General features: G+C 69.1%; 186 protein-coding genes and 4 pseudogenes (1 of these 190 cut by a window edge). 71 read left to right on the top strand and 119 right to left on the bottom strand.

All coding sequences use genetic code 11. From position 1 onward, the window contains the following. The 3 genes and pseudogenes from NE236_RS24520 to NE236_RS45155 form a co-directional block, all read left to right on the top strand. Nucleotides 1–785: the 3' portion of a S1 family peptidase gene (locus tag NE236_RS24520; RefSeq protein WP_252844460.1), read on the top strand. 334 nt of this gene lie to the left of the window's left edge; only the last 785 of its 1,119 coding nucleotides appear in the window; its start codon lies beyond the left edge, outside the window; its stop codon occupies nt 783–785. 230 nt (nt 786–1,015) lie between these two features. Further along, nucleotides 1,016–1,720 (top strand): PIG-L deacetylase family protein, encoded by a 705-nt coding sequence (locus tag NE236_RS24515; protein WP_252844459.1) that lies wholly within the window; start codon nt 1,016–1,018, stop codon nt 1,718–1,720. A 579-nt stretch (nt 1,721–2,299) separates the two neighbouring features. Continuing rightward, a pseudogene (locus NE236_RS45155) lies at nt 2,300–2,473 on the top strand (DUF3054 domain-containing protein); the annotation flags it as partial. A gap of 151 nt (nt 2,474–2,624) precedes the next feature. On the opposite strand, the gene gap reads toward NE236_RS45155, so the two are convergent. Next, a complete protein-coding gene (gene gap, locus NE236_RS24505; RefSeq protein ID WP_252844458.1) occupies nt 2,625–3,641 on the bottom strand; it encodes a type I glyceraldehyde-3-phosphate dehydrogenase in 1,017 nt (338 codons plus the stop codon). A gap of 131 nt (nt 3,642–3,772) precedes the next feature. Continuing rightward, nucleotides 3,773–4,720: a GlxA family transcriptional regulator gene (locus NE236_RS24500; protein ID WP_252844457.1), complete on the bottom strand. Its 948-nt coding sequence runs from the start codon at nt 4,718–4,720 to the stop codon at nt 3,773–3,775. 159 nt (nt 4,721–4,879) lie between these two features. Between NE236_RS24500 and NE236_RS45550 the strand changes: the two are divergent. Together NE236_RS45550 and NE236_RS24490 are read left to right on the top strand one after the other, a co-directional pair. After that, a pseudogene (locus NE236_RS45550) lies at nt 4,880–5,074 on the top strand (DDE-type integrase/transposase/recombinase); the annotation flags it as partial. A 153-nt stretch (nt 5,075–5,227) separates the two neighbouring features. Next, the gene (locus NE236_RS24490) at nt 5,228–5,626 is read left to right on the top strand and encodes a hypothetical protein (RefSeq protein ID WP_252844456.1); all 399 of its coding nucleotides are present in this window, start codon (nt 5,228–5,230) and stop codon (nt 5,624–5,626) included. Here the strand turns inward: NE236_RS24490 and NE236_RS24485 are convergent. The 3 genes from NE236_RS24485 to NE236_RS24475 all read right to left on the bottom strand — a co-directional run bounded on the left by NE236_RS24485 (nt 5,619) and on the right by NE236_RS24475 (nt 8,561). Next, nucleotides 5,619–6,737, bottom strand: a complete 1,119-nt coding sequence (locus NE236_RS24485; RefSeq protein WP_252844455.1) for a hypothetical protein — start codon at nt 6,735–6,737, stop codon at nt 5,619–5,621. The two genes, NE236_RS24490 and NE236_RS24485, sit on opposite strands and share 8 nt — an antisense overlap. Nucleotides 6,738–6,761: 24 nt before the next feature. After that, nucleotides 6,762–7,145: a YbaB/EbfC family nucleoid-associated protein gene (locus NE236_RS24480; protein ID WP_252844454.1), complete on the bottom strand. Its 384-nt coding sequence runs from the start codon at nt 7,143–7,145 to the stop codon at nt 6,762–6,764. A gap of 1,260 nt (nt 7,146–8,405) precedes the next feature. Beyond that, the gene (locus tag NE236_RS24475) at nt 8,406–8,561 is read right to left on the bottom strand and encodes a hypothetical protein (RefSeq protein ID WP_252844453.1); all 156 of its coding nucleotides are present in this window, start codon (nt 8,559–8,561) and stop codon (nt 8,406–8,408) included. Nucleotides 8,562–8,753: 192 nt separating this feature from the next. Here NE236_RS24475 and NE236_RS24470 point away from each other — a divergent pair, with 192 nt between their 5' ends. Continuing rightward, nucleotides 8,754–8,843 carry an SUKH-4 family immunity protein gene (locus NE236_RS24470; protein ID WP_252844452.1) on the top strand — a complete coding sequence of 30 codons (90 nt, stop codon included), beginning with the start codon at nt 8,754–8,756 and terminating at the stop codon, nt 8,841–8,843. Between the two features lie 622 nt (nt 8,844–9,465). Further along, the gene (locus tag NE236_RS24465; protein ID WP_252844451.1) at nt 9,466–12,432 is read left to right on the top strand and encodes a right-handed parallel beta-helix repeat-containing protein; all 2,967 of its coding nucleotides are present in this window, start codon (nt 9,466–9,468) and stop codon (nt 12,430–12,432) included. A gap of 267 nt (nt 12,433–12,699) precedes the next feature. On the opposite strand, the gene NE236_RS24460 is transcribed toward NE236_RS24465, so the two are convergent. Beyond that, nucleotides 12,700–13,383: a LysR family transcriptional regulator substrate-binding protein gene (locus tag NE236_RS24460; protein WP_252844450.1), complete on the bottom strand. Its 684-nt coding sequence runs from the start codon at nt 13,381–13,383 to the stop codon at nt 12,700–12,702. A gap of 55 nt (nt 13,384–13,438) precedes the next feature. On the opposite strand from NE236_RS24460, the gene NE236_RS24455 reads away from it, so the two are divergent. Further along, nucleotides 13,439–13,822, top strand: a complete 384-nt coding sequence (locus NE236_RS24455) for a DUF5997 family protein (protein WP_252844449.1) — start codon at nt 13,439–13,441, stop codon at nt 13,820–13,822. 95 nt (nt 13,823–13,917) lie between these two features. Here the strand turns inward: NE236_RS24455 and NE236_RS24450 are convergent, their stop codons facing one another. From NE236_RS24450 to NE236_RS24415, 8 genes are read right to left on the bottom strand one after another with little or no spacing between them, the layout of a single operon-like run. Continuing rightward, the gene (locus tag NE236_RS24450; RefSeq protein ID WP_252844448.1) at nt 13,918–15,705 is read right to left on the bottom strand and encodes a hypothetical protein; all 1,788 of its coding nucleotides are present in this window, start codon (nt 15,703–15,705) and stop codon (nt 13,918–13,920) included. Next, the gene (locus NE236_RS24445; RefSeq protein WP_252844447.1) at nt 15,698–20,896 is read right to left on the bottom strand and encodes a hypothetical protein; all 5,199 of its coding nucleotides are present in this window, start codon (nt 20,894–20,896) and stop codon (nt 15,698–15,700) included. The genes NE236_RS24450 and NE236_RS24445 overlap by 8 nt, the downstream gene beginning before the upstream one ends. Beyond that, nucleotides 20,893–23,967 (bottom strand): hypothetical protein, encoded by a 3,075-nt coding sequence (locus NE236_RS24440; protein WP_252844446.1) that lies wholly within the window; start codon nt 23,965–23,967, stop codon nt 20,893–20,895. The genes NE236_RS24445 and NE236_RS24440 overlap by 4 nt, the downstream gene beginning before the upstream one ends. Continuing rightward, nucleotides 23,964–25,112, bottom strand: coding sequence for a Kelch repeat-containing protein (locus tag NE236_RS24435; RefSeq protein WP_252844445.1), 1,149 nt, complete (start codon nt 25,110–25,112; stop codon nt 23,964–23,966). Before NE236_RS24435 ends, NE236_RS24440 begins: the two co-directional genes overlap by 4 nt. A 20-nt stretch (nt 25,113–25,132) precedes the next feature. Then, nucleotides 25,133–29,683, bottom strand: a complete 4,551-nt coding sequence (locus tag NE236_RS24430; RefSeq protein WP_252844444.1) for a DUF6603 domain-containing protein — start codon at nt 29,681–29,683, stop codon at nt 25,133–25,135. Nucleotides 29,684–29,698: 15 nt separating this feature from the next. After that, on the bottom strand, nt 29,699–31,687 hold the full coding sequence (locus NE236_RS24425; RefSeq protein ID WP_252844443.1) for a S8 family serine peptidase: 1,989 nt from the start codon (nt 31,685–31,687) through the stop codon (nt 29,699–29,701). 10 nt (nt 31,688–31,697) lie between these two features. After that, entirely contained in the window at nt 31,698–33,638 is a 1,941-nt protein-coding gene (locus NE236_RS24420; protein WP_252844442.1) for a S8 family serine peptidase, read from the bottom strand. Nucleotides 33,639–33,641: 3 nt separating this feature from the next. Beyond that, nucleotides 33,642–35,639 (bottom strand): S8 family serine peptidase, encoded by a 1,998-nt coding sequence (locus NE236_RS24415; protein ID WP_252844441.1) that lies wholly within the window; start codon nt 35,637–35,639, stop codon nt 33,642–33,644. A gap of 64 nt (nt 35,640–35,703) precedes the next feature. Here NE236_RS24415 and NE236_RS43740 point away from each other — a divergent pair, with 64 nt between their 5' ends. Both NE236_RS43740 and NE236_RS24410 read left to right on the top strand, forming a co-directional pair. Continuing rightward, nucleotides 35,704–35,832, top strand: a complete 129-nt coding sequence (locus tag NE236_RS43740) for a hypothetical protein (RefSeq protein ID WP_289850814.1) — start codon at nt 35,704–35,706, stop codon at nt 35,830–35,832. Nucleotides 35,833–36,005: 173 nt separating this feature from the next. Further along, nucleotides 36,006–38,684: an AAA family ATPase gene (locus tag NE236_RS24410; RefSeq protein ID WP_252844440.1), complete on the top strand. Its 2,679-nt coding sequence runs from the start codon at nt 36,006–36,008 to the stop codon at nt 38,682–38,684. A 392-nt stretch (nt 38,685–39,076) separates the two neighbouring features. On the opposite strand, the gene NE236_RS24405 is transcribed toward NE236_RS24410, so the two are convergent. The 3 genes from NE236_RS24405 to NE236_RS24395 form a co-directional block, all read right to left on the bottom strand. After that, nucleotides 39,077–40,558 (bottom strand): oxygenase MpaB family protein, encoded by a 1,482-nt coding sequence (locus NE236_RS24405; RefSeq protein WP_252844439.1) that lies wholly within the window; start codon nt 40,556–40,558, stop codon nt 39,077–39,079. After that, nucleotides 40,558–41,259: a polyprenyl diphosphate synthase gene (uppS, locus tag NE236_RS24400; RefSeq protein WP_252844438.1), complete on the bottom strand. Its 702-nt coding sequence runs from the start codon at nt 41,257–41,259 to the stop codon at nt 40,558–40,560. The genes NE236_RS24405 and uppS overlap by 1 nt, the downstream gene beginning before the upstream one ends. A gap of 352 nt (nt 41,260–41,611) precedes the next feature. Then, nucleotides 41,612–42,265, bottom strand: a complete 654-nt coding sequence (locus NE236_RS24395; RefSeq protein ID WP_252844437.1) for a TetR/AcrR family transcriptional regulator — start codon at nt 42,263–42,265, stop codon at nt 41,612–41,614. A gap of 65 nt (nt 42,266–42,330) precedes the next feature. Here NE236_RS24395 and NE236_RS24390 point away from each other — a divergent pair, with 65 nt between their 5' ends. The 3 genes from NE236_RS24390 to NE236_RS24380 all read left to right on the top strand — a co-directional run bounded on the left by NE236_RS24390 (nt 42,331) and on the right by NE236_RS24380 (nt 44,726). Beyond that, nucleotides 42,331–43,098 (top strand): MBL fold metallo-hydrolase, encoded by a 768-nt coding sequence (locus NE236_RS24390; RefSeq protein ID WP_252844436.1) that lies wholly within the window; start codon nt 42,331–42,333, stop codon nt 43,096–43,098. Nucleotides 43,099–43,244: 146 nt separating this feature from the next. Continuing rightward, complete coding sequence (locus NE236_RS24385) at nt 43,245–43,397, top strand: hypothetical protein (RefSeq protein ID WP_252844435.1); 153 nt, start codon at nt 43,245–43,247, stop codon at nt 43,395–43,397. 66 nt (nt 43,398–43,463) lie between these two features. Further along, nucleotides 43,464–44,726, top strand: a complete 1,263-nt coding sequence (locus tag NE236_RS24380) for an amidohydrolase family protein (protein WP_252844434.1) — start codon at nt 43,464–43,466, stop codon at nt 44,724–44,726. A 215-nt stretch (nt 44,727–44,941) separates the two neighbouring features. Here the strand turns inward: NE236_RS24380 and NE236_RS24375 are convergent, their stop codons facing one another. Then, nucleotides 44,942–45,529 (bottom strand): DUF4126 domain-containing protein, encoded by a 588-nt coding sequence (locus NE236_RS24375; protein WP_252844433.1) that lies wholly within the window; start codon nt 45,527–45,529, stop codon nt 44,942–44,944. A gap of 966 nt (nt 45,530–46,495) precedes the next feature. Continuing rightward, complete coding sequence (locus NE236_RS24370) at nt 46,496–47,104, bottom strand: TetR/AcrR family transcriptional regulator (RefSeq protein ID WP_252844432.1); 609 nt, start codon at nt 47,102–47,104, stop codon at nt 46,496–46,498. Between the two features lie 230 nt (nt 47,105–47,334). Between NE236_RS24370 and NE236_RS24365 the strand changes: the two genes are divergently transcribed. From NE236_RS24365 to NE236_RS24355, 3 genes are all read left to right on the top strand, one after another. Further along, complete coding sequence (locus tag NE236_RS24365; protein WP_252844431.1) at nt 47,335–48,390, top strand: aldo/keto reductase; 1,056 nt, start codon at nt 47,335–47,337, stop codon at nt 48,388–48,390. A 544-nt stretch (nt 48,391–48,934) separates the two neighbouring features. Beyond that, on the top strand, nt 48,935–51,271 hold the full coding sequence (locus NE236_RS24360; protein ID WP_252844430.1) for an ATP-binding protein: 2,337 nt from the start codon (nt 48,935–48,937) through the stop codon (nt 51,269–51,271). 332 nt (nt 51,272–51,603) lie between these two features. Continuing rightward, nucleotides 51,604–51,795, top strand: a complete 192-nt coding sequence (locus NE236_RS24355) for a hypothetical protein (RefSeq protein ID WP_252844429.1) — start codon at nt 51,604–51,606, stop codon at nt 51,793–51,795. A 126-nt stretch (nt 51,796–51,921) separates the two neighbouring features. On the opposite strand, the gene NE236_RS24350 is transcribed toward NE236_RS24355, so the two are convergent. Beyond that, the gene (locus NE236_RS24350) at nt 51,922–52,251 is read right to left on the bottom strand and encodes an MBL fold metallo-hydrolase (RefSeq protein WP_252844428.1); all 330 of its coding nucleotides are present in this window, start codon (nt 52,249–52,251) and stop codon (nt 51,922–51,924) included. A 189-nt stretch (nt 52,252–52,440) separates the two neighbouring features. On the opposite strand from NE236_RS24350, the gene NE236_RS24345 reads away from it, so the two are divergent. From NE236_RS24345 to NE236_RS24335, 3 genes are all read left to right on the top strand, one after another. Then, complete coding sequence (locus tag NE236_RS24345) at nt 52,441–53,457, top strand: NADP-dependent oxidoreductase (RefSeq protein WP_252844427.1); 1,017 nt, start codon at nt 52,441–52,443, stop codon at nt 53,455–53,457. 301 nt (nt 53,458–53,758) lie between these two features. Continuing rightward, complete coding sequence (locus NE236_RS24340) at nt 53,759–54,457, top strand: SDR family oxidoreductase (RefSeq protein ID WP_252844426.1); 699 nt, start codon at nt 53,759–53,761, stop codon at nt 54,455–54,457. 127 nt (nt 54,458–54,584) lie between these two features. Next, the gene (locus NE236_RS24335; RefSeq protein WP_252844425.1) at nt 54,585–55,430 is read left to right on the top strand and encodes an MFS transporter; all 846 of its coding nucleotides are present in this window, start codon (nt 54,585–54,587) and stop codon (nt 55,428–55,430) included. A gap of 101 nt (nt 55,431–55,531) precedes the next feature. Here NE236_RS24335 and NE236_RS24330 read toward each other — a convergent pair whose 3' ends face one another. Next, nucleotides 55,532–56,041 carry a winged helix-turn-helix transcriptional regulator gene (locus NE236_RS24330; RefSeq protein ID WP_252844424.1) on the bottom strand — a complete coding sequence of 170 codons (510 nt, stop codon included), beginning with the start codon at nt 56,039–56,041 and terminating at the stop codon, nt 55,532–55,534. A gap of 124 nt (nt 56,042–56,165) precedes the next feature. On the opposite strand from NE236_RS24330, the gene NE236_RS24325 reads away from it, so the two are divergent. The 4 genes from NE236_RS24325 (at nt 56,166) to NE236_RS24310 (ending at nt 62,800) form a co-directional block, all read left to right on the top strand. Next, the gene (locus NE236_RS24325) at nt 56,166–57,077 is read left to right on the top strand and encodes an alpha/beta hydrolase (protein WP_252844423.1); all 912 of its coding nucleotides are present in this window, start codon (nt 56,166–56,168) and stop codon (nt 57,075–57,077) included. Between the two features lie 235 nt (nt 57,078–57,312). Next, a complete protein-coding gene (locus NE236_RS24320) occupies nt 57,313–59,202 on the top strand; it encodes a propionyl-CoA synthetase (protein WP_252844422.1) in 1,890 nt (629 codons plus the stop codon). 95 nt (nt 59,203–59,297) lie between these two features. Beyond that, a complete protein-coding gene (locus tag NE236_RS24315) occupies nt 59,298–61,490 on the top strand; it encodes an ATP-binding SpoIIE family protein phosphatase (RefSeq protein WP_504915087.1) in 2,193 nt (730 codons plus the stop codon). Between the two features lie 242 nt (nt 61,491–61,732). Continuing rightward, nucleotides 61,733–62,800 carry an alkene reductase gene (locus tag NE236_RS24310; protein WP_252844420.1) on the top strand — a complete coding sequence of 356 codons (1,068 nt, stop codon included), beginning with the start codon at nt 61,733–61,735 and terminating at the stop codon, nt 62,798–62,800. Between the two features lie 202 nt (nt 62,801–63,002). Here NE236_RS24310 and NE236_RS24305 read toward each other — a convergent pair whose 3' ends face one another. Then, nucleotides 63,003–63,503 (bottom strand): PaaI family thioesterase, encoded by a 501-nt coding sequence (locus tag NE236_RS24305; protein WP_252844419.1) that lies wholly within the window; start codon nt 63,501–63,503, stop codon nt 63,003–63,005. Nucleotides 63,504–63,595: 92 nt separating this feature from the next. On the opposite strand from NE236_RS24305, the gene NE236_RS24300 reads away from it, so the two are divergent. Both NE236_RS24300 and NE236_RS24295 read left to right on the top strand, forming a co-directional pair. Continuing rightward, a complete protein-coding gene (locus NE236_RS24300) occupies nt 63,596–64,063 on the top strand; it encodes a winged helix-turn-helix transcriptional regulator (RefSeq protein ID WP_252844418.1) in 468 nt (155 codons plus the stop codon). Nucleotides 64,064–64,152: 89 nt separating this feature from the next. Then, a complete protein-coding gene (locus NE236_RS24295; protein WP_252844417.1) occupies nt 64,153–64,725 on the top strand; it encodes a TetR/AcrR family transcriptional regulator in 573 nt (190 codons plus the stop codon). Nucleotides 64,726–64,837: 112 nt separating this feature from the next. Here NE236_RS24295 and NE236_RS24290 read toward each other — a convergent pair whose 3' ends face one another. Both NE236_RS24290 and NE236_RS24285 read right to left on the bottom strand, forming a co-directional pair. After that, nucleotides 64,838–65,704 carry an alpha/beta fold hydrolase gene (locus NE236_RS24290; RefSeq protein WP_252844416.1) on the bottom strand — a complete coding sequence of 289 codons (867 nt, stop codon included), beginning with the start codon at nt 65,702–65,704 and terminating at the stop codon, nt 64,838–64,840. 737 nt (nt 65,705–66,441) lie between these two features. Further along, a complete protein-coding gene (locus NE236_RS24285; protein ID WP_252844415.1) occupies nt 66,442–67,293 on the bottom strand; it encodes an alpha/beta fold hydrolase in 852 nt (283 codons plus the stop codon). 596 nt (nt 67,294–67,889) lie between these two features. Between NE236_RS24285 and NE236_RS24280 the strand changes: the two genes are divergently transcribed. Both NE236_RS24280 and NE236_RS24275 read left to right on the top strand, forming a co-directional pair. Next, nucleotides 67,890–68,492, top strand: coding sequence for a TetR family transcriptional regulator (locus NE236_RS24280; RefSeq protein ID WP_252844414.1), 603 nt, complete (start codon nt 67,890–67,892; stop codon nt 68,490–68,492). A gap of 547 nt (nt 68,493–69,039) precedes the next feature. Next, a complete protein-coding gene (locus tag NE236_RS24275) occupies nt 69,040–70,044 on the top strand; it encodes an NADP-dependent oxidoreductase (protein WP_252844413.1) in 1,005 nt (334 codons plus the stop codon). A gap of 233 nt (nt 70,045–70,277) precedes the next feature. On the opposite strand, the gene ssuE is transcribed toward NE236_RS24275, so the two are convergent. The 12 genes from ssuE to NE236_RS24215 all read right to left on the bottom strand — a co-directional run bounded on the left by ssuE (nt 70,278) and on the right by NE236_RS24215 (nt 81,538). Beyond that, nucleotides 70,278–70,835 carry an NADPH-dependent FMN reductase gene (gene ssuE / locus NE236_RS24270; RefSeq protein WP_252844412.1) on the bottom strand — a complete coding sequence of 186 codons (558 nt, stop codon included), beginning with the start codon at nt 70,833–70,835 and terminating at the stop codon, nt 70,278–70,280. A 44-nt stretch (nt 70,836–70,879) separates the two neighbouring features. Next, a complete protein-coding gene (locus NE236_RS24265; RefSeq protein WP_252844411.1) occupies nt 70,880–71,755 on the bottom strand; it encodes an alpha/beta hydrolase in 876 nt (291 codons plus the stop codon). Nucleotides 71,756–71,776: 21 nt separating this feature from the next. Then, the gene (locus NE236_RS24260) at nt 71,777–72,841 is read right to left on the bottom strand and encodes an LLM class flavin-dependent oxidoreductase (RefSeq protein ID WP_252844410.1); all 1,065 of its coding nucleotides are present in this window, start codon (nt 72,839–72,841) and stop codon (nt 71,777–71,779) included. Nucleotides 72,842–72,857: 16 nt separating this feature from the next. After that, a complete protein-coding gene (locus NE236_RS24255; RefSeq protein ID WP_252844409.1) occupies nt 72,858–73,934 on the bottom strand; it encodes an LLM class flavin-dependent oxidoreductase in 1,077 nt (358 codons plus the stop codon). Continuing rightward, nucleotides 73,931–74,923 carry an ABC transporter ATP-binding protein gene (locus NE236_RS24250; protein WP_252844408.1) on the bottom strand — a complete coding sequence of 331 codons (993 nt, stop codon included), beginning with the start codon at nt 74,921–74,923 and terminating at the stop codon, nt 73,931–73,933. Before NE236_RS24250 ends, NE236_RS24255 begins: the two co-directional genes overlap by 4 nt. Further along, complete coding sequence (locus NE236_RS24245) at nt 74,920–75,927, bottom strand: ABC transporter ATP-binding protein (RefSeq protein WP_252844407.1); 1,008 nt, start codon at nt 75,925–75,927, stop codon at nt 74,920–74,922. Before NE236_RS24245 ends, NE236_RS24250 begins: the two co-directional genes overlap by 4 nt. After that, nucleotides 75,905–76,792 carry an ABC transporter permease gene (locus NE236_RS24240; protein WP_252844406.1) on the bottom strand — a complete coding sequence of 296 codons (888 nt, stop codon included), beginning with the start codon at nt 76,790–76,792 and terminating at the stop codon, nt 75,905–75,907. The genes NE236_RS24245 and NE236_RS24240 overlap by 23 nt, the downstream gene beginning before the upstream one ends. A gap of 2 nt (nt 76,793–76,794) precedes the next feature. Continuing rightward, complete coding sequence (locus NE236_RS24235; RefSeq protein WP_252844405.1) at nt 76,795–77,802, bottom strand: ABC transporter permease; 1,008 nt, start codon at nt 77,800–77,802, stop codon at nt 76,795–76,797. 22 nt (nt 77,803–77,824) lie between these two features. Then, complete coding sequence (locus NE236_RS24230) at nt 77,825–79,363, bottom strand: ABC transporter substrate-binding protein (RefSeq protein ID WP_252844404.1); 1,539 nt, start codon at nt 79,361–79,363, stop codon at nt 77,825–77,827. A 387-nt stretch (nt 79,364–79,750) separates the two neighbouring features. Then, the gene (locus tag NE236_RS24225; RefSeq protein ID WP_252844403.1) at nt 79,751–80,638 is read right to left on the bottom strand and encodes a DsbA family oxidoreductase; all 888 of its coding nucleotides are present in this window, start codon (nt 80,636–80,638) and stop codon (nt 79,751–79,753) included. Continuing rightward, complete coding sequence (locus NE236_RS24220; protein WP_252844402.1) at nt 80,635–81,057, bottom strand: cupin domain-containing protein; 423 nt, start codon at nt 81,055–81,057, stop codon at nt 80,635–80,637. The genes NE236_RS24225 and NE236_RS24220 overlap by 4 nt, the downstream gene beginning before the upstream one ends. Nucleotides 81,058–81,088: 31 nt before the next feature. Next, nucleotides 81,089–81,538, bottom strand: coding sequence for an RrF2 family transcriptional regulator (locus NE236_RS24215; protein WP_252844401.1), 450 nt, complete (start codon nt 81,536–81,538; stop codon nt 81,089–81,091). Between the two features lie 233 nt (nt 81,539–81,771). Here NE236_RS24215 and NE236_RS24210 point away from each other — a divergent pair, with 233 nt between their 5' ends. Continuing rightward, a complete protein-coding gene (locus NE236_RS24210; RefSeq protein WP_252844400.1) occupies nt 81,772–82,794 on the top strand; it encodes an LLM class flavin-dependent oxidoreductase in 1,023 nt (340 codons plus the stop codon). Nucleotides 82,795–82,864: 70 nt separating this feature from the next. Here NE236_RS24210 and NE236_RS24205 read toward each other — a convergent pair whose 3' ends face one another. From NE236_RS24205 to NE236_RS24195, 3 genes are all read right to left on the bottom strand, one after another. After that, nucleotides 82,865–83,707 (bottom strand): polysaccharide lyase family 7 protein, encoded by an 843-nt coding sequence (locus NE236_RS24205; protein ID WP_252844399.1) that lies wholly within the window; start codon nt 83,705–83,707, stop codon nt 82,865–82,867. A 318-nt stretch (nt 83,708–84,025) separates the two neighbouring features. Further along, nucleotides 84,026–85,528, bottom strand: coding sequence for a UbiD family decarboxylase (locus tag NE236_RS24200; protein WP_252844398.1), 1,503 nt, complete (start codon nt 85,526–85,528; stop codon nt 84,026–84,028). Nucleotides 85,529–85,535: 7 nt separating this feature from the next. Then, complete coding sequence (locus NE236_RS24195) at nt 85,536–86,126, bottom strand: UbiX family flavin prenyltransferase (RefSeq protein WP_252844397.1); 591 nt, start codon at nt 86,124–86,126, stop codon at nt 85,536–85,538. A 99-nt stretch (nt 86,127–86,225) separates the two neighbouring features. Here NE236_RS24195 and NE236_RS24190 point away from each other — a divergent pair, with 99 nt between their 5' ends. Then, complete coding sequence (locus tag NE236_RS24190; RefSeq protein ID WP_252844396.1) at nt 86,226–86,684, top strand: MarR family winged helix-turn-helix transcriptional regulator; 459 nt, start codon at nt 86,226–86,228, stop codon at nt 86,682–86,684. A gap of 198 nt (nt 86,685–86,882) precedes the next feature. Here the strand turns inward: NE236_RS24190 and NE236_RS24185 are convergent, their stop codons facing one another. After that, nucleotides 86,883–87,293 (bottom strand): winged helix-turn-helix transcriptional regulator, encoded by a 411-nt coding sequence (locus NE236_RS24185; protein ID WP_252844395.1) that lies wholly within the window; start codon nt 87,291–87,293, stop codon nt 86,883–86,885. 93 nt (nt 87,294–87,386) lie between these two features. Here NE236_RS24185 and NE236_RS24180 point away from each other — a divergent pair, with 93 nt between their 5' ends. Further along, nucleotides 87,387–87,992: a flavodoxin family protein gene (locus NE236_RS24180; RefSeq protein WP_252844394.1), complete on the top strand. Its 606-nt coding sequence runs from the start codon at nt 87,387–87,389 to the stop codon at nt 87,990–87,992. Between the two features lie 97 nt (nt 87,993–88,089). Then, nucleotides 88,090–88,236, top strand: coding sequence for a hypothetical protein (locus NE236_RS24175; RefSeq protein WP_252844393.1), 147 nt, complete (start codon nt 88,090–88,092; stop codon nt 88,234–88,236). Nucleotides 88,237–88,249: 13 nt separating this feature from the next. Here the strand turns inward: NE236_RS24175 and NE236_RS24170 are convergent, their stop codons facing one another. Beyond that, the gene (locus NE236_RS24170; protein ID WP_252844392.1) at nt 88,250–89,152 is read right to left on the bottom strand and encodes an MBL fold metallo-hydrolase; all 903 of its coding nucleotides are present in this window, start codon (nt 89,150–89,152) and stop codon (nt 88,250–88,252) included. Between the two features lie 797 nt (nt 89,153–89,949). On the opposite strand from NE236_RS24170, the gene NE236_RS24165 reads away from it, so the two are divergent. After that, on the top strand, nt 89,950–91,104 hold the full coding sequence (locus tag NE236_RS24165; protein ID WP_252844391.1) for an alkene reductase: 1,155 nt from the start codon (nt 89,950–89,952) through the stop codon (nt 91,102–91,104). Nucleotides 91,105–91,118: 14 nt separating this feature from the next. Continuing rightward, complete coding sequence (locus NE236_RS24160; RefSeq protein WP_252844390.1) at nt 91,119–91,754, top strand: TIGR03086 family metal-binding protein; 636 nt, start codon at nt 91,119–91,121, stop codon at nt 91,752–91,754. Between the two features lie 85 nt (nt 91,755–91,839). Here NE236_RS24160 and NE236_RS24155 read toward each other — a convergent pair whose 3' ends face one another. Continuing rightward, nucleotides 91,840–94,761 carry a glycoside hydrolase family 3 C-terminal domain-containing protein gene (locus NE236_RS24155; RefSeq protein WP_252844389.1) on the bottom strand — a complete coding sequence of 974 codons (2,922 nt, stop codon included), beginning with the start codon at nt 94,759–94,761 and terminating at the stop codon, nt 91,840–91,842. Nucleotides 94,762–95,089: 328 nt separating this feature from the next. Here NE236_RS24155 and NE236_RS24150 point away from each other — a divergent pair, with 328 nt between their 5' ends. The 5 genes from NE236_RS24150 to NE236_RS24130 all read left to right on the top strand — a co-directional run bounded on the left by NE236_RS24150 (nt 95,090) and on the right by NE236_RS24130 (nt 105,586). Then, entirely contained in the window at nt 95,090–98,332 is a 3,243-nt protein-coding gene (locus NE236_RS24150) for a glycoside hydrolase family 3 C-terminal domain-containing protein (protein ID WP_252844388.1), read from the top strand. 31 nt (nt 98,333–98,363) lie between these two features. Further along, nucleotides 98,364–99,899: a DUF7910 domain-containing protein gene (locus NE236_RS24145; RefSeq protein ID WP_252844387.1), complete on the top strand. Its 1,536-nt coding sequence runs from the start codon at nt 98,364–98,366 to the stop codon at nt 99,897–99,899. A 10-nt stretch (nt 99,900–99,909) separates the two neighbouring features. Further along, the gene (locus NE236_RS24140) at nt 99,910–102,672 is read left to right on the top strand and encodes a fascin domain-containing protein (RefSeq protein WP_252844386.1); all 2,763 of its coding nucleotides are present in this window, start codon (nt 99,910–99,912) and stop codon (nt 102,670–102,672) included. A gap of 240 nt (nt 102,673–102,912) precedes the next feature. Next, complete coding sequence (locus tag NE236_RS24135) at nt 102,913–103,950, top strand: LacI family DNA-binding transcriptional regulator (protein ID WP_252844385.1); 1,038 nt, start codon at nt 102,913–102,915, stop codon at nt 103,948–103,950. 121 nt (nt 103,951–104,071) lie between these two features. Beyond that, the gene (locus NE236_RS24130; RefSeq protein ID WP_252844384.1) at nt 104,072–105,586 is read left to right on the top strand and encodes an RICIN domain-containing protein; all 1,515 of its coding nucleotides are present in this window, start codon (nt 104,072–104,074) and stop codon (nt 105,584–105,586) included. 69 nt (nt 105,587–105,655) lie between these two features. Here NE236_RS24130 and NE236_RS24125 read toward each other — a convergent pair whose 3' ends face one another. Further along, the gene (locus tag NE236_RS24125) at nt 105,656–107,944 is read right to left on the bottom strand and encodes a glycosyl hydrolase family 95 catalytic domain-containing protein (RefSeq protein ID WP_252844383.1); all 2,289 of its coding nucleotides are present in this window, start codon (nt 107,942–107,944) and stop codon (nt 105,656–105,658) included. 749 nt (nt 107,945–108,693) lie between these two features. Here NE236_RS24125 and NE236_RS24120 point away from each other — a divergent pair. From NE236_RS24120 to NE236_RS24105, 4 genes are all read left to right on the top strand, one after another. Continuing rightward, the gene (locus tag NE236_RS24120; protein WP_252844382.1) at nt 108,694–109,971 is read left to right on the top strand and encodes an ABC transporter substrate-binding protein; all 1,278 of its coding nucleotides are present in this window, start codon (nt 108,694–108,696) and stop codon (nt 109,969–109,971) included. A gap of 14 nt (nt 109,972–109,985) precedes the next feature. Then, nucleotides 109,986–110,918, top strand: a complete 933-nt coding sequence (locus tag NE236_RS24115; RefSeq protein WP_252844381.1) for a carbohydrate ABC transporter permease — start codon at nt 109,986–109,988, stop codon at nt 110,916–110,918. Next, nucleotides 110,915–111,733, top strand: coding sequence for a carbohydrate ABC transporter permease (locus tag NE236_RS24110; RefSeq protein ID WP_252844380.1), 819 nt, complete (start codon nt 110,915–110,917; stop codon nt 111,731–111,733). Before NE236_RS24115 ends, NE236_RS24110 begins: the two co-directional genes overlap by 4 nt. A gap of 206 nt (nt 111,734–111,939) precedes the next feature. After that, entirely contained in the window at nt 111,940–114,264 is a 2,325-nt protein-coding gene (locus tag NE236_RS24105) for a beta-glucosidase (RefSeq protein ID WP_252844379.1), read from the top strand. Nucleotides 114,265–114,288: 24 nt separating this feature from the next. Here NE236_RS24105 and NE236_RS24100 read toward each other — a convergent pair whose 3' ends face one another. From NE236_RS24100 to NE236_RS24085, 4 genes are read right to left on the bottom strand one after another with little or no spacing between them, the layout of a single operon-like run. Further along, a complete protein-coding gene (locus tag NE236_RS24100) occupies nt 114,289–115,077 on the bottom strand; it encodes a hypothetical protein (protein WP_252844378.1) in 789 nt (262 codons plus the stop codon). A 2-nt stretch (nt 115,078–115,079) separates the two neighbouring features. After that, nucleotides 115,080–118,166: a type I polyketide synthase gene (locus NE236_RS24095; RefSeq protein WP_252844377.1), complete on the bottom strand. Its 3,087-nt coding sequence runs from the start codon at nt 118,164–118,166 to the stop codon at nt 115,080–115,082. A gap of 1 nt (nt 118,167) precedes the next feature. Beyond that, entirely contained in the window at nt 118,168–122,988 is a 4,821-nt protein-coding gene (locus tag NE236_RS24090) for a non-ribosomal peptide synthetase (RefSeq protein ID WP_252844376.1), read from the bottom strand. 15 nt (nt 122,989–123,003) lie between these two features. Beyond that, nucleotides 123,004–123,723 carry a TylF/MycF family methyltransferase gene (locus NE236_RS24085; RefSeq protein ID WP_252844375.1) on the bottom strand — a complete coding sequence of 240 codons (720 nt, stop codon included), beginning with the start codon at nt 123,721–123,723 and terminating at the stop codon, nt 123,004–123,006. A gap of 430 nt (nt 123,724–124,153) precedes the next feature. Here NE236_RS24085 and NE236_RS24080 point away from each other — a divergent pair, with 430 nt between their 5' ends. Together NE236_RS24080 and NE236_RS24075 are read left to right on the top strand one after the other, a co-directional pair. Next, nucleotides 124,154–125,917: a non-ribosomal peptide synthetase gene (locus NE236_RS24080; protein WP_252844374.1), complete on the top strand. Its 1,764-nt coding sequence runs from the start codon at nt 124,154–124,156 to the stop codon at nt 125,915–125,917. Continuing rightward, nucleotides 125,914–126,663, top strand: a complete 750-nt coding sequence (locus tag NE236_RS24075) for a thioesterase II family protein (RefSeq protein WP_252844373.1) — start codon at nt 125,914–125,916, stop codon at nt 126,661–126,663. The genes NE236_RS24080 and NE236_RS24075 overlap by 4 nt, the downstream gene beginning before the upstream one ends. Before the next feature lie 96 nt (nt 126,664–126,759). Here NE236_RS24075 and NE236_RS24070 read toward each other — a convergent pair whose 3' ends face one another. From NE236_RS24070 to NE236_RS24050, 5 genes are all read right to left on the bottom strand, one after another. Beyond that, a complete protein-coding gene (locus NE236_RS24070; RefSeq protein ID WP_252844372.1) occupies nt 126,760–127,722 on the bottom strand; it encodes an LLM class flavin-dependent oxidoreductase in 963 nt (320 codons plus the stop codon). Beyond that, nucleotides 127,719–128,918 (bottom strand): MFS transporter, encoded by a 1,200-nt coding sequence (locus tag NE236_RS24065; protein ID WP_252844371.1) that lies wholly within the window; start codon nt 128,916–128,918, stop codon nt 127,719–127,721. The genes NE236_RS24070 and NE236_RS24065 overlap by 4 nt, the downstream gene beginning before the upstream one ends. A 74-nt stretch (nt 128,919–128,992) precedes the next feature. Next, entirely contained in the window at nt 128,993–131,590 is a 2,598-nt protein-coding gene (gene lanKC, locus NE236_RS24060) for a class III lanthionine synthetase LanKC (RefSeq protein WP_252844370.1), read from the bottom strand. Nucleotides 131,591–131,775: 185 nt separating this feature from the next. Further along, complete coding sequence (gene lanKC / locus NE236_RS24055; protein ID WP_252844369.1) at nt 131,776–134,343, bottom strand: class III lanthionine synthetase LanKC; 2,568 nt, start codon at nt 134,341–134,343, stop codon at nt 131,776–131,778. Nucleotides 134,344–134,626: 283 nt separating this feature from the next. Then, nucleotides 134,627–136,117, bottom strand: coding sequence for a carboxylesterase/lipase family protein (locus tag NE236_RS24050; RefSeq protein WP_252844368.1), 1,491 nt, complete (start codon nt 136,115–136,117; stop codon nt 134,627–134,629). Between the two features lie 275 nt (nt 136,118–136,392). Here NE236_RS24050 and NE236_RS44610 point away from each other — a divergent pair, with 275 nt between their 5' ends. Then, nucleotides 136,393–137,427: a helix-turn-helix transcriptional regulator gene (locus tag NE236_RS44610; protein WP_252844367.1), complete on the top strand. Its 1,035-nt coding sequence runs from the start codon at nt 136,393–136,395 to the stop codon at nt 137,425–137,427. Nucleotides 137,428–137,480: 53 nt separating this feature from the next. Here the strand turns inward: NE236_RS44610 and NE236_RS24040 are convergent, their stop codons facing one another. Genes NE236_RS24040 through NE236_RS24030 form a run of 3 tightly spaced genes read right to left on the bottom strand, consistent with a single transcriptional unit; the run spans nt 137,481 to nt 140,338 of the window. Continuing rightward, nucleotides 137,481–138,881 (bottom strand): purine-cytosine permease family protein, encoded by a 1,401-nt coding sequence (locus NE236_RS24040; RefSeq protein ID WP_252844366.1) that lies wholly within the window; start codon nt 138,879–138,881, stop codon nt 137,481–137,483. A 30-nt stretch (nt 138,882–138,911) separates the two neighbouring features. Continuing rightward, nucleotides 138,912–139,880 (bottom strand): isopenicillin N synthase family dioxygenase, encoded by a 969-nt coding sequence (locus tag NE236_RS24035; protein ID WP_252844365.1) that lies wholly within the window; start codon nt 139,878–139,880, stop codon nt 138,912–138,914. After that, entirely contained in the window at nt 139,877–140,338 is a 462-nt protein-coding gene (locus NE236_RS24030; RefSeq protein WP_252844364.1) for a nucleoside deaminase, read from the bottom strand. Before NE236_RS24030 ends, NE236_RS24035 begins: the two co-directional genes overlap by 4 nt. Nucleotides 140,339–140,433: 95 nt before the next feature. Between NE236_RS24030 and NE236_RS24025 the strand changes: the two genes are divergently transcribed. Then, nucleotides 140,434–141,945, top strand: a complete 1,512-nt coding sequence (locus tag NE236_RS24025) for a helix-turn-helix domain-containing protein (RefSeq protein ID WP_252844363.1) — start codon at nt 140,434–140,436, stop codon at nt 141,943–141,945. 99 nt (nt 141,946–142,044) lie between these two features. Here NE236_RS24025 and NE236_RS24020 read toward each other — a convergent pair whose 3' ends face one another. The 6 genes from NE236_RS24020 to NE236_RS23995 form a co-directional block, all read right to left on the bottom strand. Further along, the gene (locus NE236_RS24020; RefSeq protein WP_252844362.1) at nt 142,045–142,824 is read right to left on the bottom strand and encodes an urease accessory protein UreD; all 780 of its coding nucleotides are present in this window, start codon (nt 142,822–142,824) and stop codon (nt 142,045–142,047) included. Beyond that, nucleotides 142,821–143,474 carry an urease accessory protein UreG gene (ureG, locus tag NE236_RS24015; RefSeq protein WP_252844361.1) on the bottom strand — a complete coding sequence of 218 codons (654 nt, stop codon included), beginning with the start codon at nt 143,472–143,474 and terminating at the stop codon, nt 142,821–142,823. The genes NE236_RS24020 and ureG overlap by 4 nt, the downstream gene beginning before the upstream one ends. A 14-nt stretch (nt 143,475–143,488) precedes the next feature. Further along, nucleotides 143,489–144,217, bottom strand: coding sequence for an urease accessory protein UreF (locus tag NE236_RS24010; protein ID WP_252844360.1), 729 nt, complete (start codon nt 144,215–144,217; stop codon nt 143,489–143,491). 10 nt (nt 144,218–144,227) lie between these two features. Further along, complete coding sequence (locus NE236_RS24005; protein ID WP_252844359.1) at nt 144,228–145,925, bottom strand: urease subunit alpha; 1,698 nt, start codon at nt 145,923–145,925, stop codon at nt 144,228–144,230. Continuing rightward, the gene (locus NE236_RS24000) at nt 145,918–146,220 is read right to left on the bottom strand and encodes an urease subunit beta (protein WP_252844358.1); all 303 of its coding nucleotides are present in this window, start codon (nt 146,218–146,220) and stop codon (nt 145,918–145,920) included. Before NE236_RS24000 ends, NE236_RS24005 begins: the two co-directional genes overlap by 8 nt. 67 nt (nt 146,221–146,287) lie before the next feature. After that, nucleotides 146,288–146,590 (bottom strand): urease subunit gamma, encoded by a 303-nt coding sequence (locus tag NE236_RS23995; RefSeq protein WP_252844357.1) that lies wholly within the window; start codon nt 146,588–146,590, stop codon nt 146,288–146,290. A gap of 530 nt (nt 146,591–147,120) precedes the next feature. Between NE236_RS23995 and NE236_RS23990 the strand changes: the two genes are divergently transcribed. Continuing rightward, a complete protein-coding gene (locus NE236_RS23990) occupies nt 147,121–148,785 on the top strand; it encodes an HNH endonuclease signature motif containing protein (protein WP_252844356.1) in 1,665 nt (554 codons plus the stop codon). A gap of 104 nt (nt 148,786–148,889) precedes the next feature. Here the strand turns inward: NE236_RS23990 and NE236_RS23985 are convergent, their stop codons facing one another. Beyond that, nucleotides 148,890–149,468: a DUF397 domain-containing protein gene (locus NE236_RS23985; protein ID WP_252844484.1), complete on the bottom strand. Its 579-nt coding sequence runs from the start codon at nt 149,466–149,468 to the stop codon at nt 148,890–148,892. A 225-nt stretch (nt 149,469–149,693) separates the two neighbouring features. Further along, entirely contained in the window at nt 149,694–150,434 is a 741-nt protein-coding gene (locus NE236_RS23980) for an SDR family NAD(P)-dependent oxidoreductase (protein ID WP_252844355.1), read from the bottom strand. 394 nt (nt 150,435–150,828) lie between these two features. On the opposite strand from NE236_RS23980, the gene NE236_RS23975 reads away from it, so the two are divergent. Then, nucleotides 150,829–151,146: an ArsR/SmtB family transcription factor gene (locus NE236_RS23975; protein WP_252844354.1), complete on the top strand. Its 318-nt coding sequence runs from the start codon at nt 150,829–150,831 to the stop codon at nt 151,144–151,146. 7 nt (nt 151,147–151,153) lie between these two features. Here NE236_RS23975 and alc read toward each other — a convergent pair whose 3' ends face one another. From alc to uraD, 10 genes are read right to left on the bottom strand one after another with little or no spacing between them, the layout of a single operon-like run. After that, entirely contained in the window at nt 151,154–152,233 is a 1,080-nt protein-coding gene (gene alc / locus NE236_RS23970) for an allantoicase (protein WP_252844353.1), read from the bottom strand. A 3-nt stretch (nt 152,234–152,236) separates the two neighbouring features. Further along, nucleotides 152,237–153,550 carry an allantoinase AllB gene (allB, locus tag NE236_RS23965; protein ID WP_252844352.1) on the bottom strand — a complete coding sequence of 438 codons (1,314 nt, stop codon included), beginning with the start codon at nt 153,548–153,550 and terminating at the stop codon, nt 152,237–152,239. Further along, nucleotides 153,547–153,930 (bottom strand): allophanate hydrolase-related protein, encoded by a 384-nt coding sequence (locus NE236_RS23960; RefSeq protein ID WP_252844351.1) that lies wholly within the window; start codon nt 153,928–153,930, stop codon nt 153,547–153,549. Before NE236_RS23960 ends, allB begins: the two co-directional genes overlap by 4 nt. Further along, nucleotides 153,921–156,230: a xanthine dehydrogenase family protein molybdopterin-binding subunit gene (locus tag NE236_RS23955; protein ID WP_252844350.1), complete on the bottom strand. Its 2,310-nt coding sequence runs from the start codon at nt 156,228–156,230 to the stop codon at nt 153,921–153,923. Before NE236_RS23955 ends, NE236_RS23960 begins: the two co-directional genes overlap by 10 nt. Next, nucleotides 156,227–157,588, bottom strand: a complete 1,362-nt coding sequence (locus NE236_RS23950) for an 8-oxoguanine deaminase (RefSeq protein ID WP_252844349.1) — start codon at nt 157,586–157,588, stop codon at nt 156,227–156,229. Before NE236_RS23950 ends, NE236_RS23955 begins: the two co-directional genes overlap by 4 nt. Beyond that, on the bottom strand, nt 157,585–158,058 hold the full coding sequence (locus NE236_RS23945; protein WP_252844348.1) for a (2Fe-2S)-binding protein: 474 nt from the start codon (nt 158,056–158,058) through the stop codon (nt 157,585–157,587). The genes NE236_RS23950 and NE236_RS23945 overlap by 4 nt, the downstream gene beginning before the upstream one ends. Next, nucleotides 158,049–158,918: an FAD binding domain-containing protein gene (locus NE236_RS23940; RefSeq protein ID WP_252844347.1), complete on the bottom strand. Its 870-nt coding sequence runs from the start codon at nt 158,916–158,918 to the stop codon at nt 158,049–158,051. The genes NE236_RS23945 and NE236_RS23940 overlap by 10 nt, the downstream gene beginning before the upstream one ends. Nucleotides 158,919–158,932: 14 nt before the next feature. Continuing rightward, nucleotides 158,933–159,814 (bottom strand): factor-independent urate hydroxylase, encoded by an 882-nt coding sequence (gene pucL / locus NE236_RS23935; protein WP_252844346.1) that lies wholly within the window; start codon nt 159,812–159,814, stop codon nt 158,933–158,935. Nucleotides 159,815–159,816: 2 nt separating this feature from the next. Then, nucleotides 159,817–160,128: a hydroxyisourate hydrolase gene (gene uraH / locus NE236_RS23930; protein WP_252844345.1), complete on the bottom strand. Its 312-nt coding sequence runs from the start codon at nt 160,126–160,128 to the stop codon at nt 159,817–159,819. Between the two features lies 1 nt (nt 160,129). Next, nucleotides 160,130–160,645 carry a 2-oxo-4-hydroxy-4-carboxy-5-ureidoimidazoline decarboxylase gene (uraD, locus tag NE236_RS23925; protein WP_252844344.1) on the bottom strand — a complete coding sequence of 172 codons (516 nt, stop codon included), beginning with the start codon at nt 160,643–160,645 and terminating at the stop codon, nt 160,130–160,132. A gap of 213 nt (nt 160,646–160,858) precedes the next feature. Here uraD and NE236_RS23920 point away from each other — a divergent pair, with 213 nt between their 5' ends. Next, nucleotides 160,859–162,379 carry a PucR family transcriptional regulator gene (locus tag NE236_RS23920; protein ID WP_252844343.1) on the top strand — a complete coding sequence of 507 codons (1,521 nt, stop codon included), beginning with the start codon at nt 160,859–160,861 and terminating at the stop codon, nt 162,377–162,379. Between the two features lie 448 nt (nt 162,380–162,827). On the opposite strand, the gene NE236_RS44605 is transcribed toward NE236_RS23920, so the two are convergent. The 10 genes and pseudogenes from NE236_RS44605 to NE236_RS23875 form a co-directional block, all read right to left on the bottom strand. Then, nucleotides 162,828–163,370 (bottom strand): MmyB family transcriptional regulator, encoded by a 543-nt coding sequence (locus NE236_RS44605; protein WP_308209149.1) that lies wholly within the window; start codon nt 163,368–163,370, stop codon nt 162,828–162,830. A 173-nt stretch (nt 163,371–163,543) separates the two neighbouring features. After that, nucleotides 163,544–163,741 (bottom strand): annotated as a pseudogene (locus tag NE236_RS44600) (helix-turn-helix domain-containing protein); the annotation flags it as partial. A 158-nt stretch (nt 163,742–163,899) separates the two neighbouring features. Further along, nucleotides 163,900–164,634 carry an SDR family oxidoreductase gene (locus NE236_RS23910; RefSeq protein ID WP_252844342.1) on the bottom strand — a complete coding sequence of 245 codons (735 nt, stop codon included), beginning with the start codon at nt 164,632–164,634 and terminating at the stop codon, nt 163,900–163,902. A 187-nt stretch (nt 164,635–164,821) separates the two neighbouring features. Further along, on the bottom strand, nt 164,822–165,661 hold the full coding sequence (locus tag NE236_RS23905; protein ID WP_252844341.1) for an SDR family oxidoreductase: 840 nt from the start codon (nt 165,659–165,661) through the stop codon (nt 164,822–164,824). A gap of 217 nt (nt 165,662–165,878) precedes the next feature. Next, the gene (locus tag NE236_RS23900; protein ID WP_252844340.1) at nt 165,879–166,556 is read right to left on the bottom strand and encodes a response regulator transcription factor; all 678 of its coding nucleotides are present in this window, start codon (nt 166,554–166,556) and stop codon (nt 165,879–165,881) included. Continuing rightward, nucleotides 166,553–167,755 carry a sensor histidine kinase gene (locus tag NE236_RS23895; RefSeq protein WP_252844339.1) on the bottom strand — a complete coding sequence of 401 codons (1,203 nt, stop codon included), beginning with the start codon at nt 167,753–167,755 and terminating at the stop codon, nt 166,553–166,555. Before NE236_RS23895 ends, NE236_RS23900 begins: the two co-directional genes overlap by 4 nt. A gap of 98 nt (nt 167,756–167,853) precedes the next feature. Then, nucleotides 167,854–170,064 (bottom strand): MMPL family transporter, encoded by a 2,211-nt coding sequence (locus NE236_RS23890; protein WP_252844338.1) that lies wholly within the window; start codon nt 170,062–170,064, stop codon nt 167,854–167,856. A 350-nt stretch (nt 170,065–170,414) separates the two neighbouring features. After that, nucleotides 170,415–171,263 carry an aldo/keto reductase gene (locus NE236_RS23885; protein WP_252844337.1) on the bottom strand — a complete coding sequence of 283 codons (849 nt, stop codon included), beginning with the start codon at nt 171,261–171,263 and terminating at the stop codon, nt 170,415–170,417. A 406-nt stretch (nt 171,264–171,669) separates the two neighbouring features. After that, nucleotides 171,670–172,335, bottom strand: a complete 666-nt coding sequence (locus tag NE236_RS23880) for a nitroreductase (protein WP_252844336.1) — start codon at nt 172,333–172,335, stop codon at nt 171,670–171,672. A gap of 616 nt (nt 172,336–172,951) precedes the next feature. Then, the gene (locus tag NE236_RS23875) at nt 172,952–173,437 is read right to left on the bottom strand and encodes a MarR family winged helix-turn-helix transcriptional regulator (protein ID WP_252844335.1); all 486 of its coding nucleotides are present in this window, start codon (nt 173,435–173,437) and stop codon (nt 172,952–172,954) included. Nucleotides 173,438–174,559: 1,122 nt separating this feature from the next. On the opposite strand from NE236_RS23875, the gene NE236_RS23870 reads away from it, so the two are divergent. Both NE236_RS23870 and NE236_RS23865 read left to right on the top strand, forming a co-directional pair. After that, nucleotides 174,560–174,850 carry a hypothetical protein gene (locus NE236_RS23870; RefSeq protein WP_252844334.1) on the top strand — a complete coding sequence of 97 codons (291 nt, stop codon included), beginning with the start codon at nt 174,560–174,562 and terminating at the stop codon, nt 174,848–174,850. A 1,948-nt stretch (nt 174,851–176,798) separates the two neighbouring features. Next, nucleotides 176,799–177,239, top strand: coding sequence for a cupin domain-containing protein (locus NE236_RS23865; protein WP_252844333.1), 441 nt, complete (start codon nt 176,799–176,801; stop codon nt 177,237–177,239). Between the two features lie 71 nt (nt 177,240–177,310). Here NE236_RS23865 and NE236_RS45145 read toward each other — a convergent pair. Continuing rightward, a pseudogene (locus NE236_RS45145) lies at nt 177,311–177,412 on the bottom strand (type I-E CRISPR-associated endoribonuclease Cas2); the annotation flags it as partial. Between the two features lie 60 nt (nt 177,413–177,472). Next, entirely contained in the window at nt 177,473–177,628 is a 156-nt protein-coding gene (locus tag NE236_RS23860) for a hypothetical protein (protein WP_252844332.1), read from the bottom strand. Nucleotides 177,629–177,692: 64 nt separating this feature from the next. Between NE236_RS23860 and qcrB the strand changes: the two genes are divergently transcribed. Together qcrB and NE236_RS23850 are read left to right on the top strand one after the other, a co-directional pair. Next, complete coding sequence (qcrB, locus tag NE236_RS23855) at nt 177,693–179,069, top strand: cytochrome bc1 complex cytochrome b subunit (RefSeq protein ID WP_252844331.1); 1,377 nt, start codon at nt 177,693–177,695, stop codon at nt 179,067–179,069. Nucleotides 179,070–179,383: 314 nt separating this feature from the next. Then, entirely contained in the window at nt 179,384–180,337 is a 954-nt protein-coding gene (locus NE236_RS23850; RefSeq protein WP_252844330.1) for an RNA polymerase sigma-70 factor, read from the top strand. Between the two features lie 4 nt (nt 180,338–180,341). Here NE236_RS23850 and NE236_RS23845 read toward each other — a convergent pair whose 3' ends face one another. Both NE236_RS23845 and NE236_RS23840 read right to left on the bottom strand, forming a co-directional pair. After that, a complete protein-coding gene (locus NE236_RS23845) occupies nt 180,342–181,055 on the bottom strand; it encodes a class I SAM-dependent methyltransferase (protein WP_252844329.1) in 714 nt (237 codons plus the stop codon). 942 nt (nt 181,056–181,997) lie between these two features. Continuing rightward, nucleotides 181,998–183,191: a low temperature requirement protein A gene (locus tag NE236_RS23840; protein ID WP_252844328.1), complete on the bottom strand. Its 1,194-nt coding sequence runs from the start codon at nt 183,189–183,191 to the stop codon at nt 181,998–182,000. 550 nt (nt 183,192–183,741) lie between these two features. Here NE236_RS23840 and NE236_RS23835 point away from each other — a divergent pair. Then, entirely contained in the window at nt 183,742–184,506 is a 765-nt protein-coding gene (locus NE236_RS23835) for a sigma-70 family RNA polymerase sigma factor family protein (RefSeq protein ID WP_252844327.1), read from the top strand. A gap of 221 nt (nt 184,507–184,727) precedes the next feature. On the opposite strand, the gene NE236_RS23830 is transcribed toward NE236_RS23835, so the two are convergent. The 5 genes from NE236_RS23830 to NE236_RS23810 form a co-directional block, all read right to left on the bottom strand. Then, on the bottom strand, nt 184,728–185,183 hold the full coding sequence (locus NE236_RS23830) for a DUF1003 domain-containing protein (RefSeq protein WP_252844326.1): 456 nt from the start codon (nt 185,181–185,183) through the stop codon (nt 184,728–184,730). Nucleotides 185,184–185,457: 274 nt separating this feature from the next. Further along, the gene (locus NE236_RS23825; protein ID WP_252844325.1) at nt 185,458–186,396 is read right to left on the bottom strand and encodes an NADP-dependent oxidoreductase; all 939 of its coding nucleotides are present in this window, start codon (nt 186,394–186,396) and stop codon (nt 185,458–185,460) included. 55 nt (nt 186,397–186,451) lie between these two features. Next, complete coding sequence (locus tag NE236_RS45140; protein ID WP_372494433.1) at nt 186,452–186,715, bottom strand: amino acid kinase family protein; 264 nt, start codon at nt 186,713–186,715, stop codon at nt 186,452–186,454. Between the two features lie 606 nt (nt 186,716–187,321). Beyond that, nucleotides 187,322–187,996, bottom strand: coding sequence for an SDR family oxidoreductase (locus NE236_RS23815; protein WP_252844323.1), 675 nt, complete (start codon nt 187,994–187,996; stop codon nt 187,322–187,324). A gap of 242 nt (nt 187,997–188,238) precedes the next feature. Continuing rightward, on the bottom strand, nt 188,239–189,900 hold the full coding sequence (locus NE236_RS23810; protein WP_252844322.1) for a CehA/McbA family metallohydrolase: 1,662 nt from the start codon (nt 189,898–189,900) through the stop codon (nt 188,239–188,241). Nucleotides 189,901–190,183: 283 nt separating this feature from the next. Here NE236_RS23810 and NE236_RS44595 point away from each other — a divergent pair, with 283 nt between their 5' ends. Then, nucleotides 190,184–190,621, top strand: a complete 438-nt coding sequence (locus NE236_RS44595) for a DUF305 domain-containing protein (protein WP_308209148.1) — start codon at nt 190,184–190,186, stop codon at nt 190,619–190,621. Between the two features lie 61 nt (nt 190,622–190,682). On the opposite strand, the gene NE236_RS23800 is transcribed toward NE236_RS44595, so the two are convergent. After that, entirely contained in the window at nt 190,683–191,723 is a 1,041-nt protein-coding gene (locus NE236_RS23800; protein WP_252844320.1) for a cation diffusion facilitator family transporter, read from the bottom strand. Between the two features lie 996 nt (nt 191,724–192,719). Here NE236_RS23800 and NE236_RS23795 point away from each other — a divergent pair. Together NE236_RS23795 and NE236_RS23790 are read left to right on the top strand one after the other, a co-directional pair. Further along, nucleotides 192,720–192,923, top strand: a complete 204-nt coding sequence (locus NE236_RS23795) for a hypothetical protein (RefSeq protein WP_252844319.1) — start codon at nt 192,720–192,722, stop codon at nt 192,921–192,923. 240 nt (nt 192,924–193,163) lie between these two features. Continuing rightward, entirely contained in the window at nt 193,164–193,658 is a 495-nt protein-coding gene (locus NE236_RS23790; RefSeq protein WP_252844318.1) for a hypothetical protein, read from the top strand. A 33-nt stretch (nt 193,659–193,691) separates the two neighbouring features. On the opposite strand, the gene NE236_RS23785 is transcribed toward NE236_RS23790, so the two are convergent. Genes NE236_RS23785 through fdxA form a run of 7 tightly spaced genes read right to left on the bottom strand, consistent with a single transcriptional unit; the run spans nt 193,692 to nt 197,697 of the window. Then, the gene (locus NE236_RS23785) at nt 193,692–193,862 is read right to left on the bottom strand and encodes a hypothetical protein (protein ID WP_252844317.1); all 171 of its coding nucleotides are present in this window, start codon (nt 193,860–193,862) and stop codon (nt 193,692–193,694) included. Continuing rightward, on the bottom strand, nt 193,859–194,599 hold the full coding sequence (locus NE236_RS23780; protein WP_252844316.1) for an enoyl-CoA hydratase/isomerase family protein: 741 nt from the start codon (nt 194,597–194,599) through the stop codon (nt 193,859–193,861). The genes NE236_RS23785 and NE236_RS23780 overlap by 4 nt, the downstream gene beginning before the upstream one ends. Then, a complete protein-coding gene (locus NE236_RS23775; RefSeq protein ID WP_252844315.1) occupies nt 194,596–194,757 on the bottom strand; it encodes a hypothetical protein in 162 nt (53 codons plus the stop codon). The genes NE236_RS23780 and NE236_RS23775 overlap by 4 nt, the downstream gene beginning before the upstream one ends. Next, complete coding sequence (locus NE236_RS23770; RefSeq protein ID WP_252844314.1) at nt 194,754–196,235, bottom strand: 3-hydroxyacyl-CoA dehydrogenase; 1,482 nt, start codon at nt 196,233–196,235, stop codon at nt 194,754–194,756. Before NE236_RS23770 ends, NE236_RS23775 begins: the two co-directional genes overlap by 4 nt. Nucleotides 196,236–196,244: 9 nt before the next feature. Further along, nucleotides 196,245–196,499: a hypothetical protein gene (locus tag NE236_RS23765; protein WP_252844313.1), complete on the bottom strand. Its 255-nt coding sequence runs from the start codon at nt 196,497–196,499 to the stop codon at nt 196,245–196,247. Further along, nucleotides 196,499–197,359 (bottom strand): amidohydrolase family protein, encoded by an 861-nt coding sequence (locus NE236_RS23760; RefSeq protein WP_252844312.1) that lies wholly within the window; start codon nt 197,357–197,359, stop codon nt 196,499–196,501. Before NE236_RS23760 ends, NE236_RS23765 begins: the two co-directional genes overlap by 1 nt. Beyond that, entirely contained in the window at nt 197,359–197,697 is a 339-nt protein-coding gene (gene fdxA, locus NE236_RS23755; protein WP_252844311.1) for a ferredoxin, read from the bottom strand. Before fdxA ends, NE236_RS23760 begins: the two co-directional genes overlap by 1 nt. Nucleotides 197,698–197,784: 87 nt before the next feature. On the opposite strand from fdxA, the gene NE236_RS43730 reads away from it, so the two are divergent. From NE236_RS43730 to NE236_RS23735, 4 genes are read left to right on the top strand one after another with little or no spacing between them, the layout of a single operon-like run. Next, a complete protein-coding gene (locus NE236_RS43730; protein ID WP_289850806.1) occupies nt 197,785–198,132 on the top strand; it encodes a response regulator in 348 nt (115 codons plus the stop codon). 8 nt (nt 198,133–198,140) lie between these two features. Then, nucleotides 198,141–198,731, top strand: a complete 591-nt coding sequence (locus NE236_RS23745; protein ID WP_252844310.1) for a 2Fe-2S iron-sulfur cluster-binding protein — start codon at nt 198,141–198,143, stop codon at nt 198,729–198,731. Next, a complete protein-coding gene (locus NE236_RS23740) occupies nt 198,728–199,726 on the top strand; it encodes an FAD binding domain-containing protein (protein ID WP_252844309.1) in 999 nt (332 codons plus the stop codon). Before NE236_RS23745 ends, NE236_RS23740 begins: the two co-directional genes overlap by 4 nt. After that, nucleotides 199,723–201,822, top strand: coding sequence for a xanthine dehydrogenase family protein molybdopterin-binding subunit (locus NE236_RS23735; protein WP_252844308.1), 2,100 nt, complete (start codon nt 199,723–199,725; stop codon nt 201,820–201,822). The genes NE236_RS23740 and NE236_RS23735 overlap by 4 nt, the downstream gene beginning before the upstream one ends. Nucleotides 201,823–201,872: 50 nt before the next feature. Here NE236_RS23735 and NE236_RS23730 read toward each other — a convergent pair whose 3' ends face one another. From NE236_RS23730 to NE236_RS23710, 5 genes are all read right to left on the bottom strand, one after another. After that, a complete protein-coding gene (locus NE236_RS23730; RefSeq protein WP_252844307.1) occupies nt 201,873–202,214 on the bottom strand; it encodes an L-rhamnose mutarotase in 342 nt (113 codons plus the stop codon). 95 nt (nt 202,215–202,309) lie between these two features. Next, the gene (locus NE236_RS23725) at nt 202,310–203,062 is read right to left on the bottom strand and encodes a carbohydrate ABC transporter permease (RefSeq protein WP_252844306.1); all 753 of its coding nucleotides are present in this window, start codon (nt 203,060–203,062) and stop codon (nt 202,310–202,312) included. A 159-nt stretch (nt 203,063–203,221) separates the two neighbouring features. Continuing rightward, nucleotides 203,222–204,136, bottom strand: coding sequence for a carbohydrate ABC transporter permease (locus NE236_RS23720; protein WP_252844305.1), 915 nt, complete (start codon nt 204,134–204,136; stop codon nt 203,222–203,224). Further along, nucleotides 204,136–205,497, bottom strand: a complete 1,362-nt coding sequence (locus tag NE236_RS23715; RefSeq protein WP_252844304.1) for an ABC transporter substrate-binding protein — start codon at nt 205,495–205,497, stop codon at nt 204,136–204,138. Before NE236_RS23715 ends, NE236_RS23720 begins: the two co-directional genes overlap by 1 nt. Beyond that, nucleotides 205,484–206,776, bottom strand: coding sequence for an alpha-L-fucosidase (locus NE236_RS23710; protein WP_252844303.1), 1,293 nt, complete (start codon nt 206,774–206,776; stop codon nt 205,484–205,486). The genes NE236_RS23715 and NE236_RS23710 overlap by 14 nt, the downstream gene beginning before the upstream one ends. Before the next feature lie 183 nt (nt 206,777–206,959). Here NE236_RS23710 and NE236_RS23705 point away from each other — a divergent pair, with 183 nt between their 5' ends. Then, complete coding sequence (locus NE236_RS23705; RefSeq protein ID WP_252844302.1) at nt 206,960–207,667, top strand: GntR family transcriptional regulator; 708 nt, start codon at nt 206,960–206,962, stop codon at nt 207,665–207,667. A 133-nt stretch (nt 207,668–207,800) separates the two neighbouring features. Further along, nucleotides 207,801–208,985, top strand: a complete 1,185-nt coding sequence (locus NE236_RS23700; protein ID WP_252844301.1) for an ROK family protein — start codon at nt 207,801–207,803, stop codon at nt 208,983–208,985. A gap of 71 nt (nt 208,986–209,056) precedes the next feature. Here the strand turns inward: NE236_RS23700 and NE236_RS23695 are convergent, their stop codons facing one another. From NE236_RS23695 to NE236_RS23675, 5 genes are read right to left on the bottom strand one after another with little or no spacing between them, the layout of a single operon-like run. Further along, nucleotides 209,057–210,610 carry a sugar ABC transporter ATP-binding protein gene (locus tag NE236_RS23695; protein WP_252844300.1) on the bottom strand — a complete coding sequence of 518 codons (1,554 nt, stop codon included), beginning with the start codon at nt 210,608–210,610 and terminating at the stop codon, nt 209,057–209,059. After that, complete coding sequence (locus tag NE236_RS23690; protein ID WP_252844299.1) at nt 210,607–211,647, bottom strand: ABC transporter permease; 1,041 nt, start codon at nt 211,645–211,647, stop codon at nt 210,607–210,609. Before NE236_RS23690 ends, NE236_RS23695 begins: the two co-directional genes overlap by 4 nt. Nucleotides 211,648–211,679: 32 nt before the next feature. Next, the gene (locus NE236_RS23685; RefSeq protein ID WP_252844298.1) at nt 211,680–212,765 is read right to left on the bottom strand and encodes an ABC transporter permease; all 1,086 of its coding nucleotides are present in this window, start codon (nt 212,763–212,765) and stop codon (nt 211,680–211,682) included. Then, nucleotides 212,762–213,850, bottom strand: coding sequence for a mandelate racemase/muconate lactonizing enzyme family protein (locus tag NE236_RS23680; RefSeq protein ID WP_252844297.1), 1,089 nt, complete (start codon nt 213,848–213,850; stop codon nt 212,762–212,764). The genes NE236_RS23685 and NE236_RS23680 overlap by 4 nt, the downstream gene beginning before the upstream one ends. Nucleotides 213,851–213,907: 57 nt before the next feature. After that, entirely contained in the window at nt 213,908–214,969 is a 1,062-nt protein-coding gene (locus NE236_RS23675; protein ID WP_252844296.1) for a sugar ABC transporter substrate-binding protein, read from the bottom strand. 368 nt (nt 214,970–215,337) lie between these two features. Between NE236_RS23675 and NE236_RS23670 the strand changes: the two genes are divergently transcribed. From NE236_RS23670 to NE236_RS23655, 4 genes are all read left to right on the top strand, one after another. After that, entirely contained in the window at nt 215,338–216,027 is a 690-nt protein-coding gene (locus NE236_RS23670) for a GntR family transcriptional regulator (RefSeq protein WP_252844295.1), read from the top strand. 56 nt (nt 216,028–216,083) lie between these two features. Beyond that, complete coding sequence (locus tag NE236_RS23665; protein ID WP_252844294.1) at nt 216,084–216,839, top strand: SDR family NAD(P)-dependent oxidoreductase; 756 nt, start codon at nt 216,084–216,086, stop codon at nt 216,837–216,839. Between the two features lie 17 nt (nt 216,840–216,856). Beyond that, nucleotides 216,857–217,891, top strand: a complete 1,035-nt coding sequence (locus tag NE236_RS23660) for an aldo/keto reductase (RefSeq protein WP_252844293.1) — start codon at nt 216,857–216,859, stop codon at nt 217,889–217,891. A 131-nt stretch (nt 217,892–218,022) separates the two neighbouring features. Further along, nucleotides 218,023–218,874 (top strand): amidohydrolase family protein, encoded by an 852-nt coding sequence (locus tag NE236_RS23655; protein WP_252844292.1) that lies wholly within the window; start codon nt 218,023–218,025, stop codon nt 218,872–218,874. Nucleotides 218,875–218,903: 29 nt separating this feature from the next. Here the strand turns inward: NE236_RS23655 and NE236_RS23650 are convergent, their stop codons facing one another. From NE236_RS23650 to NE236_RS23630, 5 genes are read right to left on the bottom strand one after another with little or no spacing between them, the layout of a single operon-like run. Further along, a complete protein-coding gene (locus tag NE236_RS23650; protein WP_252844483.1) occupies nt 218,904–219,656 on the bottom strand; it encodes an amino acid ABC transporter ATP-binding protein in 753 nt (250 codons plus the stop codon). A gap of 29 nt (nt 219,657–219,685) precedes the next feature. Then, entirely contained in the window at nt 219,686–220,636 is a 951-nt protein-coding gene (locus tag NE236_RS23645) for an amino acid ABC transporter permease (RefSeq protein WP_252844291.1), read from the bottom strand. 7 nt (nt 220,637–220,643) lie between these two features. After that, nucleotides 220,644–221,585 (bottom strand): ABC transporter substrate-binding protein, encoded by a 942-nt coding sequence (locus tag NE236_RS23640; protein ID WP_252844290.1) that lies wholly within the window; start codon nt 221,583–221,585, stop codon nt 220,644–220,646. A 12-nt stretch (nt 221,586–221,597) separates the two neighbouring features. Beyond that, entirely contained in the window at nt 221,598–222,389 is a 792-nt protein-coding gene (locus NE236_RS23635; RefSeq protein ID WP_252844289.1) for a nitrilase-related carbon-nitrogen hydrolase, read from the bottom strand. After that, on the bottom strand, nt 222,386–223,330 hold the full coding sequence (locus tag NE236_RS23630) for a substrate-binding domain-containing protein (RefSeq protein WP_252844288.1): 945 nt from the start codon (nt 223,328–223,330) through the stop codon (nt 222,386–222,388). Before NE236_RS23630 ends, NE236_RS23635 begins: the two co-directional genes overlap by 4 nt. 128 nt (nt 223,331–223,458) lie before the next feature. Here NE236_RS23630 and NE236_RS23625 point away from each other — a divergent pair, with 128 nt between their 5' ends. Beyond that, a complete protein-coding gene (locus NE236_RS23625) occupies nt 223,459–224,805 on the top strand; it encodes an aminotransferase-like domain-containing protein (protein ID WP_252844287.1) in 1,347 nt (448 codons plus the stop codon). Nucleotides 224,806–225,164: 359 nt separating this feature from the next. Here the strand turns inward: NE236_RS23625 and NE236_RS23620 are convergent, their stop codons facing one another. Next, nucleotides 225,165–225,401, bottom strand: a complete 237-nt coding sequence (locus NE236_RS23620; protein WP_252844286.1) for a hypothetical protein — start codon at nt 225,399–225,401, stop codon at nt 225,165–225,167. Between the two features lie 976 nt (nt 225,402–226,377). Between NE236_RS23620 and NE236_RS23615 the strand changes: the two genes are divergently transcribed. Next, entirely contained in the window at nt 226,378–226,824 is a 447-nt protein-coding gene (locus NE236_RS23615; protein WP_252844285.1) for an NUDIX hydrolase, read from the top strand. A gap of 427 nt (nt 226,825–227,251) precedes the next feature. On the opposite strand, the gene NE236_RS23610 is transcribed toward NE236_RS23615, so the two are convergent. Next, nucleotides 227,252–227,776, bottom strand: a complete 525-nt coding sequence (locus NE236_RS23610; protein WP_252844284.1) for an ATP-binding protein — start codon at nt 227,774–227,776, stop codon at nt 227,252–227,254. Nucleotides 227,777–227,983: 207 nt separating this feature from the next. Here NE236_RS23610 and NE236_RS23605 point away from each other — a divergent pair, with 207 nt between their 5' ends. Beyond that, nucleotides 227,984–228,829, top strand: coding sequence for a helix-turn-helix domain-containing protein (locus tag NE236_RS23605; RefSeq protein ID WP_252844283.1), 846 nt, complete (start codon nt 227,984–227,986; stop codon nt 228,827–228,829). Between the two features lie 26 nt (nt 228,830–228,855). After that, nucleotides 228,856–228,969 carry a DUF397 domain-containing protein gene (locus NE236_RS45135; protein WP_372494427.1) on the top strand — a complete coding sequence of 38 codons (114 nt, stop codon included), beginning with the start codon at nt 228,856–228,858 and terminating at the stop codon, nt 228,967–228,969. Between the two features lie 218 nt (nt 228,970–229,187). Here NE236_RS45135 and NE236_RS23600 read toward each other — a convergent pair whose 3' ends face one another. Together NE236_RS23600 and NE236_RS23595 are read right to left on the bottom strand one after the other, a co-directional pair. Next, a complete protein-coding gene (locus tag NE236_RS23600) occupies nt 229,188–229,505 on the bottom strand; it encodes a MazG nucleotide pyrophosphohydrolase domain-containing protein (RefSeq protein ID WP_252844282.1) in 318 nt (105 codons plus the stop codon). 174 nt (nt 229,506–229,679) lie between these two features. Continuing rightward, nucleotides 229,680–230,564: a class I SAM-dependent methyltransferase gene (locus NE236_RS23595; protein WP_252844281.1), complete on the bottom strand. Its 885-nt coding sequence runs from the start codon at nt 230,562–230,564 to the stop codon at nt 229,680–229,682. Nucleotides 230,565–230,686: the final 122 nt, after the last annotated feature.

Below are 230,686 nucleotides of genomic sequence, written 5' to 3'. Positions count from 1 at the left end.
GCTCTGCCCGGATCCCCGGTACCGCGTGGGCGATCGACCCGGCCACCGACCAGGTTGTGATCTCAGCGGACAAATCCGTCAAGGGGTCCAAGCTGACCAAGCTCAAGTCCGTTGCCAACAAGCTAGGCGCGTCGGCCAGGATCGTGCCTCTCAACGGAAAACTGAGCACGCTCGACGGCCCTACCATGCTGGACGGCACAGCCATCTACGCAGGCGTTTCAGGAGGTACGGCACGCTGCTCACTCGGTTTCAATGTTTTCAACGGTGCCCGGCACTTCTTCATTACCGCCGGACATTGCACGCACCTTAGCCCTACCTGGTACGCCAACCAGGGCCTGACTAGCCGTCTCGGCAGCAACTCGGGCCACGCGAACGTCTTCGGCGCCGGCGGTGACTACGGCGTCGTCGAATACGACACTGCTGGGATCCACGTTTGGGGTACGGTGGCCGGCACCAGGCAGTTCATTGCCGGCTCGGGCGACGCCTTCGTTGGCGAGGCGGTGCAGCATAGCGGCAGCACCACCGGTGTCCGCGGTGGCACAGTCACAGCGCTCAACGTGACCGTGACCTACGGCAGTGGAGAAACGGTCAATGGTCTGACCCAAACGACCGCTTGCGCCGAGCCAGGCGATAGCGGTGGCCCGTTCTACGACAGCGCCACCGGACTCGGAATGCTCTCCGGCGGCTCCGGCAACTGCTCCATAGGCGGCACCACGTTCTACCAGCCTGTCACCCCCATCCTGCGAGACTTCGCCTTCACACTGTGGGACAGGCCCCAGCCCTGAGAAAGCAGACGAAGGTGTTGGGCTCCGGCGTCCGGCACCTGGTGCACCCGGCGGTTCCGGCTCATAGCCGAGCCGCCGGGTGCACCATCCCGCTATGAACGAGGGGGCCGCTGCAGGGTAATAATCCGCACCAGGTCGGACCGTATCGGCTGGAGCAGCGGCTGGGGAGCTGTGAATCCGCGGGTCAGCCCATGATCGGCGGAGAGTGACACCGCGCTAAGGTGCGCGTCATGGAAGCGGTACCGGAGGACTGGCGGCGGGCGCTCGCTGTCGTGGCCCACCCCGATGACCTGGAGTACGGTGCGGCCTCGGCGATCGCCCGGTGGACGGCGCAGGGCAAGACCGTGATCGAGGTGCTCGGCACCCGGGGTGAGGCCGGCATCGAGTCGATGGACCCGGCCACGACGGGGCGACTCCGTTCGGAGGAGCAGGTGGCGGCCGCGCGCGAGGTCGGGGTCGAGGTCGTCGAGTTCCTCGGTCATCCCGACGGGATACTGGAGTACGGGTTGCCTCTTCGCCGTGACCTCGCCCGCGCGATCCGCCGTCACCGGCCCGAGGTCGTCGTGTCGCTGAACTTCCGCGAGACGTGGTCCGGCGGGCAGGGCTTCAACATGGCGGATCATCGGGTGTTCGGCCTGGCCCTGGCCGACGCCGTACGAGACGCGGCCAATCCGTGGGTCTTCACCGAACTGGCCGAGGAGCCGTGGAAGGGCGTGCGGTTCGCGCTGTTCAGCAACTCTCCGAACGCCGCGCACTACGTGGACGTCACCGGTCACCTCGACGCCGGGATCGCCTCGCTTCGGGCGCACAAGGTCTACCTGGACAATCTCGGCAGTGACTTCGATCCGGCCGCGTTCCTGACCGGAATCGCCGAGGCCACCGGTACGACGGCGGGGGTCCGCCACGCGATGCCCTTCGAACTCCTCGCACTCTGAGCAGGCGGGCCCTCCGCATCGGGGACCCGCCAGATCGGCCGGATCGAAGCTCAGCTCGAACGGCTAGGACAGCTTCAGCGTCTCCCCGGCATGAGCGTGAGCGATCTCCACGTACCCGCTCTGCAGGGCCGGCCTTCGCCACGGCACCGTCCCGCCCGCCGAAGGTCGACAGGGCAGAGTACGCCCGCCGGCGGCGGGGCGGGTTGCGTCCACGGACGTGGTGTACGAGAGAGCCGCGGCCGACCGCCGACGTCGCGCTCCCTGCCCGTGCCATGCGCTGGTTGCTCGCTCTTAATCCGCGGGTTCGGACCTGCAGGCAGTTGCAAGGGCCTCGACAAAGTCGCAGGTAGCGATCCTGAATGAGCCAGGTCGTCCGGTGGCGCAGCCGGCCATCAAGGGCCCGTCGATACGCTGAGGCACATGCGTTCGGTAACCGCGGTGGTCCTTGACCTGTGCTGTGTGATGGCGTTCGTGGTGATCGGGCGGGCTGGCACAGTGAGGGCGAGACCATTGCCGGGATCGCGAAGTCGGCCTGGCCGTTCCTGACGGGACTAGTGATCGGCTGGGCGGCGACCCGCAGCGCTCGTGGGCACCGGCATCGGCGTCTGGCTGGTGACCGTCGCCGCCGGTATGGCGTTGCGTGTCGTTTCCGGTCAGGGGACCGCGGTGACCTTCGTTCTTGTCGCGATGCTGTTTCTCGGGTTGGTCATGCTCGGCTGGCGTGCCGTGGCCTATCGACGCATGAGGGCATAACGCCACCACCGAACAGGAGGTGCACGCCGACCTCGGGCAGGCAGGGTGCGATCCTGCGGCCCGGATGGGCCAGTTCCCCGGCGATCCTCCGGTAGCCCCACCCGGGGTTCTCCGCCGCCACCCGGACCGCGCCTGCCGCTCCCGCAAGACGTCAGGGGGCCGGGACCTGACGTGCGGCGAGCAGCTCCAGCGTGTCGATGAGGCGGTTGGAAAAGCCCCACTCGTTGTCGTACCAGGCCGCCACCTTGACGTGCCTGCCGTCGACGCGGGTGAGTGCGGCGTCGAAGATCGCCGACGCCGGTTGGCCGGTGATGTCACTGGAGACCAGCGGCTCGTCGGCGTAGTCGAGGATGCCCTCGAGCCGGCCGTCGGCGGCGGCGGCGCGGTAGGCCGCGAGCACCTCGTCGCGGGTGACCTCGCGGGAGACCGTGGTGTTCAGCTCCACGATCGAGCCGACCGGCACCGGAACGCGGATCGAGTCGCCCGACAGCTTGCCGTCGAGGTTTGGCAGCACCAGGCCGATGGCCTTGGCGGCCCCGGTGGTGGTGGGCACGATGTTCACCCCGGCGGCGCGGGCGCGACGCAGGTCGCGGTGGGGGCCGTCCTGCAGGTTCTGCTCCTGTGTGTAGGCGTGCACCGTGGTCATGAAGCCGTGCTCGATGCCGGCCAGGTCGTCCAGCACGGATGCCAGCGGAGCCAGCGCGTTCGTGGTGCACGAGGCGTTCGAGACGATCACATGCTCGGCAGGGTCGTACGCGTCGGTGTTCACGCCGTAGGCGAGCGTGACGTCGGCGTCGGCGGAGGGGGCGCTCACCAGCACGCGTTCCGCACCAGCGCGGATGTGCGCGCGGGCGGCGTCCGCCGCGGTGAAGCGGCCGGTCGACTCCAGCACGATGTCGACGTCCAGCTCGGCCCACGGCAGGTCGGCGGGGTCGCGTTCGGCGAGCACCGTGATGCGGCGGCCGTCGACCACGAGCCGGGATCCGTCGACCTCCACGGAGCGGCCGAGGCGGCCGAGCGCGCTGTCGTACTTGAGCAGGTGCGCGAGCGTCTCGGGGGCGGTGAGGTCGTTGACGGCGACCACTTCGAGCTTGCTGTCGCGCTCCAGCAAGGCCCGGAGCGTGCTGCGTCCAATGCGGCCGAATCCGTTGACGGCGATGCGGGTCATGGAGGCTCCTTTCGTTACGCCCCTCCATGCTCGACGCCGGGGCCACGGGCGGACAGTGGCTTGAACGACAACATGCGCAAGTATCTCGCCAGCATTTTCGCCACCGACCGCAAGGATCGCGCCAACGGACCTCAGGCCGAGAAGGTGTGCCGGTACTCCGTCGGCGAGGTGCCGAGAATGCGCTGGAAGTGCAGACGCAGGTTCGCGGCGGTACCGAGCCCGACCCGGTCGGCGATCTGCCCCACGCCCAGATCGGTGCGTTCGAGCAGCTCGCGCGCCAGGTCCACCCGGGCCCGGAGCACCCACTGCATCGGCGTGTAGCCGGTGTCCTCCACGAACCGCCGCGAGAAGGTACGCGCCGACACCCGCGCGTTGCGGGCGAGCACCTCCAGGGTCAGGGGCTCGTCGAGGTGCTTCAGCGCCCACTCGCGTGTGCTCGCGAACACGTCGCCGAGCGGTTCGGGCACACTCCGGGGGACGTACTGCGCCTGCCCGCCGCTGCGGTAGGGCGCGGCCACCAGCCGTCTCGCCACGCGGTTGGAGAGCGCGACGCCGTGGTCGCGCCGCACCAGGTGCAGGCACAGATCGATGCCGGACGCTGCACCCGCCGAAGTCAGCACGTCGCCCTCGTCGACGAACAGCACGTTCTCGTCCACCCGCACGAGCGGATGCCGTTCGGCCAGGGCCTTCGTGTAGTGCCAGTGCGTCGTCGCCCGCTTGCGGTCGAGCAGGCCCGTCGCCGCCAGTGCGAACGCCCCGGTCGAGATGGCCGCGAGCCGGGTCCCGCGCTCGCGCGAGGCCATGAGCGCGCCGACGACCGCCGCCGGCGGGTCGGTGGTCGCCGGCTCCCGATAGCCGGGGATGAAGATCGTGTCGGCGCGTTCCAGGGCCTCCAGGCCGTCGGCCACGTGATACGACAGGCCGTCGCCGCCGGTCACCAGCCCGGGTGCGGCACCGCACACCCGCACCTCGTACGGCATGCTCGGCCGGCTGGAGAACACCTGCGCGGGGATGCCGACGTCGAGCGGCTTCGCGCCCTCCAGCACGAGCACGGCGACGCGGTGCTTCTCCCGGCTCATCCTGCCTCCTTCGTCCCGTGCCATCATCCCGCCCAGGCCGCGGAGGCGAGGCTCAGGGGATCGGGACCGACCGTACGTTCACGGCGCCCTTCGTCGGGTCCAGCTCGTCGGACTGGGAGACGCCCGGCGGGTGATGACGTCCATCGCGCGCGGGACGGTGGCCGGGAGTGCAAGATGGTCACCGGTATCGATGACCATTCCCGGTTCGTGGTGATCGCCGCAGTGGTGACGGTGCCGTCCGGGCGGGCGGTGTGCTCGGCGTTCACCGCAGCGATGCGCCGGTATGGGGTGCCGTTCGAGGTTCTGTCGGACAATGGCAAGCAGTTCACCGGCCGGCACATCCGCCCGCAGCCGGTGGCAGTCCATCGCCCGGTCGGTCAACGACCGGTTCGGTGAGCTGTTCACCGGCGAGCGGAGCGGCTGGAACAGTGGCGGTCCTGGTACGGCGAGGCCACCGGCACGCCCCGGCTCCACGCGCTGTTCGCGCGGGAGACGGCCCGGCAGGGCGTGGCCGCGAAGTCTGGGGAGGTCTTCGCGGCGGCGTACGCGCGGTGGCGGCAGGACCACCCGGAGCCGGTGCTGTCGGGAGACGACCTCGCCCGCGCGCGTACCGGCCTGACCGAGCGGACGATGGCGGCCTTCGACGAGGTCTTCGGCGGCGCCATCGAGAAGCCGGAGGACCTGGCCGAGCGGGCCCCGCTCTGGGACCAGCGGGTCGAGCGCCTCACGTCCGAGCTTCCGGCCCACCTCGCCTTCGAAGCCACCGTCCCGGCCGCGCTCAGGACCGCGGGCCGGTCGTGTTCGGGGAACTTGCCGTCCCGGTCCCGGATCAAGATGCTGCCTGTCCGTCAGCTGCTGGTCATCTCGGCGGCGCCGGTCTCACCCGCCGCCGTCCCGCTCACTTGACCTGGCCCGGCTCCCCCCAGTGCCAGTCCATCTTGTTCACATCGTTGAAGTCCACGCTCCCGTCCGGGTTCATCCGGTTGGCGGGGAACCTTTCCTCGGTGCCGAACCACAGGTTCTGGACCGTCGTGGACGTGCCGGACAGCAAACCGGCTATCACGGCCACAGCACCGGCGACGCTGAGCGCGATCAGGGAAGCGCACACCGCCTTCACGGCCTTGGCCACCGCCATCATCGGAGGCCAGAACTGCGCGACCCAGGCGGCCGCCAGCGTCGCCGACAGCGCGGAGAGGGAGACGAACAGGGCCGCCTGCACCCGGTTGACCTCTTTTTTGAGGTCGATGAGGCTGGTGTATGTTGTCTTCGCTCGCTCTTTTGATTCATTCAACTCGGCACTGAACGAATTCTTCATGAACTCATCAAACCGCTGACGCGCGTTGTCGCCCTTCTGTGCGTCATTTCCCCATTTGGCGAGGGTCAGGTTCACTCCGATCACGTTGTCGACGCTCTTCTGGACGGCATCGAGCTGCCGTTCGATCTGGATCCAGCTTTCGATGGCCTTGTCGACTTCGACGTCGGATGGGCTGAACATCGCCCACAGCCCGAGCGCCACCGCGCACAAAGGCTCCAAGGCTGTCTCCGCCAGCAGCAATGAGCGGATGATAACGAAGTTGGCTCGCATGCCGTTGCCGTACCAGCCAGCGTGCGCCCCGAACGAGGCAAGGGCAGCCAATCCTTCGGCGGCGGCCCAGCCGCTCTGCGAGGCCGTATAGTCGGGCTTACGCTCCACCACGGGAGAATACGGGATTTCCCGCGCAGCAAAAGGCGCTATCGTGCCATATTTATCGGCATTACTGTAGTTCCGTGCGACGATCACCAGCGAATCGGCGATCTTCTGTATCGTTTTGACGCCACCCGCAAGGTTTCCACGCATCTCCGCCAGACACGAATTGTAGGCGTTTATGGCCGGAAATCCGATCGCGCCGAGCGCATGCCAGCTCAGATCCGTATCGTTCTTGGCGTACAGCTCGGCGGCTTTCATATGGGCCAGCGGTTCACCGACGAACGACTTAGCCGCCACATAGATGCTGTCAGCGTCGTAGTGAAGAGTCACGATGCCCCCTTTGCCTCCGCTGCTTTACAGCAGGCCTTGAATTCGCCGAAGAAAAGCCTGCAGGTCATCCACCGGGTCGGCCGATCTCGCCACTCTCGCAGGACCGCCCCGAATATCCTCCGGTATTCCTTTTGCCAACTCGCCGGACATGACGCGATGCAGCGCCTCCGAAACGGCCGCCGAATCGCCCATCGCCTCCCGTATGGCTTCCTGCATTCGATCGTAAGCGCTTTGCGCGGCGCGGAGGATTTCATCCGCCAGACTCTTCACGTCCAGGCGCTTCGCGCGTGGATTGATGTCGAGGGATATCATTCTTCCGTTCGAATCCACGACGATTTTGATGAGCCGGTCGACGGATTCGGACTCGCCTTTGACAGCGGCCAGGCGCGCCGGGAGATCCTTCGTCATGCCGACCTGCGCAACGAGTCTGGAGATCTCACGATCGAGCTCGGGATTCCCTGTTCCCCCTATTACCATCACTCCTCCTGCGCCGGGCGACGTCAAAATACTGACATTAAACCACTATTTGCGGGCCGCCCGAAACGAGCTGGGAACTGCGGTTGCCGAAAATCTCATCCCTGCAGGTGAGAGGCATAATGGGTGGCCCCGGGTGCCGGGCTTCGTCGCCTTGGAACAGCACGGGAACGCTCACGGCGCGGCGGTCATCACGGCATGATGACCGGCTGTACTGCTACGACTGGCCTACCTGACGGCGACGAACACGTTCGCGATCCTGCGGCTTCTTCTCACGAGCGATCGGGACAAGGACACCGAGATCTTGGTCCTGCGGCATCAGATCGCGGTCCTGGAACGCCAGCTGGGCGAAAGGGAGGTCCGATTCACCCGGCCGGACAGGGCCTTGTTGGCAGCGCTGCTGCACCGGTTGAGACCACAGACGCTTCGCCGGATGCGGTTACTGGTCCGCCCCCACACGGTCCTGCGCTGGCACCGCGACCTGATCGAATGTCGGCACGCCGCCCGGTCCAGGCCCAAGCGGCCGGGCCAGCCGCCGACCGTGCGTTCCATCCGCGCCTTGGTGCTGCGCTTCGTCGGAGAGAACCCCGGGCGGGGTTGCGCAAGGGGCTGAGCGAACGGTTGACGTCCTGTGCTGGGACCGGCCTCACATCGGATCGATACTGACCGCCGCCTGCACTTAACCGCCTACGTCGATGGTCGACATGCCGGTCACCTATCAGCCTGGCTTCATCCTGGCCCTACCGCCTGCATCCCGCAACCTCGATGTCGTGACGGAATACCAGCGGCGCGGTATCGCCAGCGCGTTATATGAGACCCTCCGCGCCGAGCACCCCAGAGCCCTCGTTGATCACGGAATGCAAAGCGAGGAGGCGAAGCTCTGGTGGACGACCTACTGCAGTAGACGGAGGCTAGACCCAGCTGACGGCCAGACTGTGAAACCGCGCCTAGCCCAGTGCAACGACCCGTTGGGGAGGCACGATCATGTCGCGAACGTATGGTCGGCTCAGGCCCGAGTCCGGCCGGGACGCCCCGCGGTGGCGCCGGGCGTTGCAGAGCCGTCGTATGCCGATCGCGCTGGCGACCACGTTGACCATTCTCGTGCCAGCGTTCCAGGTGGCTGGACGCACCGACGATCCACTCGCATTCGTGGCCACGACTGCGCTCATCGCTGCGGTGCTGGCCTGGACTAGCTCAGCTTCCCGCCGCCGACGCCCGTCCCGGCCTGCACACGATGATCGGCCATAGCTGCTCCAACTCGGTGATGAGGCCGGGCAGTTCGCTCAGCCATCGCACGTCTGGCTTGCCAAGGTGGGCAATCTTCTGCCGGACCGCCATGGGCAGCACCACGGGCTCTCATGACCTCCATCATCGGCGATCCACAGCGATGCGGTTCGGCATCACCGGCGTCCGGAGCAACCGACCTCGGCGTCGATCCCAGCGGAACAACCGCGGCAGCAGATCCGCTTCCCCGAGGCCAGGCCGACAAGGTATGGAGGTTGTGACCCCTCGCAGGGTCGATGAGGACGCACCGGTGTCGCGGTGGAACTGCGGGCGCTCGACCCCAAGGCGTTTGCCGACCCCGAGGGCTACTGGCTCTGGACCATCAACGACCTCGCCACCGGCTACTGACCCTGTTGGGTGTCGAAAATCCTGTACCGCTGGAATATTGGATTCGGGCGCTGACCTGCAGGTTCAGGCAGGAGTGAGCCTGGGCATTTTAGGCACCGATCGGGCGTACCGTCGCCGGGGCAGCCGCCTGGATGTACATCGGCACGGACAGAACCTTCGACAAGCCCTATCCTCCCAGCTCAAAGAGCACTTTTCTCATGCTTACTTACTGGCCTGCATGAATTGCATCCCCGCAGGTCAACCGTCCGCGATAGGCCAGTTAGATAGTTTCTCCTTAGTACGACCCGTCGCCACCGGTCCGCCATGAATGCGGGAAGCTAGGGGAACTCCCGGACGGTATACGAGATGAATGTGCGACGGCACGCCGAACAGCAGTACGGCCGCTCGGGCACCGGGCCGGGCTCCCGCTGTCGAGATGCCGGCGCCGGTTCTCCGCGGTGCCCGCGCACCGCCCTCTGCCACCGCGCGTACGACGGTGAGCCGAGGCGGCGGCCCATGAGGCGGGAGACGGGCCAGGGCTGGACTCGTCACCGGCGCCGAGTAGCAAACATGGCCGTGCGAGCAGCAGCTGTGGTGGATCATCTGTGGTGGATTCATTTTTGACCGATCAGGGGGAGGTCCGTTGCCGGGCTTTGTCGTATCCCAGACGAATGCACAGGCGTTCCCGACGATCGCCGACGCGGCGAAGGCTTCGGGGCCGCCCGGGGAGCGACTGCGCCACATCGCAGTGGAGCCGGGCATCTACCGTTCGGACGCCCTCAGATACTGGGGGAACGCGGTGATCACCGCGGTCGGGGGTCCTGGAACGGTCACGGTGGACTGCGCCGGGAGCTACACGCTGCGGATCGAGGGCCATGTCACCTTGCGGGGCCTGACGTTGCGCAACGGGAACGCCGAGGGCGTCCCCCTGGAGGCGGTGGGCGGCACTCTGATCGTCGAACAGTGCGAGTTCGTCAGCAAGTCGAGCCGCGCGATCAGCGTGTGGAACAGAGCCGAACTCTTCGTCCGGGACAGCCGTGTCCACGGCGGTGGCATCGTCTACTCCGACTCCGCCGGTCTGGTCGAGCACACCGAGGTGTTCAACGCTGACCTGTGCGGGATCGCCATCCGCAACGGAAGCAGGGTCACCGTCCGAGACTGCCGCGTCCAGCGGGCGGGCGAGCACGGCATCTGGGTGGCCGAGGGCTCGACACCGCTGATCGAGCATTGTGAGATCGAGGATTCCAAGGCCGCGAGCATTCTGGCGCAGGGGCGCGCCAAGGCCACCATCCGCGACTCCCGGCTCCGCACGTCGGGCCAGAGCAGCCTTGTGGTACGTGACAACGCCTCCGCCACCGCCGAGGACTGCCTCGTCACCGGATCAGGAGCCGACGGCGTGTGGGTCACGGCCAACGCGACGCTGACCGCACGGTCAGTACACATCGAGGACGGCAGGCGCAACGGTGTGGTGGTGGACGAGCTTTCCACCGCCGCCTTCGAGGACTGCGACATCACGCAGGCGGCGAGCTGCGGGCTGGCAGTGAGCGGCGCGGGCACGGCACGGTTCACCGGGGGCACGATCACCAAATCCCAGTTCGGCGCGTCGGCTGCGAACGAAGGAGTGCTCACGCTCGACGGAGCCAAGGTGTCGCACAACAAGAACATCGGCGTCGCGGTAGATCCGGGCGCCAGAGCGGTTCTGCGCGACTGCACCATCACGGGCAACGCCGGCCAGGGCATCGTCACGACGGCCGGCTCGCAGGTACGCATGGAACGGGTGAGCTCCGAGGCGAACGGCGCCGACGACATCATCGGAGTCGAGATCGGCGCCGCCGCCGACTCCAACGCCGCCACGACGGTGGCTCCCGCGGAACCCGTCGCCAAGCCCGGCGCCGCCGCCCCGGAGACCTCGGGCGCGGCGCCGGAACTCGACGTTGACGAACTGCTCGCCGAGTTGACCGCGATGGTGGGTCTGGCGGAGGTAAAGCGCGAGATCAGCAAGCTGGTCGGCCTCCTGCGCATCGCCGAACAGCGCAGGCAGGCAGGGCTTCCGCATGGACCGGCCATCGGCCGCCACATGATCTTCGCCGGTGCCCCTGGTACCGGCAAGACGACGGTTGCCCGGCTGTACGGACGGCTGCTCGCCGCTCTTGACGTGGTCCCTACCGGGCAATTCACCGAAGTGTCGCGCACGGAGTTGGTCGGGCAGGTGCTGGGTGAGACCACGCAGAAGACCGCGGCCGTCTTCACCAAAGCGTTGGGCGGAGTGCTGTTCATCGACGAGGCGTACACCCTGTCCCGCCGCTTCGGCACGGGCACCGACTTCGGGCAGGAGGCCATCGACACACTCGTCAAGCTCATGGAGGACCACCGCGACGAGATCGTCGTCATCGTCGCCGGTTATTCGGCCGAGATGCGCGCGTTCTTGACGGCGAATCCCGGGCTGAAGTCGCGCATCTCTCGCACCATCGAGTTCGAGAACTACAGCCCGGCCGAGTTGACCAGCATCACCGAGACCCTCGCCGCGCAGTACGGTTTCGGGTTCACCGAGCAGGCACATGCGTCACTTCTCGCCCACTTTCAGCGGGTCCGGAGAGACGAGACCTTTGGCAACGGCCGGGAGGCCCGGCGCATCTTCGAAGCCGTCGTCGAACAGCAGGCGCTGCGACTGTCCGGTCAGGACAGCCCTGCGACGGCCGAGGAACTGACCCTTCTGCTGCCCGAAGATCTCGACGGCGTCGTCGACACCGGCCTGAGTACCAGGCTGGGCGAGGTACGCGACGCGGGACAGCTCCAGGCGATCCTCGACCGGCTCAACGTGATGATCGGCCTGGAGGCGGTCAAGAGCCAGGTCCGTGACACCATCGATCTGATCGCCGCCACTCGGCGCAGGCGGCAGGAGGGCTTGGACGCCGCACCGATCTCCAGCCATCTGATCTTCGCAGGCCCGCCCGGAACCGGGAAGACCACGGTCGCGCGGCTCTACGGAGAGCTCTTGGCCGCTCTCGGCGTGCTGGCCCGCGGCCACTTCATCGAAGCCTCCCGAGCCGATCTGGTCGGCCAGTACCTCGGCCAGACCACGCAGAAGACCACGGCCACGTTCGACGAGGCGCGTGGTGGAGTGCTGTTCATCGACGAGGTCTACACCCTCTCGCGACAGTTCGGGGCGAATACCGACTTCGGGCAGGAAGCCATCGACACACTCGTCAAGCTCATGGAGGACCACCGCGACGAGGTCGTCGTCATCGTCGCCGGATACACCGATGAGATGGACGGCTTCCTCGCCGCGAACCCTGGACTCGCCTCGCGGTTCTCCCGGACCATCACCTTCGCCCCGTATGGCCCGGACGAGCTGGTCGACATCTTCGTCGGCATCGCGAAGTCCTCCGGCTTCGACGTTCCCGACAGTACGCGCGCCGCCATCCGCGATCACGTGACCGGCCGGACCGAAAGGTTCGACCAGGGGAACGGCCGCGAGATCCGCAAGCTCTTCGAGGCCGCCCAGACCGCGCACGCTCGCCGTATCGCCCAGCTCGAGCGCAGCGGATCTCAGGCGACCCGCGACCAGTTGCGCACCCTTCTTCCCACGGACGTCGAAGAAACCCGCTGAGCTCAGGTCCCGGAACCGGCTCAGCGGCGGGGTTGCGTCCACGGACGTGGTGTAAGAGTTTCGCCCACTGCGCATCAGTCAGGTCGAACCGCCTCGTCACCGCTAGGTGGCCCGACGAGGCCTCCGGTGTTCAGTTCTTCTTGGTCGATTAACCCAACTACCGGAGGCCTCACTATTTATCGATCACGACACGCCGTAGCCGCCGTAGACCACCCAAACCCGACTTCGAGACAGGCCCTAAGCGACGTCGGTAAGCATGACCCCTTTTCACGTCCGGCGGCGCGTCCGGCGGCGAGGCTTGGGAGTGGAGTGCTTTTGCGGGGGCTTCTTACGGGTGGGTTGTTGTTGGGGGGTGCGGCCACGGGAGCTGTTGGGGGTGCGGCCGCGGACGATGCCGATCAGTTCCTCCATGAGGTCGGTCGTCGCGGCCTCGAGCCAGGCCAGGCCGATTTGGGACTGGGGGGCGTCGGTCACGGTGCGGTAGGTGAGGTCTTTGCGGTGGTGGAGGCGGGCCAGAGACTGAGGGAGCAGTAGGACTCCGGCCCCCGACGCCACCAGCTCGATCGCGTCCGCCGTGCTCTCGGGACGGGTGAAGGCAGGCTGCCCGGGGCGGTCGACCCAGGCCAAGACCTCGTCGAGCGGCTCGAACACATCCTCGTCGGCGAGATCGGCTAGCTCCACCTCCTCGACCGCGGCCACCGCGTGATCCTTCGGCACCACCACCACGGTCGTCTCCTGGTACAGCGGGATCACGTGGAGGGCCTCGCGGTCGACGGGCAGGCGCACGAACGCCGCGTCCACGCCGCCGTCCCGCAGCAGGGGGACGGTCTCGGCGGCAGGCATCTGGATCAGCCGAAGCGGCACCTCCCGCACCCGCTCGGCCCACACCCCGGCCCATTTCCCGGGCGTCACCCCCGGCGCGTAGGCCAGCCGGAACTCACCCTTGGTCACCTTCTCAGCCTAGCCGCGTCCAGACGGCTCCCTCCCGCTGGCTACCCTTGATGTCATGAGCACGTCCAAGGCGAAGACTCCGCAGACCATGAAGCCGGCGACCGCGGCCAAGAAGCTGGGGATTCTGCTGTCGGCAGCGCCCGCCGAATTCCAGGAGGGCGTCGTCTCCCGGGACGAGCTGAACGCGCTCCAGGCCGACCCGCCCTCTTGGCTCGCCGACCTGCGCCGCGTGGGCCCCCACCCCCGCCAGGTCGTCGCCGCCAAGCTCCGCGTCTCCGCCTCGGGCCTAGCCCGTGCCGGCATCCCGGGCCCCCTCACCACCGCCGAGATCGAGACCTTGAAGGCCGAAAACCCCGACTGGCTAGAACGCGAGCAGGCCATCCAAACCAAGGTCCGCCAAGAGGAGCTCCGCCTCAAGCAGCAGCGCGCCGAGGTTTGACCCACGGGAACGAGGTAGGACTCTGCAGCTAAACGAGGTAGGACTCTGCAGCTAGATGCCCCGACCAATCTGCCCAACGTGTCCCTTGGGCTAGGTCAGGCTGGCGACGTGTCGGTCAGCAGGTCGAAGGACAGGCCGCTGGAGCGTCCGCCGCGGCCGGTGTCGCGGCGCACGGTGAGCCATACGACCACCTGGCCGGTGCGGGTGCGGGTGCGGTTGTACGCGGCGGTCAGGCGGGTGCCCGTGAGCGGTACCTCCTCCTCGTTGACGAAGTACGCGTGGCCGGCGTCGAAGCCCTCGCGCAGCAAGGCGGTGCGCGGCGGGACCGGGGTGGCGTCGACCTCGCTCGGCATCGCGGCGCGCTGCATCTGCACGCTGCGGTCGTCGCCGGGGACGTGGACCGGGATGAACGGAATCCAGTTCTCCGGCACCGAGCTCATCACCTGATAGGCGACCGGGGCGCGCGGATCGCCCGGCGGCGTGGGCGGGTGCAGCCGGCGGCGGAACGCGAGCGTCTCGGCGGCTGCCTCTGCGCCGGGCCGGCCCTCGCCGGTGGCCATCCGTACGGTCTGCTCGATGCCCCACACCATGTTGGCGTTCTCATCCCGCACCAGCGCGACCTCTTCCAGCCCCGGGCCGTTCGCCACCTTCGGCGTGCCGGGCGGCAGGAGCAGCCCCGCCGTGTCGCCCAGGGTGAACATGGACCAGTTCTGCCAGTCGTGCGCGGCGCCCGTTCCGGCCGGGGTGATCCAGCGTCGTGCGCCGAACACGTCGGTCACCGCGAGCCCCTGCACCGTCGCGAACGTGCCGGCCGGCACGTCGCACGGCAGCAGGTACCAGTCGTTGCTGTACACGAGCGCGAACTCGAGGAAGATGAGCCGGGCCAGGTCGGTGCTGTCCGGTGTCACCGCGGCGAAGTTGGTGCTGCCGTCCTCGACCGCCCACCAGCGCGGCAGCGGCATGCCAGCGAACCTCGTCGGCGTGGGGAACACCGTACGGTTCAGCGCGGCCGGCGCGGTTCCGGCGCCGCCGAGGGTGTCGCCTGGGGACGCCGAGAACGCGTGCCAGTCCAGCTCGCCGCCCGGATACTCCGGGGCGGACAGCACCGTCTCGCCGCCGGGCGTCGCCGTGGCGACGGAGAAGCGGTGCTCCAGCCGGCGCGGGTCCCACGCGGTCGCCGCGGTGGGCTGGTCGATGAGCTGGTCGAACCAGGCGGTCAGGCGGGTGCCGAGGGCGTTGAGGGCGTCGCGGTCCTGCTTCTTCAGCCCGGTGATGCCGTCGGAGGCCGGCCCACCGCCCTTGATGTGCTGATACAGCAGGTAGCCGTCCATCCGCCGACCGGCCACCGCCTGAATGCCCGCCCACACCTCCTGATGCGCGACCCGGGCATCGGCGGTCGGGTCGGGCAGGGCGATGGGATAGCGGGCGAGGTACTGCCCGGCGACGCCGCGCCGGTTGGCGACCGAGGAGCCGGCGACGAGCTTCAGCCAGCGGCGGCCGAGCGACAGCCGCAGGTCGAACGCGATCGGCTCGGTGCCGAACGCGAACGGCAGCGGCCGCCGTTCCACCACCGTCTCCAGCGGGCGGCCGGCGGGAAGCGGGCCCGCCGGGCCCGCCGGGTCGGCGTCCGGGCGGAATCGGGTGAGCGGACCGGCGACGACCGAGTACGTGGCCGTCACCGGCGAGCCGCCGTCGGTGGCGCGGAACTCGCCGAGCTGCCACTGCCGGGCCAGCAGCCACAGCGGGTCACGGACCTCGGCCCGCAACGCGCGGGCGAAGTCGGTGGTGCGGGGACGTCCCTCAAGGCGGTTCCACAGGCCCACCGTGGGGAAGTCGCGATGGGCCAGCGCCGCGGGGAGATCCGCGATTCGGGGCTCACTCATGGTCGGCCTTCCACCTTGCGTTGGCGACGGCGAGGTCGGTGCTGATCGTGATGGGTTGGTGGGTCGCGGACAGGACGGTCGCGGGCAGCAGTTGCGCGTAGCCGGTGCCGTCGAGCTGCGCGGGCTCCACCAGTCGCGTACGGGCCAGGTCGAACGTCTCGGTGACCGCCGCGACGAGGTCGTCCACCTGCCACGATCCGGTACGGACCGGCGGTACGACGAGCAGCATGCTCTGTGGGGGCTCGGAGTCCGGACTGTCGGCGTGCACGGCGATCCCGGTCGCCTCCCGGTCGGTCGGCAGGACCTCGGTCCACTCGTCGAACAGTAGGCCGCTCGCGGGCCCCGACCCGCGGGGCGGGGTGTCGGCGTAGTGCGCGGTGAACAGCAGCCGGTCCTGGTCGATCGTGGCGCCGGGGCTGAGTTCCATGGCCAGCCAGTGGTCGTTGGCCACGAACGGCAGCTGGATCGGCCGCAGCCGCGGCTCCTGGTCGTCGATCTCGTCGAGGTCGTCGTTGCGGAGCGCGTCGCTGAGCAGCGTCACCCGCTCCCACAACCGCGGGGCCTCGCGGACCCGCGCGACGCCGTGCAGCCAGTCGTCGACCGGGAAGTCCCGGGAGATCGGCGCCTGAGTGAGGTGCCGGACCAGCTTGTCGCTGTCGTCGAACGCGTCGTCCAGCTCGTCGCCGAGGGCGCCGGTCAGCGCGTACTCCGGTACGACCAGCGCGTCCGGGCCGAGCAGCGCGCGTAGCGCGTCGGTCGTCGACTTCGCGCGGTCCGGGGCGGTGACGGCGTTGTCGGCGTCTGTCAGCGCGGCCGTGGCAGTGGCGACGCGGCGGGTGATCTCGGTCTGCAGCGCCTGCGTACGGGACAGCAGCTCCGCCCCGAACGCGACCACCTTGTCCAGCTCCGGGGTCAGGTCCAGGCCCGCCGGGTCGATGTCGGTCAGCGGCAGCAGGTCGCCGACTTTGTTCAGCAGGCCGCTCAGCGTCGTCTGGCCGGTCCGGGCGACGTCGCCCAGGTCGCCCTGGCGCCGCGCGAACGTGTCGCGCAGGTGGCCGATGGCGTTGCGGAACCGGTCGGGCCGGTCCGGCGGGTCGGGGTCCGGTGCGGTGGTGAGCAGCGGCTCCACCTCGTGCAGGCGGCGGAACCGCTCGTCGTCCGGGGTGTTCTTCGGCAGCTTGTCGTACGCGGCCAGCAGCGCGTCGGCCCGGGCGAGCGTCCGCGCCATCCGGGCTGCGGTCGCGGCCGTTCCGGCCAGCACCTCGGAGAACACTCCGCGCCGCCACGCGGTCAGCTCGCCCCATCCGCTGCGCACCATGCCGAACCCGGCGGCCGTGGTCACCAGTCGGGCGTAGCGGGTCAGCAGCGTGTCGATGCCGTGGACGATGTCGTCGCGCCGCGGCGGCGCCGGGTCCGGCGGGTACAGCCGGGTGAGGTCGGCCAGCAGGTCGGCCACGTCGCCGCCGAGCTCGGTGAGCGAGTCGCGGACCGCGACCGGCCGCTGCCGGGGCACCGTCACCGCGTCGTCCAGCGTCCGATCGACGGTGACCGGGCCGGACGCGGGCACCAGGTCGGTCGGCTTCAGCGGCCGGCCCGTGGTCAGCAGCGTGCGCAGCGCGGTGATCAGCGGGGACAGCTCGAAGAACGTGACCTTGCCGTCGATGCGGTCGGTGTACCGGATGGTCAGCTCGGCGTCCGGGCGCGGCTTGTCCTTGTCCACGACGACGCCGATGATCCGGTCGTCCAGGTCGGTCATCGCGGCCTCGCCGGCCGGCCGTACCGCCCACAGCAGGTCGATCGGTGCCAGGCCGACGTCATCCTGGGTGACGATGTGCTCCTGGGCATGGCCGTTGACCGGGTCGGTCCAGGTGACCCGCGCGGCGACCGACCGATCCGGCGGCAGGACGCTCGGCAGCCAGTCGTCCACGGCCGGTTCTGCCTGCGCGCGGGGAGCGTCACCGTTCCCAGGGCGCAGGCCGGCCTTCAGGCGCAGCCCGAACCGGTGGGTGAGCGTGGTGCCGCTGCGCGGCGACCGGACCACGTCGGGGTCGGGCGGCAGCCCGTCCTTGGCGTACGCGTCGAGGGTCGAGGAGGCGCGCTCGGGGTTGCCGGCCAGCGCCTGGTGCGTGGCCTCGGCGACGGCGAGGTCGGCGACCGCGTCGTTGGCGTCGAGCAGCCGACCGGCCTCCGCGCTGATCGCCGCGGTCTGCGCCGGGTCGGCCCGGGGCAGCCCCTCGATGTCGAACGGGTACGTCCGCGACACGCTGCCGCGGGTCAGGTGACGGGCCAGGGCGAGACCGTCGATCACGTTGCTCGCCTCGACCTGCCCGATCTCGTCCGGCTCGGCGTCCGCTGTCTGCGGGATCCGGTTCGCCCGCAGGGGGAACCGCAACCGCAGCGCCCCGATGAACCGGTCCACCTCGGCCTGGTCGTGCCGGTCGTGCAGGCCGCGCTCGAACCGGTAGCCCAGGAGTGCGCCGAGCGACTGGCCACGCTGCATGCCGTCGAGGATGGACAGGGCGATCCGCACGCGTTCGGAGGTGAGGTTCACCGCGAACGTGCCCGGGTTCTCGGGGGCGGCGTTGGCGACGTACCCGGCCCGGAGCACGGCCGCCGTACGGGCGTGGCCGAGCGATGGCGCATGCACGAAGCCCTCGTTCTCCGGGTCGTGCAGCAGCGGCTGGCTGCCGGCGAACACCGTCGCGAGCGGACCCGTCAGCGTGACGGGTTCCAGGTTCGCGGTGTGCGGCCGTACGTTCTCCAGGAAGCCGTACGCGCCCAGGTGCAGGCCGGGCTTCGCGGTTCCGTCGGGCCCGAACCGCAGCTCGCCGAGCCGCTCGGTGGCCAGGCCCAGCCGCCACGCGTCCAGCCGATACGTGGCCAGGTCGAGGTGCTCGGAGAGCACCCGTTCCAGGCGCGCGGTCGGCAGCGTGGCCAGGACGTCCAGCGCGCGCGCCTGGTCGGCGAGCGCCGCCGTCGGGCCGGGCTGGTTCAGTACGGACGGGATGTAGTCGACCAGCAGCCGGCCCGGGTCGCCGGTGACGGCCGGGGCCGGTGAGTACAGCGGCCGGAAGCGGCTCTCGCTGGACGCGTCCTCGCCGGGCCCGGGCAGGTGCACGTGGATGAACGGCGGGTCGACCGGCGGGCCGGTCTGCTGGCCGGCCGCGGTGGTGAGCGCACGGGCGGCGTCGTCCCAGCCGAGCAGGATCGCGTGCCGCAGCAGCAGGTACAGCAGTGTCGCCGGGCGGGCGCCCTCGGCGAAGCCCGACTCCAGCCGGATGCCGTTCAGGTCGGTGCGGGCCAGCGCGGCGAGCCAGCTGAGGTAGTCGCGACCGTCGGTCGTGTAGGGCCGGATGCGGTCGGTCTCGGACAGCGGGCGATCGTCGACCAGCGGCGCGAGCAGCGGCTGCTGGAAGTCGGTGAACAGCCGGCGCAGCAGGTCCGGGTCCCGGCCGGGGCCGGTGTCCGCGCCGAACCGGGCGAGCAGGGCCCGAACCGGGGCGGCCAGCCCCAGCTGGTCCACCGTGGACAGGACGGTGCCGCCCAGCCCGGCGAGGTTCTCCCGGTTGAACAGGTCCTCGACGCTCTGCGCGTACCGCTGGTGGTACTCGGCCGAGGTCGGGTGCAGCGCGACCAGGTCGAGCAGCTGCTGGTGCGCGTCGCTCGCGCCGTCGCCGAGGTGCGGCACCTGCGCGGCGGCGGCCGCCCAGTCCTTGCCCGCCTCGGTCAGCACCCGGTTGAGCGCCCTGCGGTGTGCCGCCGAGTCCGCGAACGTGAGCCGGGAGAACGCGGTGGTGGGCAGGATCCCGTACGGCTGGCGGCCGATCTTCACCATGGGCAGTGGGCCGCGGCCGGACACGTACTTCAGGAAGAAGTCGCGGGTCTGGGCGACCGAGTCCGGGCCGAGCAGCGGGTGCAGTGCCGTCTGGAGGAAGTAACCCCACGTTGCCGGCCACAGCGCGGTGTTCGCCGCGCGCGCGTCCCGCTGGTCCGTGCCGTCCGCGTTCGGCATGCCGGTCAGCACGCCGGGGTCGAGGCCGAGCAGATCGGTGAGCTGGCGGCCGTCCGTCCGGGTTGTCCAGTCTCCCGCCGCCGCGGCGGCGGCTCCGCCGGCGGTGCGCAGCGCGGCGGCCGCCTCGTCCTCCTCGTCCTGGCCGGCCGGCACCACCTCGGAGTTGTTGGTCGGCGTGCCCTGCGGCAGCAGGGCGAACCCGTCCGGGCTGCGCAGGTGGCGGTTGATCAGGTCGGTGAGGCCGGCCGCCGTCTGCGTGGGCGTCGCCTGCTCGCGCAGGCCCAGCACCACGAGTCGTTCCAGCCCGCCGCGGATCTCGTCGGTGAGCGGAATCCGTACGCCCATGCCGACGGCGACGGCCCGGTCGAAGTCGACGAGCCAGCGCAGGGCGTCCGGCACGTGCAGGGCGCCGGTCTGCTCGTTGACGGTGATCTGGTCGGCGGCGGCCGGGTCCGGGCTCACGGCGAGCGTGGCCGGTATCGCGGTGCCGGTCACCGACGCCACCTGCCGGCCGGCGTTGAACCCGAGGACCTGGAAGTGGTCCGGCAGCAGGCGGGCCTGGGCGCCCTGCGTCCAGGCGTCGGTCGCCGTGCTGCCCGTGGCGGGCGCCGCCAGTATCAGGAACGCGACCAGCACGTCGTCCGTCGGGGTCGTCAGCGCCCCGTCCACGCCGAACGGGCGCTTGGCGCGGATGGCGTTCGCCCGGTTGGTGCCGACGGCGGCGGCGAGCGCGGCGTCGGCCCGCCGCAACCGCAGCCGGTCGCCGTGCGCCCGCCACACCGCGGTCCAGTACGTGACGGACGGCTGGCGGTCGTTCGCGGCCGGCGCCGTGGCGGACCGGATGACCAGCACCACGGCGTCGTCCGCCACCCCGGCCGGTTCCTCGTTCGGGTTGGCCGGGGTACGGCCACGCAGCAGCCAGGCCGCCCGTCCCGGCGGTATCCGCGTGGCCAGCTCCTGCCAGGCGGCCGCCAGCGGCGCGGCGCGGCCGCCGGCCGCCCAGCGGGCGGTCCAGTACGCGTCGACCGCGGCGATCTCGGCGGCGGTCGGCTTGGGCTCGAACTTGTCCACGGCCCACTCGTCCGGGAACACCCGGACCAGCAGTTCCGTGGCGGTGAACCGGGTCTCGACCCGCATCGGTGCGAGCAGAACGGGGAACGCGTCGCTGAGCGCGGTCATCGCGGCACCATCTCCTGGGCGTGCACGGCGACCATTACGGGCACCTGGAGCAGGATGTAGGCGAGGTCGGCCGAACCCAGGCCGCTGAACCACAGCGGCAGGTTCTCGTCCTCGTTGTGCTGGTCGAGCTTCTCGGCGTCGTCGGACCCGTCCAGTCCGGCCAGCGGTACGGTCACGGCGGGGTCGAGCGTGACGAACCCGCGTCCGGCGGGGTCGACGTCGCTCCACGTCAGGTCGTTCCACACCTCGATAGGCCCGGCCGGCTGGCCGGGGTCCCGGTCGTCCAGGCCGAACCTGGGGTCGCCGGGCCGTTCCTTCAGGACGAAGAACCAGCCGGGGTCGTCCGGCCCGCCGACCGCCTTGTCGGCGGTGAGGTCGAACCCGATCAGGTAGATGTCCGGGTCCACCGTGGCCTCGAAGCGGGGCAGCTGGATCTGCTCGGTGGTGGGCGGGCCGGTGATGGTGACCAGGCGGCGCGGCAGGGACTTGTCGGGCAGGCCGTCCGGGCCAGGCGGCCATTCGGCCCGGTGCGCGTAGATGGCGGTCGTCGGGTACTTCTTGAGCAGCTCGCCCCGGACGACGAGGACGATCCCATCGCGGGGATTGGCGTTCTCCCCGAGCCGCGCGTCCGGCCGCCAGAGGTGGATCGGCGGGATGTCGTAGTTGCGCTCCCGGCGCTCGGCGGGGGTCACGCCCGGCTCTGGCAATGCGGTCACCGGGTCCCAGAACTGGCGGAACGGGGTGCCGCGCTGATCGGTCGGGAACTCCCGCCACAGCATCTCGCGGGCCATCTCGTGGTTGAGCCCGACCATGTACGACTCGATGAACTCGTGGTTGTTCTCCAGGAGCGTCAGGGAGTTCGCCGGAAGCGAGTTCAGGTTCGGTACGAACGCGTCGACCGAGAGGTCGAGCAGCGACCGGAACGTGGGGATGTCGAACACCGGGTACGCCATGGCCTCGGTGAACGCGGCCGCGAAGGGCTGCAGGCGCTCCGGCAGGCTGACGGCGCCCTCCAGTAGCGCGCGCGGCACCGTCGTGTCGGACCGCAGGCCGGTGAGCGTGGCCGCGGTGGTGGGGATCAGGTCGAGCGCGGGCGCCTGGGGGGCCTGGCCGACCGCCACGCCGGCGTCGATCCCCTGGTGCAGCTCGCGGAGCGCGGCCTTGAACCGGGTCGCCTCGGCGCTGTCGCTGGTGCCGGGGTGCGGGGTGACCGGGTCGCCGAGCGCGCGGAGCACGAAGTCGGGGCTGTGCGCGAGGACGTCGACCGGGTCCGTACCGGGCGGCCGGTCCGGGTGCAGGGCGGCGTTGACATCGGCCGGAGTGACGAGCGCGCCCGGGGTGATCTTGACCGGGGCGGCCACGACCGGGGCGACCGGGTCGTCCATGCGGAACAGGAGGGCGTCCGCCCGCGGGCCCTCCGGGAAGTCCAGCGAACGGATCAGCCGCGAACCGGGCCGGGTGATCCGCCGCATGGCGGGCGACACGGGCGCGGCCGCAACCCGGCTGCTGGCCACGTGGAACCCGACGGCCACCTCGCTGTCCGCCGCGGCCACCAGCGACGTCGTGGTGGTGGTGGTGACGCGGGAGTGGGCCGGGGCAGTGAGGGTCAGCGCGCGGCCCGAGGGCGCGGCGGCCGCCGCGATCTGCCCCGTACCGGCCGGCAGGTCGAGGTGCCGGGTCTGCAGCACATGGCCCACCTCGCGGGCGAGCTGGGCGGCGCGGATCCGGCCGTTCGCCACCAGCACGTCGCCGACCTGCGCCCACGCGGCCGCCATCAGCGCCTCGTCGTTGTCCTTCACCACCTGCGCGCCGAGGTTGGCCGCGACGCGGAACCGCGGGTCCAGGTTCAGCCGGTGCACCCAGTTGTGCTTCTCCTCGGCGGTCAGCTCGGTGCCGTCCGGGCGGTTGAGTAGACGCGTGGTGAGCGCGTGCCACCGGCCGTACAGCGGCGGCGTGACGATCGGGTCCGGGCCCGACTGGTGCTGGAGGTCGTCGGCCAGGTTGATCACCTGGGCCAGCGCCTGCTCGAACGGGTGCGGGTACAGCGGGGTCGGCGACGGCGGATCGGCGAAGTGGTCCCAGTTGTCCGCCGGGTCGACGGTCTCCGGTACCCGCAAGGCGCCACCGAGCGGCAGCACGCCGCCCTGGTCGGCGATGCCGGGCAGGCCGAGGCCGGGCTCGGCGTGCACGTCGATCTCCCGCCGTCCCACCTTCGCGTCGGCCCGCCGCGGCTTGAGCTCGCGCACCAGGAACTCGAAGTCGCCGGCCGTGCCGGTGCGGAACGCCCAGCGGTGGTAGTACGGCATGCGGTTCCCGACCGGTCGGTTCGCGTACGGCGGGCCCCAACTCGAGTACAGCCCGCTGGGCGCGCCGGCCGGGTCGAAGCCCAGACCGGCCAGCCGCCCGGTCTCGAAGGCCGGCACCAGGAACGCCTCGTACGCGGTCTCCGGTTCCAGGTGCCGCGGGCAGATCAGCCGCGCGCAGGCGCTGTCCGGGTCACCGGTCAGCACGTTGTTCAGCGCGGCGAGCGCGCCGGCCGTGCTGTCGGTGGCCACCGGGTCGGCGAGCGAGCCGTTCACGTGTACGTGCGCCCAGGCGCCGAGCTGGTCGGCCGGCGGCATCGTACTGGCCGGGTCGGTGACGTCGATGGCCGGCAGCGGGTCCGTGCCGGGCGCGTCGGTGAACTCGGTGCCGGTGGCCAGCACCACCAGGGCGACCCACGGGGTGAGCCGCACGGTCGTGGGCCCGGACGGCGCGGGGCTGTAGCGCCAGGGGAAGTCCTCGTCGGCGAACTCGATGTGCGCGAAGAAGTTCGGCTCGACGTTGGCCGTGCCCGGGCGCGGCTCGTTCCGCGAGACCTCCCGCGGGTCCACGCCCACCACGTCGCCCGGCCCGTACAGCTGCGCGGGGCGTCCGGCGTCGTGGGTGAGCGTGCCGCCGTCGAGCGCCTCGCCGGACACGGTGAGCGGGATCTGGACGCTGGCCCGCGCGGCCGCGCCCGGGTCCGCGGTGATCCGGGTGTTGATCCCGGTCCGCAGCCACGGCAGGAACGTGTACGCGTTGGTGGTCACGGGGTCCCCCCGAACACCTCGGAGGTACGGGTCAGCTCGGTGGCGGCCGGGTCCGCGGCGGCCAGCCCGGAGCGGGCGACGCCGCCGGCGACCAGCACCCGGCCGTCGTCCAGCACGATGGCGGCGAAGGACCAGCGGCCCGCCGCCATGCCGGGCAGCGGCGCCCACGTGTTGCCCGCGACGTCGTAGGCCAGCACGCTGCGGAAGCCGGACTCGTCGCGGTCGCTCGCCGCGCCGCCGGCCACCAGAACCTGGTCGCCCGGCAGCAGCACGGCGCGGTGCAGCGCGCGGCCGGAGGGCATCGCGGCCTTCGCCGACCACTTGCCGGCGTCCAGGTCGAACACCTCGACCGTGCGCTGGCTGAACGGGTCGTACGGGGCGGTGCCCGGCGAGCCGGGCGCGGTGCCGCCGGTGACGAGCACCTTGGTGTCCGACAACCGGGTCGCGCGGTGGTGCCGACGTCCGGTGATCAGGCTGCCGGTCGGCGTCCACTTGTCGTGCGCCTGGTCGTACAGCTCGCAGAACGCGAGCGCCGGGTCGTCGGGGGCGCCGACCGGTGCGACGCCGCCGACGACCAGGACGGTCCCGTTGTGGAGCTGTACCGCCGTGTGGGCGGTGCGCGCGTCGTTCATGACGCCGGCGGACCGCCACGTGCCCTTGCCGGGGTCGAACCGCTCGGCCGACCGCAGCGCGATCGTGCCGCCCGAGGGACGCGCCGCGCTGCCGCCGGAGACGACGACGCTCCCGTCGTCCAGCAGCGTCGCGCTGTGCCCCCAGCGGGCGGTGGTGAGCTGGCCGGTCCCGGACCAGTGCCCGTTCACGGGGTTGTACACCTCGGCGGTCGGCAGCCCGGTGGTGCCGTTCAGGCCGCCGACGGCGAGCACGCGCCCGTCCGCCAGGCGGGTGAGCGAGTGCAACCGCCGCGGTGTGGCCATCGGGTCGGCGTGGTTCCAGACGTCATGGTCCGGGTCGAACAGGGCCGCGTCGGCGAGTGAGCCGGACGCCGCGTCGGCGCCGCCGGCCACCAGCACGGCGCCGCCGTCGAGCAGGACCGGCCCGTCGTGCTGGCCGTACCAGGCGGCCGGGGTGGGCAGGTCGCCGGCGGTCTTCCAGGTGCCGGCGGGTGCCGCGGTGGATGTGGGCATGGTCGCAGTTCCTTTGCTCGTCACGGGATCAGCACCTCACCGGTGCCGGTGGGGTCGGTGCCGGCCGTGCCCGCGGCGACCAGCACCCGGTCGTCGGGGAGTTCGGCGACGGCGTGCGCGGTACGGCCCAGCAGCAGGCCGCCCAGCACGCGCCACGTGCCGGCGCTCGGGTCGTAGGAGATGACGGACCGGAAGCCGGCGGTCCGCTCGGGCGCGCCGGTGCCGCCGGTCACCAGCACCTCGCCGGACCGCAGCACGAGCGCACGGTGGCCGGCCCGGCCGCCGCCCGGCATCGGCTGCGCCGGGCCCCAGGTTTCGGCTACCGGGTCGTACAGTTCGGCGGTGGCGAGGCTGTCCGGATCCAGCGTGCCGTCGACGGCCACGACCGGGTCGCCGCCGGTCACCAGCACCCGGTGGTCGGACAGCAGGACGGCCTGGTGGCCGGCCCGCGCCGTGCCGAGGCCGCCGGTGGTGGTCCACACACCGGTGGCCGGGTCGAACACCTCGCAGTAGGCCAGCGGCTCCGCGCGGCCCACACCGGTCGGGAGCAGGCCGCCGGTGACCAGCACCCGGCCGTCGTCAAGCAGGACCGCCTGGTGCCCGGTGCGGGCGCTGGTCAGCTCGCCGGTGGTGGCCCACGTGCCGGTCGCCGGGTCGTACAGTTCGGCGGTCGCGAGCGCGCCGTCCTCCTGTCCGTCCCGGGCACCGCTACCGCCGGCCACCATCACGCGGCCGTCGTGCAGGACGGTCGCGGAGTGGCCGTGGCGGGCGCCGGCCATCTCGGGCACCGGGGTCCACCGGCCGGCGGCCGGGTCGAGGACCTCGACGGATGTGAGCGGCGCGGCCTGGTCGTCCTGCCCGCCCGTGACGAGCACGCGCCCGTCGGACAGGCGAGTGGTGGCGTGCCGGCGGCGCGCGGCGCCGAGCGCGGGCCCGGCGGACCACGAGTCGCCGGCCGGGTCGAACAGTTGGGTCGCCGCGACCGGCGCGCCGTCCGGGCCGGTACCGCCGGCGATCAGGACGCGGCCGTTCAGCAGCGGCACCAGGTCCACCTCGGACACCGAGGCCGGCAGCACGCCGGCCGGCGACCACGTGCCGGGCACGCCCGGCGTGATGGCCGCCTCGGCCGCGGGGATGACGTGCAACTGCCCGGCCAGGGTCGCGTCGGCCGCCACGAAGTCGGCCAGCGCGTCCTCGGCCGTCGCGCGGCTGCGGAACGTCGCGGGCACCCGGCGCGTGGTCCGGCCCGGCGGGAACGCCTGCCGGTTGCTCTTCACGTACGCCACCACGAACCGCTGCTCGTCGACCCGCACGGTGTCCGCGGCCAGGAACGGCTGCCGCTGCCGGGCCTGCCGGGCCGACAGCGCCGACCGGCTGGTGCTCGACCCGCGCAGGAGCTCGTCGAACACCGGCCCGCTGACGCTGTGGAACCGCTGCACGGGCGTGCCGTTCGTGGCCGCCGGCGTGGCGACCCCGACCGGCAGCGCCGCGGCGCTGCCGACGCTGTCGATGAGGTGCAGCTCGAACCGGACCTCGCGGCGCACCACCCGGGCGGTCGCCAGCGCGCCCTTGTCGGACGTGAGCTCCAGGCCGGCGTCCTGCGTCTCGTACGAGGGACGGGACAGCTTCGCCGCGTCGGACATGTCCTGGAACTGGGCCATTGCGAACTTCTCGCCGATGACCGACCTCTGGGTAAACCCGCCGCCCTCCGGCGTGGTGAGGCTGAACCGCCGCCCGTCGCTCGCCCGCTGCCCGCCGATCCGGTCCACCCGGACGTCCAGCGGCAGCGCCCGCTGCCGTACGACAAGCGTGCCGAGCGGGTGCAGGACCAGGTCACCGCCCGCGGGGAGCCGGCGCAGGGTGACCAGCGTCCGGACACCGCCGTCGGGAAGCCGGGCCTCCCAGCTCTCGGTCTTGGCGATCTCCGCCACCAGCAGTGGGAGTACGGGAATCGGCGCCAGGAAGAGCGCCAGCTCCTCGCCGAACGAGAAGTCGAAGTCGGCGGAGATGGAGAAGAACAGGAAGCCGATCGAGCCGCGCCCGTGCACCCGCCACGGCGCCGGGCCCTCCAGCGTGAAGTCCAGGCTGATGCTGAACACGCCGACGCCGAACGCCTTGAGCGACACGTGGCCCGAGCTGTGCGCGCTGTACCGGAACGGGTCGCGGTTGATCAGCCCGTCGAGAGTGAGATGGCCCTCGACCCCGAAGGAGCTGAACCCCAGCCGTATCTCGATGCCCCCGCCGAACTGCACGGTGTTGGGGGTGATCGCGAAGTAGCCGGTCACCCGGATCAGCTGCTTGCTGCGGTTGAGCAGGTCCACCGTGAGCCGGTCCGGTGTGGGGAACGGCAGCGGCGGCGGCCGGAACCCGGGGTGGAACCCGCCGACGCTGACGATCAGCTCGCGGTCGTCGCCCCATGACACCAGCAGGCCCATGCCGCCCTCGACGGTCATGCCCATGATGCGCGACTCGAAGAGCTTCGCGAAGAACCACAGCCGCGACTTGTCCTGCTCCAGCGCACCGATGAACTGGGCCTGGATGACGAGCAGCGGTTGGTCGGCGGACGGCAGGGCGGCCCGCACCACGCCGAGGACCGCGATGTCGCCCGGGTCCTCGATGATCACGCCGATCGAGGCGCTGATGAGGGCCGGCGTGCCCCAGCCGATCTTGACCATCGGGCCGACGAGGAACGTGCCCGGCTGGGCCGGGAAGAACCGGTTGAGGTCGGACAGGATCCGCGGCGCGTTCGCGACCACGTCCTTGGGGAACGCGACCGACTCGATCGCCCCGGTCCGTACGCCCTCGACGAGCGCCTGGAGGTTCATCCCCCGGTTGAGCCCCAGCAGCCCGCCGACGGCCAGCAGCGTGAACCCGGCGCCGAGCTGGATGCCCGACGGGAACTCCGCGGTCAGCACGATCAGCAGTGAGAAGCCCGGCGAGCCGTCGGGCTGGCGGGTGGTGATGACCCCGATGCCCTTGACCGCCAGGAAGTCCGAGAGCTCCAGCTCCAGCGCACCGGCGTACTCGCCGCGGTCGGGGTCGAACGAGAGGAACCCGCCGCCGGACGCCCCGGCCGCGGCGATCGTGAGCCCGACCCCGCTGGGCGGCTTGAAGTCGGCGGCGAGCCCGAGGGCACCGTCCGGCTGCGACAGGCGCAGTACGGCACCGATCCGGTCGGCCACGGCCGCGATCGGGCCGAGCTGGGCGGAGATCGAGCCGGACGCCTCGAGCGCGACGCCGTCGCCGGTGAGCCCGAGGCCGAGGTGCAGCGCGCGGATGTCCACCGGGCCGACGTGCAGGTCGACCGGGATGTCGGCCTGGAGCCCGCCCGTACCGCGGAACCGCAGCCCGGTCTCGCTCGACCAGGTCAGCCCCACGTCGGCGTCGAGCTCGATCGAGTCGAACGGCAGGAGCGTGCTGAGGAAGCCGTCCGCGTCCGCCAGGTTCAGCACGACCTTGCCGCCCTCGACGGCGGCCTCCAGTACCAGGCCGCCTTCGGCGCGGCCCTCCGCGGGGTTCCAGTCGAGGTCCGCCCCGGCCGTGATGTGCAGGGACCGTGCCTCGACCCGGGAACCGCCGGCGGTGCCGAGGATGACGAGGGGCGGGCCGCCGGCGGTCGGCGGCGCCTGGACGCCGAACCGCGCCGATCCCCGTACCTCACCGGACGGCGGGATGACCCGCAGGGCGGCGGGCGGCAGCAGCTTGACCGCCGTCTCCGCGTCCATCGCCGCGTCGGACGTCGCGACCAGCGCCACGGCGTCGTTGACCGGCATGGTGAGCTGGAGGTGGTCTTTCGCCGCGAGCCGCAGCGTGGCCTGCACGCCGGGTACCGGGTCGTCGGTCTCGCCGATGTCCACGGCGACGACCCGCAGGAACGGCGGCGGCCCGGATTGCAGGAAAGCGAAGTTCGACACCGTGGTCAGGAAGATCGACAGTCGCTGGAGCAGCAGGTCCCACTCGAAGTCCGGGCCGCCCCAGCGGTAGAGCTCCGTCAGCGTGCCCACGGGGTCGTGCAGGAAGCCGCTCACCCGGTCCAGGCGCAGCACCCGGCGCACGTACGTGGGCGCCCCAGGGGTCGCGGCGATCGGGGTGGACTCGAGGACGCCGATCAGCTCCAGCACGTTCGCCGCGATCGGCTTCCGGTCCCCCAGGTACGTGATCAGCGCGAAGCCGAACAGCCGCTCGGCCAGTTCCCCGGCGAACGCCTCGACCTCGCCCCGGTTCGGCCCGGCCGCCGCCGCGGCCGCCCGGATCGCGCCGGACACCACATCGACCGCGGCGGCGACGGTCTTGATCAACGAGCCGACCGCGGCCACGGACTCCGCGATCCGGCCGGTGTCACGGGCGTCAATCGCCGTGACCAGGTCCGACAGCGAGCGCGGCAGCCCGGACAGCGCGGTGGCGGCCCCCTCCACCGCGGCGCGGACGGGTTGCGCGGCCAGGACGATGTCGGGCGCCGGCAGCCCGATCTCCGCGAACAGCAGGGGGATCTCGTCGCCGCGCAGGCGTTGCTCGAGTGGCGCGAACGCCTTGCCCACCTCGAGCATCAGCGATTCCACGGACAGTGCCACCGGGTTACCTCCGGTCTAGAGAAGAAGGCCGCCGGAGACGACCAGGGCGTAGCCCTGCTTGTCCCGGTTCAAGAACGGGCGGAGCCGAATCGTCCAGGGCCCGAAGGGGGGGTTGTTCACCACGACCATCTGGACGTTGTTGGCGGTGTCCGGCGGGACCCGCGGGCTCGCGGTCGCCTTCTTGGAGACACCGCCCGGGACGTCGAAGTCGTTGCCCAGGTAGAGGTTCCCGATGGGATCTTCCACCTCGAACCTGATGGGCTGCACCGTGGGCTGCTTCGGGATCGGCTCGGACGGCGGCCGGTTGGTCCACACGAAGGTGATCTTCAGCTGCTCGGTCTCGTCGTTGACGGAGAAGTGATATGTGCGTTTCTCGTCGAGCCGCAGGCCGGCCTTGCGCGGGACGTCCTTCATCCACAGTCGCCGTTTGCCGCCGTCGAAGAAGAGTGTGCGGTCGAGTTGGATGAGCCCCCAGCCCTCGGTGTCGGAGGGGTAGCCGGGATGGCCGGTCATGTCGACGGTCGAGTTGAGCAGCACCGCCTTGATCAGCGCTCCCGTCGGGTCGACGCGCCTGTGCGGCTCAGGCGTGCCGTTGGGGTAAATGCCCTTCTGGAAGTACTGGCGCACGAGCGCGGCCGCGGCCGCCACGTTGGGCGTCGCCCAGCTGGTGTGGCCGCCTATTCCCCCGGCCATGTCGCAGAACGGCCCCGAGGGCGGTGCAGACAATTTGGTGGCCGTGGTGATGCCGTCGCCGACGGCCATCAGGTCCGGTTTACGGCGGCCGTCGACCGGCCCGTCCACGCCGCTCGCGCGCGACATGTGGTCGGGGTGGGCCTTGGCCGCCGCGACGCAGATCGCGTTGAACGCGATGGCGGGCGACCGGTTCGCCGATCCCTGGCCCGAGTTGTCACCGGCGGCGACCACCAGCTGATCCTCGTTGTCGAAGCTGAACGCGTCGACGTCCCGGGCTTGTGTTTCGTACTTTTCGCTCCTGCGGTTCGCCCAGCTGAGGTTGTGGATGGTCGCAGCGACTTTTTTCGACTTCTCCAGCGCTTGTCGGAGGCTGGGCGGCTTGGGGAGCTTCTTGCTGAACAAATCGAGGCGGTTGCGGCAGACGATCTTGGCGGCCCACGCGCCGCCGCGGTGCGGGTGATTGCCGGGGTTGCCGAGCTCGTCGCCGGCCGCGATGCCCGCGACCCTCATGAAGTGTTCGCCGGGGGGATTGTCCGCGGGGTCGCCCGGGTTCCTGAGGTCCCCGCTGTCGTCGAACACCGCAAGCACCTTGCGGTGCCCCGGGCCGGGGTTGTTCGGTGGCGTGTCGGCGAAGAAACAGTGGTCGAGATTGAGCGTGCCAGAATCGATGATGCTGATGACCTGTTCCTCGCCGTGCAGGTCGTGGTCCCAGATCGTGCCGGCCTGCGGGCCGACGGTGCCCGACTGGATCGTCTGGGCGGCCTCGACGTCAAGGTTCTCGATCGCGGGTACCGGCTCGATCCAGGTGATGTCGTCGACCGCCGCGACCTCGGTGAGCCTGGTCGCGTCGTCGAGGGTGAAACGCAGGTGCAGCCGGCCACCGATCTCCCGGTCGTCGATGGTGACGATGTCGTGCGCACCGATCGTGGTGAGCGCGGCCGTGACCGCGGCCGCGTCGGAGTCGTCGAACAACACCGCGAGCAGGTCGAGCGGCCCGGTGGCCGGAATCTCCGATGAGAGCTTGGATTCCTGCGGGAACGAGAGGACAGCCCGTACGAGAAAGTCGGCACGCACCCGGTCAGCCGTCGCCGCGTCGAGCCGTTCCAGATAGGCGAGGTTCGGAATGAACCGATCCAGCCGCAATCCGTACGCGGCCGTGATCCGGGCGATGTCCGGGTCGCTCAGCAACGCCGCGAACTGCACGATCGTCGCCTGCGCACCCGCCACCACCGACGCCGACGGTTCCACGTCCGCGGGATCGAACGGTTCCGGTCCCACCATCAGCCGGAAGTCCTGTCGCTCACTCGTCATCGCACACCCCCTAGAAGACCCGGCCGGAGATCACCAGCGCGAAGCCCTGCGGGGCCAGCGCGAAGGCCGGGCGGAGCCGGATCGTCCAGGTCCCGGGAACAGGGTTGTTCACCACGACCATCTGGACGTTGTTGGCGATGTCCGCCGGGGAGGACGGACGCGTCGTCAGCTTCCGGGAGACCCGGTTGGGCACGTCGAAGTCGTTGCCCAGATAGAAGCTCCCCTGGGAGTCCTCCACGTCGAACCGGATGGGATCCGGAGTGGGCTGCGACGCCTCGGTCAACGGCCGGCCCGTCCACACGAGGGTGATCTTCAGTTGCTCGCTCTCGTTCTCGACGAAGAAGTGGTACGAGCGGGCCTCGAACGTCGCCAGGGCAACGTCGCGCCGAACGTCGTGCACGAGCAGCTTGCGCGGGCCGCCCTCGAAGAACAGGGTCCGGTCGAGCTGGATGAGCCCCCAGCCCTCGGTGTCGGTCGGATAACCGGGATGACCGGTCATGTCCACGGTCGCGTTCAGCAGCACCGCCTTGATCAGCGCCCCGGACGGCTGCGGGATGATCTTGTCCCGCTGTGGCTTGCCGTTCGGATAGAAGCCCTTCTGGAAGTACTGGCGCACCATCGCGGCCGCAGCCGACACGTTCGGCGTCGCGAAGCTGGTGCTGCACCGGGGCTGGACGTCGGTGTCGCAGTACGGGCCCGTGGACGGCGTGGGCGGCAGGACGGACGTCCTGATGCCGCAGCCGACGGCCAACAGGTCCGGCTTGCGGCGGCCGTCGAGCGACGGCCCGTCCACGCCGCTGCCCCGCGACATCTGGTCGGGGTCGGCCTTCGCCGCGGCGACGCAGATAGCGTTGTACGCGATGCTGGGCGACGCGTTCTTCGGATTCACGCCCGTGTTCTCGCCGGCGGCGACCACCACCTGTTCCTCGCGGGCGGTGCAGAACGCGTCGACGTCCCGGGCGGCCGTGTCGTAGCGGAGATTGGTGCTCCAGCTGATGTTGTGGACGGTCGCGCCGACGCCCCTTCCGTCCTCCAGCAGTTCGTGGAGGCTTCGCGTGGCACGATTCTTGTCCGGCGGGGCGAGGAGCAGGTTGGCATCGTTGCCGGCGATCTTCGCGGCCCAGGCGCCGCCGCGGTCCTGGTTCTGGCCGGAGTTGCCGATCTGGTCGCCGGCCGCGATGCCCGCGACCTTCATGAAGTGGTCGCGGGGGGTGGCCTTGTTCGGGTTGAACAGCTCCCGCACCTTGCGATGGTTCGGGCCGGGCGTGTTCGGGGCGATGCCGGCGAAGAAGCAGTGGTTGAGGTCGAGCGTGCCCCGTTCGATGATCTGGATCACCTGGTCCTCGCCGTGCAGGTCGTGGGCCCAGATCGGGCCGTTGGCCGGGTCGCCCGACTGGGTCGTCTGGGCGGACGGCACGTCCGCGTCCACGATCGTGGGCACCGGTTCCAGCCACGTGATGTCGCCGAGCGCGGCGACCTGGGTGACCCTGGTCGCGTCGTCGAGGGTGAGACGCAGGCGCAGCCGGCCGCCGATCTCGCGGGCGTCGCTCGTCGCGACGTCGTGCGCGCCGATCGCGGTCACCGTCGCCGTGACGGCGACGGCGTCCGAGTCGTCGAACAGCACCGCTACCAGGTCGAGCGGCCCGGTGGCCGGGATGTCCGGGGCGAGCTTCGACTCCTGGGGGAACGGGATGACGGCGCGGACCAGGAAGTCGGCGCGGACGCGGTGGGCGGTCGCGGTGTCGAGCCGTTCAAGGTAGGCCAGGTTCGGGATGAACCGGTCGAGCCGCAACCCGTACGCCGCCTTCAGCCGGGCGGTGTCCGGCTCGCTCAGCAACGCCGCGAACTGCACGACCGTCGCCTGCGTACCCGCCACCGCCGGCTCCACCTCGGCGGGATCGAACGGCTCCGGCGTCACCATCAGCCGGAAGTCCTGCCGCTCACTCGTCATCGCTCACACCCCCTTGAGAACGCCACCGGAGACCACCAGCGCAAAGCCTTGCTTCTCGAAGTGCAGGAACGGGCGGAGCCGAATCGTCCAGGTCCCGGCGACGGGCTGGTCCACCACGACCATCTGAACGTTGTTGATCATGTCCGGCGGGAGGCCCGGGCTCACCGCCGCCCGCTTGGAGACGCCCTTGTCGACGTCGAAGTCGTTGCCGAGATAGAGGTTGCCGCTGGAGTCCTCCACTTCGAACCGGATGGGATCGACCGTGGGCTTCCGCGGCTTCTGCTGGGCATCAGGCTGGGTTTGCGGGGCCGCTGGACGATTGGTCCACACGAAGGTGATCTTCAGCTGCTCGCTCTCGTTGACGACGGGGAACTGGAACGAGCGGGTCTCGAACATCCGCAGGCCGGCGCGGCGCGGGACGTCCCAGACGATCAGCCGGCGCTTACCGCCCTCGAAGAACAGCGTCCGGTCCAGCTGGATGCGCCCCCAGCCCTCGGCGTCCGACGGATAGCCGGGGACACCGTCCATGTTGACCGTCGAGTTGAGCAGCACCGCCTTGACCAGCGCACCCGTCGGGGCCAGCACCTTGTCCAGCTGCGGCTTGCCGTTCGGGTAGAAGCCCTCCGCGAAGTACTGGCGTACGAGCGCCGCCGCGGCCGAGACGTGCGGCGTCGCGGAGCTGGTGGCGCACGGCACCGGGCCGGTGTCGTAGAACGGGAGCACCTTCGGTGGCACCTTCGGGTTCACCGCCGTGCTGATGCCGCAGCCGACCGCGGTGAGATCCGGTTTCCGGCGGCCGTCGTCCGTCGGGCCGGGCACCCCGCTGCCGATGGATCCGTGGTTGGGCGCGGCCTGGGCGGCCGCGACGAGAATCGTGTTGAACGCGATGCCGGGCGGCTGGTTCACCGGTCCCTTGCCCGTGTCCTCGCCGGCCGCGACCACCAACTGTTCCTCGTGGTCGAAGGTGAATGCGTCGACGTTTCGCGCGGCCGTGTCATAGCCGGTACCGGTTCCCCAGCTGAGGTTGTGGACGGTCGCGCCGACCTCCCTCGACCGCTCCAGCAGGGTCTGAAGGCTGAAGACCAGGGCGCCTGTGTTGAGCTTCCCGATGTCCATGTCCCCGCGGCTGCGGCAGACGATCTTGGCGTCATAGGCGGCACCGCGGTTTTCGTGCTTGCCGGGGTTATTGAGGGCGTCGCCGACCGCGATGCCGGCGACCTGCATGAAGTGGTCGCTGGCGCCGAGGTTGTCGTTGAACGCTCTGAGCACCTTGCGGTGGCCCGGGCCGGGCTTGTTCGGTGCGACGTCGGCGAAGAAGCCGTGGTCCATATCGATGAAGGCGTTGTCGATGATCCCGATCACCTGGTTCTTGCCGGTGATGTGCCGGGCCCAGACCGTGCCCAGGTTCGGGTCACCCGACTGGTTCGTCTGCGCGGCGCCGACGTTGAAGTCGGTGAACACGGGCGCCGGTTCAATCCAGATGACGTCGCCGATCGCCGCCGCCTCGGCGACCCCACCTGGGTCGTCCAGCGTGAGGCGCAGGTGCAGCTGCCCGCCGATGTCCCGGTCGTCGAGGACCTGCATGGCGTGCGCGCCGATCGCGGTGAGCGCCGCCGTGATGGCGGCGGCGTCCGCGTCTTCGAAGACGATCACCGTCAGGTCGAGCGGCCCGGAGGCGGGGAGCGTCGGGGAGAGCTTCGACGCCTGAGGGAGCGCGATGACGGACCGTACGAGGAAGTCGGTACGGACCCGGTCGGCCGTGGCCGTGTCGAGCCGTTCGAGATAGGCCAGGTTCGGAATGAACCGATCCAGCCGCAACCCGTAGGCCGCCTTCAGTCGGGCGATGTCCGGCTCGCTCGGCAACGCCGCGAACTGCACGACCGTCGCCCGCGCACCGGCCGTCGCCGACGCGGCGGACGGCTCCACCTCCGCGGGATCGAACGGCTCCGGCGCCACCATCAGCCGGAAGTCCCGCAACCCCAGGACGGGCTCACTCGCCATGGCTCGGTCCTCTAACCCCTCGTTGACTGACAGACGTTCGCGGGTGCCATCGACGAACCGCCGCATGGGCGGCACCCGCGTGCTCCCGTTGCTCGTACTGCTCGTGACGTACGGGCGGGTGCCGGCACGGGTCCGGGGCCGGCTCGATCTGTGGCATCGGCCGAAGAAGGCCGTACAGCCGCCCGACCGATGATCGGACGCTACGGCGGCCGACCCGTCGCGTGGATCGGGAGCGGTTCCCCATATTTGCGCCGCCGGTTCCCCATATTCGCCGCACCGGGATCCGAGATGGCCACGCACGGCCGTCGGCTTCCCGGGCGTCGCTGTCTTTTGGTAGCTTGCGAGAACCCTCGGAAGGGAGGCCGCGTGGATTTTGAGCATGCGGATCCGGAAGTCGAGGTGGCCTCCGATTTAGCTCGACCGTCGCCGGACAGGCTCGCGCCATCACATACGCAACCGGTGATACCGCTGCTGGAGCGGGAGTCGCAGCTCGCCTTATTGAGGCAATACACGATCGAGGCTGAGCAGGGCGCCGGGCGGCTGGTACTGCTTTCCGGTGAAGCGGGCGTGGGTAAATCGACGCTGCTGGAGACCCTGCGTCATGGCTTGACGGACGCGCGGTGGTCTTGGAGCGCCTGCGACGGGCTGTTCATCCCACGGCCGCTCGGGCCGCTGTTCGATCTGGCCGACCAGGTCGGCGGTGTCCTGCTGGACCGCTGCCGTGCCGATGACGATCGCGAAGACCTGTTCCGGGCCTTGTTGCGCGAAGTCACCGCACCAGGCGTGGTGGACGTGGTGGTCATCGAGGACATTCACTGGGCCGACGAAGCCACCCTGGACCTGCTCCGGTTCCTGGGGCGGCGGCTACGGGACGCAGCCGTTCTCGTCATCGCCACATACCGCGATGACGAGACCACCAGCGATGCGCTGCGCGTGGCCTTGGGCGACCTGGCCGCGCAGCCGTCCACCCTGCGCATCCGGCTATCCCCGCTGTCGTTCGATGCGGTGAAGGTACTCGCCGAGGGCAGCGGATTCGCGGGGGACCAGCTGTTCCGGCTGACCGGCGGGAATCCGTTCTATGTGACGGAGGTGCTCCAGGCCGGGATGACCGGGGTGCCGGCGTCGGCGCGGGACGTGGTGCTCGCGCGGGCCGCTCGCCTGAGCGGCCAGGCACGCACGTGCCTGGACATCGCCGCGCTCATCGGCACCAAGGTCGAGCTGTCGCTGTTGGCGCAGCTCAGCGCGCACTCGATAGCGGCGCTGGACGAGGTGGTCGCATCCGGCGTGCTCGTCACGGATGGCAGGTGGCTACGGTTCCGCCACGAGATCGCGCGGCTCGCGGTCGCCCAGGCCGTTCCCGCATTCCGGAGTCAATCCATTCACCGGCAGATACTGCAGGTGCTACGTGCGCGGGGCTGTGACGGCGACGCCCGCATGGCCTTTCACGCCGAGGCGAGTGGCGACGAGGAGGCTGTGCTGCACTATGCTCGCGCAGCCGCGCGACGCGCCAGGGAGCTCGGCTCCCATCATGAAGCGGCTGCCCAGTTCGAGCGGGCACTGCGTTTCGCCGGCAGTGCCGGTGTGGCCGAGCGCGCCAGGCTGTACGAAGGAGTCGCCGACGAGGCAGCCCTGCTGGATCGCTTGCCGGCGGCCGAGGACGCCGCTGAATGGGCGCTCTCACTATGGCGCGAGGCAGGCGACCGGCTGCGGGAGGGGGCCGCCCTCGCGCGGCTGTCGCGGATCAGATGGCGCCTATGCCATGGCCAGGATGCCGTCGCGGCGGCACGGGCGGCGGTGGCCACCCTCGAACCGCTCGGGCCCACGGTCGAACTCGCCGAGGCCCACGCGACGCTGGCCAACCAGCGGATGCTGCATGCCGACTACGACACGGCGATCTTCCTGGCGCGGCGGGCACAGGAGCAAGCCCAGCGGTTCGGCGCCACCGACGTGTTGAGCGACGCGTTGAACACAGAAGCCGCCAGTGCTGCCTATCAGGGCCTGGAGTGGACCACGCGGATGCGTCGTGCGCTCGATATCGCCCTGGCCGGTCGACACCAGGATCAGGCGGCGCGGGCGTACACCAACCTGTGCGGCATCCACATCGATCAGTCCCGATTCGCCGAGGCCGAGCGTTACCTCGCCGACGGGATCGCATACTGCGACGAGCACGACGTCACTACGTACGCCATCTGCCTGCGCAGTGAGCAGGCGGACATATTCGAACGCACCGGGCGGTGGGACGAGGCCGTCGCCGTGACCCAGGCGCTGCTCAAAGAGGTCGATCTGTCCCCGGTCAACCGGATGTGCGGGCTGATCCGGCTCGGGGCCATCCGGGCCCGGCGTGGCCTACCCGGCGTCTGGGAGTGCCTGGACGAGGCGGGCGTGACGGCTGACGAACAACGTGAACCGCCGTTCCTGGTGCTGGCGCGGCTGGCCCGCGCCGAGGCGCACTGGCTCGCAGGTCGCCTCGCTGAGGCCCGTCGCGAAGCGGAATCGGCTGACGAGGCCTGCACCAACTGCAGCGCCTGGCACGGCGGCGTCGCGGCATGGCTGCGCCGTACCGGTTCCGAGCGTCCGACCCGCACCGACATCGCCGAGCCTTACCGGCACCTGCTCGATGGGGACCCGATGCGGGCCGCGGCCGCCTGGACCAGCCTGGGCTGCCCCTATGAGGCCGGGCTGGCCCTGCTGGATTCCGGGCAGGAGCCACTCCTCCGGCAGGCATTCACCATCTTCACCGATCTCGGTGCCAAGGCCACGGTCAAGCTGACACGTCACGCGCTGCGCCGACTGGGCGCACGATCCATTCCCACCGGACCACGCGGCACCACACAGGTGCATCCCTTCGGACTCACGCGTCGCGAGCACGAGGTACTCGAACTGATCGCCGAAGGACACACGAACGTACAGATCGCGGCACGACTGTTCATCTCCGCCAAGACCGTCGATCACCACGTCTCGGCCATACTTGCGAAGCTCGGCGTATCACGCCGTGCCGCCGCCGGCCGAATCGCCCGGCTTGGTCTGCAAGCCGCGGCGGAATGAGTTGACGGCACACGGTACTCACCGTCCGAGCGTCCCTGCCGAGCGATGCGACAAACCAGCCCTGTGCCGCTCGACTATTGGGTTCGGGCGCTGACCTGCGACACCTCGAAAAGCCGCAGGTCAGCAATTGATCGGAACGAACCTTGACACGGTAGAGGTCACTGGTTCAATCCCAGCATCGCCCACCACATCGATGCAGGTCAGGCCATGTGCCTGGCCTGCATTTTGGTTTCGAGCGCTAATGATCGGCCGGAATCGGGAGCAGACCGCTCCACGGCCGCCCGGGACTACCCATTCTGTAGGTCGGGGTCAATACTTTTCGTCGGTCGGGATCAGCCAGGAGCAGTGCTCCCGGCCGGTGGCCCTGCCGCAGCTCCGGACATCGCGCGATGTCATGATTGGGCGAACAACCGGTCGTAGGCGCCGGAGTGTTGACGGCCGGTCATGAAGTTCAGGAACCGGCGGACGAACTCGCTACGCTTCAATTGCTCGTCACTGTTGTCGGCATCGCCGCCGTTGCCGGGGTTGTGATTGAAAGCGGTTCGGAAGAGATCGCGGTACTCCTGGGTGTCGATGGTCTCGTCGTTGTCGGTGTCGGTCACATCGAAAAGGACCTCAGCGACCTTGATGAGGGCGGGGCTGGTCATGGCGGCGGCTGCCGCGGCGTACTCGTGGCCGGTGATGCGTCCGTCGCTGTCGGAGTCCAGCTCTCTCTGCAGGTCTTTCCACCAGTCGGCGAATGCGGTGAACAAGCGGTCCTCCTCTGCGGCGTCCAGGTCGAGGCGGGTGGCGATCTCCCGGGCCATCGCGGCGACGTCGGGCCAGTCGAGGTAGCCGTTACCGGTCTGGTCTAGGACCTCGGAGAAGAACCGTGCTGCAGACCGCACTGTCGAGTCGCCGACGGCGGCCGTGCCCGGGACGGGGGTGAGGAGGCGGAGTAGCGCCCCGGCCTTCGCGGCACCGGAGCGCAGCCCCGAGAGCGCGTCGCCGCCCGTTTGAGGAGCGTACGCCGGGTCGAGCATGGCCATGACCGTGTCCAGTCGTGTCCACGCCTCCGGCAGCAGCTGCGTCGCGAGCCTCGTGGACACATAGGCGGTGTGCATCAACGTGTGTGTGCCCGGTAGCTCGGACAGCCCCAGCCGTATGCGGAGCGTCTCGGGTAGCGACGCCACGGTGATCGCGGTGGCCACGGGGCTGACGAGGGCCCTGCCCGCCGCCCACACGGCCGGCCGGTCGCGTAGGAGAGGGGGAGCGGGTACCTGCGTGAACAGGCGGTCGAGGATGACGTGGACCGCTTCGGTGTTCTCCAGCCGCTCATTGACCATGAAGTCGTAGTAGTGCCAGAACTCCCGCAGCGTGGGTGGGAGCTTTCCCCCGTCCGGTTCCATCAGGGCGAGGAACGCCCGGAACTCGGCGTACAGCCGGTCCAGGGCGGGGCCGTCGAGGGACTGGCCACTCAGCCGGCGCATCATGACGGTGGACTCGAACAGCGTCGCCACCACCCAGGTACGTGCCTCGGGATCTGCCGCGTTGAACGGGCGGCCTTCGGCGTCGACCCCGGTGATGCGCGCGTGCAGGCGGTTGAGCCGGGCCGCCTCCCGGTGTCGTACCTGTTCGTCGGGGTCGACCATTCGCTGGGTGCTGATCACGGTGTTGTGCAGCCGCCGCCAGGGGTGGGCCACGAAGGTCGAGTTAGTGATCAGCGCGGCGCCGATCTGCGGGTGCGCGGCCTCCAGGACGATGGCTCGGGTCGCCACCAGCCCCCAGCGCGCCTGATGGCTCAGCTCGTAGAGCATCGAGCCCGGGCCGAGCGGGTCGGCGGGGCCGGTGGGCGTGGTGCCGTCATCGGTCTCGGCGGATGCGGCGTCGCTCATCAAAGTCCCTTTCCTGTCACGGTCGGTACCTGGACGCCGCCGAATCGGCGGTCCCGCCGCTGGTAGGTGTCCAGGCATTCCCGAAAGTGCGCGGCGCGGAAGTCCGGCCATAGCACCGGAGGGAACATCCATTCGGCGTAGGCGACCTGCCAGAGCATGAAGTTGGAGATCCGCTGTTCCCCTGAGGTACGGATCACCAGATCAACCTCCGGCATGTCGGGGTGGGGTAGATGACGGGCGAAGCTCTCCTCGGTGACCTCCTCGGGCGGTACCCCGTCGCGGATCAGCGACCGGGCGGCCTCGACGATGTCGCGGCGTCCGCCGTGGTCGAACGCCACCGTCAAGGTCATTCGCCGGTTGTCTCGGGTGAGCACCATCAGGTCAGCGATGTCGCGGGCCAGCCATGGCGGGATCCGGGGGTCGGTGACCCCGAGGAAGCGGCATCGGATTCCGCGCATGTGCAGCGCCAGGGCGTGTTTTCGGATGGCGCGCCGTACCAGCCGCATAAGGACGTCGACCTCGACCGCGGGGCGCCGCCAGTTCTCCGTGGAGAAGGCGTACAGGCTCAACCACTCGACACCGGCCGTGTGCGCCGCCTCGATCACGTCGATCACGGCGGCCTCCGCCGCCATGTGCCCCGCGGTCCGGGGCAGCAACCGCTGCGCGGCCCACCGGCCGTTCCCGTCCATCACAAACGCCACATGCCGGGGCATGCCTCTCACGCCGCCCGTCCTAAAGAGGAGGACATCACCGCTCCTGCCGTCCGCCGATCCCACAGGAATGTGTCATGCGGAACCCCATCCCATCTACCGCATGACTCATCACGATAATAAATCTCCTGTAATCAATCAATTACAGGAAGAAATCGGTTCATTTCGTGAGTTCTCGCAATTCCGTGGACTTTTAATCCATAGGTTCTGAGCTGGGACGACGTGAGAAACCGTGGAGAGCCCGTTGCCGAGAGATCGGCACGGCGGGTTCGGCGAGCGGCCTGGGGAAACGGACCGGGAGCAATCCCGGCACCGCGCCCCAGGCCGACTCGACCACGAGCGCCTACCGCTTCCGGGGCGAAGGGGGCAAGAGCGTGGCGGTGAGCGTGGCGGCCAGCCATTCCTCGTACGTGTCGGTTGACCAGCCCCGTCCTGCTGTGAGCTGGGTGTACAACTGTGGGCCGGCCAGGGCCCAGAGGGCGTCCGCCAGGTGGGCCGGATCCGCTTCCGGACCCAGCGCACCGGCCTCGTCGAGGTGTGTGACGAACGCGGTGACGGCGGTGAGCCGCTCCCGCTCACCGATCTCCAGGACCTCCCCGACGTCCGGCCCGGCCTGGGCCAGCAGTGTGAACAGCGCGGCGATCCGTTCATGGATTCCGCGCACGTATGCGGCGTAGAGCCGGAGCTTGGCGCCCGGCTCCCTCGTCCGCAGGATCTCCCGCGTCTGGGGGCGATCCGCCATGGGCACCGGTTCGTCGTCTCCGGCCAGCGTGATGTCCCACAGGGCCTTGACCATGCCCGGTTTGCCACCGAACGTCTTGTACACCGTTTCGGCGGAGACACCCGCCCGCTCGGCCACGGCACGCACGGTCGTGGCGTGGTAGCCGTCCCGGAAGAGCAGCTCACGGCATGCCGCCAGCACCGCGGCGCGGTTGCGGCGCGCGGCCTCGCGCCGGCGCTCGGAGTTGTAGGGCCGGCGTGACGTCTCACCTGCCATCGGCACACCCTCCAAATTTGCTACAGTCGACTGTATCGAATTCTGCTCGGTTGCAGGAGGTTCGCATGTCCCGTCCCGCACCCACGCAGGTGGCACCCGGCGTCCACCGCCTCGGCGATCACGGCGTCAACTTCTACCTGATCGAGGGCCCCGACGGTCTCATCCTGATCGACGCGGGGGTGCCCGCCCATCTGGATCAGTTGCGCGGGCTGCTGGCCGGCCTCGGCAGCTCCGTGGCCGACGTCCGTGCCGTGCTTCTGACCCATGGACACCCCGACCACACCGGTCTGGCCCGCACACTCCAGGAGGCCGGCGCCGTCATCTGGATCCACGAGCGGGACGCCGCCATCCTGCACGACGGCCCACGGAGCGCGACCCGCCACGCCAAGCCCGAGCGTTCGATGCTCCCCTACCTGCTGCGCAGGCCCTCCTCGTTCGCCCTCCTCCTCCAACTGGCCCGCGCGGGGGCCTTCACCGCTCCCGCCGTCAAGAATGCGCGGGTCTTCGACGCCGACCAGGTGCTGGAAGATGTCCCCGGTGCCCCGCAGGCCGTCGTGCTGCCCGGCCACACACCCGGCAGCGCCGCGTACCTCTTCGCCGACCGCGGGCTGCTCTTCACCGGCGACGCCCTGGTCACCCAGGACGGACTGTCAGGCCACATCGGACCCACGATCGTGAGCCGCTGCTTCACCCACGACAGCCGAGCCGCGATCACCGCCCTCGACCGCCTCGACGAACTGACGGCAGACCTGCTGCTGCCCGGCCACGGCGCACCCTTCACCGACGGCATCCGAACCGCCACCCAGCAGGCACGGCACCTCGGCGTGCGCTGACCTCCGACGCACGGGGCCGACCGAGGCGGCATGCCGGTCGGCCACGCTTGTGACGTCACGTCAGGTGGTCCATGGAGAGGGGAACCATGTCGGGTAGCAGCACAGTTGCCGTTCATGCCGACCGCGACGTCCATCCCAGTCGCGCAGTGGCCCGGCCCATCTACCAGACGGCGACGTTCTGGGCCGAGGACGCGGAGCAGTTCGCGCAGGCCGCCGTCGACCGGCGGGGCCGACGCGGTGGTCGCCACAACGGCGAGCTGCTGACCGCTCGGCGGCACGGGGCTCCCGCCACAACTTGATGTTGGACAATGCGAAGGCGTTCGTGGAGGCGTTTGCCCAATGAGGACCCTGATTGCCGGGTCCGCATGAACGCGGCTGTCAGCGATTTCGACCGCGGCGACGTGCTGATCGAAGACGGCGTGATCGTCGAGGTGGCCGAGCGGATCGACGCGCCGGACGCGGCGGTGATCGACGCGACCGACCGGATCGTGCTGCCCGGCTTCGTCGACACCCACCGGCACACCTGGCAGACCGCGTTCCGCGGCGTCGGCGCGGATTGGACGTTCGCCGACTACGTGGTGGCGGTGCACGGCACGTTGAAGCCCCATTACCGGCCTGAGGACGTCTATCTGGGCAACCTGCTGGGCCGGCTGGAGGCGCTGCACTCCGGCGTCACGACGATGCTGGACTGGTTCCACGCCGCGCAGAGCCCCGAACACGCGGACGCCGCCCTCGCCGGCCTGCGAGCCGTGCCAGGACGGTCGATCTTCTGCTACGGCGCGGGGTACCGCACCGATGACCAGATCGACGCCGAGGTCCGCCGCGTCCGGTCCGACGTTCCGGAGGACGGCCTGGTCACCATGGCCTTGGGACTGCGCGGTCCGGGTGAGGCCACAATGGACATGGTCGCCACAGACCTGAAGCTGGCAGCCGATCTCGGACTCCGGACCAGTGTGCACGTCGACGGCCTGACGGGCGGCCGCCCGATCGCCGAGCTCCGCGAGCACGGTCTGCTTTTCGACACCACGACCTTCGTGCACGCCAACGGGATCAGCGACGACGAGCTGCGGATGCTCGCCGACGCCGGCAGTTCGGTGTCGATCAGCCCGGACGTCGAGCTGAAGATGGGCTTCGGCTGGCCGATGACCAGACGCATGCTGGCGACCGGCCTACGCCCGACGTTGTCCATCGACGACTGCCCTTCGGCCGGCGGCGACATGTTCGCCACCATGCGCACCGCCTACGCCGTGCAGCGCGGCCTCGACGGCGGCCTGAACTCCCGCGACCTGCTGAAGTTCGCCACCGTCGACGGCGCCCAGGCGTGCGGACTCGCCGCCCGAACGGGCAGCCTCACACCCGGCAAGGACGCCGACATCATCCTGCTGCGCGCCAACGACCCCACCGCATTCCCGGTCACCGACCCCGCCGGCACCATCGTCGCCGCCGGCCATCCCGGCCTGGTCGACACGGTTCTGGTGGCCGGCCGCGTGGTCAAGCGCGACGGGCAGCTGGTGGGCATGGACCTGTCGGCATTGCAGACCAGGTTGCTGGAATCGCGCAACCGGATCGCGGCCGCCGCCGGCATCTCGCTCGACGGAACCTGGCGTCCCCACACGGAATCGGAGTAACCGCACCTGAGAGAAGAGCTCGCCCGGCGCGGCAATTTGAATGACCCGGCCCGCTCCCCCAGGCCGGTCATCAGGTTCCTGGCCTGCTGAGCGACCCTGTGTGCTCGATGACCGCGAAACAGTATCGCTCTCTTAGGAGTTCTTGGACGCCGTGCGGCCGGATGGCGTCCGACCGAATGTGCCGCACGGCCGATCCGTTGTCCACGGAGCATGGATCAGCGGACGTTCTCCGGCTTACGCCGCTTGCGAATCATTCGTGTCAACCGCCATCCGATCAGGACGAGCACGATCAGGAACAGGATGACGAGCGCTGGCATCAGGAGCGCGACGAGACTCATCACCAGTGACATCGCGTCTTCCGCCGCGCTCACGAAGGGCGTTCCGACGCCGACCGTGCCGACGTTGATGACGGGACGCACGCCGGCCTTGGTGACATGCACGCACAGCGCGACGACGATGCCCAGCGCCCAGCCCACCCAGGGATGATCGGTCATCCACCCGGAGTGGTCGATCCGCGCGGCGGCGTCCGAGGCGGCGAAGACGGCACCGCCGGCCGCAGGCCGTACGAATGTCTGTATCGCGTCGTTGACATGGTCGACGACGGCGACCTTGTCGAGAACGACTTCCGCGGCGAGCAGGACTGCCACGGCCGTGAGCGCCCATCCGTTGCACATCCACGCGAACTGGTGCGGCAGCGCGATCACGTCGGTGAAGCGGGCGAGCAGGCCGACCACCAGGATCGGGATATAGGCGTTCAGACCGGCCGATGCGGATAGGCCGAGCCCGGTCAATGTCGCGAACATGCCAGGTAAGACGTCATCGATGCGGAGGAAGGTTCCTCCGGGAACCGCCGCCCTGTCACGAGCGCCGATTCGGCGGGCGCATGGGACCATTTTGCGTCGGGAAGGCGGGGTATGGCAGCGCTGTGGCGCCGGATTCGTACGCGGCGTGGAGCCCTTGTCTCGCGTTGGTGGCGGACCGCGCGTACATCGACGGTGGTGCGGAGGGCTTCCACCGCTCGCAGCAGTCCTACTTCCCGACGGGCTCGCAGGCGTACAGGTTCGCCAAGGCAGAGGTGGTTTCTGGGCGTGCAGCGGCGCGCGGACCGAGAACCTGCTGAACATCGGGGAGCGCGGCGAGCCTCCGCAGATCGACCGGCTGGCAGCCGACACCAGCCTGGTGACGCTCAGCATGGGCGGCAAATGACATCGGCACTGCCTAAGCCCTACGGGATTTCGGACACACGAGCCAACGCGACGATCTGCCCCTTGATGATCAACGCACTGGGGATGATGAGTGCTCCGTGGGTGCTCGTATGCCACGGCACGCGCCGTCACACGGCGACACAATCCGCTAGCCGAACCGGCGGGATCGCCGACGAACCGGCACAACCTGACAGAGAGAATACCGATTCGACATGAAAGCAGCGGACTCTTAATCCGCTGGGTCGGCGTTCGAGTTACTTGAGGTCCTCCCCTGGCAGCAGCGATGTCGACCACCGACGGCGCCATGCAGCACGCCGCTTAGGCACTTCATAGGAATGCGATCGGCACCCTGTGCCGATCGCATGCCCACATCCTCTCGCCGCCGAACCTCACTGGGATCTTATGGAGTCCCGCGCCTGCCCCGAGTTGCGTGGGCTGCCGGCCGCCACGCCATCCGGCGTTTCGAGGCCACGCGCCTTCCCGGTCAGCGGCTTCGAGGCGGTCGGCCCGCCTTGCCGTTCATCAGGGATGGTGACGACTTCGCGCGGGAGGTTGCCGACCTAATCACGGAGATGCCGGGCCGACGTCGGTGAGGGCGGCATCGACCAACGACTCTGCGATGGATCGCGCGCACACGCCGGTGTCGCTGCTGTTGAGTGCAGTGCCGCGTGCGGCCGCGCCGTCAAAGAGCAGCGCCAGTTGCTCACCGAGGTTTTCCGGGTCGGCGACCCCGGCCTGCCGTGCGATGTCCGTGAGGCGGCGGGCGAACTCCCTCTTGTACGCCGCAGCCAACTGGTGGGCGGAATGCCCGGGGTCGGGTACCTCGACGCTGACGTTCAGGAACGGGCATCCCCGGAACGGAGCGGTGGTTTCCGGCAGCTTCCAGTCGAAGACGGCGAGGAGCTGCTCACGCGGGCTCGGTGTCGGTTGGGCGGGCGACGGGAGAACGGGTAGGAGATCGTCTTTCAGGGACTGCAGGTACGCCTCGACGAGCCCGTCCTTGCTGGGGAAGTGCGTGTAGAGAGTGCGTTTCGACACTTCCGCGACGGTCGACAGCTGCTCCATCCCGGTCGCGTTGATCCCCTGCACCGTGAACAGCTCGGTCGCCGCTTTGAGGATCCGCTCCCGGGCGCCACGCCCACGACGCCGACGTACGAGGTGAGGTTCGGTCACAGCCTTAAGGATACCGATCGTTTTACATAGGCCAGTGAGCCAGCTACAGTGAAACCCTAAGTAGACCAATCGTCTTACTTAGCCACGCCCGGCATCGCGCCGCACGCGGATGGGTGGTTCGTCGGTGCCGCATCCGCCCAGGGCGCGCTCGGCGCCCCTGATCGCCCCCGCCCTGCCCGGCGCCTCACCCGTCCCGACCATCAATGCGAAATCAGCACCAAGGAGACCTGATGCATTACACGACCTTCGGACGACGGACAGGACTGCGCGTTTCCGAGTACGCACTCGGCACGGGGAACTTCGGCACCGGCTGGGGTGCCGGTGCCGAGCCGGACGAGTCGCGCCGGATGTTCGACAGGTTCGCCGAGGCCGGCGGAACGTTTCTCGATACCGCGGACGGCTACCAGTTCGGCGAGTCGGAAGAGCTGGTGGGGAAGTTCGTCGCCGCCGACCGGGACCACTTCGTCCTGGCCACCAAGTTCACCAACGGGGCCACCCCACAACCCGACATCTCCAGGACGGGTAACAGCCGCAAGAACATGGTCGCTTCGCTGGAGGCGAGCCTGAAGCGCCTCGGCACCGACTACATCGACCTGTACTGGGTCCACTTCCCCGACGACCTCACGCCCATGGAGGAGATCCTGCGCGGACTGGACGACCTGGTCAGGTCCGGCAAGATCCTTCACGCCGCCCTGTCCAACTTCCCCGCATGGCGTGTGTCCCGCGCCGCCACCCTCGCGGACCTGAAGAACTGGGCACCGGTCACGGGCATCCAGATCGAGTACAGCCTCGTCGAGAGGACCGCCGACCGCGAGCTGCTGCCGATGGCCGAGAGCCTGGGACTCGGCGCCGCCCTGTGGTCCCCGCTCGGCGGCGGACTACTCACCGGCAAGTACCGCCGCAGCACCGAGGGGCGGCTGACCGATCTCAAGGCGGTCATCCACACCGAGAGCACCGAGCAGAAGACCGCCGTCGTCGACACCGTCCTGGCCATCGCCGAGGAGACCGGCGCGACGCCCGCCCAGGTGTCGGTGGCCTGGCTCCGTGAGCGTGCCGTCCAGGCGTCTACCTCGTTCATCCCGATCATCGGCCCGCGCAACCTCACCCAGCTCGACGACTACGTGGGCGCCCTGGACGTCCAACTCACCTCGAAACAGTTCGCTCGCCTGTCCGACGTCAGCGCAATCCCCCTCGGCGTGCCCCACGAGGCGACCGCCGGCGTCCGAGACGCCGTCCAGGGAGGCGATGCCAACCGCGTGCTCCCCCCGGCCACACCGGTGGCCTGACACCCGAAGGCGTAGGACCTGGCCCCCGGGAACGGCTCTGCCCCAGAAGCCCGACAATCCGACGGCAGCCACCCGGCGGTCGGCCCAACCGGGCCAGAGCCCCATCATCTACGAACCAAGCGAGTCATCTCCCAGGGCGCCCTGGTACTCCTGCACTCCAGCGGTGCCCCGACCCCCGGCACCCCCCGGGCTCGCCGTCTTCCACTTCCGGGACCGGAAGACCGCCGAGCATCGGGACATCCCCCAGGAGGCTCCCGGTCCGCAAGGATCTGACCGCCATCGACACGTACGTGAGCCCCGAGGACCACGAGCACAGCCCGAACATCCCCGCCGGCGTGGCGGGCGTGAAGGGCCGGCCCGCAGCTGAGCGTGGCGCCGAAGTGGTTGGTCGCGGACCCTGAGGAGGCGGCCGGGCCCCGACTCGACACGGGCCGTGAGCCCGCATGCCGTTGACAGTGTTCAGCAGCAGGCTGGCCAGGGCCTTCGCGTCACGTCCAGGGGCGCATCCGTTGACCAGCGACTTTGCCTGTCCTAGCGTTACCTCGTGGCTGGTCCCACATTCGCGCGGCAGGCCGGCAATCTTCCGGCTGATCAAACCAGTTTCGTGGGCCGCAGGCAGGAACTGGCCGAGATCAGGCGGCTGCAGTCCGTCTCCCGATTGGTGACCTTGACCGGGGTGGGTGGTGTCGGTAAGACCCGGCTGGCCCGGCGGGCGGCAGCCCAGCAGTACCGCGCCTATGACGCGGTCTGGCTGGTGGACCTGGCCAGTCTCACCGACCCCGCGCTCGTCCTGCAGACCGTGGCCGCGACCATCGGCCTGCGCGACGACCACTCCGAGGCCGCCCCGCTGCAGGCGCTGACTGATTTCCTGGCTTCAAAGCGGACGCTATTGGTGCTGGACAATTGCGAGCACCTGCTGGACGCCTGTGCGGGGCTCGCCGGGCATCTCCTGCGCGCCGTGCCCACGCTGCGCATCCTGGCCACCAGCCGACAGTCGCTCGGGATCGCCGGAGAACAACAGTTGAGTGTCGCGCCGCTGTCCGTCCCCGAACCCGATCAAGCGCTGACCCCCAGGGCACTGCAGCTCTTCGACGCGGTCACCCTGCTGGTGGATCGCGCCACCACCGTGACGCCCGGTTTCTGTGTGGATGAGGACAATCAGCGCGACGTCGCCCGGTTGTGCCGTCACCTGGACGGGATCCCGCTGGCGATCGAGCTGGCCGCGGTGCAGCTACGGACCCTGTCGGTAGGCCGGCTCGCCGAGCACCTCAGCCAGCGCTACCGCCTGCTTACCGGCGGACACGGAGCTGCCGTGCCACGACATCGGACGTTGCACGCCCTGATCGACTGGAGCGTCCAGCTGCTTTCACCCGCCGAGCAGGCGCTGTGGAGCCGTATGTCGATCTTCCCAGGACACGTCGATCTGGAGGCCGTGGAAGCCGTCTGCGCCGGCGACGGCATCGAGCAGGAAGACGTGGTCGACCTGATCGACGCCCTGCTGGACAAATCGCTGCTGCTGCGTGAGGAACACGCCGGCCAGGCCCGCTACCGCATGCTGGAGACCATCCGCGAGTTCGGCCAGATGCACCTGACCGAACCCGAACGGCGGTCACTTCTGTACCGGCACCGCGACTGGAATGCCCATCTGGCGGAGCAGGCGGCCGCGAAATGGTACGGGCCCGAGCAGGCGGCCTGGTTCACCCGGCTCCGGCTGGCACACGCCCACCTGCGCGCCGCCATGGACTTCTGCTTGACCGAACCCGGCCAGGCCGAGATCGGGCTGCGCATGGCCACCGACCTGCACCGGCCGCACTGGCTGGCCAACGCGTTCTACAACGAGGGCCGCCACTGGCTGGGCCGAATGCTGCACGCGAACCCCGCGCCCACCACGACCCGCGGACGAGCACTATGCGCCGACGCCTTGCTCGCGTACCTCCTCGGCGACTTCGCGGCGGGCCGGCCGCTGATCGCCGAAGCCCGGGCACTGGCCGACCAGCTGGACGACCCGCCCTATATGGCCCAGATACACATGGTCTGCGGGTTCGGTGCCCACTGGCAGAACGACCACGCACAAGCGGCGACTCTGCTGGAAAAGGCCGTGGCACAGTACACCGCCGTGGGCGACGAATTCGGCGTCGTGCTCACCCTGCCTGTGTTCGCAGCGGTCCTCGGCTGCCTGGGCCAGGAGACGCGGGCCAAGGAGCCGTTCGAGCGCGCCCTCACGCTGACCCATCGCGCCGGAGACAGCTGGTGCCGCGCCTGGGCGCTCATATCCTTCGCCTTCCACATGTGGAATCACGGCGACAACGAACGCGCCATCCATGCGGCGCGGGAGAGCTTGCTGGTCGGCCATGCTCTCAACGACCGGCAGAACATGACGTCGGCGATCGAGATCCTGGCCCTCGCCCTCGCCGGCCAGGGCCACCGCGAAGACGCGGCCCGGATGCTGGGTGCCGCCGAGGCTGTCGGCCGCTCCGCCGGGATCACTCCCTTTGTACTGCTCCCGCGCCGTCAGCATCAATGCGTCGACGCTTTGAAGAACAGCCTGGGAGGACAGGCCTTTACCCGTGCACTGCGGCAAGGCTGCCGGTTGACGGTGGAGCAGGCCATCGCCGAGGCAGTCGGCGCCCGGACAGAGGGCGGACCGGACATCCTGGCGGCCGTGACGGCGTCCTCGCCACTGACCGCACGAGAGCGGGAGGTCGCTGAACTGGCCGCCCAAGGGATGAGCAACAAGCAGATCGCCGCCACCCTCGTCATCGCCCCGCGCACCGCCAAGGCCCACGTCGAGCACATCATGACCAAACTCGGCGTCAACTCCCGCACCCAGGTCGCGATCTGGATGATCGCACAGAAGGCATCGAAGGAGGACACACCGTAGACGCGCCGACGGCGGCCAGGCGCTGGTTTGTGACCTTGCGGTGGTGGACGACTTCGATGGCGCGGGTGCGGGGCGGCGGCTTCGCCCCCGAGCCTCGGTTGTTCGGGTAGGGAGCAGGTATTTCTGCCGGTGCCGGCGATCACGGTCGGTCGGCATGATGGTCGATGACGGGTACAGATCGATCCCTCGCCCCCAGGTCGCCCCCATGCGGCCCTGGGGCCGGCTTCCCCCGATACGCCGGCCCCAGGGCCAGGACATATGGCGGTACCAGGCGTCGTAGCGGAAGCCGCACCGGCTTTCGGGCACGCGGACTACCTGATCTCCCGTACCGAGTGGGAAAACGGCACACCACCTACGGGGCGACCGAACAGATCGTGGACGCCCTCGCCCCTCGAGTCCGGTTCGTGGCCGACGGCGACGAGGTCTTTCCCGGGGTGGGCGCCGCCCGGCCACACGGCCGGACAGGCGTGCAGGAGTACGTCGAGCACGAGGCCGATTGGCGCGTCTACTACGTCGCCGGGTAGGTGCACGGATTCGAGGTCGGCAAGGAATCGCCCGCCGACCCGTGGACCGCGGGCGAAATCCGATTGTTCGAATCCGCCGCGCCGGGTGCACTCCGTTGTAGACGACGTAGCCGGCGACGGCCGGCTTCAGGCTCGGGACCAGAGCACGGTCGTGTCGTCGCCGTCGCTGTGACCGACCTCGATCGGGATGAGCGCGTTCCCCTCCAGGCTCAGCCCCTCTTTGCCGACGACCTGCACGTCCACGGGGGTCGTCGGGATCTGCCCCGGGAACAGCGCGTCCCAGAACGCCGCACGAGACTCCAGAGTGGCCAGGTCGGCCATCTGGGCCCTGGTCCCGGCGGTCGCACGGACCACTGCGTCGGGGAATCGTTCGAGCAGGAAGGGAACACCGAGCCAGTGGTCGCCGTGGCCGTGCGTGACGTAGATCTCCGTGATGTCCCGGCCGATCTTCTCCACGGCCCGGCGACCGGACGATGGAGGAGCTCCCCGACTCGCTGCGGGCGGGGCCCCTTGCTGCCGCCAGTCCCCTCTGTTTAAGATTACGATCGTAATTCAATGAGCCCGAGAGCCGGACAGAGCGCGGACGGCGGGCTTGCCACGACACATCCGAGCACCACCCCCCCCCACCGAAGGGACTTGATCCACATGTCCGAGCAGACCCTGCCCACCACCGCACGCGCATGGCACCTGGACGCCCGCCCAGAGGGCTGGCCGGTGGCGTCCGACTTCTCGCTGCGTGAGGTGGACATCCCCACGCCCGGCCCGGGGCAGCTCCTGGTCGCCAACGAGTACCTCTCAGTCGACCCCTACATGCGCGGCCGGATGAGCGACAAGAAGTCCTACATCGAGCCGTACGAGGTGGGCGCGCCGATGGACGGCCCCGCGGTCGGCCGCGTCCTGGCGTCCAACGCCGAGGGCTTCGCGCCCGGCGACCACGTGCTGCACGTCCTCGGCTGGCGCGACTACGCGGTCATCGACGCGGTGACCGCCCAGAAGGTGGACCCGAATCTGGCGCCGCTCACCGCCTACCTGGGCGTGCTCGGCGTCACCGGCCTCACCGCGTACATCGGGCTTGAGCGGTTCGCGAAGATCAAGGAGGGCGACACGGTCTTCGTCTCCGGCGCGGCCGGCGCCGTCGGCAGCCAGGCCGGCCAGATCGCCAAGCTGAAGGGCGCCGGACGGGTAATCGGCAGCGCGGGCTCGGACGAGAAGGTCAAGCTGCTGGTCGAGGAGTACGGTTTCGACGCGGCGTTCAGCTACAAGAACGGGCCGGTCGCCGAGCAGCTGGCACAGGCGGCGCCGGACGGCATCGACGTCTTCTTCGACAATGTCGGGGGCGAGCATCTGGAGGCGGCGATCGGCGCGCTCAGGCTGCACGCACGGATCGTCCTGAGCGGGATGGTCTCCCAGTACAACGACGAGAAGGTCGTGGGGCCGCGCAACCTGTGGAACCTGTCAGTGACGCGTTCGGACATCCTGTCGTTCATGTTCAGCGAAGAGCTGGACCTCCAGCCGGACTTCGTACGAGAGGTCGGCGGCTGGCTCGCCGAGGGCAAGCTCCACTACCGCGAAACCGTGAGGGACGGCCTCGACAACACCCTGGACGCCTTCCTCGCGTTGATGCGAGGCGAGAACGTCGGAAAGATGATCGTCAAGCTCTGAGCCTGCTTCACCGGACTGCGCGAGGGCCCGCCATGCGCGCGGCAGGCCCTCGCACACCCGCTTAGTATTATGGTTATAATTTAATGACCGCGTCTCCTCACTGACGACGACTCGGCCGACAAGTTCTCATGGACAGGCCACGCCACCAGCAGCCTGATCTTCCTTCCGGCCCGGCCCCACCGCCTGGCCCGCACCCGACGGTCACCACACCGGCCCGACCACCGCCCTGCGGCTGATCGGGAACACCGGCGGCGCGGTCGATCCGATCAACACGCCTTGCCTACTTCACCAGGAACTCTCCATGGACCTCTCCACCAGCACCGCCCTTGTCACCGGAGCCAACCGGGGCTTCGGCCGGGCCCTCGCCGCTGAACTGCTCAGCCGCGGCGCCACCGTCTACGCCGGCGCCCGCAACCCCGACCAGGTCGACCTCTCCGGCGCCAAGCCGATCGCGCTCGACATCACCGACCCCGCCTCCGTCGCGGCCGCCGCCGAGGCCACCGGCGATGTGACCGTCCTGATCAACAACGCGGGGTCAGCCACCGGCGCCGACCTGCTCGCAGCCGGTCTGGACGACATCCGACTGGAGATGGACACCCACTACTTCGGCACCCTCTCGGTGGTCCGGAGCTTCGCGCCCCAGATCGCGGCCAACGGCGGCGGGGCGATCCTGAACGTCCTGTCCGGCCTGTCCTGGGTCAGCTTCCCGGAGATCGGCGCCTACTGCGCCGCCAAGTCAGCGGAGTGGTCGCTCACCAACGCCCTGCGCGTGCAGCTCTCCGACCAGGGCATCCGAGTGGCCGGCCTGCACGTCGGCTACATGGACACCGACATGACCCGGGCAGTCGACGCGGCCAAGTCCGAGCCCGCCGACATCGCCCGGATCGCCGTCGACGGCATCGCCGCCGGCGCCTACGAGATCCTCGCGGACAACGCCGCCCGCCAGGCGCAGGCCGCGCTGGCCGCAGGCGTCTCAGTGCTCTACCCACAGCTCCCCTGAGGGTCAGCCACCCAGGAATCCGCACCGAGCCCGTGGATGCCGGTGCCCGGTATCGCACGCCGCGCCGTCGCGCACCGGCATCCACATCCATTGATCAATCGCCGAGTACGTCTGCCCGGGGAACGTCATGAAACAGCACCGCGAGCAACCGGCTCGGCGCGGCAGCGCCGTCTGGGCCGTGGTTGCCGACGGCTGGACCAGCACCCCGGTTCTGGGCGGTTTCTTCGCTGGTACGGTCCTGCTCGTCGGCTTCGTCCGCTACGAGCTGCGCGCCGAGCACCCGATGCTGCCGATGCTGCCGATGCGTATCTTCCGCCACCGCTCCTTCAGCGCCATCAACGCCGCCAGCCTGCTGATGTTCCTGGGGATGTTCGGGGCGATCTTCCTGCTCAGCCAGTACCTGCAGACCGTCGGCGGCTACTCACCGATGGAAGCCGGCCTGCGGATGCTGCCCTGGACCGCCATGCCCATGATCGCCGGGCCGCTGGCCGGGGCACTGTCCGACCGCATCGGCGGCGGTCCGGTCGTCACGGTGGGCATGGCCCTGAACGCGGTGGGCCTGGGGCTCTGGGCGCTGGCCGTCGAGCCGCAGGTGTCGTACACCGCTCTGCTGCCTGCGCTGATCGTCTGCGGAATCGGCATGGGGATGTTCTTCGCCCCCAGCGCGAACCTCGTCATGAGCACGGTCCGCCCGGAGGAGCAGGGCATCGCCTCCGGCGCCAACAACGCGATCCGCGAGGTCGGCGGCGCCATCGGCGTCGCGTCGCTGGCTGCGGTCTTCTCCGCCCAGGGCGGCTACGGGTCCGCCTCTCTGTTCGTGGACGGGCTGGTCCCGGCGCTCTGGGTCGGGGCGGGTGCGGTCGCCCTGGCGGCGGCCCTGGCGTTCCTGATGCCCCGGCAGCGCAAGGCCGATGGCCCGGCTGCCGGCCTTGCCGCGGGGGATGCTCCGGCCGACGCCCCAGTCGCGATCTGAGGCCCGAACCGAGGAGGCGGCCCGGAGCCAGACGGAGTGAGCGCACCCCGAAAGTCTGACAGAGGAGTTCGCGCCGATCGCCTGGCGCAGCCGCGCTCAGCTCACTCGGCCGACTTCATACGAAAAGCTGGGCCGGGGACGCTCTCGATGTCTTCCGCCTGCACAGGGTGGCCTCGTTCGCAGCGAATCTGGATGTCGACGTGCGCGCCGCACGCGCGGTGTCGCGCGAGTACGGCCGGTCCCTCCGGGTCGGCGCGGTAACGATCACCCCAGTGCAGGAGCCCCATCACGGCCGGCACCAGATCCATACCCTTGGGGGTGATCACGTACTTCGGTCGGCTCCGCGAGCCGGGCTCCTTGTAGGTCTCGGTGGTCAGGATCCCTTCCTCCACGAGCATCCGAAGCCGCGCCGCGAGGAGGTTGCGAGGACAGCCGAGGACGCGTTCGAAGTCGCTGAAGCGAGACGAGCCGTACCAGACCTCGCGGAGGATCAGGATCGTCCACTTCTCACCCACGATCTCAAGGGTCCGCGCGATCGAGCAGTTCGACGTGTCCCGGTCGAGGCGGGGGTCCATGCCGGCGTCCTGAAGAGCTTCGGTCCACGCATCCATGAGAGTGATTCTAACGGACTCTGAGTTTACTTTCATATACTCAGCTACTAGCGTCGTGACCAGCACATCGGCCTAGCTGCACACGAGCAGTGGGCGTGGCACCGACCTGTGAAGGAGCGTCACCATGGGAGTAAGCCCAGAGGCACAGCAGTTCGCGCAGTTCCTTGAAAGCGTGAGCGCGAAGTCGTCGACACCGGGCCTCGACCTGGCCATCATCCGCGACATCGTCGAGACGAACCATCGGGCGTCGACCGAGCCGGAAGGCGTCACCTACGCCGAAGTGGACGCGAACGGCGTCCCCGGCATCTGGTGCATCCCCGAGGGCGCCGATCCCGACCGCGCGCTGCTCCACTTCCACTTCGGCGGGTCGGTCACCGCCTCGATGCACTCGGACCGTAAGACCGCCGGCCACATCGCGAAGGCGGCCGGCGCCCGCTCCCTCGTCGTGGACTTCCGCCTGGCGCCCGAGCATCCCTACCCGGCGCAGCTCGACGACGCCGAGACGGCCTACCGGTGGCTGCTCTCGCAGGGCTATGAGCCGCGGAACATCGGCAGCACGGGCCACTCGATCGGCGGCACCCTCGCGGTGATGCTGCCGCTTCGTCTACTCGCGAAGGGCGAGGCGACCCCGGGTGCGATCGTCAGCGTCTCGCCGTGGACCGACCTCACCCTCCGAAACGCGTCGGTGGACGAGAACGAGAAAACGGACAAGATGCTCAGCAGGGGCACGCTCGAACTCTTCCGAGGAGCATGGCTGCAGGACCCCGCAGTGGACTTCGCCGACCCCCAGATCAGCCTCGTGAACGCCGATCTGACCGGCCTGCCGCCCACGATCGTCCACTACGGCGAGTACGAGACCCTCGCCGACGACGGCGCCCAGCTCGGCCGCCGACTCGCGGACTTCAAGGTCACCTCCGAGGTCCACCCGATGCCCGAAGGACAGCATTCGTTCGTCCTGGGCGCGGGGCGCGTACCCGAGGTGGACCAGGCGATCCAGCAGATGGGTGCGTGGCTCCGTCGCCATCTCGGCGCATGAGCGGAAGAACGGCCCGTCACCGCCGACGCCGGGCTTCGGCGAAGGCATGATTACGGGAGGCTCACCGGCCAGCCCGCCGGCACCACCGCGATCCCGGTGACCGGCGGCTGGTCTCAGCCGTCCTGTTCCACCCTGTCAGCCGACACGCGGTATTCGTGTCCCACACCGCTCTGTACACCACCGCGGCAGTCCGGCCCCAAAGCGGCAGAACCCCGAAGCGACAAAGGAGTGCGCGATGGGAAGGTACGAGGATGTCTTCCGCGCCAGTACCGAAGACCCGGAGAGCTTCTGGCTGAAGGCGGCAGAGGGCATCGACTGGGATGTCACTCCGCAACGCGCCCTGGACTCCTCGGGCGCGCCCTTCTACCGCTGGTTTCCCGACGGGCGGCTCAACGTCTGTTTCAACGCGGTCGACCGGCACGTCGAAGCCGGCCGCGGCGAACAGCCCGCGCTCATCTATGACTCACCCGTGACCGACACCCGGCGCACCTACACCTACGCGCAGCTGAGGAACGAGGTGGCGGCCTTCGCCGGAGCACTCGCACAGCTCGGCGTGGGGCACGGCGATCGTGTGGTCATCTACATGCCGATGGTCCCCGAGGCCGCTGTCGCGATGCTGGCCTGCGCGCGTATCGGCGCCATCCACTCGGTCGTCTTCGGCGGGTTCGCCCCGCGCGAACTCGCCCTCCGCATCGATGACGCGGCCCCCAAGGTGGTCGTCTCCGCCTCCTGCGGCATCGAGGGCAAGCGTGTCATCGCGTACAAGCCCCTGCTCGACCGGGCGATCGAACTCGCGGTGCACAAGCCGGAAAAGCGTGTGATCCTTCAACGCCCGCAGGAACCGGCCGAGTTGGGGCCCGACGATCTCGACTGGGGCGACCTGGTCGCCGCCGCGCCGCCGGCCGACTGCGTTCCCGTCCCCGCCACCGACCCCCTCTACATCCTCTACACGTCCGGAACGACCGGAAAACCCAAGGGAGTCGTGCGTGACTGCGGCGGCTACGCGGTCGCCCTCCACTGGTCAATGAGAGCCGTCTACGACGTGGGCCCAGGCGAGACGATGTTCACCGGCTCTGACGTCGGCTGGGTCGTCGGGCACTCGTACATCGTCTACGCGCCCCTGCTGGTCGGCGCCACGACGGTCCTGTACGAAGGCAAGCCGGTCGGCACCCCGGACGCGGGCCAGTTCTGGCGCGTTGCCGCCGAATACCGGGTCAAGACCATGTTCACGGCCCCCACCGCCTTCCGGGCCATCCGTAAGGAGGACCCGAGGGGAACGCTCACCGCGGACTACGACCTGACCGGCCTGCGCCACCTCTTCCTCGCCGGCGAGCGCCTCGACCCCGAGACCTATCACTGGGCGAGCGCTCTTCTGGGCATCCCGGTGATCGACCACTGGTGGCAGACCGAGACCGGCTGGCCCATCGTCGCCAACCCCGTGGGCATCGAGGCCGCTCCCATCAAGCCCGGGTCCCCCACTCGCCCGCTGCCGGGCTGGGACGTCCGCGTCCTCAACCCTTCGGGCGGGCCGGCGCCCGCAGGCGTCGACGGCGCGATCGTCGTGAGGCTCCCCCTGCCGCCCGGCGCACTCCCCACTCTCTGGAAGGACGACGACCGCTACGTCGCCTCCTACCTCTCCGCCTACGCCGGCTACTACCTCACCGGCGACAGCGGCCACATCGACGACGACGGCTACGTCTTCGTCATGGGCCGCACCGACGACGTCATCAACGTCGCCGGACACCGGCTGTCCACCGGCAGCATGGAAGAGGCCCTGGCCGCCCATCCCGACGTCGCCGAGTGCGCCGTCATCGGCGTCGCCGACGCCCTGAAGGGACAAGTACCGCGCGGCTTCGTCGTCCTGAAAGCCGGCATCGACCGCGAACCGAGCGACGTCGAGGCCGAACTCGTCCAGCTCGTACGCGAGCGCATCGGTGCCGTCGCCTCCCTCAAGGACGTCACGGTCGTTGCCGCCCTGCCCAAGACCCGCTCGGGAAAGATCCTGCGCAAGACGATGCGCGGTATCGCCGACGGCCACGACGAACCCATCCCCTCCACGGTGGACGACCCCAGCGTCATCGAGGTCCTGCGCCCTGTTCTCCGCAGCGCCGGTCACACCCCGTGAACGGCTGACTCACGGCCTGATCGACGGTGGGCGAGCGCGTCCACCGGACTGCGCGGGGCACGGCCCGTTGACCAGGGCAGGGGTAGATTCTGATTGTGGGAACCGACGCCCATGTCTTCCTCAGCGATCTCGCTCGAGGCCTCGCCCCCCGAGCGGATCAATTGACCGACGTGATCCTGCAACACTTGCGCAGCGAGCTTCCCGAGCTGTGGAAGTACGAGGACATCGCCGCCCTGGCGCCAGTGGCGTTGTCCGAACACGTCGCCGCCGGTCTTGATTTCTTCGAGCGCGGCCTTGATATGACCGAGGTCAGGACGCCACCTGCCGCCATCGAGTTCGCTTGCCGACTCGCTGAGCACGGGGTGCCGATGAGCCAGCTCCTTCGCGTCTATCGGCTCGTCCACGCAGACCTGCTTCATCAGCTCTATACGGAAACAGCCCGTGTCGCCGGGTCCGAGGAGCTGATCAACGCGACGACGGTCACACTGAGCGCGCTGGCCTTCGAATACGTCGATCGCACGGCGGAACAGACTGTCGCGGCATACCAGAGGGAACGCGACCGCTGGCTGCAGCGGCGGCTGATCATGATCAACGAGGCCGGGACGCGGATCGGGACCACCCTGGACACCACCCGCACCGCGCAGGAACTGGCGGACGTCGGTGCCGACCACCTCGCAGACCTCGTCACGGTCGACCTCCTTTCCTCCGCCCTCCAAGAGGAGGGGACGTACGCGGTAGCCGGTCCTCCGACACTCCGCCGAATCGCCCAGGCGGTCTCGGACGATTGTCCGGACCCGGCAGTCGTCACAGGGCAGACGCATACCTACCCGGAAGGCTCGGAGCCGGCTCGCGTACTGGCCACCGGACAGCCCCGCCGGCTCCGCATCACCGCCGACGACGTCCCCGCATGGCTGGCGATGTCGGCGGACCACGAGCTCGCCCTGCACACCTTGGGCCTCCGCTCCATGCTCCTGGTCCCGCTGTGGGCCCGCGGCAGCCCGTTGGGACTCGCACAGTTCGTCCGCCGTCAAACGGCAGACCCCTTCGACGACGACGAGCTGCTGCTGGCCCAGGAGATCGTGTCCAGAGCAGCGGTGAACATCGACAACGCCCGTCGCTACACCCAGGAGCGTTCCACCGCACTCACCCTCCAACGCAGCTTGCTACCGCAGCACGTGCCGGAGGCGTCCGCCGTCGAGACGGCATCGCGCTACCTGCCCAGCGGATCGCGAGCGGGCGTGGGAGGCGACTGGTACGACGTGATACCGCTCTCCGGAGCCCGCGTCGCACTCGTCGTGGGCGACGTGATCGGTCACGGCCTCCATGCCGCGGCCACCATGGGCCGGCTGCGGACGGCCGTCCGTACTCTGGCGGACATCGACCTGATGCCCGACGAACTACTGACACACCTTGATGACGTGGTCATCCGCCTGCAGCGCGAGGAGGAACGGGGCACGGACGAGATCAGCGCCACCTGCCTGTATGCGGTCTACGACCCTGTCTCCCGCACGTGCTCCCTGGCCAGCGCCGGACACATTCCGCCGGCCGTGGTGCCTCCCCCGATCGCTGACGACGATGCCCACGCATCCCGCGCGGTCGACTGCCCGGAGCTGCCGATCGGCCCGCCCCTGGGCCTGGGCGGACTCCCCTTCGAAACTGTCCAGTTCGAACTGCCACCGGGCAGTCGGCTGGTTCTGTACACCGACGGCCTCGTCCAAAGCCGCTCTCGTGACGTCGAGACCGCCCTCGCGTTGCTGCGCGATGTTCTCGCCCGAGCACCGGCGTCGCTCGAGGAGACCTGCGACGAACTGCTGTCCGCACTGCTGCCCAGCCGCCCCGCAGATGACGTCGCCCTCCTTGTGGCACGAACCGGAGCTCTTGACGCCGATCACGTCGCCACATGGGATCTCCCCTGCGACCCAGCAGTCGTCTCCGAGGTCCGCGTCCACGCATCCGATCAGCTGGCCGCCTGGGGTCTGGGAGCAATGGCCTTCACCACCGAGCTCGTGGTCAGCGAACTGGTGACGAACGCGATCCGCTATGGCAGGAGCCCCATCCAACTGCGGATGATCCTTCAATCCGATCTGACGTGCGAAGTTTCCGACGCCAGCAGCACCGCCCCGCACCTGCGCCGTGCCCGGGACCTCGACGAGGGCGGCCGCGGCCTGCTCCTCGTCGCCCAGCTCACCGAACGCTGGGGCACACGGCACAACCGCGAAGGCAAGGTCATCTGGGCGGAGCAGCTGATTCCAGCCTCCCTTGCAGAACTCTCATCCACCCTGGCATGAGGTTCTTGCACGAGCTGCGCCGCAAGGCTTCGTAACCCACCCGGGCCCTCCCTTGCGACAACCCGCCCGAGCGAATAATATTACGATCGTAATTTAATAGATCGTGCGGACGACAGCTCAGCCGACGGGGCACGACGGGTGCGTCGTCGGACCCGGAAGCAGAAGCGCCCGGGTCCCACGTCCACGCGGTGTCCGCCCCCCGCCCCTTTTGGAACCACCACCCATCACCTGAGGAATCACCCATGCTCAACGCCCTGTGGAACCCGACCGTCGCCGGAGAGATCTCCCTACCGCACCGGCTCGCCATGGCCCCCCTTACCCGCAGCCGGGCCACCCCCGACGGCGTACCGACCGAGCTGAACGCCGAGTACTACGCCCAGCGCGCCTCGCACGCGCTCATCATCACCGAGGGCACCCAGCCCTCCGCCGACGGCCAGGGCTACCCGGTGACCCCGGGCATCTACACCGAGGAACACATCGCCGGCTGGCGCAAGGTCACCGACGCCGTCCACGGGACCGACGGGCGCATCGTCATCCAGCTGATGCACACCGGGCGAATCTCCCACCCGGACAACACGCCCCATCACCGGCAGCCGGTGGCCCCCTCCGCCATCAAGCCTGCGGGCCAGACGTTCACCCCGTCCGGACTCCAGGAGATGCCGGTGCCGCGCGAGCTGTCCACCGAGGAGGTCGCCGCAACCGTCGACGACTTCCGGCGCGCCGCCGCAGCCGCCATCGCGGCCGGCGCCGACGGCGTCGAGATCCACGGGGCCAACGGCTATCTGGTCAACCAGTTCCTCTTCCCCAGCGCCAACCAGCGCACCGACCAGTACGGGGGCTCCCTCGACAACCGCATCCGCTTCGCGGTGGAAGTCGCCTCAGCAGTGGCCGGCGAGATCGGTGCCGGCCGCACCGGCATCCGGATCTCTCCCGGCAACCCTTTCCAGCTCAACGACCTCGCGGAGAGCGACCCGCACGAGCTCTACCCGCACCTCCTGCGTGCCCTCGCTCCCCTCAACCTCGCCTACCTGCACATCGGCCACGGCGGCGACGAGGAACTCCTCTTCACCCTCCGCAAGCTGTGGCCCACCACGCTGATCCTCAACCGGGCCGGCGCCGACATCGCCACCCGCGCCAAGGACGTCGAAGAAGGTCTGGCCGACGTCGTCACCGTCGGCACCATGGCCCTCGCCAACCCCGACCTCGTCGAGCGCGTACGCTCCGGCGCCCCCCTGAACACCCCCGACCCCGCCACCTTCTACGGCGGCGGCGCGGTCGGCTACACCGACTACCCCACCAACGCCGCCTGACGAAGAGCAGCACGGCGCCCGAGGGAAGCATCTCCTTCGGGCACCTGGGCACGCCTGCGGCTCACGGCGGTGGCTACCCGAGGAGTCGACGGGCCGCCACCGACGTGCGCCACAGCCGTTTCACCTCGTACTCTGGCGTTCTGCGCCGAGATCGAGGGAGTCCGGCATCACGGCCCAGGCCGATACCGGTCGCCGCCGAGGCTCACCCCTGCGGGGGAGGCACCGGGAAGAGCATGCAGCTACTGGTGGCGTGGGCGAGCAGACGGTCCGTCCCGTCGACCAGCTGCGCCTGGGCCAGGGCGGTTTGACGGCCCTTGTTGACCACCGTGCCGATGGCGCGCACCGTACCCGTGTCCACGGTGATCCGTCGCAGGAATTTCACCGTCAGGTCGAGTGAGGCGTACGCCATGCCCTGCGGGAGGGTGGACTGGACGGCACAGCCCGCCGCCGAGTCGAGCAGGGTGGCGAAGATGCCGCCGTGCACGCTGCCGATCGGGTTGTAGTGCTCCTCGCCCGGCGTCAGGGAGAAGACCGCCCTGCCGGGCTCCACCTCGTCCAGGGTGAAGTCGATGGCGTAGTTGATGGGCGGCCCCGGCAGTCGCCCCGCACGCAGCTCGCGCAGGAAGTCGATGCCCGCCATGCGTCCGGCGGCTTCCGCCAGGATCGCGGGATCTTCCCATTGATACGTACGTGTTCGTCCCACGACCGGGCACCTTCCATCTGACTTTTACGAGTGAAGCTAGCTTCCCGTTCACCTGACTGTCAATGACGAAGCCAGGCCTCTACGATGGCGGCATGGAGTGGCTTGAAGCGAGCACGGAGAACTGCCCCGTCCAGCGCACGCTCGACGTGGTGGGAGAGAAATGGACGTTGCTGATCCTGCGTGACGCCGTCAACGGCGTCCGCCGCTTCGACGACTTCCACCGCCACATCGGCCTGTCGGAAGCCGTTCTCAGCGACCGGCTCCGGAAGCTGATCTCGGCCGGCATCCTGAAGACCGCCCCCTACCGGGAGCCGGGCAGCCGCTCCCGCAACGAATACCGCCTGACCCACAAGGGCTGGGACCTGTGGCCCGTCCTCATGGCGCTCAGCCAGTGGGGCGAGACGTACGCCCTCGACCCCGAGGGCCCGGTGCTGGACATCCGCCATACCGACTGCGACGCTCCGGTCCGCGTCGTCGTCGAGTGCTCCGCGGAGCACTCCGCCCTCACCCCCGGGGACGTCACTGCCCGACTGGGATCTGGTGCTCGCCTCCGGTCGTGAGCCGGCCCGGTCATGATATTACGCGCGTCAGGTCATGGATTAGTCTTGAGTGTGAGGCATCGGCCTGACGGAGCGAACGGAGGAAGCTCGTGGTGCGTTACGCCAAGGAGCACAAGCAGGTGACGCGGCAACGCATCATCGAGAAGGCCGGCCACCGGTTCAAGCAGGACGGCATCGACGGCTCGGGCATCTCCACGCTGATGTCGGACGCGGGGCTCACCAACGGAGCCTTCTACGCCCACTTCGCGTCCAAGGACGACCTCGTCGCCCATGTGGTGGCCGACGAACTGCGCACACAGGTCGAGAGGTACGACACCCTGCGGCCCGGCCGCCCGGGACTCGAGGACCTCATTCGCGAGTACCTGTCCGCCGAGCACCGGGACAACCCCGGCCTCGGATGCCCCTCCGCCGCCCTGCTCGACGAGATAGGCCGCTGCGGGGACGGGACCAAGCAGGCCTACAGCGACGGTGCGCTGGCCGTCATGGAGGAGATCTCCGCTCGCCTGACACCCGAGGACCCGCGGTCCGCTCGGGCCAAGGCCATCGGGCTCTTCACCATTATGGTGGGGACGTTGCAGCTGTCCCGGGCCCTGTCCAACCGGAAGCTCGCCGATGAGGTCCTCGAGCAGGGAATCGAGAACGCTCTCGCGTTCATGCGATGAGGGGGAAGGCGAGGTCGCAACACTGAACGGGTGCCTCAAGCCGCTCGCCCGAAGAGCGCCACGACTCTGAGGCACCATCCTCGGCCCAGGCGACGACCGTACTTCGCGCCTACTATCGTTCGAGGAACTCAAGAGCCGTCTCCACGAACTGCCGGTGGAACTGGAAGATGCCGCCGTGGCCGGCGTCGGGGTAGATCACCAACTCGCCGTTCGGCACTCGCCGCGCCAGGTCGGCCGAGTTCTTCGACGGAACCATCCTGTCGCTCTCACCGTTTGCGACGAGCACAGGCTGGTGGATGACGGAGAGATCGTGGGACTGCTCCAGCCCCCAGCGGTGAATGGCCTTGAGCTGGGCACTGTACGACATGAGGGAGATCGCCTTGTCCCGGTCGTGGGTGCGCTCCTTCAGGCGAGCCAGGAACTCCTTCCCGGCCCGACGCCCGTTCGCGGTGCGGGTGAAGAAGAGGAACTGCTTCGGGTCCTGAAGGGTGAGCAGTCCTCGGACGGTGTCGAGATGGGACAACCGGGTCACGTTCTTGATGCCCTCGCCGCCCGCAGGACCGGTACCTGTGAGGATCAGCTTGCGGACGAGTTGCGGTTCGGTTTGTGCGATCGCCTGGGCGATCATGCCGCCCATCGAGAAGCCGTGGAGATCGACGTGCTCGAACCCGAGCGCCCGGATGAAGGTGACGGCATCCTTCGCCATCGCCTGGATGGTGCGCGGCGTCGAACCGGTGGAAGCGCCGACGCCCCTGTTGTCGAACGTGATGACCCGGTGCTTGGCGGCGATGCCGTCGACGACCCGAGGGTCCCAGTTGTCGAGGACCCCGGCGAGGTGGTTGAGAAAGACCACCGGGACGCCGGGCTGGGGACCGAGCTCGCGGTAGGCGAAGGCCACTCCCCCGGCGGTGATGGTCCGGGTCGGTGCGTTCTTGTACGACGTCACCACGTCGCCTCGTACCTCTTGTGAATCATTCACGGTCGTGCCCTTCGGTGTGGGGGTTTCTGCGAGCGCGCGCCGGCCCCTCCTTCATGGAGGGGCCGGGCGCAGAGCAGTTACCTGCGCGCCTCCCGGCTGCAGTTTGCGGGGTCGACGCTCAAAGGCAGTGGGGGTCGGAACCTGAGCGGTCGAGCCCCTCAGCATCACGTGGACAATTAAAGTATGACCGTAATTCAATGGGGAGGCAAGTAGGCGAGCTGAACGAGATGACGTCATCGTCGGAATCGCGAATCGGTTCTGTCGGCGGTCTCGACTCTTCACGTCGTGGAGCAGGTACTCATGCGTCGGCGGCCGTGGGCCGGACCTGGACGCCGTCGGTGATCGCCGACGGGCTCCAGCGCACTGGAGGCGTAACCCTGTCTTCCTCCTGGATCTCGGTGCCGTGTTCGGATTCGCCCCGACCCTGCTCACTAGCTACACCTGGGTCCACGACGGCACGGCGACGATGCGGCGGGTCACCGGCACGGCCGGCCGCCGGTTCAGGGAGACGGCGTCGACGGCTCGGCGCTCATGGCGTACGCGGGCTGAGCAGGACAGCCAGGTTGAGCATGGGCCATCTGCGCGAGGTCACGTCGCTGGGACGCACCGACTGCCGGCTAGGTCTCGTGGTGGGTTGCGTTCGGACAATCGTGCACGCGCCGCCTCACACGGCTGTGAGGCGGCGCCTGCACGATGGACCACCGGCCTCCGCCCTGCATCGTTCGGGGTCGGCGTGGTCAGGCGGCGAGGAAGTCGGCCACCTGCTTGGTGAAGGCCTTGGCGTACTGGAAGAGGAAGGCGTGGCCGGCGCCGCTGTAAAGCACGAGGGTGGCGTTGTCGAGGTGCTGGATCGCGACATAGGAGTTGTGGGCGGGGATCATCACGTCGTTCAGGCCGTTGGCGTAGAGGACGGGATGCTTGATGGCCTCCAGTTCCGCCCGCACCTGGTCGAAGGGGGCTGCCAGGAGAGTGCCCGCCGCGGTGAGCATGCCCTGCGCCGCCGTCTCGGAGACCGCAGGGCCACCCGCGGCGAGCCGGGTCGAGACGTGGCCGAAGTGCTCGCGCCCAGAGGCGCGGGCCGTGTCCGTCTCGGGGTAGAACAGGTACAGCATGTCCTCCAGGTCGGCATCGGGCTTTGCCATGATGCCCAGGACCTTCTCGCTCATGGGCGGCGCATCGGGCACCCAGCCGGCCGGGCCGCTGCCCGCCACGACGAGCTTGCGCACCAGTTCGGGGCGTCGCAGGGCCACACGCTGGGCCACGATGCCACCAAGGGACCAGCCGAGCAGGTCGGCCTGCGCGAGGCCGAGTGCCTCGATGAACTCGATGGCTCCCTCGGCGAATCCTTCGAGGGAGTCGCGCGGCTCGCCGTCGGTGTAGCCGACGCCGACGTTGTCGAACACGATCACGTCGTGGTCGGCGGCCAGGTAGTCCAGGAACTCCGGGTCCCACCAGTCGATGGTCCCGCGGAAGCGGTTCAGCAGGACCAGCGGGACGCCGCCCTGCGGACCCATCCGCCGGTAGGTGAACCGCGCGGAGGGACCCTCGACGGTGAGGTCCTCGGCCTTGTCTGCCAGATACGTGCTCATGATGTCCTTCTCTTGTTGGTGGGTGTGCGTGACATCTCGCGGGTCTGCTCGCGCAGCACACCAAAGACGTGCTGGGACTGCGGGATGGAGTTCTCTTCACCGGCGCCCGGTGTGCTCAGCCGGCGTTGCCGACCAGGTCGTGGATCCGCCCGAATTGGCCGATCACCTGCTCGACCACGTTGTTGACCTGCGCGTCACCGGCTGCATCGAGCTCGACGAAGATTCAGCCGCCGCGACGGGTGACCTCCATGCCTTCCGACTCGTTCCGATCACCTCGGAATCCGCCTTGCGGAGCGCGAGGGCGGCACCTCCCGGGATGTACAATTGAATTATGTTCGTAATACTATGCATGGGAGACCGCGGGGCGCAAGTGAGTGCTTGCGGCAGGCGGCAGCCCGCGGCGCGCTACGGAATGAGCCCGAGCCGGCAGCGAGACGGCCCGTCGCAAGAGGGGGCGCGAGGCTGCCCAGCGGCACCTCGCCGTCGACCGAGCGGTCGCCGGACACCCTGAAATCATTGGATTACGTTCGCAATACAATACAGCGAGGGAACCAGTGGAGGGCGAGCAGCTCCTCCGGCGAGCGAAGGAGCGTGCGTTGCGATACGGGAAAGAGCACAAGCAGGCGACCAGGCAGCGGATCATCGAGACGGCCGGCCGCCGGTTCAAGCGGGACGGCATCGACGGCTCGGGCATCTCGACACTCATGAAGGACGCGGGGCTGACCAATGGCGCCTTCTACGCCCACTTCACATCAAAGGACGACCTCGTGGCCACCGCGGTCGCCGACCAGTTGCAGGCACAGAACGCGAACATCGTCGCGCAGGCAGCACCCGGCCGCGCCGGGCTCGAACAGATCGTGCGGTGGTACCTGTCCACCCAGCACCGCGACAGCCCCGACGACGGCTGCCCCTCCGCCGCCCTGCTCGACGAAATCGGGCGCTGCACAGACCCGACCAAGCAGGCGTACACCGACGCCGTGCTGGTTGTCATCGACGGCATCGCCGCCCGCCTGGCACCCGATGATCCACTCTCGGTCCGCACCAAGACGCTCAGCGCCTACGCCATGATGGCCGGGACGCTGCAGCTCTCCCGAGCCCTCGCCGACGAGCAACTCGCCGATGAACTCCTTGAGCAGGGCATCTACAACGCCCTCGCACTACTGGGCGTCGAGCGTGAGCACGCCAGGACCTCGGACTGACGTATCTGCAGAATGTACCTGGGCGCACCACAGGTCGCCCGTTACGCCTGGGCGGCGCACCGCTTGACCCCACGCCATATCAACTCCTCGTCGCTCAAGCCGAATGGCTCCGCGAGGCTTCGAGGGCAACAGCTCGGCCGGCGACCGGGCCTCGCTGATCAGTCCCGCGTCCGCCACGGGCACGGCCCCCGAGAGGAACGGGCCTAGTTGCAATCCGCCGACCGACCGCTTAGCATTACGAGCATAATCCAATGATCTTGGCCCTCGCCCGCCACACGGGCCGACGTTGGCATCCACGACACGAGACAGGGCACCCCCGGAAGGTTCTACCGACCGAGGTAAACGTCGGGCACTACAGCCGGCGCGCCTCACACGCGCTCATCACCGAGGGCGCTCAACCCTCCGCCGACAGCCAGGGTCAAGAGCCCCGCCTCCCATAAAACCCATTACGCAAAACCGCATACCGCCACGAATCACTGCCCACTACCCGGGAAGCCCGGGATGAACAGCACCCCCGTCCGCTTGCGGACGAGATATGGAGACGACGATGAGGGCCTTCACGGTAGAGCGCTACGGCGACAAGGCCGGCGTGCGTGCCGGCGACGTGCCGGACCCGGAGGTGGGCGCGGACGACGTGCTGGTCCGGATCCAGGCCGCGAGCATCAACCCGCTCGACCGCATGATCCGAGACGGGGAGATGAAGGCGATCCTGCCGTACCGGGTCCCGTTCGTCCTGGGCAACGACCTGGCCGGAGTGGTGGTCGATGTGGGTGCGGCCGTTACGCGGTTCGCGGTGGGCGACGAGGTCTTCGCCCGCCCCGACAAGGACCGGATCGGCACGTTCGCCGAACTCATCGCGGTGCACCAGGACGACGTGGCGATCAAGCCGGCCACGCTGACCATGGAGGAGGCAGCGTCCCTTCCCCTGGTCGCCCTGACCTCGTGGCAGGTGCTGGTCGAGCGGGCGCACATTCAGCCGGGCCAGAAGGTCCTCATCCACGCGGGCTCCGGAGGCCTGGGCACCATCGCCATCCAGTTGGCGAAGCAGCTGGGTGCGCGCGTGGCGACCACCACGAGCACGGCCAACGTCGACCTGGTGAAGCGTCTGGGCGCGGACGTTGTCGTCGACTACAAGAAGCAGGCGTTCGAGACGGTGCTGCACGACTATGACGTCGTCCTGGACTCGCTCGGCGGCGAGACGCTCAAGAAGTCCTTGGACGTGCTCAAGCCCGGCGGGAAGGTCATCAGTGTCGCGGGCCCTCCCGATGCTGCTTTCGCCAGGGAGCTGGGAGCGAATCCGATCATCCGGCTGGTGATGTCCGCGCTGAGTTTCCGGACCCGACAACGCGCCCGGCGCCGCAACGTGACGTACTCGTTCCTGTTCATGAAGGCCAGCGGGGACCAGCTGCGCGAGCTCACCCCTCTCATCGAGGCCGGCAAGATCCGACCCGTCGTCGACACCGTGTTCCCGTTCGAGTCTGCCCGAGAAGCGCTGGAGTACGTCGAAGCAGGGCGCGCGAAGGCCGGCAAGGTCGTCGTCAAGATGACGTGAGGGAACAGTCCCGCCGGTCAATCAAGGTCCTCCACGAGCGCCAGAACGAGTGGCGTCCCGCTGGCAGCACGCTGTCTTGATCACCGCTGCCAGCCGCGTCAGGCGTCCGAACGGTAACCACAACAACACGACTGCGGCCCCGCAGACGACCAGGACGGTGAGCCGGCCGGCGCGCGGTACCGCCGGGTCTTCGCGGCGCGCTGCAGGGCGTCCCAAGCCGTACGCGGACGGTTCTACACAGCGCTGGCGGGTGCGAGAGACGTACGGGTGATGACGGTGGAGAACTGGGTGATCAGAGGGGTGAGCGCCTCCTCGGTGCTGGGCTCGATGGTCGTCGTGCCGTCCTCGTGGAGCGTGATGTGGCGGTCCAGTACGAACCAGCCCTGGACGATGTGGCCCGCGCCCATCGAGGACAGAACCGGGCGCAGCGCGTAGTCGATGGCCAGGACGTGTGCCGTGGTTCCGCCCGTGGCCAGCGGCAGGATCGTCTTGCCCGCCAGGGCGAACTGCGGGAGCAGGTCCAGCAAGGACTTCAGCAGACCCGAATAGGCGGCCTTGTAGACGGGTGTGCCGATGACGACGCCGTCGGCGCGTTCGAACAGTTCGGTGGCCGCGACGATGGCCGGGTGGCCGAAGTCGGTGCCGAGCAGGGCCTCGCCGGGCAGGGTACGGACGTCCAGGGTGGTGACCTCGTGACCGTCCGCGGTGAGCCGTTCCGCCACGTGGCCGAGGAGCCGGGCGGTACGTGAGGTCGCGGACGGGCTTCCGGAGACGGACAGGATGCTGGCCATGGTGATCTCGCCTCGCGTTCGGGAGGGTGGAACGGGACTCTGTCTCAGCTGGGGTTCTCGACGACCACGACGGGGGCGCGGTCCGGTCCGGAGCGCAGGCGTTCCAGCCACTGCACGATGTGCGCGGCGACGCTGCGGTGGTTGATGTCGTTGAAGACGTCGTGCCGTCCCCCGCGCACGATGGCCAGCTCGGCTCCCGGCAATCGGGCGGCGACCGAGCGGGCTATCGCCGGCGCGGTGGCCGGGTCGGTGTCGCCGTGCAGGAGGAGTACGGGCAGGTCGATCCGCTCCAGCGGAAGCTCCGCGGACAGCAGCGCGGTCGGCAGGGGTTCGGACAGCGCGCCGCGGACGAACCGAGTGTCGTCGGTCAGCCGTCGCCGGTGCGTGGGGCAGGCGGTACGCGCTTCGAGCTCGTCGTCCCACGAGAGCGGGGAGGGCGTACCCGGGTCGGCGAGGCCGGCGATGATGACGCCGGCCGGCGCGCGGCCCGGCCCCGCGGCCAGGGCGAGGGCCTGGAGGGCGCCGGTGTCGGAGCCGGCCAGGACGAGAGGGTCGGTCGCGGGCGTCTCGGCCACCAGCCGGGCGAGGACGTCGAGGTCGTCGCCGGGCGTGCTGTCGGCGGCGTGTACGGCGTAGCGGTCGGCGGAGAGCCGCCGACCCAGCCGCTCGTACACGCCACCGTGCTCGCCCCGGCCGGGCAACAGCACGACGGTGCCGCGTTGGTGCAGCTCCGGCGCTGGAAGCCAGGTACGTACGGCCGGCAGGGTGACGGGTTCGGTCATGGTCGGTTCCTCAGCTGTCAGGGGCGACACGGGCGAGTTGGGGAAGGACCCGTCGCGGTCGTGTTCGTCGGCGCGGGCGGCCAGCGTCGCGGTGACGTCGGCCAGCCGTGGGGGCGCGTACAAGGACGTGGTGGTCACCAGCGTGTCCTGTTCATTCGATCAGACCAGCGCCGCGTCGTTCGCGCGCAGCAGCGGAACCAGGTGGCGTCCCCAGTCGACGACGTCCTCCAGCGGGTCGAAACCGCGGATGAGGATCGTGTCGATGCCGGCCCGGCGGTACCCGTCCAGCGCCTCCGCGACCTGCTCGGGCGTGCCGACCAGCGCCGTGGAGTTGCCGCCGGGGCCGGTCAGCGCGGTGATGCCGTACCAGAGCCGCTCGTCGTGGCGTTCGCTCTCGGCCGCCTGCTCCTGCAGCCGGGCCGAGCCCACCGAGGTCGACATGCGGAACGCGTTGCCCTCGCCGGTCCGAGCGGCGGTGAGCGCGCGGATCCGCTCGGCCCGCTCCCACGCCGCGTCCTCGGTGTCGGCGATGATCGGCCGGAGCGACAGGCTGAACCGGAGCGTACGGCCGTGCGCGGCGGCGGCCTCGCGCAGCGCGGCGATCCGCTCGGCGATCCGCTGCCGCGGCTCGCCCCACAGCATGTAGACGTCGGCGTGCCGGGTACCGACCTCGATCGCAGCGGGCGAGGCGCCACCGAAGTACAGCGGGATGCCCTCGGGCGTGACCGGTTTGACCGTGCTGAAGGCGCCCTCCACCCGATAGAACTCGCCGCTGTGGTCGAACGGCCGGTCCGACTCCCACACGCGCCGCAGCAGGCCCATGAACTCGGCTGTCCGCGCGTACCGCCGGTCGTGGTCCGCGAAGTCGCCGTCGCGTTTCTGGTCGGCCTCGTCGCCGCCGGTGATGTGGTGGATGCCGACCCGGCCGCCGCCGGTCAGGTGGTCGAGCGTGGCGAGCTTGCGGGCGACGAGGGTCGGGGCGACGAAGCCGGGCCGGTGCGCGATCAGCACCTTGAGCCGCGTCGTGGCGTTCAGGACGTGCGCGGCGACGGCGAACCCGTCCGGGCCGGTCGCGCCGTACCCGATGAGGACCCGGTCGAAGCCGGCGGCCTCGTGCGCCTGGGCGAACCTCGTCAGGTAGTCCGCGTCGATGGTTCCGTAGTGGTCGCCGTGGGTCTCGGACGCGTCCCGCGTCCCGACCATGCCGAGAAGTTCGAAGGTCATCTCTGCTGCCGTTTCTCTAGGAGGGCGCGCCGGTCAGGGCCCGCTCGCGGACCAGGCGGACGAGGTTCCCGTAGTCGGTGGCGTCGGCGAGCGGGGTGAACCCGCGGATGAGCAGGGTGCTCACGCCGAGGTCGACGTAGTCGAGCAGAGACTCGGCGACCTGCTCGTAGCTGCCGACCAGCGCCGTGGAGTTCCCGGCGGCCCCGGTCTCCTTGGCGATCGCGGTCCACAGCCGCTTGTCGTGCACCTCGGCCTGGTCGGCGAAGTCCAGCAGCCGCTTGCTGCCCTGCTGTGCGGAGCCATCGATGTTGAAGACCTTCTTCAGCTCCCCGACCCGTTCCTTGGTGAGCCGGAGGATGTCGCGAGCCCGCTCCCACGCCTCGGCCTCGGTCGCGGCCGGGATCGGCCGCAGGCTGACACTGAACCGCGGGTCGCGCCCGTACGGGGCGGCCGCGGCGCGTACCTCGGCGATGCGTTCGGCGATGCCGGCCAGCGGCTCACCCCAGAACGCGTACACGTCGGCGTGCTTGCCCCCGACGCGTACGGCGTCCGCGGAGGCGCCACCGAAGTAGACCGGCACCCGGCCGTCCGGGCGTACCGGGGTGAACCCGCCGCGTACCCGGTAGAACTCCCCGTCGTAGTCGAACGGCCGGGTGGACTCCCACTCCAGGCGCAGCACGTCGAGGAACTCGTCCGTACGCCGGTAGCGCGTCGGCTTGTCGGTGATGTCGCCGTCCCGTGCCTGGTCCGCGTCGTCGCCGCCGGTGATCACGTGCAGCGCGACCCGTCCCGGGTGGAACGCGTCGAGCGTGGCGAACTTGCGGGCCGCCAGCGTGGGCGCCACGAAGCCGGGCCGGTGCGCCAGCAGCACGCCGAGCCGGTCGGTCCCGGTGAGCACCTGGTCGGCAACGATGAACCCGTCCGGGCTGGCCGACGAGTGCGCGACCAGCACCCGGTCGAACCCCGCCTCCTCGTGCGCCTTGGCGAGTGCCCGCAGGTACTCGGCGTTCACCACCGGGCCGTCGGCCGCTTTCTCGATCTCGGTCTCGGTGTGCGCCTGGGTGGCGGCGATGCCGATGAACTCGATGCTCATGTCAGTGCTCCTCTTGTCCGCCCGACCAGGTCGGGCCAGGTGTCGGCGTGGTGGCAGGCCACGGCCCGGCCACCCGCCCGTGATTCGCGCCGCGGCTCGACGGCGCACTCGGCGGTGGCGAACGGGCACATCGGGGCGTACCGGCATCCGTCACCGTGCGGCCACGGCTCCCGGTCCGGGGCCGGGCGCAGGCTCGCGGCGGGCCGGCCGAGCGGACGTTCGCCGATGCTCGGGGCCGAGGCGACCAGCAGCGCGGTGTACGGGTGGGCAGGGTCACCGAACACCTCGCCGACCGGGCCCTGCTCCACGAGCCGCCCGCCGAACAGCACCGCGACCCGGTCCACCGCCCCGGCCAGCGACGTCAGATCATGGGAGATCATCACAATCGCGACGCCGAGCTCGCGGCGCAGCCGGTCCAGCAGCACCAGGACCCGGTTGCGGCTGGAGGCGTCCAGGGCGCTGACCGGCTCGTCGCACAGCAGCAGCTTCGGGCGTACCGCGATGGCACGGGCCAGAGCGACCCGCTGCCGCTGCCCGCCGGAGATCTGCCCGGGCCTGCGGGACGCGAGCGCGGGGTCGAGGCCGACGCGGGTCAGCGCCTCGTCCACGCGTTCGGCCTGCTCGGACCGTGTGAGGCCGCCGGCGACGGTCAGCCCCTCGGCGACGATCGCCGCCACGGTCAGGTCCGGGTCGAGGGAACGCAGCGGATCCTGGAAGACCAGCTGGATCCCCCCGGCCCGGCGGAACGCCCGCAGCCGCCGCCCCCGCAGCGCCGTCACCTCCGTGCCGTCGAAGGTGACCCGCCCCGCCTCCGCCGGGACGAGGCCGACCACGGCGCGTACCAGCGTCGTCTTGCCCGAGCCGGTCTCCCCGACCACGCCGACGATCTCCCCGGGCCGTACGCTCAGGCTCACGTCGGACAGCACCCGGCCTGACGGGCGGCCGTACGAGACTGCGAGCCCCTCGACGTCCAGCAGGCTTTCGCTCATGGCTGCTCCCCGACGCGAACACACCGGGCCGCGCGACCGTCGCCTGTCGTCCGCAGCGCCACCGGCCGGGCCGTGCAGCGGTCCTCGGCGTACGGGCACCGGTCGGCGAAGCGGCAGCCGGGCAGCTCCGCGCCGGTCGGCGGCGGCCGGCCGGGCAGCACCTCCACCGAGCCGGGCGCCGCGACCCGCAGCAGCGCCTCGGTGTACGGGTGGGCGGGCGACCGCAGCACCTGCTCGGTCGGGCCCGACTCCACGAGCTCCCCGGCGTAGAACACGAGCACCCGGTCGCACGTCTCGGCGACCACGGCGAGGTCGTGCGTGACCAGCAGCAGCGACAGGCCGCGCTCTGCCCGCAGTCGCGCGAGCAGATCCAGCACCTCGGCCTGGACCACCACGTCCAGTGCGGTCGTCGCCTCGTCGGCGATGAGCAGGTCCGGCTCGCCGCCGATCGCGATCGCGATGAGAACCCGCTGCAGCATGCCGCCGGACAGCTCGTCCGGGTACCGGTGATAGACCCTGGACGGGTCGCGCAGGCCGACCGCGTCGAGCAACTCGACGGCCCGCGTACGAGCCTGGTCCTTCGGCAGCCCGGCGGCCACCCGGAGCGACTCGGTGAGCTGGCGGCCCACCGTGATCGACGGATTCAGGTACGACGCGGGGTCCTGGAAGACCGCGCCGAGCGCACGGCCGCGTACGCCGTCCCACTCGCGGCGGGTCAGCGCGGTCAGCTCGACGCCGGCCAGGTCGACGGTCCCCGCGCTGACCGCGCAGCCCTTCGGCAGCACGCCCAGGATCGACCGGCAGGTCAGCGTCTTGCCGCTCCCGGACTCGCCGACCAGACCCACGGACTCGCCGCGGTGGACGGTGAAGGAGACGTCGCGGACGGCCTCGGCGGTGCCGCCGCCGACCGTGACGTGCAGGCCGCCGACGCGGAGCAGCGGGGTGGCCGGTGCGGCGGCGGGCCGGGGCTCGGCACGGGTCTCAGCGGACGGCGACGGCGGCATCGGACACCTCCTGGGCGGAGCCGGGCTGGGGCGGCGAGGCGTCCACGACGAGCAGGTCGGCGCTGTCGCTGATCGCGTCGGCGATGGCGTTCAGCGCACCCACCGTGATCATGATCGTGATGGCGGGAATGAGCGGGGCCCACGGCTGCTGGGCCAAAAAGCCCAGGTCGTCGGCCAGCATGCCGCCCCACGTCGGCGCCGGTGGCTGCACCCCGATGCCCAGGAAGCTCAGTGACTGCACGGCGAGCAGGCACTCGGCGCTCGCCTGCGCCGCGGTGACCGCGATGGTCGGCAGGATCTTGCTCCACAGATGGGTGCGCAGGATCCAGAGCCGGGTCGCGCCGAAGAGCTCGGCCGCCTCGACGTACTGGGCGCGGAGCAGGGCGAGCGAGGCGGCCCGGCTCACCCGGAAGAAGATCGGGGAGTAGAGCAGCCCGATGGCGAGCATCGCCTGGGTCAGGCCGTTGCCGAGCACACCGACCACGGCGACCACGAACACGACGTACGGCAGGGTCTGCAGCGAGTCGACGAACCGCAGCGACGCCCATTCGTACCCCCGGCCCAGCCAGAGCGAGCCGATGCCCAGGACGATCCCGACCAGCAGCGCCGTGCCGACGGCCTCCAGGGTCGCGACGATGGACGAGGAGGTGCCGGCGACGAGCCGGCTGAGCACGTCCCGGCCGAGGCCGTCGGTCCCGAGGAGGTGGCCGGCGCTCGGGCCGGACAGCACGTGAGCCGAGTCCTGGGCCAGCGGGTCGAGGGGCGCGAGCCAGTGGCCGAACACCGCGGCCACCGCCACGACGACCAGAACGACGGCCGACAGCCGGGCCGACGGCAGCCGCAGAGCGCGGCGGAGAGTACGCACGGCTACCTCCTCGCCTGCGGGGTGAACCGGGCGAGCAGCGCGCCGAGGACCAGGTTGCACACCAGTACGGTGGTCACGGTCACCAGCAGCGTCCCCTGGATCACCGGGATGTCGTGCCGCTCCGCCGACTGGAGCGTCAGCAGCGCGACGCCCGGCAGGTTGAAGATCCGCTCGGTGGGCACCGAGCCGCTGAGCAGCGCGGGCACGCCCACGGTGAGGATGCCCAGCGCCGGTCCCATGGCGTTGCGCAGCGCGTGCCGCAGCAGCACCCGCCGCTGCGACAGGCCGCGCACGGTCGCCCCGACGACGTAGTTCTCCCGCAGCGTGGCGACCAGCGAGGTCCGCAGCTGCCGGGCGATGTGAGCCGCCAGGGTGAGGCTCAGCGCGAAGGACGGCATGAGCAGGCACCGGAACCACTGGACCGGGTCGGTGCCGAAGCTCACGTATCCGCCGGCCGGCAGGATCCGCAGGGTCGCGGAGAACACCACGATCAAGACGATGCCGATGACGAACCCGGGGATGGTGCTGAGGGCGGAGCAGACCGCGGTGACCGAGCGGTCCAGCCGCCCACCGCCGTTCAGCGCCGCCGCGATCCCGGCCGTGCCGCCGATCAGCACGGCGAACAGCGCGGCCAGGCCGGTGATGCCGAGGTCCACCGGCAGCGCCTGGCGGACGCTGGCGGCGACCGGGATGGAGGTGAAGTAGGAGGTGCCGAGGTCGCCGGTGAAGGCGTGGCCCAGCCAGGTCGCGTACTGCACGAGCAGCGGCCGGTCCAGCCCGAACTGGTGGTTCATACGGGTGATGTCCGCCGGGGTGGCGGTCTCGCCGAGCACGGCCGCGGCCGGGTTGGTCTTCGACAGCGCCCCGAGCGCGTACGTGCCGAACGAGGTGATGAGGAAGACCGTGGCCGTGGTGACCAGCATCCGCAGCACCCTGCGGGCCCAGCCGGACAGCCGCCAGGTCTCGGCGACCGCGGCGCCGGGCCGTGGCACCGCGACGACGGCGCTCATCGGGTGCTCCGATCCGGGGCGTTCACGTGAGCGTGACCCCCTCGAAGCGCTGGACGACGGTGTCCTTCGGCAGCGGCGACACCGACGTGGTGTGCGCCAGGATCCGCGGCGTGGTGAACAGGAAGACGTTCGGCATCGTGCGCACGGCGGCGGCGGTCGCGGCCTGCACCACCTGCGGGTACTTCGGGTCGTCCAGCGGCGTCTGGACGATCTTCTGGACCGCCGCGTTCAGCTCCGGTGGCGTGGTGCGGCCCGGGTTCATCAGGCCCTCGGCGCCGAACAGCACCTGGAACGTCTGCGCGGTCGAGTCGCGGCCGGCGAACCCGTCCACGGCCAGCGCCTTGGAATGCTGGATGTAGAAGGTCTGCGTGGCCTCGGCCTGCGGGATCGTCTCGATCGTCGGCTTGAACCCCACCGCCTGGAGCTGGGCCTGGAGCTGCTGCGGGAGGTTACCGGTAGCCGAGGCGGTGATGGTGACCGGTGCTCCGATGCCGTACTTGGACTTGGCGAGGAGCTGGCGTGCCTTGGCCGGGTCGTACGCGTAGATGCCCTCCAGCGCCGGGTCGTAGCCCACGTAGCCCTTGGGGAACGGCTGGTAGGAGACCTCGCCGATGCCGAACTGCTGGGTCTTCAGCAGCGCCGCGCGGTCCACCGCGAACTTCAGCGCCAGCGCCGCGTTGGGGTCGTCGAACGGCGGTTTGGTGATGTTGACGTCCAGCACCGCGACCACCAGGGACGGGATCACCTGGACCTCGAGCCCGGCGGCCTTGGCCGCGGCGACCTGGCTGCCCGGGATCTGGGCGACGTTGTAGCGGCCGGACTGCAGCCCGGCGATCACCGTGGCGGCGTCCGGCAGCGGGAAGAGCTGGAAGTTCGCCACCTTGATCGAGGCGGCGTCCCAGTAGTTCGGGTTGCGCTTGAGGGTCGCCTGAGAGTTCTCGACGTACGAGGTCAGGGTGTACGGGCCGGCACCGGCCGGCTTGGTGGCCAGTCCCGCGGCGTTGCTCTCGAACGCCGCGGGGTTGACCACCATGCCGGTCTTTCCGGCGAACAGGCTGGGGATCTGATAGTTGGGGGACCTGAGATCGATGACGACGGTCGTGGGGTCCGGGGCGCTGACGGTCTTGACGTCGGCGAGCTGCGCGGCGATCAGCGACTTCGGCGCGTCGCGTCCGCGTTCGATGCTCTTCTTCACCGCGGTCGCGTCGAGCGTCGTGCCGTCGCTGAACTTCAGGCCGGACCGCAGCTTGAACGTGACGCGGCTGCCCTTCTCGCTGTACGCCCACGACTCGGCGAGGGCCGGGACCGCGGTGCCCTGCGAGTCGTGCTTGGTGAGCCCGGCGTACACGAGTGAGAGGGCGTGCACGTCCCAGCCCGCCGACGACGTCACGGGGTCCCACGACGTGGGCAGGGCCCAGCCCCACTTGAGCGTGTCGGCCGAGGCCCCGCCTGAGCCCGCCGCGCCGCCGGCGCCGCAGGCGGCGAGCAGGAGCGACGAGCCGGTGGCGAGGCCGAGCCCCAGAAAGGAACGTCTGCTGGGTTCGGAGAGAGCGGTGTTCATGGGGGGTCGAGTCCACCTTTCGCGAACGGTCGGGGTACCGGAGGGACGGCGGGTCGGCGCGGCGATGTCCCGGGGACGGCGCGTGGCGGTCTCCGGAGGAGTCGTGAGACGAGGGGGATCTCCGCGGCGCTGGGGAGATCAGGAGAGAGGGAACGATCCGGCGTGAGGGACGGTCGCGCGGGAGGGAGCTCCACCGACGACGGTGGCTCCGGGGCCCGCGGCTACCAACACAGGGCGCTGGACGTACGCCGGTAGTCGACGAAGCGGCAGACCACGCCCGGATGCGTCGAAGTCATACCTATATGGTCGCCTTGGTAGTAAATCCTGTCAATAGCCACCTAGATATGTCTTATATGCGACCAGCGCTCATACGCTCCGAGCCGATGGTCAGAGGCGGGAGACCGGGTGAGCGGCGGCCTCCGCCGGGTGCAGCCAGACGGGCCCGCCGGCGCCGTCGAACCGGACGCCGCCGGGCGGCGGACCGGCCGAGCCGGCCAGCAGCGCGAGCTCCGGCCCGGTCAGGCTGCGGTGGCGTTCGAGGAGCTCCGCCGGGGTACGCGGCGAGACCTCCAGGCGCAGCCCCGGCGCCACGCGCGCGGCGGCCTCGGCGTACTCGCCGAGCTCCCGCCAGCCCGGCACCACCGCCCGCCCGGCGGGGCCGCTGAACACCAGAGTGGGCAGGGCGAACCGATGCCGCCCACCGACCTCCTTCGCCGCGCCCGGATGCGGACCCGGCCCCTCGACTGTGAGCACCTCGGGGTACGGCTCCCGCGTCTCCGTCCAGTCGCGGCGGACCGCGGAACGCACGTCATCGGAGACGAGGTCGCGGGCGAGCCGGGCGTGGTCCAGGCCGGGCACTCCGGTCACCGCGTCGAGGACACTCTCCACGTCGTCGGCGGGCGCGCCCAGCAGGAAGCTCGTCTCGCGCAGCCGGCGCAGGACGAAGGCCGCGGTCTCGGCGCCCTGCGCCTCGGACGCCTTGGCCGCGAGCGAGGCCGGCCGGCTACTCCGCGCCACCCACCGCAGCCGCGAGGCGTACGGTGCTCCGGTGTGCGCGGCGATGCCGGTGGTGTACCGGTGGTACCAGGCGGCCTCCGCGTCGGGGTCGGGCGCCGGATCGTCGTCATCGTCGAACAGGATCCCGTAGACGCGGCGCCAGGCGGCCACGCCGTCCAGCGCGGCGCGAAGCCAGCGGAACTTCGGTTCCGAGCCCCACGCCCACGGGCACGCGGGGTCGGTGAACTCCACGACGGTCAGCGGGCCGCCCGCGGTCATGACCGGTCGACCGGCGACCACAGACTGGGCAGGTTCACCACGACGCCCTCCTGGCTGCTGCGCGAGATGACCACGACCGCCTCGGTGTCGCCGGGGTTCTCCTCGCGGTGCGGGGCGTACGGCGGGACGAAGACGAAGTCGCCGGGCTCGGTCTCCAGGCGTACCTCGGTGTCACCGTCGGCGAAGACGAACACCGGGTTGCCGGACACGACGTAGATCGAGGTCTCCGTGTCGCCGTGATGGTGGTCACCGGAGTTAGTGTCGGGCGCCACCAGGGTCTTGCCCGTCCAGAGCTTCGACGAGCCGACCGTCTTGCCGGAGATGGCCTCCAGCCGGGTCATGCCCATGGTCTGACCGGTGTCCCCGGTCAGCTGCGTACCGCGGATGTGCCGCAGCTCGCCGTGCCAGTCGTCCGCCATCAGGTGGCTCCCATCGGTGTTCGTCGTGCCGTCACGCACTGAGGGCCGCGTCGCGCAGCAACGACACGGCCGGCTCGGGCGGGTCGTCCGCCAGCAGGTCGGCCAGGCTCACGCCGGCCAGGATGTCCTCGAACCGTTTCCTTACCCCGGACCACAGCTCCGACAGCCGGGCGGCCGGGCCCGGGTAACTCCGGCCGCCGAGACTCTCGCCATGCACGGTCATCAGCTGGCCGTCGACCGCGGTGACGACGGCCGCCAGCGAGATCGAGGCCGCGTCGCGGCTCAGCCAGTACCCGCCCTCGCAGCCGCGCTGGCTGCGCACCAGCTCGGCCTGCCGCAGGTCGCGGAAGACCGCCTTGAGGAACCGGTGCGGGATGCCCTGGGACTGGGCGATGGCTTCACAGGTGAGTGGCCGGCCGGTGTCGGCGGCAAGCTCCAGGAGCGCCCGGATCGCGTAGTCCGCGCGGGCCGAGATTCGCATGGCGTCTTACGCTACCAAATTAGCCCCCTTTAGGTATCTATTGCCGTGAGGGCAGGCCGCCAGCCCAGCTCGGGGGCGACCAGCGTACGGACGTCGAGCAATACGCCACCTCCTGATCCCGTGCTCCATGAAGCTCTACGCATGGCGGCGGCGCAGCAGGCCGGTATCGACGTGCATGGAGTCACACGCGAGGCGCGGGAATCAAACGTGGCCGCCGCGCGCTGGGAGCTGCAGTGAAGAAGATTGGCTTTCTCTCCTTCGGGCACTGGACGCCGAGCCCGCAGTCGCAGACCCGGTCCGCCAGTGACTTCCTGCAGCAGTCCATCGACCTGGCGGTCGCGGCCGAGGAACTCGGCGTGGACGGGGCATACTTCCGGGTGCATCACTTCGCCCGCCAGGCGGGCAGCCCGTTCCCACTGCTCGCCGCGATCGGCGCGCGCACCTCGAAGATCGAGATCGGCACCGGCGTGATCGACATGCGCTACGAGAACCCGATGTACATGGCGGAGGAGGCCGGCGCGGCCGACCTCATCGCAGGCGGCAGGCTCCAGCTCGGCATCAGCCGTGGCTCCCCCGAGCAGGTGATCGACGGATGGCGTTACTTCGGCCATGCCCCCGCCGAGGGCGAGACGGACGCCGACATGGCCCGCCGACACGCGGAGACGTTCCTCACGGTGATCGAGGGCGAGGGCTTCGCGCGGCCGAACCCACGGCCGATGTTCCCCAACCCACCGGGGCTGCTGCGGCTCGAACCACACTCCGAGGGCCTGCGCGACCGCATCTGGTGGGGCTCCGGCTCGAACGCGACCGGCGTGTGGGCCGCGAAGCTCGGCATGAACCTACAAAGCTCCACGCTCAAGGACGATGAGACCGGTGAGCCACTGCACGTCCAGCAGCGCAAGCAGATTGAAGCATTCCGCGAGACGTGGCAGGAGGCCGGCCACCAGCGGGAGCCACGGGTGTCGGTGAGCCGCAGCATCTTCGCCCTCACGACCGACCTGGACCGCGCCTACTTCGGGCACGACCGCGACTCACGAGACCAGATCGGCATGATCGACGACACGACAAGAGCGATCTTCGGACGATCGTACGCCGCCGAGCCGGACGTGCTGATCGAGCAACTCGCCCAGGACGAGGCCATCCAGGCCGCCGACACCCTGCTGCTGACCGTCCCGAACCAGCTCGGAGTCGACTACAACGCCCACGTGCTGGAGAGCATCCTCACCCACGTGGCACCGGGACTCGGCTGGCGCTGAACGGGTAAGGCCCCTGGGTCCTCTGAGGACCCGTTGGCCTCATCGGGGGGAGAGGCCAACGGGTACGCGGTCAGCCGTGGGCCACGGTCAGGGCGTAGAACTTGACCTTCGCGCCGTTGCTGGTGCTGCTCGACGAGGACTGGTTGTAGTCGCCGGCCTTGAAGTACTGGTGGTACGCGTTGAAGCCCGAGGCGATCGAGTAACTCTTCGTGTTGCCGTTGACGGTGATCTGGATCTTGCCGCCGACGATCGCGATGACGTAGCTCCACTGGGTGCCGAGCGGCACATTGGTCAGGGTGTAGGTGTCCTGACCGCCGTCGGGTGACTTCTCGAGGCCGAGGACGACGTCGCCGTTGGAGTGGTAATAGAGCTCGAGCAGCGGCTTCGTCGACGAGCCGCCACTGCCGAGGTGGATTTGTCCGACGCAGACGTTCTTCGTCACCGAGACGATCCGCAAGGTCGCCGACAGCTTGTGAGTGCCGGACAGGGACCAGTCCGCGGCGCTGCCGTTGGCGTTCATCTCGCGCAGTTCGGAGCGGGCGTAGTTCGAGTTCGGCGTGGTGACTCCGGACTCGGGGTCCCAGAAGGTCATCGAGCCGTCGTTCTTGTCGGTCCAGAAGTACGCCGGGTTCGTGTACCCGCTCGCGCCCTTCAACTGCGACGGCGGGATCGTGGTCGGCGAACCGGGCGACCCGATCGGGAGCTGGAGTTCCCACACCGACAGGTTGAAGTTGCCGCCCGGTGCGACGGTCGGATCGAGGCTGGCGGCGCTCAGGGCGGTGACTGGGGCGGAGCCGGCAGCCACGGCGTCACCGGCGCCGATGGCGCCTGCGGCGATCACCATGGTGCCGCCTGCGGCTACCGCGAGGATCTTCCGGCGGGTACGGCGCGTTCGGTCGTTCTCTGCTGTCACGAACGTTCTCCTTCACGTGCTGGGGCACACGCGTCCTGGCGGGGGCGCGAACGTGGCCGTGCGGGCACAGTTCATGGATTCCTGGACCAAAGCGGGGGTCCCTCCCAGGCCATGACGTCACAGTAAGTACACGACCGGCAATTGTAAAGACACTTAACCATTGACGTTTGGCCCGCGTCCCCGGGGTCCTGTACCGCTCGAATATTGCGATCCGGCGGGACCCGGCCACCGCGCCGGGCCATCGGCACGCCCCGAACACCGCGAATCCATCAGCCGACCGCCAGAACACCGTTCTGACCGCTTAATGAAAGACGGCGGTCAGCGCGATGCGGCAGAGCCGGTGTCGCCTGCCGACTCGGACTCGGCGGCGAGGACCTTGGCACGCACATCTGCCGGGAAGACGCCGTCGAAGGTGGCAGGCGGAACGCGTCCGCTTCCCACCGCCGGGAGCACGGCGTCGTGCACGACGATGGCTCCCCAGCCGTTGTGCAGTTCCCCTTCGAGGAAGCACGGGTACCACGGCATGATCGGCCCGTGCCACTGCTCTTGGCGGAGCGACGGATGCACCCTGGTGGCCAGCGCCCACAGGAGATCCGAGTCATTCGACGGATCCACGTCGTCGTCGAGGACATAGACGACCGGGGAGAGGCGGCCGACCCGGGTGCCGTTCAGTACTTCACCGATGCGGTGCACGAATCGCGCGGTGTCCGTACCCGGCAACACATCGCGCCAGTTCTGCGGGACCGTGATCACCGTCCAGAAGCAGGCGGCGGCGAGCGGTAGCCAGGCAGTCGTGATGGGCAGTCCCGCCTCCTGCAAGACCGCGACGACCTCTGCGGAGATGCCCGCAGCCGGTGCGACGTGCGAGTCGTCGACAGGCCGTCCGGCGGCGGCCAGCGGCCAGATGGGGTCGTCTCGGTACGTGATCGCCTCAATGCTGAAGAGCGGCTGCGGCGACGTCTCTGGGAGTGCCCAGCCGTGGAACTCCGCGAACGGGCCCTCCACGGCATCACGCGTTGCGGACAGGTGCCCCTCGATGACGACCTCGGCGGAGGCCGGCACTTCCAGATCGTTTGTCGCGCACTTCACAACGTCGACCGGCTTGCCCCGCACCGCTCCGAGATACGCGCCCTCGTCGACCTCGGCCGGGACGGTCATTCCGCCGACAATGGGAACGCCCGGGTCACCTCCCTGGACGAGGGCGTAGGGCATCGGCTCGCCGATGGCCTCCCACTCACGCCAGATCATGCCGAGGTGCTGACTCGGCAGCACCAGCCCGGTCATATGCCGATCGTCGATCATCATGATGCGTGAAATAGACCAATTCGTCCACCGGCCGTCCGGTGTCTTCGCGACGATCACGCCCCACGTATTGACGTAGGGACCGCCGTCGCTCTGGTGAACGAACGGGATCGGGAATCGGTCGAGACGAGCTTCTTCCCCCATCAGGATGTTCTGCTTGCAGGGCGCCGAGTCGGCCGCCACACGCCGTGGTGGGAGCAGTTGCTTAGCGCCTGCCTGCCTGAGATGTTCGACCAACTCGGCAGCGGTCGTCGTGTACGGCAGACCGAGAGAAAGGGAGACCCGCGCCAGCGGATGCCCAGGAACGCTCGACAGGGCGCCCGGGGCTCCGATCATGCGGAACCCCTCATCGACCCCGCTGAGGTGCTCGAAGAACGGGGCGGGCCGGCCGTTCTCGGTGGACCGTCGTGTGACGGCCGACGCTTCCAGGTTCGGATCTATCACGCGCGAGATGCGCTGAATGTCTCCCAGCGCTTCGAGCGCAGAGATGTAGGATCGGAGGTCATCGATTTCGGACATCGGTTCCTTACGCCTTCAATTCGGATGGGCGAGGCATTCCTTCCCAGCGCTGCGTCGATGGCAGCTGGATATCCAATTGATCCAGCACTCGGACAAGGGAATACTCAACGAGCTCGTCGATGGTTTTCGGGCGGCGGTAGAAGGCCGGCATCGGCGGAACGATTCTCGCCCCCATGCGGGAGAGCGCCAGCATGTTCTCGAGATGGATTTCGCTGAGCGGGGTCTCCCTCGGCACGAGCACCAGGGGACGCCGCTCTTTCAGCGTCACGTCGGCAGCACGGGGAATGAGGCCATCAGCGTATCCGGTTCGGATTCCGGCGAGGGTCTTCATACTGCACGGTGCAATGATCATTCCGTCCACCCGGAATGACCCTGACGAAATCGCCGCACCCTGATCGTTCCATGAATAGGCCACGTCCGCCAAGTCGGTTACTTCGCGAACCGACAGGTCGGTCTCCAGATGGATTGTCGCCTTGGCCCATTGCGACAGAACGAGATGAGTTTCCACGTCCGGCTGGTTCCGCAGCCGGCGAAGCAGCTCGACACCGAAGACGGCGCCGGTCGCCCCGGTCATCCCCAAGATCACCCGTCGCGGCACGGGAACCACCTTCCGTACACGGTAAGTCCGTACACGGATCAATGTAGAAGGTGAAGCTTCCGATTGCAAATAGTCCGTGTACCAACTCACAGTGCACGGATGTATCCTGAGCTTGTGACGACCGGAGCGCGATACGACGGGGTGCTGGCCGACGGCATGGCCCACCAGCTCCGACGTGCCTCACAGGTGGTGAACGCCTCGTGGCAACTTCGCAGCAGCGACCTCACGCCTCCGCAGTTCGCAGTGCTTCAAGTCCTGGATGAGCGCGGAAGCCTCGACCAGAAGACTCTCGGTGCCCTCGCTGCAGTCGACCGATCGACACTCACCCCCCTCCTCGACCGACTCCTGACTCGTAGCCTGATCACCAAGAGCACGGATCCCCACAACCGCCGTCGGCAACTGGTCGCTCTAACTCCTGCCGGGCACGAACGAGCAGCCCTGGGTCGCCAGCAGGCACAGGAAGCAAGCCGTTGGATCGAAGAACTGTTCGGGCCTGAACAACTCGCGACCCTGACTCTGCTACTCAAGGAGCTCGGGGACGCGGGCCGCGACCAGTAGCCAGGGGGCGATCACTCACGAGGGTTGCGCCCACGGGGGTGGTGACTGGCTGCTGGAACGGCGCCGGCAGGCCGAACAGGCCCTGGTCTCGGTGATCGCAGCGTCGTATGTGCTGGGCGTGTCCAGACCGCGAGGAACCTCGCCGGCAAGGAGTAATCACCCGACCGATCGGAACGAACCCCGCTCAACTGGAGACAGTCAGTCGACGGTGCGCCGGTCATAGGCGGCGCGTGCCGCGTGGACCTGGGCGGCACGGGTGTGGGTCCATGTGCAGAGGACGCGGGTTTCCTCGGCGATTTCGCTGCCGAGGTCGGTGAGTCCGTAGAGGACCAGAGGCGGCGTGGCATTGGGGTCCACCGTCCTGGCGACGAGTCCATCGCGTTCCAGAGTTCGCAGGGTTTGCGAGAACATCTTGCGGCTGATCCCTCCGATGGAGCGCTGCAGTTCGGAGAACCGCTGGACACCGCGCTCCCGCAGGCTAAGCAGCATCAGCAGGGCCCACTTGTCGGCCAGATCCACGAAGACGTCACGGCTGGGGCAGGCCGCGTCGAGGATGTCCATCGGCCGCTCCGGGTCGAGGCTGTTCGGTGACTGCTCCCGTTGTGACATGACCCCCAGAATACACCAGCACCCCCAAAGGGGTTTGACCTCTTTTAGAGGTCAGGTATAGATTAGAGATCAGACCTACCTAAGGAGTAGTCCGTGACCAAGACCATCAAGCGCCCCCTGGTCGCCATCGCCTTCCACTCCGGCTACGGACACACCGCTGTTCTGGCCGAAGCGGTTAAGCGCGGTGCCGAAAAGGCCGGAGCCGAGGTCGCCTACATCCCGGTGGACGCCATCACCGACGAGGACTGGCAGCGGCTCGACGACGCCGATGCCATCATCTTCGGCTCCCCCACCTACATGGGCGGCGCCTCCTCCGCCTTCCACGCCTTCGCCGAAGCCACCAGCGGCCGCTACCTCACAAGCGTTTGGGCCGACAAGATCGCCGCTGGCTTCTCCAACTCCGCCTCCAAGAGCGGCGACAAGCTCAACACCCTCAACTTCATGACCGCTCTCGCCGCCCAGCACCACATGATCTGGGTCGGCCTCGGCCTGCCCCCCGGCTGGAATGCCCTCACCGCCGCCGAAGACGACCTCAACCGCCTCGGCTTCTGGATCGGTGCCGGCGCCTCGACCCCCCAGGACGGCAGCGTCGACACCGTCAACGCCTCCGACCTCGCCACCGCCGAACACCTCGGGGCCCGAGTCACTCGTCAGGCCGAAATCCACATCGCGGGCAGGAACTCCCTCGCCCACCGATAACACCCATGACGGCTCCCCCGCACCTCGCACTCACTGCCACGTGGGTGGTGCCCGCACCAATTTCTGCAAGCCATAGACAGAAAGCGATTATCCCTTCATGAGCACCATCGAAGACAAGAACAAGGCCATCGTCCGTGAAGCTTTCGACACTCTGTTCAACAAGCGGGACTACGCCGCTGCCGAGCGGTTCTGGTCCCCCGAATACATCCAGCACAGCGCCTCGGCTCTTACGCGGATGAAATGAATTCACTCTGGTACTAGTCGATGAAAACGCTCCATGCGACGGCGTTGAGGTTGTCGGTGAGGAAGATGTCGTTGCCTCCGAGGCGCTTGCCCCAGGACGCCGGCATGAGCTCTGCCGCGCGAGCGACGACAGCGTCCATCCAGACCTTGAGCTGTGCCTGCCGGTTGTCGTCCGGCACAGCGGCAACAGCCTCCCGCAGGTCCACCATACGCAGCGCCTCGGTGGCGGAGGCCCGCAGGTCGCGAATGTACTCGCGATTCGTCTGCACGTCCTCGGGAGTGCCGAACAGGGCCATGTGACCGGACACGACGGTCTCGAAGTCATACTCCAGCATTTGATCCATCGCGTCGAAGTACGCGGGCACATGGGCGGAGAAGGCAAGACGGAAGAACGGCGCGTTCTTCACCGTGAAGCTATCGATCGCCGTCAGGATCTTCTGTTCCGGGAGGTGGATGAACAGATTACCCGCCTGATGCCAATCTCCCGTGTACTCGAGGATAATCCTTTCTCCGTCGATACTCAGCTCGCTTCTAGCCCCACCGAAGGTTTCATTGGGCAGAGGCCGATTGTCGTCCTGCGCCTCCTTGATGAACTGCGCGGTGAGCTCATGGGCGACGATCTTCAAGCCATCCCGTGTCAGCAAGTGAGCGGACCCTATGTGGTCGGCGTGCGCGTGACTGTAGATGAGGTGAGTGATCGGCTTCGGAGTGACCTCCTCGACGCCGATCAGCAGTTTTTCGCCCAGGTCCGGTGGGGCGTCCACGACGACCACGCCCTTCTTGGTCACCAGGAACATGGTGGTGACCAAGCCGCTGGTGATTCCGTAGGCCCCGCCACCCAGCTCAGTGACAAGATAACCGGAATCAGGGATTTTCGGGCCTCGGGCGAAATCTGGTACAGGGGCGAATTCAACCATTGATGATCCCCTTTGTGGACTATTACGAATTCGAGCCTAACAGACCTCCCCGCGGCTATTGATTTTTTCGCTGACGGCCGTATATGCCCGACAGTGCAAGGCCTGGGATTCGGTGGGATCGTCGGCACTACTTGCCGATGAGTTACCTTGCGTGCTGGACAATCTCGTCGTTGGTGTACGCGTGGCCGGCGATGCTCCAGCCACCTTGAACTGCCTCGGACAGAGCAACGCAGGTGCGCCCCTCCAGGGTAGCCAAGTTCCTGGCATACGAGCCGCGGGCCTGCCAACCGGAACGTTGCGCCCTTGCCGAGGTCCAGAGCACTGCGCGGCCGCCCCTCCTGGCTCGGCGTCAACGCGCCACTGAAACTCCCGTGCCGGGCGATCCAGGGCGCCGCGGCCGGCCGCGCTCGATCGGGCCACCGGCGAGGCCGTCCGCTGCCACGAGCGTGGCCGCCCCTGGCCACCTGGTCCGCGTGAGCCACCCAGGGCCTCTCCTGGTCCCGATCTCTTGATCAACGCCAGCGCGGTGGCACCGCAGCCGCCGGCCCTCGGCGTGATGGAGAGCCGGAGTCCGGACTTCGCCAGAAGGCACAGATTTTGGCTTTTAGGCGATGGACTGCTACGGTAGAGCTAAAGCACAGATCATTGCTTTAAGAGTGCGCCTCGCCGTGCCAGGTGAGTCACCGTGTCCGTCCGCCGCGCCTCCTCGCGCTCAGGACTTCGGGCGCGAGACGTAGCCGTCCACCCGAGGCTCCCTTGATCGACTTTTGTACTCGTTCCCTGGACAGGAATCCCCTATGAGCTTCACACAGCCCTTGCTACTGCCGTACCACCTGCGCGACGTCACACTTGAGAACCGCGTGGTCATGGCGCCGCTGACGCGGAGTCGCGCCCGCAATCACGGTCTCGCGCCCATCGATCTCCACGCGGAGTACTACGCCCAACGCGCCTCGGCCGGACTGATCATCTCCGAAGGCGTCTGGATCAGCCGTGACGCCGTGGGATGGCACGACGTGCCCGGTCTGTTCACCGGCGAGCAAGTCGCCGCATGGCGAAAGGTGACAGACGCCGTCCACCGTGCAGGGGGCACCATCTTCGCTCAGCTGTGGCACACAGGGTCCGCGTCCCACCCCGACTTCTTCGACGGCCGCCCGCCTCTTGCCCCATCGGCCGTGAACCCGGGGCTGCCGTCGCCTACACCCACCGGCCGCAAACCGACCGTGCGGCCACGGGCGATGACGGCGCAGGACATCCGCCGGACCGTCGCCGACTATGCGACCGCCGCGCGGAACGCGATGGCGGCCGGCTTCGACGGGATACAACTTCAGGCGGGCTTCAACTACTTGATCAGCCAGTTCCTGAACCCGCGCACCAACCTGCGTGAGGACCTCTACGGAGGCTCGATCGAGAATCGGGCCCGCTTTCTCTTCGATGTCATCGAAGCGGTCGGTGAGTTCGTCGACCTACGGCGCGTCGGTGTGAAGGCCGGACCGGCCTGGTCGGAGACGGGGGAATTCGTCGCCGCGCCCGCCACGGTGGCGGACAGCGAGTATGTGCTCGGGCGGCTCAACGACTACGAGCTGTCGCATCTGCTCCTGATGGGAACGATGGTCGACCCTAACGGAGGTCCGCTGGAGCATCTGGCCGGCGACGGCATGTTCCGCCACTTCCGGAAGGTCTACCACGGCACCATCATCGCCAACGTCGGCTTCGATCAGCGGCGGGCGAACCGGATCCTCGCCGAGGACCTGGCGGACCTGGTGGCCTTCGGCACGCTGTTCATCGCGAACCCGGACCTGCCCGCTCGGTTCGCCTCCGGCTCCCCGCTGGCCGTGCCGAAACGGGACCTCATCTACGGTCCGGCTGCCGCCGGCTACACCGACTATCCGCCGTCGCACGCGGAACGACCGGCCTCGGCGACGAGCGCGGCCGAACCGAATAGCCTGGCCTGAACAAAGGTACTCACATGTCATACCCATCGTCCCCAGAACGGCTGGGGCAGAGCATCAACCTCTTCATGCACGTACTCACCGGCGTGTCCGTCGATCAGTACGGCGATGCGACGCCCTGCGCCGCGTTCACCGTGAGGGACCTGGTGAACCACGTGGCCAAGATGTTCCTCATGACCGAGGCCATCGGCACGGGCACGGAATGGGATCCCTCGGTCGCGACCGCGGATCCCATGCCGTTTCTCGCTGAAACGCCGGAGTCGGGATGGCCGCCTCTCCTCGCCGAAAGAGCCCAAGCGGCGGCGAAGACATGGGCCGACCCTCAGGTGTGGGAGGGAGAGGCGAGCCTGAGCGGTTCGCTCATGGCCACCGCCACCGTCGGGGGGATATTGATCGCGGAGTTCACCGTTCACGCCTGGGATCTGGCCGTTGCCACCGGCCGGTTCCTGCGGATCCCCGATCACCTGGCCGCGTCCTCGTTGGAGATCTACAGGCGGGAGGCTCCGCGGATGCGCGGCCTGGGGCTGCTCGCCGACGAAGTGATGCCGGACGCCGACGCCTCTCTGTTCGACCAGGTCCTGGCCCTTTCGGGCAGGGATCCGCGTTGGGGTCCGCCGCCGAGGGCCGCCCGTGACCTCAGTACTGAGGCATAGCCGCCCGGCCCCTGCATTCGCCCAGATCGGTCAGCACCCGGCCATCGTCTACCCACGCCATCAGGCCTTCGCTCCCGCAGAGGCCTCAATCGTTGACGAGGTCGAACTCTTCCCAGGGCCCGATCGCCGTGCGGTTGGCGATGAGTGAAGCGGCACCGGCGTTCTCGGCGCAGACGTAGTCGTTGTTGGCGTGCGCCCGCAGGCTGACGCTGCCGTCGGGATTGTGGATGAGGTCGAAGGTCTGCGCCGCGCCGACGCTCGTCGCGTCGGCGATCAACGGCGAGGTGCCGGCGGTGACGTACTCGTTGTTCGCAAGCGAGCGGAGTGCGATGGCACCGTTGCCCTCGTCGACCTGGTCGAACTGCTCCCACGGCCCGATCGCGTCCCGGTTCGCGATCAGCGCTGCGGCCCCGGCGTTCTCCGCCGTCACGTACTTGCTGTTCGCGTGCGCCCGGAGGCTGATCACGTGGTTCGTCGAGGCCACGGAGACCTGGCCGGTGAGGCGGATGTCACGGGAGGACGCGCCGACGAGGATCTGATGCGTCCCGGCGGCGGTCGTCCACCCACTGCCGTTCCAGTACTGGAAGCTGCGGGCGTCCAGCGTGACCGTGACGTGCTTGGTCTGGCCGGCGTCGAGCGCGACGCGGCTGAAGCCGCGCAGGTTCTTCGGCGGCTCGCCGGTCGAGGACGGCTGGCCGACGTAGACCTGGGCGACCTCCGCCCCGGCCCGCGAACCGGTGTTGGTGACGTCGAAGCCGACGGCGACGTTCCCGGAGGAGTCGGGCGTCCCGACGGTCAGGTTCTTGTAGCCGAAGGTCGTGTAGGACAGGCCGTGCCCGAAGGGGAACATCGGCGTCTTGTTCTTCGCGTCGTACCACCGGTAGCCGACATTCAGGCCCTCGGAGTACTGCACGGTCCCGTTCTGGCCGGGCCACTGCGCGGCGGTGCTCGCGGGCACGTCGGCGAGGCTCTGCGGGAAGGTGACGGGGAGTTTGCCGGAGAAGTTCACGTCGCCGAACAGCAATGCGGCGATCGCCGTTCCGTCGGTCTGGCCCGGGTACCAGTTCTCGATGATGCCCTTGACCGCGTTCGCCCAGGGCATGGTGACCGCCGAGCCGCTGCCCACGACGACCACGGTGTTCGGGTTGGCGGCGGCGACGTCGGTCACCAGCTGGTTCTGGTCACCCGACAGGTCCATGTTGCCCAGATCGGCGCCCTCACCCTCGCCGTTCGAGACGAAGACCACGGCGACCTGCGCGGCGCGCGCCGCCGCGACGGCCTCGTCGTGGAGGTTCTGGTTCGGGATCTGCCAGCCGAGGCTGACCTGGCTGCCGCCGCCGTCCTGGAAGTAGTCGACCTCGATGCTGACGGGCTGTCCGGCCGTGAGGGAGATGGTGCCGGTCTTGGTGGTCGGCGGCTGGTTCGCCCAGTTGTTGATGACCTGCTGGCCGTTGACGAACAGCCGGCTGCCGTCGTCGCTGGTCAGGGCGAACGTGTACGTACCGGTGGTCGGCGGCGTCAGCTTGCCGGTCCACTTGACCGACCAGCCGTTGCCGGGGAGGCCCGACGCGGGCGGCTGGCCGCCCCACAGGAAGTTGACGTTCGGGTCGGTCCGCGTGAGGACCGGGCTGCCCGTCATGCCGGTGTTGTTGTAGTACTGAGCGGTCAGCCCGTTCCCGGAGCCGGACGACGGGGTCAGGTACGAGGAGTCGACGACCTGGCCGTTCGGCGAGGCGACGCCCTGGGCGTACGTGACCGTGGCGCCGTTGCCCGCCCGGACCTTGATGCCCTGGTACGGCGTGACGACCGAGGCCAGCGTCGATGGGTTCACGTGGGCGCTGCCACCGCCTGCGGTCATCGCGTTCGCGCCCGCGTCGTCGCCGATCACCGCGATCGACGAGGTCGAGGATCCCAGCGGCAGCACCGGGCCGCTGTTCTTCAGCAGCACGCTGCCCTCCTCGGTGGTCTTCGTGGCGGTCGCCTGGTGGGCGTCGGAGGTGACGGTCGCACCCATGTTCCCGGTCGGCGGCGAGTCGAACAGGCCGCTCGCGAACATCGAGGTCAGGATCCGGCGCACGTGGTCGTCGATCGTCGCCTGGGAGACCTGGCCGCTGTTCACCGCGGCGGCGAGGGCGTCGCCGTAGTACGTGCTGCCGGTCATCTCCTGGTCGAGGCCGTTGTTCGCCGAGGCCACCGTGGAGTGGGTGCCGCCCCAGTCGGAGGTGACGAACCCGGAGAAGCCCCACTGCTGCTTGAGGATCGTGTTCAACAGCTGCCCGTTCTCGCAGGCGAAGGTGCCGTTGATCTGCGAGTACGAGCACATCGCCGAGTAGGCCTTGCCGTCCTTGACCGCGGCCTCGAAGGCGGGCAGGTAGATCTCCCGCTGCGTACGGTCGGCGATGGCGGCGTTGTCCTGCGGGGTGTTGCGGTAGGTCTCCTGGTTGTAGACGGCGTAGTGCTTGACCTGCGCGATCGGGCCCTGCGCCTGAATGCCCTTGATCTCGGCGGCGCCGAGCTGCGCGGCGAGGTACGGGTCCTCGCTCAGCGACTCGAACGACCGTCCCCAGCGCGGGTCGCGATCGATGTTGATCGTCGGGCCGAGCACCGTGTTGGCGCCCTTGCCCCACGCCTCGGCGCCGACGACCTTGCCGTACTCCCCCATCAGGTCGGTGTCCCAGGTCGCCGCGCCCGCGACGGGCGCGGGCAGCTGCGTGACGCCCGTGGCGCCGTCGGCGACACCGGCCGGGCCGTCCTGCAGCCGCAGCTGCGGGATGCCGAGGCGCGTATTGCCGTCGACGCAGGCGCCGTAGTCGCATGAGGCGCCCTGGTGCATCATGGCGATCTTCTCCGCCAGGGTCATCTGCGCGAGCAGCGCGTTCGCCCGGTCGACCGGGGCCAGCGCCGTGTTCTGCCACGGCCGTGCCGCGGCGTTCGCGGGCACGCCGGCCAGCAGCCCTCCGATGAGTGCCCCGATGACGGCGACGGTTCTGAGCAGATGTCCTCTCATCGCGGGCTCCGATCGAAGGCTGTTCGCTTTTTCCGTGAACTTATCCAGGGTTTGCAGCCTTTTGTCAAGGGACTCCAAAGATCGGACGTCCTTGACAGCTCATGTGATGGGAGTCACTCTTCCTGAGAGCGCTCTCAGTTTCGCGGGCGCCACGCGCCTGTCCCGCCTTCCACCCCGCCAGGTGTGGCCGAACCGGCAGCATGGCGTGCCGGCTCCGGACGCCGCCCCCTCCAGGCGGCATGCCCGTGGCCGCGCATGCCCTCATGCCGCCGGATCCGCCAGCACCTCGAATCGCCGGTGTCCGCCTCCCACCGGCCGAGGAGCCTTGATGTTCCGCGCTCGCCCCAGACGCCTGCTCGATTCGTCACGCTCACTGCTCGTCGTGCTCATCGCCCTCGCCGGGCTCATCGCCGCGTCGACGGCCGTGGCGCCGCCCGGCCGCGCCGCGGCGGTCCTGCTCTCCCAGGGCAAGCCGACCACGGCCTCGTCCACCGAGAACGCCGGCGCCCCCGCCTCGGCCGCCACCGACGGCGACACCGGTACCCGCTGGTCCTCGGCGTTCAGCGACCCGCAGTGGCTCCAGGTCGATCTCGGATCCAGCGCCACCATCAGCCAGGTGGTCCTGCAGTGGGAGGCCGCTTACGCGAGCGCGTTCCAGATCCAGACCTCCGCCGACGGGAACGCCTGGACCACCATCTACTCCACCACGACCGGCACCGGCGGCACCCAGACGCTCAACGTCTCCGGGGCCGGCCGGTACGTGCGGATGTACGGCACCGCCCGCGCGACCCAGTACGGCTACTCTCTCTGGGAGTTCCAGGTCTACGGCTCAGGGGGGTCGGCGTCGTGCGGCACCGCCGACTACGCCCTGAACCGGCCGACGACCGCCTCCTCGACCGAGAACGCCGGGGCCCCCGCCTCGGCCGCCACCGACGGCGACACCGGCACCCGCTGGTCCTCGGCGTTCAGCGACCCGCAGTGGCTCCAGGTCGACCTGGGCTCGTCGCAGCAGGTCTGCGGGGCCCAGCTGACCTGGGAGACCGCCTACGCCACCGCGTTCCAGGTCCAGGTCTCCGGTGACGGAACGAACTGGACGACGATCTACTCGACCACCACGGGCACCGGCGGCACCCAGACGCTGAACGTCTCCGGGACCGGGCGCTACGTGCGGATGTACGGCACCGCCCGCGCGACCCAGTACGGCTACTCGCTCTGGGAGTTCGCCGTGTTCACCATCGGCGGAGGCGGCGGTAACGGCTCCTGCCCGTGGGTCGGCTCCACCGCGCCGGTGTCCCAGCGCGTCGCCCAGCTCATGGCGCAGATGACCCAGGACCAGAAGATCTCGATGCTGCACGGCAACGGCAACGCCTCACCGTACATCGGGAACACCAGCGCGATCCCGTCGCTGTGCGTCCCGGCGATGGGCTTGGAGGACGGGCCGGGTGGACCGGGTGACGGGCTCGGCGGCGTCACCCAGCTGCCCGCCCCCGTGGCCGGGGCGGCGACCTTCGACACCACGCTCGAGCAGCAGTACGGCGTGGTGGCCGGCAATGAGTTCGCCGGCAAGGGTGCGGACGTCGCGCTCGGCCCGACACTGAACATCGACCGTGACCCGCGCTGGGGCCGGGGCTTCGAGAGCTTCAGCGAGGACCCGTACCTGACGAGCCAGATGGCCGTCGCGCAGATCAACGGCGTGCAGAGCCAGGGCGTCATGGCCCAGGCCAAACACGCAGCGGTCTACAACCAGGAGACCTACCGCAACGGGATGTCGGACAACGCGATCGTCGACACCCGCACGCTGCAGGAGATCTACCTGCCCGGATTCCAGGCGTCTGTCGGCCAGGGCGCCGCAGCCTCGGTGATGTGCGCCTACAGCGTGATCAACGGGAAGTTCGCCTGCGAGAATCCGTACATTCTCAACACGGCGCTCTACCAGCAGGCGGGGTTCAACGGGTTCGTCACATCCGACTGGGGCGCACTGCACTCGGCTGCTCCCGCGGCCAACGCCGGCATGACCATGGAGATGCCGGGCGCCGCCTTCTTCGGTGACCAACTCCGGCAGGCGGTCACGTCCGGCCAGGTCAGCCAGGCGACGCTGGACACCATGGTCAGCCGGGTGCTGACCCAGATGTTCGCCTTCGGCCTGTTCGACAAGACCAAGACCGGCTCGACCGGCGCGGTCGTCACCACCGACGCGCACAAGGCCACCGCCCGCCAGATCGCCGAGGAGGGCACCGTCCTCCTCAAGAACAACGGCGTGCTGCCGCTGTCCACCTCCACGACCAAGAAGATCGCCGTGATCGGCGCCGATGGCGGCGCGGGCGTGGCGAGCGTCGGAGGCGGCAGCGCCACCGTCACCTCCTCCGGCACCATCTCGCCGCTCACCGGCATCCAGAACCGCGCCGGGTCGGGCGCGACGGTTCAGTACGAGGCGGCCGACGGCACGGACGGCATCAACCGCGCGGTCACCCTGGCCAAGTCGGTGGACGTGCCGATCGTGTTCGCCACGTATCCGCAGAACGAAGGCACCGACAACACCTCGATCGACCTGCCCGGCCAGCAGAACCAGCTCATCTCCTCGGTGGCCGCGGCCAACCCGAAGACGATCGTGGTCCTGCACACCGGCTCCGCGGTGACCATGCCGTGGCTGGGCCAGGTCGCCGGAGTGCTGGAGGGCTGGTACTCCGGCCAGGAAGTCGGCAACGCGCTCGCGGCGATCCTGTTCGGTGACGTCAGCCCGTCCGGCAAACTGCCGGTGACCTTCCCGGCGAGCCTGAACGACGTGCCCGCGCACACCACCGCGCAGTGGCCCGGCAACGGCAGCCAGGTGCAGTACTCCGAGGGCGTGAACGTCGGCTACCGCTGGTACGACGCGAAGAACATCACGCCGCTGTTCCCCTTCGGGTACGGCCTGTCGTACACGGCCTTCTCCTTCTCCAACCTGCAGGTCGGCGCGCTCGGCTCGGGCGGTTCGACGGTGACGGCCACCGTCACCAACACCGGGAGCCGGGCCGGGGCCGAGATCGTCCAGCTCTACGTCGGCGCCCCGGCCTCCACGGGCGAGCCGCCGCACCAGCTCAAGGGGTTCCAGCGGGTCGAGCTGCAGCCGGGCCAGAGCCAGACCGTACGGTTCACTGTGACCGCGCACGACCTGGCGCACTGGGACGACGCGGCCGGCGGCTGGACGACGACGCCCGGCACGTACCAGATCCTGGTCGGCGACTCCTCGCGCAACCTGCCGCTGAGCGGCTCGATCAACGTCACGAGCACGCTGAAGACCAACGTGTCCGGTGCGGTGGTCGTCTCCGAACCGAAGGGCATGAGCAGCCCGGTGGGCGCGGCGGTCTCTCTGCGGATGACGGCGGTCGCTGCCGGGCACCGCGACCTGACCTTCACCGCCACGGGCCTGCCCGCCGGTCTGTCGATCAGCCGCTCGGGGACCATCACGGGCTCAGCCCGCAACGCCGGAACCAGCACGGTGACGGTGACCGCCACCGACTCCACCGGCGCCGCCGGCACCACGACGTTCGTGTGGACGACGACGAAGCGTGTCCGGAGACCTTCCCGCTAGTCCCCCACAGCCGCCAGTAAGGATCGCGTGAATGTCAGCTCGCGGAAGATCCGTTCCGTTCCTGTCCATGCTCGCGGCCGTCACGGCACTCCTGGTGCCGATGACAGCCACGGGAGCCCGCGCCGCGGCGACCTGCATCCCGTCCGGCACCGACGCCGCCATCAACGCCGCGCTCACCGGATCCGGCGCAATCGCCGGCCTGTGCCCCGGCGCCGTCTTCACCCTGAGCAACTCGATCCGGTTCACGGCCTCGAACCAGCGGATCGAGACGCAGGGCCTGCCCACAGACGACAGCCGGGCCACCCTGAAGGTGTCCGGCTCGCTCACCACGGCGATCAACGGCACCGACCAACCGGGCGTGACGGTGCAGAACATCCAGATCGACGGCGGGCGGCCCACGCTCGGCCGCTTGGACGGCGGCGCCCTGATGGAGATGGGAGCCTCCGGCACCGGTCAGACCGTCCAGAACGTCTACGCGCACGACACGCGGAGCTGGTCGACGCTGCACTTCATCGAGGGCGCCGTCACGAACAGCACGCCGGCCTGCCAGGGCGCGAAGATCCTGAACAACACGATCGGCCCGGCGGGCACCGACACGCCGAGCGGCACGTGGGCCGACGGCATATCGCTGGCCTGCGGCAACAGCACCGTCCAGGGCAACACGGTGCAGGACGCCACCGACGGCGGCATCGTCATCTTCGGGGCGCCCGGCTCCTCGGTGCAGAACAACACGATCGTCGCCAGGACACGGACGCTGCTCGGCGGCATCAACCTCGTCGACTACGCGCCGATGAACGGCAACTACACCGGCACGACCGTGACCGGCAACACCATCAGCGCCGAGAGCGCCTTCATCAAGGTCGGCTTCGCCATGGGCCCGCAGGTCTGGGGCTGTGGGAGCGGCACCAACTACGGCGCGTCGGTCACCGGCAACACGCTGCGGGGCGCCCACATGGGCTACGGATACGCCGTCAACGGCGTCCGCGACTGGACCGTGACCGGCAACACGGACACGTCCACCCACGTCGGCACGCCGAACGCCGGCTGCGGCGGCACGGTGTCGACGCCGGGCCGCTTCCAGGTCCAGTCCGCGACCTCCAGCACCCTGCAGCAGGAGTTCACCAGCGCCCAGCTGACGTACGTCCTCGGCGTCGCCGAGCACCCGCCGACCGGTTCCGTCGTCAGCCTGCGCGCGCACGCCAACGGTCGGTACGTCACGGCGGAGAACGCCGGCGCGTCACCGCTCATCGCGAACCGCACGGCCATCGGCTCCTGGGAGCAGTTCGACCTGATCGACCAGGGGGGCGGCGCGATCGCCCTGCGCGCCCACGCGAACAACGAGTACGTCACCGCGGACAACGGCGGAGCCGCGCCGCTGATCGCGAATCGTACGGCGATCGGTTCCTGGGAGACGTTCGCGCTCGTCCACAACGCGGACGGCAGCGTCAGCCTGCGGGCGAACGCGAACAACCAGTACGTGACGGCGGAGAACGCCGGCGCGTCATCGCTGATCGCGAACCGCACGGCCATCGGGCCGTGGGAAGAGTTCGACCTCATCCAGGACTGACGTGGTGACAATGAAGCGTCATGAGCACAGGACCCGGCGTCTCCTGGCGGCCCTCGCCCTGATGGCGGGCGCGCTGGACCTCGCGGTGGTCGTCCCTGCCCTCGCGTCCCCGACGGACGCGGCGTTCGACGGCTCGACCGGCGCGCTGAACGTCGACTACGCCGCCTACCTGAGCAAGCACGACATCGTCTACAACCGGCCCAACACGAACCCCGCGTACGGGCTGACCGTCGGCAACGGCCGTACGGGCGCGATGGTCTGGAACCAGAACGGCCTCACCATGCAGGTCTCCGGTGCCGACCTGTCGGAGCAGTCGGCGTACGCGGCGGGGCTCGTGAACCTGTACTCCACCCCCGGCATGGACACCGGATACTCCACCTATCAGCAGCGGCTGTCGCTGTACGACGGCTCGCTCACCACCAAGTACGACTCCGATCGCACGGTGACCGTCATGGGGTCGCCGAACTCCGAGGTCATGGGCATCCACGTCGACGACCGCCGGACGAACGTGTCCAGCGTGGCGCTCGACCTGAGCCTGTGGGATCCGAGCACGGTCACCGATGTCGGCGATGTCCCGGACCTGAACACCTGGAAGACCTACTCCACCTTCGCCGACTCGAACGGCGTCGGGATCAGCCGGGGACAGGCCGATCCGAACAACTTCGGCTCCACACTGGCGGCGACCGTCGAAGGGGCGAGCTACACGAGCCAGGTGGTGAACGGCTCGAAGGTACGGCTCACCATCACGCCGTCCTCCAGCTACACGATCTGGTTCACCGCCGCCGGCCGTCTCAATGCGCCGAACCACGACTCGGTCGCCCAGGCCCGGTCCCAACTCGCCGCGGTGAAGAACACCGGGTACGCCACGACCTTCACCGACTACCGCAACTGGTGGCACGACTTCTGGCAGCGGTCGTTCGTGCAGTACTCCGGCCTGTCCGGCGATGCGGACTACATGGAGAACGCCTACTACCTCGCGACGTACATGATCGCGTCGGGCGGGTACGGCAATTACCCGTTCCACTTCATCAACGGCGTCTACCGGTCCACCGGCGACCAGACCAAGTGGAGCTATGGCTACTGGTACTGGAACCAGCGGGACGTCTACAACTCGTTCCTCGCCTCGAACCACGCCGACCTGCTGAGTACGTTCAACCGCCTCTACAGCCGCAACTACGGCGCGCTGAAGTCGTACACGAACACCCGCTACGGCGTGGACGGCCTGTGGGTGCCGGAGACGATGGGCTGGGACGGCAACGCGCGCGGCACGATCAACAGCGACTACACGAAGAACATCCTGTCCACGGGCACCGAGGCCGCGTACAACATGTACCTGCAGTACCGGTACACGAACGACGTGAACTACCTGCGGAACACCGCGTACCCGTTCATGCGCGACGTCGTGAAGTTCTACGCCGCGAAGCTGTCCCGTGACAGTTCCGGCAAGTACACGATGGCCGGTTCCAACTCCCACGAGACGTATTGGAACGTCCCCGGCGCCATCACCGACCTGGCCGCGGTGAAAAGTCTCTTCCCCGTGACGATCGAGGCGAGCCAGACCCTCAGCCTGGACGCCGACCTGCGGAGCCAGTGGCAGAACATCCTCGACGACCTGGCGCCCTACCCGACCGACGGCAGCGCGTACCTGCCCCACACGCCGCCGATCGCGCAGACGCGCAACGACGAGAACGTCGCCTCGGAGGTCATCTGGCCGTACAACACGACCGGAATCGGCGCTCCGGACTACCAGACCGCGGTCAACACCTGGAACCGGCGGCCGTTCCCGTACGACAACGTGTGGGCCAACGACGCGATTCAGGCCGCGCGCCTGGGCCTGGGCGACCAGGCCTACAACGGCATGAAGACCATGCTGCAGAAGTACCAGAACTACCCGAACGGGCTGACGGCCAACACGAACGGCGTCTTCGAGTACCTCGGCGTACACCTGTCGGTGGTCAACGAGTCGCTGCTGCAGAGCTACAACGACAAGATCCGGGTCTTTCCGTCGGTGCCGTCGGATTCCTCGTTCGTCGGGAAGTTCACGCTGCTGGCCAAGAACGGCTTCCTGGTCAGCTCCGAACGCGAGGCCGGAGAGATCAAGTACGTCGGTCTCAAGAGCCTGTACGGCAACGCGGCGACGGTGGCCAACCCCTGGGGGACCCAGGAGGTACGGGTCCGGCGCGTGTCGGACAACGCGATCATCACGACGTCGTCGAACGGTGAGGTCACCTTCCCGACGTCGGCGAACACCGTGTACGTCCTGGAGCGCACCGCCAAACCGCTGAGCGCCTACTCCTCCACCCGGCTCACCGGCACGGCCAATCAGGGCGCCAAGTCGCTGTCCGGTACCGCCTCCACCCTCGGCCTCAGCCCCGGCAATGCCGTGATCAGCCTGCGGGCACACGCGAACAACCAGTACGTCACCGCGGAGAACGCCGGCGCCTCACCGCTGATCGCCAACCGCACGGCCATCGGGCCGTGGGAGCAGTTCGATGAGATCGACCTGGGCGGTGGCGCGATCGCGTTGCGCGCGCACGCGAACAACCAGTACGTCACCGCAGAGGACACCGGCGCCTCACCGCTCATCGCCAACCGGACCGCGATCGGGACGTGGGAGACGTTCGACCTCATCCACAACGGCGACGGCAGCGTCAGCCTGCGGGCGCACGCGAACAACCAGTACGTGACCGCGGAGAACGCGGGCGCCTCCGCGCTGGTCGCGAACCGTACGGCCATCGGGCCGTGGGAGGAGTTCGACCTCCTCCAGAACTGACGTGGGCCTGGTCGTCAGCCCTCGACCGGATCCGCCCTATGTGACCTGGGATCATCCGTGGAGCAGGCCGCCGAGCCGGTCATGCCGGATGGTCGCCGCACCTGCGGGCGGACACGCCCAACGACCCGACTATGCTGCCGCATAACCGCAAGCCCCGACCTGTCCGTCCAATCGGGGCAACCCCGCGCGGAAGTCGCTGCGAACAAGCACACTGGCGTCGGCGAGTAGGTCAGGTGTCGAGTGACAGCTCAGGGCAAGGCACGCCTGGACGCGCAGTACGGTCTGTTGACCAGCGTCGCCAGTGAGGCGGGCGTGTCGCTCAGCACGGTGTCCAAGGTCGTGCACCGACGTCGCGACGTCGGTGCCGAGACGCGTGCCCGTGTTGAAGAACTGCTTGCGCGGAGCGGTTACGTTCGCCCATGGGAGCGGGCACCCGCCGTTCCTCGTCAGATCGTCGCTGTATTCCGAGACCTGTTCAGCGCCTACACCCTGGAGGTCGCCCGCGGGATCGTGGACGCGGCGGGGGAGCTCGGCGTGGACGTGGTGACCGGGACGACGAGCAGGCGCTCGATCTCTCAATGGCTCGAGGAGTGTGTGGCACTCGGTGCGGCGGGGCTGATCATTGTGATCTCGATGCTGACCGAGGAGGATCAGCGTCGCATCATCGAACGGCGGCTTCCGGTGGTGCTGATCGATCCGCTCAGTGCACCTTCCCGGGACATCCCGAGTATCGGCGTGACGAACTGGAACGGCGCCAAGGACGCGGTGCAGCACCTCCTAGGGCTTGGGCACACCCGGATCGGCATGGTGGCAGGGCGATCACACTCGATGGCCGGAGCGGCGCGGCTGCACGGCTATCGGGCCGCACTCGAGGAGGCCGGGATCGTCTACGACCCGGCGATCGTGCGGCCGACCGACTTCGACTTCGACGAGGCGATGGCCGCCAGCCTGCAGATCCTCCGTTCCGACGAGCCGCCCACGGCGGTCTTCGCGGCCAGTGACGCGCAGGCGCTCGGGGTCCTGGAGGCCGCCCGCCAGCAGGGGCTCAGCGTTCCGCGCGATCTGGCGGTGATGTCCTTCGACGACACCCTGGTGGCTTCCATGGCCTGCCCGCCGCTGAGTGCGGTGCGCCAGCCGTTCGACAAGCTGGGCCACGAGGCGACACGGGTGCTCATGCAGCTGGCCGAGGGCCGGCCACCGGCGTCCCCCCGGATCGAGCTGGCGACGGAGCTCGTGCTGCGCAGCTCGACATCCTCGCCGAGAGCCGGCACCGAGTAGCGAACCATAATCCGAAACACTTTCGAAACGCGCCGGTGACATTAGGGCCCCGCGCCCGAATACTGGTTTCGTCCCGCTCATGTCTAACTGAGCGCAATTCCTCCGCGTCAAAGGAGATGCTTTGCACTCAACGGCCCGGAAACTCCTCAACGCCTTCGTCGTCATGGTCACGACGATTTCGCTGCTGGCACTGGCCCCGCAGGCTTACGCCTACGGCCCCTCGGTTCTTTATCAGCCGCCTCCGGGCGCACAGGAGTACGGCGCGTTGTATCCAAAGACGGCGCAACTGCACCACAACGGCGCCAAGAACGGAGCGCTTCTCACCACCTTCGAGCAGCCTGCCACCACACCCGTGTTCCCCATCTACCGCAGCACCGACAACGGCGCGACGTGGGGCCAGATCAGCTCGATCGCCGACACCGTCAACGGTTGGGGAAACCGCAACGGAGCCTTCCTCTACGAGCTTCCCCAGCAGATCGGAAACCTGCCGGCGGGAACCATTCTCTGCGTCGGCCTCTCCGCCCCGCCGGACAAATCGGCGGAGCGCATGGAGGTGTACAAGAGCAACGACGCCGGCCAGACCTGGAGCTGGGTCAGTGAGATCGCCCAGGCCGGTGGTTACACGACCACCCCGATCTGGGAACCGTTCGTCATGGTCGAGAACAACAAGCTGATCGTCTACTACTCGGACGAACGCGACAAGGCCCACAACAACCAGAAGATCGTCCATCAGACCAGCGCGGACGGCGTCCACTGGGGACCGGTCGTCAACGACGTCGCACCCACGGACAGCAACCTGCGCCCGGGCATGCCGGTGGTCTCCAAGCTCGCCGACGGCAAGTACTTCATGAGCTACGAGGTGGTCAACCTCGGTTCCGGCCCGCCGAACAACTTCAAGATCAGCAATGATCCGGAGAGCTGGAACGCCACCGACCTCGGCACGCAGCTCGACACGGGCGGCAGCCCCTACAACATCGTGCTCCCCGACGGAAAGCTCGTGTACGACTCGTACGGATCGAGCGATGTGTTGATCAATACGAACAACGGAGTCGGGTCGTGGACCCATGTGAAGGTGCCCATCGAGGCCGGGTACAGCCGCACCCTGCAGTACGTGTCCGGCACGGGGCGTGTCCTGATCATGTCCTGCGGCGGCTTCTGGCAGGGCAAGATCAACACCATCCGGTACGCCGACGTCGATCTCGGACACTCCACAGGCGCGTACTACAAGTTCGTTAACCGTAAGTCCGGAAAGGTCATCGGTGTGCTGGGCGGAGACCTCGCCGACGGCGCCGACCTGGTCCAGTGGACGGACACCGGAGCCGCCGACCAGGCCTGGCACATGACCACGACCAGCGGTGGCACCACCGTCCTCGGCAACCGCGGCAGCGGGCGAGTGATCGGCGTGTACGCCTCGGGCACCGCGGACGGGGACGATGCGGTGCAGTGGCTCGACACCGGCGCCGCCGACCAGCAGTGGCAGGTCGTGCAGGTCGGCTCGTACGTGAAGCTGCGCAATGTCCACAGCGGCAAGGTGCTCGGCGTGCTGGGCGGTTCGAACGCCGATGGCGCCCAACTGGTGCAGTGGACCGACAACGGCTCCCTCGACCAGCAATGGCAGATCGTTCAGGTCAGCTGAACCTGACGCGCGAGGGGGCAGACGACGCCCGCCCCCTCTGCGCACCCGACGGGCCTCCGCGTGGGCGTGTCAATTCGACGGGGAGCCGGGCGCCAGCCGGACGGTGACGGTGACGGGTGTGCGAGACGGAAGGTCAACGCGCCGCCTCCGCCCGGCGGCCTCCCGTGCGCCGCGGCAAACGAGCGTGATGGACTGTTCCTTGGTAGAGCGGAGGACGGCACGCACCGTCCCGTCCCGCAGGTCCCAGCTAAGCTCCTCGAGAGTGACGCGGGCGCGGGTGACGATGCCCCGCAGGCTGCCGCTGCTCCACTCCGGGGGCAACGCCGGGAGCAGTTCCACGATCCCCGGCCGGGAGTCCACCAGCATCTCGGCGACGACGGCGGGCAGGCAGTGCGCGGCGTCCGCGTTGTAGATCTCCAGATCGGGGTTGTGGGACGTCATCAGCGACCGGAAGACCATGTTCCGCTTCAGGATCTTCAGGAGGTTCGCGCGGGCCGTCTCGCCGTCCTTCAGCCGTGCGGCGCACAGGGCCCGGTGCAGGCTGCCGTGCGCGGAGAAGTTCTCATCGCCGCGCCGCAGCAGGGCGATGCGGGCCGCCGCGGCCAGGTCGGGAGTGTCGTCGGGAGTGATGTCGTGCAGCGGCCACACCGGGTACAGGTGGCTGACGTGCCGGTGGTCGTCGGCGGTCTCCAGCCCCGGCCATACCCACTCCGCGAGCGCGCCGTGGTCATCGACGCGGTAGGGCGGCAGCCGGTCGGCGAGAGCGCGCCAGCGGCCGGCCGCGGCCCGCTCGATGTCCAGGTACGCGCAGACGCCGGCGGCGGTGATCAGCGCGTGACGGGCCGCCGCGATGTCCATGGTGGCGTTGATCCCGGCCACTCCCCGCCCGTCCCGCGGGCCGGCCTCCGGGGAGTAGGACGGGACGATGACGACGTGTCCTTCGTCGTCCGCACGGGTGAGAACGTCCTCGAAGAACGTGGCCGTCTCGATGAGCCACGGGGCGAGCGTCCCGGCGAGGAAGGCGTCGTCGCCGGTCATCTGCCAGTACTCGTGCAGCGGGAACAGCAGCCAGTCCGCGCCGGCCGGCCACATGGGCCAGGGCCACTCGTCGTCGAGATGGAACAGCAGCCCGTGCTCTCCGTCGGTCCGGCTGGGCGCGAGCACCCCGCGGGCGCCGTAGATCGCGCGGGCGTTGGTGCGCCAGTCTTCGATCTGTCCACCGATCAGGGCGGCATAGCCGGCGATGAGCTCGGGCATCCCGGTGCTCACCGCCCCCGCCATCTGCAGGTTGAGGTTCGCGTCCGTCGTGTAGTCGCCGGACCAGGCGGCGCCCCAGGCCCCCAGCCACAATCCGGTGAGCCGCGGGGGGAGCACCCCGCAGGAGCTGAGCAACAGGTACCGGCCTGAGTGGAACATCGCCTCGACCAGGGCGGCGTCCAGCTCCGCGGTGCCGGCTCGGGCGATGAGCTCCCGCACGGGGAGCCGACGGTCGTGCTCGGACACTCCCAGGTCGAGTTCGGCGCGTGCGTAGAGCTCGCCGTGGACGGCGGCATGGCGGGCGAGGAGCCGGTCGTAGTCGGCCGGTAGCTCGGCCAGCGTCTCCTGCAGCGCGTCGGCCCGGGGAGCGGTCACCGATCGGTCCATCCGCGTCAGCAGCACCACGCGTGTCGCCTTGTGGACGGTGGCCACGTCGCCGTCCACCGTGACCTGGCCGCCGGTGGCCACGACGCGGGTCACGCCGATGAATCCCGCCGCGCCCTGCCCTGCGGGGTACGTTCCCACGGCGGCGAGCGATGCCTCGCCGCTCCTCGTGGCGTGCGCGGACGTCGCGACGGTGACCTCCGGCGGGTGGCCGGGCACGTCCCCGGACAGCCGTACCGCCAGGTCCAGCCGAGGTCCGGTGATCTCGACGACCGCGACGGCGTCGGGGCGTGACACGAAGGCGCGCCGTACCCATTCGCGATCATCGGCGGACCAGGTGACCCTCACCTCGCCGGTCGCGAAGTCGCTGCTCCGGCGGTAGTGGTCCACGCGGCCCGCGGTGCTCGCGGAGTCCAGGTGGAGCACATGGCCGGGGTGAAACGGCTGTGTCCAGGCCATCGGCCTGCCATCGGAGAACTCGCGTTGTGCCTGCTCCCGCTTGCCTGCCAGGATCAGGTCGCGGACGTGCTCGAGCCGGTCGGCGACGGCCGGTGGGGACATCCCGCAGGATGAGTTGGGCAGTACGTAGCGGTGATGGTTGTGAACGATCCGCTCCCGATGGGGGTGGCCGAACACCATGATCCCGTACTCGCCGTTGCCGGAAAGGAACGCGTCCTCCCAGCGGCCGGCCGGCTCGGTGTCGTGAATGCCGTGCACCGGCGCTCCTCTGTTCCTCGTGCACCTGGCGGCTCCGACCGGTCCGCCAGGCGCTGACGCCATGCGGGGGCGGCAGGCACCACCGTTCGGGGGTTCTCCCTGGCGTCACAACTCAGGCGCGCGGAACGTGATGGCGACGTCCAGGGACAGGTCGTCGGGCAGCCGGCGGGTCTCGCTCGGCGTCCTCGCGGTCCGCGCGACGTCACTTCGATCGGCTCAGGTACTCCGTGCGGAGCCTGGAGCGTACACGAGTTCCCGGCCACGGCCGCGAAAGGGTTTCGCAGCCGTGGCCGGGGGGCGTGACGCTCCAGGCCCTCGGCCTCGGCGCGGGCATCTCCCCCGCGACCGAACGGAATCGAGCACCGGAGCCGGGGGGCGCAGGCGCCCGTGACACTTCGCCTCGTCGAGGGTGCCGTCCTCGCGCGATCCGCGCCTCGGCGCGGCGAGCCGGCACCGCGCGACGAGGGGCTGTCAGCGCCGTTCGACCTCGGACACCGGCAGGGTACTGACCTTCCGAAAGTCTTTCGAAGCTCACGCCGCCGGTTTCTTGTCGCTGTCGCATCGCCCCAGCTAGCGTGCCCCTACCAGCCAGCCGTTAGGGGCACATTACGCAAGGGTTGCGGATAGGTGCCTGGCGGCCAAGGCTCCCGGTCCCGTCCCCTCGGCGCCAAGGGGTTCGAGCCGCCTGCCAGGTGGAGCCACCTCGGTGGGTACCTCCCCGAGTCGAAAGGTATCTAATGAAGAACCGAATGTCGCGAAAGCGGGCAGTCGCCACCTTGATGGCAAGCGCCGCGCTGGCCATGGGCGTGGCCGGCTGCGGGTCGGCCGGCAGCTCCGCAAGTGCGCCCGCGGGCAACGTTCAGTTCTGGACGCTGCAGGATCCGACCAACACGGTGCAGCAGGCCGCCGTTGACTCGTTCAACAGCGCCGCCCACGGCAAGGTCACCATGTCCGTGATCGCCACCGACGGATACAAGGACAAGCTGCGAACGGCGATGGGTTCGTCGCACATGCCCGGAATGTTCTTTAACTGGGGCGGCGGCAGCCTCAACGACTACGTGCGGGCCGGCAAGCTGGCGCAACTCGATCCGGGCCTGGAATCGCACTTCCTCGCCTCCGCCCTGGAGGCCGGCAAGGTGGGCGGCAAGCTGGTCGGGATCCCCTGCCGGGGAACCCAGCCGGTGTTCCTGTTCTACAACAAGAAGGTCTTCACCGACGCGGGCGTGCAGCCGCCGAAGACGTGGAGCGACCTGACGAACCTCGTCCAGGTGTTCAAGGGCAAGGGCATCACCCCCTTCGCGGTCGCGGGCAACGGCACCGACTCATGGGGCGAGCTGATGTGGATCGAGTACCTCGTCGATCGCCTCGCCGGACCCGACCTGTTCAAGAAGATCCAGGCCGGCGACTGGTCACAGTGGAAGGACCCCGCGGTCCTCAAGACCGCCCAGATGGTCAAGCAACTCGTCGACAGCGGCGCGTTCGGTACGAAATTCGGCTCGGTCGGCTATGGCGCGGGCGGCACCTCGACGCTGCTCGCCAAGGGTAAGGCGGCGATGGTCCTGATGGGCTCGTGGGAGTACGCCACCCAGCAGAGTACGAATCCGACGTTCGCCAAGCAGGGCCTGGGATACGTGCCGTTCCCGACCGTCGAGGGAGGCAAGGGAGACCCGGGCGACGTGGTCGGGAACCCCACCAACTACATCTCGGTGACCACAGCCGCCGCCCAGCAGACCGCGAAGGACTTCCTGCAGACCACCTACAGCGACAGCTATGTGCAGGGACTCGTCCAGAAGGGCGAGGTGCCCGTCACCGCGAACGCCGGGCAGATGCTGGCCAAGGCATCTGATCCCGCCTACGCCCAGTTCCAGTACGACCTCGTGCGGAAGGCGCCGACCTTCACCCAGTCCTGGGACCAGGCACTCGGCCTGACCTTGGGCACCCCGATGATCACCGAGATCCAGAAGCTGTTCAATGGGCAGGACACGCCGGAGCGGTTCGTCAGCGCGGTGCTGGCCCTGAAGAAGTAGGAAGGCTGATCCAAATGGTCTCCATCACGAGTTCACGGCTCGTGCGGGGCCGCGAGGCGCGCCGGGCCGCTCCCGCACTGGAGCGACCCGGCGTGGCCTGGGCGATCCCCGGGCTGGTGTTCTTCATCCTCTTCGCCATCGTGCCGATGGCCGGCGTCGTCTACCTGTCCCTCACCCGCTGGGACGGCCTCAGCACGCCGCAGTTCACCGGGCTGCACAACTGGTGGCGATTCTTCAGCGACGGCCAGATCCTCCAGTCGACCCTGGTCACAGCGGTCCTGCTCGTCGGCAACATCCTGGTGCAGGCGCCGATCAGCATCCTGCTGGGCGTCTGGTCGGCCGGCTACCAGCGGAACCGCGCCGTCCTGTCGACGATCTTCTTCTTTCCGCTGCTGCTGTCCACGGCGGCGACCGCCGTCATGTGGCGGCAGCTGCTCGATCCGAACTTCGGCATCCCGCCGAAGCTCGCCGATCTCCTCGGCGGGAACACCGACCTGCTGGGTGGCCAGAAGGGTGCGATCGCCTGCCTGATCGTTGTCACCAGCTGGCAGTTCATCCCGTTCCATACGCTGATCTACCAGGGCGCCGCCCGCGCCATCCCGCTCACCCTCTACCAGGCGGCCGCGATCGATGGCGCGGGACGGGTACGGCAGTTCTTCCACATCACCCTTCCGCAGCTGCGCAACAGCATCATCACCTCGACCACCTTCATGGTGGTCGGCGGCCTCACGGCGTTCGACATCGTCCTCCTGCTGACCAACGGGGGTCCCGGCACCGACACCTCGATCCTCCCGTTCGCCATGTACCAGACCGCGTTCCGTACCTATGACTATGGATACGCCAGCGTCATCGCGAGCTTCCTGTTGCTGCTCGCCACGGGCGCCTCTCTCCTCCTCGTGAAGATCAGTGGATACGACAAGATGACGAGCACGATGGAGGGCCTGTGAGAAGGCGCCGCAACGTCGTCGCGGGCTTCGCGGCGTTCGCCTGGCTCCTGGTCATCGGTGTTCCGCTGTACGCGCTGGTGAACACGGCGATCCAGCCGGAGTCGAAGTACACCGACGGCGGGCCCGTCTCGATTCCCTCCGCCGTGACCCTGGACAACTTCAGGACCGTGATACACAGCGGCTTCCTGCACTACGTCTGGAACACCGTCCTCGTCGCGGCGCTCACGGTCGCGATCGTGCTGCTCCTCGGCGTACCCATCAGCTACGCCGTCGTCCGGGGACGCGGCTGGATGACCAGAGGGGTGTTCCGGCTGTTCCTCTTGGGACTGGCGGTCCCCTCACAGGCGGTCATCATCCCGCTGTTCCTCCTCATCAACCGGCTCGGCCTCTACGACAGCCTCTGGGGGATCGCCCTGCCCACCGCGGCGTTCGCGCTTCCGGTCAGCGTGCTGGTCCTCAGCGGCGGGATGCGCGACATCTCCGCCTCGCTCTACGAGGCCATGGCCCTGGACGGCGCCCGCCCGGCCCGGATCCTGGTGAACCTGGTCATCCCGCTGTCACGCTCGAGCATCGCGACGACATGCGTCTTCACGGCTCTGCAGGCGTGGAACGGCTTCCTGTTCCCCCTGATCATGACCCAGTCGAACGACACCAAGCTGGTCCCCCTCGGCCTGTACAACTTCGTCTCGCAGTACGGAGGCAACGTCCCGGCCCTGCTGGCCGCCGTGCTGATGTCCGCCGTCCCGATCCTCATCGTCTATCTCTTCGCCCGGCGGGCCCTCGTGATGGGGCTGATGGGAGCCGGCGGCAAGTGACAGAGGGGCGACCGCCCCGGCCTCATCCCCTCCCCTGACCATGAATCGACGGCGCTGACCGTGCTCTCGCCGGTGCCGCTCGATGGCACGCGCATGCCCGCGATCGGCGCCCCGGTGTCCGGGTCGCCGCCCGCCGATCGGCTTCGCCCAGCCGCTCCTCGCTCAACTGCGCCGTCCGTGGCGCCTGGAAAGAAACAGATGACACCTTGACGATCAGCAACGAGCGCCGGATGACCGGTCGCTGGAACGACCCCGGCCTTCCCGCGCCCGTCCGCGCTCAGGCCCTGCTCGACGCCATGACGCAGGCCGAGAAGGTACGTCAGCTCGGCAGTTCCTGGCCGGGCCACGACACCGCCGGAGACGTGGCGCCGATGCAGGAGACATTCCGCGACGCCGAGACGTTCGAGAAGGCGATCATCGGTGGTCTCGGGCACCTGACCAGGGTGTTCGGCACGGCGCCGATCGACCCGGAGACCGGTCGCGTGCGCCTGGCGACGGCACAGGCGCAGGTGGCGGCCGCGAACCGGTTCGGAATACCCGCCATCGCCCACGAGGAGTGCCTGACCGGGTTCACCACCTGGCGGGCCACCGTGTACCCGACCCCGCTGGCCTGGGCGGCCACCTGGGACCCCGACCTCGTCCGCCGGATGGCGGCGGCCATCGGGTTGGACATGGCGGCCGTCGGTGTCCATCAAGGTCTGGCGCCCGTCCTCGACGTGGCGCGCGACTACCGCTGGGGCCGAGTGGAGGAGACCCTCGGCGAGGACCCCTACCTCGTCTCGGAACTCGGGCTGGCTTATGTGCGGGGCCTGCAGTCGTCCGGCGTCATCGCGACGGTGAAGCATTTCGCGGGCTACTCCACGTCGCGGGCAGCGCGCAACCACGCCCCGGCCGCCGTCGGCCCGCGCGAACTCGCCGACGTCATCCTCGTGCCCTTCGAGAAGGCGGTCGTGGCCGGCCGCGTCGGCTCGGTGATGAACGCCTATAACGACATCGACGGCATACCCTGCGGCTCGAACGAGACACTGCTCACGAACCTGCTACGGGACTCCTGGGGGTTCGAGGGGACCGTGGTGTCCGACTACTGGTCGATCGCGTTCCTCGCCACCATGCATCACGTGGCGGCCGACGTCCCGACCGCCGCGCAGGCCGCGCTGCGTGCCGGAATCGACGTCGAGTTGCCCCACACCTCAGGCTACGGAGAGCCCCTGCTGGCGATGGTGCGGGACGGACGCATCGCCTCCGACCTCCTCGACCGGGCGGTTCTGCGCGTCCTGACGCAGAAGGCCGAACTGGGGCTGCTCGACCCGGGATGGCATCCCGGGCAGTACACCGCTCCCGCGAACCTCGACCCGCCGAGCAACCGCGACATCGCCCGCCGCATGGCCGAGGAGTCCATCGTGCTGCTCGACAACGGTTCGGGCATCCTGCCGCTCGGTCCGCGTTCCATCGCCGTCATCGGCCCGGCGGCCGACGAGGCCAGGTGCCTGTTCGGCTGCTACTCGTTCCCCAACCACGTCCTCCCGCACCACCCCGGACTCTCCCTGGGCGTCGAGGCCCCGACGGTGCTCGACGCCATCCGGCGCGAGTTCCCCGGCTCCACGGTGCGCCACGAGATCGGCTGCCAGATCACCGGCGATGACAGAAGCGGGATCGAACCTGCCGTGGCCGCGGCGGCGGCAGCCGACCTGACGATCCTCGTCGTCGGTGACCGCTCGGGAATGTTCGGGCACGGGACCTCGGGTGAAGGGTGCGACGTCGCGACCCTGGAGCTTCCCGGGGTTCAGGACGACCTGGCGAAAGCCGTCCTCGCCGCGGCGAGGCGGACCGTCCTCCTCGTCGTCTCAGGCCGCCCGTACGCGATCGGCCGACACGCGCGGGAAGCGGACGCGACCCTCCAGGCGTTCTTCCCGGGCGAGGAGGGCGCGGCGGCGATCGCCGGTGTCCTCTCCGGACGGATCAACCCGTCCGGACATCTGCCGGTCCAGATCCCGGGCGACGAAGCCGGCCAGCCGGGCACGTACCTGGCAGCTCCGCTCGCGCTCAAGAGCGACGGTGTGAGCAACATCGACCCCACCCCTGCGTTCCCGTTCGGGCACGGGTTGTCCTACAGCACCTTCCGCATCGACGGTGCGCACGTCGCGGAGGCCGTCGTCGCCGTCGACGGATCGATCACCATGCGAGCGACGGTGACCAACACCGGCTCTCGGGCCGGAACCTGTGTGCCCCAGCTCTACCTCACCGATCCGGTCGCATCGGTCACCCGACCAGTCCGGCAACTGATCGGGTTCACCCGCGTCGACCTCGCCGCGGGCGAGACCCGCACGGTGCAGTTCGCGATCCACGCGGACATGACCAGCTTCACCGGGAGAGACCTGCGCAGACGCGTCGAACCCGGCCAGATCATTCTCACCATCGCGCAATCGGCAGGCGATCCCGGCTCATCCGTCCAGGTGACGCTGATCGGAGACGCCCGTGTCGTCGACCACACCCGGACGATGAGCGTGGACAGCACTGTGCTTCCAGATTGAAATTCCATGACGGCACCAAGGCTCCTAAACCACCGCGAGGGCGGAAAGCACCGCGGAACGCGTCTCCTCACTGCGCAGCAACCGGGCTCGGTCGCAGGTCATACGCACGTCTCGTACGACACCCGCCGCACATTCAAATCCCTTCGGAGGCCCATCGGCGGAGATGATGTTCAGCACCTCAAAATCCGAGGAGACGACGCTGGAACGATACGATGACACCAGGTGGCTGAGCCAGTCTGCATAGGCGTTGGCCATATGTCTGGCGCTTTCTGTGGCCTCCTCCTCACCGCTGCCGTCGGCTTGCAGAACGGCGATGACCTCCCGTTCGATATTGTGTATCAACAGATCGACGAAACGCCGAGGATCCGCGGCGAGGAGAGCCATGTCCACACTCTTCCGCAGCTCTTGTTCAGTCGATTGAACACCGATCCCGGAAAGCGCCGCCCGATAGCTCTCGAGAATCATATCCGGCGTGCTGGCCTCGGCGTCGAAAAGAATTATCTTGGGCGACCTCTGCTGCGACCGGGAGACAACGGCGGCGACCTCGAATGCGAAGGGAGCCGACGTGCAGTATGCGGCGACCGCCGCGACAGGGCCATCGCCGGCAGAGGAGCCGGCAAGAATGCGTGAGACGTATGCGGCACCATCGACCACCCGCGGCAAAGGGTGGCGCAGAAGATTACGGATCCGCAACCCGTACTGATCCAGTTGCAGGTCCTCGACCTTCGCCTCCGTTCGATATCCGGGATAGTCCAGCGCAAAGATGAGCGGCCTCTCCCCATGGCGCATGGTGCGGGCCTGAGCGTCGTTCACGATTATTCGGCTCCTTCGATCTCGGACAACGCGCGAAGTTGCGCGGTCATGAGGTCTGACACCTCATCCACCAATCGACCCATGAGGGCGAGCTGCCGGCCCGCGAGCCCTGCGACGAGCGACTCGGGAACCGCGTCGTCGACGGTCTGCCGCTTCGCTTCAACCTCGGACTCGGCCGTTCGAGGCAGAGCGAACCGGTCGCGGCGGAACGGATATCCGGGCATCGGGATGCGTCTGCCCTGTACGGCGATCCGTGCCCACGTTACGGGGGCGCCGTGGCGATACAGGCGTGCCAGAGCGTCCCAGACTCCTCGGGCTCCCCTTGCGTCGCGTCCCTGGCCGGCGGTCCACCGGGAACGCGGAAAGGCACTACGGCCGATCCCTGTCAGGACATCGCTCGGACCGACTTCGAGGAAGTCATGGCAACCGATGCCATCGAGTGCGGTCAACGCCTGGTGAAAGAGAACGGGCCGACGGGCCTGCCGGACGAGGAAATCCGCGTCCAGGATCGTCCCTGCCGCCAGCAGTTCGCCCTCCGCTCCCCCGGCGCACGGTATCCGTAGGGGCATGAAGCGCAGTTCGGCTGCGGCGTCACGCAGTTGTGGGAGGACCGGGTCGATCAGGGCGGAGTGGAAAGCTCTGCTCACCGCCAATGTGACGCACGTGACGCCTTGGGCCTTGAGGAGCTCCTCCGCCTCATCGATACTCGAGGTCGCCCCCGAGAGCACATGCGCCCGCGGCCCATTGACCGCGGCCAGATCAGCGCCTGTGGCGCGGCACACGCGCCGAACCGTGTCGCCGTCCGCGGCCACCGCGAGCATGCGCCCCGGAAGCGTACCGGCGCTCATGAGCCGCCCCCGGATCGTCGTGAAGCGCAACGCGTCGGCAAGGGTCAGCGCCCCCGCCTCGCAGAGCGCGGCGATCTCTCCCAAACTGTGTCCCACCACGAGGTCCGGCTCGATTCCGAATGAACTCCATAGCCGCGCCAGTGCCATCTGGAAGGCGAACAAGGCAGGTTGTGTCGCAGCGACCGGCGGCGGTCCGTCCGGCTCCTGCAGCAGGACGTCGAGCAGGCTTCCTCGAGCGTTCTGGCGGTACACGTCCTCGCACTCGTCGAGCACATCGCGTATGACAGAGAACTCGGTATACAGGCCCCGCGCGATTCCGGAAACGGAGCCTCCCTGGCCGGAGAAAGCAAAGGCCAGTGGCCCTGGATTCCGTACAGGTTCACGCTCCGATGAGCGGAGAAGATCCTCTAGCCCGTTGACGAGTTCTGTCGTTGACCGGCCAGATACCGTCTGACGGTATTTCAGGTGCGGTCGACCGAGAGACAAACTGAACTGCACATCCGTAATGGAGACATCAGGATGCTCGATCAGATACTCGCGGAGCCGTACCGCCAGCTCATGCAGTGAATCTCCGTTCTGCGCGCTCAGGGGAACCAGCAGGGACGCCGTCGCCGGCGGCGAAACCGGGAGGGAGGGCGGCTCCTCGAGCACTACATGGGCGTTGGTACCCCCGAAGCCGAGCGCACTGACTCCCGCGCGGCGCGGTGACGCGTCCCCGGCCTTCCACTCCTGAAGCTCGGTGGCGAAGCGGAAAGGGCTTTCATCCCAGGACAGCCGGGGATTCGGCCGGGTGACCTTTACAGTGGGCGCGATCATTTTTTGCCGCAGCATGAGCACGGTCTTGATCAGCCCGGCCATTCCGGCGCAGGTGTCCAGATGCCCGACGCTTGGCTTCACCGATCCCAGAGCAGCGAATCCGGTCCTTCCCTGACTCGACCGGTAGGCTCGGGACAGCGCCTCGAATTCCACCCGATCGCCCAATTCGGTACCCGTCCCGTGGGCTTCTACATAGCTGACGGAATCTGGCTCGATGCGTGCGCGGGAGAGCGCCTGGCGTATCACTTCAGCGTGGCCCTGCACTCCCGGGGCCACAAACGCCGCCTTCGCGTCACCGTCATTGTTCACCGCGGAGCCCAGGATGACCGCGTGGATCGTGTCGCCATCGGACAGCGCCCTGTCGAGCTTTTTGAGCAGTACGGCTGCGACTCCGTTGCCGCCGACCGTGCCATCGGAAGCAGCATCAAAGGCCCGGCAGTGTCCGGTGGACGAGAAGATGAAATCCGGTTCGTACCGATATCCATCGTCTTGGGGCAGATGCACGGCAGCCGCGCCCGCCAACGCGAGGTCATTCTCGCCGGCCAGCAGAGACTGCACAGCCAGGTGGACCGCGACCAGCCCGGTGGAACACGCCGTCTGAACGCCGATGGCCGCTCCGGTAAGCCCGAGACGGTAGGCGACGCGGGAGGCCAGGAAGTCGTATTGGCCTCCGATCAGCCCTTGCATCTCTTGGGCGACGTTCTCGGTCTCCCGGTCGGTGGTGGCCTTTCCGTATCGTTCATAGAACGACGGCTGTGGCCCGTAGAGGTTCATGCCTCCACCTGCGTAGACGCCGATCCGCGGCCTCTGCCCGGCGCCCGCATAGCCGCCATGCTCCAGCGCGTGCTGACAGCACTCCAGGAACAGCCTGTGGGCTGGATCCGTGACTTCCGCCTCGCGCGCGGTCATTCCGAAAAAGCCTGCGTCGAAACAGTCGACGTCGTCCAGGACGCCTGCCACGGGCCGGTGATCCGGGTCCTCCGGCACCCTGGTGGACCGGAAGGTGCTCACACTGCAGACACCGGAACGCAGATTTTCCCAATACTGATCTACATCACGCGCACCGGGAAAATATGCGGCCATGCCGATGACCGCGATCCGCTGCTCCGGGTCCGCGAGCCCGGCCCCACTGTCAACGGCTGGTACGTCCCTGCTGTCCCGCGATCCGGAGGACGCGAGGTACGCGGCAAGCGCCGCCACCGTCGGGTGCTCGAAGAGATCAACGTCGGAGAGCGGACGGCTGAGCTCTCGTTCGAGACGGAGCCGGATACGAACGAGAGACAGTGACGTAAGCCCGAGTTCGAGGAAGGACGTGTGCGGCTCGACCTCACGCCCCAGCATGTCTTCGACGATTCGCCGAACCCGCTGCGCGAACTCCCGCTCCGTCTGCGCACGGGGCGCGGGGCCGATGTGATGGTTCGACATATCAGAGCTCCCGCTCTTCCAGCCATGCCGCCACTGCGCGGACCGTCGGTGCGCCGAGGAAGTCCGCCATGGGAACCTTGTGCCCCAGCTCGGCTCGGATCCGCTCCAAGAGGCGGACGGCAGACAATGAGCTGCCTCCCACGTCGAAGAAGGACCGCTCCGGCGGAATGGCGTCATTGCCCAACTCAGCGGCCCACAGCTTCTGTACCGAGAGCTCCATCTCGGTCAACGCGGATCTGCCGGTGTCGGCAGGGGACGCGGTATCCATGTCCCGGAGCCGCTCCCGATCAAGCTTGCCGTTGGGACCGGTCGGCATTCGGTCCAGCCGTACCCAAGCCTGCGGAACCAGGTAGTGCGGCAACGAGGAGGCGAGTTGCGCACGCGGCGGACTCCAATCGCCTTCGCCGACAGCCCCATCCCGCAGCACCACATAGGCGACCAGTTGGTTCTCTCCTGCTCTGTCCGGGCGGGCGAGTACGACTGCCTCCTGGACTTCCGGCAGCCGGCTGAGTGCCCACTCGACCTCCCCGGGCTCGACCCGGTTCCCCCGGATCTTCACCTGGCTGTCGTTACGCCCGTGGTAACCGAGCGTGCCGTCCGCATGCCAGCGCGCCAGATCCCCCGTGTGGTAAAAGCGCTCCTTCGAGCCGATCGGATCGGGCCCGAACCCTTTGCTCGTGGCCTCCGGGTCGCCGAGGTATCCGTGCGCAAGCGCGGAGCCGCCGATCAGAAGCTCCCCGACGGCGCCGACCGGCACGGGCCGCCCGAAGCCGTCCACGATGCGCACCGAGACGTTGTCGATGGGCCTGCCGATGGGGGGAACGGTTTCGGTGGCCACGTCTATCTTGTGTGACGTCACCACGACCGAGGCTTCTGTCGGTCCGTACTGGTTGTACAGCGTGAGATCCGGGTGCTCCTCGGCAAGACTCCGCAGCCCGGGGGTGATCGTGACCTCCTCGCCGGCGATCAGCACCTGACGCAGGGACGGAACCTTCTTGAGTTCGTCGACCAAGTACTTGAGCGGTGTGAAAGGCACGCTGATGCGCTGGACGTTGTGCCGCCTCATGTGCTCGGCGACGGCCGCCGGTTCATAGCGGATCTCGTCGTCGAGGACGACCAGTGTCGCCCCAGAAGCCAGGGTCGTGAAAATCTCCTGAACACTCACATCGAATCCGGTCGAAGCCCATTGCAGAGTGTCCAGTGGGCCCAGGGCCCGCAGTTGCCAGCGGACAAGGTTCACCGGGCCACGGTGCGGGACGGCGACCGCCTTCGGTGAACCGGTCGATCCGGAGGTGTAGATGCAATATGCCGTGTCTTCGGGGTCTACCGCCCACCCCAGTGAGGCGGTCGTCCCGCCGGAATCGATGTCCTCGATCCACAAAGCAGAGTACGGAAGCACTTCCTCTTCCGACGTGTCCAGAGATCGGCTCGCTATGACCAATCCGGCCCCGCTGTCTTCCATCATGAACCTGCGACGCTCGATCGGCAGCGATCGATCGACGGGAACATACGCAGCGCCACACTTCAGCACAGCAAGGATGGCGGTGACCTGGTCCGCGCCCCTAGGCAGGCATATCGCCACCCGCCCGCCACGCGAAATTCCCCTGCTCACGAGCTGGTGTGCGAGCCGGTTCGCCGATGCGTCGAGATCACGGTAGCTCACCGAGCCACCGCCACCTGTGATCGCGATTGCGTCTGGTGTCCGTCGAGCCTGTTCCTCAACGAGTTCGTGCAGACCGGCAGGCGACGCGGTGGTGCGCTCTCCCTGCCACCGCGCCTGCAATCGCTCATCGCTCTCCGTCAGAGCCCGCAGCCGGGACAGCGGGGCGTCGGGAGATCTCACGGCACGGCGTAGTAGGTCGTCGACGTACTCCAGGATGCGACGCACCGTGGCCTCGTCGAAGAGGTCCGCGTCGTACTCGGCTGTGCAGCGGATGCCGCTGTCCCGATCCGCGAAGTACAGCGTAAGATCGAACGGGGTCACAGTCCTCGGAACGTCCAGCAGTTCTGCGGACACCCCCGAAGTGTCGAGGTCGAGGGTGACCTGTTCCTCGAATTCCACCATCACCTGGAAAAGTGGGTTCTCGCCTGCGACTCGGTCCGGGTTGATCGCTTCGACCACCTGATCGAATGGAACGTCTGCGTAATCGAGAGCATGAGTTGAACGGGCTCTCACGCGTCGGATCAGTTCGCCGAAGCCGGGATCACCTGAAAGATCGAGGCGAATGGCGATCGTCTCAACGAACATTCCGATGACATGCTCAGATCCGCCTGGCCGGTTGTTGACCACCGTTCCCAGCGTGACGTCCTCCTGCAGGGAAAATCGGCCCAGGACCGAGCCGACCGCCCCGAGGAGCGTCATGAACAACGTGCACCCTTGGGCTCTACTGAAACGACGGATCTCCTCGGAGAGCAGGACATCCATGTTGTGCACAAAGCTTGCACCGTTGACCGACGGACCTACCTGTCGCGGCCGGTCTGCGGGCAACATCAAGGGAGCCGCGTCCGCCAACTGCCGTTTCCAGAACTCAACGCTTTCCGCCGCCCGCTCCGGCGATTGATCGTTCGGCGTGCTGGGCCGGGAGCCCAGTGCCGCCAGACCTGCGGGTTCATCGGGCCACGCGCGGTAAAACGCAGCGAGGTCACGGGCGAAAATCTGGGTGGACTGTGCGTCGAAGACAATATGGTGCGCCGCGATGTACAGCAGATGGCGCTCATCCCCGAGCCTGCCGAGCCTGGCGCGCAGCAACGGCCCGCTCCTGAGATCGAAGCCGGACTCATGCTCCATATCCCTGAGCTTTATCAGAGCGGCGTCGTCGTCGAGCCCGGTCAGATCCACGATGGGACACTCGACCGGAATCGTCGGCAGGAGCACTTGTTTCAGAACGCCGTCGCCTTCCCGGAAGACCGTGCGCAGGTTCGGGTGTCTACCCACCACACGCTGTAGCGCCGCATGAAGAGCCACCGTGTCGAGTGCCCCTTCGAAGAGGATGGCTTTTGGCTCGAGATACGTGTTCCCACCGGGATACATCCGGTCCAGCAGCCACATCCGGCGCTGAAGCGGCGAAGCCGGCTCGGCCGAGCTCGAGGAGCCGACGGCCTCCAGCGGACGCGAATTGTATTCCCTCCGAAGCGCGTCCAACTCCGGAAGTGCCGCCAACATCAGGTCAGGCGCCACGCCGAAGTCGATGAAGCACCCGATTTCGTCTGCGCCGGCCGCTATCAGGGCGTCCATCACCGCGCGGCTGCCGGCAACGCTCCCGATTAGGGCCCGACTCTCGCAGTACCGTTCGTACGCCCGTTCCAGGACGAAGTCCAGATCATCTTGCTCGGTTTCAGCCAGGTCGACATCGATGCCGAGACTGTTGGCGACATTGTTGAAGAGGGTGAGTGAAGAGCGTAGATAGTCACAGAAAGGCTGGAACGCCTCCCGCCTGGCGCGAACCGCGTCGTCACCCAGATAGGTGTGCACGAGCACCACTACCCGGCCCGTCTCAGGATCGAACCCATGCGCAGCTCTCGTGCGGCGATAGAGGGAGATGTTCTCCCGCAGATCCTCGATGCTCTGCGACATGAGGTTCGTTACGATGCCAAGCCCGCTCCGGGCGGCCCTTTCGTAGCTCTCAGGATTCGAGAGAACGGCGGCGAAGAGCGGCGGGGCGTCCTGCACCGGAGCGGGATGCAATGTCACATCAATCTGTTCACCGCTACCCGAGGCCACTCGGACGGGATCACCCGCCCACAACTGCCGGAAGGTGTCCAAGTACTCATACATCACTTCGCGCTGCCGACCATAGTTGTCCGGGGCAAGGACGAAATCGTTAGAGTGCCATCCGCTAGCAAAGCTGATCCCTACACGACCACCGGACAGGTTGTCCACCACGGACCACTCTTCAGCCACTCGAATGGGGTTGTGCAGCGGAAGAACCACGGAACCGGCATGGAGTCGGATTCGGGAAGTGCGACCAGCCAGGGAAGCGGCCAGCACTGAAGGGTTGGGAAACAGCGACCCGAAGGAATGGAAGTGGCGTTCAGGAATCCACACCGCATGGAATCCATTTTGATCGGCAAAGGTCGCGGCACTCAGCAGGTGCTCATAGCTGGCGGCCGCACTTTGTTTGGGATAGTCACCGAAGAAATAGAGACTGAATTCCGGGCGTCGGTTCTGCGAGGCCGCCGGAGTGGCGGGACGAGGCGGACGCGTCCTGTCAGAATCCAGCGGCCGAGGGTCCGAGGCTGCCTGGGGTCTCGAGACGGGCGATGCCGCCTGTGCGGCGGGCGGAGACGTCCTCACCGGCTCTACCGACGGCATTGGGTCAGGCCGTAGCGTGCCCAGGACACGCAGTTGCTGGGAAGTCAGCTCGGAGAATCTAGAGATCATCTTCTCGGCCAGCTCAAGCTGACCGTTGAGCACCGAGATGACGGACTCAGAGACGCCACTCACAGCGGAAGTGGATTCGTACGCCGGGCTCGATGTCGATGCCACCGCCGGCATAGTAGATGCCACCACCGGCATATGTGAGGGCGTGACACCAGGCGGCTCTTCCTGGGAGCTCGTCGTCGCCTGCATCACTTGCGGCTCACGCTCGGATACCTTCCCGGACAACATTTGGATCAGTTTAAGCGGGGTGTCGATCTCGGTGAACAATTCTTTTACCGATACTCGCACACCAAAGTCCACCTGAAGCCTCCTGGCCACGGCCAGCAGACTCAAAGAATCCGCCCCGGACTCTATGAAGTTCTTGTCGATGTCCAGTTCGCCCACCGGACAGCCGAGCTGACCGGCAACGAGGGCCAGCAGATCTTCCCTATTGACTGTCACGCCATACGCTCCGCTTCATTTGCTGCGGCGCCAGAAGGCGCCCAGACCGTCGATATCCTCGATGGGGTCCTCGACCTTGAACTCGGCACGCCAATCATGAACGGCTTCCCTGCAGACGGGAATATGATAATCATCGATGATTACAAATCCGCCAGGAGAAAGCTTCGGATAGAGCTGAACGAGCGTTTCCATCGTTGATTCGTAGAGATCGCTGTCTAGTCGAAGGATCGCGAGGCGATCTATCGGGGCGCCCGGCAGCGTGTCCCGGAACCAGCCGGGCAAGAATTCCACCTGCCTGTCGAGCAGGCCATAGCGCTCAAAATTCCGCCGCACGGTAGGCAGATCGATCGCCATCAAATCGTTGTAACGATCACTCGCGAGCCGACGGTCACCCTCGTGAACAGAGGAATCCGCAGGCGGCATTCCTTGAAAAGAGTCCGCTACCCAAACTCGGCGATTCTCAATGCCATATGCCTTCAGTATGGCCCGCATGAAGATGCACGTCCCTCCACGCCATACGCCGGTCTCGATGAAGTCGCCAGGGATTCCGTCTGTCAACACCGTGGTCATACAGCTCTCCACGTTTTCAAGACGACGCATTCCGATCATGGTATGCGCAACGCTCGGCCAGTCCACTCCTAGCCGACGATTGAGCTCGTCGTACTCCTTGGCCGGCGCCCAGCTCGCAGGAATTGGCGGGTCCTCGTAAATAGTGTTTGCCAAAACCTTCTTCATGAGGTCAAGATACAAGTTCGCGGCACTTTGCACGTTGCACCTCCGATATCACAAATTATTACCGTGCATTGAGTGATGAATGCACCACGAGAGCGATGATGATCAATGGTGGCGTGCAGTTGCTCGCGAATCCACGCCAACTACATTCGTGATGATGTTCAGTCTCCAGCGTGTCAGGGAATAGCGTGGCACGGCATGACCGGTCGCCGGTCGTGGCCGACTCCAATTCGTCCGGCGGCTCAAATCAGAAGCGTCTTCGGTTCGCTCTGCTGGTCAACAATCAGAAAGTCAGGTATTCACGACTGAGTGGTACTGTACGAACTCCGGACCACCGTCCGGTACCCGGTCGCCAGTCTAGCGACCTGGATCGTTCCACACCAGGGGTGTCCGGAGCCTGGAAGCCAGCCGCCATGCGCGAGAGGAGCGACTCTTGGCCAGCCGTATCATGGAGCTGATCGAGACTCAGATAAGACAGCGCACGGACACGCCTGCGCTAATCACCTCAGATGGCCGGCTCACCTACGGTGAACTGGACAGCCGTGCGACCGTTCTATCCACGCGCCTCATACGGGAAGGGCTCCGTCCGGGTGACGTGGTACTCGTTCAGGCGCCGCGCGGCCTCGCTCTGGGAGTAGCCGTATTGGCGATTCTCCGGGCGGGAGGAGCGTTCTGTATCGTCGATCCCCGGTACCCCGAAGAGCGCATCCGTCATATGTGGCGGCGCAGCCGTGCTCGGCTCGCCCTGGTCACGCCGGACCAGGTTCCGGCATGGACGACACCTGTGTCCCGTGTACTTGTGATGACCGGCGACGAAGCCGTAGAGCATACGAGATCCCGATCCAACGAGAACATCGGCCATGAAGACGCCGCCTATTTGGTCTTCACGTCCGGTTCAACAGGGGGCCCCAAAGCCATCTCGATGCCGCATCGCTGCCTGGACAACCTCATCGAATGGACGCTCGCGAGCACCTCTTCGAAGCCCCTCCGCACTCTACTATTCGCGCCGCTGGGCTTCGACGTCTTCATCCAGGAGGTGTTCACAGCATGGTGCAGCGGAGGGTGTCTTTACGCTCCGGCCGACGACGAACGTAGCGACCTGCCGCGCATACTTGACCTACTCACGACCTGGGAGATCGAGCGCCTCTTCGTGCCGCCGGTGGTTCTGAGCCGACTGGCCGATCTGGCCGTCGAGTTCAGTTGCGTCCCCACGTCCCTGCTCGAGGTCGCCGCTGCGGGCGAGGCGCTCCATATCACTGCTCGCATCCGCGAATTCTTCAGCCGGATCCCGGAATGCCGTCTGCACAATCACTACGGCCCCGCAGAGACGCATGTGGCTCTCGCCCATACGCTCTCCGGCCCGCCGCAATCGTGGCCGGATGCTCCTCCCATCGGTCTGCCGATCCCTGGGATCGAGGCTCATGTCCGTGCACCGGCGGACCCCGAGATGATCCCTGACGGTTCAGGCGAACTATGGCTGGCGGGTGTTGGCCTGGCGCACGGGTACGCCCACGAACCTCAACTCACAGAGGAGCGTTTTCCCGTGATCCGTATGAACGGTCGACAGATACGCATGTATCGCACCGGCGATCTGGTCGCTCAACGCGCGGACGGGGTCCTGAATTACGTCGGCCGGACAGACGATCAACTTAAAATACGCGGATACCGGATCGAGCCTGGCGAAGTCGAGATAGAGCTACGCCGCCACCCGCAGGTCCACGAGTGTGCAGTCGTGGCATGGACGCCCCCACATGGTGAACGGCAGCTGGTAGCTCACGTGGTAACCGAACCAGGCTATTCGGCCGATTGGCAGGAACTTCGATCATATTTGACCGGCCGGCTACCCGACTATATGGTTCCCCGGCACATCATCGCCGCCGAATCGTTGCCATTGTCTCCTAACGGGAAGGTCGACCGTCGGCGGTTGGGCGGCCCCGTCACCGTACTGCCGGGCGGAAACGACGATATGGATGATGTACAGAGAGCCGTTGCCGCCATCTGGTCCGGCGTGCTTGGTTTCGGCGATATCGCCACCGACCGCCATTTCATGGAATTGGGCGGGACATCTCTGTCGGCGGCGGTCATAATCACGAAGGTTCATGTGCGCTTCCGAGTAAGAATCGACATGCACGAGTTCCTGAAGCGGCCGACCATCGGTGCATTGAGCGCATTGATCTTGGAACGGATTGCCATATGACGCACTTTCGCCCCTACGCGTCCTGGATACGCTCCTTCCATGACGGCGGCGACTCGACGCACCGCTTGTTGTGCTTCCCATACGCCGGCGGATCCGCAGGCTATTTCTTTCCCCTGTCCGCGGCTCTTTCTCCGAAAATCCAAGTGCTGGGAGTACAGTACCCCGGACGGCAGGACCGCTACGCGGAGCCCGCAATCGAAGACCTGGGGATGATCGCCGACGAAGTCGCCAGGCTCATCGGCGCGGAGACGCAGCCGCGCCTGGTCCTTTTTGGACATAGCATGGGAGGCCTGATCGCCTTCGAAACCGCCAAACGCCTAGAACTTGAATACGGCATATCGCCTGCCAGACTCATTGTTTCAGGGATACAGGCGCCCTCACAACATCGAAGTACTCGGCATTGGGACAGCGAGGACGCCATGGTGAACGAACTGCGGTTGCTTCATGGCACTAATCCGGCGTTCTTCGAGAATGAAGAGCTCAGGGAGCTTTTTCTTCCACCGCTGCGCAGCGACTACCGGGCGATACACGCCTATCGCGGCGATATTCATACAGTGCTGCCTTGTCCGATCACCGCCTTCGTGGGGCGAGCGGACCCACGTGTATCGCGAAATGATATGTGCTGCTGGGCCGACCACACATCGTCCAACTTCTCTGTGCGGACCTTCTCCGGCGATCATTTCTACCTGAACGACTTCCCGCCTGATGTGGCAGATGCCGTCAAGTCCGAGATCTTCCTGCCCTGAATCCACATCTGAGAATAGGAATGCAACGTGCCCGTGCGGCTGTTCCTGCTGGTCGCGGGAACGTTCTGCATCGGAACCGATGTGTTCGTCATCGCCTCATGCGGCGACCTCCTCCAAGATCATGTGGAGTTCCCGCAACGCCGTCGTCTCGCCGTTCCGCACATGCACGCCGGAGAGATTCAAAGCGATCTCGTCGGCGCCGGCGTCGGCATGATGGCGCAGTTGCTCGCAGACGTCGGCGAGACCGCCGCCGAGGAACGCGCCGCCCTTGATCAGCGCCGTCGCGGCGGCGCGTGGGTCGGCGGTGTCGGTGTCGATACCGCACCTTCGCAGCATCGTGGCGTAGTGCGGCAGGCGGAGGTGGCCGGAATGCCCGGCGATCACCAGATCGGGCAGGTCGCGTCCGTCCGTGTCGAGGGCCACCGGGACGAGGGACACCAGGCGGGGCACCGGACGTCCGGCCGCCTCGGCGCCCTCGCGAAGCGCGGGGACGATCACGTCCTGGAGGTGGGCGGCGGGGACCAGCCAGGTGATGGCCACGTCGGCCAGCTCGCCGGCGACCCGGGCCATGGCCGGTCCGAGCACCCCCACGCCGACCTCGACAGGCGGGCTCGGGACGGGCCTCAGGGCGAAGCGGCACGAGAAGTACTCCCCCTCGTACTCGACCCTCTCCCCGGCCAGCAGCCCGCGCATGATGGTCAGGTACTCGCGCGTGGCGGTCAGAGGGCTCCGATACGGCATGCCGAGCAAGGCGCGCTGGAGGGCCTCGGCACCCGGACCGTAACCGGCGACGACCGGGTGGCCCATGGTCATCGCCAGCGTCTGGGCGAGTTGCGCCGCGGTGGCGGGGTGGCGGTTCGGCATGAGCAGCACGCCCGTCCCGACCGGGACGCGGAAACCCGACGCCGCCGCGAACACGAAGGTCTGGTTCGGGTCGCTGATGTCCGCCTGCCCCTGCCACAGGCGGTGCGCCTTGCTCCATTGCGTGAGCGCGGCGTAGGGCAGGATCTGCTGGGGACGCGCAGGGGCGAACGGCATCATGATGGAGTAGGCGGTCATGCTCGACCTCCGGGGGCCGGCGCGTCGGGATCGGGGGACCCTGCCACCGCCTCCGGCGCCGGGGCCTTCAGCCGGGTCAGCAGGAGCGTCACGGCGCACAGCAGCCCGGCGAAGATCAGCAGGCTTGCGCCGCCGGACAGGCGGGTGAGCATCAGGCCGGCCAAGGTGGGGCCGAGTGCCGCGGCGAGCTGAGTGAGGTTGAAGACGCTGTTCACCCGTCCCTGGAAGCCGTCGGGCGTGCCCAGCAGCCGGGTCGTGGTCAGCACGCTCCCGGCGATGGACATGACGACCATGGCCAGGGCGAGCAGGGCGGCCAGGGCGATCCGGTCGCGGGCGGCGGCCATGGCGAGCACCAGGCAGCCGGTGACCGCGGTGGCGCCCATGACGAGCCGTACGGGCGGGAACCTGTCGCCGGCGATCGGGGCGAGCACGGTGCCGACCAGGGCTCCTCCGGTGGCGGCGGCCACGATGAGGCCGACCGATGGCCCGCTCGCGCCGCGCTGGGCGTTGACCATGATGACGAGCAGGAGGATGCCCTGGAGGATCAGGCCGAGCGCCACGGTCGTCAGCAGGCAGGTCCGCAGAAGCCTCTCCCTCCACACGAATCGGAATCCGGCCGTGAGGTCGCTCAGGAACCCGGACCCGGCGGCCGGGGTGGCGCGCAGGGACCTGCGCACCGCGAACACGCACACCCCGGACATGACGAACGAGCAGGCGTCGAACCAGAACGGAACGCTGGGCGACACGCTGAACAGGAAGCCGCCGACGATCGGGCCGATCAGACTCGCGGCCTGGATACGCCCCAGTGTCACCGACACGGCCGTGGACAGCCGTGACCCGGGAACGAGCCGGCGGAGCGAGGCGAGGACCGCGGCGTTGGACGGTGCGCCCAGGAAACCCAGGACGACGCCCGCACTCAAGAGGACCCAGACCGGTGGGCGGCCACCGACCGAGGCAAGGGCCAGCGCGGCACTGGCCAGTGCGCGTCCCGCATCGCAGATCAGCAGGACGGTACGCCGGTCGAAGCGGTCCACGATCGGACCGGCCGGCACACATGCGAGGCCGACGGACGCCGCCCAGACGGCCTCGACCACGCCGACCCACAGCGTCGAGCCGGTCGAACGCAGGACCACCAGCGGCAGCACCATGCCCGCCGCGCCCGTGCCCAACTGCGACAGGCCGTTCCCGATCGACATGATCAGGAAGTCGCGGTTACAGGACAGCCGCCCGTCCGCGTCACCTGCCGGGCGCCTCGACGTCAGCGGCCGGGTCAACGGGCCGGGCTCGCCGTCAGGGGGGCCGTACCGGCCCAGGCCCGCGGGGCGCCGCCCAGTCCGAGCGCGCCGTGGACGGCGAGGAGCACCCCCGCTGTTCCGGTGCCCAGGTCCATGGACAGCCGATTGAGGTCGCCCGATGGGAAGGCGAGGTGCCTGTGGAAGCGGACCGCGTGCCAGCCGAGGTGACGAAGGTGCGTGTCGACCGCGGGATCGCCGTCGGCGCCGGACAGATGTGCCAGGGCGGCCAGGACTCCCGAACGCCCCTCGAGAAGCCCCGAGGACAGCATCAGATCCGTGCACAGCCCGGCGCGGACGGCATCGAGGACGTGGCGGTAGTGGTCGTCATCCGCCCGGTACGCGAGGTATTCCCGCAGCGCGACCGCGATGCCGGCGCTTCCTCGCGTGAGGCTCAGGCGCCAGTCGGTCCCCTCTCGTACTTGGAGGCATCCGTCGGCCGGGACGCCGCAGTGGGCGATGTCCCTGGCCAACGCGGTCGAGGCGGCGTCGAGATAGCGCACCTGCCCGGTCACCCCGTACAGGCGGGTGAGCAGCAGTGCGACGCCCGACCAGCCGTGCATGAGGCCGGGGCGGGTCACGGTGGCGACGTCGCTCACGTCTCCGTCGATCACGCGAGTCAGCCGGTCGGCGATCCGGACCGCCTCCTCGTCCGGGCCGCCGCCGACGAGCCCGCCGCGGAGGTGCAGCAGGCCGAGGCCGATCCCGGCGAGACCGCCGAACAGGCCGGCCGCGCTCCCGCGGAGGTCGAGGCCGCGCAGACGGCTCAGCGCGTCGAGGGCTTCGTCGTGCTGGCCCAGCTCGGCGAGGACGTACGCGACTCCCGTGAGTCCGTCGCAGAGCCCCGCGCGCGGCGTGTCGATGCGCCTGTTCGCGCGGATCAGCCAGTCGACGTGTTCCTCGAAGCCGGGATAGCCGGTGCGTGCCGTGGCGTGCAGCGCGTAGAGGACACCCGCGGCGCCGTAGGCGAGGGTGGCTCCCTGCCCCTCGAACTGGCGGGGATCTCCGGGGAAGAGCCGGTCCTCGCGCCCCGGCGTCGCACTGCAGACGATCGCGTCTCGCATCGCGTCCAGTACCGTCGGCCACGCCGGGTCGTCCCGGGTGGCCGGCCAGGACGGGGCGGGGAGATGCCCTGGCCCGGCGCAGTCGCGGTGCCGGGACGCGGGCCGCACGCGAGCCTCGAACTTCGGAGGCGGGGCGAGACGTGGCCGCAATCGGCGTCCGAAGCCTTCCGGCACGGGGAACAGCTCCTCGACGGCGTCCACCAGGATTCCGATCTTGGCCGGATCGAACCGGATGAGCTGGGTGATGGGGAGGAACAGGGCCAGGCGCAGGCATTGCAGAGCGTAGTCGTCGGGACCGAATCCGGACCGTGCCCACGAGGCGGCGAAGCCCGCGGTGGCCAGGCCCGACGCGGGGTCATCCGAGAGCTCGTGCGCCGTCTCGAAGTCGACCAGGCACACCCGGCCGTCGGGGCGGACGATCACGTTGCCGGGCTGGAGGTCGCCGAAGACGATCCCCCTTTCGTGCAGGCCGGCCAGGGCCGACTCGACGCGATCCAGGATGGTCAGCGCCCAGCACGCGTACTCGGCCCGGCTCGCCGTGGTGTGACCTGGGCGGCGCAGCGGGTGCCGCCGGGCGACGGCGTCCAGCAGGCTCTCGCCCTCGACGAACTCTTCCACGAGGAAGTGGTGTTCCCAGTGCACGCGGTGAGCGAGGACCTTGGGGACCACGTCGACGTCCTGCAGCCGTTGCAGGATGGCCCGCGCGCGGAGCAGGCGGGTGACCGCGTCGTCGCCCGCGTCGTCCAGCCCGGCGTGCGGCCGAGCCTCACGAAGCACCACGGTACGGCCGGATTCCGGTTGCGTCGCGCGGTAGACGCCGCCGGCGTTCGACAGGCGCAGGGCCTTCTCGACCCGGTAGGGGAACGGCTCCGCTTTCCCGCGCCTCGCCTCGATCCTCGTCCCGATGAAATGGGGAACCGGTGCCCAGGGCGGCAGCCGGAACGTGGGTCCGCGAAGGTCGGGCGTCAGGCGTCCGGCCGGGTCCCGGATGGCGGGCACGTGCTCGCCCTCGGCGGAAAAGCAGGTCCGGGGTCTGAACGCGCCATACCGGACGTACAGCGGCCCGGCGTCCCACCGCAGGTCGCTCAGCACGTACGGCCCCTCGGTGCCGGCGAGCAGCTCGGAAAGGTCGTTCAGCGTCCGTTCGAGGAGGTGTTCGGGCGGGTAGACGGTGATCAGCTTTCCGCTGGACGCGCGTGCGGCCACCTTGCTGTTGGCGATCTCCATGATCTGCCTGCTGCGCAGAAACTTCAGGCTCAAATCGTGCTCGAAGCAGTAGCCGCAGACCGTGTCGATCACTTTGGCCGCGTCGGTCGTGGTGGCCGAGACGTGAATCTTCCATCCCTGGTCCGGCAGGGTCGTACCCCGCTTGGCCAGTTGCACCCAGCCGCCGCTTTCCACCCGCGTCCATCCGGCCCGCATGGGTGGCTGGAATCTGGTCCCGCCGTCGTCGACGTTCTCCACGGCGTCGGCGAACAACGGGTCCGCCGCCAGAAACAGTTCGGCCAGCATTTCCCCTCCGAAGGCGATTGGCCGGTGCCGGCCGGCCGCGGTGAAAGGACCGGCCGGCACCGGGGACGCTTCCGACGCCTGGCGTCAGAAGGCCGTGTTGCTCGACGTCCAGCTCACGCAGTTCGACGGCACGGAGACGGTGTCCTCCTGCATCTCCTGCAGGGCAAGGATCTGCTCCACGGTTCTCACCTCCCTCCCTCCGTGGTGTCGGTTGTGGCCGTCCGCGAATCGAGGTGGGGAAGGACCCCCGTACGTTCCCCGAACGCGGCGTTGATGGCGAGCAGAACGCCCGCGGATCCGGTCGCCAGATCCATGGCCAACCGGCGCATGCGGAAACCGGGAAAGACCAGGTGCCCACGGCGCCGCCGGGCGTGCCAGGCGAGCCGGCGGACCTGGTCCCTGATGGCCGGGCCGTCCTCGGCGAAGCCGAGCTCGGCCAGCGTCGCGATCATGCCGGCGCGGCCGCGGAGCAGTCCCGCGTTATGGACGCAGGCCGGTTGGCACGCGCGTCTGATGCCCTCGAGCGCCGCTTGCAGGTCGGGGGCCGGACGGTGCCGGAGCTGGTTCCGCAGGACGAAGGCCAGGCCGTTGCTCCCGCCGTGCAGGTACGTCAGGTAGCGGCTGCCGTCGAACAGGTGCACCGTGCCATCGGGACGGGTCACGCACCGGTCGAGGTCGTGCCGCAGGGCCATGTCGGCCAGGTCCAGATAGCGGGGCTCGCCGGTATGCGCGTGCAGGTGCTGAAAGAGCAGGGCCGGCCCGGTCGGGCCGTGCAGCAGGCCGAACGGCTCCGGCCCGCCGGGGGTCGCCGGGAGCCCATCCCGGACGCGTTCGGCAAGGTCGTCGCCGAGGCGTACGGCGCGTGCCCGCATCTCCTCGTCGCCGGTCACCCGGGCGAAGTGGAGAAGGTTCAGCGCGATGCCCGCCAGGCCGCCGCCCAGATCCGCCGAGCGCGCCGTCTCATCCAGCGGCCGGGAACGCTCGATCACGGTGAGTGCCGTCTCGCGGTGACCGAGGTGGTCGAGGACGAACGCCACGCCGTGTAGCCCGTCGTAGAGGCCCGGCACGGGAGCGGGATCGTCGAGGGCCGCCTTCGCCAGCCACTCGACGTACTCCTCCGGAATCTCGGCACCCGCCTGGCCGAGGGCGTAGAGAACCCCTGCCGCCCCGTACCCGAGCGGGTAGCCGCCGATCGTCGTGGGAGTCGTCGGCGTCCCCGGGAACAGCCGGTCCCGCCGATGCGGGCTCGCGACCGCATGGATGCCGCGCACGAGAGAGTCCCGGATCTCCGGCCAGTTCGCCTCTGGCCGGTCCAGCGCGTCCCCGGCGGAGTCGGGGTCGGAGCACCCCAGCACGTGCACCAGGTTCGCGCCGAAATCGGGCGGCACCGGGTAATGCCGGGTGACGGCCTCGGACAGCGTCCGCACCTTGGCCCGCTCGTGGTACGGCAGTGGGAGGAACAGCCACAGCCGCAGCCTGTTGAGCAGATGTTCGTGCGCCGCGGCTCCACGGACACCTGCGGGGACGCAGAACTGCGGGTCGTCGGCCGCCGGAGCACGGTCATCGTCGAGCGATGTCGCCGATTCGAGATCGACCAGTGCGACGCGCCCGTCCGGACGGATCACGACGTTCTCGGGATCGAGCTCGCCCAGCCGGATCCCGCGACCGAGCAGTCCGTCCACCGCGTCCCGCAGCTCGTCCAGGACGTCCATCGCCCATTTCGTGTACGTGGCGACGTCGCCGGACTCGCGTACGGCCTCTTGGTGAGTGAGCAACGGCAGGCCGGCGAGCACCGAAAGGTTCAGCGACACGCCTTCGACGAACTCCTCGATCAGGAACCGGTGTTCGCCGAAGGTGCGGTAGTCGAGCAGTTCCGGCACGCATTCCAGGCCCGCGGCCCGCTCCAGCGCCGCGCGATGCCGGTCGAGCCGGGTCACCGCGTCCTCGCCGTGCTCGTCGAGACCCGCGTGCGGCCGGGCCTCACGCAGGACGACCCGCACGCCGGTCAGGCGATCCGCGCCCACGTACGTGCCGCCCGCGTTGGTGATCGCCAGGGCGCGCTCGATGCGGTACGGGAGCCCGCCTTGGACGGTTTCGCGCATCGCTCGCAGATCCGCGTCCAGCACCTCCGGGACGGAGATCCAGTCGGGTGGACGGAACACCGGAGCGCTGTCCTCCACGACCAACCGGCCGTCCGGGCGGCGAAGTCTGCTCACCGGTTCGCCGTGCTCGTCGGTTTCGGTGGCCGGGGCGAATGAGCCGTATCGGCAATAGAGCGGGCCGGAGCCGTGCCGCAGCGCGCCCAGCACATAGGGGCCCGGCTGTCCTTTCAAAAGGGCGTCCAGGTCGAGCAGCGCGGTCGTGAACCGCGCTTCGTCCGCCGGGAAAAGCGTCATCAGCCGGCCGCTTCGCCGGCGGTCGGCGCGCTTGGCGTTCAGCGCGCGGGCCGCCCGGCGGCTGCGGATGCCCTCGAATCCGATCGAGTGATTCAGGCAGTACCCGCCCACGATCTCGACCGTGCGCTCGACCAGATGCTCGGCGACCGAAACATGAATCATCCACCCCTGTTCGGGCCCTGCCTCCGCGGATGGATTCAGGCGAACCCACCACCCGTTCTCCTCACGCCGCCAGCCCGCGGGCACATCCGCCGAGAAGAAAGAGAGACGGGTGTCCCCATCGGGAATCCTGTCCGAGGCCTCGAAGAAATCCGGATCGGCGGCATAGAACCGGTCGTAGTCGTTGATGCGCTTCACAGAAATCCCCCGCCCTCACCGCGGCGCCTCCCGGCCGCTCCCTGAGAATGACGCAGGAGGCGGGCGCGGAGGTATCCCCCAAACTTCGGGATTGAAATCGTCCGGCGCAGGCACGCCACCGTCCCTGCACCGGTGACCGCCGGACCCGGGCGCGGCGGCTTCCGAGAGGAGTCCGTCATTTCGGCGGTACGGGACCTGAACCGGATGGAGTTGGCCGGAGAATAGGTCTGGACCGCCCCGGCGATCCAGTCTCCAAGATCGCCGGGGCGGTCCACTGCGGCGGTCAAAACATTTTTGCCCAGAAGCCACAGTGGTGCTCGACGTCCGGATCCACTGGCGTGATGCCATCTTTTCCGGGCGCGAACGCCTGCGCGAGTATCGGCCGATCAAGGCTGATTCGCGGCCAGCGTGGTGACTGGCCGGTGTTCGGATCGCCGGTGGCGGCGAACCGGGTCCAGTAGCCGATCATCACGGCGGCCAGTTTGTGCTGTTCCGGGGTCAGACGGTCGACCCCGGCGGGGTCGAATAGGTAGGCCAGGTCTGAGCCGTGGTAGGCGCCCGGCGGCATCCAGTCGGGGAACGGGTAGATGCGCGGGGCGTCGGGGTCGGCGAACTCGTAGCCGAAGACGGGTACGGTTCGCGCGAAGAGGCGCTCATCGGTCAGGGTGGGACAGGCGAATATCCGGTCGGTGAGAACGGTGGCCCAGGCCAGGCTCGGTGAGGGGTACCGGCCCGGCGGGTACTGGGCAGCGACCTTGCCCGCGTTCGTGCCGAACGCCCGGACCACCAGTGCGCCGTACTCGGCGGTGGTGATCGGCCTGGGCAGGGTGAGCACGGCGAGCAGTCGCGCTTCGTCGCGGGTGTGCCCCTCCAGTACGGGCATCCGGTGGAAGCGGCCTACGCGCAGCGCCTGGTCCGGGCTGATCGGCAGAATCGGCGTGTCGTAGGCCGGCCCCCAGGTGGCGTTCTCGGTGGCTTTCAGCAGGTCGGCCGGCTGGATCCGGCGCATGCAGGCGAGCGCGGTGGCCTTGTCCACGCAGCCGAGGCGTTCGGCGAGGGCAGCGCCGCTCTTCTCGGCGTCGGCACGGGGAATCCAGATCGAGGTGGCGGTGGTTCCCTGGGCCGGCCTGAGCGGTGGCGTGCTGGTGGCGCACGCGCCACTTTGGAGGATCGCCCGGTGGAACAGGCCCGCGGACTGGGCTGAGGTCAGGTGCGCGCAGATGCTCAGCGCCCCAGCGGACTGGCCGAAGAGGGTGACGTTGCGCGCGTCGCCGCCGAACGCCGAAGCGTTGTGGCGTACCCAGTCCAGGGCCGCGCGCTGATCCAGCAACCCGAAGGTCGCCGAGGAGCGCAGCCCCGGGTAGCCCCAGAATCCCAGCGCCCCAAGCCGGTAGTTGAGGGTGACCACGACAACGTTCCCGCCGGTGGCAAGTCGCTGTGGTCGGTAGGCACCGCCAGAGCCGGTGGCGAACGATCCGCCGTGCAGCCAGACCATGACCGGCCACGGCCGGTGGGGCCCGGTGGCACGGGGGGTGGTGACGTTGAGGTAGAGGCAGTCCTCACTGCCCGGATCGGCTGGATCTCTCCCGGCGAGCGCGGTCTGCGGGCAGCGCGGGGCGGGCCTGCTCGCGTCTTTGACCTGCGACCAGGGCTGGGGCGGGATCGGTGGTCGCCAGCGCAGCTCGCCCACTGGCGGCGCCGCGTACGGGATGGCGTAGAAGGCGCGGTAACCGTCGGCGAGGACGCCGCGCACCGGTCCGGAGCCGGTCCGCACAAGGGGCTCATCCCCTGGCGTGGTCGCGGTTTCGGCGGGCCTGGCCCCGAAGGCGGCCGCTGATCCGAGCCACCCGCAGACCGCCATGACCAGCAGCCTTCGCGACCGGCGCCTCGACTCCATCACCCTCGCCTCACCCCCGCCTAGCCGGCATGCAACCAGGTACGCTCCGCCAAGTGTGGTCCACCCGACCCGAGCCAGGACACCCTCAAATCTCGGGATGGCCGCCGCGAACTGGGTCGCGGTAAAGGCATCCCCTGCGAGACACTCACCTCGTGGGAGACACTCTGTTCCGACTGGGAGAATCGCTTAGCGCCGGAGCCCGGCCGGGCCTCAGTCCCGACGAGTTAGGCGAGTTCCTGTCCCAGGCCATCGCCTCGGTGGTACCGCACGACTCCTTCAACCTCAGCGGGATGAATCCGGCCACCGGCATCGGCTCCCTCGGCTTCTGGCACCGGGCGGACCCCGCGTTCCGCCTGGCCCAGCGGCATAACCTGTATTTCGGCGAGGACCCGTACAGTCCCGATGAGCTGGCCCGCTTCAGCGTGCCCATCGCCGTGATCAGCCCTTCCGCGCCGGCACCCCTGGCACAGGGGGTTCTCTCAGCGCACGGGGTAGGCAGCGAACTGCGGATGCTACTGCGCGATGGGCGCGGCGTCTGGGGCATGGTCTCGCTGCTACGGGAAGAAGGCGGCAGCCCCTTCGGGGCCGGTGACGAGCGGGCACTGCTGCGACTGGCCCAGCCGCTCATCGCGGTCGTGCGCGGGCACGCGACGGCCATCCCCCCACAGGCGGCCAGGCCCAAGCTGGCGCCGGGGATCATCATGGTGGGCGCCGACCATGCCGTACGGGCGGTCAGCCCACAGGCACGAGCATGGCTGCGCGAACTACGGCTGCCCGCGGCGATCTCCGGCGGCTGGGCCGCCACCGCGATCTCCAGCGAGGTATCACTCGCCGCCCGCAATTCTCACCTTGGCCAGCCACTCCCGGTCGCCTGCATGCCCGCGTCCTACGCCGGGCACTGGACCGCGATCCACGCGCAACCCCTGAACGACGACGGCACCGGCGACGTCGCCGTGGTCATCCAGGCAGCTACGGGCGGACTGTTGCTGCCCGCGTTCACAGCCTGGTACTCCATCACCCCCCGCGAACGCACCATCCTCGAAAAACTCTGCGAGGGAACCGCCCCCAAACAGATCGCCCGCGGCCTCAAAATCTCACCCCATACCGTCAACGACCACCTGAAATCATTGTTCCGCAAAACCAATACCAGCGGACGCGACGAACTCACCGCAGCCATCATGGGATAACCCATAAGCGGATGTACCTACGTGTCACGGCCGTCAGGACGGCCACAGCCTCGTCACGCCTCCCCGGCGCGCCCGGCCTTCGGCCGCCACAGCACGAGGTACACCAGAGCCGAGATCATGAAGCCGACCTCGAACGCGATGTCGCCGACCGATTTGACGTGCTTCGGCACCGGCCCGACGTACTTCTGCTGGTTGGAGAACAGCCACACCGACAGCACCACGCCGGCCACCATCGCGACCGGCCCGGCCCAGTTGCGGTGCCGCCGGTCGAAGAGCAGGCCGTCCACGTCCGTACCGCGCCGCAGATACTGGTCGAGCAGGAACACGGCCAGCCAGGGGCCGATCCAGTACGAGATCACCAGAAGGAACGACTCGTACTTCTGCCCGGCGTCGTGCAGGCCGGACAGCGCGACCACGAAGCCGATCGCGCCGAACACGACGGCGACGATGGCCCGCCGTAGTGCCATCGGCAGCTTGATGCCCAGGGCGACGAAGGACATCGACCCCGAGTAGACGTTCAGCGCGTTGGCCGCGATGCCGCCGAGCGCGATCGCCACCAGTGTGAGGTCGGCGACGGCCGTCGGGAGGTGACCGGTGAAGGCCGAGGTGGGCTGGCCCAGAGCGTCGCCGCCGATCGTGACGGACGCCGCTCCGACGATCTCCAGGACGACACAGGAGACGAACACGCCGAGCCCGGCGTACAGGCCGACGGCCTTACGGCTGCTGTCCGCCGGGAGGTAGCGCGTGTAGTCGGCCGCGTATGGGTTCCAGCCGGCCGCGTACCCGAACGTCGCGCCGACGGTCAGCAGGAAACCGCCCATGCCGCCGCCGTGCCCTGGGGCGCCAGGGTGGGACTTCGCCAGAATGATCACGGAGGTCACGGCGAAGACCACGGCGAGCACCGGCAGGGCGTATTTCTCGAAGGCGTGCACGAGGTTGTGCCCGAAGAAGGCCAGCGCCACCATGGCGACGACGACGATGACCAGGCACAGCGCCTGCGGCCAGCCGGTCAGCGTGTTCAGCGCGAGCGCGCCGCTGACGCTGTTCACGGCGAACCAGCCGATCCCCGCGACGACGGCGTTCAGACCGGCCGGCAGGGCGTTGCCCCAGTGGCCGAAGGAGATCCGGCTCAGCACCATCTGCGGCACCCCGTGCGCGGGTCCGCGCGCCGACAGCACACCGTGGGTCACCGAGCCGAGGACCGTGCCGACGACGATCGCCAGCGCCGCCTGCCAGAAGCTCAGCCCGAACGCGCCCACCGCGAGCACGCCGAGGAACACGGTGGCGAACTCCAAATTCGGCGACGTCCAGGTCCACAGCAGCTGCCGGGGCCTGCCATGGCGCTCGGCGAGCGGGATGAACTCCGCGCCGCCGGGCTCGACCGCCGCGACCTTCTCGCCGTACGTGCCCTCCCGTACGTCCAGGGAGGGAGCGGGCTCCTTGAGCACCGTCATGGGCGTGCCTTTCGATCCAGCGGGGAGCGCTCAGCCCACCGTGATGGCGTTGAGCTTGTCGAGGAGGTAGTCGGAGGCGCGCACCGGCTCGTGGGTCACCCGGCCGATCGGCGGCGCGATGGACTCGATTCGGGCGCCGGGATCGCACTCGTAGAAGTAGATGAGCGAGACGAGTTCCTCGTCCGGGGCGCTGGGATCCGGTGGCAGGACCCGGTGCCGGTTCGACCGCCAGCGGTCACCGGTCCAGCGGGCCAGCAGGTCCCCGATGTTGATGGTGAAGGAGTCCTCGACGTACGGCGCGTTCACCCAGCCGCCGTCGGCGCTGTACACCTGCAGGCCGCCCACGCCGTTCTGCCGGTCGAGGATCGTGACGGTGCCGAAGTCGGTGTGCGGGCCGATGCGGAACTGCCCCGGCTCCGCCGGGCCCACCTGGGACAGCGGCGGATACCGGTTGATGTTCAGCGTGTACGACGGGTGCCCCGTCCTGGCCGTGAAGAAGTCCGGTGCGAGCCCGAGCGCCACCGCGCACAGCCTCAGCAGTTCGTCGGCGAGCGTCCGCATTCGGTCGAGGTAGTCGGTGAGCAGCGGCTCGAACTCAGGCTCCTCGGCAGGCCAGACGTTCGGCAGGAACCACTCGGCGTCGATCTCCGCGTCACCGGTCGGCCGGTCGGCGCCGACCGCGAACGTCTCCTTCAGGTCCGGCGGGGTCGGCGTGCCCTCGGCGTAGCCGTTGGCCTCGACGCCGGGCGGCAGCCAGCCGCGCTCGCCGACCGTGACGGCGTACGGTTCCTTCACCGCGTCGGGGAACGCGAAGAACCGTTTGGCCGCCGCGCGGATCCGTTCGCGCAACGGGGCCGGCACTCCGTGCCCGGTGACCACCAGGAAACCGATCTCCCGCAGGGCGGCGTCGACGCGCGCCGCGACGTCCGCCCGGGCGGCGGCGTCGCCCTCGAACCAGGCGGTGAGGTCGATGACGGGAACGACGCCACTCGTACTCATGAGCTCTCTCCGATGTCCTCGTTCCAGATGTCGGGGTGTTCCTTGATGAAGGCGGTCATCAGCTCGGCGCACTCCGGGTCGTCGAGCACGACGACCTCGACACCGTGCCCGGCCAGCCACTGGTGGTGGCCCTCGAACGTCCGCGCCTCGCCGACGACCACCCGGGATATGCCGAACTGCAGGATCAGCCCGCTGCAGTACCAGCACGGCGACAGCGTCGTGGCCATGGTGGTACCGCGGTACGTGGACTGCCGGCCGGCCGCGCGGAACGCCGCGGTCTCTCCGTGCGTCGACGGGTCGTCGTCCTGCACCCGCCGGTTGTGCCCGCGCCCGAGCAGCCGTCCGTCGGCGCCGAACAGCGCGGCCCCGACCGGGACGCCGCCCTCGGCATACCCGGCGCGCGCCTCCTCCAGCGCGACGCTCAGCATCGCCGCGTCATCGACGACATCACTGGTCATGGGCCCACTATCGCCGGGCGACCCCGGGAAGGGGAATGGACATGACGTCCGTACTATTGGCCTCTGAACTGGACGATCCGTCAGGAGAGGGTGTGATGGCCCTTACGCTCCGGGAGATCCTCGCGTTCGACGTGATGCGCGAGGCCCACCCCGTGGTGCTCGCCGGCGAGACTGCGCTCGACCGCATCGTCCGCTGGGTGCACTCGAGCGAGATCTACGAGATCGGCCCGCTGCTGACCGGCGGCGAACTGCTGCTGACCACCGGTCTCGGCCTGGCGGGCACCGACGCCGGAGCGCGGCGGCACTACCTCCGTGAGATCGCCGAACGCGACGTCGCCGGGGTCGCGCTGGAGCTCGGCCGGACGTTCCCCGAGGCGCCGGGCGAACTCGTGGCCGAGGCCCGCCGGCAGGCACTGCCGTTCATCACCCTGAACGCCGTCGTCCCCTTCAGCCGGATCGCCGAGGTCGCCAACACCCGCATCGTCGACCAGGCGGGCCACCGGCTGCGGCTGGGCGATTCCATCAGCCGCGCGCTCAACGACGTCCTGATCGCGGGCATCGGCGTCCCCGGGCTTCTCGCGGCCGCCGCCGGGGTGGTGGGCGGGCCGTTGATCCTGGTCGCCGACAACGGAGCGCTGGTCGCCGCGCACGGCGTCGCCGGCGACCGCGAGGCGTGGCGGGCCGCGGAGACCCCGCTGGCCGAGGCTCCGGTCACCGTGCTGGGGACGACGTGGGGACGGCTGATCGCCGGGCCGGGCTCTCCACTGCCCGCCGAGGACCTGGCGGTGGCGCTGGAGCGGACCACGGTCGCGCTGGCGCTGGCGATGCTGCGCACCGGCGACCCGCCGCGCGAACCCGACCGGCTGGCCGCCGCCCTCCTCACCGACCTTCTGGAGGGCACCGCCGAAGGCCGGGCCGAGTCGTCGGTACGGGCGGCGCTGGCGGGCTTCCGCCCGGCGGCGGATCACCTGCTCATCGGGCTCGCCGCCGACGCGCTGGAGACCGCGGCCGCGCTGGCCGTCATCGACCGCGCCGCCCGGATCCTGCACACGCCCGCGCTGCGCGGCCGGGTGTCCCGGCTCGTCCTGGGCGTCCTCGCCGTCCCCCGTAGTGTCGGCGACGTCGTGGGTGCGGCGCAGCAGGCGCTCGACGAGGCTCTCCGCCGGCTGAGCGCGCCGCAGGTGCGGATCGCCGTCGGACATCCAGCGACCGAGGTCGGCGAACTCGGCGGTTCGCTGCGCGACGCCCGGGCCGCTCTGGACCTGCGGCCCGGCTCCCGCCTGATCAGCGCGCGCTCCATCGCGCTCGACCTGGAACTCACTCGCCACGGCGGGAGCGGCCACCTCGACCACCTGGTCCGCCACACCATCGGCCCGCTCGTGGAGTGGGACGCCGCGCACCGTACGGACCTGGTGCGCACCCTGGAGACATTCCTGCTGCACGGCTGCAGCGCCACCCGGACGGCGGCAGTGCTCCACCTGCGCCGCCAGTCGTTCTACCAGCGCCTGCAACGCATCGAGGCACTGCTCGGCCACACGGTCACCGATCCCGACGTGCACGCCGCCCTGCTCCTGGCCACCGCCGCCCACCGCGTCACCGGCCGCTGACCCTTCCCGGTACGAAGTGCTCTTCGGGACGCTCGGCAGGTGCCCGCCCGCGTTTCACGCGCAAGTAGGCGCTCGCCGGGCCGGTCGGAGGGCTGCGCGTCAGGTGAAGAGGCGGCGGCCCCGTTCCAATCGCTCCCGCAGCCGTACGGTGTCGGCGGCCATCGCCGTCACCAGGACGCCGGGGCCGGCGAGCGGCAGCACGGCCAGCCCTTCGTCGGCGTACGGCTCCGCGGTGACGCCGGTGATCAGCAGGGTGCCGACGGCCCCCGCGTCGCCGAGCACGGCGCCGCTCGTGGCGTCCTCGTCGATCCGCAGTTCGTGGCGGAGCAGCGGCACCGTGCCCGCCGTGACGTCGAACCGGCTGACGTAGCGCCCTGGAGGTTCATCGTGGCGGCCGAGGACGATCTCCTCCCGCCACACCAGCTCCGCGCCTTCGTCGAGAGTGACCTCCGCCAGCGCGTGGTGGTCGCAGCCGGCTGCGGCGATCGTGGGTTCGGGGGCGAACACGAGCCGCCCTCCGGCCGCGACGTCGGCTCGTACGATCAGGCGTGACGTCCCGGCGTCCCGGCGTCCCGGCAGAACGAGCGCCGCCGCGGCCGAGCGGAGGTCGAGCCGCGCCCCCGGGCCGACCTCGATCGTCAGCTCCAGGTCGTCGCCGCCGAGCGGCCCCGCCCCCGCGCCGACCAGGTAGACCGAGTCACCGGACTCGCGCAGCGCGAGCGGGCCGTCCGACCGCAACCGCGTGATCCGGGTCCGCCCGCCGGGGCCGCGCTCGGCGCGTACGGCCGCGCGCGCCGCGAAACCGGTGTGCCCGTCCGCACCCGCGCCCCGGCCGGTGTCCGTGGGAACGGCCGTGCGGGCCCGCGCGGCGAGACTCACGCGGGGGCGCGTTCGGCGAGGGCGGAGCGGACCCAGGCGGTCACCTCCGGGACGTCCGGGCGTTCCCGCAGCGAGGTGAAGGCGATCGGCAGGCCGGCCCGCACGCGTTCGGCGTCGCGCGCCATGACGGTCAGGTCGGCGCCGACCAACGGCGCGAGGTCGGTCTTGTTGATCACCAGCAGGTCCGCAGTGGTGACGCCCGGGCCGCCCTTGCGGGGGACCTTGTCGCCGCCGGACACATCGAGGACGAAGATCTGCCGGTCGACCAGCCCGCGGCTGAACGTCGCGGTGAGGTTGTCGCCGCCACTCTCCACGATCACCAGGTCGAGCGGGCCATGCCGGTCTTCCAGCGCCTCGACGGCGTCGAGGTTGGCGGAGATGTCGTCGCGGATCGCCGTGTGCGGGCAGCAGCCGGTGCGGACGGCCGCGATCCGGTCGTCGTCCAGCACGCCGTTCCGGCGCAGGAAGTCGGCGTCCTCGGTCGTGTAGATGTCGTTCGTGACGACGGCCAGCGCGACCTCGTCGCGGAGCAGGCGGCACAGCGCGGCGACCAGGGCGGTCTTGCCGCTGCCGACCGGGCCGCCGACGCCGAGCCGCAGGGCGCGGTGCGACCGCGGCTCGTGCGGGTCGTGGCTGTGGTCCAGTCCCAAAGTGGCCTCCGATCTCAGGATTCGAACAGGCGCAGCTCGGCCTGCTGGTGAAGCTCGGCGAACACGTCCAGCGCGGGCGCGGACGCCGCGGGCAGATCACCGGCGCGTACGGCCTCGGCCGCCTCCTCCGCGACGGCGTCGATCCGTCCGGCGAGGCCTGCGAGCACCCGGTGCACGCCGAGGGGATCGAGCCCGAGCAGGCGGACCGCCGCCGAGGCCGGACCGGTCACCGAGCCGTACGCCGCGATCTGCGCCGCCCGTTCCGGAGCGCCGCCCGCGGCGGCGACCACGGCGCCGAGCGCGACTGGATGGTGCGGGCCTCCGGACGCAGCGGCCAGGGTCTCCAGAACGGGACCGGGCCAGGTGGCACGGGCGACGCGCAGCAGCGCCCGCCCCTGCGCCCGCGAGGCCCGGCGCTGCGCGGGCGACGGGGTGCGCGCGTCCGCCTCGGCGTCGAGCCCGGCCCAGTCCGCGAGGTCACCCGGTGACGCTCCCGTGGACGGCGTGCCGGCACCCGCGTCGGGCCGTACCCGCGCCGCGTACTCGCGTGCGTACGCGCAGGCGGCCGCCGCCAGGCCCGCCGTGACGAGGCCCGTGGTCGCGAGCCGGCCATGCAGGAATGCGGCGAGTGTGGCCAGGTCGCGGACGACGCCGGTCGCGGCGGCCGTCTCGAGGCCGCCGGAGTGCGCGTGCCCACCGGCGGGAAGCCGCGAGTCGGCGAGCAGCAGCAGGGCGGCGTCCATCAGCGGTCCATCAGAACAGGAAGTACCGCTGGGCCATGGGCAGCTCCGAGGCGGGCGCCGGCTCGACCTCGTTCCCGTCGACGCTCACCGTGAACGTGTCCGGGTCGACCTTGATCTCCGGCAGAGCGTCGTTCAGCGGCATGTCCGCCTTCCCCAGCCGCCGGGTGTCCTTGACCGCGACCAGGCGCCGCCGCACGTCGAGGCGCTCGGCGAGGCCGTCCTCCAGCGCGGCCGAGGCCACGAAATGCACCGAGGTGGCCGGGGCAGCGGTCGCGCCCCACATCGGGCGGGGGAACACCGGCTGCGGCGTCGGGATCGAGGCGTTCGCGTCGCCCATCTGCCCCCAGGCGATCATGCCGCCCTTGATCACGACGTGCGGCCGCACGCCGAAGAACGCCGGATCCCACAGCACCAGGTCGGCAAGCTTGCCCACCTCGACCGAGCCGACCTCCGCGTCGAGACCGTGCGCGATCGCCGGGCAGATCGTGTATTTGGCGACGTAACGACGGGCGCGGAGGTTGTCGTCGAGGCCGCCCCGGTGGCCCTTCATCACGTGCGCGGTCTGCCAGGTGCGGATCACGGTCTCGCCGATCCGGCCCATGGCCTGGGAGTCCGAGCCGATCATTGAGATCGCGCCGATGTCGTGCAGGACGTCCTCGGCCGCCATCGTGGTCGGGCGGATCCGCGACTCGGCGAACGCGAGGTCCTCCGGCACCGATGGGTTCAAGTGGTGGCAGACCATGAGCATGTCGAGGTGCTCGTCGAGCGTGTTGACGGTGTGCGGCCGGGTCGGGTTGGTCGAGGACGGCAGGATGTTCGGGTACCCGGCGGCCGTGATGATGTCCGGCGCGTGGCCACCGCCGGCCCCCTCGGTGTGGTAGGCGTGGATGGACCGGCCGCCGACGGCGTTCAGCGTCGACTCGACGTACCCGGCCTCGTTGAGGGTGTCGGAGTGCAGGGCCACCTGGACCCCCGAGGCGTCGGCGACGCGCAGGCACGCGTCGATCGCGGCCGGGGTCGATCCCCAGTCCTCGTGCAGTTTGAAACCGGACGCGCCGCCGCGCAGCGCCTCCCACATGCCCTCCTCGGACACCGTGTTGCCCTTGGCGAGCAGCGCCACGTTGACCGGGAAGGAGTCCATCGCCTCCAGCATCCGGGCGAGGTGCCAGGCGCCGGGGGTCACCGTCGTCGCCTTGGTGCCCTCGGCCGGACCGGTGCCGCCGCCGATGAGCGTGGTGACACCGGCGCCGAGGGCCTCGCCGACGAGCTGCGGGCAGATCAGGTGGACGTGCGAGTCGACCGCCCCGGCCGTGAGGATCCTGCCGTTGCCGGCCAGGATCTCGGTGGACGGGCCGATCACCAGGCCGGGATGGACCCCGTCCATCGTGTCCGGGTTGCCGGCCTTGCCGAGCGCGACGATCCGGCCGTCGCGCACACCCACGTCGGCCTTGACGACACCCCAGTGGTCCAGCACGACGACGCCGGTGATCACCAGGTCGGGCGCCCCCTCGGCGCGCGTCGCCACACCTTGGCCCATCGACTCGCGGATCACCTTGCCGCCGCCGAAGACCGCCTCGTCGCCGGCCCCCGCACCCCGGGACAGATCCTCGGTGATCTCGATGAACAGGTCGGTGTCGGCCAAGCGTACGCGGTCGCCGACGGTGGGTCCGTACAGCTGGGCGTAGCGGGAGCGCGAGATCTCAGTCATGGCGCAGCCCCGGTACGACCGCGCGCCCGGCGAAGGGCACCAGCGACACCTCGCGCGCGATCCCCGGCTCGAACCGCACGGCGGTACCCGCGGGCACGTCGAGCCGGTGGCCGCGCGCTGCCTCCCGGTCGAAGTCGAGCGCGTCGTTGGCCTGCGCGAAGTGATAGTGCGAGCCGACCTGCACCGGCCGGTCCCCGGTGTTGACGACCGTGATCGTCGTACGCGGACGGCCGGGGTTCAGCTCCACCGCGCCGTCCCCGGTCACGATCTCGCCCGGGACGGAACCGGCGCTCATCTGGGCCTCACCCTGTTCTCTCCTCCGGGTAGGACGGCGTGGGCTCCCCACCTCGGGCGAGGGGGCGTCACGGGATCGGCCGGTGGACGGTGACGAGCTTGGTGCCGTCGGGGAAGGTCGCCTCGACCTGCACGGAGTCGATCATCTCCGGGATCCCCTCCATGACGTCCTCGCGGGTGAGCACGGTGCGCCCGGCCTCCATGAGATCGGCGACGCTCCGCCCGTCGCGGGCGCCCTCCAGCACGTACGCGGCGATGACCGCGGTCGCCTCGGGGTGGTTGAGCCGCAACCCGCGGGCACGCCGGTCGCGGGCGAGGCCGGCCGCCACATGGATCAGCAGCCGCTCCTGCTCGTGTGGAGTGATCAGCACATACGGACGCTAACCCGCCCCGGGCTCACTGGGAACGGGCTGATCACGGATGTAACAGGAACTTCACGGGAGCCGCCGACGGACCGTACGGCCAGGTGAGCACGACACGACCGTCGGCGTACGGCCGGAGCTGCCATCGCCTGCCGCACCGGCTCTGGGGCCGAACGTCGAAAGCGTCATCTGATCACCGAATGCCGGCCCCGCTAGACTTTAGAACCGGTGGTCGCTCATCCCAGCCGGGGTCCGGGTTCGGGCGTGTCCGGTTGACCGTACAGTCTCCACCCGCGAACGTATCGACGTAGGTGGCGTCCTGATCAACCTCGTTCGGGAACTGAAGAATCGCGAACAGCCGCCATCCAACTCCTAACCGGACCGAAACCGGACAGCACCTCCGCGCTGCTTCCAATTTCCTGTGTCGACTTTTTGGCTTGTCCTGATTTGTGCGATATAGCTTATCGCCTAGCGGCGATCTTGCGATAGCATGTTCGATAATCAGAGGCTATTGGAGCGGGACCAAAAGGAGGTACGGCGTGGCTCAGAAAGTGAGCGTCGTTCCCTCTTTCATGAATGGCGCGGCATGGGATCGGGATCCGCGTTACGTGTGGCCGGGGGAATTCCTCGAAGAGCCCGCGCCGGTATTGTGGTTCGATGATGCCCTCGACGTTGATGCCTCGGATCTGCAGGTTCCGCCGGGTCCGGGGTCGGCGGCGGCGCTGGCCGGGATGGATCCGGGGCGGCTGGACGGCGATGGTCTGCTGACCGCGATCGGGGCGTGGCGGCGGTTGGGGGCATGGGCCAAGGCGGGTGAGGTGGCCGCGGTGGCGACGTTCTTGGAAGAACGCGCCCGGCGTGGGGGCGGGGTGGAGGCGTTCGAGTCGGCGGTGGGAGAGATCCAGTTGGAGCTCACGCTGACGGGCTGGGGTGCCGCGCGGTTGCTTGAGCTGGCCTGCCCGCTGGCCGACAAGCTGCCGGGCACGATGGAGGCGCTTGGCCAGGGGCTGATCGATGAGGCCAAGGCGCGGGTGATCGCTCGTGCCGTCGATGGCCTCGTTGACGGCGCGACGGCGCGGCTAGTGGAGCGGCGTGTGCTTCCCGAGGCGCCAGAGCAGACGACCGGGCAGTTGCGCAGTGCGGTGCGGCGGGCGGTGATCGAGGCCGATCCGGGCGCGGCCGAGCGGCGCAGCTCGCGTGCCGAGGCCGGTCGTCGTGTCGAGGTGCGGGCCACCGATGACCACACCGCCGACCTGTGCGGGCGTGACCTGCCCGCGGATCAGGCGCTGGCGGCCGACAACCGCATCACCGCGCTGGCTCGGGCGCTCAAGACCGACGGTGCGCCGCATTCGTTGGGCTTCCTGCGCGCCCAGGTCTTCCTCGATCTGCTGCTGGGCACCGGACCCGCACCCATCTGGCCACCCGTGAACAGCCGGCCAGGCGACCAACTCGGCGCCGAACCGACCGACGAGCCCGATGACATCGATCGAACTGACCAGCAGATGCGCGCAGCCGACCAGCCGGAAGATCTCGACGATCTCCGCGCGCCTGGAGCGTCCCGGCCGGCGTCCAAGAAAGGCATCGCCGGTACGGTCCATCTGATCGTGCCGATCGGCACGCTGCTCGGTACGGCGGATCTGCCCGGTGAGGTTCGCGGCCACGGTGCGGTCCCGGCCTCGATGGCACGCGCGATCGCAGCCACGGCCACCGGGCGACGCTGGTGCTACACCGTCATCGACCCGGCCGGACGCGCGATCGGCCACGGCCACATCCCGCCACCTCCTGACGGCGACGAGGCGACCCGCCCACAGGCCCTGGCCGACCTCATCACCGCACAACCCGACGGCCAGGCGACGAACCACGGCCGCGAGCACCGCACCGGCCAGACCAACGACCCAGACAAACGAAATATCCAGGGCACCTACCGGCCACCGGAGTCACTGCGTCACATCGTCGAGACCCGCGACCGTACGTGCCGATTCCCCGCCTGCCGAAGACCGGCACAAGCATGCGACCTCGACCACACGATCCCCTACGACCAAGGCGGGGTGACGTGTGAGTGCAACCTCGCGCCACTGTGCCGCAAACATCATCGGCTGAAGGCATCAGCGGGCTGGACACTCCTGCACCCGGAGCCAGGACAGCTGGTCTGGGTGACACCCACCGGCCGGAAATACTTCGCCGGCCCGGACCCCTACATGTAGCGAACTCCACCACTCCGCCGACGACAACACGCACCGACCGCAGCACTCTGACTCCAGGACTGGACGAGGCCCCGGCGTTCGCCGGGACCTCTCCGCTTGGCGGGTTACTGGTCGCCGGCGGAAGAGACGCGCTCGAAGACGATGGGCGCGACCTCCACGCACGTCGCGTTTCCGCTGCCGCTCCAGCTGCTCTTACGCCAGGGCAGGCTCAGGACGGCCTTCTCGGGGATCAGCATGAGACTGGACCACTCCTCTGCGATGGCGGCGATGAACTCCGTCGATCGCTCCGGGTCCAGCGCCGCAGCGGAAATGCTCTCGAAGTCAACCCTGAACCGGCGGACGTCTCCAGCGCTTTCCGCGTAGATGTCGCCGCCCTTCGTCTCGACGTACGCCACTTCCGGCGCCAGTTGCTCCGGGAAACTCAAGATGATGAACGGCCCATCGAGGCCCGGATGCGCGCCGACGGCGTACGGCAGCACACGCAAGGTGACATTCGGGCGCCGGGCGGCGTCCAAGAGTGCGTGGAACTGGCTGCGCATCACCTCCGGTCCGCCGATTGGGCGCCGGAGCGCGGCCTCGTCGATGATCGCGGTGAATATTGGGGCGGGCGGGTCGGTGCGGCCGAGAAGTGTCCGGCGTGCGGAGCGGGCCTGCGGTCGCCGCCCGGACCCGAGCGGGGCCAGGGATCATGAAAGCGAGACAGCCCCTGACCGCATCTCTGCTGTTCAGGGGCTGCTCCCACTGATGCGGCGGGTCCAGGATTCGAACCTGGATAGGTTGGCGCCGGCATGGCCATCCCGCGCATATCCCGCGAGTGCGGTGATTCGGTTGGCTGCGGCCGCAGCGGTTTGGGATCCCGCTGGTCGTGGTGGGCGCCGGGCCTCGGGATCCCAGGTGCTGACGGGCGGTCAGCCGCTGGTGGTGTAGCCGCCGTCGACGGCGATCTCCTGGCCGGTGAGGTAGCTGGAGCGTGGCGAGGCGAGGAACAGAATCGTCTCGGCGATCTCGCGGGGTACGCCGAGGCGCCCGACGGGATTGCCGGTGCGGCCCCACTCCTCGAACGCTTCCTCGCCGAGCACGTCGATCACTGCGTCAGTGCGGACGTTGCCAGGTGCCACGGCGTTGACCCGGATACCGTCTTTTCCGAACTCTGACGCCCATGACCTCACGATGGAGGCCAGGGCTGCCTTCGTACCGCCGTAGACGCCGGCATGGGCCATCCCCTCGATGCCGGCGATCGAGGTGGTCACGATGACGCTGCCCGATCCCTTGGCCTTCATCTTCTTCACCACCGCCGCGGTCAGGAAGTAGGGGCCGCGCACGTTGGTGTTGAACAGCAGGTCGAAGTTCTCGACCGTCTGCTCGTCGGTCAAGGCGAACGGGAAGACGCCCGCGTTGTTCACCAGGACGTCCACGTCGCCCGCCTCCTCGGCGAGACGGTTCACGTCGTCGAGGTTGCTAACGTCGGCGACGACGTAGCGGGCGGTGCCGCCGTCGCCCCGGATCTCCTCGACCAGGTCGACCAGGAGGTTCTCCCGGCGTCCGGCCACGACGACGGAGGCGCCCTCGGCGGCGAACAGTTTCGCGGTCTCGCGACCGATGCCGGAGCTTGCGCCGGTGATCAGTGCGGTCTTGTTCTGCAGTTCCACGGCCAGTCCTTGCAAATCAGTCCCGGGAGTGTTTCCGGGAGAGCGGGTTCGGCGCGTTCGCTGGGGTGTGTGAGCCCGACCCAGAAGGTACGAAGCACGTCGTACCTACGGTCTAGCAGGCATCCTAGGTACGATGCAAGTCGTACCTTCGGGCCCCGCCTTCGCCGTCGCCCCCGCCCGATTGGAATAAGGATGACCTGCGGCAGGTCTCGCGCCCGCCGCGGCACCCACTTCAGCAGGTACGGCCGCGACCGCGTCTATCTACACTTTGACACAGCGCGACGCACGTCGAATCATCGGCTGATGCGCCCCACGCTCCACGTGCGCGCAAGCTCTACACGATCTCACAGGCGTGGCCCGATGGTACGATTCATGACGTACCTGAGGGGGTGTCATGCCAGACTCTGAAGGCCACCCGTCCGTTGAGGAGATGGAGATCGGGGCCCTGTTCGCGGCGCTGGCCGACCCTCACCGGCGCAAGGTGATCGAGGACCTGCGCAGGGAAGAGGACGGCGTCGAGCGCACGTGCGCGTCGTTCAACCTTGACGTGTCCAAGTCCACGCTGACCCACCACTTCCGGGTACTGCGTGAGGCCGGCCTGACGCGCCAGGTGGACTACGGCAACAGCCGGAAGGTGACGCTACGCCGCAAGGAACTCGACGAGCGCTTTCCGGGCCTGCTCAGCCTTGTCGATACCAGCACCCGGGCATGACGACGGCCTATTCAGCGGCATAGACCCTGCCGCCCGATCCGGAGCCGACCGCACAGACGAAGGCGTCCCAGCGGTCGCGGAGGGTACGCTCGCCGTCCTCTGTCAGCTCGCCCCAGACGCGGAGCCGGCCGATGCCGCCGTCGGGGTAGATGTCCAGTCGTACGTCCGTCACCTCGGGCGGCGGGGCGGCGCTGTCCAGCCGGAACCGGTGGCGGCCGTCCGGCTGGATCCGGGTCGGCGGCAGCAGGGGGACCCACTCTTCCTGCGCCTGGGCGTCCCGGCCGGAGAGCGCGACCCAGCCGGGAGCGTTGAACTTGAGGTGCGTGGTGTCGATTTCGACCAGCCTCGGCACTCCGGGGGCGGCCAGCTCGACCGTGACCCAGTCGTTGCCGTCGTCGCGCCGGCGCGCGGTCTCCCAGCCCTCCCCCTGGTGGCGCGGCAGGCCGGGGGCCAGGATGTTCTCCGGCGTGGAGTAGAACAGGTTCGAGCAGCCCGTGACGCGCGCGCCGTTCTCCAGCGCCGCCAGGTCCACCGTCAGGCCGGTCAGCAGCCGCGGGTCCGGGACGACCTCGCCGTGCACGCGGAGCCGCGCGACACCGCCGTCCGGGAAGATGTTCAGGCGGACATGGGTGAACCGCCGCGCCGCCTGGACCGGGAACGGGTGCCGGGCGTCCCCGCTCAGCGGGCTCCGCGGCACGATCTCCGCCCACTCGCGGGCCGCGAGCTCCTCGGCCGACGGATGCCCCTCCGCCGCGCATGCCTCGACCGACGCGTACGCCGGGAAGTTTCCCCGGAACCAGGCGGTGTCGATGACGACCCCCCGGATCACACCGGGCAGTCCGAGCCGGACCAGCGCCCAGTCGTGGCCGCGGTCGTCGACCTTCAGCCCGAGCACGGACGGCCGCCGCCGGGCGGTCTCCCAGCCGTCGTAGACCTGGCCCTTCCGCCCGAAGGTCTCCGCCTGGTGCCCGGCCGCCCAGGGGTTGATCAGGTTCTCCCGCTCCGCGAAGGACTCGTCGCTCGCGGCGATGACGGATCCGCCGAGATTCCGGACCGCCAGATCTGGCAGAGACGTGAAGTCGGCCATCGATCATCTCCCCAAGAGACGCCCGCGCGGCGTGTCGCCCACGATCTCGCCGCGCAGCCAGGTGGCCCGCACCACGCCGGTGAGCTCGCGGCCCGTATAGGGCGTGACGTGGTGACGGGTCCGTAGCGCCGCCGGGTCGACGGTGAACGCCTCGTCCGGGGCGAACGCCACCAGATCGGCGTCGTTCCCGACCGCGATGGCGCCCTTGCCCTGGGCGCCCGCCAGCGCCGCCGGCGCGGCCGACATCCACTGCACCACGTCCGCCAGGTCGTGACCGCGCCGGCGCGCCTCGGTCCAGACGGCGGGCAGGCCGAGCTGCAGGGAGGAGATCCCACCCCAGGCCTCGTCGAACCCGCCGCGCTTGAGTTCGGGCGGGCACGGCGAGTGGTCCGTCACGACGCAGCCGACCACTCCGGCGGCAAGGCCGTGCCAGAGCCCGTCCCGGTTGGCGGCGTCGCGGATCGGCGGGCAGCACTTGAAGTGAGTGGCGCCCGGCCGGATCTCGGCGGCCGACAGCGTCAGGTAGTGCGGGCAGGTCTCGGCGGTGATCCGCACGCCCCGGGCCCGTGCCCGGGCCAGCGGCTCGACGCAGTCGGCGGCCGACAGGTGCAGGATGTGCGCCCGTGCCCCCGTCGTCTCGGCCAGCCGGATCACCTGCTCGACGGCCTTGTGCTCCGCGCTCGGCGGCCGCGCGGCCAGGAAGGCGTCATAACCGCCGTCTGCCGGGGCCGACAGCGCCCCCGGGTCCTCGGCGTGCACGATGACCAGGCCCTGGAAGGACGCGATCTCGGCGAACGCCTCCTCCATCGCGTCGTACGACAGCGGCGGGAACTCCGGCACGCCGGAGTCGGCGGTGAAGCACTTGAAGCCGAAGACCCCGAGGTCGTGCAGTGCCCGCAGCTCCCGCGTGTTTCCGGGGACCGCACCGCCCCAGAAGCCGACGTCGACGAAGCATCGCCCCTCCGCCGCCTCCTTCTTGACTGCCAGCGCCGCGGCGGTGGTCACGGGCGGAAGCGAGTTCAGCGGCATGTCCACGATGGTGGTCACTCCGCCGGCCGCGGCGGCGCGGGTCGCCGTGGCGAAGCCCTCCCACTCCGTACGGCCCGGCTCGTTGACGTGGACGTGCGTGTCGACGAGCCCCGGGAGCAGCGCGATGTCGCCGAGGTCCACCCGGGTGCCGGCCGGCGGAGCGCCATCGTGGTCGCCGACGGCGGCGATCCTCCCGTTCCGCACGGCCACGGCCGCGGGCCGTTCCCCCTCCGGAAACAGCGTACGACGCGAGCGCACGACCAGGTCGAAGACGGAGTCCGGGCTCATGGGGACGTCGTTCTCCGGTAGGCGGACCAGTCGCCGTGTTCGGTGATGTCGAGCAGTTCGGGGAAGGACGTCGACGGGCGGCGGAGCACCATGGCCAGGGACGACGTGCCGTCGACCAGCTCGATCACGCCCAGTTCCAGTTCGGGCGGCTCGGCCGGCAGCAGCCGGTCGCGCAGCACGTCCATCGGCACGTCGTAGACCTCGCCCGCGATGCGGGCCCCGCCGTGCGCGACCGGAAGGAGCGCGGGGAACCGGTCGGCGACCGAGTAGAAGCGGTATCGGGGTGCGGTCGTGGTCGCGGCGGCCAGCGGCGCGCCGTCCAGGAGGTGATGCAGCGGCCCGCCTCGCATCGCCCCGCCATTGAGGAACATCAGCGGCATATGTGCTCCGGTCGGATCGGTACCCGGGTGAGCGCCCGTCCGGTGGCGTCGCGGACGGCCGCGACGATGGCCGGCGTGGAGGAGAGCGTGGGCGGCTCTCCGGCACCCCGCAGCCCGTACGGGGCGGCCGGGTCGGGACTCTCGAGGATGTCCAGCCGCATGGGCGGCATGTCGAGGATCGTGGGGATGAGGTAGTCGGTGAAGGACGGGTTCCGGACGAGGCCGTCCTGGACGACGATCTCCTCCATCAGCGCCAGCCCGAGGCCCTGCGCGGAGCCGCCGTGGATCTGGCCTTCCAGCGAGAGCCGGTTCATGATCTTCCCGACGTCCTGGACGGCGGCCAGCTCCACCACCTTGACCAGGCCGAGCTCGACGTCGACGTCGACCACGGCGCGGTGCACGCAGAGCGCGAGCTGGACGTGGGTGTCGCCCTGTCCGGTGACCGGATCCATGGCGACGGTGGGCCGGTGGTGGTACTCGCGGGTCTGCTCGACGACCCGGTCGCCGAGGACGTCGGCGATCTCGGCCAGCGCGCCCGCCGACGCCGACACCACCTTTCCGCCGATGAGCGACAGATCCTCGTAGGTCCCGCCGAGGCGTTCCCGGGCCAGCGCGAGGACGTCCGCGCGGACCGCCTCGCAGGCCGCCTTCACCGCGCCGCCGGTCATGTAGGACTGGCGTGAGGCGGAGGAGGAGCCGGCGTCGCCCACTCCGTTGTCCGCCGGCTGGATGACGACCCGGTCGACGCCCAGTTCGGTACGGGCGATCTGCGCCTGCAGTGTGACCAGGCCCTGGCCGACCTCGGCGGCGGCGGTGTGCACTACCGCCGTCGCCTCGCCGCCGACGACCTCCAGCCGCACCCGGGCGGTCGAGTAGTCGTCGAAGCCCTCGGAGAAACAGATGTTCTTGATGCCCACGCCATAGCCGACGCCGCGGGCCACGCCCTCGCCGTGGGTGGTCTGGGAGACGCCGCCCGGCAGGTTCCGGAGGTCGGCGGTGTCCGGCGGCGCGGGCAGCGGCATCGCCTCCAGCCGGGTGAGCATGTCGGCGAGAGGTGCCGGCGAGTCGATGACCTGGCCGGTGGCCAGCTTGGAACCCTGGCCGACGGCGTTGATCCGGCGGATCTCGACCGGCCCGACGCCGCACGCCTCGCCGAGCCGGTCCATCATCGACTCGTAGGCGAAGCAGGCCTGCACCGCGCCGAATCCCCGCATCGCGCCGCAGGGCGGGTTGTTGGTGTAGACGCCGTACGCGTCGATCTCGATGTTGGGGATCTCGTACGGTCCGAGGCCGAGGGAGGCCGCGTTCGCCACCACGGCGAGCGTGGAGGAGGTGTAGGCGCCGCCGTCGAGGACGATCTCGGCGTCGGCGTAAAGGATCCTGCCGTCGCGGGTCGCGCCGTACTCGTAGCGCATCAGCGCCGGATGCCGGTGCACGTGGCCGAAGAACGACTCGTACCGGTTGTAGACGATTTTGACCGGCCGGCCGGTGCGCAGCGCCAGCATGCCGGCGTGGATCTGCATCGACAGGTCCTCGCGGCCGCCGAACGCTCCGCCGACGCCGGCCAGTGTCATCCGGACCTTCTCATCGGGCAGACCGAGGCACGGCGCGATCTGCCGGAGGTCGTTGTGCAGCCACTGGGTGGCGACGAACAGGTCGATTCCGCCGTCCTCACCCGGGACCGCCAGGCCGGACTCCGGCCCGAGGAACGCCTGGTCCTGGATGCCGACGGAGAAGTCCCCGGACACGACGACCTCCGCCCGCGCGCGGGCGGCGACCATGTCTCCCACACGGACCGGCTGGTGGCGGGCGATGCCGCCGCGGTCCTGGACTCTGAGGCTGTCCGGGTCGGCGATGACGGCCCGCGCGTCGGTGATCGGTTCCAGGACCTCCCACCCGACCCTGATCTGCTCCGCCGCGTGCCGGGCCGTCTCCGGGTGATCGGCGGCGACCAGCGCGATCGGCTCGCCCTGGTGACGGACCTCGCCGATGGCGAGCACGGGCTGGTCGGCGTGCTCCAGTCCGTACACCTTGCGCCCGGGCACGTCCTCGTGCGTGAGGACCGCCTCGACACCGGGCACCGCGAGTGCGGGGCCGACGTCGATCGAGCGGATCCTGGCGCGTGCGTGCGGGCTGCGCAGCGTCACGCCGAACAGCATCCCGTCGATCCAGAGGTCGGAGGCGTAGGCGAACTCGCCCGTGACCTTGAGCGTGCCGTCGGGCCGGAGCACGCTGTCGCCCACCCCGCCCCGGCCGGGGGCGACGACGTCCTTCGCCGCGGATACCGGAACCGTCGTCACCGGACCTCCTTCGCCAGTTCCATCAGGCGGCGGCGCGCGGTGGCGCCCGCCTCGGCGATCTCATGCTGCGGCGCGGAGACGAGCACGTCGTCGGCCACCACCGTCCGGCCGCCCACCAGCAGCCTGGCCAGCGGCGGGGACTGGCCGTGGACGAGGGCGACCACCGGGTCGCCGACCGCCGCGTGAAAGCCGTCCACCCGCCAGACGGCGACGTCGGCGAGCTTGCCGACCTCCAGGGAGCCGATCTCGTTCTGCCGGCCGAGGAGCCGGGCGCCGCCGAGAGTGCCGAGTTCCAGGGCCTGCCGGGCGGTCAGCGCGCTCGGGCCGTACCGGGCCCGCTGCAGGTACATGGTCTGCCGGAGCTCGCCGATCATGGGGACCATCTCGGCCGACGCCGGGCCGTCCACTCCCAGGCCGACCGGGACGCCGGCGCCGAGCAGGTCGCGGACCCGGGCGATGCCGGCGCCCAGCCGCGCGTTGGAGCTGGGGCAGTGTGCCGTTCCGGTGCCCGTGTCCGCCATCGTGGCGATGTCGGAGTCGCTCAGGTGGACGGTGTGCGCGAACCAGACGTCGTCGCCGAGCCAGCCGACCTGCTCCATGTACTCCACCGGAGTGCGGTTCAGCTGCTCGCGGCAGTACTCCTCTTCGTCGAGGGTCTCGGCGAGGTGGGTGTGCAGTCGTACGCCCTTGGCCCGCGCCAGGGCGGCCGACTCGACCAGCAGCTCCTTGCTGACGGAGAACGGAGAGCAGGGGGCCACCGCGATCCGCAGCATGGAGGAGAACGAGTCGTCGTGGTAGGCGTCGATCGCGGCGGCGGTGGCGTCGAGAATGTCGTCGAGCCTCTCCACCACCTCGTCCGGCGGCAGTCCGCCGTCCGATCGCCCGCGGTCCATCGAGCCCCGGCAGGGATGGAAGCGGACGCCGATGCGCCGGGCGGCATCGATCTCGGCGGCGAACAGGTCACCGCGGCCCTTGGGGAAGACGTAGTGGTGGTCGGTGGTGGTCGTCGTGCCCGATCTGGCCAGCCAGCCGAGCCCGGCGGCGGCCGCTCCGCTCACGACCTCGGCGTCCATCCGCGCCCAGGTCGGGTAGAGCGTCACCAGCCAGTCGAAGAGCGTGTCGTCCTTGGCCAGCCCCTGAGAGGCCCACTGATAGAGGTGATGGTGGGTGTTGACCAGGCCCGGTGTGACCAGGCAGCCCCGGGCGTCGATCCGCTCCGCCGGGTCCGCGCCGACGGCGGACGGCGCCGGACCGGACCCGATCGCGGTGATCCGGTCGCCTTCGATCACCAGATGGCCGTCGGGGATCTCGGCGCCGACGACCGGCGCGAGGTAGGCACCCTCGATGATGACGGTCATCGGCCGGCGGCCTTCAGCTCGGCCGCCCGGCGTACGGCCTCCAGGATCTTCTCGTAGCCGGTGCAACGGCACAGGTTGCCGGCTAGCGCCTCGCGGATCTCCGCGTCGGAGGGATCGGGCACCCGCGTGATCAGGTCATCGGCCTGCACGAGCAGGCCCGGTGTGCAGAAGCCGCACTGCACGGCTCCGCACTCCGCGAACGCCTGCTGGACGGGCGCGAGCCCGTCGGCGGAGGCCAGGCCCTCCACCGTCCGCACCTCCCGGCCCTGCGCCTGCCCCGCGGCGACGAGGCACGCACAGACCGGCACGCCATCGAGGTAGACCGTGCACGAGCCGCACTCGCCCTGCTCACAGGCGTTCTTGGCACCGGGCAGGCCCAGGCGCTCGCGGAGCACGAACAGAAGGCTCTCGCCCTCCCACACGTCGTCGGCGACCTGTTCCCGGTCGTTGACGCTGAACCTCACGCGCACTCCAGGGCTCCCTTCCGGTGGTCGTTCCACGCCCAGGCCAGGGTCCGGCGCGCCATGACGCCCAGCGCGTGCCGGCGGTATTCGGCCGTGCCGCGCACGTCGTCGATCGGGCTCGCCGCCGCGCCGACCAGCTCGCCGAAGCGCCCGGCCACCGCCTCGTCCAGGTCGCCGTCCCAGTCCGCCGCGTCGGCCAGGAACTCCTCGGCCGCGTACGCGCGGAGCGGGGTCGGAGCGGCGGAGCCGAGTCCGGTGCCGACACGCCGCTCGCTCGGGAAGAGCGCGATGGAGAACGAGCAGACCGCGATCACCATCGCGTTGCGGGTGCCGATCTTGGAGAAGTACTGCGGACCCGCCACCGGAGGCAGCCGGAACGCGCGGATCAGTTCGTCGGGCCGCAGCGCGTTGCGTTTGACGCCCAGGTAGAACTCGGTGGCCGGGATCGACCGGACGCCCTGGGCCGCCGACTCCACCTCGTACGCCGCGCCCGCCGCCAGCAGCGGCGGATGCGCGTCGCCGGCCGGCGACGCCGCGCCGAGGTTGCCACCGACCGTGCCGCGGTTCCGGATCTGCGGCGAGCCGACCGTACGCGCGGCCTGCGCGAGACCGGGCATCCGGTCGCCCAGCTCGGCGATCAGCCGGGCGTACGGGACACCGGCTCCGACGCGCACGGATCCGTCGGGCAGCGGCTCCCAGGTCGCGAGCTCACGGACCGGGCCGAGGTCGAGGAGCGCTGCGGGGCGGTGCACGCCGAAGTTCAGCTCGACCATCACGTCGGTGCCGCCCTGGATGGGCAGGGCCTCCGGGCGCTCGGCCTTGGCGGCGAGCGCCTCCTCCCAGCTCGTGGGGCGCAGGAAGTCCATTCTTCTCGTCCCCCCTAGTTCCAGGCGAAACCGGCGTCGGGGGCGTCATCGGCGAGGACGGCGCCCTCGATCAGGCCGTACGGACGGTCGGCGGCGAAGAACACCTCTTGCGGGTTGTCCAGGCCGAAGGGCTCCAGGTCGACCGTGAAATGGTGCTTGTTGGGCATCGCGAGGCGGATCTCACAGATCTCCGCGCAGGCCTCCAGGACCTGGCCGCCCATCGCGTACAGCGTTTGCTGGAGCGAGAGGCTGTGGGTCCCGGCGAACGCGTCGAGCATGGCCCGGCGCGCCCGCTCGTACGACGCGCCGAAGTCCTCGTGCTCGCCCCAATGCCGCCACGCGGCGCTGACCTCGGTGGCCAGGACGCGGTCGCGGGTCGGCCGGAGGGTGGTGTACTCGTCCTCGACGAAGCCGTGGAACTCCGAACCGGTGGAGTTGAGGACGGTCAGTCCCTTCAGCCCGGACACGATCGTGACCTGCCGCGACGGTCCGTCGTGGTGGACGACGCAGGTGCGGATCTCGCGCCCGGACCTGACGAAGGAGTGCTGCCCCCGGTGCGTGCGCCCGTCCACCGGGATCCGGTCCCAGAAGTACTCCCCGACCTCGACCCGCGCGTGGTGGATGGCGGGCTGCGAGTCGACGAAGTGCCGTGCCAGCAGCAGCGCGAACTCCTCGATCTCGGCGATGCCGTACTTCCTGGCGAAGGCGAAGACCGTGTTCTTCTGGCTGTCGGTCGGCAGGACCCCCGCGTTGTCGCCGACCAGATGGACCGCGTCCATGTCCCCGGAGAGGGAGACGCTGACGTTGCAGTCCTTGATGTGGTGGACGCCACCGTCCCTGGTGATCCGGACGACCCGGGTCTCGGCCTTGCCGTACCTGTTCGGCCCGAGTCGCAAAGCTAGCTCCCTCGATAGGTGGAGTAGGCGAACGGGCTGAGCAGCAGGGGAATGTGGTGGTGCCGCTCGGGCTCGGTGACCGTGAAGGCCACTGCGACCTCGGGATAGAAGGCGGAGATCCCCTCGGTCTCGAAGACCAGCCGGTGGACGCCCGCACCGGGGGCCGGCCAGTCCCGGAACCGCCCGTCGGCGTCGGTACGGCCCGTGGCCACCGGCTTCCAGGATCCGTCGGCCGCGCGGCTCTCCAGCCGTACGGGAACGCCCTCGGCCGGCCGTCCGACCGCGGCGTCCAGGACGTGGGTGGACAGGGACATCTCAGCGGTCTCCTTCCGTGACGAGCCCGACGAGACGAAGATCGACGATCTTGGACAGCTCGGCGCGGACGACGCGGCGCTCGGTCTCGACGTCGTGGTCCAGCCGGGCCCGCAGCTCGGCGAGCAGTTCGGCGGCACTCCGCCCGGTGGCGCAGATCAGGAAGACATGGCAGAAACGCTCCTCGTACGCCAGGTTGCCCTCGACCATCGCCCGCCGGATCTCCGCGGCGGCCGCGTCCATCCCGGACTGCTCGCCGCGGGACCATCGGGCCTCGCGCCCGGCTCCGTCCGGCCGGTCCCCGATCCGAGGATGGGCGGCCAGCGCCTCAAGGACGTCGTCCCAGCCCAGCCCGGCCAGAGCGCGGGCCGAGGCGGTCCGCAGGGCGGCCAGATCGTCGTGGCGCCCCGCCGCGACCGCACGGGCCCATCGGCGCGAGGCGCAGCAGGCCAGCAGTTCCGCCTCGGACGGCGCTCGCGTAGACTCGTCCGGCCTCCCTTGATCGGACCGTGCCGCCACCGTGCCTCCTCGCCCGTTCGGCCTTTCGCCCGGTTCCGGCAAGTACACACAGGCCGGGCTGGGTAGGTCGAGACGCAGGACCTCCGAACAGTGACCGCCGGCCTCCGCGGTATTCCGTAGGTTCCTCCAATCTCGGCTGTTCGCGCGCCGGCCGTCCCGCCGCGACTCCGCCGGGTGTCCACCGACCGGAGACGATCGACGAAGGGAGCCCTCATGCGGCTGCGGAGTCTCCTGACCATCTCGGATCTGCGGCTGGAACTGGTCACCGGACACGGTGAGCTCGACCGAACGATCCGCTGGGTGGTCACCACCGATCTGAAGGACCCCGGCCGCTACCTGAGCGGCGGCGAGCTGGTCCTGTCCGGCCTCGTTTGGCGGGTCCGTCCCGCCGACACCGAGATCTTCGTACGGGCCCTCACCAAGGCCCGGGTCTCCGCCTTGGCCGCCTGGGACGCCGAGGCCGCCACCATCCCCGCCGACCTGATCGAGGCCTGTCGCCACCACGGCCTGCCGCTCTTCCGGGTGCCGGAGGACGTCGCCTTCGCCAGCGTCACCGAGCAGGTCATGCGGCGCCTGTCCACCGCCCGCGCCGCCGACCTGACCGCCGTGCTGGGCCGCCACCGCCGCCTCGTCGCTGGTGCCACCGAAGGCGCCGGCCTCGGTCCCCTCCTTGATCTCGTCGGCCGTGACCTGGGCATGCGCTGCTGGGTGCTGGCACCTCCCGGCCGGCTGGTCGCCGGCTCCCACGACCTGCCCGACGCCCTCTCCCCCGCCGACCTGGTCCGCGCCTTCCTCACCGCCCCCCGCCTGCCGGCCCCGCTCCCGGGCCGCGACCTCTCGATCCTTCCCGTCGCCCCGGACACCACCTCACGCGTCGCCGACTGGCTCCTCGTCTGCGAGGGTGACTGGACCGAATGGTCCGCCGAACGCCGGGCCCTGACCTCAGAGCTGACCGCGATCGTGGCCATCGAGCGGGCCCGCTCGGACGATCACCTGAGCGCCGGGAGCCGTCTGGCCCAGGAGCTCGTGCGCCTCGTCGTCGCCGACGCCGCCACCGCCGAGATCCTTCCCCGCCTGGAACTGGCCGGGCTGGACCCCGCCGCCGTCATCGCCGTGGCCGCGAGCGCCGAGCGCGCACCACGTCCGGACGAGCTGTGCCGCCTGCTCCGCGAGATCCTTCCCACCGGGTCCGCCGTGGGACTCCTCGACGACGAGGCGGTCGCGCTGGTCCCTGCCGCCGGGCCAGATCACGACCTCGCCGGAGAGATCCGGCAGGCGCTCCTGGTCCTGTCCCCCGGGCTCACCGACGGCGGCCTGGCGGTGGGCGTCGCCAAGGCCACCACCGCCGAGGGACTGCGCGGCGCCGTCAAGGAGGCCCGCCACGCCCGCGCGCTGGCCGCCGGCGGCACCGACCCGGTCCGCGTCGTCGGCCCCGGCGAACTCGCCACCCACGCCCTGCTGCTGGCCGGCGTTCCCGACGACGCGCGGACCATGTTCAGGGATCGCGTGCTCGGACCTCTCCGCGCCTACGACGAGGCGCACCGCGCCGACCTGATCCGTACGCTGGAGACCTTCCTCCAGGTCTCCGGCTCCTGGACCCGGTGCGCCGACCAGATGCACCTCCACGTCAACTCGGTGCGGTACCGCATCCAGCGCATCGAGGAACTCACCGACCGTGACCTCGCCCGCCTCGAAGACCGCGTCGACCTCTTCCTGGCCCTCCGCCTCCGCTGAACGAAAGCAGGCTCACTTCTTTTCTTGGTCACCCTTGGTGATCCCGTGGTATCGTTCTGTCATCAGCACGCCCCGTGCCCAGGCGACGCGGGGCACCCTCCTCGGTCCGATAGCCGTGCACGCTGGACCGACAGCGTCCGGAGGGACGTGCCACGCGGGTCGGCGGCTCTGCCCGCCGACACCAGGGCACGAAGACGATCGGCACATACCCGGCACCCAGCCGGAACGATTCCCGAGGATTCCTCAGGATCGCTTAGCCAATCAGAGACGCTCAGGTCGCGGATGTACTCGCGTTCCATGCGTCGGCTCTGCGCTGAGCCGACGCCGCTGGGCGCCGCTGATCGTCCTGGGTCATGAGTGCTGGCGGCGAGCGCCTGAGGCCTGCCTGCCCGGCACTTGTCAGCGCCGGGCAGGCGATTCGCGGTTGAGGTGGACGATGCGGCGGCCCTTATATCCTCGGGACGCCCGAACCTGCCGATCTTGAAGGGTCAGCACCGACGGTCTCGGCTGGTTCGCCCTTCTTTCGAGAGGTCGTCCAGCTGGCGAGGAGTCTCAGCGCGGCCTCGGAGGCCGAGCCGGGTTCGGTGGTGTAGATGTACAGGGTCTGCTCCTCCACGGCGGGGAGCTTCATGGCCTGGTACGTGACGGTGAGGTCGCCGACGACCGGATGGTGGTAGCCCTTGGTTCCGTCGGCGCGTTCGTGGACCTTCTGATCGACCCAGTGTCGCCGGAAGGGCGCGCTGTGAGCCGAAAGCTCTTCCACCAGTCCCTGCAGCCACGGATCGTCCGGGTGCCGGCCGGCGTCCATACGGAGCATTGCCGTCGTGTCGGCGGCGACGGTCTCCCAGTCCGCATACAGGTCCCGGGCGCAGGGGTCGAGGAAGACGAACCGTGCCTGGTTCCGCTCGGGGCCGGGAAGCGCGTCGAAGTCGACGATGAGGGCCATGGCGAGGCGGTTGCCGGCGAGGATGTCGGTGCGTCGGCCGAGCACGAAGGCGGGGCAGTGGGCGTCGTCCAGCAGCCGGCGGCCGGCCGGACCTCCTGCGGTTCCGGCCGAGGGGCGCGGCGCTGCGCGTGGGAGGCGGGATGGGCTGCGAGGTCGAACAGGTGAGCGCGTTCGGTGTCGTCCAGGCGCAGGGCGTCCGCCAGGGCGCCGAGGACGGCCGACGACGCGGTACGGCAGCGCCCTTGCTCCAGGCGGGTGAGGTAGTCGGAGCTGACGCCGGCGAGCTGGGCGAGTTCTTCCCGGCGCAGACCGGGCACGCGCCGCCTCGAAGCATGGTCTGGCAGTCCCACGTCGGCGGGCTTCAGCCGCTCGCGGCGGGAGCGTAGGTACTTCCCCAGGTCCACCAGGTCTTCCATGTTCTGAGTCTGCCCGACCGGGGCAAGCCGCCGAGTGGCGTGGCCGGTCTGGGCTCGTTCGGGGAGGCGTGCGGTGGGCCGGGGGCGATCTGGCCCACCACCTTCCAGCTGGGGCGCGCCGTTACCGGGTGTGGTGGGCCAGGCGCCGGTGACCGGCATCAGACGGCTTGTGCGGTGGGCAGGATGGTGATCTCGGTCAGGTTCACATGAGGGGGCACGGAGGCGATGAACGCCACCGTCTCGGCGATGTCATCGGACTGCAGGACGTCGATGTCCCTGATCAGCCCGGCCATCAGCGCGGTCGCGTCCGCGTCGGTGACATGGTCGGGCAGCTCGGTGTCGACCATGCCCGGTTCGATCGCGGAGACCCGGACGTTCTTGGGCCCGAGCTCGACCCGCAGGAGCCGGGTGAGATGGCTGATGTAGGCCTTCGTGCCGGAGTAGATGGAGAACTTCTCCAGAATCCGGGTGGCGGCGATCGAGGAGGTGTTGATCAGATCGGCCGGGCCGTCGGCTGCGGCGGCCGTCAGCTGCGGGAGGAACGCGGCGATGACGTTCATGACGCCACCGATGTTCAGGTCGATCTGGCGCTGCCAGTCATCGACCTTCAGGTCCTCGATCGCGGAGATCAGCTGGACGCCGGCGTTATTGAACACCAGGTCCACGGGGCCGAGCCGCTCGGCGATCTCGTCTGCCGCGGCCTGGACCGCGGCACGGTCGGTGACGTCGACGGGCACGGTGACGGCGGTGCCGCCGGCGGCCTCGATCGTGTGCACGAGCGCGTCGAGCCGGTCCTTGCGGCGGGCCAGGACGGCGACCTTCGCGCCGAGCCGGGCGAGCCGCTGCGCGGTGGCGGCGCCGATACCACTGGAGGCGCCTGAGACCACCGCCACGCGTCCGGCCAAAGGAGTGCCGGTGAGGATTTGTGAGGTTGCCGTCGAGGTCGACATGGGAGTCATCGCTTTCGGTGTCATGAGCGGCCGGTGTCCGGGCGACGCCGGCCGATGGGTCGGGAGGCCGGCCTCGCGGAGATCGGGGGATCGGGGGATCGGAGGCTCCGCGAGGCCGGCTGGTCTGGATTCAGGCGGCGCCGTCGTGGGCGGTGGCGATGGACTTCTGTCGCCAGGGTCCGGTGTCCTCGCGGATCCGGTGGATCTTGGTCTCGAGGCGTTCGAGGGTGTCTCGCCCCAGGTAGAGGTGGCCGGGCAGCTTCTCCTGCGCGGTGACCTCATAGATCAGGGCCGCGCCCCGGACAGGGTCGCCGAGCTGCGCGTGGTTCGCGGTGTCGATCCAGTCCAGCGTGTTGTGCGCCGGCGTGCCGTCGTAGTCCGCGATCCGGGCCGCAGCGACCGACAGCGAGCTGGCGTCGAGGAAGTCGGTTCGGAAGACTCCGGGCTCGACCACCATCGTCTGGATACCGAACGGCTCCAGCTCGGCCGCCAGGGCTTCGCTGATACCCGCCACGGCGAACTTGGAGGCACTGTAGAGACCGACACCGGGCTCGCCCTCGAAACCGGATCGGGATCCGATGTTCACGATCTTGCCCGAGCCCTGGCGGCGCATCACCGGCAGCACCGCACGGGTCATGTTGATCAGTCCGAAGACGTTCAGGTCGAACAGTGATCGCGCCTCGGCGTCGGTGATCTCCTCCACCGCGCCCAGCAGGCCCCGGCCCGCGTTGTTGACCAGCACGTCGATCCGCCCGAACCGGGTCACGACCTCACCCACCGCAGCGGGAATGTCCCCGGTCCTGGTCACGTCCAGGGCCAGCGGCAGCACATGCGAGGAGTTCTTCAGATCGTCCGGGAGCCGGTCGGGGTCACGCACCGCGACGGCGACGTCATCGCCGTCGCCCACGGCGGCCCGGGCTATCTCCGCCCCGATCCCACGCGATGCTCCGGTTACCAACCACACAGCCATGATGAGTGTCCTTCCTGACAGGTTCCACTTACCGCGCCCGCCGCATCACCTGCGGGTCCGGCGTCCGTGGTCACAAGCCTGGGCAACAGAAGGACGACCAGGAAGGCCGGGAATTTCCTGGGAAAACCACACCCAGGATCCACGGCCGGCATGCGCGCAGGGACGACCCGGCGTCCCGGCGGACCTGCGCGCGCCCGGACACCGCCGGGGCACGCCCTCAGTGCGGCGGCGCGGGCCGTACGAGTCCGGACTGGTAGGCGATCACGACCAGCTGGGCGCGGTCGCGGACGTCCAGTTTCGCCATGGCACGGTGGACATGGGTGCGCACGGTCAGCGGGCTGACGACGAGTTCTTCGGCGATCTCACTGTTGGACCATCCCTCGGCGGCCAGTGCCATCACTTCTCGTTCGCGGGCCGTGAGGGCGGCGAGGCGTTCGGGTGACGCCAGGCGGGCGCCGGATTCGGGGGTCGCGAGGAAACGCGTGATGAGTGCCCGCGTGGCCGACGGGGACAGGAGCGCATCGCCGGAGGCCACGGTGCGGATCGCGGTGAGGAGTTCGCCGGGTAGGACGTCCTTGCCGAGGAAGCCGCTCGCGCCGGCGCGGATCGCCTGGGCGACGTACTCGTCGACCTCGAACGTCGTGAGAATGAGCACGCGCGTGGCCGACAGATCCGGGTCGCCGCAGATGACGGCGGTGCCGGTCAGGCCGTCCATGCCGGGCATGCGGATGTCCATGACCACGACGTCGGGGTGGTGCGCCCGGGTGAGTTCGACCGCTTCCTCGCCGTCGGCGGCTTCGCCGACCACGTCCATGTCGGCACACGAGTCGATCAGAATTCGGAAGGTCGCCCGCAGGAGGGCCTGGTCGTCGGCGAGGAGGACGCGGATGGTCATACGGTCGGAGCCTCTTCCGGGTTCCGGGGGTGCAGCGGGAGTTCGGTGGTGACCTCGAAGCCCCCTTCGGGGCGGCGGCCCGCCAGGAACAGGCCGCCGACGGAGAGGGCGCGTTCGCGCATGCCGATGAGGCCGAAGCCGCCGCCCGACGCGGGAGCGGAGGGGACCGCCGCGCCTCCGTCGTCGGTGACCGTGATGGTCAGCCGGTCGTGAGAGTAGGAGAGCCGTACGCGCGCCGTCCTCGTGGGGGCGTGCTTGGTGACGTTGGTGAGTGCCTCCTGCACGATCCGGAACGCCGTGAGGTCCAGTCCCGGTGAGAGACGTTGCGGTTCGCCCTCGGTGGTGACGGTGACCGTGAGTCCGCCGGACTGCAGCGAGGCGATCAGGCCGGGGAGCTGCGCCAGTCCGGGGGCCGGTTCCACAGGTGCGTCCGGGTCGCCCGCCTGGCGCAGGAGGCCGACGGTGGCCTTGAGTTCGCGCAGCGCCGAGGAGGTGGTGCCGGTGAGGTCGGCAAGGATCTTCTGGGCCTGATCGGAACGGGTCCGCGCGAGGTGCGCGGCGGTGCCGGCCTGGGCGTTGGCCAGGGCGAGGTGATGGGCGACGACGTCGTGCAGCTCGCGGGCGATTCGCATGCGCTCCTCGGTGACCCGGTGCCGCGCCTCCTCCTCTCGGGTGCGCTCGGCGTGCTCGGCGCGGGCTCTCAGGGCCTCCAGGTAGGCGCGCCGCAACCGGACCGAGCTGCCGACGACGGCCGGCAGCACCACCCAGGCGAAGGGGTTGGCGGTCTTGAGGTACAGCGAGTGGGAGGTTGGGTCGGCGATCAGTGACGTGCCCACCAGCAAGGTGGCGGTGGCGATGGCGTAGGCGCGGGTGGTGCTCCGGTCGGTACGGATGGCCAGGGAGTAGAGCGCGGCCATGACCGGTGCCATCAGCAGGGGGGTGAGCAGGTAGCCGAGTGCGGCCATGGCCACGACGCCGGCGGCGGTCAGCGTGACGGTTGTGCGAGGGCGGCTGTGGTGCCACAGCAGGGCGGTGCAGGCGATGCCCGAGAGCAGCACGGCGGGCCACTGCACCCGACCGCTGGGGTGAGGCCGGCTGAGCATGCTGCCGGGGAAGGAGGCTGCGAAGAGCAGCAGGGCAACCGCCACGGTGAAGACATGGGGGTGGCCCCGCACGTATCGCTGCCAGCTGGTGATCATCGAGCTTTCCTGTCAGGTGCTGTGACCATTGTGGACGGTCCTGAACGGCCGACGGGCCACCCGTGCCTTTCACGGGCGGCCGTCGGCGTTTCGGGCCGTCAGACGTGCGCGGACTCGCGCCCGGCCGCCTGGTTCGCGGCCAGGAGGGCCGAGGACCGGTCGCCCAGTGCTTCGCCTTCCACGTCCACGCGGGGCAGCACCTTCTGCAGCCAGTGTGGCATCCACCATGCCCGTTCGCCGAGCAGGGCGAGGACCGCGGGCACGATCGCCATGCGGACGACGAAGGCGTCGAGCAGGACGGCCGTGGCCAGGCCGAAGCCGATCATCTTGATCATGGATTCGCCGGAACCGATGAAACCGGAGAAGACCGCCATCATGATCAGCGCGGCGGCCACCACCACACGGGCGCTGTTGCGGAACCCCGAGACCACCGCCTGGCAAGGCCCGTCCCCGTGAACGTACGCCTCCCGCATCCGCGCGACCAGGAAGACCTCGTAGTCCATGGCGAGGCCGAAGACGATGCCCACCATGAAGATGGGCATCAGGCTCATGATCGGACCGGGCTCGATGCCGAGGAGACCGGCCAGCCAGCCCCACTGGAAGATCGCGACGACCGAGCCGAGGGCCGCCAGCACCGACAGGAGGAAGCCCAGGGCCGCCTTGAGGGGCACGAGCACCGACCGGAAGACCACCGACAGAAGCAGGAAGGCGAGGCCCACGACGACCGCGAGGTAGGGGATGAGCGCGTCCTGGACTTTCTGGGCGGTGTCGATGTTCACCGCCGTGGCACCGCTGACCTCGAAGGTCGCGCCGGTGGCGGACTCGCTCGCGGAGCGTTCCGCGCGGATGGCGTGGACGATGTCCTTGGTCTTCTGGTCGCTGGGGCCGGTGGCCGGGACCGCGGAGAACACCGCGGTGTCGCCCGTGGCGTTGAACCGGGCCCGCGAGACCGAGACGACACCGTGGGTGGCGCCGATCTTCTGGGTGATCGTGGCCACGGCGGCCTTCGGGTCCGTGGCGTTCTTGGCATCGACGACGACGGTCAGCGGGCCATTGAAGCCGGAGCCGAAGCCCTTGGCCAGGTCGTCGTAGGCGCGGCGCTCGGTGGTGGAGGTCGACTTGGCCTCATCGCCGGCCATGCCCAGTTGCAGGTCCATCACCGGTACGGCGAGCACCCCCAGCCCCACGACCCCGAGGAGAAGAACGGGAAGGGGCCGGCGCAGGACGAACCGGGCCCAGCGGGTGCCCCCGTTCGCCTTGACGCGGTCCATGCTCCCCGCGCCCCGGCGCGCGGCGCGCGGCAGCACGGCGCGCTGGAAGAAGCCGAGCAGGGCCGGTACCAGGGTCAGCGCGACGAGTACGGCGACCACGACCGTCCCCGCGGCGGCCAGGCCCATCTTGGTCAACATCGGAACGCCGACCACCGACAGCCCGGCGAGCGCGATGACGACGGTGAGTCCGGCGAACACCACCGCGGACCCGGCCGTGCCCGCGGCCAGACCCGCCGCCTCCTCCGGAGCATGCCCCCGGGCCCGCTCCTCTCGGTAGCGGGAGACGATGAACATGGCGTAGTCGATGCCGACCGCGAGGCCGAGCATCGAGGCCAGCGTGGTGGTCGTCATGGACAGGCCGAGCGTGCTGCCCAGGGCGACGATCGAGGTGACGCCGACTCCGACACCCATCATGGCGGTGATCAGCGGCAGCCCCGCGGCGGCCAGCGAGCCGAAGGTGATCAGCAGCACGATGGCGGCGATGGCGACACCGATGATCTCGCCCGGTCCGCCCGCCGAGGGCTGACTCGCCAGCACATCGCCGCCGACCTCGACGGTCAGGCCCGCCGCCCGGCCGCGCTGGCCGGCGTCCTCCAGCGTCTTCTTGTCGGCGTCCGTGAGGTCCTTGCTCTTCACCTTGTAGGTGACGGTCGCGTACGCCGTCGACGCGTCCTCACTCACCGCGTGCGCCTGGAAGGGGCTCACGGCACTGGCGACCTGTGGTCCGGCGGCCACCTCGCGCACGGCGCTCTCGATGACCTTCCGGTTCCCGGTCGCGGTGACCTTCTTCCCGTCCGGAGCGACGAAGACCAGCCGGGCGGACGCTCCGTCGGCCTTGCCGGCGCCGGGGAAGCGCTGCTGGATCAGGTCGAACGCCTTCTGCGACTCGGTGCCCGGCATGGAGAACCCGTCGTCGGGCGCGGCGGCGGCCGTGGCGGCGCCGAAACCGACGACGCCCAGCACCGCCACCCACATGACGGCGACGTACCAGCGCCGCCGGAAGGCCGACCGGCCCAGTCGATAGAGAAAAGCAGCCACGTGATGAGGTCTCCGCATCTTGTCTCGGTTACCTCATGAGGCTGTCAGCGCGGTCCCCGTCCCGTCGTCGTGCGCCTGCCGACACTTTGGACTACTGAGAACGCAGTACGCGCCCGGCCGGCCCCGCTGACGCCGTGGGATGGCGCGTTCGGTGAGAGTTCCCCCTCAGGTCGATTCCTTCACGCGCACACCGTTCACGGGCAACCCGGCCGGAGTGGTGCTGGGGTCAGAGGGCGCCGTACCTCACCGAGGCCGGGCTGCGCGCTCACGTGCGGGCGGTGTGCGATGCGACGAGCCTGAGGGTGATCGCCTAGAACCGTGCTAATCGCCCGGTTCACCCCTTTTTGCGATCAGGCGAGGTCGGCAAGGTCCTCCTCGGTGAGAGTGATCGACCGGGCGGTCAGGTTCTCCTCCAGGTGAGCCACGGAACCGGTACCCGGGATGGCCAGGGCGACCGGGGACAGGGCCAGCAGCCAGGCCAGGGCGATCTGATGGGCGGTGGCGCCGTGCCGTTCGGCGACCTTGACCAGGCCGGGCTCGTTGATGTCGGCCCTGCCGCCGCCGAGGGGGAAGAAGGGGACGAAGGCGATGCCGGCCTGCGTGCAGGCGTCCAGGACGGCCGTCTCGTCACGATTGGCGATGTGGAAGTTGTTCTGGACGGCCGCGACAGGAGCGATCGTACGGGCCTCGGCGAGATGGCCGGCATCGACGTTACTGATGCCCAGGTGGCGGATCAGGCCCTCCTCGCGCAGCGCGGCGAGCACCTCGAAGCGTTCCGCGAGCGACTCGCCGTGCGGAGGTTCCATCATGCCGATGCGCAGGTAGACCAGATCAAGGCGATTCAGGCCCAGGCTTTCGAGGTTGGCTTCGACCTGGGGCCGAAGATCGGCGGCGGTGCCCTGGCCGGGACCGTCGGGGCCGAAGACCGGGCCGACCTTGGTGGCGATGACCAGGGAGTCCGGGTACGGGGACAGGGCCTCGCGGATCAGGGCGTTGGCGCGCACCGAGCCGTTCTCGCTGCGATAGAAGTCGGCGGTGTCGATGTGGTTGACGCCGAGCTCAACGGCGCAGCGCAAGACGGCGCGGCCGGACTCAGGGTCGCGGGCGGGTCCGCCCGGGCCGCCCTGGGGCAGGCGCATGGCGCCGAAGCCGAGCCGGTCGATCGTAAGGTCGCCGCCGAGGCGGAACTGGTTGGTCATGTCTCTCCTCGTGATGTGATGTGGTGCCTGCGGGAAAACGGAATCGTTTCTTCGGTCGGCGCCGAAGCAGGACTCCCCGTGGCACGAGCCGGGGATCCACTTCCTCAGGAGCCGGTGGAAGTCAATGTGTGCCGAGCGTCGTCAGTTGGTGATCACGGCACTGCGTTGGACCCACTCGCTGCCGTGTGCCGCCCGGTGCATGAAGGCGGCGACGTCCGTCGGGTTGCCTTTCATCGGCAGCCGCTCACCCGCGCTGTATGTGCCCTTGGCGGGCCATGGGTCAGCTTGGTCGGGTAGACCACTGTCCGGTCCAGCCCGTTGGAGCGGATGCGCTTGTCCGCGATCTCCTTGTGCGCGCAGATCGACCGCAGCAACGTGCGGTAGATCAGCTTCTGCGATTGCAGTACTAGCCATCGACGAACGTGACCGTCTCGTCGAGCGGCGCCCGGCCCGTACGGGCGTAATCCACCGTGACGTCCTCGAACCCGATCGACATGCCACAGAAGAGGATGAGCCCGTCCGGGGGTGACAGGACCTCCGCGACGGTCCTGCGATACACCGACCACGCCATCTGTGGGCAACTGTGCAGCCCTTCGGCGCGGAGCAGCAACATGACGGTCTGCAGATACATGCCGACGTCGGACCATTGGGCCGGGCCCATGTCGCGGTCGATGTAGCAGAACAGGGCGGCGGGAGCGCCGAAACAGCCCCAGTTCGCGGAAGCGGCCCGCTGGCGTGCCTCCCAGTCCTCGCGCGAAATACCGAGTGCGCTGTAGCGCTCCTTGCCGAAGGCGGATCGGCGCTCGCAGTACGGGGACTTCAGCGCGGGCGGGTACATCTCGTACTCCCGCTCGTCCCAGGGATCACCTGCGGCCACGCGCTCGCCGGCCCGCTTCTTGAGCTCGGCCAGCGGCCCACCGGTCAGCACGTAGGCGTGCCACGGCTGGAGATTCGATCCGGACGGCGCCCAAGCCGCGGCGGACAGCACGCGCTCAAGCACCTCCCTCGGGACATACCGGTCGGTGAATCCGCGCACCGCCCGCCGGCTCGTGACCGCCTCATAGACGTCCAAGATCGCTTACCTACCCATCAGCCCAATCCGTCTTGTGTATCTCCGTTACGTTCGCGACGGTATCACTTAATACCATCCGCAGGGTATGTGAGCCCCGAACATCGTGAGGAAGGTGACTCGTACAGGCGCCGACCACGAACGTCGCCGTCGCCTACTACTCCGCTACAGGAACAATCTTCACGCCGGCCGACGAGGTACGCGCAGGCGCCGCCGGCGCCGGGGCCGAGGTCCGCCTGCGGCGCGTCCAGGAGAGCGCGGCCGTACAAGCGGTCACCCGTAACAACGCCTGGGCAGAGCACGTCCAGGTCACCGGGCACATTCCCGTGGTGACGCATGAGGACCTGCTGCGAGCGGACGCGTCATCTTGGGCACAGCCGCCCGGTTCGGCAATGTCGCGGCCCGGCCCAAGGCGTTCATGGACACCCTGTTCGGCCTCTGGCACCAGAACCTGCCGCCGGCAAGGTCTACGGCGACTTCACCTCGACCGCCTCACGCCACGGCGGACAGGATCGACCCTGCTGGCGCTGTACAACTCCGTTCACCGCTTCGGCGGCATCGCGAAAGCCGCATGAGACGAAGCGCGCCCACGCGGTAGGCAACCGGCGCGCGGGCGCGCTTACGCCTCACCGCCTGCGGGATAGGCAAACCGGGTCAGCAGATGCGCCAGCTGCTCGGGCTCGCCGGGCCCCATTTGGGCAACCAGACGCTCAGCCAGCGGCTCCGCCGCCACATGGGCCGCATCGAAAAGCTCGATGCCCTGAGGCGTGATCTCCACCGCCCGCACCCGCCGGTCCCCCGGAACGGTCTTGCGTACGGCCAGCCCCCTACGCTCCAGGTCGTCCACGACCCGCATGATTCCCGCCTTGTCCGACCCCGTCGCCTCCGCCAAATCCCGCTGCACTGTTGACCCGCGGTCGACCAGCACGATCAACACGGCAAAATGCCGCAACTCGATGCCGAGCGGCCGAAGCGCCTCTGCCATCACCGCAGCCGCATGCCAGTGCGCCCGGCGCAGCAGCAAGCCGAGAGCGAAAGGCGAGGCATCCCCGGGGCGGCCGGTCGCACGCGAGGCGGTGGTCCTAGGAGGAACGTCGGCGGTCATGAGAGCACATTATCGGCGATCCGTTCATTCGATACAGTATCATTTGAAATTAAATGCGGCTCGGACCCAGCCGACCTGAGCCCCCGATCTCAGCGTTCCGGAGATCCGCTGGTTGACGGCACGTCATCGTCACACCCCACTGCCCCAGCACGAGCACCGCCTGCACTGGTCACGCTACCGACGTGCCAGCCAGACCCGAGCCCGCCGCTGCCATTACCAACGCCGCTCATCCAGCTGGTCAGCGTCATGGACCCCAACGGCATCCCCGCCGCCGCACTCGCCAGCCGACCCGCCCGACCAGCGCAGCGGCGCGGCGCGGCACCGTTACCTCTGGCGGCCATGCGGGCCGTCAGTCGGGGACGGCAGCAGCAACGCGGGCATACGCCGCGTCGTTCACTTTGGCTCGGGGCCCGGCACCCACTGCGGATCACCGTGCCGTGGCTGCCGCCGAGCACCGCTGAGGTTCACCACTGGGGGCGCCACGGGCGCGGTTCCGTCCCACCAGGGCCTCGACCACCCATGCTCCGCTGCCCCTCCGCAGGTCCGTCACCCGATCCGGCAGGTCCGTCACCCGATCCGCCAGGGTGATGCGGCCTCGGCCCAGTCGCCCACCGGCCCGGCCCCTCCGCAGGTCCGTCACCCGACTCCGCAGATCCGTCACCCGACTCCGCAGGTCCGTCACCCGATTCCGCGGATCCGTCACCCGACTCCGCAGGTCCGTCACCCGATGCGGAAGTGTGATGCGGCCTCGGCCCAGTCGCCCACCGGCCCGGCCCCTCCGCAGATCCGTCACCCGATGCGGAAGTGTGATGCGGCTTCGGCCCAGTCGCCCACCGGCCCGGCCCCTCCGCAGATCCGTCACCCGATGCGGAAGTGTGATGCGGCTTCGGCCCAGTCGCCCACCGGCCCGGCCGCCCCGCGGATGCCGTGGCAGTGTGATGCGGGTGATGCGGCTTCGGCCTGGCCGTCCACCGGCCCGGCCGCCCCGAGGATGCCGTGGCAGTGTGATGCGGCCTCGGCCTGTGCGTCCACCGGCCCGGCCGCTTGGTCGGCAAACCCGGCGTGTGTTCAGCAGGCGAAGTCGGTTCGGCGGACGGAGTCGGTTCGGCGGACGGAGTCGGCTTGGGCGTCGGGGACGGTTCAGTCGGTGAGCTCTGTTCGCTCGTCGGGGTCGCCTTCACGGATCGGGTCGGCTTGGCGGGTGGAGTCCGGGTCGCCGAACTCGAGTCGGCGGCAGCGGCGGTGCTGCGTCGAGGTGTCGCGGTCGTAGGCGTGGCGGCGCTACGGGTCGGCATCGGCGACGCGCTCGGGTCCGAGGTGGCCGCTTTGGATGAGGGGGACGTCTGGTCGCCCGACCGTGTGGGCTGGGCTGGACGGCTCGGCCGCGCGCTCTGGCCCGCGCCGGTTTCGTGAGCGCGGTCGGAACTGGACAACGCGTAGGCCGCTCCCGCGACCGCGGCGACGCAGGACACCAGGGCCACGACCGGGAGGAATCGGCTCCTGACCGATGACTTCATCTGCGTGGCGTGCTTGCCGCGGACGGGCAGCGGCTGCTCGCCGTCACGTGCGTTCGAATCCTCGGCCCACGCCGCGTCGATGGACTCCCAGCCGGCCGATCCCACGCCGACAGGCGCGGCCTGTGCGGAGGGCCCGTCGAGTGTGCGTGTGCCATCGGCGGCGGCCGCCGCTGCTTCGCCGGGCGCGCGCGCGATCGTCGCGCACGAGGACAGCACCCGTTCTCGTTGTCCCGCCGGAGGCTCGTACCCCAGCGTCACCAGCCGGTGCAGCGCCTCCCCGCTCAGCGGGGAGAGCATGACCGAATCCCGTGTCTCCCGGCTGCTCACGGAGGCGGCGGCCTCCTCCAGGCGCCGTTGCGCCTCCCGGGCGAATGTCTCGGCGGTCTCCCGCGTCACCCCGAGAACCTGGGCGGTCTGCTCTGGATCGAGAGCATTCGCCAGCGCCAGGATCTCACGGTGTTCGGGACTCAAGAGGGCCAGCGCGCGTCGCAGTGGGTCGGTCGACGTGGTCGTCTCGACGGCCCGCGCGAGGGCGCCGCGTCGTAGGCACTCGGCCCGGGCGAGGGAGTGAAGCCATACCGGCAACTCCGTGTCGTCGCCCGGGACGGCGTCCGGATGGCGGGCGACCGCGCTGAAGGCGTCGCACAGCGCATCGTCCGCCTCCACGCCGACCATGACGTAGCAATAGGCGTAGAGCGGTTCGGCGTACTCGTCGTAGAGCGCGCCGAACGCCTGCGGAGCTCCCGCCCGTAGGGCCTCGGTCAGGGACACCGATACCTCCGTCCAAGCACATCGCCCCAAGATCGGTGCAATGTACATATAACGACAGGAAACCGATACTATCCGCCAACTCGGTATGCGACGGCGCCTTGACCAGGTAAAACGTCGCCCAGGCGGGTTGTCGTCCGACCGGCTCCACCGGACAGGCGACCCTAGGCCGGCGTCATCCACCGGAACGGCTTCGGCAACATCTAGGCCCGCATCGAACCCGGGCCAGCCCCAGACGTCGGCACACCCATCGTCGGCGCCGGACGCCCTGACTGATCCCTGCCTGCCGTCAGCGCCACCAGGGCCGGAACGACTGGGAGCGCGCCGGCGCCGCCTGGCGTCGGAGGCCCGCTTCTTTCCTTAGTCACCCTTCGTGATCCTCTGATATCGTTCTGCCATCAGCACGCCCCGTGCCCAGGCGACGCGGGGCACCCTCCTCGGTCCTATAGCCGTGCAAGCTGGACCGATAGCGTCCGGAGGGACGTGCCACGCGGGCCGACGGCTTTGTCCAACGGCACCAGGGCACGAAGACGATTGGCACCTACCCGGCCTCCAGGCGGGCACGATCCTGAGGATTCCTCAGGATCACTTAGCCAATCAGAGACGCTTAGACCGCCATCGCATGGCACGCCCCGGCATCCATCCGATCGGGCTCGATACTGATTCAGTGGAGAGCCCCCGCCGACGCGGGGACAACGATGGGGGCGTCCAGGACGCCACGATCCTCGAGCCATCCCCGCGGGCGGGTGAACGGGAGCATCGCCTGGATGGCGCTGTTGTGACAGCGTTCAACGCCGGGATTGCCACGGTGCGATGCGTTCTCGATGCCGCGGGCTCCCGGATTGTGGAGGCCGCCGACAGGAAGCAGGGTGGTCTCGGGATTCTCTGTGCGAGGCAGAAGGCGCACGGCCTGTCACAGATGCGGGCCGTACTTTGTCTTCACTGCGACGCAAGTTGTGTGAGCCCGAAATTGACGATCACGGTCACCGCCGAACGAGATTTCGGTACACCGGCCCAGAAAGCGGTGGCCGACGCGAGATCGTCCGTTCCGGGCAGGCCTACGGAGGTGTAGTTCAGTGTCGGAAAAGAACTCAGCAGGCGGGACCACCGAGCAGGAGAGCCCGACGACGTTCGGACCAAAGATGCTGCAGGACATCAAGCCGCCCTTCATTCCCGAGGGTGCTTCGGGAATGACCGTCCTCGTCGAGTGGTCTCCCGGTGACCCCGGGACTCCTCCGCACCGCCACTCGGGGCCGTGTTTCGGCTACGTGATCGAGGGCGCGATCCGGTTCGAACTCGAGGGTGAGCCGGAGCGCGTGATCAAGGCCGGTGAGACGTTGTACGAGCCGGGCGGTGACGTGATCCACTACCAGAACGGCAACGCCCTGTCGGACGCGCCGTCCAAGTTCGTCGTGACCATGCTGTGCGCGCCGGGCCAGCCGATGCTCACGATGGTCGAAGAGGAGGAGCTGGCGAAGCGGGCCCACCTGCGCGCCCCGCGTCCCTCCGCAGGCTGACCCCGCGAGTTCGATACGGGGAGGCGGAGCCGGAGACCGGCTCCGCCGGCGACGCGGCTGCGACAGCGGTCTCGGCCTGCGGTGCGGATGGCCCAACCTTGTTCGTTGTCAGCGGGTTCGACGAGGACGGCTTGGCCGTCCGCGATCCGGTCGGCGAGGAGCCTCCAGAGACGGTCTCGGAAACGGCTGGGTTGCCCACGAAGACGCCGGCGTTGACACTTACGGACGCGGGCTCATTCGCGGCTGCGGCGTTGCTGCATGGTCATGGCCGAGACATCTTCGCCGGAGAAGCGCATGCCGTACATGGCGCGTGCGACGGCCAGGCGTTCTTTGGTGCGGGTGACCGGCAGGCGGCATGACCTGCGACACATCAGGGCCAGCGATGTCACAGACGTGGGCGTGGATCGGTCTTCATGTGTGACGTTCCGTTAGACGCTGACATTTGGAGGGCCGATGACTCGTCGGTCACGGTACACGCGGGTCACCGGCCAGAGTCACTGGTCCTTCATGTTCGGCGAGATTGCCGCGTACGCGTTCATCGTGTTGGTGCTTACCGGCTGTTTCCTCATGTGGTTCTACGAACCCAGCATGAAGCCGACCGTCTACGGCGGTGCATATCCGACGCTGCGGGGCGTCCGGATGAGCGAGGCGTACGCCTCGACCCTGGATCTCAGCTTCGACGTTCGCGGTGGCCTCCTGGTGCGGCAGATCCACCACTGGGCCGCTCTCGTCTTCGTCGCCGCGGTGACGCTGCAGTTGCTGCGCCTGTTCTTCACCGGCGCCTTCCGTAATCCCCGCCTGCTCAATTGGCTGACCTGGGTAGGGCTGCTGGTGTTGGGCATGGCCGCCGGGGTCACCGGGACGGTACTGCCCGACGACCAGCTTTCCGGCGGCAGCCTCAGCCTCATCCAGGGGGTCATTCAGTCGATTCCGTTGATCGGCACCTACCTGATGCTCTGGCTGTTCGGCGGCGACTTTCCCGGCGAAAAGATCATCCCCCGTCTGTACGGGGCACATCTCATCGTCGGCGTACTCATTCTCGCGCTGCTGACACTGCGCTACCGGCTCGTACGGCGGCATGGGCACACCCGTTTTCCGAACCGGCGGCGGCCGGGACCCATCAGCCGCCGCTCCCGCCTGGTCGCGCTTGGAGCGCTTTTCTCCGCCACCTGCGGGGTTCTCGTACTGCTCGGGTCGGTCGCACAGGTCAACCCGATCTGGCTGTACGGTCCCTTCGAGCCCGGCTCCATCACCGCAGGCGCCGTACCCGGCTGGTACATGGGCTTCCTCGACGGCGGCCTGCGAATCATGCCGAACTGGGAACCCACCGTGTTCGGGCACCCTCTCAGCCTCGCGGTGTTCGTACCCGCGCTCATCGTCCCTGGGACCTTCTTCACGCTCCTGGCCGCCTATCCGATGATCGAGCGCCGGATCACCGGTGACCTGCGCGCGCACGACCTGCTCGATCGCCCACGCGATATGGCGACCCGTACGGCGCTCGGTGCCTCCGGAGTGACGTTTTACGGGCTCCTGTGGGCGGCGGCCTCAAACGACCAGATCGCCACACACTTCGATCTGTCTCTGACCGCCCTCACCGTCTTCTTCCGCGTCGCCGTGATCGCGGGGCCGCCTCTGGCCTTCACCGCCACCCGGCGACTCTGCCTCGGACTGCAGCAACGGGAACGCGACGAAGCGGAGCATGGCGTTGAGACCGGACTGATCCGGCAACTCGCCAACGGCGGCTTCGAAGAACTCACCCGCTCCCCGAACAGGCCATCGACCGGCCCCGCTCACGGCGGCACGTCGTCCCCCCTCCACCCGACGAGATGACTCGGATCCACCCTGGCAGCGGTGCGCCCGACGGGCCGGGCAGAACGGATCACGACGGCGGCACCATGGAGCAGGGCGGTCGGGCGGTGTGGCGGCCCGTCGTCCTGCCTCTTACCGATCGGCTGGCTGGGACACGACCCACAGCCTGCTGACGATCCACCCGGCCGCTATGGCGCCGTGTCCCTCTTCCGCAGCGTGGGCGAGCCCGGGCCGCGACCTGCGTCGGCGCAGGAAGCCAGACGAAGGATCCGCACTGACGGGGTGCCGAGGCCGTGCGACCAGCGGCTTTTGTAGGCTGACCGAACGGTGATGCCTTGGGGGAGGCGATCGTGGTCATACAGCCAGAGGACTCGGAGGCCGGTGCGCTCGATGAGGCCGCTTCGGTCTTCGTCGGTTTGCGGCCGCGTCTCTTCGGCATCGCCTATCGCGTGCTCGGCAGTTCGGCCGAGGCCGAGGACGTCGTGCAGGATACCTGGGTGCGGTGGCAGGCCACCGACCACACGGCCGTCATAGACCCGGAAGCGTTCCTTGCGACGATTACGACGCGGCTTGCGATCAACGTCGGGCAATCCGCGCGGAAGCGGCGGGAGACGTATGTCGGGCCGTGGCTTCCCGAGCCCGTGGACACCAGCGCCGATCCGCAGGTCGGAGCCGAGCGAGGCGAGGCGCTGGAACTGGCGGTCCTGTTCTTGCTGGAGAGGCTCTCGCCTACGGAACGGGCGGCGTATGTTCTGCGAGAGTCGTTCGACTATCCGTACGGTGAGATCGCGAGGATTCTTCAGCTGAGCGAGGCCAACACCCGCCAGTTGGTGAGCCGCGCGCGCAAGCGCCTCGCCGCCGATCGCCGCACGCCGGTGAGCTCGGCCGAGCACCGGTGCCTGCTGGAGGCATTCCTCGCCGCATCCCAGACGGGTGACCTCACCACTTTGGAAGAGCTGTTCGCCGCCGATGTGGTCAGCTACTCCGATGGCGGTGGAGCACGCGGTGCCGCGCGGAAGCCCGTGGTCGGCCGAGCCCGCGTTGCGAAGTTCATCGGGGCACTCGCATCGAGGTTCTGGCCTGGTACGACGATCGCGTGGGTCGAAGCGAACGGACGACCAGGTGTGCTGATCTCGCGCGGTGAGACCCTCGTCGCCCTGCTGACGGTCAGTGCTTCGGCTCAGGGCATCGATCAGATCATGTGGGTGATGAACCCGGACAAAGTCTCCGGGATCTCCCACGCGCGGCCAGAGCCGCCGGGCGTCGGGCCCGGCCCCGAGCGTGACTGATCGATCAGCCGTCGAGAAGGCCGGGGTGCCGTGCGGCCAGGGTCACATCGTCGCCGCGGTCTGGCAATGCGGCGAAGCCGTGCTCCGACATCTCCTCGACCAGTTCTGCGCGGGAGAGGGGCCACATCCAGAATGTCTCGGCGCGCTCCCGCAACCGGCCCGCCCGGCCCCGCACCCAATAGTCGAAGTGAGCACGAATGCGCTCCCCGTCCGCTGAGGTGACCATCCGGCCGCCGTACTCGTGTTCCCCGACGCGCACGATCGGCAGGTCCGTGCTGACGGCAGTGGTGGGCAGAGAGGCCGGTGGCAGTTGGAGGACGAGCACTCCGCCGGGAAGAAGAGCCTTCGCCACCGCAGGCCACAACGTGCGTCGTCGTGTGGGCTGAAGACAGCCGATCACGTTGTGGCAGATCGCCACGTCCGCCACGGCCCTCAGACCGCTGTCATGCAGTGCCCGGGCGTGAACGGTGACCCGCATGCGCAGGTCGGCGGGCATGTCGGCCAGACGCGTCATGAGTGCGGTCCGCATGGCTCGGGTCGGCTCGACGGCGTGCACCGCAGCACCGGATTCGACCAGACTCATCGCGGTCACGGTCCCGGTGCCGGCGCCGATGTCCAGGACGCCTGCCCGGGCGGTCCGCACGTCGGCGCTGTACAGCCGGTGGACCCGATCGCGGTCCCGCTCGGCCTGGAGGATGTCGTAGAACTCGGCGCTCACCGCATATTGGTCCCGTCCGTCCCGAGGGGGCGTGCCAGCCTCTGCTTCGTCATTGCACACGTCATTCATGACCGGGCAGAGGGCTCACATGTGACATATGGAGCCGCCGTGTGCATGCCCCGGCTTGCTGCTCGGCCGCCCACGTGGCGGCGATGCGGGATCGAGAGGTGAAGCCCAGCTTTCTCGGGCCGTGCTCGACGTGCCCTTCGGCGGTGCGCTGAGCGATCACATGGTCTCGACGGTCCCATCACAGAGGCGTCGTCGTGCGACAAAGGTCACGCCACCAGGTCGAGTTTGAGGCAGGCCGCGGCGGGGGCCTGGGGATCGGTGCCGCGGCCTGCCGGGGGTGGCACGCACGGAGGGACGGTTTGGCGTGCGCGCCTGGCAGGTCACGGCCGGGGCTTCGCCGCGACCTGCCCAGGGTGGCGCGCACCATGGGCGCACGCCTGGCTTCGAGCCGGCTGGTGGGTTCGGTCCGTTCTGGGTGTTCGCGGCTGGCCGGTCCGCGCACCGGGACACTCGCGTCGATCATCCGGGGTCGGGGTCCACTCGCCGAGCTTCGCCGCGAAGCAGCGCGCGTACGGGTCGCCGACTACGTACATGGGAAGCGCGCTCGCTACGTTTGAGCCGACCAGCCCGCTATACCCGATCAGTGCGACCTGCATTAGCAACCCCCATGGTCTTGATCCGTCAGGATCCGTCTCTTCTCTGCGCGGCGGATGGTCGGCGCCGGGACCGATATCAGGTAGGACTAGGCGGTGACCGCGTTTGTGACAGCACCGGTCCGCCGGGTTTGAACTCGGATCGGGCCTGGGTCTGGATCCTTGAGGACATGAAAGCCGGCTCGGAGCAGATGACCGTGGTGGGCTTGCCGCGCGAGCCGGGGTATGACCCGACACCGACTGTTTCTCGCTCAAGTTCGTTGGCTGAGGGGACTCGGGCTCAGCGCTTCCGGCTGGTGGCGATGGTGATGGCGGTGATCAGGACGTTGACGGCTGCGATCGCCGCGACGACGGTGGCCACTCCGATCTGCGGTGCCGCGAGCGGCACGGCGAGGATGATGCCGGTGCCGCCGAGAACGGCAGCGGGCTTGACGACGGGCTCGGCCACGATGGGCGCGTGGACGAGCCAGAGCGACATGAGGAATACCGCGGCCGGGATCGCGACGGCGTAGCAGATGGCGAGGGGTGAGGCATTGAGGTCATGTCCGGTCTGTTCGACCGTGGCCTCGAGGCCGGCGCCGAGGGCGGCGAGGGCGGCGAAGATGCCATAGTGGCCGTATCCCCACCGGTAGGACCGATCGCGGCGGTTGCCCAGACCCGCCCCGGCCGGCACGAGGAAGTAGAGCCACCAGAGGGCGAACAGCAGAACGAGACCGGAGACGGCGATGACGACGAGACGGCTGTTGATCTCGGCTGTTTCGAGCGCTCCTGCGACTCCGCTGCTCACGGGGAGAATGCTCTCGCCGAGCAGGATGATCGTGAACAGGCCGTAGCGTTCGGCGATGTGGTGCGGGTGCCAGTTGGTGGCCGTGGCCCGTTCCGCCCAGCGTGGCACCATGAGCTCCAGGACGTCCAGGCCGATGAAGAACGGCAGCTGGGCGGATGATGGCAGGGTGCCGGTCGCTGAGAGGATGAGGCGGAGTACCCAGCCCGCCTGCACGATGGTGATACCGGTGGCGTACCGCAGCGCGGTGCGGCGACCGGCCGGGTCTTCGATGGCGGCCCGCAGCCATTGGGACACGAGCCCGATCCTCATGATGAAGTAGCCGAGTGTGACGGCCCGGTAGTCGGAGTGGTCGGCCGCGGCGGGTACACCGGCGGCCAGGACCAGCACACCGGCCATCTGCACCATGGTCAGCAAGCGGTAGGCGACGTCATCGGTGTCGTAGGACGAGGCGAACCAGGTGAAGTTCATCCAGGCCCACCACACCGCGAAGAAGACCTGGAAGAACGGGACGAGCCCGGCCAGGCCGTGGCCGTCGGTGATGCTGTGCGCGAGCTGGTTGGTGACGGCCGCGACCGCGACCACGAAGGTCAGGTCGAACAGCAGCTCCAGTGGGCTGGAGACGCGGTGCGGCTCGTCGATCGGCCGCGCACGCATCCGAACCCGGATCCCGTTGGTCGCCGATGGCATGATCTGACTCCTGTCGCGTGGAATGCCCCTCTTCGTGGACAAAGACAGGACGGCGTCCTGGTGTGTGACGAGCGGATTTTCGTAGGGGCTGTCACAGGTCGTGGGGTTGTCTTGTCTGAGGACGCAGCAGGGCAGCCATTCGGTGTGCGGGCACACCGGTTCCTGATCGCCGCAGGCAGTGAACTCGGGCGGATCGGCGCGGCTCAGCTCGCGACGGGGCGAGGCGATGCTGCGCCCCGGCATCGAGGCCGCAGGCGGCCAGGCCATGCGGACGCTGGGTCGGCCTCCTGATTGGATGATGGACCCTGCCAAGATCGCCGCAGTGTCCACCGCAGCCTGACCCGTTGCCTCCCTGAAGTACGCCAGAGAAGTCACAACAGGACGGGCTGTCCGGTCTTAGGTGGCGAGAGATCCTCAGGGAGGACAACGTGCGGACGATCCCGATAGTCGGCGGACACGCGGGCCACTGCACAGCCTGGAAACAGGAGAAGCAGGCTCCCCGTTCCCAGGCGCCCTCGCCTCGCCGCGAGGCCCGCGAGGACGGTCGGCCATGACCGACACGGGGGCCGGGGCCGCGGCCTCGCTGGCAGAGATGCTCGACGAACGGCAACACCTGCTGGAAATCGCCTTGTTGATGTTCGGCTCAGCCACGACGGCCGACCAGATCGTCCACGAGACCTACCGCCGCTGGTACGCCCTCGACGACGACGAACGCGCCGGCATCGCGATACCCAAAGCCTGGCTCACGCGAGTCGCACGAGGCATCTGCCTGGAGCTGCTCGCCTCCACCGCCGCAGTCCAGCCCCTCAACGGCACACCGGAACCCGGCGACCCGGCCACACCGCCTTCTACCGGCGGCCCGGCGCGTCATCCAAGGCCCCACCACACGCCCGGCGCTGTCACCGGCTGGGCACAGCACGACCCCCGCCAGAACAGCTCCGACCAGGCCATGCTCAACAGGCATGATCACGTCGCACGCCGATTCGCGGCAGCATGCGGCACAGGAGACACGACCGCACTGAAAGCAGTCCTGGCCGCCGACGCAATGGTGGTCAGCGACGGCGGCGGCAAGATACGCGCCGCAGTACACCCGACCCGCGGCGCGGACGCAGTCGCCCACTTCGTCACGGCCCTGCTGACCGGCCGGCCCCGCACGATTGTGACCATCGAGTCCGTAAACGGTCGCACAGGGCTGGCACTGCGCCGGGCAGGCCAGGCGGTGGCGGTGGTCAGCGTGAGCATCTCCGGTACCGAGGTCACCGCTGTATGGATCGTGCTGAACCCCGACAAGCTGCAGCGCTGGCATCGCCCATGACCAGCACACCCCCACTACAGGCTCCTTGTGGCCGCCGACGGCGCCCTCGACCTGGATCTGCGGACACCCGAGGAACTGGGCGGCGACGCCACCCGCCCGAATCCCGAACAGCTCTTCGCCGCCGGCCTCGTCGTGAGCTGGCCAGGAATCGAACGTGAAACGGCCACCCAACTGCTCACGACGGCGACCACGCTCTGCCCCTACTCGAAGATGACCCGAACTCAATCGGTCGAGCCGAGGTCCTCCCGGTTGAGCAGCCTTCGCCAGTCGATCTGGTCGATCTCCTGAATGCTCTTCGCCTGTTCGATCGTCTTGATCAAGGCGAGCAGCATCGCGTGCGTCTCCCACCCGTCTTGGTAGTCCCCATCGGCTCGCGCCTCCGCATGCGCGGTCAGACGGTTCTGCGACAGCTGGAGAATGGGGCCGGTATACGCCGCTTCCATGCTCAGCGCCAGGTTCAGCGCGATGAACGGCCACGGGTCGAAGGGGTGTCCGTACGCGGCGTTGTAGGCCACCCACGCCGCGATCAAAGCGGTCTGTATGGCGATGAACCGCCATGAGCCCACTTGCCGCGCGACTGCGTTCGCGATTCGGGCGCCCAACGGCGCCCGGTCAAAGTGCGTGGTGTTGGCCGGATGCCGCTTCTTGTGATCGGGCTTGGTCGGTGGTCTTCTCATCCGCGCTCCTGAGCATTCGCCGTGCCGTCGACCAGGCGACTCCTCGGCCTGAACATCTCGCGCTCCTGCATGAAGGATTCAGGAACGTGAGTGAGGTACAGCGGATCGGTCGGGCAGTGCCGACGGCGGTGGTGCGTCAATGGCGCAGTGCAGGCGCTTCGACGGTGCCGTGGGCCGACGCGTGCCGCGGAGGGCGACGGCACTCAGTAACCCGCCGAATACGCATGGGCCTGCGGAAGCCGGCCGAGACACATAACTCGGCGTGGCGGTGGTGTCAGCGGACGGTGAGGATCGTCTTGCCAGGCCTGCGTTCCCGCCCTCTGCTCTCGAAGGCGCGGCGGCCGGCGTCCAGCGGGAAAACCTGGCTCACCACCGGCCGCAACCTGCCGTCGTCCACCATCCGCGCCAGGTGGGCCAGTTCCCCCGCGTCCGGCCGCACCACGAAGAACATGGCCTTGACCTGATGCTCCTCGGCTCGTTCCGGTGACGGCGTGGCACCGAGGGTCACCAGCCGCCCGCCGGGGCGCAGCACACCGTAGGAACGCTCGAGGGTCCTGCCGCCCACGGTGTCCAGGACGACGTCGAGCCCGGAAACCACGTCGTCGAAGGCCTCGCTGGTGAAGTCGATGAAGCGCTCCGCGCCGAGCCGGCGTACGAGTTCGGCGTGCGCCGGGGCGTCGGTGGCGATGACCCGCGCGCCGAGACTCGCGGCGATCTGCACGGCGTACACGCCGATTCCTCCCGCGCCACCGTGGATGAGCACCTGCTCGCCGGGGGCGAGGCCGGCGTGGTCGACGAGCGCCTGCCAAGCGGTGAGCGCGGCCAGAGGCAGCGCGGCGGCATGTACGTGAGTAATGCTGCGCGGCTTGTGCGCGAGGGTGTCGGCCGGTGCGGTCACGAATTCCGCTGCGGCGCCGTCCCGGTCGAAGTCGATCAGACCGTAGACGTCGTCCCCGACCGAGAAGCCCGGGACGTCCTCGCCCAGCGCGGCGACCGTCCCGGACACCTCGTGTGAAGGGATCACCGGGGTGCGGTCGGAGCCGTCCCGGGCGGTCCACGACAGGTCCCAGCCGAGTTCGGCGAGGGTGATCGCCGCGGCGTGCACGGCGATGAGCACCTCACCCCGAGCGGGCACGGGTACCGGCGCCTGTTCGTACACGAGTTGCTCTGGGCCGCCTCGGGTGTGCGCCCGCAGAGCCATCATGGTGTCCATTCGTCCTCTCCATGTATGTCGTCACTAGGGGCAAGGTGCCGGCCTGTTCCAGCGATCAACTGGACGCCGCGACGGCACGTGCGGTGACGGTGGTGCCCCAGCCCCGCATCACGGCGGGGACGTCGGTGAGGATGAGCAGGCGCTCGGCGCCGAGCCTCAGGGCGAGACGGGCAGCGATGAGGTCATTGTCGACGACCCCGTCGACGCCCCGCAGCTCACCCGTACCGGTCTGGACGACCGGGACGCCTCCCCTCCACCGCCGCAGACGACGACATGCCCGTGTTTGTTCGAGCAGCGCCCGGATCGTGTCACCCTCCACCAGGGAGATCGGCTCCGGTGCCGGCACGACGCGCCTCCAACGGGGGCCGTCGCGGCGATATTCCAGCCGTACCGGTCGGCGAGCGCCCGCGCGCGCCGGCGGTCATAGACCGAGCCGATGAACTTGGTGGGCTGGGCGAAGGCCGGGTCGGCGCCGTCCACGACGGTCTGGGCGACGAGCGCGACGGTGGGCCGTCGCATCCCGGCGTTCCGGAGCTCCTGGACCAGCCAGTAACCGATCATCCCCTGGGTCTGCGCGCCGATGACGTCGAGCGGGTACGGCAGCCACAGCGACTTGTCCGTCTCGCTCTTGAGGGCCAGGATCCCCACCTGCGGGCCGTTGCCGTGGCAGATGACGAGTTGGTGCTCGGCGGCCCCTCCTGGTTGGTCCTCGTCGTGATCGCGGCGGGTGTGCGATCGTTCGGCGGCGGCCCGGCCGGTACCCGGCGGATCGCCGGGAGCCGGCCGCCATGGCCTCTCTACCGCCGGCGATCTCAGTCATCGACCGCGACGTTGGTGTTGTTGCTGATCACGATCCCGTGGTCGCGGCTGCCACGACGCCGACCGAAGCGATCGTCTTCTTCATCATGTGGAACTCCTGGTATCGCTACTTGCCGGCGGGGATCCGGCCGGGCCAGTCGCCATACCGGATCTCGCCGAGAATCGCGTCATCGCCCGGCACCAAAGACCGTTCGCTCAGCTCGGTGCCGAAGTAACGCGCGTGCGGGTCGGTGACCACCTCACGCGGATCACCCCAGGCGGCCAAGGCGTCCCGGAAGAAGGTGTCCATCCGGAACCGCTCCGGCCCACCGGTCTCCACCCGGCCGTTCACCGGTGCCCCCACCGCGACCTCACCGACCACCCGGGCCACGTCATCACTCGCCATGGGCTGGAACGACACCGGAGCCATCCGGACCGTGCCGCCGTCGGTGCCGCCGTCCGCGATACCACGAACGAACTCGAAGAACTGCGTCGCATGCACGATCGAGAACGGAATCGACGAACCCTCGATCAACGTCTCCTGCGCGACCTTCGCCCGCATATAGCCGCTCTCAGGCAACCGCTCCGTCCCCACCACCGACAACGCCACATGATGCCCGACACCGGCGGCCGCCTCGGCCGCCAGCAGGTTACGCGTGGAAGTCACAAAGAACTCCAGCACCGGACCATCCTCGAACGACGGAGAATTCGACACATCGACCACCACCGACGCACCGGCCAAAACCTCCGCCAGCCCCTCACCAGTGAGAGTGTTCACACCAGTACTCGGCGCCGCCGCCACCGCCTCATGACCACGCTCCCGCAGACCCCCCACGACCTTGGACCCGATCAGACCGGTACCACCGACGACCACGAACTTCATGCCATGCCTCCTGTCCACCGGGAGCCGTGCTGCCACCCGGTCACCAGCTAAGACAAGACAACCCCACCACCTGTGACAGCCCGGGCGAAATTCGCTTCGCCACGACATCTGAAGGACACCGACGTCTGATCGCTTGTCTCTGATCGGGTACGGCGGATCCGTCAGTCGCCGGAGCGTCGCAGGAAGATCGGGTTGGTCAGGGCGGCCATCGGGCCCCACATGAGGTTCGGGCCCATCGTGTTGCCTTTGCCGGGCGTGCCGTCGGCCATCGGATGGCGGACCTCCGCGCGAACATAGGCGGCGAGCGAGGTGGTCGTCCGCCAAACGACGCTGCCCGAACCAGAGGCGGGCAGCGACTCCTGGTGCATCTGACCCTCATCCGTAATGAACCGGACCGTGCCGCTCGGCACACCCTCGACGTCCAGCAGTACGTCGATCGGAGCGTCGGTGGATGCGGTCAGCGTCTCGCCGATGCCGGCCTTCCGCCCGCCGCCGGTGACGGCGAACGTCAACTGCACCGTGTGCGACTCGGCGATCCAGGTACGGCCCGCCCGCAGGCCACCGAGAATGGCGTCGGTGGCGAGGTCGTCGGCGTACACGACGTTGTGCGGCAGGCCGATGACCTGAGGTTCGCTGTGGGCGTCGCTGTCGCCCATCGCCGGGATCCAGCGCCGGCCCGTGCGCACGGCCTCGCCGAGCATGGCGTCCCAGGCGTCGACGGCGGACTCGTCGTCGTAGGTCCACGGGCCGTTCCACACCTCGACGGCGTCGGCGTCGTCGTACCCGAACTTCCACTGGCAGGCGACGTACGGGCAGTACGGATGGGCGGGCACCACGAGACCGCCGACGCTGTGCACCTGCCGTGCGAAGCGGCCGAACGCGTCGTCACGCGAACGATAGCGCCAGTCGATCCACTCCCCGGCGGGCAGGCCCAGGGCCAGCCAGTGACCGTTCCGGGTGGTGACCTCCTCGCCGGTGACGATGAGCAGGTCATCGCCGGCGTACTGCCCCCAGACGGCATGCGACGCGGAAGTGTTGTGGTCGGTGGAGACCATGAAGTCGAGTCCGGCCGCCCGGGCTCCGGCCGCGACCTCGGCGGGCAGCCTCCTGCCGTCGGAGTACACCGTGTGCAGATGGCCGTCGCCGCGGTACCAGGCGCGACCGCGGCCCTTGGCGCGCTTCGGCGGGTAGCTCGGGGCGAAGGCCGGGCCTGGCTCGCCGTACGTCAGCGTGATCTGGACCTGGTAGTTCATGCCCTGCGGCGCCACCTGGTACGGCCCGAGGACGACGTGCCAGGTGCCGGGGTTGACCGGACCGGGCAGGTAGCCGGGGGTGGCCTCGCTGTTGCTGATCTCGAACGAGGTGCGGAAGCCACCGGACCAGCCGCGGAAGCCTTTGCCGCCAAGTTTGAGCCCCCGCTCGTCGAAGACGCCGATGTCGCAGGAGTTCCCCGGGGTGCCGGCGGGGACGGCCGGCTTGTCGTAGGAGTACTGCACGGCGATCTTCTGCACGCCCTTCGGCACCTCCACCGGGAGGTACACGAAGTCCGCCGCGCCCGTCGCGAGATGCCCCGTGACCAGGCGGGTCACCTCGCCATCGGCCGGGACGGCGCCCTTCGTGGCGTCGTCGGCCCGGGCGGGGGTGAAGGAGATCGGCGCGAGGGTGAGCGCGACGCCCGTCGCGGCCGCCATCAGCAGACGCCGCCGGTCGACGGTCTCCGCGCTCGGCTGCACGCCGTCGTCCACGCCGGTGCTGTGTTCACAGTGTCCGTCACGGCACATGGTGTCCTCGTCGGTCGGGCGAACGGCACGTCCGCGCGGCATCGATGCCGGATACTCCTCCAGCCGATCGAACGCCAGATGATCTTCGCACGAATGACGCGGATCACGTGTGTGGCGGGTAGGAGACATATGGGTTCGCAAAACGAACCCGCGAGACGCCACGGGAGTGCCGGGTGACGCGGTCGTACGCGGTCCGCCGAACCGGCGGGGAGCCGCGACGCCGTCGAACGGCCCAGGGGTTGCCGGTGCGAGTGCGCCGCCCGCGTGCGCTCAGCGCCGTCGATCGCGTGGCGTCCGCGTCGCCGGGCGCGTCCTGCGGGCAGATATGCCGGGCCGGAGGGCCAGTGCGCCAACCACGACGACGGAGCCGACGTGTGGATCACACTGCCCGCCACGGCCGCGGCCCTGGCCGAACAACCGGAGGAGACTGCTGAAACGCGTATTCTGCCTGATCGTCGTCCCCCTCGCCGCCCTCACCCTCGCGTGCGGCGCAGACGGCACGACGGGCTCTGATCAACTGATGAATGGTCACTCCATGGGCCCGTCCATGAGCATGGATTCGGCTCCGGCGACCGCTGGCCACAACGCCCAAGACGTGATGTTCGCGCAGATGATGATCAAACATCACCAGGGCGCCGTGTCCATGGCCAAGACCGAACAGGCTCAAGGCGCCAACCCTGACGCCAAGACCTTGGCCGGCTCCATCATCACGTCGCAGACCGCCGAGATCACCACGATGCAGAACCTGCTCAAGAAGATGTGACCGCCAGGAGGGACGACCGATCGATACAGGCAGCCGGCCGCACGGTGCTGAGGATGGACATTCAACGGTGGGCGGTCAGGGGTGCGTGGTGGTCGGTGCCGTCACCGGAGTCAGGGTCGGCGTGGACGGTGGCGGCCCTCAGGCGGGGGATGGCGTGGATGAGAGCGTGCTCGGCATCGACCGCGATCGTGTGCGCCTGGACGGCGGTCGCTCTCGCGTCGACGATGACGTCGCATTCGGCGCGCAGCCGGTGGCCGATCCAGCGCATCCGTACCTGGCCCAGGCCCAGCACGCCGGAGGTGGCGCGCAAGGCGTTCTCGGCCTGGTCGATCAAGGCCGGGTCGACGGCGTCCATCAGCCGCCGGTAGACCTCGCGGGCGGCCTGGCGCAGCACCGACAGGATCGCCAGGGTGATCAGCAGGCCGACGATCGGGTCGGCCTGGTGCCAGCCGAGGGCGATCCCGGCCGCGCCGAGCAGAACGGCCAGGGAGGTGAACCCGTCGGTGCGGGCGTGCAATCCGTCGGCGACCAGGGCGGCGGAGCCGATTCTGCGGCCGGTGCGGATCCGGTAGCGGGCGACCAGTTCGTTGCCGGCGAACCCGACCAGCGCCGCGGCTGCGACCGCCCACAGGTGCGACACCGGCTGGGGGTCGGCCAGCCGCTGGATGGCGGCGTAGGCAGCGGCGATGCTGGATGCGGCGATAGCCGCCACGATCGCGATCCCGGCCAGGTCCTCGGCCCTGCCGTACCCGTAGGTGTAGCGGCGGGTCGGCGGACGGCGGCCCAGCCAGAACGCCACCCCCAGCGGCACCGCGGTCAGCGCGTCGGCGGCGTTGTGCAAGGTGTCGCCCAGCAGCGCGATCGATCCGGACACCGCGACCACCACCGCCTGGATCACCGTGGTCAGGCCCAGCCCGGCCAGCGAGACCCACAACGCCCGCATCCCCTCGGCCGAAGACTCCATCGCCGCGTCCACCTTCTCGGCCGCCTCATGCGAGTGCGGCCGCACCAGATGGGTGATCTTCCCCCACCACCCGGACGGCTCAGCATGCCCATGCCCGTGATCGTGATCGTGGTCCGCGGATGACTGGCGATTGGTCATAGCCACAGGATCGTGGAGGAATCCGGCTGCAGCATCTCGATAATTACGCAGGTCATGCGGGTGCAAACCGTTCGCGATTTCCCGCGGTGATTCCGACGCCGAACGACAGCGATGATCACGCCGCCCCGGCCCCACCCGGACGCCGCGCCCGGCACGGGCTCGGTTCTGGGGCGTGAGAGGGCAGCCTGCCCGCCCCACGCGCTGCGGACCTGCGCACCGACGCCGACGCCGTACAGGACGCCAGCGAGATCGCGGGGCTGTAGGCGACGTAGCGTGGATGAGATGGGCGCGGCTATGCATCAGGATGCATGCCCCCGAGAGTCATGCTGCACAAGATCCACTGATGGCAAGAAACCGCAGGTCAGCGGCCTGTTGAGTGGTAGGCCGGGACTCGAACCCGGAACCTATGGATTAAAAGTTTACAGCTGCAGCTAGGACTTCGAGGAGTGCACGGACTGCGAGATCCCCAGATGCCGAACGGTCTTCAGCTCGCACAGTTGGCAATATCGCCAATCTGCATCCTCCGCTTGCCACCTTCGTCCGACATGACGACGTAGCAGACTTCGCAGAGGCAGTCTGAACATTGGAAGACCTCGTAGGAGTCCCCCTTATTCACAATGTACGCAGCAGTGCCGCCAGCGAAAATCCCGCCAAGCAGCTTCGCTAAGAAGCCCTCATTCATATTGACCGTTTCACCGACATGCCTCCCCAGCCTATCTGCGAAGCGCTGAGGGATTTCCGCCGACTCTTCGACAAGCTCGCAGTCCGACGAGCGTCCCGGATAGTACCCGCGGCACCGATTTCCGCAAGGGCAATGCACGGACATTACCTCACCCCATCTGGTGCTCGCATATCTTCGAGCCCGGAACGTATTCTAGCTGCGGACTTGGCTTGCGCGTATATCTGATGTGAAATCGTTATGACGTAATTGGCGTCCCGCACCCTACATTTGCGATCTTCTCCGATGTGAGATCGCTGAGCAGCAGATGCTGCTTGGTGAGTCTGGGTGTGTGGCGTGCGGCCGCGCCCCTGGCCATCGAGCCCGGTCCGCGAATGGACTCGCCGCGGTTCTTGATCCGTGACCGGGGCACCGAGTTCGTCGCCGCCGTGCCGGATACGTTCCTGGCCGCCAACACCTGGCGGGCGCTGATCACGAGCCAAGCCGTCACGGCGATGCTCCTCACCAAGAAGGCCGCGTAAAGTCTCGGGTACACGTTCCCGTTAGCGGGAACATCCGCCGCGTACGGCGCGTCCCGGGCCTGTGGGCAGGGCTGGAAGCAGGCTGCTGAGGTGATCCGTCGGCTGCTTGTAGGATCGCTGTTTCAGTAGTTCTGCGATCTTCCCAGTCGAGGAGTGTTCCGTCACCATGTCCCGTGACGAGAGCACGATCGTGCCGCCTACACACGCCGCCAGCAGACCGGTGCGGGCAGCATCCGGTCGTTGCTGCTGACCATGTTCGGCGAGTACGTGCTGCCGCAGGGGCAGCCGGTGTGGACCTCGACGCTGCTGTACGTGCTGGGCGGCCTGGAGATCGAGGAGAAGTCGACGCGACAGGCGTTGAACCGTCTGGCGGCCGAGGGCTGGATCGTCGCCGATCGGGTGGGGCGACGCGTGCGCTGGGCGCTGACCGAGCACGGCCGTGCGCTGTTGAGCGAGGGCGCGGAGCGGATCTATTCGTTCGGCCGGGAGCGCGACTCCTGGGACGGGCGCTGGCTGGTGCTGCTGGTCAGCGTTCCGGAAGCAAGGCGTGACCTGCGCCATCAGCTGCGTACGAGGCTGACGTGGGCGGGCCTGGGCAGCCCGATGGCGGGCGTGTGGATCAGCCCGCACGCCTCGCGGATCGGGGTGCGTGCCGCCAACGTCTTCAAGGACCTGCATCAGGCGTGGCACGACGCCGCCCAGCGGCGCTGGGCGGCGCTGTCCGCCGAGAACTGAGAGAGCAGCCGGCCGTGCCGAAGGTGAGCGCCCTCAGGGCGGGCCCGCCGACCCGGCGGGAGTGGTCGAGCATCGCGGCGGGGTCGGGGCCGGTGGCGGCCAGCAGAGCCACGACCTCGCCGGTGGCGGCGTCCAGGAGGGCTTGGTGGGTCCGCCGCCGTCCTGCCAGGTGTCGTTGGCGTAGCTCCGCAGTACGCGCGTCATCGTTTTCTCCGCTTCAGGAAGGCAGACATCCGGGCGTGTTTGTCGTCGCTGTCGAACAGCAGGGCCTGCGCGGCGAGGTCGAACGTCGTGGTCGCGGGCCGTCTGCTGCGCAGGGCCAGCTTGGTCAGTTCGAGGGCCCGCCAGGAGCGTTCGGCGACGGTGTCGGCCAGCGCCCGGCCGCGGTCGGGGAGTTCCTCTCCGCTGTCGACGACTTCGTCGACCAGGCCGGCGGTGAGGGCCTGGTGGGCGTCGAGCCGTGCTCCGGCGTACAGCATGCGTCGGGCGGTGGCCAGGCCGACCAGTTGCGGCAGCCGCCAGTTCGCTCCGGCGCCGGCGATGATGCCCAGCGACAGTTCGGGCTGGGCGAACCTCGCGTTGACCGAGGCGATCCGGAAGTCGCAGGCCAGCGCCAGTTCGCAGCCGCCGCCGAAGGCGGGACCGTCGATCAGTGCGATGGTCGGCCAGCGGTGGGCCTCCAGCCGTTCGAACAGGCCGGCGTTGATGGCCAGCAGCGCGGCGTCGGCGTCACGGTCGCGCAACTCGGCGATGTCGGCGCCGGCTGCGAACATGCCAGGAGTGGTGGAGTGCACGATCAGGACGCAGGGACTGCGGCGGGCCTCGGCCAGCACCGCGTCCAGATCGGTGACCATCGCCTGGTCGAGCGCATTGTGCTTGGCCGGGCGATCGAGGCCGACCCACCACAGGTGGTCCTCACGGCGGACCTGGACCAGCGTCATGAGACTCGCTCCAGCAGGAGGGAGACGCCTTGGCCGACGCCGACGCACCTGGTGACGACGGCTCGGTGGGCGTCGGCGTGTTGCAGCTCCCGGGCGGCGGTGAGCACCAGACGGCCGATCGGGGTGCGCAGGCCGTCGATGACGAACCCACGGGTCATGTCAGGGCCTTTCCGGACAGCGCGCGGCGGCGCAGCAGCGGGCTCGGACGGTATCGGGGGTCGCCGTAGGCGTCCTGGAGGGCGGCCAGGGCGGTGTGCACGGTCGCGGCGCCCCACCGGTCGCCCCAGGCGAGCGGGCCGAGCGGGTGGCCGGCGCCCAACCGCATGGCCGTGTCGATGTCGGGGGCGTCGGCGACTCCCTGCTGGAGGGCGTCGGCGGCCAGGTTGACCAGCATCGCGACGGTACGGGTGACGATGAGGCCGGGCGTGTCGTCGATGACGTGGACGGCCAGGTCTGCGGCCTGCAGCAGGCCGATCGCCTCGGCCAAGGCGTCATCGGGGCAGGACTCACAGGCCGCGACGGCGATCGCGGTGGCGGTGGCGTCGTCGAGGGTCCGATCGGCGACGATCACCGGGGTGCCGTGTCGGGCGGCCAGTTCGGTGGCCGTGGTGCCGGTGCTGCGGATCAGCAGTGCGCCGCCGGGCAGGGCGATCGTGCCGTCGTCGCGCTCGACGCCAGGGACGGCGACGCGGGAGCGGGTCAGGAGGGTGCGCAGGTCGGCGGCACCGTGGTCGACGACCTCGAGCGGTGCCGGATGTCGCGGCGCCGCGGTCGCCACCGGCGGCCGCGAGTCGGAACCGTAGCGGTAGATGCCCTGCTCGCTCTTGCGGCCGAGCCGGCCAGCCTGGACGAGGGCTCGCTGGGCCGGGGACGGGGCGAAGCGCGGATCGTGGCCGAAGGCCGTCCACACCGAGCGGGTGACGGCCTCGTTGACGTCGTGGCCGATCAGGTCCATCAGCGCGAACGGTCCCATCGGGAAGCCGCCGGCCCCGGTCAGGACCGCGTCGATGGTCTCCGGGGCGGCGGCCCGCTCCTCATGGAGCCGCCATGCCTCGGCGTAGTACGGCCGCGCGATCCGGTTGACGATGAACCCGGGCGTCGCGGCGGCGCGGACCACTGTCTTGCCCCACCGCGTGACCAGGTCGGCCGTACGGTCGGCGACCTGGGCCGAGGTGTCGGCTCCGGCGACCAACTCGACCAGGCGCATGCGGGGCACCGGGTTGAAGAAGTGCAGCCCGATGACCCGCTCGGGGTGCTCCATCCCGGCCGCGAGTGCGGTGGGCGGTAGGGAGGAGGTGTTGCTGGCCAGCACACAGTCGACCGTCACGACCCGTTCCAGGTCGGCGAACAGCCGCCGCTTGACCTCAAGGTCCTCCGCGATCGCCTCGATGACCAATCGCGCGGGCGCGAGCGCGTCGGCGGTGTCGACGGCGGTCAGGTCCAGCGCGTCGGGGTCGGCGTCGATCTTGCCGCGGGCCACCAGGGTCTTGACCCGTTCGCGGATGCCGGACACCGCACGGTCGGCGGCTCCGGGGGCGGCATCCAGCAGCAGGACCGGGTGCCCTGCCTGGGCGGCGACCTGGGCGATGCCGGTGCCCATGGTGCCCGCGCCGACGACGGCGACGATGTCGTGCATGGTGTCCTCTCAGCCGATGCGGCGCAGTCCGGTGTTGTAGCGCGCTGCCATGTCCTGATATAGACCGACGGCCTCGTCCACCCATTTGGCCAGGTCCGGGGCGGGCCTCGACCTGGCCGGCACGCCGAGGGCGATGTGCACGGCGGCCGGCCAGATGGAGGCGCGGGCCCCGATCGTGACCGCGCCGATCACGGTCGCGTCGGGATGCACGTACGCGTCCGGGTGGATGTCGGGGGTCAGCTCGCCGAGGGCGTAGATCGCCATCAGATCGCCGGCTCGAGTTTGTAGACACGGGCCGCATTGCCCGCGAGCACCAGGGCGGCGGTCTCCTCGTCGGGGCAGAGCGCGGCGATCGCCCGGGCGTTCTTGGCGATGCCAGGGACTCCCGGCCAGTCCGTACCGAAGATCATGCGTCTGGTGAGGCGGTTCCAGTCGTACCGGGCGTAGTACTCGCGCAGCCGGGACGGGGGCAGCCCGGACAGCTCGATCCACACCCGTTCGTTCGACAGGGCCATGAAGGCGGCCGCGTCGTACCACCATCCCCGTCCGCCGTGCGCGAGCGCGACGTTCAGCCTGCGAAAGTCCCGGAGCACCTCGTCCAGCAGGACCGGGTCGGCGAAGCGGTTGGTCGAGCCGGGGAACGTACTGGTGCCGCAGTGCACGACCAGCGGGATCCCGGCCGCCTGGCACAGCTCGTACGCGGGATACAGGGCACGGTCGTCGGCCGCGACGCCCGCGTGCACGGGGTGCAGCTTGCAGGCGACCGCGCCGAGGTCGAGCTGCCGCTGCAGCTCCTCCTCGATCGGGTAGTGCAGGTGCGGGTTGATGTTGGCGATCAGCTTGATCCGATCCGGGGCATGCCTGGTCAGCGGCAGCATGTCCTCGACCGGCTGGATCCCGGTGGCCTTCGGGCTGTACTCCGCCAGCAGCAGCGCGATGTCCACCCCCTCGTCGGCCAGGTAGGCGTCGAACCGGACGGGATCGACGGTACCGGAGGCGTCGTACACCCGGCCGAGGACCTCGCCGTCACCGAAGTCGTGCGCCCACTGCTTCCACGCCGGCTTGAGGGTGGGCAGCCGGGCTGCGTGCACATGCACGTCGACCAGTGGCATGCCGTCCAGCATCAGACCGCCTCGAACGCGGCGACCAGTTCGCTGTCGACGCCGATCGGGCCGAGGGCGGACGCGCCGCCGGCCATGCCCAACGGCTCGTCCCGGCCGGGCAGCGGCTCGGTGAAGAAGCGGGCGCTGTCGGCGACGAAGTCGCGCTGGTCGCCGGGCACCCGCCTGTCCTGGCTGATCGCCGAGACCGGGCAGGCCGGCTCGCAGGCGCCGCGGTCGATGCACTCGGCGGGGTTGATGTACAGCTTGCGCTCCCCCTCGTAGATGCAGTCGACGGGGCACTCCTCCATGCAGGACCGGTCCATCACGTCGATGCACGCCGCGGCGATGACGTACGGCATGGCGCTCTTCCTCCTAGGCTCACGGGTTTCCTTAGCGATCCGTGATGTTACGTGGCGGTCGCTGGAGGGTGTCGAGGCCCCGAATCCATGACCATCCGGGTCCTGCTCGCCGATGACCAGGCCTTGCTGCGCCAGACCTTCCGCATCCTCCTCAGCGCAACCCCCGACATGGACGTCGTCGGTGAGGCCGCCGACGGCAGGGAAGCCGCTGAACTCGCCCGGACGCACCACCCTGACGTCGTGGTGATGGACATCCGCATGCCCGGCACCGACGGGCCCCGCCCGGCCCCCGCGATGACCCAGGACCGCAGCGCGGCACGATCGGGATTCCCTAGCGTCCGCGGCCGCCGGTCGTGTACACCCGATCCGAGGTCGCCCTATTATGGCGATCTTTTGCCACCCATTAGGATAACCTTTCCGCCGAAAGCGGCATAGTACTGAATATGGCAGTCCATTCTCAGGCCAGCGACCTACTTCTCCATATAAACGGCACTAATTATAATGCGACTTTCGATAATCGAGTCACCCTCCTCGACGCATTGCGCGAACATCTTGGTCTGACCGGAACCAAGAAAGGATGCGATCACGGGCAGTGCGGTGCGTGCACGGTGCTGTTGGATGGCAATCGCGTGAACAGTTGCCTGATATTCGCGGTGGCGGCTGCGGGACACGAGGTCGTCACCATTGAAGGGGTCGCCGATCTGGTGGGGCCGCCGGATGACCTACATCCGATCCAGCAGGCCTTCATAGACGCCGATGGTCTCCAATGCGGTTATTGCACGCCCGGTCAGATCTGCTCGGCGATCGGCGCCCTCGCTGAAGCGGAACGCGGTTGGCCGAGTCATGTGACGGAGGACATCGCGGCCGGCGTCCCCTCGTCAAGTGCGCTGGACGCCGATGAGGTCCGCGAACGGATGAGTGGGAATCTTTGTCGTTGCGGAGCCTATCTCGGAATCGTCGATGCCATTCTCAGGGCAGCCGGATCTGAGGCCCTCACGGTAACGTCGCCGGGCGGCCCGGAAGGTATGCGATGAGGCCCTTCTCCTATGAACGCGCCACCGATTCCGGTGCCGCTGCGACGGCCGTCAAAGACCACCCCGAGGCGATGTTCCTGGCCGGTGGAACCAATCTCGTCGATCTGATGAAGCTCGGCGTGGCCCGGCCGGCGACGCTCGTCGACATCACTCGGCTGCCGTACGACCGCATCGAACACCGGGCTGACGGCAGCGTGCTCATCGGCGCCCTGGTGCGCAACAGCGAGCTTTCGGGCGACCCTGGTGTCCGCGAGCGGTTTCCGGCACTGGCCGAGGCGCTGCTGTCGGGTGCGTCCGGCCAGCTTCGCGCGATCGCGACGACGGGCGGGAACCTGCTGCAGCGCACGCGTTGTCCGTACTTTCAGGACGTCACCAAGCCGTGCAACAAACGCACGCCCGGAACGGGCTGCTCGGCGATCGGCGGACTCCACCGTGATCTCGGTGTGATCGGCACCTCCGACGCGTGTGTGGCCACCCATCCGTCCGACATGGCGGTGGCGATGGCCGTGCTGGACGCGATCGTGCATGTGAGGCTCGCCGACGGCGCCGACCGTACGGTGCCGTTGTCCGAGTTCTACCTGCTGCCCGGCGACACTCCGCATCGCGAGACCGTACTGGCCTCCGGCGATCTGGTCACCCGCGTCGAACTGCCGGCTCCCCCGGCCGGCGCGGTCATGCGGTACTGGAAGGTCCGCGACCGCTGGTCCTACGCCTTCGCGGTGGTCTCGGTCGCGGCCGTGGTCGCGACCACGGCCGATGGGACGCTTCGGGAGGTCCGGTTGGCGCTCGGCGGGGTGGCCCCCGTGCCCTGGCGTGCCCGGCAGGCGGAGCAGGTGCTGACCGGCCGGCATCCGACGCCGGAGCTGCTTCGGGCAGCGGCCCAGGCGGAGTTCGCGGCAGCGCGCCCGCTTCCCCAGAACGCGTTCAAGATCGACCTCGCCACGGACATGATCACGACGACCGTGCGTCACCTCGCGGGAGGGCGGCAGGCATGACCATGCTCGAAAGAGCCGTGGGCGCGGCGGTGGCGCGGATCGAGGGACGCGACAAGGTCACCGGCGCGGCCCGCTACGCCTACGAGTACCCCGTGCCGGACGTGGTCTACGCCTGGCCGGTGCAGTCGACGATCGCGCGCGGCCGGGTGCGTGTCATCGACGGTGACGCCGCACTGTCCCAGCCGGATGTCATCGCCGTGCTGGACAGCGGCAACGCCCCTCGCCTGCAGCCCACCGACGACGCGGAGATGGCCGTACTCCAGTCGGGCGACGTGGCGTACCGCGGGCAGATCGTCGCGGCTGTGGTCGCCGGCACGCTGGAGGCGGCTCGCGAGGCGGCCGCGGCGGTCCGTGTCGACTACGACGAAGACGCGCACGACGTCATGCTGCGGACCGATGATCCGCAGATCTTCGCGCCGGAGACGGTGAACGCGGGTTTCCCCGGGGTGCTCGACGTCGGTGACGTCGAGCGGGCCCTGGCCGCGGCGCCGGTCGCCATCGACGCGACATATTCCACCCCGGCCGAGCACACGAGCCCGATGGAGCCGCATGCCACGATCGCGATCTGGGACGGTGACGCACTGACCGTTTACAACGGCGATCAGGGGCCCTGGATGACCTCGATGGCCCTCGCGGCGTTGTTCGGGCTCCCGGGCGGCGCGGTGAGCGTCATCGCGGACCATGTGGGCGGTGGCTTCGGGTCCAAGGCGTTGCCGCGTCCGCCCACCGTGCTCGCGGCGCTGGCCGCCCGCGCGGTCGGCCGGCCGGTCAAGGTGGCGCTGACGCGGCAGCAGATGTTCTCGCTGGTCACGTACCGGACGCCGACGATCCAACGGGTACGGCTCGGCGCCGGGCGGGACGGCCGACTGGCCGCGATTTCGCACGACTCCCTGCAACAGAGCTCGACCCTCGTCGAATTCTGTGAGCAGACCGTCACCCCCACCCGCATCATGTACGCCGCGCCGAATCGCCGGACGACGCACCGGTTGGCGCAGCTTGACGTGCCGACTCCCGGCTGGATGCGCGCGCCGGGTGAGATGCCGGGAATGTTCGCGCTCGAGTCCGCGATGGACGAGCTTGCGTACGCACTGAGGATGGATCCGATCGAGGTGAGGGTCGTCAACGAGCCGTCCGCCGACCCGGAGTCGGGTCTGCCGTTCAGCAGCCGGAACCTGGTCGCCTGCCTGCGTGAGGGCGCGGCGCGTTTCGGCTGGGCGGAACGCGACCCGACGCCCGGCGTCCGCCGTGACGGGCGCTGGCTCATCGGGAGTGGCGTCGCGGCCTCGACCTACCCCGTCTACACCATGGCGTCCACCGCCGTCGCGCGCGCCGAACCCGGCGGCGGTTTCACGGTGCGCGTCGCCGCGGCCGACATCGGTACCGGCGCTCGCACCGCGCTGGCGCAGATCGCGGCGGACGAACTCCGCGTCCCCCTGGAGCGGGTCGGCATTGAGGTGGGCCGCAGCGGCCTGGGTTCCGCGCCGTTCGCCGGCGGATCCATGGGGACGAGCTCATGGGGCTGGGCGGTGAGCAAGGCATGCCGGGCACTGGTCAAGGAGCTGGCCGAACGCTCCGGCGCGATCCCGTCCGACGGCCTTGAAACGCAAGCCGACACGACCGAGGACCTCCAGAACCGGAAACAGCTCTCCCGGCACGCCTTCGGCGCGCAGTTCGCGGAGGTCCGGGTCGACGCCGACAGCGGCCAGGTCCGCGTCGACCGGCTGCTCGGCGTCTTCGCCGCCGGCCGCATCGTCAACGCCCGGACGGCACGCTCACAGCTTCTCGGCGGAATGATCATGGGGCTGTCCACGGCACTGTACGAGAACCTCGAGATGGATCCGCAGTCCGGCGACTTCGCCAACCACGACCTCGCCGGGTACCACATCGCCTCGAATTCCGACGTCCGCCGGATCGAGGCCCACTGGATCGACGAGCACGACGACGAGCTCAACCCGGTCGGCACCAAAGGCATCGGCGAGATAGGCATCGTCGGCACCGCCGCGGCCATCGCCAACGCCGTCCACCACGCCACCGGCTCCCGGCAACGCCATCTACCGATCACTCTCGACCGCGTACGAGCCACGCTGCCCCGCTGACGACGTCACGGCTTAGAGCCCGAGCCCGGCAGTCCATTCCGCGCGGGCTCTTAGTCGTGCCCGAGCGGCCCGTCGTCGTGGAAGACCTCCTCCATCGGCGCCCACCACTCCCCTTCGGCCGCCGACGCGACCGGCTGCTGGCACGGATCGGTCAGCCCCCACCACCGCCGTGTCACCTCGTCCTCGGCGAGCCGCGCGAGGTCGGCGGTCAGATCGTCACCGTCGTACTCGTAGTAACTGAACAGCAGTCCGTCGCGCAGGAAGATCGAGTAGTTGCCGATGTGCGCGCGGTGCAGCGCGGCCAGCACGTCCGGCCACACGGCCGCGTGCAGCGCCCGGTACTCCTCTTCCTTCTCCGGCCGGAGCCGGATGACGGTGGCCACTCGCCTCATGTCGCCGGCTCCGGCTCCATCAGGTGGACGCCGATTCGTCCATCAATACGCGTCATGTCCTGTCCTCTCTGCGTCGGGCCGGGTCGCCGCGCGTCTCACTTGATCGCGCCCAGCGTGATGCCGCTCGTGACGTAGCGCTGGAAGAAGAGGAAGAGGAGGACGATCGGGAACGTGGCGATGACGAGACCGGCGAAGAAGGCTCCCTGGTCGCTGACGAACTGTCCCTGGAAGGAGAGCAGACCGACCGAGAGCGTTCGGTTCTGCGGGCGGGTCAGCAGCACGACCGCGAACTGCACCTCGCTCCAGACGAAGATGAGCCCGAGCAGCGACACCGAGATGAAGCCGCCCTTGCTGATCGGCAGGACGACGCGCAGGAGCGCGGCGAACTCGCCGTACCCATCGATCTTGGCGGCCTCGAGCAGTTCCCGTGGGACCGCGGCGAACACGGATCGCATGATCAGCGCGATCGTCGGCGTCATGAACGCCGCGTAGACCAGCGAGACCCCCAGCACGCTGTTGAGCAATCGGTACCGCCCCAGCAGCTCGAACGTGGGGATCAGCGCGACCACCAGGGGGACGCTCAGCGCGAGCACCATGATCCGGCTCACCACGTTCGACAGGCCCCTGGTCGCGCGGGCCAGCCCGTAGCCGGCGAGGCTGCCGCAGGTCACTCCGATCGCGAGGCTGCACAGCGCCACGAGCAGGCTGTTGACGATGTACGTCGACAGCGGAGCACCGCCGACCACGCCCCGCCAGGCGGCGGTGTAGTTCGACAGCTGCCACCGGCCGTCCAGCCCGAGCGGATGGGCGTAGATGTCGTTCGTCGGGTGCAGCGAGAGCAGCAGCATCGAGAGGAACGGGATGACGGTGATCGCCGTCCAGGCCAGCAGGAGCAGGGTACCCCAGGTACCAGAGGGGGCCGTGCCGCCAGGCCGACCGTCGCCCGCGCCGCCTCGTCACCGTTCGCACGGCCGGGTCGGCGGGCCGCGTCCGTGTCATCGAGGCCGTCATCGCGCGTCCAGGGAGCGCTGGCGGAACACCTGCAGCACCAGGATGCCGATGGCCCCCACGATCAGCGTCGTCACGACCGCGGTGGCCGAGCCGTAGCCGTAGTCCTGGTCGAGGAAGGACTGCTTGTAGACGAGCACGGGCAGGATGCTGGTGGAGTTCCCGGGCCCGCCCCGGGTCATCGCGTAGATGACGCCGAAGGCGTTGAAAGAGAACACCGACATCAGCGTGGTGATGGTGCCCAGCATCGGCAGGATGTTCGGCAGGGTGATGCGGAACAGCCGGCCGGCCGCTCCGACTCCGTCGAGGGTGGCCGCCTCGTGGACCTCCGGCGGGATGGTGTCCATCGCGCCCAGCAGGATCAGCATCGCGTACCCGGTCTGCGTCCACACCGCGACGAAGATCGTCGCGTACGGCGCGGTCGACGACGAGGCGAGCCAGGCGTGCCCGTCGCCGAGCCCCACGGAACCGAGCACGGAGTTCACCACGCCGGTCGTCGGCTGAAAGGCGTTCGACCAGAAGATGCCCGCGACGCTGACCGGGATGATCACAGGCAGGAACCAGACGACTTTGAAGATCCGCGCACCGGGGATCTCCCGGCTGATCGCGTTCGCCAGCAGGCATCCGATCGCCACCGTGAACACCACGGTCCCGAGGAAGAAGGTCAGGCTGGTCACGACGGACTGCCGGACCAGCGAATCGTGGACGAGGCGCCGGTAGTTGGCCAGGCCGCGGTAGGCGACCGAGCCGATGCCGTCCCAGGACCCGAGGCTGATGTGCACGGACTCGGCGATCGGGTAGGCGATGAACAGGGCCAGCAGCAGCATGGCCGGAGCGATCATGACGAGCGGGAAGGTCCGTGGCCTCCGGCGCGGGCGCTGGAGGGTGGCCGGGGTCACGCCGTGCGCGGCCATCAGTCCGAGGCTCCCGACACCTTGCCGGACCGCAGGTTCTCCAGCGCCGTCTGGAACTGCTGCGCCGCCTGCTGCGGGCTCAGTTTGCCGGCCACGAGCTTCTGCAACACCGGCACCGCGAACGCCTGCCCGAGCGTGGACGGCACGGTGGAGTCCCAGATGTTGACCAGTCCCACGGACTGCGACAGCTCGAACTGCTGCTGGACCAGGTCACCGAGGTTCGACAGGCTCGACGGCCGGATCGAGCTGAACACGGGCAGTGAGCCGCCGCCGGCGACGACGCTGACCTGGTACTTGTCGGTCATGAAGAACTGGAGGAACTTCTTGGCCAGGGCCGGGTTCGCGGCCTTCGCCGGGATCACCAGGGTGTCGCCGTTGAAGGCGTCGAACGGCGTCTTGCGGCCCGGGGTGAGCGAGGGCAGCAGGAACCAGCCGATGTCGAACGACGGCTTGGCCGCCTTCAGGTCCGCGTAGGAGTAGTTGCCGCCCTGCAGCATCGCGAGCTTGCCGCTGGTGAACAGCGCCTGGGCCTGCGTGGTGTCCATGCCGAGCATCCCCTTCTGGTAGATGCCCTTGCGCTGCCAGTCCTGGATGGTCTGCAGGACCTTCACGAAGCCCGGGTCGGTGTACTTGACGTCCGTGGGCGAGCCCGGCTTGAAGTTCGTGAGCATGGCGGCGTACTGCTCGGCCGTCACCGCCGTGGGCAGGAGCGCGTCGAGGGTGTGGCCCAGGTCGAACGGGCTCGAACCGCCGACGCCGAAGCCCTGATAGCCGGCGGTTTTCAGCTTGCCCACCATGGCCTCGAAGTCGGCGGCGGACGCGATCTGGTGCTCGGCCGGCTCGGGGATGCCCGCCTTCGCGAATGCCGCCTTGTTGTAGTAGATCGGGGCGATCAGCAGTTCCTCGTAGAGGACGCCGTAGTGGTGCCCGTCGGTGGTGTAGTAGGCGGTCTGGCTCTTGGAGTACTTGTTCGCCAGGCCGGCGGCCGTCCAGACGTCGTCGATCTGGGTCAGCTGGCGGTTCTTCAGCAACGTGGACCAGACGCCGGTGCTGCGCTGGAGGTAGCCGATGTCCGGGGTTGCGGTCGAGCTGAGCAGTGCCGCGTTCGGGCCGCGCGAGCTGTTGGAATCGACGCCTTCGAACGTGACCTTGGTACCGGGGTTGGCCTTCTCGAAGTCCTTGCCGACCTGCTGCATGGCAGAGGCCATCGGACCGGTCGGGATCTGCACCCGGAGCGACTTCCCGTCGCCGGACGAGGCACCGGGACCGGTGCCGCATGCCGGGAGCAGGGCGGCGGCCGCGAGCAGGACACCGGCGACGGCGGTGTATCGGGTCGCCCTGGGGGTTCTAGTGATTCGCACGTGACTCGTCCTTGGGAGAGGTGGACAGTTCGATCGCGATGACGTCGATGAGCGCGCCGGTCGGCGGTGGCACGGTGATGAACAGCTCGCCGAGCGGTTCGTCGTCGGCGCCGTTCGCCTTGTGCACCTCCTCGTTCACGCTGTACGGCAGCGGCTGTTCGGTGCCGAGCATGCGCACGCCGGTGACCGAACCGATGGGGACGTTGCGGACGATGAGGACGTCGTCCTGTGGACGGAGCAGCAGGTGCAGGTAGATCTGGTCACCCCGCTGGGTGGCCGGACCGTGGAAGTCGAGGCGCTCGGGCGCCGGCCCGGCGCCGATGATGCTCTCGCCGTGGCCGGCCAGCCAGGCGCCGAGGGCCTTGAGCGTGGCGACCTCGGTGGGCACGAGCGACCCGTCGCCTCGCGGTCCGATGTTGAGCAGGAGGTTGCCGCCGCGGGAGACGACCTCGCTCAGGTAACCGGCGAGCAGCCGCGGGCTCTTGTAGTCCAGGTCGTCGGGCCGGTACGCCCAGCTCTCGCTCATGGTGAGGCACAGCTCCCACGGGCCGGCCGGCGGCCGGCGCGGCATGCCCTGCTCGGGGGTGGCGTAGTCGCCCTGGCCCGGCAGCCGGTCGTTGATGATCACGTTCGGCTGTAGCGACTTGATCAGCTCGCGGAGTTCCGCGGCGTGCCACTCCTCGGCGGTGCGTTCCCACTCGCCGTCGAACCACAGCAGGTCGATCGGCCCGTATTCGGTGAGCAGCTCGGTCAGCTGTCCCTTGACGTAGTCGATGTACCGCGCCCACTGCTCCGGCGACGGCCGGTGGTACCGCTCGTACGGATAGGGGCGGTCGGCGTCGGTGAACGCCGGATAGTCCGGATGGTTCCAGTCGAGCAGGGAGTAGTAGACGCCGACGCGGAGGCCCTCGGCCCGCAACGCGTCGAAGAACTCGCGGGTGATGTCACGCCCGTACGGTGACGCCGCGACGGAGAACGCCGAGTGCCGTGTGCGGTACATCGAGTAGCCGGCGTGATGGCGGACCGTGAAGACGACGTAACGGGCGCCCGCGTCACGGGCCAGCCGGGCGACGGCGTGCGGATCCCAGCGCCGGGGGTCGAACTCCGCCGCGCTCGACTGGTACTGCGCGACCGTGACGTCGGCCTCCGGCTCCGTTCGTCCGGGCAGGATCGACTTGCCGACCAGGGGCCACCCGATCTCGAGGCCCTGCCTGCTCGCGTGGTCCCAGTGGACGAACAGCCCGAAGCCCGCTTTGCTGAACCAGTCCGGAAGAGTCACGAGGTCATCCTCTGCGTCCTGCGGGGGCAGCCCGAATCGGATACGATACGATTTGAACCGAGGATGCAGGTCCGTTCCGCCACATGTCAACACCTGGTTACAAACTTTTCGCAGCGGTAACTCCGGCACACCGACGAATCGCTGCCCTACACCGATCTCGAAACCGTCGAGGTGGGAGGTGCGATGAGCGAGCCGGTGCCATCCGGGGGCGCTGAATTCAGAGCCGACGCGGGCACGGCCGGACCGGCCAAGGTCAGCGTCCGCGAGTCGGTCTTCCAGTCTCTGAAGGCGTTGCTGATGGACCATGACCTGGAGCCCGGGGCACGGCTGTCCATCGACGGGCTGGCACGTCAGCTCGAGGTGTCCCAGACGCCCGTTCGTGAGGCGCTCGCGCGCTGCGAGTCAGAGGGGCTCGTCGTGCGCCGGCCGAACGCCGGATACCTCGTCGCCTCCCTGCTCGACCAGGCCGGACTGGACGACCTGTACGACGTCCGCCTGCTGCTCGAACCGGCGGCCGCCGCCCGCGCCGCCGACCACGCCACCCCGGCCGAGGTGGCCGAGATGCGTCACACCCTCGACCAGATGACGCCGGCGCTGCGCGGCGACACCTACCAGGCCTACCGCGGCTTCGCGGAGCTGGACGCCGCGTTCCACAACGCGATCGCGCAGGCCAGTCGCAGTCCTCTCATCGCCGACACGTTGCGCAGGTTCCGCGCGCACACCCACGGCTACCGCCTCTTCTTCCGCCATGGAATCGCCGGTCACGCCGTCGACGAGCATCGGGCGGTGCTCGCCGCCATCGAGCGAGGGGATCCGGAGGCGGCCGCGGCCGCCATGCGCGACCACCTGGAGACGTCGCGGTCCCGCCTGAAGAGCGCCTACCGGGAATGACACTGCACGGCGCGCCGAGTAGTTTGCTTCCGCCTTCAATATATTGTTTCCAGCGGATGACGAGAGTGGAGCGAACGCGTTACCCCTCCTGGCCCCATGAGTTAGCTTCCACCGGAAGGCTATGATCGGTCTCGTGGAGCTCCCGAACCAGGCCCCGGCCGCCGCGCTGGTGTTCCGAACACTGCTGGCCCACGGCCCGCTCACCAGGGCGGAGATCGGCCGCCGCACCGGCCTGTCCTCGGGCGCGGTCACCAAGGCCACCGCGCCGCTGCTCGACGACGACTGGATCGTCGAGCAGGGGCGACCCGCCGGCGACCGCTCGACCGGCCGGCCGGCCACGCTCGTCGCCGTCCGCGCCGAGCGAGCCGGCTTCCTCGGCGTCAAGGTGACCGCCGACGAGCTCATCGGTGTGCGCACCGACCTGACCGCCACGCCGATCGCGACCCGGCGCACCGCGCTGGACTCCCGCGACGTCGGCAGCGTCGTACGCGCCATCGCCCAGCTGGTCAAGCGGCTCACCGCCGCGGCCGGACCACCGGCGGGCGAGATCCACGGCCTGGGAGTCGCGATATCCGGAGACGTCGACCGGCAGACCGGAGCGGTGCACCACTCCCCGTTTCTCAACTGGCACGGAGTGCCGCTGGCCCAGCTCGTCGAGGACGCGACCGGCACGCCGACGATCGTCGAGAATGACGTCCGAGCGCTCACCGTCGCCGAGCAGTGGTTCGGCGCGGGCGCCGGCGTGCCGTCGTTCGCCCTCGTCACGATCGGCACGGGCATCGGTTGCGGGCTGTCCATCGACGGCCACGTCGTCACCGGCACTCACGGTGTCTCGGGAGAGATCGGCCATCTGCCGATCGGCGGTTCGGACCGGATCTGCACCTGCGGCAACGTCGGCTGCGTGGAGGCCGTCGCCTCCACGCAGGCGATCGTCGAGCAGACACGACAGGTCACCGGCGACCTGCGACTGTCCATCGCGGAGGCCGTCGGGCTCGCCCACGGCGGAGATCCGGCGGTCACCTCCGTGTTCGCCCGCGCGGGTCACACTCTCGGCCTGGCCATCGCCGCGGTCGCCAACCTGATCGGGCCGGAGCGCATCATCATCTCCGGCGAGGGCGTCGCCTCGTACGACCTGTTCGAGGAGCGGATCCGCCAGGCGTTCACCGCACAGGCGTTCGGCGCGGCCGCGCAGTGCGAGCTGATCGTGCGGCCGCTTCCCTTCGAGGAATGGGCACGCGGCGGGGCAGCCGTCGCCGCACAGGAACTCGTGGCGCCGACAAGGCCGGCCCGGCGCGCGACGAGCGGTCCGCGCGCCTGATCCCGGCGGTGTCCCCTGCCGCCCAGAGCTTGCCGCAGTGCCGCTCGTCGCCGCCCCTCGTCGGGGTGCCGCTATGCCACCGCGGTGTCGGGAGCGGCACCGTGGATGAGCCGGATGACGGCTTGGCTCATCGGCTCGTAGTCATGGGTGTTGGGTACGCCACCGGCGATCTGGAAGTCGCGCATCACCGTGATGCGGTCGGCCAGAGTGACCATCTCCGAGAGGTCGCTGGTGATCAGCAGGATGGCGAGCCCGTCGGCGGCCAGTTGCCAGATGAGCCGGTGGAAGGCGGCCTTGGTGCGGATGTCGATGCCGACGGTGGGCTCGTCGATGATGAGGATCTCGGTCTTCGCGGCGAGCCACTTGGCGAGGCTGACCTTCTGCTGGTTGCCGCCGGAGAGTTGGCCGGCGAGCTGGCGGGGTCCGGCGGACCGGATGCCGAGGCGTTCGGTGTACTCCCGCACGAGGTCCCGCTCGCGCTGTGGCGGGACGTACCCGAAGGCTCTGCGGATCCGGGCCCACACGGTGACGGCGATGTTCCTCGTCAGTGGCTGGTCGAGGAAGAGCCCTTCCTCTTTGCGGTTCTCCGGCACATAGCCGATGCGGTGGCGGCCCAGCGCCTGGCCCACGTCGCGGATGCGAGCCGGCTCACCGTGCACCCGCATCGTTCCGGAGACCACCCGCTCCAGGCCCAGCAACGCTTTGGCCAGTTCGGTGCGCCCCGCGCCGACGAGCCCGTAGAGGCCAACGATCTCCCCGCGGCGTACGTCGAGAGAGATGTTCCGGTGGCCGGCCGCGGTGGATATCGCGTCCAGTTCCAGTGCCGGCGGGCCGTCGGGGTCGACCGTGCGGGGGGCGAAGGCATCCTTGGTGTGGCTGCGGCCCACCATGAGGCCGACGATCTCATCCTTGGTGTACGCGGCGACCGGCTCCGCTTCCAGTACGGAGGCTCCGTCGCGCAGCACCGTGACGGTGTCGCAGACCGCGAAGACCTCCTCCAGTTTGTGGCTGACGAGCAGGATCGCGGTGCCCTGATCCCGCAGGCGACCGATGACTTCCAGGAGCCGTTCCGTTTCCTGGAGGGTGAGCGCCGAGGTCGGCTCGTCCAGCAACAGCACCCTGCTGTCGGTCGAGAGCGCCTTGGCGATCTCGACCAACTGGATCTGCGCCGTCGAGAGCGTCTTCACCGGGGCGTCGACGTCCAGGTCCACGTCGAGGAGGTCCAGGCATCGGCGGGCCTGCCGGCGCATCTCGTCACGGTCCACCAGGCGGCCTCGCACCGGGATCTGCCGCAGGGTGATGTTCTCGGCGACGGAGAACTCCGGGATCACGTTGCGTTCCTGGTGGACCACGGAGATCCCGGCCTGGACCGCGTCGTGCGGGGACGAGAGGGCAGTCGGCTGCCCCTGCACGACAAGGCTGCCGCCATCCGGCCGGTACAGCCCGGTCACGACTTTGATGAGGGTCGACTTCCCGGCGCCGTTCTCGCCGAGCAAGGCGTGCACCGAACCGGCCTCCATGCGCAGCGTGGCACCGTCCAGTGCCCGGACGCCGGGGAAGTCTTTGACGAGCCGGTCCGCGAGGAGGGCCGGTGGGGTGGCGGTGGCCGCCGCGATGTCGGTCACGATGTGCTCCTGGCCGTTGGTGCGTACTTGCCCGATTCGGCGTCACCGGTGTCTTTCGCCCCGTGGCCGCCTGCTCGTCCGGAAGGGGTCCTGGCCTGCCTGGCTTGCCGGACCTGACCGATGATGACGGTGCCGAGGACGATGGCCCCCACGGTGAAGTTGACCCAGCTCGGGTCGAGTGAGTACTGGGCCCGCGCGACGTCGACGAGGCGGACGATGAACGCGGCGAGCACGGCGCCGAGCACGGAGACCGAGCCGCCGGCCAGTGCGGCTCCGCCGATGATGGGGGCGGCGAAGCTGGGCAGGAGCCAGTCTCCCCCGATGCTCTTGTTGACTCCGGGAGCCGAAGCGACGGTGACGATCGCCGCGATGCCGGTGATCAGCCCGGACAGCGCGTGCGCCACGATGAGGCTACGGTCGTTGGAGATACCGGACAGCCGTGCGGCCAGAGGATTGCCTCCGCTGGCCAGCATTCGGCGTCCGGTGGCCACTCGGCGCAGGAAGAAGGCCAGTAGCCCGGCGATGACCAGCGCGAGCAGGAAGATCACCGGGATGCTCAGCACTGCCATGTCGCCGAACCGGGTGAGGCCGGACGAACCGAGGTCGATCGTGCGGGTGCCGGCGAACCGGTACTGCAGGCCGCCCAGGATCGTCATCGTCGCCAGTGTGACGATGAATCCGTTGATCCGGGTCGCCACGACCAGCAGTCCGTTGGCCGCACCGATCAGCGTGCCGGCGGCGAGCGCGAGCAGGATCGCGATCGGGGCGGGCACACCATGGTCGGCCATGAGCACGGCGATGACGACTGCCAGGAAGCCTCCGAGTGCGCCGACCGAGAGGTTCATCTGGCCGACGGCCAGCACCACGAGCTGTGCCAGCCCGATGAGGATGGGGACGGTGAGATAGGTCAGAACGCCGCGGATGGCGTCGCCGTGCAGCAGACTGCCGTGGGAACCGGCCACCAGACCCGCGGATCCCAGCACGGCCACGACGAGCAGGGTCATCTCGGTGGAGCGGGTGAATCGTGTGAGGGGCACGGATCGGCCGGCCCGGCTCGGCCCGGAGGCGCTCATCGGGATGTCGCCGCCCTTCGCGTGACGACCGCCGACCTGATGCGGTCGGTGGACAGCGCGAGCAGCAGGATCACGCCGAGGTAGATGTTCAGGCTCTCCAGGCCGATTCCCAGTGTCGTGAGCCCTTGGCGGATCACTTGGACGAGAGAGGTGCCCAGCAGAGTCCCGATCACGGAGACGCCACCGCCGGTGAGCAGGGTGCCGCCGAGGACCGGGCCGATGAAGGAGGGGATCATGAACTCCGCACCGATACCGGCGGTGAACGAGCCGCTCGTGGCGGCGAGCATGAAGCCCGCGAGGGCGGCGAGCGTCCCGGACAGCGCGTGCGCGAAGATGACCCGGCGCCCGGCCGGGATGCCCGACAGCCGGGCCGCGGTGATGTTCGAACCGACCAGGAGAAGTTCGCGACCGGTCCGGCTCCTGGCGTACAGGTAGCCGATCAGAAGCATCGCCACGATGGTGAACAGCAGGATCTGCGGCACTGCGGGCGATCCGCAGACAGAGCCCACGCAGACGTCTGCCAGCGAGTAATTGCGCAGGCCGTCCATGCCGGCGGGCTTCGTCGTGAACGCCGCGGCGGTGGTGAACTGGGAGTAGACCAGGGAGACCAGGCCCAGCAGTGCGAAGTCCATCGCCAGGGTGACCACGAACGAGTTCACTCCGGTGGTGCTGATGATCCAGCCGGTCAGGGCGCCGATGGCGGCACCGGCGAGCAGGCCGACCGCCAGTCCCGCGTACAACGGCAGATGCCATCGCTGGTAGGCCAGACCCATGAACATCGCGGAGAAGGCGGCCATGCGTCCGACCGCCAGGTTCATGTGACCGATGGACAACGCGGCCATCTGAGACAGTCCGACCACGGTGAAGATGGCGACGTCCTGCAGCAACGGAAAGACGCTGAACTGCTGGTTGTAGAACGAGTTCTGAACGGAACCGAAGAGGACCACGAGGGCCGCGATCGCCACCAGGAGTCCGATCCGCTGAGACGTCCCTGCCGGCAGCCGGCCGGCGCCGGCGGACCTCGTCGGTTCCGGTGGCGGAGGGTCCGGGCGGTCGGTCTCGTGGGTCGACGATGTGCTCATGCCGTTCTCCTGTCGGCCATCGCGTCACGGTCCCAGGCGATGCCCAGTCCCGGCGTGTCAGGGGCGATGGCGTGGCCGTTCTCAATGCGCAGTTCGCCGTGGGTGATGGCGCGCAGCTGCGGGATGTGTTCGACGTAGCGCCCGTTGGGCACCGCGGCGACGAGGCTGACGTGCAGTTCCATCAGGAAGTGCGGGCAGACGTCGACGTTGAACGTCTCCGCGAGGTGGGCGACCTTCAGCCAGGGTGTGATCCCGCCGATGCGGGCCACGTCGACCTGGATGATGGAGGCCGCGCCGCGAGCGAGGTAGTCGCGGAAATGGGCCGGCGAGTAGAGGGACTCGCCGACGGCGATCGGGATGGGGGTCGTACGGGCGAGCGCGACGTGTCCCTCGACGTCGTCGGCCGGAAGCGGCTCCTCGAACCAGGCCAGGCCGATCGGCTCGAACGCGGCGGCACGGCGTCGCGCCTCGGCGCGCGTCATCGACTGGTTGGCGTCGACCATGATGTCCAGACCGAGGCCGACGGCGTCGCGCACCGCGCCCAGCCGTTCGACATCCTGCTCGATCCGGGGCTTGCCCACCTTGACCTTGATCCCCGACCAGCCGGCGGCCTGGGAGGCGAGCGCACCGGTGACGAGGTCGTCGGTGGACAGATGCAGCCAGCCGCCCTCGGTGTCGTACAGCGGCACCCGCGGGCGGAACCCGCCGGCCACACGCCACAGCGGCTCACCGGCCCGCGTACACCTCAGATCCCACAACGCGGTGTCCACCGCCGCCAGGGCCAGCGAGGTGATCGCACCCACCGTGGTGGCCCGGGTGGAGGCGAACAGGTCATGCCAGAGGTACTCGATCTCTCGAGCATCCTGCCCTGGCAGGCGAGGCAGGAGATGGTCCCGCAGCAGCGCCAGCACGGCGCTGCCGCCGGTACCGATCGTGTAGGAGTAGCCGAGCCCCGTGTTTCCGTCATCGGTGGTCAACTCGACGAAGACGGTCTCCTGCTTGAGGAACGCCTGCACCGCGTCGGTGCGCTCGGTCTCCACTTCCACGTCGACCAGGAAGGCGGTCGCCTCGACGATCTTGGTCACGCCGGTCTCCTCAACTGGTAGGTCATGCCGTTCCGCCTGGGCTGCCGCGGGCATGCCTCAGGCGCAGGACAGGACGGTGTCCTTGAAGGTCTTGAGGAGTTGCTGTGTCTTGGCCTGCCGCTCCTGGTCGTACGTGGTCACGTTGTCGTGGGTGACCACGAAGGAGCCCGAGTCGACCGCCGTGCCGGGGGTACGCACCGTGCACGCCCCGCTCCGCAGTTGACCGAGTGCCCACGAGCCGACATAGGCCTGGCCGACCGGGTTCTGGGTGACGGTCGCGGCCACGGAACCGTCGGAGATTCCGGCGAGGATCTTGGGGTCGTCGTCGATGGCGACGACCTTGATGGGCCTGTTGCCGCGCTTCACCGCGGCCGCGGCGGCGACGGCCGGGTTGTAGGCGGTGGACACGATTCCGGTGATCTGCGTGCCATGGGCGGTGAGCAGATCGGAGACGGCCCGCTGTGCGGTCTGCAGGTCCGTGTCGACGTCGGTGATCGTCGTGAGGAGTTTGACCTGTCCGTTGGTCTCCGCCACCGCTTTCTTCACCCCGGCGATCCGGCGCTGGGTATTGGAGTCGACGTTGTTGCCGGTGAGGTGGACCAGGGTTCCGTGGCCGCCCATGGCCTTGATGCCGGCCTGCGCGGCCTTGTACGCGGCCTGCTCCACATCGGTGGCCAGACAGAAGTCGGCCTTGTCGACGTCGCCGGCCGGGCAGGACCCCAGCGACGCCACCGCGGAGCCCTTGGACTTCAGCTCGGCGAAGGTGCTGTTGATGTCGGTCGGCGAGACGCCGAAGATGCCGAACGCGTTGTAACCCTGAGCCGCCAGTGAGTCCAGCAGGCTGTTCTGCTTGGACTGGTTCCATTCGGCGGTCTCGCTGAACGTCATCGCGCCGAGCCCGAAGTCGGCTTTGGCCTTCTGCCCGGCCGTCTTCCACGGCTGGAAGTACGGATGTGCGCCACCGGGAACGAGGGCGACCTTCACGCTCGACAGCGGAGCCTTGGCCGCCGTGCCCGTCCCGCCCGTGGCGCTCGACCCCCCCTTGGTGCTGCAGCCCGTGAGGGCCACCGCCGACAGACCAGCGACGACCAGCACCTGTGCGGCGAATGAACGCTTCATCTGCCAGCGCCTCTCTCCTGGATCGTATATTTTCCGAGGAGTATGGATCCGGAGCGCGGCCCAGTCAAGAGATGGGCCGAATCGAGACGTTCCCGATCCGGCGCGTCGCCGGCGAGGGGCGATCGGCCCACGTTCGAGCAAACGTGCTGGCCAGAGAGAATTTTGATGGGCGTGACTCGATGCGGCCACCGACGGCCCGAGCGGCGACGCACGCAGGACTCCCTAGCGGGTACCGATATTTATCGTATATGATCCTTGAGAGAAGGGCCGATCTGGCAACGCCTGCGAACGTTGCGGGGCGCCCCCCGTGGACAGCGCACGGCCTGCCGTCTCGACGGGAACGGTGAGGTGGATGGAAGGGTGAGGCGATGACGCTGATGCAGCCCCGGCAGATGCTCGCCGACACGGTCTACGGTGCGATCGAGCAACGGCTCGTCAACCACGACATCGAGCCGGGCGCCAAACTGAACATCACCACACTGGCTCAAGAGCTGGACGTCTCGCCGACACCGGTGCGGGAAGCGCTGGCCCGCCTGGAGGCCGATGGGCTGGTCGTCAAGCGTCCCCTCGCCGGCTACGCCGCCGCACCGCTCATGGCCGGCAAGGACTTCGACGAGCTGTTCGAGATGCGGATGCTTCTCGAACCCGCCGCCGCAGGACGCGCCGCCGCCCGGATCGGCGAGGACGGCCTGCTGGCGCTCGCCGGCAGCCTCACCGAGATGCGCAAGGTACAGGGCGGCGCCGACCGCGAGACCCTGCGGCTGTTCGTCCACCATGACGCGCTCTTCCACGACATCATCGCCGGCTCCGGCGGGAACACCCTGATGGCCGACACACTGCGACGGTTCCACGCCCACACGCACCTGTACCGGCTCTACTTCCGCGACGGCATCACCGATGCGACCTGCCGCGAGCACGAGCGCATCCTGGACGCCCTGCGCGAGGCGGATGCCGACGCCGCCTCGGCCACCATGCGCACTCACCTTCGCCGTGCCCATGAACGACTGCTCCCCACCGTGATCGGCGCCGGAACCGACGGTGCCGCCGGCACCGCCTGACGCGTCCTCGAGAGCTCCAATCGGCCCGTCAGCGGCCATGGCAGGAAGAAGAGCGCATGAACGACCTCAAAGGACTCACCGCGGTCGTGACGGGAGGTGCTTCGGGGATCGGCCTGGCCGCCTCGTGCCTTCTCGCCGCGCAGGGTGCCGCCGTCGCCGTCCTCGACCTGGCCCCCGCCGGGATCCCCACACCGCTCCTGGGCCTCACCACCGATGTGGCCGACGACGCCTCGGTGCGCACCGCGGTCGAGGAGGCGGCACGCGCACTCGGCGGCATCGACATCCTGGTCAACAACGCCGGGATCGGCGCCGTCGGCACCGTGGAGGACAACCCGGATGAGCAGTGGCACAAGGTGTTCGACGTCAACGTCCTCGGGATCGTGCGTACCACCCGCGCCGCCTTGCCGTACCTGCGCGCGTCGCCGCACGCGTCGATCGTGAACACCTGCTCCATCGCGGCGAGCGCGGGTCTGCCGCAGCGGGCCCTCTATTCGGCCACCAAGGGTGCGGTGCTGTCGCTGACGTTGGCGATGGCGGCCGACCACGTCCGCGAGGGCGTCAGGGTGAACTGCGTGAACCCCGGGACCGTCGACACTCCGTGGGTGGCTCGGCTCCTCGATGCCGCGGCGGATCCCGCGGCCGAACGCGCCGCCCTCGGCGCGCGCCAGCCCAACGGGCGCCTGGTCTCGGCCGACGAGGTCGCGGCGGCGATCGTCTACCTGGCCGGCCCGGGCGCCGCGTCGACGACGGGAACGGCCCTGCCCGTCGACGGTGGGATGGCCGGGGTCCGGCTGCGGCCGGTGACCGGCTGACCCGGCGGGAGTCGAAGATGGAGACGGACATGTATCCAGCGGTGCGACTCGGGCGCAGCGGAGTCGAAGTCAGCCGGGTGTCGTTCGGGGCGGCCGGCCTGGGCAACCTTTTCGCGGCGCTCTCGGACGACGATGCCGCACAGGCCATCGAGGCCGCGTGGGCGCTGGGGATCCGGTACTTCGATACGGCTCCGCACTATGGCCTGGGTCTGTCGGAGCGGCGGATCGGCCAGGCTCTGCGGAACCGGCCTCGGTCGGAGTTCGTCGTGTCCACGAAGGTCGGACGCCTTCTGGAGCCGGTGAACGGGTCCGGCGGCCACGTCGGCCTGGATACGGCCGGGTTCGCGGTTCCCGCGACGCATCGACGAGTGTGGGACTTCAGCGCGAACGGTATCCGCCGGAGCATCGAGGCGAGCCTGTCCCGGCTGGGACTGGACCGCGTCGACATCGTCTACCTGCACGATCCCGACGACCATGGTGAGTCCGCGTTCGCCGACGGCTATCCGGAGCTTGAGCGGCTGCGCACTGAGGGGGTGGTCGGCGCGATCGGGGCCGGAATGAACCAGGCGACGATGCTGACCCGGTTCGTCCGCGACACGGACGTGGATGTGGTGCTGCTGGCCGGCCGGTACACGCTTCTGGACCAGAGCGGGCTCGCCGAACTGCTGCCCGAGGCAGTACGCCGCGGAACGTCGGTGGTGGCCGGTGGGGTGTTCAACTCCGGGCTCCTGGCCGATCCGCATGCGGGAGCGCGATACGACTACTCGGCGGTGTCCGATGAGGTCTTGGCGCGCGCACTGCGCATCAAGGCGGTGTGCGACCGGTACGACGTGCCGCTGCGCGCCGTCGCGTCGCGGTTCCCGTTCGGGCATCCCGCAGTGGCCAGCGTCCTGGTCGGCGCGAGGACTGCGGCCGAAGTCCGTGACAGCGCCGCGATGTTCGCCCTGCCGATCCCCGGCGGACTCTGGTCGGACCTGAAGACCGAGGGTCTGCTGGGCGAGGACGTTCCCGTTCCCGACACCGCGCAGGTCACGGGGTCGCCATGCGGATAGTGCCGCCGGTCACCTGCATCGACGACGCCCTGTCGCTGGTGGCCGAGGGCCCGGAGACGAAGGCCGCGGACCCCCGAGACGCGTAATAGACCGACCCGACGACACCCAGCGCCTATCTTCGGGAGCTCCCCATGAACGCCACCGGCATCGTGGACGCCCATCACCACGTCTGGCAGTTGGCCGTCCGCGACCAGGACTGGATCAAGGGCGACGCGCTCGCCCCGCTGCGCCGCGACTTCACACTCGCCGACCTGCGAGCCGAAGCAGAGCCGGCAGGCGTGAGCGCGACCGTCGTCGTGCAGACCGTGACCGTCGCGGATGAGACACCGGAGTTGCTCGCCATGGCCGCCGGTGACGACCTGGTCGCCGGAGTGGTCGGCTGGGTGGATCTCACCGCGCCCGAGGTCGCCGACACACTCGCCGCGCTGCGCGAGGGCGCAGGGGGCGAGTTCCTGGTCGGGATCCGCCACTCGGTTCAGAGCGAAGCGGATCCGGACTGGCTCTGCCGACCCGACGTACGACGCGGGCTCTCCGCGCTCGCCGACGCCGGACTCACCTACGACCTGCTGGTCCTGCCGCACCAGCTCCCGGCCGCCATCCGGGTCGCCGAGGCCCTGCCAGAGCTCACACTGGTCCTCGACCACCTCGGCAAACCGCCGATCGCCGGCGGCCGGCCGGAACCCTGGGCGACCTCGATTCGCACGCTCGCGACGCACCCGAATGTCACATGCAAACTCTCCGGCATGGTCACCGAGGCGGACTGGGCTTCTTGGACCATCGCCGATCTTCGGCCCTACGCCGACATCGTGCTCGACGCCTTCGGCCCCGATCGCCTCATGTTCGGCTCCGACTGGCCCGTGTGCCTGCTCGCCGCCACCTACGCCGACATCCTGGCCACCGCCGAGCAACTCACCTCCGGTCTCAACGATGACGAGACGTCCGCGGTGCTCGGCGGCACCGCGACCCGTTCGTACCGCCTCTGATCGCGCCTCCTGCCGCACCCGCCCGCCGATCACAGCACCCGGCTGAGGAACGCCTGCGTACGCGGGTTGGACGGATCGTCCAGCACCGACGCGGGCGACCCGGACTCCACGACCACGCCGGCGTCCATGAAGACCACCCGGTCGGCGACCTCACGCGCGAACCCGATCTCGTGTGTCACCACCACCATGGTCAGGCCCTCCTCGGCCAGACCCTTCATGGTGGCCAGCACCTCGCCGACCAGCTCCGGATCCAGCGCGCTGGTCGGCTCGTCGAACAGCATCAGCTTCGGCCGCATCGCCAGCGCACGGGCGATCGCGACCCGCTGCTGCTGCCCACCGGACAGCTGCCGCGGATAACTCGCGGACTTCTCCTCCAGCCCGACCTTCGCCAGCAGCTCCAGCGCACGCTCACGCGCCGGCCCGCGGGGCTCACGGCGTACGCCCGTCGGCGCCTCCAGGACGTTCTGCAGCACCGTCAGATGCGGGAACAGGTTGAACTGCTGGAACACCATCCCGATCTCCCGGCGCTGCCGGGTGATCTCCCGCTTGCGCAGGTGCCGGACCCGGCCCTCCTGCGCGCGGAACCCGATCAGCTCACCGTCGACGTGGATCGAACCACCGTCGATGGTCTCCAGATGGTTGATACAGCGCAGGAACGTCGACTTGCCCGACCCGGACGGCCCCAGCACGACGACCACCTCGCCCACCGCCACGTCCAGGTCGATGCCCTTGAGCACCTCCAGATGCCCGAACCTCTTACGGACGTTGCGGGCGCGCACCATCGGCGGCGCGTCGGTCAGCGGAACGGCGGTCACGACGGCACCTCCGGAGTCGTCGGCGGCAACTGCGCACGGCGGCGCATGAGCAGGAAGTCCCAGAAACCCTGCGGAGCGTTCCGCGTCGCCCCCCGCGCGTAGTGACGCTCGATGAACGACTGCCCCACGTACAGCACCGACGTGATCAGCAGGTACCACAGGCAGGCGACGATCAGCAGCGGGATCGTCTGGAACGTCCGGTTGTAGATTGACTGAACGGTGTACAGCAGGTCCGCCAGCGCGATCACACTCACCAGCGACGTCGCCTTCAGCATGTTGATCACCTGGCTGCCGGTCGGCGGGACGATGAACCGCATCGCCTGCGGCATCACGATCCGCCGGAACGTCCGCGCGTCGCTCATGCCCAGCGCCTGCGCCGCCTCCGTCTGGCCCGGGTCGACCGCGAGCAGCCCACCACGGATGATCTCCGCCATGTACGCCGCCTCGTTCAGCCCCAGTCCCAGGATCGCCGCGAACAGCGGAGTGATCAGATGATTGGTCCCCCCGCTGACGAACTCCGGCCCGAACGGCACCCCGAAGGACACCCGCGGCAGCAGCGCCGACAGGTTGTACCAGAACACCAGCTGCACCAGCACCGGGATGCCCCGGAAGAACCAGACGTACACCCCGCACGACGTACGCAGCAGACGGTTCTCCGACAGCCGCCCGACCGCCAGCAGCACCCCGCCCACGACACCGACGGCCATCGCGATCACCGTCAGCTCCAGCGTCGTGACGATCCCCCGGCCGATGATCTGGGCGTTGAAGTAACGCCCGACGACGTCCCACTCGAAGTTGTCGTTGGTCACCAGGAGGTGGACCAGCTGCGCCGCCAGCACCAGCAGGATGAACGACGCCACCCAGCGCAGCGGATGCCGCGTTCGCGCCGCCCCGGCGACGTCCACCTCGGGCACCGCGTCCCGGGACGTCTTCTCGGTCACTGCCACGAAAGAGTCACCCCTTCCTGGGTGCCAGGTTCGCGCCGGGCTTGTCCAGCATGTTCGCCGGCAGACCCCACTTGTCCATGATCTTCTTGTAGGTGCCGTTCGCCATCAGCGTGCGCAGCGCCTCCAGCAGCACGTCCCGCAGCGGCGACCCCTTCGCGACCACGGCACCCTGGTACAGGTCGTCGAACCCGTTGGCCTTGCCCGTGCCCGCCAGCTCCAGCGACTTACCCGCCTGCTTGACGAAGTAGGTCAGCGGCGCCTGCGAGGAGAAGAACGCGTCCGCGCGCCCGGACCGCACCGCCAGGATCGACGTCGGCTGGTCCTTGTACGACTGCACCTGCACGGCCGGCTTCTTCTGCTGCACGCACGCCTGCGCCTGCTTCTTGATCACGTCTTCCGCCGAACCACCCGCCATCACCGCGATGCGAAGCCCGCACGTGTCCGTGATCGAGTTGATGTGCTTCGGGTTCCCCTGCGGCACGGCGAACACGACGAACTCCCGCACCCAGTCCACGAAGTCGTTCGCGGTCTCCCGCTCGGGGAAGTCACCGATCGGCCCGATCGCGAAGTCGTACCGCCCCGCCTTGATCCCGGTCAGCTCGCTCGGCAGCCCGTCCACCGTGACGTGCTCGATCTTCACGCCCAGGATCGCGGACAGCGCCGTCGCCACGTCGGCCGACGCCCCGGTCAGCGACTTCCCGTCCGCACCGGCGATCTCGTACGGCGGGAACGAGCCGTTGTTCACCGAGATCAGCTTGCCCGCGGCCTTCACCTTCGCCGGCAGCTTGGCGTTCAGCTCCTTGTTCAGGGTCTGCTTCAGGTCCACCGAGCCCGCACCCTGCGCCTTGGCGCCACCACTGCCGCCGTCCACCTCGCTCGGGTTCGCACCACAGCCGGCCACCGCGAGAACACCCGCCGCGGCGAGCGCGGCGACGATCCGTTTCGACACGATATTCACTCCTTAACGCATTGACGGGTCGACGAAGAATCGCCGGTTGGCGAGCACGGGCAGCTTCTGGCGGGCCGCGGCCAGCTCCTCACGGTCGGCGGAGGACCACAACAGCCCCGGCCGGTCACCCAGCCGGCCGCGAACGATCCCGAGCGGATCCACGACCATGCTCGCGCCGATGTTGCGGCGGCCGCACTCGCCGGACGCCGCGACGTAGCAGGTGTTCTCCAAGGCCCGGGCGGTCACCATGACCTCCCAGTGCCACTCCTTGGCCGGCCCGCGCACCCAGGCCGCCGGCAGCACCAGCAGCTCGGCGCCCCGGTCGACCAGCAGCCGGGCCATTTCCGGAAATCTTACGTCGTAGCAGGTCATCAACCCGACCTGCCATCCGGCGCACTCGAACACCACCGGCTCGCCGCTCCCCGGGCGCACCCGGTCCGACTCACGCGCGCCGAAGGCGTCGTACAGGTGAACCTTCCGGTAGGTCGCCACCAGCGCGCCGTCGCGTACCGCGGCGAGCGTGTTGAAGACCTTCCCGTCCCCCGCCGGCTCGTGCATGCCGACGACGACCGTCGTCGACGACCCGGCGGTGCGCTCCAGCAGACCGCTCAGGAACGGACCGGCCAGCGGCTGGGCCGCCTCGACGATGCGCGTCGGCTCATCGATGAACAGGGCCATGGAGTCCTCGGGCAGCACCAGCAGGTCCGCTCCCCCTGCCACGGCCTCGTCGACCAGCGCCTGACAGGACTTCAGGTTGCTCGCCCAGTCCTCGGCGACTGCGAACTGCCCGACAGCGATTTTCATGCGAACATCTCCTCGGCGTCGATCGGGTGCGGGGCGATGCCCTGCACGTGAAGCTCCTCACAGAAGGCCGCGGTCATCGCGGCGTTGGCGGCCGTCCCGTACGGCATCCAGTCCGGCCCGAAGACCTCCGCGCTCGCCTCCAGCTCCGCCAGCAGCCACGGCGTGGTGTCGGCCAGCTGCCGCCGCCGCGCCACCCAGACGCGTTTGGACTCCTCGAAGACCTCCTCCAAGGCCGCCGGCAGCCATGGGTACCGGTCGACCACCGCGCGCTTGACCGCGAGAAGGTGGATCCCCGGCACGAACCCGGTCGCCTGGAAGTAGTCCATCTCGGCGCCGCGATGGTCCTCGTACAGGTGGCGGAACCGGCTGTCCGCGGTGAACAGCTCATCCGGCATGAACGGCGTGAATACCGCGTCGAACCGCCCGGCCGCCAGTCCCTCAACCAGGGACTCGCCCTCCGCCGCCACCGTGACATTGGACGGCAGCGGCCGCGGCCCCACCCTGTCCTTACCCGTCTCCCCCGCCACCAGCGGCCCGACCGTCCAGGCGATGCCGTCCAGGTCCACCCCGGCCGCGCGCAACAGCGCCCGGGTCCACGTGTTGCCCGAGTCCGGCCAGCCCGTCAGCCCGATCCGCGCGTCGGCCAGGTCCTTCGGCGACGCCAGGTCGCTGTCACGCCGGACGAGGACGCACCGTTGCCGGAACCCGCGCATGACGAACACCGGAAGCCCGACCAACCGGTCGTCGCCGCGGCCACGCCCCAGCGCATAGCGGCTGAAGGAGGTCTCGCCGCCGTCCAGCTCCGGCTCATCGAGCACGTCCGGCGTCACCGGCCGGGACTCCACCTCCAGCTCGAAGTCCCGTGGGCGTACCCGGCCGGTCACGAGCGGGACCAGGTGATCCCAGTCGCGCAGGGCCAGGCGAATCCGTGGAACCGACACATCGCTCCATTCAATCGACATCCCTCGATGGCGACCGACGATATGTTCAGCAAGAAGCAAGTACAATACTCATTTTGTTACTGCACAAAGATTTACCACCGCGAAATCGACAGAACGGCAGGTGGACCATGCCCGAGCCCTCGGTGGACGCCCGATGGCTCGCCGACTACATCGGCGACCGCAGCGCCCGGGGCATCGCCTCGGCCGTGACCGACCTCATCCGCCGCGGAGAGGTGCCCGCCGGGACACGCCTGCCCACGGTCCGCGGCCTCGCCACCGAACTCGGCGTCAGCCCCGCCACGGTCGCCGACGCGTGGTCGACACTCCGCCGGCACCGCGTCATCAGCGCCCAACGCCGCCGTGGCACGATCGTCGTCGGACCGCCCAGCGTCCCCCACCCCGTCCGGTACGAACGGATCGGCCACTTCGGCGGCCACCTCTCCGTCGACCTGGCGATCGCCGCCCCCGACCCGGCGCTGCTCCCCCCGCTGGAGAAGGCCCTCGCCGCCGCCGCGCACGCCGAGCGCCTCAACGACTACGCCCGCGAGACCATCACCCCGCGCCTGCGCCGCGCCGTCGAACCCACCTGGCCGTTCCCCGCGGAGGCATGGCTCGTCGCCGGCGGCGGCTACGAAGGCGTCCAGCTCGCCTGCCAGACCGCTGCCCTCCCCGGCGACCGGATCGCCGTCGAAGACCCCACCGGCGCACGGCTGCTCGACATCTTCGAGGCCCTCGGCGCCGAGGTGATCCCGGTCGCCTGCGACGAGGGGGGCCCGATCCCCGCCGCCCTCGCCGAGGCCCTCGCGACCAATCCGGCCGCGTTCGTCTACCAGCCCCGCGCCCACACGCCCTGCGGGCACTCCCTGACCCGCGAACGCGCCGCCGAGCTCGCCGCGCTGCTCGCACCCACCAGCACCCTTACGGTCGAGGACGACGGACTCGGCGAGGCGTCGGCCACGCCGGCCGTCAGCATCGGAGAGCACCTCCCCGGACAAACGGTCCTGATCCGCTCATACTCGAAGTCCCACGGACCCGACCTGCGCATCGCCGTGCTCGGCGGCGCCGAGGAGACCATCGAACGGGTCCGCGTCCTCCGCAGCTACGGCACCGGCTGGACCAGCCGCATCCTGCAGGACGCCCTGGCCCATCTCCTCGAAGACGCCGACGCCCGCGCCGCCGTCGACCACGCCCGTACGGTCTACACGCAACGCCGCGAACGCATGGCCGAGGCGCTGGCGGCCCAGGGAGTGGTGACGCGGAACAGCGACGGGCTGATGCTGTGGGTGCCGGTCGCCGACGAGTCCGCCGCCCTCGTCACCCTGGCCGCGCACGGAGTGGCGGCCGCCCCCGGCAGCCGCTACCAGGTGCGACCGTCCGCCCCTCACATCCGCATCGCCACGGGCCAGCTCCCCGACGACCTCGAATCCCTCCGCCAACTCGCCGACCTGGTCGTCCTCGCCGCCAGGCGACCCTGACAAAAGTCTTTCCTTCCTCGTTCACGAGTTGGTTTTTCACCGAGCGATGGCCTTTACACAGTAAGTCCCGGGGTGGTTACCGCGTAGCAGACGACATGTCGCCTGCAGCACAGTGGAGTGGTGATGACCGATGACAGCGGGTACGAGGGGGTGCGCAGCCGCGACGCCCGCTTCGACAACGAGGGTCACCGAGCTGGCACGGCATCTGGGGTGCCTCGCACGCTCCGATTCGACATCGGCGCACATCCGTAGATGTGCGGCTACTTGGTGCGGCGGCGCACGGCGGAACGAGCTGTGGCGGTACGTTCCGGCAGGCCCTGTGCGAATGGCGTCCGAGCCTGCCGGAGCGGATGAGCGGCTTACTCGAAAACGGTCAGGAAGTAGCCGTACTTGCCGGGCGTCGTGTCAGCCCTGCACTTCCATGCCGAGGGGTGGTACTTGGCGGCGTAGGCACGTCCGTCAGCGTTGCAGGAAGACAATGTTTCATATTCGCTGCCCACCGTGACCCATTGCTCGGCGTGCGCTGCGGTCGCTATCGTCAGGGCCGCGGTGCCTGCGGCGAGCAGGGTCGCAGCGGAGCGCGCAAGTGTTTTCACTCGGTCACCTTTCGTTGATTCTTTGGTCGGGCCAAAATACCCCCTCGGGCGGGTGCCCGGGGTGGGGAGGCCGTTGCACGCGAATGGTGTCGGCGCCTAGCGGCCACCGGTTACCGTTCCGGGCCATGGCCACTGCCTGCGGGAACACCGCGCTTGCGAATTGAGTGCGACTGCGTTGCGTGACCGGTAGGCAGCCGATCCGCCGCAGGAGCTGTCGCGGTTGCCGGGCGCCCGCCGAGATCCGGCCGGGCAGCGGTTCGGCGCGCCGAGTGGGGGACGCCCGCCGGGGGGTGCCGGTCACCGCCGACGCTGCGCACACCCGCGCCGACACCGCCCGCTATCGCCCTGGCCTAGCGTGATAAATGCCCATGTAATGGGCACCGGCGGCACGTAACCGCCTCAGCCGCCGTCCACTGAGACGAAAATTTTCTCGTCTCAGTGGACGGCGTGGAAACACACGGATCCCCCCGGGGCGATTTCGAGGGTGCGTGTTTCGGAATGATCGTCTGAAATTTTCCCCATCAGACCGCACCCTCCCAGGGCGATTTCAAGGTCGCGTGTTTGGGGCGACCCCCTCCGAACCATCTTGCTGATCACATAACGCAACAACCACGAGAGCCAACGCCGACTTTGAAATCGCCCTGCTTGCGACTGGAGGCAGCTTTCCTTGAGTTACATCTCGCTACTGGTGGATCCGACAGTTCCGGTGCGGCCGCCTCTGCGTCTCACTACCGTCACCTACGGCCGGCCAGCAGTCGGGGCGGCTTCTTGCTGTCCGCGGACCGGTGCTGTCGGTCATGAACCCGAGCGGCAGCGCCCAGTGAACGTGGCGAGTCCGCGGGTCGCTAGCTGTTCGGTCAGAGCGTCGCGCCAGTCTCGGCGCGTACGTCAATGGGCGTCATGGATTCCTCCGCGTGTTGATCAGCGTTTACCGATGGGGCTGGTGTGCACCGATGGGACGTGTTGGGGTGCAGGCATGGGAGAGATGGCGGCGGCGGCGGCCGCGACGGACAACGCGGCGTACCGGTTCCCGGTCTCGGTCAAGGGCGTCGTGCTCGATCGCAAGGACCGGGTGCTGCTGCTGCGGAACGAGCGGAACGAGTGGGAGCTGCCCGGCGGCAAGCTCGAGCTGGGTGAGGACCCGGCCGTGTGTGTGGCGCGGGAGATCGAAGAGGAGGCGTCCTGGCCGGTGACGGTCCAGACGATCCTGGACTCGTGGGTGTACCACATCACCGAGGGCGTGGACGTCCTGATCGTGACCTACGGGTGCCGACTCGACACTGACCGACCGCCGGTGCTGAGCCATGAGCACAAGGAGCTCGGCCTGTTCACCGACGCTGAGGTGCCTACGCTGAACATGCCAGACGGCTACAAGCACTCCATCGCGGACTGGTATCGGCGCCAACGCGTGGCCTCCAGGTAGGAGATGTCGGGTCCCGGGCTGCCCGCGGCGTGACCCGGAGCTGGAGATGTAGGGCGATGCCCCCGGGCACCCGCGTCTGCAGCCTGGGGCCGTGGCGTTCAGAGGCCGCCGGGCGGGAATCCCTCCAGATGCCCCGCGCCCGGCGGCCGTTCGTTTCCCGGCATGCGCAGCGGTCGATGGCTGCCGGGGCGTCTGAGTGGGAGCGCCCCGTCGATCCGGTGGTCGAGTCGGATTCTCCGTGGCCAAACACCGGGACGCTCCCACGTCTATCGGTTGGCGCGCTCCTGCCAGTCGGGAAGCCGCCGCGCCTCGCGCGGGTAGCGGGCGATCAGGTTTGCCGGCTCAGCGAACTCCTGCTCGGGAGTGAGGCTGCCGACCGTTGGGTCGGTAAGCGCGTCCACCAGCTTCCGACACTCACTCGCGATGCTCAAGCCGGTGCCCCGATCTGCTTCAGCTCGGCGGCCGTCATGGTGACGCCAGGCGCGGCGATGACGACGTGCACGGTCTTGCTATGCCCGGCGTAGGTGATCCAGCGCACGACGGCGACCTGGTCGACGATGGCTAGGCCTCGCCCATGCTCAGCCTCCAGACCGCTGACGAAAGAGGCGGGAAGCGGCCGGTGGTCGGGATCGGTGACCGCCAGGTACGTCCACCGGTTGCAGGCAGCGACGTCCAGGCGCAGCGGCCATGCGTCGTACGGCCACTTACGGAGGGCGCTGGCCGCGTTCAGGGCGTTCGTCAGCAGCTCGGAGACCAGGAGCCGGATCATGTAGGCGTGATCGTCGTCGAGGGTGTGCCCGGAGACGACGTCGCTGGCGAATCGGCGGCCCCGGACGACGGACTCAGGGATGGCACGGAGCGCGATGAAGGACGGTCGGCGGTCGGTGGCAGGCAGAGGCCAGACCACGGTGGGGGATGCGGTGCAGTCCGCGACCTCTGGGTCAGATGGCACGGGGGATCAACTCCCCAGGTAGGGGTGCCCGGCTGGCACGGCCGAGCTTGGCGGCTAGGTACGGCGCTTATCATGCTCGCGGCATACCTAAATCGCAAGACCTAAATTGGGTCGCGCGGCTATAGTGACGAATGTCGGGTTTCCATGAACGTGATTACGGAGTGCATTACCATCACCTCACCGAGCCACTCCGATACGGAGACGCCAATGCCAACGCGGGAAAGCCCGACCCTGCGCCGCCGTCGTCTCGCGCAGCAGCTTCGCAGCCTGCGCGAACAAGCCGGCCTGAAGAGCGCCGAGGTCGCTGCCCGGCTGGAGTGGGCGCCGAGCAAGTTGACCCGCATGGAGCGGAACGAGGGCAAGCGACCCGACCCGCGCGACATTCGGGACCTGTGCGAGGTGTACGGCGTCGACGAGGCCCAGCGCGGCTACCTGGTGCAGCTCGCCCGCGATGGCCGCAAGCGCGGATGGTGGGACCCGTACGACAAGATGCTGCCCGAGGCGACGACCGCTTTCATCGGTCTCGAAGCCGAGGCATCGAGCGTGCTGGTCTTCGAGCCGCTCACCGTCCCGGGCCTGCTGCAGACCGAGGACTACGCCCGCGCCGTCATCGGCGGCGGCACGACAAAGCTGTCCGACGAGCAGGTCCAGGCCCGCGTCGACGTCCGGATGCGACGACAGCAGGCCCTGTACGAGGATCCGGTACTCGAGGTCATCGCCGTGCTCGACGAGGCCGTGCTGCATCGGGAGGTCGGCGGCCCCGAGGTGATGCGCGCCCAGTTCGAGCACCTGCGACAGGTTGCCGGACTCCCGAGCGTCACCGTTCAGGTGGTCCCGTTCGGCGCCGGGTCCCATGCGGGCATGTCCGGATCGTTCAACATCCTGCAGTTCCCCGAGCCCGGCGACCTTGACGCGGTCTTCGTCGACCTGGTCGCCGGCGAGATGTTCATCGAGGAATCGTCCGAGGTGAAGCGGTACCACGCCGCGTTCCTGAATCTTGTCGGCGCTGCCGCCAGTCCGGCGAATACGCTGGACATACTCACCAAACGGTGAGGTGACGAGATAGGAAGACCGTACCGATGCCAACGCCCCAAGATCTGTCCGATGCAGCCTGGCGAAAGAGCATCAGAAGCCAGAATGGCTCATCCTGCGTTGAAGTCGCTGAGCTGACCGTGCGCTCCAACGAGGAGTAGCAGCCCCAACAAGGAAGAAGGGCCCCGGTGCTCGCCGGTGGCCCCTTTTCCGTACCTTAGCCGCGTCCACAGGACCCCGACGGCCGACATCTGCTGATCAGAAGTCGAAGCAGGCCGCCTCGGCCTCGGCGCTTGATCTACGAATCGCTAGCCCAGGACCATCGGCAGGACCCACCGGGTGGCCCGGCCTGGGACATCGGGCCGCTGGTAGTGATGCGTCAGATCCAGGTGCGGTAGTTGTTCTTGGCCTCTTTGGCGCGGAACGCCGCTTCGAGGTCGATTCCCTTCCGGTTGGCGATGGAGGCCACCAGGATCAGGACATTGGCGCGTTCCTCGCCGATGTCCACGACGCGGCCGTGCGGGTCTGCGGGATCGCCGTTGGCTTTGCGCACCGCGCGGAACAGTTCGCCGACCTCTTCACCGAGCTTGAGGCATTGAGAGTCGACGGCGAGGTGATCCAGGCCGCGCTCGACTTCCATCTTCGCGACGTAGTCCTGGAGATCGGCCAGTGAGGCTCCGTGGGTCAGCAGGTCCATGGTGTGATCCCTGGGCATCTTGTGGGACTGGTGAGGTCGCGACGGTAACGCGGATCGGGCTCGCGTATGGCTTGTTCGCTGGTCCCGGTCAAAAGACGTTGCCAGCCGTCGGCATCGGGGGGCGGGGCACTGGTGGAATGTCATGTCCGCGCCCGTCCTGCGGCCGGGTCACGGTCAGGGCCTGCTTGCGAACACCCACCGGTTGGCGGCCAGCGCGTCGGGCCGCTCGGGCTCGGGGTGGGGACCGCGCCCGTGGCGGCGGGTGAATTCGAACGCGGTGTGGACCGACGTGGACCAGCCCCTGGCGGCCAGGTCCCCGGCGGAGTCGGGCCTCGGCTCCCCGCCGAACAGGGCGAGAAGGTCGACACCGATCCGTCGCCTGGCCGCCGAGTAGATCGGGCTTTCGCGGACGGCCGCCGACTCCGTACCGATCTTGACCTCGTAGGCCAGAGCGCTCCCCGCCGCGCTCAGCCCGTTCACCGTCTCGATGAGGGCGCGTTCGGCGGCATGGGGAAGGTAGAGCAGCAGCCCCTCGGCGAGCCAGGCGGTCGGTGCGGCCGGGTCGAAGCCCGCGTGGGTCAGCTCGCTGGCCCATTCGAAGCGCAGATCGCCCCCGATCGTGATGCGCTCGGCCTTCGGCACGGCAGGCAGCCCGTCGAGCACGCGGTCCTTGAACGCGAGGACGTCCTCCTGGTCGATTTCAAAGATCGTGCAGCCGGGCGGCCAGTCGAGCCGGTACGCCCGCGTGTCCAGGCCGGCTCCGAGGAGTACGACCTGCCGGATCCCCGCGCGCACCTGCTGTAGGAGGAAGTCGTCGAGGACCCTTGTCCGCAGGCCGAAGTAGCGCGCGAACCGGCCCCAAAACGGATCGGCGTCGCCGTCTGGAACCTGCTGGAGGCGCACCGGCCAGGCCGTGGACGCCCGTGCCGCGCGCACGAAGTGCTCGGCGTAGACGTCCCGCGCCAGGGCGTCGTGGCGGTGGGTCTCGATCGCCCGCGCCGCGGCGACCATGAGGGCGGTCCGTCCGACGCCTTCTTCCACGCCGGTGTTGCCGGCCATGGGCTCTCCTCTCCGGGCCCCACCGCACGGTCGGCAAGCTCATCCTCGAACCGTGAGGCGGCGGTCAGGTAAGACGGGAATATGCGCCGAGTCGAGGGGGGGGGGGGGCCCGGCAGCGACGC

The sequence above is a fragment of the Actinoallomurus purpureus genome (assembly GCF_024055795.1).
GTDB classification, from domain to species: Bacteria; Actinomycetota; Actinomycetes; order Streptosporangiales; family Streptosporangiaceae; genus Actinoallomurus; species Actinoallomurus purpureus.
This window is presented reverse-complemented; position numbering and strand designations above follow the sequence as displayed.

Bases quoted from the DNA above. Each gene is read 5' to 3' on its own strand.
- alc (WP_252844353.1), bottom strand. From the start codon at position 152,233: ATGGCCGACTTCACGTCTCTGCCAGATCTGGCGGTCCGGAATCTCGGC.
- NE236_RS24285 (WP_252844415.1), bottom strand. From the start codon at position 67,293: ATGAGCACGTATCTGGCAGACAAGGCCGAGGACCTCACCGTCGAGGGT.
- NE236_RS24415 (WP_252844441.1), bottom strand. From the start codon at position 35,639: ATGGCGAGTGAGCCCGTCCTGGGGTTGCGGGACTTCCGGCTGATGGTG.
- NE236_RS23770 (WP_252844314.1), bottom strand. From the start codon at position 196,235: ATGCACGACATCGTCGCCGTCGTCGGCGCGGGCACCATGGGCACCGGC.
- NE236_RS23725 (WP_252844306.1), bottom strand. From the start codon at position 203,062: ATGCTGCTGCTCTCGCTGCACCCGACGAACGACATCTACGCCCATCCG.
- NE236_RS23885 (WP_252844337.1), bottom strand. From the start codon at position 171,263: ATGACCAACCAGTTCCGCCTCGGCGGCGACCTTACGATCGACCGGCTC.
- NE236_RS23875 (WP_252844335.1), bottom strand. From the start codon at position 173,437: ATGACCGCCGACGTTCCTCCTAGGACCACCGCCTCGCGTGCGACCGGC.
- NE236_RS24390 (WP_252844436.1), top strand. From the start codon at position 42,331: ATGTCCCGTCCCGCACCCACGCAGGTGGCACCCGGCGTCCACCGCCTC.
- NE236_RS24035 (WP_252844365.1), bottom strand. From the start codon at position 139,880: ATGAGTACGAGTGGCGTCGTTCCCGTCATCGACCTCACCGCCTGGTTC.
- NE236_RS24365 (WP_252844431.1), top strand. From the start codon at position 47,335: ATGCATTACACGACCTTCGGACGACGGACAGGACTGCGCGTTTCCGAG.
- NE236_RS24175 (WP_252844393.1), top strand. From the start codon at position 88,090: ATGAGCACCATCGAAGACAAGAACAAGGCCATCGTCCGTGAAGCTTTC.
- NE236_RS23660 (WP_252844293.1), top strand. From the start codon at position 216,857: ATGGAGACGGACATGTATCCAGCGGTGCGACTCGGGCGCAGCGGAGTC.
- NE236_RS23780 (WP_252844316.1), bottom strand. From the start codon at position 194,599: ATGACGCTGGTCCAGGTCCGCCGTGAGGACCACCTGTGGTGGGTCGGC.
- NE236_RS24145 (WP_252844387.1), top strand. From the start codon at position 98,364: ATGTCAGCTCGCGGAAGATCCGTTCCGTTCCTGTCCATGCTCGCGGCC.
- NE236_RS24185 (WP_252844395.1), bottom strand. From the start codon at position 87,293: ATGTCACAACGGGAGCAGTCACCGAACAGCCTCGACCCGGAGCGGCCG.
- NE236_RS45135 (WP_372494427.1), top strand. From the start codon at position 228,856: ATGCCAACGCCCCAAGATCTGTCCGATGCAGCCTGGCGAAAGAGCATC.
- NE236_RS24425 (WP_252844443.1), bottom strand. From the start codon at position 31,687: ATGACGAGTGAGCGACAGGACTTCCGGCTGATGGTGGGACCGGAACCG.
- NE236_RS24095 (WP_252844377.1), bottom strand. From the start codon at position 118,166: ATGTCGAACCATCACATCGGCCCCGCGCCCCGTGCGCAGACGGAGCGG.
- NE236_RS43740 (WP_289850814.1), top strand. From the start codon at position 35,704: ATGGGCGGCACCCGCGTGCTCCCGTTGCTCGTACTGCTCGTGACGTAC.
- NE236_RS24025 (WP_252844363.1), top strand. From the start codon at position 140,434: ATGGCCCTTACGCTCCGGGAGATCCTCGCGTTCGACGTGATGCGCGAG.
- NE236_RS23825 (WP_252844325.1), bottom strand. From the start codon at position 186,396: ATGGACACCATGATGGCTCTGCGGGCGCACACCCGAGGCGGCCCAGAG.
- NE236_RS24340 (WP_252844426.1), top strand. From the start codon at position 53,759: ATGGACCTCTCCACCAGCACCGCCCTTGTCACCGGAGCCAACCGGGGC.
- fdxA (WP_252844311.1), bottom strand. From the start codon at position 197,697: ATGCCGTACGTCATCGCCGCGGCGTGCATCGACGTGATGGACCGGTCC.
- NE236_RS24075 (WP_252844373.1), top strand. From the start codon at position 125,914: ATGACGCACTTTCGCCCCTACGCGTCCTGGATACGCTCCTTCCATGAC.
- NE236_RS24040 (WP_252844366.1), bottom strand. From the start codon at position 138,881: ATGACGGTGCTCAAGGAGCCCGCTCCCTCCCTGGACGTACGGGAGGGC.
- NE236_RS23900 (WP_252844340.1), bottom strand. From the start codon at position 166,556: ATGACCATCCGCGTCCTCCTCGCCGACGACCAGGCCCTCCTGCGGGCG.
- NE236_RS24250 (WP_252844408.1), bottom strand. From the start codon at position 74,923: ATGAGCGAAAGCCTGCTGGACGTCGAGGGGCTCGCAGTCTCGTACGGC.
- NE236_RS24005 (WP_252844359.1), bottom strand. From the start codon at position 145,925: ATGACTGAGATCTCGCGCTCCCGCTACGCCCAGCTGTACGGACCCACC.
- NE236_RS24225 (WP_252844403.1), bottom strand. From the start codon at position 80,638: ATGACCGCGGGCGGCCCGCTGACCGTCGTGGAGTTCACCGACCCCGCG.
- NE236_RS24220 (WP_252844402.1), bottom strand. From the start codon at position 81,057: ATGGCGGACGACTGGCACGGCGAGCTGCGGCACATCCGCGGTACGCAG.
- NE236_RS23895 (WP_252844339.1), bottom strand. From the start codon at position 167,755: ATGATCACCAGCTGGCAGCGATACGTGCGGGGCCACCCCCATGTCTTC.
- NE236_RS23650 (WP_252844483.1), bottom strand. From the start codon at position 219,656: ATGGTGCGCGCCCGCAACGTCCGTAAGAGGTTCGGGCATCTGGAGGTG.
- NE236_RS23740 (WP_252844309.1), top strand. From the start codon at position 198,728: ATGAGGCCCTTCTCCTATGAACGCGCCACCGATTCCGGTGCCGCTGCG.
- NE236_RS23905 (WP_252844341.1), bottom strand. From the start codon at position 165,661: ATGGCTGTGTGGTTGGTAACCGGAGCATCGCGTGGGATCGGGGCGGAG.
- NE236_RS24235 (WP_252844405.1), bottom strand. From the start codon at position 77,802: ATGAGCGCCGTCGTCGCGGTGCCACGGCCCGGCGCCGCGGTCGCCGAG.
- NE236_RS24170 (WP_252844392.1), bottom strand. From the start codon at position 89,152: ATGGTTGAATTCGCCCCTGTACCAGATTTCGCCCGAGGCCCGAAAATC.
- NE236_RS24275 (WP_252844413.1), top strand. From the start codon at position 69,040: ATGAGGGCCTTCACGGTAGAGCGCTACGGCGACAAGGCCGGCGTGCGT.
- NE236_RS24345 (WP_252844427.1), top strand. From the start codon at position 52,441: ATGTCCGAGCAGACCCTGCCCACCACCGCACGCGCATGGCACCTGGAC.
- NE236_RS24070 (WP_252844372.1), bottom strand. From the start codon at position 127,722: ATGACCGCCTACTCCATCATGATGCCGTTCGCCCCTGCGCGTCCCCAG.
- NE236_RS24500 (WP_252844457.1), bottom strand. From the start codon at position 4,720: ATGAGCCGGGAGAAGCACCGCGTCGCCGTGCTCGTGCTGGAGGGCGCG.
- NE236_RS23975 (WP_252844354.1), top strand. From the start codon at position 150,829: ATGCCAGACTCTGAAGGCCACCCGTCCGTTGAGGAGATGGAGATCGGG.
- NE236_RS24155 (WP_252844389.1), bottom strand. From the start codon at position 94,761: ATGAGAGGACATCTGCTCAGAACCGTCGCCGTCATCGGGGCACTCATC.
- NE236_RS24445 (WP_252844447.1), bottom strand. From the start codon at position 20,896: ATGACCGCGCTCAGCGACGCGTTCCCCGTTCTGCTCGCACCGATGCGG.
- NE236_RS24380 (WP_252844434.1), top strand. From the start codon at position 43,464: ATGAACGCGGCTGTCAGCGATTTCGACCGCGGCGACGTGCTGATCGAA.
- NE236_RS24480 (WP_252844454.1), bottom strand. From the start codon at position 7,145: ATGACGAAGGATCTCCCGGCGCGCCTGGCCGCTGTCAAAGGCGAGTCC.
- NE236_RS24010 (WP_252844360.1), bottom strand. From the start codon at position 144,217: ATGGACGCCGCCCTGCTGCTGCTCGCCGACTCGCGGCTTCCCGCCGGT.
- NE236_RS23605 (WP_252844283.1), top strand. From the start codon at position 227,984: ATGCCAACGCGGGAAAGCCCGACCCTGCGCCGCCGTCGTCTCGCGCAG.
- NE236_RS24405 (WP_252844439.1), bottom strand. From the start codon at position 40,558: ATGAGCGACGCCGCATCCGCCGAGACCGATGACGGCACCACGCCCACC.
- NE236_RS24515 (WP_252844459.1), top strand. From the start codon at position 1,016: ATGGAAGCGGTACCGGAGGACTGGCGGCGGGCGCTCGCTGTCGTGGCC.
- NE236_RS23835 (WP_252844327.1), top strand. From the start codon at position 183,742: ATGACCGACACGGGGGCCGGGGCCGCGGCCTCGCTGGCAGAGATGCTC.
- NE236_RS24190 (WP_252844396.1), top strand. From the start codon at position 86,226: ATGTATCCTGAGCTTGTGACGACCGGAGCGCGATACGACGGGGTGCTG.
- NE236_RS24255 (WP_252844409.1), bottom strand. From the start codon at position 73,934: ATGAGCATCGAGTTCATCGGCATCGCCGCCACCCAGGCGCACACCGAG.
- NE236_RS24395 (WP_252844437.1), bottom strand. From the start codon at position 42,265: ATGGCAGGTGAGACGTCACGCCGGCCCTACAACTCCGAGCGCCGGCGC.
- NE236_RS24325 (WP_252844423.1), top strand. From the start codon at position 56,166: ATGGGAGTAAGCCCAGAGGCACAGCAGTTCGCGCAGTTCCTTGAAAGC.
- NE236_RS23615 (WP_252844285.1), top strand. From the start codon at position 226,378: ATGGGAGAGATGGCGGCGGCGGCGGCCGCGACGGACAACGCGGCGTAC.
- NE236_RS24435 (WP_252844445.1), bottom strand. From the start codon at position 25,112: ATGCCCACATCCACCGCGGCACCCGCCGGCACCTGGAAGACCGCCGGC.
- NE236_RS23775 (WP_252844315.1), bottom strand. From the start codon at position 194,757: ATGACCCGTGGGTTCGTCATCGACGGCCTGCGCACCCCGATCGGCCGT.
- NE236_RS43730 (WP_289850806.1), top strand. From the start codon at position 197,785: ATGACCATCCGGGTCCTGCTCGCCGATGACCAGGCCTTGCTGCGCCAG.
- NE236_RS24065 (WP_252844371.1), bottom strand. From the start codon at position 128,918: ATGTCGATCGGGAACGGCCTGTCGCAGTTGGGCACGGGCGCGGCGGGC.
- NE236_RS24150 (WP_252844388.1), top strand. From the start codon at position 95,090: ATGTTCCGCGCTCGCCCCAGACGCCTGCTCGATTCGTCACGCTCACTG.
- NE236_RS24450 (WP_252844448.1), bottom strand. From the start codon at position 15,705: ATGAGTGAGCCCCGAATCGCGGATCTCCCCGCGGCGCTGGCCCATCGC.
- NE236_RS24245 (WP_252844407.1), bottom strand. From the start codon at position 75,927: ATGCCGCCGTCGCCGTCCGCTGAGACCCGTGCCGAGCCCCGGCCCGCC.
- NE236_RS23840 (WP_252844328.1), bottom strand. From the start codon at position 183,191: ATGCCATCGGCGACCAACGGGATCCGGGTTCGGATGCGTGCGCGGCCG.
- NE236_RS24215 (WP_252844401.1), bottom strand. From the start codon at position 81,538: ATGCGAATCTCGGCCCGCGCGGACTACGCGATCCGGGCGCTCCTGGAG.
- NE236_RS23670 (WP_252844295.1), top strand. From the start codon at position 215,338: ATGACGCTGATGCAGCCCCGGCAGATGCTCGCCGACACGGTCTACGGT.
- NE236_RS23960 (WP_252844351.1), bottom strand. From the start codon at position 153,930: ATGCCGCTGATGTTCCTCAATGGCGGGGCGATGCGAGGCGGGCCGCTG.
- NE236_RS24115 (WP_252844381.1), top strand. From the start codon at position 109,986: ATGGTCTCCATCACGAGTTCACGGCTCGTGCGGGGCCGCGAGGCGCGC.
- NE236_RS23705 (WP_252844302.1), top strand. From the start codon at position 206,960: ATGAGCGAGCCGGTGCCATCCGGGGGCGCTGAATTCAGAGCCGACGCG.
- NE236_RS24300 (WP_252844418.1), top strand. From the start codon at position 63,596: ATGGAGTGGCTTGAAGCGAGCACGGAGAACTGCCCCGTCCAGCGCACG.
- NE236_RS23625 (WP_252844287.1), top strand. From the start codon at position 223,459: ATGCCCGAGCCCTCGGTGGACGCCCGATGGCTCGCCGACTACATCGGC.
- NE236_RS24320 (WP_252844422.1), top strand. From the start codon at position 57,313: ATGGGAAGGTACGAGGATGTCTTCCGCGCCAGTACCGAAGACCCGGAG.
- NE236_RS24455 (WP_252844449.1), top strand. From the start codon at position 13,439: ATGAGCACGTCCAAGGCGAAGACTCCGCAGACCATGAAGCCGGCGACC.
- NE236_RS44595 (WP_308209148.1), top strand. From the start codon at position 190,184: ATGCCGGGCCGGAGGGCCAGTGCGCCAACCACGACGACGGAGCCGACG.
- NE236_RS23685 (WP_252844298.1), bottom strand. From the start codon at position 212,765: ATGAGCACATCGTCGACCCACGAGACCGACCGCCCGGACCCTCCGCCA.
- NE236_RS23665 (WP_252844294.1), top strand. From the start codon at position 216,084: ATGAACGACCTCAAAGGACTCACCGCGGTCGTGACGGGAGGTGCTTCG.
- NE236_RS24030 (WP_252844364.1), bottom strand. From the start codon at position 140,338: ATGACCAGTGATGTCGTCGATGACGCGGCGATGCTGAGCGTCGCGCTG.
- NE236_RS24375 (WP_252844433.1), bottom strand. From the start codon at position 45,529: ATGTTCGCGACATTGACCGGGCTCGGCCTATCCGCATCGGCCGGTCTG.
- allB (WP_252844352.1), bottom strand. From the start codon at position 153,550: ATGAGCCCGGACTCCGTCTTCGACCTGGTCGTGCGCTCGCGTCGTACG.
- NE236_RS24260 (WP_252844410.1), bottom strand. From the start codon at position 72,841: ATGACCTTCGAACTTCTCGGCATGGTCGGGACGCGGGACGCGTCCGAG.
- NE236_RS23940 (WP_252844347.1), bottom strand. From the start codon at position 158,918: ATGGACTTCCTGCGCCCCACGAGCTGGGAGGAGGCGCTCGCCGCCAAG.
- NE236_RS24120 (WP_252844382.1), top strand. From the start codon at position 108,694: ATGTCGCGAAAGCGGGCAGTCGCCACCTTGATGGCAAGCGCCGCGCTG.
- NE236_RS24310 (WP_252844420.1), top strand. From the start codon at position 61,733: ATGCTCAACGCCCTGTGGAACCCGACCGTCGCCGGAGAGATCTCCCTA.
- NE236_RS23745 (WP_252844310.1), top strand. From the start codon at position 198,141: ATGGCAGTCCATTCTCAGGCCAGCGACCTACTTCTCCATATAAACGGC.
- NE236_RS23785 (WP_252844317.1), bottom strand. From the start codon at position 193,862: ATGACGCGCGTACTGCGGAGCTACGCCAACGACACCTGGCAGGACGGC.
- NE236_RS23720 (WP_252844305.1), bottom strand. From the start codon at position 204,136: ATGGCCGCGCACGGCGTGACCCCGGCCACCCTCCAGCGCCCGCGCCGG.
- gap (WP_252844458.1), bottom strand. From the start codon at position 3,641: ATGACCCGCATCGCCGTCAACGGATTCGGCCGCATTGGACGCAGCACG.
- uraH (WP_252844345.1), bottom strand. From the start codon at position 160,128: ATGTCCCTGTCCACCCACGTCCTGGACGCCGCGGTCGGACGGCCGGCC.
- NE236_RS23735 (WP_252844308.1), top strand. From the start codon at position 199,723: ATGACCATGCTCGAAAGAGCCGTGGGCGCGGCGGTGGCGCGGATCGAG.
- NE236_RS24330 (WP_252844424.1), bottom strand. From the start codon at position 56,041: ATGGATGCGTGGACCGAAGCTCTTCAGGACGCCGGCATGGACCCCCGC.
- NE236_RS24335 (WP_252844425.1), top strand. From the start codon at position 54,585: ATGAAACAGCACCGCGAGCAACCGGCTCGGCGCGGCAGCGCCGTCTGG.
- NE236_RS24000 (WP_252844358.1), bottom strand. From the start codon at position 146,220: ATGAGCGCCGGTTCCGTCCCGGGCGAGATCGTGACCGGGGACGGCGCG.
- NE236_RS23675 (WP_252844296.1), bottom strand. From the start codon at position 214,969: ATGAAGCGTTCATTCGCCGCACAGGTGCTGGTCGTCGCTGGTCTGTCG.
- NE236_RS23595 (WP_252844281.1), bottom strand. From the start codon at position 230,564: ATGGCCGGCAACACCGGCGTGGAAGAAGGCGTCGGACGGACCGCCCTC.
- NE236_RS24140 (WP_252844386.1), top strand. From the start codon at position 99,910: ATGAAGCGTCATGAGCACAGGACCCGGCGTCTCCTGGCGGCCCTCGCC.
- NE236_RS23760 (WP_252844312.1), bottom strand. From the start codon at position 197,359: ATGCTGGACGGCATGCCACTGGTCGACGTGCATGTGCACGCAGCCCGG.
- NE236_RS24230 (WP_252844404.1), bottom strand. From the start codon at position 79,363: ATGAACACCGCTCTCTCCGAACCCAGCAGACGTTCCTTTCTGGGGCTC.
- NE236_RS24165 (WP_252844391.1), top strand. From the start codon at position 89,950: ATGAGCTTCACACAGCCCTTGCTACTGCCGTACCACCTGCGCGACGTC.
- NE236_RS23635 (WP_252844289.1), bottom strand. From the start codon at position 222,389: ATGAAAATCGCTGTCGGGCAGTTCGCAGTCGCCGAGGACTGGGCGAGC.
- NE236_RS23600 (WP_252844282.1), bottom strand. From the start codon at position 229,505: ATGGACCTGCTGACCCACGGAGCCTCACTGGCCGATCTCCAGGACTAC.
- NE236_RS24200 (WP_252844398.1), bottom strand. From the start codon at position 85,528: ATGTCCGAAATCGATGACCTCCGATCCTACATCTCTGCGCTCGAAGCG.
- NE236_RS24085 (WP_252844375.1), bottom strand. From the start codon at position 123,723: ATGAAGAAGGTTTTGGCAAACACTATTTACGAGGACCCGCCAATTCCT.
- NE236_RS23830 (WP_252844326.1), bottom strand. From the start codon at position 185,183: ATGAGAAGACCACCGACCAAGCCCGATCACAAGAAGCGGCATCCGGCC.
- NE236_RS24420 (WP_252844442.1), bottom strand. From the start codon at position 33,638: ATGACGAGTGAGCGGCAGGACTTCCGGCTGATGGTGACGCCGGAGCCG.
- NE236_RS23810 (WP_252844322.1), bottom strand. From the start codon at position 189,900: ATGCCGCGCGGACGTGCCGTTCGCCCGACCGACGAGGACACCATGTGC.
- NE236_RS23655 (WP_252844292.1), top strand. From the start codon at position 218,023: ATGAACGCCACCGGCATCGTGGACGCCCATCACCACGTCTGGCAGTTG.
- lanKC (WP_252844370.1), bottom strand. From the start codon at position 131,590: ATGCTGGCCGAACTGTTTCTGGCGGCGGACCCGTTGTTCGCCGACGCC.
- NE236_RS24160 (WP_252844390.1), top strand. From the start codon at position 91,119: ATGTCATACCCATCGTCCCCAGAACGGCTGGGGCAGAGCATCAACCTC.
- NE236_RS23765 (WP_252844313.1), bottom strand. From the start codon at position 196,499: ATGGCGATCTACGCCCTCGGCGAGCTGACCCCCGACATCCACCCGGAC.
- NE236_RS23920 (WP_252844343.1), top strand. From the start codon at position 160,859: ATGCGGCTGCGGAGTCTCCTGACCATCTCGGATCTGCGGCTGGAACTG.
- qcrB (WP_252844331.1), top strand. From the start codon at position 177,693: ATGACTCGTCGGTCACGGTACACGCGGGTCACCGGCCAGAGTCACTGG.
- NE236_RS23730 (WP_252844307.1), bottom strand. From the start codon at position 202,214: ATGAGGCGAGTGGCCACCGTCATCCGGCTCCGGCCGGAGAAGGAAGAG.
- NE236_RS23800 (WP_252844320.1), bottom strand. From the start codon at position 191,723: ATGACCAATCGCCAGTCATCCGCGGACCACGATCACGATCACGGGCAT.
- NE236_RS23950 (WP_252844349.1), bottom strand. From the start codon at position 157,588: ATGACCGTCATCATCGAGGGTGCCTACCTCGCGCCGGTCGTCGGCGCC.
- ssuE (WP_252844412.1), bottom strand. From the start codon at position 70,835: ATGGCCAGCATCCTGTCCGTCTCCGGAAGCCCGTCCGCGACCTCACGT.